Source organism: Streptomyces sp. NBC_01618 (assembly GCF_045209435.1).
Taxonomy (GTDB): Bacteria; Actinomycetota; Actinomycetes; order Streptomycetales; family Streptomycetaceae; genus Streptomyces.
In genome coordinates this window covers 3776523-4007208 of sequence record NZ_CP109297.1, presented here as the reverse complement: position 1 = coordinate 4007208, position 230686 = coordinate 3776523, and the positions used below count along the sequence as shown (strand labels likewise).

The 230686-nt window shown below is 69.4% G+C and carries 208 protein-coding genes, 3 tRNA genes, 4 pseudogenes and 1 riboswitch (2 of these 216 only partly in view); of the genes and pseudogenes, 127 read left to right on the top strand and 88 right to left on the bottom strand.

Going from position 1 to position 230686, the window contains the following annotated elements:
* The 3 genes from cydB to hisC all read right to left on the bottom strand — a co-directional run.
* Positions 1-975, bottom strand: partial view of a cytochrome d ubiquinol oxidase subunit II gene (gene cydB / locus OH735_RS18720; protein WP_406382672.1) — the 5' portion only. 27 nt of this gene lie to the left of the window's left edge; only the first 975 of its 1002 coding nucleotides appear in the window; the start codon lies at positions 973-975; its stop codon lies beyond the left edge, outside the window.
* Between the two features lie 18 nt (positions 976-993).
* Positions 994-2502, bottom strand: coding sequence for a cytochrome ubiquinol oxidase subunit I (locus OH735_RS18715; RefSeq protein ID WP_406382671.1), 1509 nt, complete (start codon positions 2500-2502; stop codon positions 994-996).
* Between the two features lie 306 nt (positions 2503-2808).
* The gene (gene hisC, locus OH735_RS18710; RefSeq protein ID WP_406382670.1) at positions 2809-3888 is read right to left on the bottom strand and encodes a histidinol-phosphate transaminase; all 1080 of its coding nucleotides are present in this window, start codon (positions 3886-3888) and stop codon (positions 2809-2811) included.
* 402 nt (positions 3889-4290) lie between these two features.
* Between hisC and OH735_RS18705 the strand changes: the two genes are divergently transcribed.
* The 3 genes from OH735_RS18705 (at position 4291) to OH735_RS18695 (ending at position 7641) form a co-directional block, all read left to right on the top strand.
* On the top strand, positions 4291-5403 hold the full coding sequence (locus OH735_RS18705; protein ID WP_406382669.1) for a LacI family DNA-binding transcriptional regulator: 1113 nt from the start codon (positions 4291-4293) through the stop codon (positions 5401-5403).
* Between the two features lie 173 nt (positions 5404-5576).
* Entirely contained in the window at positions 5577-6635 is a 1059-nt protein-coding gene (locus OH735_RS18700; protein WP_406382667.1) for a metallophosphoesterase, read from the top strand.
* A gap of 181 nt (positions 6636-6816) precedes the next feature.
* Positions 6817-7641 carry a hypothetical protein gene (locus OH735_RS18695; protein ID WP_406382666.1) on the top strand — a complete coding sequence of 275 codons (825 nt, stop codon included), beginning with the start codon at positions 6817-6819 and terminating at the stop codon, positions 7639-7641.
* A gap of 83 nt (positions 7642-7724) precedes the next feature.
* Here the strand turns inward: OH735_RS18695 and thiC are convergent, their stop codons facing one another.
* Positions 7725-9539, bottom strand: a complete 1815-nt coding sequence (gene thiC, locus OH735_RS18690; protein WP_406382665.1) for a phosphomethylpyrimidine synthase ThiC — start codon at positions 9537-9539, stop codon at positions 7725-7727.
* Positions 9532-9665: riboswitch (TPP riboswitch) on the bottom strand. (Overlaps the previous gene by 8 nt.)
* Before the next feature lie 70 nt (positions 9666-9735).
* Between thiC and OH735_RS18685 the strand changes: the two genes are divergently transcribed.
* Positions 9736-11058, top strand: a complete 1323-nt coding sequence (locus OH735_RS18685) for a YibE/F family protein (RefSeq protein ID WP_406382664.1) — start codon at positions 9736-9738, stop codon at positions 11056-11058.
* Between the two features lie 81 nt (positions 11059-11139).
* Here OH735_RS18685 and OH735_RS18680 read toward each other — a convergent pair whose 3' ends face one another.
* The 4 genes from OH735_RS18680 to OH735_RS18665 all read right to left on the bottom strand — a co-directional run bounded on the left by OH735_RS18680 (position 11140) and on the right by OH735_RS18665 (position 13387).
* The gene (locus OH735_RS18680; protein WP_406382663.1) at positions 11140-11577 is read right to left on the bottom strand and encodes an SsgA family sporulation/cell division regulator; all 438 of its coding nucleotides are present in this window, start codon (positions 11575-11577) and stop codon (positions 11140-11142) included.
* A gap of 101 nt (positions 11578-11678) precedes the next feature.
* On the bottom strand, positions 11679-12449 hold the full coding sequence (locus tag OH735_RS18675) for an IclR family transcriptional regulator (RefSeq protein WP_406382662.1): 771 nt from the start codon (positions 12447-12449) through the stop codon (positions 11679-11681).
* A 244-nt stretch (positions 12450-12693) separates the two neighbouring features.
* Complete coding sequence (locus OH735_RS18670; RefSeq protein ID WP_114249160.1) at positions 12694-12906, bottom strand: DUF5326 family protein; 213 nt, start codon at positions 12904-12906, stop codon at positions 12694-12696.
* A 163-nt stretch (positions 12907-13069) separates the two neighbouring features.
* Positions 13070-13387 carry a cupin domain-containing protein gene (locus tag OH735_RS18665; protein WP_406382661.1) on the bottom strand — a complete coding sequence of 106 codons (318 nt, stop codon included), beginning with the start codon at positions 13385-13387 and terminating at the stop codon, positions 13070-13072.
* 68 nt (positions 13388-13455) lie between these two features.
* On the opposite strand from OH735_RS18665, the gene OH735_RS18660 reads away from it, so the two are divergent.
* The 4 genes from OH735_RS18660 to OH735_RS18645 all read left to right on the top strand — a co-directional run bounded on the left by OH735_RS18660 (position 13456) and on the right by OH735_RS18645 (position 16669).
* Entirely contained in the window at positions 13456-13833 is a 378-nt protein-coding gene (locus OH735_RS18660; RefSeq protein WP_406382660.1) for a phage holin family protein, read from the top strand.
* A gap of 66 nt (positions 13834-13899) precedes the next feature.
* The gene (locus OH735_RS18655; protein WP_406382659.1) at positions 13900-15030 is read left to right on the top strand and encodes a cystathionine gamma-lyase; all 1131 of its coding nucleotides are present in this window, start codon (positions 13900-13902) and stop codon (positions 15028-15030) included.
* Positions 15031-15229: 199 nt separating this feature from the next.
* Complete coding sequence (locus OH735_RS18650) at positions 15230-16126, top strand: LysR family transcriptional regulator (RefSeq protein ID WP_406382658.1); 897 nt, start codon at positions 15230-15232, stop codon at positions 16124-16126.
* 63 nt (positions 16127-16189) lie between these two features.
* Complete coding sequence (locus OH735_RS18645) at positions 16190-16669, top strand: NUDIX domain-containing protein (protein ID WP_266747346.1); 480 nt, start codon at positions 16190-16192, stop codon at positions 16667-16669.
* Between the two features lie 332 nt (positions 16670-17001).
* On the opposite strand, the gene OH735_RS18640 is transcribed toward OH735_RS18645, so the two are convergent.
* Positions 17002-18213: an MFS transporter gene (locus tag OH735_RS18640; protein ID WP_406382657.1), complete on the bottom strand. Its 1212-nt coding sequence runs from the start codon at positions 18211-18213 to the stop codon at positions 17002-17004.
* A 141-nt stretch (positions 18214-18354) separates the two neighbouring features.
* Between OH735_RS18640 and OH735_RS18635 the strand changes: the two genes are divergently transcribed.
* From OH735_RS18635 to OH735_RS18625, 3 genes are all read left to right on the top strand, one after another.
* Positions 18355-18822 (top strand): MarR family winged helix-turn-helix transcriptional regulator, encoded by a 468-nt coding sequence (locus OH735_RS18635; RefSeq protein WP_406382655.1) that lies wholly within the window; start codon positions 18355-18357, stop codon positions 18820-18822.
* 81 nt (positions 18823-18903) lie between these two features.
* On the top strand, positions 18904-19356 hold the full coding sequence (locus OH735_RS18630; protein WP_406382653.1) for a GNAT family N-acetyltransferase: 453 nt from the start codon (positions 18904-18906) through the stop codon (positions 19354-19356).
* A gap of 27 nt (positions 19357-19383) precedes the next feature.
* On the top strand, positions 19384-20547 hold the full coding sequence (locus OH735_RS18625) for a winged helix DNA-binding domain-containing protein (protein ID WP_406382652.1): 1164 nt from the start codon (positions 19384-19386) through the stop codon (positions 20545-20547).
* 156 nt (positions 20548-20703) lie between these two features.
* Here the strand turns inward: OH735_RS18625 and OH735_RS18620 are convergent, their stop codons facing one another.
* On the bottom strand, positions 20704-22086 hold the full coding sequence (locus OH735_RS18620) for a serine hydrolase domain-containing protein (RefSeq protein WP_406382651.1): 1383 nt from the start codon (positions 22084-22086) through the stop codon (positions 20704-20706).
* Positions 22087-22184: 98 nt separating this feature from the next.
* Positions 22185-22718, bottom strand: a complete 534-nt coding sequence (locus tag OH735_RS18615) for a dihydrofolate reductase family protein (RefSeq protein WP_406382650.1) — start codon at positions 22716-22718, stop codon at positions 22185-22187.
* On the opposite strand from OH735_RS18615, the gene OH735_RS18610 reads away from it, so the two are divergent.
* Positions 22711-23193 carry a TetR/AcrR family transcriptional regulator gene (locus OH735_RS18610; RefSeq protein WP_406382649.1) on the top strand — a complete coding sequence of 161 codons (483 nt, stop codon included), beginning with the start codon at positions 22711-22713 and terminating at the stop codon, positions 23191-23193. The genes OH735_RS18615 and OH735_RS18610 overlap by 8 nt on opposite strands.
* Before the next feature lie 113 nt (positions 23194-23306).
* Here the strand turns inward: OH735_RS18610 and dnaB are convergent, their stop codons facing one another.
* Entirely contained in the window at positions 23307-24767 is a 1461-nt protein-coding gene (gene dnaB / locus OH735_RS18605; RefSeq protein WP_389985128.1) for a replicative DNA helicase, read from the bottom strand.
* 477 nt (positions 24768-25244) lie between these two features.
* Between dnaB and OH735_RS18600 the strand changes: the two genes are divergently transcribed.
* Positions 25245-26582 (top strand): MATE family efflux transporter, encoded by a 1338-nt coding sequence (locus OH735_RS18600; protein WP_406386629.1) that lies wholly within the window; start codon positions 25245-25247, stop codon positions 26580-26582.
* Positions 26583-26672: 90 nt separating this feature from the next.
* Here OH735_RS18600 and rplI read toward each other — a convergent pair whose 3' ends face one another.
* The 4 genes from rplI to rpsF form a co-directional block, all read right to left on the bottom strand.
* Complete coding sequence (rplI, locus tag OH735_RS18595) at positions 26673-27119, bottom strand: 50S ribosomal protein L9 (protein ID WP_266747338.1); 447 nt, start codon at positions 27117-27119, stop codon at positions 26673-26675.
* An 18-nt stretch (positions 27120-27137) separates the two neighbouring features.
* The gene (gene rpsR / locus OH735_RS18590) at positions 27138-27374 is read right to left on the bottom strand and encodes a 30S ribosomal protein S18 (protein WP_003967857.1); all 237 of its coding nucleotides are present in this window, start codon (positions 27372-27374) and stop codon (positions 27138-27140) included.
* 43 nt (positions 27375-27417) lie between these two features.
* Complete coding sequence (locus OH735_RS18585) at positions 27418-28020, bottom strand: single-stranded DNA-binding protein (protein WP_384446688.1); 603 nt, start codon at positions 28018-28020, stop codon at positions 27418-27420.
* A 74-nt stretch (positions 28021-28094) separates the two neighbouring features.
* On the bottom strand, positions 28095-28385 hold the full coding sequence (gene rpsF, locus OH735_RS18580) for a 30S ribosomal protein S6 (protein WP_015609864.1): 291 nt from the start codon (positions 28383-28385) through the stop codon (positions 28095-28097).
* A gap of 277 nt (positions 28386-28662) precedes the next feature.
* Here rpsF and OH735_RS18575 point away from each other — a divergent pair, with 277 nt between their 5' ends.
* The 3 genes from OH735_RS18575 (at position 28663) to OH735_RS18565 (ending at position 31446) form a co-directional block, all read left to right on the top strand.
* Positions 28663-28983, top strand: coding sequence for a hypothetical protein (locus OH735_RS18575; RefSeq protein WP_406382647.1), 321 nt, complete (start codon positions 28663-28665; stop codon positions 28981-28983).
* Between the two features lie 207 nt (positions 28984-29190).
* On the top strand, positions 29191-30309 hold the full coding sequence (locus OH735_RS18570; protein WP_384446684.1) for a lipid II:glycine glycyltransferase FemX: 1119 nt from the start codon (positions 29191-29193) through the stop codon (positions 30307-30309).
* 105 nt (positions 30310-30414) lie between these two features.
* Entirely contained in the window at positions 30415-31446 is a 1032-nt protein-coding gene (locus OH735_RS18565; RefSeq protein ID WP_093895066.1) for an alanine racemase, read from the top strand.
* 79 nt (positions 31447-31525) lie between these two features.
* On the opposite strand, the gene OH735_RS18560 is transcribed toward OH735_RS18565, so the two are convergent.
* Both OH735_RS18560 and OH735_RS18555 read right to left on the bottom strand, forming a co-directional pair.
* The gene (locus OH735_RS18560) at positions 31526-33019 is read right to left on the bottom strand and encodes a glycosyltransferase family 87 protein (protein WP_406382646.1); all 1494 of its coding nucleotides are present in this window, start codon (positions 33017-33019) and stop codon (positions 31526-31528) included.
* A 111-nt stretch (positions 33020-33130) separates the two neighbouring features.
* On the bottom strand, positions 33131-35845 hold the full coding sequence (locus OH735_RS18555) for a transglycosylase domain-containing protein (protein ID WP_406382645.1): 2715 nt from the start codon (positions 35843-35845) through the stop codon (positions 33131-33133).
* Between the two features lie 389 nt (positions 35846-36234).
* Between OH735_RS18555 and OH735_RS18550 the strand changes: the two genes are divergently transcribed.
* From OH735_RS18550 to OH735_RS18540, 3 genes are all read left to right on the top strand, one after another.
* The gene (locus OH735_RS18550; protein WP_406382644.1) at positions 36235-36942 is read left to right on the top strand and encodes a helix-turn-helix transcriptional regulator; all 708 of its coding nucleotides are present in this window, start codon (positions 36235-36237) and stop codon (positions 36940-36942) included.
* Positions 36943-37003: 61 nt separating this feature from the next.
* Positions 37004-38086, top strand: coding sequence for an inositol-3-phosphate synthase (locus OH735_RS18545; protein WP_406382643.1), 1083 nt, complete (start codon positions 37004-37006; stop codon positions 38084-38086).
* Positions 38087-38256: 170 nt separating this feature from the next.
* Positions 38257-39534 carry an MFS transporter gene (locus OH735_RS18540; protein ID WP_406382642.1) on the top strand — a complete coding sequence of 426 codons (1278 nt, stop codon included), beginning with the start codon at positions 38257-38259 and terminating at the stop codon, positions 39532-39534.
* Positions 39535-39678: 144 nt separating this feature from the next.
* Here OH735_RS18540 and OH735_RS18535 read toward each other — a convergent pair whose 3' ends face one another.
* Positions 39679-41121 carry a CCA tRNA nucleotidyltransferase gene (locus OH735_RS18535; RefSeq protein WP_406382641.1) on the bottom strand — a complete coding sequence of 481 codons (1443 nt, stop codon included), beginning with the start codon at positions 41119-41121 and terminating at the stop codon, positions 39679-39681.
* Positions 41122-41304: 183 nt separating this feature from the next.
* Here OH735_RS18535 and OH735_RS18530 point away from each other — a divergent pair, with 183 nt between their 5' ends.
* From OH735_RS18530 to trxA, 7 genes are all read left to right on the top strand, one after another.
* Entirely contained in the window at positions 41305-43602 is a 2298-nt protein-coding gene (locus OH735_RS18530; protein WP_406382640.1) for a DUF6049 family protein, read from the top strand.
* Positions 43603-43651: 49 nt separating this feature from the next.
* Positions 43652-45820 carry a murein biosynthesis integral membrane protein MurJ gene (gene murJ / locus OH735_RS18525; protein WP_406382639.1) on the top strand — a complete coding sequence of 723 codons (2169 nt, stop codon included), beginning with the start codon at positions 43652-43654 and terminating at the stop codon, positions 45818-45820.
* Positions 45821-45946: 126 nt separating this feature from the next.
* Positions 45947-47665, top strand: a complete 1719-nt coding sequence (locus OH735_RS18520; RefSeq protein WP_406382638.1) for a serine/threonine protein kinase — start codon at positions 45947-45949, stop codon at positions 47663-47665.
* A 156-nt stretch (positions 47666-47821) separates the two neighbouring features.
* Positions 47822-48526, top strand: a complete 705-nt coding sequence (sigM, locus tag OH735_RS18515) for an RNA polymerase sigma factor SigM (RefSeq protein ID WP_406382637.1) — start codon at positions 47822-47824, stop codon at positions 48524-48526.
* Entirely contained in the window at positions 48523-49482 is a 960-nt protein-coding gene (locus OH735_RS18510; RefSeq protein WP_406382636.1) for a hypothetical protein, read from the top strand. The genes sigM and OH735_RS18510 overlap by 4 nt, the downstream gene beginning before the upstream one ends.
* 134 nt (positions 49483-49616) lie before the next feature.
* On the top strand, positions 49617-50579 hold the full coding sequence (trxB, locus tag OH735_RS18505; RefSeq protein ID WP_406382635.1) for a thioredoxin-disulfide reductase: 963 nt from the start codon (positions 49617-49619) through the stop codon (positions 50577-50579).
* A 47-nt stretch (positions 50580-50626) separates the two neighbouring features.
* A complete protein-coding gene (gene trxA / locus OH735_RS18500; protein WP_266747322.1) occupies positions 50627-50956 on the top strand; it encodes a thioredoxin in 330 nt (109 codons plus the stop codon).
* Positions 50957-51037: 81 nt separating this feature from the next.
* Here the strand turns inward: trxA and OH735_RS18495 are convergent, their stop codons facing one another.
* From OH735_RS18495 to rpmH, 9 genes are all read right to left on the bottom strand, one after another.
* The gene (locus tag OH735_RS18495) at positions 51038-51655 is read right to left on the bottom strand and encodes a GNAT family N-acetyltransferase (RefSeq protein WP_406382634.1); all 618 of its coding nucleotides are present in this window, start codon (positions 51653-51655) and stop codon (positions 51038-51040) included.
* A gap of 306 nt (positions 51656-51961) precedes the next feature.
* Entirely contained in the window at positions 51962-53062 is a 1101-nt protein-coding gene (locus tag OH735_RS18490; protein ID WP_406382633.1) for a ParB/RepB/Spo0J family partition protein, read from the bottom strand.
* The gene (locus OH735_RS18485) at positions 53059-54135 is read right to left on the bottom strand and encodes a ParA family protein (protein WP_383752465.1); all 1077 of its coding nucleotides are present in this window, start codon (positions 54133-54135) and stop codon (positions 53059-53061) included. Before OH735_RS18485 ends, OH735_RS18490 begins: the two co-directional genes overlap by 4 nt.
* Positions 54136-54428: 293 nt before the next feature.
* Positions 54429-55145: a 16S rRNA (guanine(527)-N(7))-methyltransferase RsmG gene (gene rsmG / locus OH735_RS18480; RefSeq protein ID WP_406382632.1), complete on the bottom strand. Its 717-nt coding sequence runs from the start codon at positions 55143-55145 to the stop codon at positions 54429-54431.
* Between the two features lie 110 nt (positions 55146-55255).
* A complete protein-coding gene (locus tag OH735_RS18475) occupies positions 55256-55765 on the bottom strand; it encodes a R3H domain-containing nucleic acid-binding protein (protein ID WP_114245516.1) in 510 nt (169 codons plus the stop codon).
* A gap of 14 nt (positions 55766-55779) precedes the next feature.
* Positions 55780-57036 (bottom strand): membrane protein insertase YidC, encoded by a 1257-nt coding sequence (gene yidC, locus OH735_RS18470; protein WP_406382631.1) that lies wholly within the window; start codon positions 57034-57036, stop codon positions 55780-55782.
* A 3-nt stretch (positions 57037-57039) separates the two neighbouring features.
* A complete protein-coding gene (yidD, locus tag OH735_RS18465) occupies positions 57040-57399 on the bottom strand; it encodes a membrane protein insertion efficiency factor YidD (protein WP_406382630.1) in 360 nt (119 codons plus the stop codon).
* Positions 57396-57767, bottom strand: a complete 372-nt coding sequence (gene rnpA / locus OH735_RS18460) for a ribonuclease P protein component (RefSeq protein WP_266747316.1) — start codon at positions 57765-57767, stop codon at positions 57396-57398. The genes yidD and rnpA overlap by 4 nt, the downstream gene beginning before the upstream one ends.
* 18 nt (positions 57768-57785) lie before the next feature.
* Positions 57786-57923, bottom strand: coding sequence for a 50S ribosomal protein L34 (rpmH, locus tag OH735_RS18455; protein WP_030930485.1), 138 nt, complete (start codon positions 57921-57923; stop codon positions 57786-57788).
* A gap of 381 nt (positions 57924-58304) precedes the next feature.
* On the opposite strand from rpmH, the gene dnaA reads away from it, so the two are divergent.
* The 9 genes from dnaA to OH735_RS18410 all read left to right on the top strand — a co-directional run bounded on the left by dnaA (position 58305) and on the right by OH735_RS18410 (position 71109).
* Positions 58305-60113: a chromosomal replication initiator protein DnaA gene (dnaA, locus tag OH735_RS18450; protein WP_406382629.1), complete on the top strand. Its 1809-nt coding sequence runs from the start codon at positions 58305-58307 to the stop codon at positions 60111-60113.
* A 999-nt stretch (positions 60114-61112) separates the two neighbouring features.
* Complete coding sequence (gene dnaN, locus OH735_RS18445) at positions 61113-62243, top strand: DNA polymerase III subunit beta (protein WP_406386627.1); 1131 nt, start codon at positions 61113-61115, stop codon at positions 62241-62243.
* Positions 62244-62374: 131 nt separating this feature from the next.
* Positions 62375-63253 (top strand): phosphogluconate dehydrogenase (NAD(+)-dependent, decarboxylating), encoded by an 879-nt coding sequence (gnd, locus tag OH735_RS18440; RefSeq protein ID WP_406382628.1) that lies wholly within the window; start codon positions 62375-62377, stop codon positions 63251-63253.
* 147 nt (positions 63254-63400) lie between these two features.
* On the top strand, positions 63401-64531 hold the full coding sequence (recF, locus tag OH735_RS18435; protein WP_406382627.1) for a DNA replication/repair protein RecF: 1131 nt from the start codon (positions 63401-63403) through the stop codon (positions 64529-64531).
* Positions 64528-65103 carry a DUF721 domain-containing protein gene (locus OH735_RS18430; RefSeq protein WP_406382626.1) on the top strand — a complete coding sequence of 192 codons (576 nt, stop codon included), beginning with the start codon at positions 64528-64530 and terminating at the stop codon, positions 65101-65103. Before recF ends, OH735_RS18430 begins: the two co-directional genes overlap by 4 nt.
* A gap of 401 nt (positions 65104-65504) precedes the next feature.
* Positions 65505-67610 carry a DNA topoisomerase (ATP-hydrolyzing) subunit B gene (gene gyrB, locus OH735_RS18425; protein ID WP_406382625.1) on the top strand — a complete coding sequence of 702 codons (2106 nt, stop codon included), beginning with the start codon at positions 65505-65507 and terminating at the stop codon, positions 67608-67610.
* 46 nt (positions 67611-67656) lie between these two features.
* On the top strand, positions 67657-70278 hold the full coding sequence (gene gyrA, locus OH735_RS18420) for a DNA gyrase subunit A (protein WP_406382624.1): 2622 nt from the start codon (positions 67657-67659) through the stop codon (positions 70276-70278).
* Positions 70279-70371: 93 nt separating this feature from the next.
* Positions 70372-70965, top strand: a complete 594-nt coding sequence (locus OH735_RS18415; RefSeq protein WP_406382623.1) for a DUF3566 domain-containing protein — start codon at positions 70372-70374, stop codon at positions 70963-70965.
* Between the two features lie 70 nt (positions 70966-71035).
* A tRNA-Ile gene (locus OH735_RS18410) sits at positions 71036-71109 on the top strand.
* A 222-nt stretch (positions 71110-71331) separates the two neighbouring features.
* Here the strand turns inward: OH735_RS18410 and OH735_RS18405 are convergent.
* Positions 71332-71703, bottom strand: a complete 372-nt coding sequence (locus OH735_RS18405; RefSeq protein WP_406382622.1) for a DUF6344 domain-containing protein — start codon at positions 71701-71703, stop codon at positions 71332-71334.
* Positions 71704-72010: 307 nt separating this feature from the next.
* On the opposite strand from OH735_RS18405, the gene OH735_RS18400 reads away from it, so the two are divergent.
* The 3 genes from OH735_RS18400 (at position 72011) to OH735_RS18390 (ending at position 74301) form a co-directional block, all read left to right on the top strand.
* Positions 72011-72145 (top strand): DLW-39 family protein, encoded by a 135-nt coding sequence (locus OH735_RS18400; RefSeq protein WP_003958712.1) that lies wholly within the window; start codon positions 72011-72013, stop codon positions 72143-72145.
* A gap of 426 nt (positions 72146-72571) precedes the next feature.
* A complete protein-coding gene (locus tag OH735_RS18395; RefSeq protein WP_406382620.1) occupies positions 72572-72874 on the top strand; it encodes a hypothetical protein in 303 nt (100 codons plus the stop codon).
* Positions 72874-74301, top strand: a complete 1428-nt coding sequence (locus tag OH735_RS18390) for a hypothetical protein (RefSeq protein WP_406382619.1) — start codon at positions 72874-72876, stop codon at positions 74299-74301. The genes OH735_RS18395 and OH735_RS18390 overlap by 1 nt, the downstream gene beginning before the upstream one ends.
* Before the next feature lie 55 nt (positions 74302-74356).
* Here the strand turns inward: OH735_RS18390 and OH735_RS18385 are convergent, their stop codons facing one another.
* Both OH735_RS18385 and OH735_RS18380 read right to left on the bottom strand, forming a co-directional pair.
* On the bottom strand, positions 74357-75685 hold the full coding sequence (locus OH735_RS18385) for a protein kinase domain-containing protein (protein ID WP_406382618.1): 1329 nt from the start codon (positions 75683-75685) through the stop codon (positions 74357-74359).
* A gap of 81 nt (positions 75686-75766) precedes the next feature.
* Positions 75767-76315 (bottom strand): helix-turn-helix domain-containing protein, encoded by a 549-nt coding sequence (locus OH735_RS18380; RefSeq protein WP_406382617.1) that lies wholly within the window; start codon positions 76313-76315, stop codon positions 75767-75769.
* Between the two features lie 172 nt (positions 76316-76487).
* Here OH735_RS18380 and OH735_RS18375 point away from each other — a divergent pair.
* Positions 76488-76560: transfer RNA gene (locus OH735_RS18375), tRNA-Ala, on the top strand.
* A 458-nt stretch (positions 76561-77018) separates the two neighbouring features.
* On the opposite strand, the gene OH735_RS18370 is transcribed toward OH735_RS18375, so the two are convergent.
* Both OH735_RS18370 and OH735_RS18365 read right to left on the bottom strand, forming a co-directional pair.
* Positions 77019-77654, bottom strand: coding sequence for a response regulator (locus tag OH735_RS18370; protein WP_406382616.1), 636 nt, complete (start codon positions 77652-77654; stop codon positions 77019-77021).
* Entirely contained in the window at positions 77651-78859 is a 1209-nt protein-coding gene (locus tag OH735_RS18365) for a sensor histidine kinase (RefSeq protein ID WP_406382615.1), read from the bottom strand. The genes OH735_RS18370 and OH735_RS18365 overlap by 4 nt, the downstream gene beginning before the upstream one ends.
* A 262-nt stretch (positions 78860-79121) precedes the next feature.
* Between OH735_RS18365 and OH735_RS18360 the strand changes: the two genes are divergently transcribed.
* The 3 genes from OH735_RS18360 to OH735_RS18350 all read left to right on the top strand — a co-directional run bounded on the left by OH735_RS18360 (position 79122) and on the right by OH735_RS18350 (position 81371).
* A complete protein-coding gene (locus OH735_RS18360; RefSeq protein ID WP_406382614.1) occupies positions 79122-80210 on the top strand; it encodes an ABC transporter permease in 1089 nt (362 codons plus the stop codon).
* On the top strand, positions 80207-80890 hold the full coding sequence (locus tag OH735_RS18355; RefSeq protein ID WP_406382613.1) for an ABC transporter ATP-binding protein: 684 nt from the start codon (positions 80207-80209) through the stop codon (positions 80888-80890). Before OH735_RS18360 ends, OH735_RS18355 begins: the two co-directional genes overlap by 4 nt.
* A 133-nt stretch (positions 80891-81023) precedes the next feature.
* Positions 81024-81371, top strand: a complete 348-nt coding sequence (locus OH735_RS18350) for an arginase family protein (RefSeq protein WP_406382612.1) — start codon at positions 81024-81026, stop codon at positions 81369-81371.
* Positions 81372-81455: 84 nt separating this feature from the next.
* On the opposite strand, the gene hutH is transcribed toward OH735_RS18350, so the two are convergent.
* On the bottom strand, positions 81456-82991 hold the full coding sequence (gene hutH / locus OH735_RS18345; protein WP_406382611.1) for a histidine ammonia-lyase: 1536 nt from the start codon (positions 82989-82991) through the stop codon (positions 81456-81458).
* A 107-nt stretch (positions 82992-83098) separates the two neighbouring features.
* On the opposite strand from hutH, the gene OH735_RS18340 reads away from it, so the two are divergent.
* Positions 83099-83872 (top strand): IclR family transcriptional regulator, encoded by a 774-nt coding sequence (locus tag OH735_RS18340; protein ID WP_406382610.1) that lies wholly within the window; start codon positions 83099-83101, stop codon positions 83870-83872.
* 120 nt (positions 83873-83992) lie between these two features.
* Here the strand turns inward: OH735_RS18340 and OH735_RS18335 are convergent, their stop codons facing one another.
* Positions 83993-84736, bottom strand: a complete 744-nt coding sequence (locus OH735_RS18335; protein ID WP_406382609.1) for a DUF5324 family protein — start codon at positions 84734-84736, stop codon at positions 83993-83995.
* Positions 84737-85252: 516 nt separating this feature from the next.
* Here OH735_RS18335 and OH735_RS18330 point away from each other — a divergent pair.
* Both OH735_RS18330 and OH735_RS18325 read left to right on the top strand, forming a co-directional pair.
* Positions 85253-85780, top strand: a complete 528-nt coding sequence (locus OH735_RS18330) for a peptidylprolyl isomerase (RefSeq protein WP_406382608.1) — start codon at positions 85253-85255, stop codon at positions 85778-85780.
* Positions 85781-85934: 154 nt separating this feature from the next.
* Positions 85935-86834, top strand: coding sequence for a rhomboid family intramembrane serine protease (locus OH735_RS18325; RefSeq protein WP_406382607.1), 900 nt, complete (start codon positions 85935-85937; stop codon positions 86832-86834).
* A gap of 325 nt (positions 86835-87159) precedes the next feature.
* Here the strand turns inward: OH735_RS18325 and crgA are convergent, their stop codons facing one another.
* Positions 87160-87414, bottom strand: coding sequence for a cell division protein CrgA (gene crgA / locus OH735_RS18320; RefSeq protein ID WP_265543105.1), 255 nt, complete (start codon positions 87412-87414; stop codon positions 87160-87162).
* A 141-nt stretch (positions 87415-87555) separates the two neighbouring features.
* On the opposite strand from crgA, the gene OH735_RS18315 reads away from it, so the two are divergent.
* Genes OH735_RS18315 through OH735_RS18290 form a run of 6 tightly spaced genes read left to right on the top strand, consistent with a single transcriptional unit; the run spans position 87556 to position 92075 of the window.
* Positions 87556-88323, top strand: a complete 768-nt coding sequence (locus OH735_RS18315) for a DUF881 domain-containing protein (RefSeq protein WP_406382606.1) — start codon at positions 87556-87558, stop codon at positions 88321-88323.
* Between the two features lie 26 nt (positions 88324-88349).
* Positions 88350-89066: a class E sortase gene (locus OH735_RS18310; RefSeq protein ID WP_406382605.1), complete on the top strand. Its 717-nt coding sequence runs from the start codon at positions 88350-88352 to the stop codon at positions 89064-89066.
* Between the two features lie 56 nt (positions 89067-89122).
* On the top strand, positions 89123-89305 hold the full coding sequence (locus tag OH735_RS18305; RefSeq protein ID WP_266747294.1) for a hypothetical protein: 183 nt from the start codon (positions 89123-89125) through the stop codon (positions 89303-89305).
* On the top strand, positions 89302-89940 hold the full coding sequence (locus OH735_RS18300; protein ID WP_406382604.1) for an aminodeoxychorismate/anthranilate synthase component II: 639 nt from the start codon (positions 89302-89304) through the stop codon (positions 89938-89940). Before OH735_RS18305 ends, OH735_RS18300 begins: the two co-directional genes overlap by 4 nt.
* Complete coding sequence (locus OH735_RS18295) at positions 89937-91319, top strand: class E sortase (RefSeq protein ID WP_406382603.1); 1383 nt, start codon at positions 89937-89939, stop codon at positions 91317-91319. The genes OH735_RS18300 and OH735_RS18295 overlap by 4 nt, the downstream gene beginning before the upstream one ends.
* Before the next feature lie 27 nt (positions 91320-91346).
* The gene (locus tag OH735_RS18290; protein WP_406382602.1) at positions 91347-92075 is read left to right on the top strand and encodes a class E sortase; all 729 of its coding nucleotides are present in this window, start codon (positions 91347-91349) and stop codon (positions 92073-92075) included.
* Positions 92076-92179: 104 nt separating this feature from the next.
* Here the strand turns inward: OH735_RS18290 and OH735_RS18285 are convergent, their stop codons facing one another.
* The 7 genes from OH735_RS18285 to OH735_RS18255 form a co-directional block, all read right to left on the bottom strand.
* Entirely contained in the window at positions 92180-93217 is a 1038-nt protein-coding gene (locus tag OH735_RS18285) for a restriction endonuclease (protein WP_406382600.1), read from the bottom strand.
* 218 nt (positions 93218-93435) lie between these two features.
* Positions 93436-95424, bottom strand: coding sequence for a Stk1 family PASTA domain-containing Ser/Thr kinase (pknB, locus tag OH735_RS18280; protein ID WP_406382599.1), 1989 nt, complete (start codon positions 95422-95424; stop codon positions 93436-93438).
* 167 nt (positions 95425-95591) lie between these two features.
* Positions 95592-97049 carry a penicillin-binding transpeptidase domain-containing protein gene (locus OH735_RS18275; RefSeq protein WP_406382598.1) on the bottom strand — a complete coding sequence of 486 codons (1458 nt, stop codon included), beginning with the start codon at positions 97047-97049 and terminating at the stop codon, positions 95592-95594.
* Positions 97046-98446, bottom strand: coding sequence for an FtsW/RodA/SpoVE family cell cycle protein (locus OH735_RS18270; RefSeq protein WP_406382597.1), 1401 nt, complete (start codon positions 98444-98446; stop codon positions 97046-97048). The genes OH735_RS18275 and OH735_RS18270 overlap by 4 nt, the downstream gene beginning before the upstream one ends.
* 23 nt (positions 98447-98469) lie before the next feature.
* On the bottom strand, positions 98470-99966 hold the full coding sequence (locus tag OH735_RS18265; protein ID WP_406382596.1) for a PP2C family protein-serine/threonine phosphatase: 1497 nt from the start codon (positions 99964-99966) through the stop codon (positions 98470-98472).
* A gap of 129 nt (positions 99967-100095) precedes the next feature.
* Positions 100096-100611 carry an FHA domain-containing protein gene (locus tag OH735_RS18260; protein ID WP_406382595.1) on the bottom strand — a complete coding sequence of 172 codons (516 nt, stop codon included), beginning with the start codon at positions 100609-100611 and terminating at the stop codon, positions 100096-100098.
* 10 nt (positions 100612-100621) lie between these two features.
* Positions 100622-101494, bottom strand: coding sequence for an FhaA domain-containing protein (locus tag OH735_RS18255; RefSeq protein ID WP_406382594.1), 873 nt, complete (start codon positions 101492-101494; stop codon positions 100622-100624).
* A 315-nt stretch (positions 101495-101809) separates the two neighbouring features.
* On the opposite strand from OH735_RS18255, the gene OH735_RS18250 reads away from it, so the two are divergent.
* Positions 101810-101892 (top strand) — tRNA-Leu (locus tag OH735_RS18250).
* 326 nt (positions 101893-102218) lie between these two features.
* Here the strand turns inward: OH735_RS18250 and OH735_RS18245 are convergent.
* Entirely contained in the window at positions 102219-102683 is a 465-nt protein-coding gene (locus OH735_RS18245) for a MarR family winged helix-turn-helix transcriptional regulator (RefSeq protein ID WP_406382593.1), read from the bottom strand.
* Between the two features lie 90 nt (positions 102684-102773).
* On the opposite strand from OH735_RS18245, the gene OH735_RS18240 reads away from it, so the two are divergent.
* The 4 genes from OH735_RS18240 to OH735_RS18225 all read left to right on the top strand — a co-directional run bounded on the left by OH735_RS18240 (position 102774) and on the right by OH735_RS18225 (position 106983).
* On the top strand, positions 102774-103892 hold the full coding sequence (locus tag OH735_RS18240; RefSeq protein ID WP_406382592.1) for a hypothetical protein: 1119 nt from the start codon (positions 102774-102776) through the stop codon (positions 103890-103892).
* 161 nt (positions 103893-104053) lie between these two features.
* Positions 104054-105514 carry a DUF2252 domain-containing protein gene (locus OH735_RS18235; protein WP_406382591.1) on the top strand — a complete coding sequence of 487 codons (1461 nt, stop codon included), beginning with the start codon at positions 104054-104056 and terminating at the stop codon, positions 105512-105514.
* Between the two features lie 58 nt (positions 105515-105572).
* A complete protein-coding gene (locus tag OH735_RS18230) occupies positions 105573-106592 on the top strand; it encodes a hypothetical protein (RefSeq protein WP_406382590.1) in 1020 nt (339 codons plus the stop codon).
* A gap of 46 nt (positions 106593-106638) precedes the next feature.
* Complete coding sequence (locus tag OH735_RS18225) at positions 106639-106983, top strand: rhodanese-like domain-containing protein (RefSeq protein WP_406382589.1); 345 nt, start codon at positions 106639-106641, stop codon at positions 106981-106983.
* A 95-nt stretch (positions 106984-107078) separates the two neighbouring features.
* Here the strand turns inward: OH735_RS18225 and OH735_RS18220 are convergent, their stop codons facing one another.
* The 6 genes and pseudogenes from OH735_RS18220 to paaA form a co-directional block, all read right to left on the bottom strand.
* Positions 107079-108326, bottom strand: coding sequence for an acyl-CoA dehydrogenase family protein (locus tag OH735_RS18220; RefSeq protein ID WP_406382588.1), 1248 nt, complete (start codon positions 108324-108326; stop codon positions 107079-107081).
* Between the two features lie 195 nt (positions 108327-108521).
* On the bottom strand, positions 108522-109580 hold the full coding sequence (locus tag OH735_RS18215; protein WP_406382587.1) for a 2Fe-2S iron-sulfur cluster-binding protein: 1059 nt from the start codon (positions 109578-109580) through the stop codon (positions 108522-108524).
* A complete protein-coding gene (gene paaD, locus OH735_RS18210; protein WP_383752071.1) occupies positions 109581-110087 on the bottom strand; it encodes a 1,2-phenylacetyl-CoA epoxidase subunit PaaD in 507 nt (168 codons plus the stop codon).
* On the bottom strand, positions 110081-110782 hold the full coding sequence (paaC, locus tag OH735_RS18205) for a 1,2-phenylacetyl-CoA epoxidase subunit PaaC (RefSeq protein WP_406382586.1): 702 nt from the start codon (positions 110780-110782) through the stop codon (positions 110081-110083). Before paaC ends, paaD begins: the two co-directional genes overlap by 7 nt.
* Positions 110779-111069, bottom strand: a complete 291-nt coding sequence (gene paaB / locus OH735_RS18200; protein WP_266416914.1) for a 1,2-phenylacetyl-CoA epoxidase subunit PaaB — start codon at positions 111067-111069, stop codon at positions 110779-110781. Before paaB ends, paaC begins: the two co-directional genes overlap by 4 nt.
* Positions 111066-112081, bottom strand: a pseudogene (paaA, locus tag OH735_RS18195) (1,2-phenylacetyl-CoA epoxidase subunit PaaA). The gene paaB and the pseudogene paaA overlap by 4 nt, the downstream one beginning before the upstream one ends.
* 114 nt (positions 112082-112195) lie before the next feature.
* Here paaA and OH735_RS18190 point away from each other — a divergent pair.
* The 3 genes from OH735_RS18190 (at position 112196) to OH735_RS18180 (ending at position 115046) form a co-directional block, all read left to right on the top strand.
* Positions 112196-112957, top strand: a complete 762-nt coding sequence (locus tag OH735_RS18190) for a DUF5819 family protein (RefSeq protein WP_406382585.1) — start codon at positions 112196-112198, stop codon at positions 112955-112957.
* Complete coding sequence (locus OH735_RS18185) at positions 112954-114267, top strand: HTTM domain-containing protein (RefSeq protein WP_406382584.1); 1314 nt, start codon at positions 112954-112956, stop codon at positions 114265-114267. Before OH735_RS18190 ends, OH735_RS18185 begins: the two co-directional genes overlap by 4 nt.
* 140 nt (positions 114268-114407) lie before the next feature.
* Complete coding sequence (locus OH735_RS18180; protein WP_406386626.1) at positions 114408-115046, top strand: TrmH family RNA methyltransferase; 639 nt, start codon at positions 114408-114410, stop codon at positions 115044-115046.
* 149 nt (positions 115047-115195) lie between these two features.
* Here the strand turns inward: OH735_RS18180 and paaN are convergent, their stop codons facing one another.
* Complete coding sequence (gene paaN, locus OH735_RS18175; protein ID WP_406382583.1) at positions 115196-116896, bottom strand: phenylacetic acid degradation protein PaaN; 1701 nt, start codon at positions 116894-116896, stop codon at positions 115196-115198.
* A 123-nt stretch (positions 116897-117019) separates the two neighbouring features.
* Here paaN and OH735_RS18170 point away from each other — a divergent pair, with 123 nt between their 5' ends.
* Complete coding sequence (locus OH735_RS18170) at positions 117020-117613, top strand: TetR/AcrR family transcriptional regulator (RefSeq protein ID WP_406382582.1); 594 nt, start codon at positions 117020-117022, stop codon at positions 117611-117613.
* 145 nt (positions 117614-117758) lie between these two features.
* On the opposite strand, the gene OH735_RS18165 is transcribed toward OH735_RS18170, so the two are convergent.
* Entirely contained in the window at positions 117759-118265 is a 507-nt protein-coding gene (locus OH735_RS18165; protein WP_406386625.1) for an Lrp/AsnC family transcriptional regulator, read from the bottom strand.
* Positions 118266-118529: 264 nt separating this feature from the next.
* On the opposite strand from OH735_RS18165, the gene pdhA (OH735_RS18160) reads away from it, so the two are divergent.
* From pdhA (OH735_RS18160) to OH735_RS18130, 7 genes are all read left to right on the top strand, one after another.
* A complete protein-coding gene (pdhA, locus tag OH735_RS18160; RefSeq protein WP_406382581.1) occupies positions 118530-119684 on the top strand; it encodes a pyruvate dehydrogenase (acetyl-transferring) E1 component subunit alpha in 1155 nt (384 codons plus the stop codon).
* Positions 119681-120712, top strand: coding sequence for an alpha-ketoacid dehydrogenase subunit beta (locus OH735_RS18155; RefSeq protein WP_406382580.1), 1032 nt, complete (start codon positions 119681-119683; stop codon positions 120710-120712). The genes pdhA (OH735_RS18160) and OH735_RS18155 overlap by 4 nt, the downstream gene beginning before the upstream one ends.
* Positions 120712-122322, top strand: a complete 1611-nt coding sequence (locus tag OH735_RS18150; RefSeq protein WP_406382579.1) for a dihydrolipoamide acetyltransferase family protein — start codon at positions 120712-120714, stop codon at positions 122320-122322. Before OH735_RS18155 ends, OH735_RS18150 begins: the two co-directional genes overlap by 1 nt.
* Positions 122323-122419: 97 nt before the next feature.
* The gene (locus OH735_RS18145; RefSeq protein WP_406382578.1) at positions 122420-123268 is read left to right on the top strand and encodes an NTP transferase domain-containing protein; all 849 of its coding nucleotides are present in this window, start codon (positions 122420-122422) and stop codon (positions 123266-123268) included.
* Between the two features lie 410 nt (positions 123269-123678).
* Complete coding sequence (locus tag OH735_RS18140; protein WP_406386624.1) at positions 123679-125208, top strand: molybdopterin molybdotransferase MoeA; 1530 nt, start codon at positions 123679-123681, stop codon at positions 125206-125208.
* On the top strand, positions 125166-126302 hold the full coding sequence (locus OH735_RS18135; protein WP_406382577.1) for a potassium channel family protein: 1137 nt from the start codon (positions 125166-125168) through the stop codon (positions 126300-126302). The genes OH735_RS18140 and OH735_RS18135 overlap by 43 nt, the downstream gene beginning before the upstream one ends.
* 175 nt (positions 126303-126477) lie before the next feature.
* A complete protein-coding gene (locus tag OH735_RS18130; RefSeq protein WP_406382576.1) occupies positions 126478-127464 on the top strand; it encodes an NAD(P)H-quinone oxidoreductase in 987 nt (328 codons plus the stop codon).
* Between the two features lie 221 nt (positions 127465-127685).
* Here OH735_RS18130 and OH735_RS18125 read toward each other — a convergent pair whose 3' ends face one another.
* From OH735_RS18125 to OH735_RS18100, 6 genes are all read right to left on the bottom strand, one after another.
* On the bottom strand, positions 127686-128234 hold the full coding sequence (locus tag OH735_RS18125) for a bacterial proteasome activator family protein (RefSeq protein ID WP_114245465.1): 549 nt from the start codon (positions 128232-128234) through the stop codon (positions 127686-127688).
* Between the two features lie 152 nt (positions 128235-128386).
* Positions 128387-131233: an FtsX-like permease family protein gene (locus OH735_RS18120; protein ID WP_406382575.1), complete on the bottom strand. Its 2847-nt coding sequence runs from the start codon at positions 131231-131233 to the stop codon at positions 128387-128389.
* Positions 131230-132009 carry an ABC transporter ATP-binding protein gene (locus tag OH735_RS18115; protein ID WP_406382574.1) on the bottom strand — a complete coding sequence of 260 codons (780 nt, stop codon included), beginning with the start codon at positions 132007-132009 and terminating at the stop codon, positions 131230-131232. The genes OH735_RS18120 and OH735_RS18115 overlap by 4 nt, the downstream gene beginning before the upstream one ends.
* Positions 132010-132295: 286 nt before the next feature.
* Positions 132296-132925 carry a PadR family transcriptional regulator gene (locus tag OH735_RS18110; protein WP_406382573.1) on the bottom strand — a complete coding sequence of 210 codons (630 nt, stop codon included), beginning with the start codon at positions 132923-132925 and terminating at the stop codon, positions 132296-132298.
* Positions 132926-133009: 84 nt separating this feature from the next.
* Complete coding sequence (locus OH735_RS18105; protein ID WP_406382572.1) at positions 133010-133741, bottom strand: hypothetical protein; 732 nt, start codon at positions 133739-133741, stop codon at positions 133010-133012.
* 206 nt (positions 133742-133947) lie between these two features.
* A complete protein-coding gene (locus OH735_RS18100; protein WP_406382571.1) occupies positions 133948-135591 on the bottom strand; it encodes a protein kinase domain-containing protein in 1644 nt (547 codons plus the stop codon).
* A gap of 457 nt (positions 135592-136048) precedes the next feature.
* Here OH735_RS18100 and OH735_RS18095 point away from each other — a divergent pair, with 457 nt between their 5' ends.
* The gene (locus tag OH735_RS18095; protein WP_406382570.1) at positions 136049-137692 is read left to right on the top strand and encodes a protein kinase domain-containing protein; all 1644 of its coding nucleotides are present in this window, start codon (positions 136049-136051) and stop codon (positions 137690-137692) included.
* Positions 137693-137739: 47 nt separating this feature from the next.
* On the opposite strand, the gene OH735_RS18090 is transcribed toward OH735_RS18095, so the two are convergent.
* From OH735_RS18090 to OH735_RS18080, 3 genes are all read right to left on the bottom strand, one after another.
* Positions 137740-138732 carry a phosphotransferase gene (locus OH735_RS18090; RefSeq protein ID WP_406386623.1) on the bottom strand — a complete coding sequence of 331 codons (993 nt, stop codon included), beginning with the start codon at positions 138730-138732 and terminating at the stop codon, positions 137740-137742.
* Positions 138733-138853: 121 nt separating this feature from the next.
* Entirely contained in the window at positions 138854-139288 is a 435-nt protein-coding gene (locus OH735_RS18085; RefSeq protein ID WP_406382569.1) for a pyridoxamine 5'-phosphate oxidase family protein, read from the bottom strand.
* A 143-nt stretch (positions 139289-139431) separates the two neighbouring features.
* Complete coding sequence (locus tag OH735_RS18080) at positions 139432-140091, bottom strand: response regulator (RefSeq protein ID WP_406386622.1); 660 nt, start codon at positions 140089-140091, stop codon at positions 139432-139434.
* Between the two features lie 340 nt (positions 140092-140431).
* Here OH735_RS18080 and pdhA (OH735_RS18075) point away from each other — a divergent pair, with 340 nt between their 5' ends.
* The 5 genes from pdhA (OH735_RS18075) to OH735_RS18055 all read left to right on the top strand — a co-directional run bounded on the left by pdhA (OH735_RS18075) (position 140432) and on the right by OH735_RS18055 (position 144917).
* Positions 140432-141643, top strand: coding sequence for a pyruvate dehydrogenase (acetyl-transferring) E1 component subunit alpha (gene pdhA, locus OH735_RS18075; RefSeq protein WP_406382568.1), 1212 nt, complete (start codon positions 140432-140434; stop codon positions 141641-141643).
* Between the two features lie 2 nt (positions 141644-141645).
* A complete protein-coding gene (locus OH735_RS18070) occupies positions 141646-142626 on the top strand; it encodes an alpha-ketoacid dehydrogenase subunit beta (RefSeq protein WP_406382567.1) in 981 nt (326 codons plus the stop codon).
* A 10-nt stretch (positions 142627-142636) separates the two neighbouring features.
* Positions 142637-144040 carry a dihydrolipoamide acetyltransferase family protein gene (locus tag OH735_RS18065; RefSeq protein WP_406382566.1) on the top strand — a complete coding sequence of 468 codons (1404 nt, stop codon included), beginning with the start codon at positions 142637-142639 and terminating at the stop codon, positions 144038-144040.
* 224 nt (positions 144041-144264) lie between these two features.
* Entirely contained in the window at positions 144265-144324 is a 60-nt protein-coding gene (locus OH735_RS18060) for a hypothetical protein (RefSeq protein ID WP_406386621.1), read from the top strand.
* A 158-nt stretch (positions 144325-144482) separates the two neighbouring features.
* Positions 144483-144917 carry a VOC family protein gene (locus tag OH735_RS18055; protein ID WP_406382565.1) on the top strand — a complete coding sequence of 145 codons (435 nt, stop codon included), beginning with the start codon at positions 144483-144485 and terminating at the stop codon, positions 144915-144917.
* Between the two features lie 75 nt (positions 144918-144992).
* On the opposite strand, the gene OH735_RS18050 is transcribed toward OH735_RS18055, so the two are convergent.
* Positions 144993-145892 carry a D-alanyl-D-alanine carboxypeptidase family protein gene (locus tag OH735_RS18050; protein ID WP_406382564.1) on the bottom strand — a complete coding sequence of 300 codons (900 nt, stop codon included), beginning with the start codon at positions 145890-145892 and terminating at the stop codon, positions 144993-144995.
* Positions 145893-146224: 332 nt separating this feature from the next.
* On the opposite strand from OH735_RS18050, the gene OH735_RS18045 reads away from it, so the two are divergent.
* Positions 146225-146920, top strand: a complete 696-nt coding sequence (locus OH735_RS18045) for a GntR family transcriptional regulator (RefSeq protein ID WP_406382562.1) — start codon at positions 146225-146227, stop codon at positions 146918-146920.
* Positions 146917-148227: a nitrate/nitrite transporter gene (locus OH735_RS18040; RefSeq protein ID WP_406382561.1), complete on the top strand. Its 1311-nt coding sequence runs from the start codon at positions 146917-146919 to the stop codon at positions 148225-148227. Before OH735_RS18045 ends, OH735_RS18040 begins: the two co-directional genes overlap by 4 nt.
* A gap of 81 nt (positions 148228-148308) precedes the next feature.
* On the opposite strand, the gene OH735_RS18035 is transcribed toward OH735_RS18040, so the two are convergent.
* Positions 148309-149133 (bottom strand): maleylpyruvate isomerase family mycothiol-dependent enzyme, encoded by an 825-nt coding sequence (locus OH735_RS18035; protein ID WP_406382560.1) that lies wholly within the window; start codon positions 149131-149133, stop codon positions 148309-148311.
* 170 nt (positions 149134-149303) lie between these two features.
* Between OH735_RS18035 and OH735_RS18030 the strand changes: the two genes are divergently transcribed.
* The gene (locus OH735_RS18030) at positions 149304-150104 is read left to right on the top strand and encodes a carbon-nitrogen family hydrolase (protein ID WP_406382559.1); all 801 of its coding nucleotides are present in this window, start codon (positions 149304-149306) and stop codon (positions 150102-150104) included.
* Positions 150105-150165: 61 nt separating this feature from the next.
* Here OH735_RS18030 and OH735_RS18025 read toward each other — a convergent pair whose 3' ends face one another.
* A complete protein-coding gene (locus tag OH735_RS18025) occupies positions 150166-150657 on the bottom strand; it encodes an LURP-one-related/scramblase family protein (RefSeq protein ID WP_406382558.1) in 492 nt (163 codons plus the stop codon).
* An 82-nt stretch (positions 150658-150739) separates the two neighbouring features.
* Here OH735_RS18025 and OH735_RS18020 point away from each other — a divergent pair, with 82 nt between their 5' ends.
* Positions 150740-152566 carry an NHL domain-containing thioredoxin family protein gene (locus tag OH735_RS18020; RefSeq protein WP_406382556.1) on the top strand — a complete coding sequence of 609 codons (1827 nt, stop codon included), beginning with the start codon at positions 150740-150742 and terminating at the stop codon, positions 152564-152566.
* Positions 152567-152704: 138 nt separating this feature from the next.
* Here the strand turns inward: OH735_RS18020 and OH735_RS18015 are convergent, their stop codons facing one another.
* The 3 genes from OH735_RS18015 to OH735_RS18005 all read right to left on the bottom strand — a co-directional run bounded on the left by OH735_RS18015 (position 152705) and on the right by OH735_RS18005 (position 156667).
* The gene (locus OH735_RS18015; RefSeq protein WP_406382555.1) at positions 152705-154003 is read right to left on the bottom strand and encodes a M18 family aminopeptidase; all 1299 of its coding nucleotides are present in this window, start codon (positions 154001-154003) and stop codon (positions 152705-152707) included.
* Between the two features lie 101 nt (positions 154004-154104).
* A complete protein-coding gene (locus tag OH735_RS18010; protein WP_406382554.1) occupies positions 154105-154728 on the bottom strand; it encodes a Uma2 family endonuclease in 624 nt (207 codons plus the stop codon).
* Positions 154729-154840: 112 nt separating this feature from the next.
* Complete coding sequence (locus tag OH735_RS18005; protein WP_406382553.1) at positions 154841-156667, bottom strand: acyl-CoA dehydrogenase; 1827 nt, start codon at positions 156665-156667, stop codon at positions 154841-154843.
* A gap of 171 nt (positions 156668-156838) precedes the next feature.
* Here OH735_RS18005 and OH735_RS18000 point away from each other — a divergent pair, with 171 nt between their 5' ends.
* From OH735_RS18000 to OH735_RS17960, 9 genes and pseudogenes are all read left to right on the top strand, one after another.
* Positions 156839-157279 (top strand): SseB family protein, encoded by a 441-nt coding sequence (locus OH735_RS18000; RefSeq protein ID WP_072487501.1) that lies wholly within the window; start codon positions 156839-156841, stop codon positions 157277-157279.
* Positions 157280-157450: 171 nt separating this feature from the next.
* Positions 157451-158407 (top strand): pirin family protein, encoded by a 957-nt coding sequence (locus tag OH735_RS17995; RefSeq protein WP_406382552.1) that lies wholly within the window; start codon positions 157451-157453, stop codon positions 158405-158407.
* A 50-nt stretch (positions 158408-158457) separates the two neighbouring features.
* A complete protein-coding gene (locus OH735_RS17990) occupies positions 158458-159537 on the top strand; it encodes an AI-2E family transporter (RefSeq protein WP_406382551.1) in 1080 nt (359 codons plus the stop codon).
* Positions 159538-159719: 182 nt separating this feature from the next.
* Positions 159720-161504 (top strand): aspartate--tRNA ligase, encoded by a 1785-nt coding sequence (gene aspS / locus OH735_RS17985; protein WP_406382550.1) that lies wholly within the window; start codon positions 159720-159722, stop codon positions 161502-161504.
* Between the two features lie 390 nt (positions 161505-161894).
* Positions 161895-162104 (top strand): hypothetical protein, encoded by a 210-nt coding sequence (locus OH735_RS17980; protein WP_406382549.1) that lies wholly within the window; start codon positions 161895-161897, stop codon positions 162102-162104.
* A gap of 8 nt (positions 162105-162112) precedes the next feature.
* The gene (locus tag OH735_RS17975; RefSeq protein ID WP_406382548.1) at positions 162113-162310 is read left to right on the top strand and encodes a DUF397 domain-containing protein; all 198 of its coding nucleotides are present in this window, start codon (positions 162113-162115) and stop codon (positions 162308-162310) included.
* Between the two features lie 109 nt (positions 162311-162419).
* Complete coding sequence (locus tag OH735_RS17970; protein WP_406382547.1) at positions 162420-162878, top strand: hypothetical protein; 459 nt, start codon at positions 162420-162422, stop codon at positions 162876-162878.
* A 227-nt stretch (positions 162879-163105) separates the two neighbouring features.
* Entirely contained in the window at positions 163106-163945 is an 840-nt protein-coding gene (locus tag OH735_RS17965; protein WP_406382546.1) for a L,D-transpeptidase family protein, read from the top strand.
* A gap of 32 nt (positions 163946-163977) precedes the next feature.
* Positions 163978-164169, top strand: a pseudogene (locus OH735_RS17960) (Uma2 family endonuclease); the annotation flags it as partial.
* A gap of 231 nt (positions 164170-164400) precedes the next feature.
* Here OH735_RS17960 and OH735_RS17955 read toward each other — a convergent pair.
* A complete protein-coding gene (locus tag OH735_RS17955; protein ID WP_406382545.1) occupies positions 164401-165960 on the bottom strand; it encodes an SMI1/KNR4 family protein in 1560 nt (519 codons plus the stop codon).
* A 611-nt stretch (positions 165961-166571) separates the two neighbouring features.
* Between OH735_RS17955 and OH735_RS17950 the strand changes: the two genes are divergently transcribed.
* From OH735_RS17950 to OH735_RS17920, 7 genes are all read left to right on the top strand, one after another.
* Complete coding sequence (locus OH735_RS17950) at positions 166572-167231, top strand: hypothetical protein (RefSeq protein ID WP_406382544.1); 660 nt, start codon at positions 166572-166574, stop codon at positions 167229-167231.
* Positions 167232-167546: 315 nt separating this feature from the next.
* The gene (locus OH735_RS17945) at positions 167547-168788 is read left to right on the top strand and encodes an ATP-binding protein (RefSeq protein ID WP_406382543.1); all 1242 of its coding nucleotides are present in this window, start codon (positions 167547-167549) and stop codon (positions 168786-168788) included.
* Complete coding sequence (locus OH735_RS17940) at positions 168785-169189, top strand: roadblock/LC7 domain-containing protein (RefSeq protein WP_406382542.1); 405 nt, start codon at positions 168785-168787, stop codon at positions 169187-169189. Before OH735_RS17945 ends, OH735_RS17940 begins: the two co-directional genes overlap by 4 nt.
* Positions 169186-169560: a DUF742 domain-containing protein gene (locus OH735_RS17935; RefSeq protein ID WP_406382541.1), complete on the top strand. Its 375-nt coding sequence runs from the start codon at positions 169186-169188 to the stop codon at positions 169558-169560. The genes OH735_RS17940 and OH735_RS17935 overlap by 4 nt, the downstream gene beginning before the upstream one ends.
* Entirely contained in the window at positions 169535-170125 is a 591-nt protein-coding gene (locus OH735_RS17930) for a GTP-binding protein (protein WP_406382540.1), read from the top strand. Before OH735_RS17935 ends, OH735_RS17930 begins: the two co-directional genes overlap by 26 nt.
* A gap of 195 nt (positions 170126-170320) precedes the next feature.
* Positions 170321-171721 carry a cytochrome P450 gene (locus OH735_RS17925; protein WP_406382539.1) on the top strand — a complete coding sequence of 467 codons (1401 nt, stop codon included), beginning with the start codon at positions 170321-170323 and terminating at the stop codon, positions 171719-171721.
* A 326-nt stretch (positions 171722-172047) separates the two neighbouring features.
* On the top strand, positions 172048-173178 hold the full coding sequence (locus OH735_RS17920) for a cytochrome P450 (protein WP_406382538.1): 1131 nt from the start codon (positions 172048-172050) through the stop codon (positions 173176-173178).
* A gap of 30 nt (positions 173179-173208) precedes the next feature.
* Here OH735_RS17920 and OH735_RS17915 read toward each other — a convergent pair whose 3' ends face one another.
* A complete protein-coding gene (locus tag OH735_RS17915) occupies positions 173209-174384 on the bottom strand; it encodes an RNA-guided endonuclease InsQ/TnpB family protein (protein ID WP_406382537.1) in 1176 nt (391 codons plus the stop codon).
* A 175-nt stretch (positions 174385-174559) separates the two neighbouring features.
* Between OH735_RS17915 and OH735_RS17910 the strand changes: the two genes are divergently transcribed.
* Together OH735_RS17910 and OH735_RS17905 are read left to right on the top strand one after the other, a co-directional pair.
* Positions 174560-175384 carry an enoyl-CoA hydratase/isomerase family protein gene (locus OH735_RS17910; protein WP_406382536.1) on the top strand — a complete coding sequence of 275 codons (825 nt, stop codon included), beginning with the start codon at positions 174560-174562 and terminating at the stop codon, positions 175382-175384.
* A 357-nt stretch (positions 175385-175741) separates the two neighbouring features.
* Positions 175742-176380, top strand: a complete 639-nt coding sequence (locus OH735_RS17905; protein WP_406382535.1) for a CAP domain-containing protein — start codon at positions 175742-175744, stop codon at positions 176378-176380.
* Between the two features lie 121 nt (positions 176381-176501).
* Here the strand turns inward: OH735_RS17905 and OH735_RS17900 are convergent, their stop codons facing one another.
* Positions 176502-177452 carry an ion transporter gene (locus OH735_RS17900; RefSeq protein WP_406382534.1) on the bottom strand — a complete coding sequence of 317 codons (951 nt, stop codon included), beginning with the start codon at positions 177450-177452 and terminating at the stop codon, positions 176502-176504.
* Positions 177453-177762: 310 nt separating this feature from the next.
* On the opposite strand from OH735_RS17900, the gene OH735_RS17895 reads away from it, so the two are divergent.
* On the top strand, positions 177763-178560 hold the full coding sequence (locus OH735_RS17895) for a VOC family protein (RefSeq protein ID WP_406382532.1): 798 nt from the start codon (positions 177763-177765) through the stop codon (positions 178558-178560).
* A 32-nt stretch (positions 178561-178592) separates the two neighbouring features.
* Here OH735_RS17895 and OH735_RS17890 read toward each other — a convergent pair whose 3' ends face one another.
* Positions 178593-179279 carry a response regulator gene (locus OH735_RS17890; RefSeq protein WP_406382531.1) on the bottom strand — a complete coding sequence of 229 codons (687 nt, stop codon included), beginning with the start codon at positions 179277-179279 and terminating at the stop codon, positions 178593-178595.
* Complete coding sequence (locus OH735_RS17885; protein WP_406382530.1) at positions 179276-180475, bottom strand: sensor histidine kinase; 1200 nt, start codon at positions 180473-180475, stop codon at positions 179276-179278. The genes OH735_RS17890 and OH735_RS17885 overlap by 4 nt, the downstream gene beginning before the upstream one ends.
* Before the next feature lie 168 nt (positions 180476-180643).
* Here OH735_RS17885 and OH735_RS17880 point away from each other — a divergent pair, with 168 nt between their 5' ends.
* Genes OH735_RS17880 through OH735_RS17870 form a run of 3 tightly spaced genes read left to right on the top strand, consistent with a single transcriptional unit; the run spans position 180644 to position 183965 of the window.
* Complete coding sequence (locus tag OH735_RS17880) at positions 180644-181651, top strand: ABC transporter ATP-binding protein (protein WP_406382529.1); 1008 nt, start codon at positions 180644-180646, stop codon at positions 181649-181651.
* Positions 181648-183192, top strand: a complete 1545-nt coding sequence (locus tag OH735_RS17875) for an ABC transporter permease (RefSeq protein WP_406382528.1) — start codon at positions 181648-181650, stop codon at positions 183190-183192. Before OH735_RS17880 ends, OH735_RS17875 begins: the two co-directional genes overlap by 4 nt.
* Positions 183189-183965 (top strand): ABC transporter permease, encoded by a 777-nt coding sequence (locus tag OH735_RS17870; RefSeq protein ID WP_406382527.1) that lies wholly within the window; start codon positions 183189-183191, stop codon positions 183963-183965. The genes OH735_RS17875 and OH735_RS17870 overlap by 4 nt, the downstream gene beginning before the upstream one ends.
* A gap of 46 nt (positions 183966-184011) precedes the next feature.
* On the opposite strand, the gene OH735_RS17865 is transcribed toward OH735_RS17870, so the two are convergent.
* Positions 184012-184821: an HAD-IIA family hydrolase gene (locus OH735_RS17865; RefSeq protein WP_406382526.1), complete on the bottom strand. Its 810-nt coding sequence runs from the start codon at positions 184819-184821 to the stop codon at positions 184012-184014.
* A gap of 133 nt (positions 184822-184954) precedes the next feature.
* Here OH735_RS17865 and OH735_RS17860 point away from each other — a divergent pair.
* Positions 184955-185581: pseudogene (locus OH735_RS17860) on the top strand (phosphoribosyltransferase); the annotation flags it as partial.
* Positions 185582-185997: 416 nt separating this feature from the next.
* Here OH735_RS17860 and OH735_RS17855 read toward each other — a convergent pair.
* A complete protein-coding gene (locus tag OH735_RS17855) occupies positions 185998-186741 on the bottom strand; it encodes a polyprenol monophosphomannose synthase (RefSeq protein ID WP_406382525.1) in 744 nt (247 codons plus the stop codon).
* Between the two features lie 622 nt (positions 186742-187363).
* Between OH735_RS17855 and OH735_RS17850 the strand changes: the two genes are divergently transcribed.
* The 5 genes from OH735_RS17850 (at position 187364) to OH735_RS17830 (ending at position 191743) form a co-directional block, all read left to right on the top strand.
* Entirely contained in the window at positions 187364-188131 is a 768-nt protein-coding gene (locus OH735_RS17850; RefSeq protein WP_406382524.1) for an SDR family oxidoreductase, read from the top strand.
* Between the two features lie 540 nt (positions 188132-188671).
* Entirely contained in the window at positions 188672-189130 is a 459-nt protein-coding gene (locus OH735_RS17845; RefSeq protein ID WP_406386619.1) for a hypothetical protein, read from the top strand.
* A 6-nt stretch (positions 189131-189136) separates the two neighbouring features.
* The gene (locus tag OH735_RS17840; protein WP_406382523.1) at positions 189137-189757 is read left to right on the top strand and encodes a toxin; all 621 of its coding nucleotides are present in this window, start codon (positions 189137-189139) and stop codon (positions 189755-189757) included.
* A 40-nt stretch (positions 189758-189797) separates the two neighbouring features.
* Positions 189798-191087, top strand: coding sequence for an MAB_1171c family putative transporter (locus OH735_RS17835; RefSeq protein WP_406382522.1), 1290 nt, complete (start codon positions 189798-189800; stop codon positions 191085-191087).
* 119 nt (positions 191088-191206) lie between these two features.
* Complete coding sequence (locus tag OH735_RS17830) at positions 191207-191743, top strand: hypothetical protein (RefSeq protein WP_406386618.1); 537 nt, start codon at positions 191207-191209, stop codon at positions 191741-191743.
* A gap of 59 nt (positions 191744-191802) precedes the next feature.
* Here OH735_RS17830 and OH735_RS17825 read toward each other — a convergent pair whose 3' ends face one another.
* Together OH735_RS17825 and OH735_RS17820 are read right to left on the bottom strand one after the other, a co-directional pair.
* Entirely contained in the window at positions 191803-193518 is a 1716-nt protein-coding gene (locus OH735_RS17825; protein WP_406382521.1) for a SpoIIE family protein phosphatase, read from the bottom strand.
* Between the two features lie 206 nt (positions 193519-193724).
* Positions 193725-193997, bottom strand: a complete 273-nt coding sequence (locus OH735_RS17820) for a DUF1876 domain-containing protein (protein WP_406382520.1) — start codon at positions 193995-193997, stop codon at positions 193725-193727.
* 252 nt (positions 193998-194249) lie between these two features.
* Here OH735_RS17820 and OH735_RS17815 point away from each other — a divergent pair, with 252 nt between their 5' ends.
* The gene (locus OH735_RS17815) at positions 194250-194759 is read left to right on the top strand and encodes a hypothetical protein (protein WP_406382519.1); all 510 of its coding nucleotides are present in this window, start codon (positions 194250-194252) and stop codon (positions 194757-194759) included.
* Positions 194760-194828: 69 nt separating this feature from the next.
* Positions 194829-196304 carry a flotillin family protein gene (locus OH735_RS17810; RefSeq protein WP_406382518.1) on the top strand — a complete coding sequence of 492 codons (1476 nt, stop codon included), beginning with the start codon at positions 194829-194831 and terminating at the stop codon, positions 196302-196304.
* A gap of 181 nt (positions 196305-196485) precedes the next feature.
* Here the strand turns inward: OH735_RS17810 and OH735_RS17805 are convergent, their stop codons facing one another.
* On the bottom strand, positions 196486-196881 hold the full coding sequence (locus tag OH735_RS17805; protein ID WP_406382517.1) for a nitroreductase/quinone reductase family protein: 396 nt from the start codon (positions 196879-196881) through the stop codon (positions 196486-196488).
* A gap of 194 nt (positions 196882-197075) precedes the next feature.
* Here OH735_RS17805 and OH735_RS17800 point away from each other — a divergent pair, with 194 nt between their 5' ends.
* Both OH735_RS17800 and OH735_RS17795 read left to right on the top strand, forming a co-directional pair.
* On the top strand, positions 197076-197546 hold the full coding sequence (locus OH735_RS17800; protein ID WP_406382516.1) for a cation:proton antiporter regulatory subunit: 471 nt from the start codon (positions 197076-197078) through the stop codon (positions 197544-197546).
* A gap of 2 nt (positions 197547-197548) precedes the next feature.
* Positions 197549-198826, top strand: a complete 1278-nt coding sequence (locus OH735_RS17795) for a cation:proton antiporter (protein WP_406382515.1) — start codon at positions 197549-197551, stop codon at positions 198824-198826.
* Positions 198827-198862: 36 nt separating this feature from the next.
* Here the strand turns inward: OH735_RS17795 and OH735_RS17790 are convergent, their stop codons facing one another.
* Both OH735_RS17790 and OH735_RS17785 read right to left on the bottom strand, forming a co-directional pair.
* Positions 198863-199843 (bottom strand): M56 family metallopeptidase, encoded by a 981-nt coding sequence (locus OH735_RS17790; protein WP_406382514.1) that lies wholly within the window; start codon positions 199841-199843, stop codon positions 198863-198865.
* A gap of 7 nt (positions 199844-199850) precedes the next feature.
* Positions 199851-200312 (bottom strand): BlaI/MecI/CopY family transcriptional regulator, encoded by a 462-nt coding sequence (locus OH735_RS17785; protein WP_406386617.1) that lies wholly within the window; start codon positions 200310-200312, stop codon positions 199851-199853.
* 274 nt (positions 200313-200586) lie between these two features.
* Between OH735_RS17785 and OH735_RS17780 the strand changes: the two genes are divergently transcribed.
* Positions 200587-201042, top strand: coding sequence for a tellurite resistance TerB family protein (locus tag OH735_RS17780; RefSeq protein WP_093899464.1), 456 nt, complete (start codon positions 200587-200589; stop codon positions 201040-201042).
* A 187-nt stretch (positions 201043-201229) separates the two neighbouring features.
* Here OH735_RS17780 and OH735_RS17775 read toward each other — a convergent pair whose 3' ends face one another.
* A complete protein-coding gene (locus tag OH735_RS17775; RefSeq protein ID WP_406382513.1) occupies positions 201230-202300 on the bottom strand; it encodes a PucR family transcriptional regulator in 1071 nt (356 codons plus the stop codon).
* A gap of 304 nt (positions 202301-202604) precedes the next feature.
* On the opposite strand from OH735_RS17775, the gene OH735_RS17770 reads away from it, so the two are divergent.
* The 4 genes from OH735_RS17770 (at position 202605) to OH735_RS17755 (ending at position 212693) form a co-directional block, all read left to right on the top strand.
* The gene (locus OH735_RS17770; RefSeq protein WP_406382511.1) at positions 202605-203285 is read left to right on the top strand and encodes a hypothetical protein; all 681 of its coding nucleotides are present in this window, start codon (positions 202605-202607) and stop codon (positions 203283-203285) included.
* Between the two features lie 93 nt (positions 203286-203378).
* A complete protein-coding gene (locus OH735_RS17765) occupies positions 203379-205502 on the top strand; it encodes a flotillin family protein (RefSeq protein WP_406382510.1) in 2124 nt (707 codons plus the stop codon).
* A gap of 177 nt (positions 205503-205679) precedes the next feature.
* Positions 205680-210662, top strand: coding sequence for a DNA repair ATPase (locus OH735_RS17760; RefSeq protein WP_406382509.1), 4983 nt, complete (start codon positions 205680-205682; stop codon positions 210660-210662).
* A gap of 30 nt (positions 210663-210692) precedes the next feature.
* Positions 210693-212693: an NAD-binding protein gene (locus OH735_RS17755; RefSeq protein ID WP_406382508.1), complete on the top strand. Its 2001-nt coding sequence runs from the start codon at positions 210693-210695 to the stop codon at positions 212691-212693.
* 138 nt (positions 212694-212831) lie between these two features.
* Here OH735_RS17755 and OH735_RS17750 read toward each other — a convergent pair whose 3' ends face one another.
* Both OH735_RS17750 and OH735_RS17745 read right to left on the bottom strand, forming a co-directional pair.
* Positions 212832-213539, bottom strand: coding sequence for a hypothetical protein (locus OH735_RS17750; protein WP_406382507.1), 708 nt, complete (start codon positions 213537-213539; stop codon positions 212832-212834).
* Positions 213539-214225 (bottom strand): hypothetical protein, encoded by a 687-nt coding sequence (locus tag OH735_RS17745; protein ID WP_406382506.1) that lies wholly within the window; start codon positions 214223-214225, stop codon positions 213539-213541. Before OH735_RS17745 ends, OH735_RS17750 begins: the two co-directional genes overlap by 1 nt.
* 136 nt (positions 214226-214361) lie before the next feature.
* On the opposite strand from OH735_RS17745, the gene OH735_RS17740 reads away from it, so the two are divergent.
* The gene (locus OH735_RS17740; protein WP_406386615.1) at positions 214362-214910 is read left to right on the top strand and encodes an exonuclease domain-containing protein; all 549 of its coding nucleotides are present in this window, start codon (positions 214362-214364) and stop codon (positions 214908-214910) included.
* Positions 214911-214920: 10 nt separating this feature from the next.
* Here the strand turns inward: OH735_RS17740 and trpS are convergent, their stop codons facing one another.
* The gene (gene trpS, locus OH735_RS17735) at positions 214921-216000 is read right to left on the bottom strand and encodes a tryptophan--tRNA ligase (protein ID WP_406382505.1); all 1080 of its coding nucleotides are present in this window, start codon (positions 215998-216000) and stop codon (positions 214921-214923) included.
* Positions 216001-216464: 464 nt separating this feature from the next.
* On the opposite strand from trpS, the gene OH735_RS17730 reads away from it, so the two are divergent.
* From OH735_RS17730 to OH735_RS17705, 6 genes are all read left to right on the top strand, one after another.
* Positions 216465-217229: a DUF5753 domain-containing protein gene (locus OH735_RS17730; RefSeq protein ID WP_406382504.1), complete on the top strand. Its 765-nt coding sequence runs from the start codon at positions 216465-216467 to the stop codon at positions 217227-217229.
* A gap of 15 nt (positions 217230-217244) precedes the next feature.
* On the top strand, positions 217245-217454 hold the full coding sequence (locus tag OH735_RS17725) for a DUF397 domain-containing protein (RefSeq protein ID WP_406382503.1): 210 nt from the start codon (positions 217245-217247) through the stop codon (positions 217452-217454).
* Between the two features lie 284 nt (positions 217455-217738).
* The gene (locus OH735_RS17720) at positions 217739-218179 is read left to right on the top strand and encodes a GNAT family N-acetyltransferase (RefSeq protein ID WP_406382502.1); all 441 of its coding nucleotides are present in this window, start codon (positions 217739-217741) and stop codon (positions 218177-218179) included.
* A 68-nt stretch (positions 218180-218247) separates the two neighbouring features.
* Positions 218248-218529, top strand: a complete 282-nt coding sequence (locus OH735_RS17715) for a DUF6879 family protein (protein WP_406382501.1) — start codon at positions 218248-218250, stop codon at positions 218527-218529.
* Entirely contained in the window at positions 218435-218641 is a 207-nt protein-coding gene (locus OH735_RS17710; RefSeq protein ID WP_406382500.1) for a DUF6879 family protein, read from the top strand. The genes OH735_RS17715 and OH735_RS17710 overlap by 95 nt, the downstream gene beginning before the upstream one ends.
* A 489-nt stretch (positions 218642-219130) precedes the next feature.
* Positions 219131-221134, top strand: coding sequence for an Ig-like domain repeat protein (locus tag OH735_RS17705; protein WP_406382499.1), 2004 nt, complete (start codon positions 219131-219133; stop codon positions 221132-221134).
* Positions 221135-221242: 108 nt separating this feature from the next.
* Here the strand turns inward: OH735_RS17705 and OH735_RS17700 are convergent.
* Together OH735_RS17700 and OH735_RS17695 are read right to left on the bottom strand one after the other, a co-directional pair.
* Positions 221243-221413: pseudogene (locus OH735_RS17700) on the bottom strand (Fic family protein); the annotation flags it as partial.
* A 190-nt stretch (positions 221414-221603) separates the two neighbouring features.
* Positions 221604-221750: a DUF6126 family protein gene (locus tag OH735_RS17695; protein ID WP_406382498.1), complete on the bottom strand. Its 147-nt coding sequence runs from the start codon at positions 221748-221750 to the stop codon at positions 221604-221606.
* A 185-nt stretch (positions 221751-221935) separates the two neighbouring features.
* On the opposite strand from OH735_RS17695, the gene OH735_RS17690 reads away from it, so the two are divergent.
* From OH735_RS17690 to OH735_RS17680, 3 genes are all read left to right on the top strand, one after another.
* The gene (locus tag OH735_RS17690) at positions 221936-223027 is read left to right on the top strand and encodes an LLM class flavin-dependent oxidoreductase (RefSeq protein WP_406382497.1); all 1092 of its coding nucleotides are present in this window, start codon (positions 221936-221938) and stop codon (positions 223025-223027) included.
* A gap of 23 nt (positions 223028-223050) precedes the next feature.
* Positions 223051-223704 (top strand): FMN reductase, encoded by a 654-nt coding sequence (locus tag OH735_RS17685; RefSeq protein ID WP_406386614.1) that lies wholly within the window; start codon positions 223051-223053, stop codon positions 223702-223704.
* Positions 223705-223907: 203 nt separating this feature from the next.
* On the top strand, positions 223908-224330 hold the full coding sequence (locus tag OH735_RS17680; protein ID WP_406382496.1) for a universal stress protein: 423 nt from the start codon (positions 223908-223910) through the stop codon (positions 224328-224330).
* Positions 224331-224416: 86 nt separating this feature from the next.
* Here OH735_RS17680 and OH735_RS17675 read toward each other — a convergent pair whose 3' ends face one another.
* Positions 224417-224827, bottom strand: coding sequence for a hypothetical protein (locus tag OH735_RS17675; protein ID WP_406382495.1), 411 nt, complete (start codon positions 224825-224827; stop codon positions 224417-224419).
* A 121-nt stretch (positions 224828-224948) separates the two neighbouring features.
* Here OH735_RS17675 and OH735_RS17670 point away from each other — a divergent pair, with 121 nt between their 5' ends.
* Together OH735_RS17670 and OH735_RS17665 are read left to right on the top strand one after the other, a co-directional pair.
* Positions 224949-225824 carry a hypothetical protein gene (locus tag OH735_RS17670; RefSeq protein ID WP_406382494.1) on the top strand — a complete coding sequence of 292 codons (876 nt, stop codon included), beginning with the start codon at positions 224949-224951 and terminating at the stop codon, positions 225822-225824.
* An 89-nt stretch (positions 225825-225913) separates the two neighbouring features.
* Positions 225914-226960: an NADP-dependent oxidoreductase gene (locus OH735_RS17665; RefSeq protein WP_406382493.1), complete on the top strand. Its 1047-nt coding sequence runs from the start codon at positions 225914-225916 to the stop codon at positions 226958-226960.
* Between the two features lie 133 nt (positions 226961-227093).
* Here the strand turns inward: OH735_RS17665 and OH735_RS17660 are convergent, their stop codons facing one another.
* Positions 227094-227495 carry an RNA-binding S4 domain-containing protein gene (locus tag OH735_RS17660; protein WP_406382492.1) on the bottom strand — a complete coding sequence of 134 codons (402 nt, stop codon included), beginning with the start codon at positions 227493-227495 and terminating at the stop codon, positions 227094-227096.
* A gap of 730 nt (positions 227496-228225) precedes the next feature.
* Between OH735_RS17660 and OH735_RS17655 the strand changes: the two genes are divergently transcribed.
* On the top strand, positions 228226-230043 hold the full coding sequence (locus tag OH735_RS17655) for a VWA domain-containing protein (RefSeq protein WP_406382491.1): 1818 nt from the start codon (positions 228226-228228) through the stop codon (positions 230041-230043).
* Here the strand turns inward: OH735_RS17655 and OH735_RS17650 are convergent.
* Positions 229965-230686, bottom strand: partial view of a sensor histidine kinase gene (locus OH735_RS17650; RefSeq protein WP_406382490.1) — the 3' portion only. The gene runs 538 nt beyond the window's last position; 722 of the gene's 1260 nt are visible here — the last part of the coding sequence; the start codon falls outside the window, past its right edge — the gene reads right to left on this strand; the stop codon is at positions 229965-229967. The genes OH735_RS17655 and OH735_RS17650 overlap by 79 nt on opposite strands.

Below are 230686 nucleotides of genomic sequence, written 5' to 3'. Positions count from 1 at the left end.
GCCGATGCGCTTGCGGAACACCCAGTACGTCCAGCCCTGGTAGAGCAGGACGACGGGGGTGGCGATCCCCGCACACCAGGTCATGATCTTCAGCGTGTACGGAGTGGACGAGGCGTTGGTGACCGTGAGGCTCCAGGCGTCGTTCAGCGAGGACGGCATGACGTTCGGGAAGAGCGCCAGAAAGAGCATGGCGACCGCGGCCGCGACGGTCACGCCGGAGAGCGCGAACGCCCAGCCCTCGCGTCCCGCCGCGGCCGCGCCGATCGCGGCGATCAGGGCCACGGCGGCGATGACCAGCGCCATCAGGCTCCAGCCGTCGCCGTTGTCGATCTGGGTCCAGATCAGGAAGCCGAGCGCGAGCACCGCGGTGACCGGTCCCAGCTTCAGCGCCAGCTTGCGCGCCCGCTCCCGGATGTCCCCGACGGTCTTGAGCCCCGCGAACACGGCACCGTGGAAGGTGAAGAGGGTGAGCGTGACCAGTCCGCCGAGGATGGCGTACGGGTTGAGCAGGTCCCAGAAGTTACCCACGTACTCCATGTCGGCACCGATCTTGACGCCGCGCACGATGTTCCCGAAGGCCACGCCCCAGAGCAGCGCCGGGATCAGCGAGGTCCAGAAGATCGCGTGCTCCCAGTTGGCCTGCCACCTCTCCTCGGGCCGCTTCGCGCGGTACTCGAAGGCGACACCCCGCACGATCAGGCAGACCAGAATGATCAGCAGCGGCAGGTAGAAGCCGGAGAACAGGGTGGCGTACCACTCTGGGAAGGCGGCGAAGGTCGCGCCGCCCGCGCTGAGCAGCCACACCTCGTTTCCGTCCCAGACGGGCCCGATCGTATTGATCAGAACCCGCCGCTCCTTGCGGTCCCGGGCCAGCAGCTTGGTGAGGACACCGATCCCGAAGTCGAATCCCTCCAGGAAGAAGTAGCCGGTCCAGAGGACGGCGATGAGCACGAACCAGACGTCGTGGAGTTCCATCTCTCAGCTCCTCTGCTCTCAGTAGGAGAAGGCCATCGGCCGGCCGGCGTCGTCGTGGTCGCCGCCGATCCTGGTGGGCGGGTTGAGGTCGGCCTCCGTGAGCTCCGGCGGTCCGGCCTTGATGTACTTCACGAGCAGCTTGACCTCGACCACCGCCAGGGCGGCGTAGAGCAGGGTGAAGCCGATCATCGAGGTGAGCACCTCGCCCTGGGAGGTGTTGGGGGAGACCGCGTGGCGGGTCTGGAGCACGCCGTAGACGACCCAGGGCTGGCGGCCCATCTCGGTGAAGATCCAGCCCCAGGAGTTGGCGATCAGCGGGAAGAGCAGCGTCCAGAGCGCGAGGATCCAGTAGCACTTGGCGAGCTTCGGGCTGAGCGCCTTGTTCTTGAAGAGGACCAGATGGGGAACCTCGTCCTCACCGGTCCGCATCGCCGGCGGCAGCATGAACTTCCGTCGTGTCAGCCACAGTCCGAGGATGCCGAGTGCGAAGGACGCCATCCCGAAACCGATCATCCAGCGGAAGCTCCAGAAGGCGACCGGGATGTTGGGCCGGTAGTCGCCGGGGCCGAACTTCTCCTGCTCTGCCTTGTTGATGTCGTTGATGCCGGGGACGTACGAGGTGAAGCTGCCGTCCGCGAGGAAGGACAGTATTCCCGGGATGGAGATCTCCACGGTGTTGTGGCCCTTGGCCACATCGCCGACCGCGAAGATCGAGAAGGGTGCCGCGTCCTGGCCCTCCCAGAGCGCCTCGGCGGCGGCCATCTTCATCGGCTGCTGCTTGAACATGACCTTGCCGAGCTGGTCACCGCTGATGGCGGTGAGAAGTCCGGCGATCACGACGGTAACCAGTCCGAGCCGCAGCGAGGTCCGCATCACCGGGATGTGCTTCTTGCGCGCCAGATGGAAGGCGGCGATGCCGACCATGAAGGCGCCTCCGACCAGGAAGGCGGCGGTGATGGTGTGGAAGAACTGGGCGAGCGCGGTGTTCTGGGTGAGCACGTGCCAGAAGTCGGTGAGCTCGGCCCGGCCACGCTCCTTGTTGATCCGGTAGCCGACCGGGTGCTGCATCCAGGAGTTGGCCGCCAGGATGAAGTAGGCGGACAGGACAGTCCCGATGGAGACCATCCAGATGCAGGCGAGATGGATCTTCTTCGGCAGCTTGTCCCAGCCGAAGATCCACAGCCCGATGAACGTGGACTCGAAGAAGAAGGCGATCAGCGCCTCGAACGCGAGCGGGGCACCGAAGATGTCGCCGACGAACCGCGAGTAGTCGGACCAGTTCATACCGAACTGGAACTCCTGGACGATGCCGGTGACGACACCCATGGCGATGTTGATGAGGAAGAGCTTTCCCCAGAACTTCGTGGCTCTGAGGTACTTCTCGTTGTTCGTCCGCACCCAGGCGGTCTGCAAGCCGGCGGTGAGCGCGGCGAGAGAGATCGTCAGGGGGACGAACAGGAAGTGGTAGACGGTGGTGATACCGAACTGCCATCGCGCCAGGGTTTCTGGCGCCAGAGCTAGCTCCACGTCGTCTTCTCCTTACGTCGCCGTAGTCGCACCGGCAGTTTGCCCTTTAAATCCGACTAATCACGGGAAGAACAGGACACGCTTGTGAACGCGTTCACATTCACAAACAATTATGACGCACGGACTTTCGGGACGTTCGGGCGGGGTGCCCCTCTTGGGACGTTCCGATCAATCACCCCGAAGCAGACACCCCCCGGAAAACCCCGGTCCGGGCACCTCCCGGCCCCGAACGCGAAGGCCCCGTACCTCGCCGAACGAGGTACGGGGCCCTGGGCCTTCCGGTGCGCGCAGGCGGCCTGCGCCGCTCTACAGCTCCCTGCGGTACGACTCCGCGGCCTTCAGGAACAGGTCGTTCGCCTCGTCCTCCCCGATCGAGACCCGCACCCCCTCGCCCGCGAACGGCCTGACCATCACACCGGCCCGCTCGCACACGGCGGCGAAGTCGGCGGTACGGTCCCCGAGCCGTAGCCAGACGAAGTTCGCCTGGGACCGGGGAACGGTCCACCCCTGGTCCGCCAGCGCCCGCTGCACCCGGTCCCGCTCGCACACCAAGGAGCCGACCCGCCCCAGGAGTTCGTCCTCGGCACGCAGCGAGGCGACCGCCGCGTCCTGGGCGAGCTGGCTGACCCCGAAGGGCACCGCCGTCTTGCGCAGCGCGGCCGCCACGGGCTCGTGGGCCACGGCGAAACCGACCCGCAGCCCCGCCAGGCCGTACGCCTTGGAGAACGTCCGCAGCACCGCCACGTTGGGCCGGTCCCGGTAGATCTCGATGCCGTCCGGCACCTCGGCGTCGCGGATGAACTCGCGGTACGCCTCGTCGAGCACCACCAGGACATCGCCCGGCACCCGGTCCAGGAACCGCTCCAGCTCGGCCCGGCGCACCACGGTGCCGGTCGGGTTGTTGGGATTGCAGACGAAGATCATCCGGGTGCGGTCCGTGATCGCGTCCGCCATCGCGTCGAGGTCGTGCACATCACCCTCGGTCAGCGGGACCTTCACCGAGGTCGCACCGCTGACCTGCGTGATGATCGGGTACGCCTCGAAGGAACGCCAGGCGTAGATGACCTCGTCCCCCGGACCCGAGGTGGCCTGGAGCAGCTGCTGCGCCACACCGACCGAGCCGGTTCCGGTGGCGAGGTGCGAGAGGGGCACACCGAAACGGTCGGCCAGCTCGTTCATCAGACCGGTGCAGGCCATGTCCGGGTAGCGGTTGAAGTTCGCGGCCGCGGCCAGGGCGGTCTCCATCACCCCGGGCAGCGGGGGATAGGGGTTCTCGTTGGAGGACAGCTTGAACGCGACCGTTCCACCGGCAGCAGCCGGCTTGCCCGGCACATAGGCGGGGACGCCGTCCAGCTCGGCGCGCAGCTTGGGGCTCGTCTCGCTCACCGCAGGTCCTCCTAGACCGTCTGTACACATCAATACTGCTCACCTTATGAGGATTGGGCTCCGCTGCGAATGGCCGGAGCGTCCCGAACGCTGAGCGCGGCCGGGACCGGAGCTTCCTCTTGCCCTGCCCGGCCGGGGACGGGGGAGCGCTCCCCTCCCTGACGCGCGCCGGTGGCTCACTCCGTGGCGCGCGTCCCCCGAAGAGGTGAGATGAGACCTCTTCGAGACATCGACCATTTAGTAGGCCCATCGGGTTCGATGCATGACACACCACGGTAAACGCTGCAAACGCCCTTGTTTTTCAAGGCATTTGACGTTCTATGATCATGCAGAAACGTGCCTGTCAACGAGTGAATATGCGGCCGGGCCAACCTCCCCTCCGAGCCCTACTATCGGCTCGCCATGACAGCAGCAGGGAAGCACCAGGTGAGCCGGACGGAGACACCCCGGCGCGGCGGCCGGCAAGGACGAGCGGGAATCCGGGATGTGGCCGCCGCCGCCGGGGTCTCCATCACGACCGTCTCCGACGCGCTCAACGGCAAGGGCAGGCTCCCGGACGCCACCCGCCGCCATGTCCGCGAGGTCGCAGAGCGCCTGGGCTACCGCCCTTCCGCCGCGGCCCGAACCCTCCGTACCGGCAAGTCCGGCCTCATCGGCCTGACCGTGACGACCTACGGGGACGAACCCTTCACCTTCACCGAGTTCGCCTACTTCGCCGAGATGGCCAGAGCGGCCACCTCCGCCGCGCTCGCCCGCGGCTACGCCCTCGTCATCCTGCCCGCCACCTCACGCCACGACGTCTGGTCGAACGTCGCTCTCGACGGCACCGTCGTGATCGACCCCTCCGACCAGGACCCGGTCGTCACGGAACTCGTACGCCAGGGGCTGCCCGTCGTCTCGGACGGCCGGCCGGCCGGCACCCTCCCGGTCACCGCCTGGGTCGACAACGATCATCGCGCCGCCGTGCTCGACCTCCTCGACCATCTCGCCGCCGCCGGAGCCCGCCGCATCGGCCTGCTCACCGGCACCACCACCGACACGTACACCCGCCTCTCCACCACCGCGTACCTCCACTGGTGCGAGCGCGTGGGCCAGGACCCGGTGTACGAGTCCTACCCTGCCCACGACCCGTGCGCGGGCGCGGTCGCCGCCGACCGGCTGCTCGCCCGCCCGGACCGGCCCGACGCCGTCTACGGACTCTTCGACCCCAACGGCACCGATCTGCTGGCCGCCGCCCGCCGATACGGTCTGCGCGTCCCCGAGGACCTGCTGCTGGTCTGCTGCAGCGAGTCCACCGTGTACGCGACGACCGAGCCCCCCATCACCACCCTCTCGCTCAAGCCGCGCAGAATCGGCACAGCGGTCGTCCAGCTCCTGATCGACGCCATCGAAGGCGTGGCACACGACGGACCGGTGGAGCAGGTCATACCGACGGAGCTCATCGTCCGGACGTCCTCGCAACGCCGTCCACCCCGCACCACGGTCAGCGCGCCCCGCTCCCCCGCCAGGGATTGATCAGGCGATTTCGGACCAATCGGCCGGTGAACCTGACGTGCGCCCGGATTCACCACCCCTGGTGCGTCACAGAGCACGAATCGCATTCCTATGATGGGCGCACGACACCGCGGACCACCCCGACCAGCAGGGCCCGTCAGGTGTACGGCGGCGCGACGGTGGTGGAGGGGTCGATGACACAGGGGGCCGGTCAGGAACCCGTGGTGCGGACTGCGACGTTGCGTGACTTCCGCGTACCGCCCTATGCGCAGACTCCGGTGCCGCCTTCACCGCCGCACCCGGGCAACGCCGTTCCGGGAGACGAGCTGCCGGAGGGGTACACCCCCACCGCACGCGACCTTCCGTTGATCAACCGCGGTGACACCGTCCAGGTGCGGGCCGTCCCCGACCCACGGCCCGCCCCGGAGCCGGGGCTCGGACCGCTGTACGTCGTCGGCGACGTCCACGGCTATCTGGACGAGCTCCACGCCGCGCTCGCCGAGCAGGGCCTCATCGACGCCGGAGGCAACTGGTCCGCGGGCAATGCCCGGCTCTGGTTCCTGGGCGACTTCACCGACCGGGGACCCGACGGCATCGGCGTCATCGACCTGGTGATGCGCCTGTCCGCCGAGGCCGCGGCCGCGGGCGGCTACTGCAAGGCCCTGATGGGCAATCACGAACTGCTGCTCATCGGCGCCAAGCGGTTCGGCGACACCCCCGTCAACTCCGGCGCCGGCACCGCCACCTTCCAGGCCGCCTGGCTGCTCAACGGCGGCCAGAAGAACGACATGGAGCGGCTCCAGGACGTCCACCTCCAGTGGATGTCCCGGCTCGACGCGATCGTCGAGGAGGACGGGCACCTGCTGACGCACTCCGACACGACGGCCTACCTCGACTACGGCAGCACCATCGAGGACGTCAACGACACCGTGCACGCCATTCTCACGCGTAACGACGCCGACGAGTGCTGGGACCTCTTCCGGAAGCTCACGAAGCGGTTCGCCTTCCGCGACGAGTCGGGGCCGCAGGCCGTACGGGAGCTGCTGTCGGCCTACGGCGGACAGCGCATCGTCCATGGTCACAGCCCCATTCCGTATCTCCTCGGCGAGGTCGGCTCGGAGGACGGAGAGGACGGTTCCGGTCCCGTGGTCGACGGCCCGCACGTGTACGCGGACGGACTCGCCATCGCCATGGACGGCGGAGTGACCATGGCCGGAAAGCTACTGGTCGTCCAACTGCCCCTGCATGACTGACGTCCATCCGGGAAGACGCTCCACGACCTGACCACGCCGACCACCGGGCCTATTTACGGAAACCCCCTGTCACCCCGTGCCGTGGGCGCTCTACCATCGGCGTATCAGTAGCAGGCTCTCCTCCGTTTCCGCCCAACTGCCCGGTCCGAGCGGGCATTCAGGCCCAACGGAGCATCGGGGGATGCACATGAACAGCGCTCCGCACCTGCTGGCCGAGGACCGCCCCGAGTACGAGCGGATCCTCGACGACGCACTGCGCCACGCCCATGAACGACCGGATCTGGCCGCGGTCGGCGAGCGGCTCAACGCCGTGCAGCTGCGCACCATGGCGCTGGACGCCACGGCGCTGATCACCGCGACGGCCGCCACCGAGTACGAGCACTATGTGAAGGCCCGCGAAGAGCTGCGCGGACCGGACGAAGGAACGGACGAGGACACCGGTCCCGGGTCCGGCACGAACCGTCGGAGCGAGTCGGGCGCCGGCATAGGAGCCGTCGTCACGGTTCTGGCGCCCGTGCTCGCCGGCACCGCCGCGTTCATATTCCTGCTGGCCGGTTATCTGCTGAAACTGCTCAGCCCGCCGCCGTCCTTCGCCTCCACCATGGTCGCCGCGGGCTGGTTCTTCGCGGCGGTCATGGCCGCCGCGATCCTGGCCGCCGCCGTCGGGCTGCTCGTCACCGCACTGCGCAACGGGTCGACGTCGCAGCCCGCCGAGGATCCCGGGAGCGAACTTCCGGAGGATGTGGCGCGCGCCAGGGAGGCATGGCGCCACGCCCTGCTGGAGCGCGGCATCCTGCCGTTCCTCAGGGACGCGCTCGCCGACCCCGAGGCCGGCCTCGCCGCACGCACCCCGCACCGCTCGGAGCACCGCATCCCGAAGATCGGCTACAGCCGGCCGGACTTCACCAGCCCCGACGACGGCCCGGCGGCGGGCCCCCGCCCGACCTTCACCAGCCCGGACTTCACCAGCCCCGACTTCGGTGGCCCGGAGCATGAACCGGACTGACCGGGTCCGGGGGGCACGTACCCCGCCAGGAACAGTGGCGAAGACCTGACGCGGTCCTCGCCACTCGCCACGCGTCGGACGGATCAGTCCGCGATCGGCAGATAGACCCGATTGCCGGCCGCCGCGAACTCCTTGGACTTCTCCGCCATGCCCGCCTCGATCTCCGCCTGCGAACCGCCGTGTTCACGACGGATGTCCTGGGAGATCTTCATCGAACAGAATTTCGGCCCGCACATCGAGCAGAAGTGCGCGGTCTTCGCCGGTTCGGCGGGCAGCGTCTCGTCGTGGAACTCCCGCGCAGTGACCGGGTCGAGAGCCAGATTGAACTGGTCCTCCCAGCGGAATTCGAAACGGGCGTCGGAGAGCGCGTCGTCCCAGTCCTGCGCCCCCGGGTGCCCCTTCGCGAGATCCGCCGCATGGGCCGCGATCTTGTACGTGATGACGCCGGTCTTCACATCGTCTCGGTTGGGCAGGCCGAGGTGCTCCTTGGGCGTGACGTAACAGAGCATCGCCGTGCCCCACCACGCGATCATCGCCGCGCCGATGCCCGAGGTGATGTGGTCGTACGCCGGAGCGACATCGGTGGTCAGCGGGCCGAGCGTGTAGAAGGGTGCCTCCTCGCAGATCTCCTGCTGGAGGTCGATGTTCTCCTTGATCTTGTGCATCGGGACATGGCCCGGGCCCTCGATCATGGTCTGGACGCCGTGCCGCTTGGCGATCGTGTTCAGTTCGCCGAGTGTGCGCAGTTCGGCGAACTGGGCCTCGTCGTTGGCGTCGGCGATCGAGCCGGGGCGCAGACCGTCGCCCAGCGAGTACGTCACGTCGTACGTGGCGAGGATCTCGCAGAGCTCCTCGAAGTGCTCGTACAGGAACGACTCCTTGTGGTGCGCGAGGCACCACGCCGCCATGATCGAACCGCCGCGGGAGACGATGCCGGTCTTGCGTCGGGCGGTCAGCGGGACGTACGGCAGGCGCACGCCGGCGTGGACCGTCATGTAGTCGACGCCCTGCTCGGCCTGCTCGATGACGGTGTCCTTGTAGATCTCCCAGGTCAGCTCCTCGGCCCGGCCGTCGACCTTTTCGAGCGCCTGGTAGAGGGGAACGGTGCCGATCGGCACGGGGGAGTTGCGCAGTACCCACTCACGGGTGGTGTGAATGTTGCGGCCGGTGGACAGATCCATGACGGTGTCGGCGCCCCAGCGCGTCGCCCACGTCATCTTCTCCACCTCCTCCTCGATGGAGGACGTCACCGCGGAGTTGCCGATGTTGGCATTGACCTTCACCAGGAACCGCTTCCCGATGATCATCGGTTCGATCTCGGGGTGGTTGACGTTGGCCGGCAGTACGGCCCGGCCGGCGGCGATCTCCTCGCGCACCACCTCCGGCTCGACGTTCTCCCGGATCGCCACGTACTCCATCTCCGGGGTGATCTCACCCCGGCGGGCATACGCGAGCTGGGTCACCGGCTGCCCGTCCCGGCTGCGGCGGGGCAGCCGGGGCCGGCCGGGGAAGACCGCGTCGAGGTTGCGCAGCCCTTCCCCAAGCTCTCGACTTCGCTCGAGCAGGGGAGACCCCATTCGCGGCGAGGTGTGCTTGAGCCCGTCGTCCTCGGGGCGCGCGGGGCGGCCCGGGTACTCCTCGGTGTCGCCGCGCGCGATGATCCAGCTTTCCCGAAGCGGTGCGAGCCCGCGACGGACATCGGTCTCGGTGGTGGGATCGGTGTACGGCCCCGACGTGTCGTACAGCGTCACGTCCTTGCCGTTGGTGAGGTGCACCTGCCGGACCGGCACCCGGAGGTCCGGGCGTGAGCCCTGGACGTATCCCTTGTGCCAACCGATGGACTTCCCGGCCTCGTCGCTCTGGTTCGAGGCAGGCGTGCGTGCGTCCGCTGTGGTCATGAGACCTACTCCCTACGCCGGCATTACCCGGTAACAGGTTCGGCGGTCGGCGCAGCCTGTCCCGTACGGATGTACGGATATCAGCGCCCTCTCAGCCCGGTGCTCCGAGCTCCCGCGTGTGCAAAGGTTCCTCCACGCTAGTGCCCCGTCCGGCGTAATGAACAGAGGGCCCCTCTCTTCTTGCGATGATCGGCCGGTGACGTCCCCCCAATTCGACTCCGAACCGCGAGGCCATCAGCACGGCCACTCGCACAGCCATGGCCCCGCCGCGCCCGTCTCCAAGCATCTGCGCAAGGTCATCGCGGCCGTGCTCATCCCGTTCGCCACCGCGGTCGTCGTCGGCCTGGCGGTGCTCTGGCCTGGGGGTGCACCCCCGCACGAGCGGACCGGTGTCGGGTTCGACCGGCAGACCCAGCAGGCGAAGGTGGTGAAGGTCGACAAGGTGGACTGCAAGGACGTGAACGCCGCCCAGATGCCCACCAGCGGCGAGACCGCCCCGTCGTCGGGAAGCGGGCCGGGGCTGTGCGAGAAGGCCACCGTCGAGGTGACGACCGGTCACGACAAGGGCCGGACCTTCGTCGAGGTCGTCCAGCCCGACGCACCGCGCCAGTTGCGCCAGGGTCAGGGCGTGGTCGTGGCGTACGCCCCTGACGCGCCCCACGATCTGCAGTACTCGGTGACGGATGTGAACCGGAAGTTCCCGATGGCTCTGCTGGCCGGGATCTTCGCGCTGGTCGTGGTCGCGGTGGGCAGGATGCGCGGGGTGATGGCACTGGTCGCGCTCGCCGTGTCGTTCGCGGTACTGACCCTGTTCATCCTCCCGGCCATCCTCCAGGGCTCGAATCCCCTGCTCGTCGCGGTGATCGGGGCCAGTGCGATCATGCTGATCGCGCTCTACATGTGCCACGGCCTGACGGCCCGCACCTCGGTCGCGGTGATCGGCACACTGCTCTCGCTCCTGCTGATCGGGCTGCTCGGATCGCTCTTCATCGGCTGGGCGAGCCTGACCGGCAACACCGACGACATCACCGGTCTCATCCACGGCCTGTACCCGCACATCGACATGAGCGGCCTGCTGCTGGCCGGTGTCATCATCGGGTCGCTCGGCGTCCTCGACGACGTGACGGTCACCCAGACGTCGGCGGTCTGGGAGTTGCACCAGGCGAACCCGACGATGGGTGTGCGGGGGCTCTACAGGGCAGGGATCAGAATCGGGCGCGACCACATCGCCTCGGTCGTCAATACGCTGGTGCTCGCCTACGCGGGCGCGGCGCTGCCGCTGCTGCTGCTGTTCTCGATCGCCCGGAGCAGTGTGGGGACGGTGGCCAACAGCGAGCTGGTGGCGGAAGAGATCGTACGAACGCTGGTCGGCTCGATCGGACTGGTCGCCTCGGTGCCGGTGACGACGGTGCTCGCGGCGCTGGTCGTCTCCGCGGACCGCACAGGGCCCGGCGCGGAAGCCGGAGCTTCAGCACCCGTACGGACCGGGAGAGGCCGCCGTCGCAGGGCGAAGCCTTGAACGCCCCCACCACAGAGAGCGATTCACCCATTCGGCAGGTGTCGCGTTCGACCGACGGGCCTGTCTGCGACCCCGTGCTCTTCAGCCGGCGTTCTGTTCCTTGGCGAGGATCCGGCCCAGTGCCTCTTCCAGATTGCCCTCGAAGTCACCCAGCGTGCACTCCTGCCCGAGCGGCACGAGTTTGTCCGTCCGATCGAGAAAAGCCACAAGTGGGGCGGTACCGGCCCGGAAGAGGGCGCGGTCCTCGCCCACCTGAAGCCGGATGTGCACATCGGAAAGCCCCTCGGGCTCCGTGGGTCCGATGTGCACATCGCCGTCGCCACTGGGGCTGTTGAGGCCGTCGAGCAGCAGCTCACGGCCGAATGCCCAGGTGACGGGGGCGTCGCCGGGCAGATGGAAGGTCATCCGGATCGCATACGGATCACACACTTCGTACCGGAGCTCCACCGGGATCCGGAAAGAGAGCTCCTCGGAAACGAGGAAGCTCATCATGACCTCAGCTTGAACCGACTCGCGCATCGTCCAACCCCGCAGTAGATGAATCTGGCCAGGAATGATCCCCCATGGCCCTATTGACGCCATCGTGGTGCACGCGATAGCAGATCACAAGGAGTGATTTTTCAGATACTGATAGAGAACACGAACGAACGCAAGAGGTTGGCCACTTCGCCACGTAGTTGTTCGACTGCGGGGAGCAACCGGTCTTCTTGCTCCAGGGGTACCGAAATGGCCATCGCGGCGGCGGTGAATCCGGCAGCGATCGGGATGGCCGCACAGACCGTCCCCAGGGCGTACTCCTGTCGTTCGATGACAGGTTCCATTCGCTCCAGCGACCGCAACCGCTCAAGGAACGTCACGCGGTCCTTCACCGAGTAGCGGGTCAGCGGCCGTACCGGATGCCGGTCCAGATGGTCCTCGCGGGCCTTCTCGTCGAGTTGGCTCAGCAGACACTGCCCGATCGCATGGGCATGCCCGGTCTCCCGGAAGGACGCCCACTCGCCCACCGCGGGGGTGGCCGGGGTGTCGGTGACGGCGACGAGTTCGATCTCGCCCTCGCGGTAGACGGCGCAGTACACCGGTGCGCCGATGGTGTCGCGCCAGCGGCTCAGCGACTCCGTCATTCTGCTGCGACGAATCTGCAGCGAACCCTCACCGACCAGGCGCTCGGCGGCGGTTCCGAAGAGGAAGACGCCGTTCTCCCTGCGCAGATAGCCCTCGTGGGCCAGGGTGCGCAGCAGATGGTAGGCAGTGGGAAGGGGAAGGCCCGCTTCCCTTGCCAACTGCTTCGCGGGCGCCCCGTCCCGATGGGCACCCACAGCTTCCAGCAGCCTCAGCGCTCGCTGAACCGAACCGATCAACGTCGGGACAGCGGTGCTCGATGCCGTGGTCAACGGTCACCCCCAGGCATGGTGACGGGCGGTCAGCCCGCCTGCGGGGGCCGCCCCCACAGACCGCCGCATGACTGGGGTTCGGAGACCGAACGCCGTACAAACCACTGGTCAGGGTGGTGACGGACAGTTAATTCCCAGGTGGTGGCGGCGGACTGCCACCATATCGGCCGCATCCGCGAGGGAGGTCGTTTCGTCTGCTGCTTAGCTCAGCTGGGCTAATCGCCCCGGCGGCCTTCCGATCGTCCTACCAGTCGCCGCGCGAGGAGGACGACGACATGAACTTGCGTACGACGAAGACGAGTCCGCCGACCAGGATCACGAAGACGAGAACCTTGAAGAGCAGACCGATGACGAACCCGACCACGCTGGCGATCAGGCCGCCGAACACGACGATCGCGATGACCGGCACCGCGATCCACTTCACCCACCAGGGCATCCCCGCGAATATCTCCCGCACGGCCATCGTCCTTGCCTCGTCTCTGTGAGTTCCTGTTCCGCTGCTCCGATACTTCGATGCTAGACGCGCGGAGGGGGGCTGCGGGGGCCCGCAGCCCTTGGAGTCCCCTGATCGACCCCCTAGGGATCCCTGATACCGGAGCCCGGTCCTCCGGGAGCGCGGCTCAGCTCTCCGGCGGAGAGAAGATCACCATGACCCGCAGGTCCTCGGTGATGTGGTGGAACTTGTGGGCCACTCCGGCGGGGACGTACACCACGCTCCCCCTGCCCACCTGCGTGGTTTCCATGCCGACCGTGATCGAGGCGCGGCCGCTGACGATGAAGTAGACCTCGTCCTCCTTGTGCGGCTGCTGCGGGTCGAGCTCGCCGGCGTCCAGTGCGTACAGGCCGACGGACATGTTCCGTTCCTTCACGAACTGCAGATACGCGCCGTCGTTCGCGGCCCGTTCCGCCTCCAGCTCGTCCAGTCTGAATGCCTTCATGGCCTGTCCGCCCCTTGCCTCTGTCCCGCCGGTGTCCGCCACCGATCCTGTCTGCCACGATCAGACACATGAAGAATTTCGTAGTCAAGACGATCGCCAACGCGGGTGCGCTGGCCGTGGCCATCTGGCTGCTCCAGGACATCACGCTGAGCGGCGGCAGCACCGGGCGCAAGATACTCACGCTGATCGTGGTCGCCCTGCTCTTCGGCCTGGTGAACTTCGTGGTCAAGCCGATCGTGAAACTGCTCACCCTGCCGCTCTTCATCCTCACGCTGGGTCTGATCACCCTGGTGGTCAACGCGCTCATGCTGCTGCTGACGTCCTGGCTGGCCGGGCAGTTCAACCTGAGCTTCCACGTCGACGGCTTCTGGACCGCCGTACTCGGCGGCCTGATCATCTCGATCGTGTCGTGGGCGCTGAACATGGTCCTGCCCGACGAGGACTGACCGGACACCTCTTGAGACAGTGCGGTCCGGACCGGTGGCGCACCGGGGAGAGAAGTGAGGAACGGTATGAGCACCATGGGTGACGGAACCCGGGCGGTACGGGCCGGGCTGCCCGAACCGCAGCAGTTCGAGCCGACGCTGCCCGGGCCGGCCTTCGCCGCACACTTCCATCTCTCCGGTGAACCGGTCGGTCCGTACACCTACGGCCGGGACACCAATCCGACGTGGACCCACCTGGAGCGCGCCATCGGTGAGCTGGAGGCGCCGGGCGAGCCGGTCGCGACGACCGTCTTCGCCTCCGGAATGGCGGCGGTCTCGGCCGTGCTGCTGTCCCAGGCACGCACCGGCGACGTGGTCGTGCTGCCCGACGACGGATATCAGGCGCTGCCGCTGGTGCGTGAGCAGCTGGAGGCGTACGGCGTCGAGGTGCGGACCGCACCCACCGGCGGCGACGCCCAGCTGGCGGTCCTCGACGGCGCCAAGCTGCTATGGATCGAGACCCCGTCCAATCCGGGGCTCGATGTCTGCGACGTACGCCGGCTCGTCGGGGCCGCGCACGCGGTCGGCGCGCTGGTGGCCGTCGACAACACCCTCGCGACACCGCTCGGCCAGCGCCCGCTGGAACTGGGCGCCGACTTCTCCGTGGCCAGTGACACCAAGGGCATGACCGGGCACGGCGACATCCTGCTCGGCCATGTGACCTGCCGCGATCCCGAGCTGGCAGCGGGGGTACGGCGCTGGCGCAAGGTCGTCGGCGCGATCCCGGGTCCGATGGAGGCCTGGCTCGCACACCGTTCGCTGGCCACGCTGGAGCTGCGGATCGACCGGCAGTGCGCCACCGCCCTGACCCTGGCGGAGGCACTGGGCGAGCGCCAGGGGGTGACCGGGCTGCGGTATCCCGGGCTGCCCACCGACCCTTCGTATCCGAACGCCGTACGGCAGATGCGGCGCTTCGGCTCCGTGGTGTCGTTCGTGCTGCCCGACCGCGAACGGGCCGAGCGCTTCCTGACCGAGCTGCGCCTGGTCGACGACGCGACGAGCTTTGGCGGCGTGCGCTCCACCGCGGAACGGCGGGCGCGCTGGGGCGGTGACGCCGTACCGGAGGGCTTCATCCGCTTCTCGGTCGGCGCCGAGAACCCGGACGACCTGGTGGCCGACGTGGAGCGGGCACTGGACGCGGCGCTCGGCGAGAGCTGAGCCGGCACCGGCGGTATGTACGGACGGTCCGAGCCTCCCCCCTCGTGGCTCGGACCGTCCTGGTTCCCCAGGTGAAGAACCACCCGAACAAGGCTAATTGACTCTCCGTCAGAGTCCAATCACGGTAGCGACAGCGACCTATCGACATATTTATAGTTGTACGGGACCGAAGCGCCGCGCGGGCGGGAGGGGACAGGACATGGACCTGGCCCTGCTGCGCACATTCGTCACGGTGCACCGCGCCGGCTCCTTCACCAGGGCCGCCGCCCTGCTCGGCCTCTCCCAGCCCGCGGTCACCTCGCAGATCCGCACCCTGGAACGGCAGCTGGGCCGCCCGCTCTTCCTGCGCCGGGCCCGCGGCGTGACCCCGACGACCATCGGCGACGAACTCGCGCACCGGGCGGCGCCCCATCTGGACGCGCTGATCGAGATCGCCGAGACCGAGCTCGACGAGGAGTCGGGCGTACGGACCCTGCATCTGGCCGGACCGCCCGAGTTCACGTCGGCGCGCGCCCTGCCGGCACTCACCCCGCTCATCGCCCAGGGCCTGGCATTACGCAGTTCGTTCTTCACCGACGCCGTGGAGACGCTGGAGGGGCTGGCCGCCGGGCACCACGACCTGGCCATTGCCACGGCCCGTCCGCGCGGTGAGCTGCTCACCGCGACGCCGCTCTGCGACGAGGAGCATGTACTGATCGCCGCGCCGCGCTGGGCCGGGCGCCTGGGACCCGGGACCCTGCGGCACAAGGGGCCCGTGGTGCTGGACCAACTGCCGGTCGTGGAGGTGCACGAGAGCCTGCCGCTCGTCTCCCGTTACTGGGCCGCCGTGTTCGACAGCCGGCCCGCCGCCGCGGGAACCGTCATCGCACCGGATCTCCGGGCGGTCCTCGAATGCACGACGGCGGGTGCAGGGCTCGCCGTACTGCCGCGCTATCTGTGCGAGGGGGCGCTGGAACGGGGCGAGGTGGTCGCGCTCCTCGATCCTCCCGTGCCTCCGCTGCGCACCTACTTCCTGGCCGTGCGGACCGGCACGCTCGCACTGCCGCACATCGCGCGGGCGCACGAGTGGCTGCTGCGCGCCGCAGCCGACTGGTAGCCGCAGGGCGGTCCGGCACGGGTCCGGTGTTTCAGAACCGGTTCCGTGGGCCACTCTCTTGCCATGACCGAACGTCCCGTGGTCAAGCGCACCGCACGCGCCATCCTGCTCGACGGCAACGACCTCATTCTCATCAAGCGCACCAAGCCCGGGGTGGATCCGTACTGGCTCACACCGGGCGGCGGGGTCGAGCCCGAGGACGCGACCGTCGTCGACGCCCTGCACCGCGAACTGGACGAGGAGCTCGGCGCCAAGATCACCGATGTGGTTCCCTGCTTCGTCGACACTGTGGAGCACATCGAGGGCGGCGGGGTGAAGGGCGTGAAGGTCCAGCACTTCTTCGTCTGCCGGCTGGAGTCCATGGACCTGTCCCGGCGCCACGGCCCGGAGATCGACGACCCCTGCGGGGAGTACGACGTCGTACGGGTGCCGTTCAGCCGGATGGGGATCGCCGCGGTTCATCTCGTACCGCTGTCGCTGCGGCACTACCTGGACGGCAATATCGAGGGCGTACGAGCGATGCACGCCCCTGACCTGGGCTGACCGGCTGCCGCTCGTGGAGGTGGGGCTGGTGGGCCGCTGCTCCTCGATCAGGTTGTGTCGGCCCGCTGGTCGCGCCCGACACCGCCACGGCTCAGGCCCTCGTCACCTCGCTCACCGAGGCGACGGATCTACCGTTGCGCGCGGACATCGACACGCGCCATGCGGACCTGCTCACTGGCTCAAGGAGTGCGGTCTGCGGGCGGGCTCCGAAACCACGGTGGTGACGTACGGGACTTCGGACCTCCCGGGCGACTGGACCCGTCGCTGCGCTCCGCTGACCGTGGCGACGGGCTGACGCACCCGGCTCGGCGCATCGGCGACGCTGCGAGCGGTCAGTGGTGGGCCGCGGGGACCACGAGCGGTTCCGGGGCGTGCCGGACGACGAGTCGGCTCCTGGCGACCGTGCGACGTTCCAGAACGCCGGAGACGACCGCGAGGACCAGGGCGGAAGTGGCCAGCGCGGCGCCGACCCAGTTGGGCGCGGTGTAGCCGAGGCCCGCGGCGATGACGAGACCGCCGAGCCAGGCCGACAGCGCGTTGCCCAGGTTGAAGGCACCGATGTTGACGGCGGATGCGAGGGTCGGAGCACCGGCGGCCTGGTCGAGCACCCGCTTCTGCAGCGGCGGCACCGTGGCGAAGCCCAGACCACCGATCAGCAGGATCGTGACAGCCGCCGCGATCTTGTTGTGGGCGGTGAGGGTGAAGAGGGCGAGGGCCACGGCGAGGGTACCCAGCGACACGTACAGGATCGCCATCGGATGGCGGTCGGCGTACTTGCCGCCGAGCAGGTTGCCGCCCACCATGCCCAGCCCGAAGAGGACCAGCAGCCAGGTGACGGAGGACGCCGAGTATCCGGCGATCCCGGTCATCATCGGGGTGATGTAGGTGATCGCGGCGAAGACTCCGCCGAAGCCCAGCACGGTCATCGCCATGGCGAGCAGAACCTGCACATTGCGGAACGCGGCCAACTCGTGGCGGAGCCGTACGTCTTCGGGCCGGGGCTGATCGGGGACGAGCGCGGCCACACCGAGAAGACCCACGACTCCGAGCGCGGCGACAGCGAAGAACGTGGTCCGCCAGCCGACGCTCTGTCCGATGTAGGTGCCCAGCGGTACGCCGACGACATTGGCGACGGTGAGGCCGGTGAACATCATGGCGATCGCGCCGGCCTTCTTCTGCGGGGCGACCAGATCGGCGGCCACGACCGATCCGATGCCGAAGAAGGCACCGTGGGCCAGCGAGGCGATCACGCGCCCGGCGAGCATCACGCCGAAGGCCGGGGCGACGGCGGAGACGGCATTGCCCGCGATGAACAGCCCCATCAACAGCATGAGCATGCGCTTGCGGGTGACGCGCGTGCCGAGAACCGTCATCAGCGGGGCGCCGAGGACGACCCCGAGGGCGTATCCCGTGACGAGGAATCCTGCGGTCGGGATCGAGACCTGGAAGTCCGCGGCAACCTCGGGGAGCAGCCCCATGATCACGAACTCGGTGGTTCCGATACCGAAAGCCCCGATGGCGAGGGCGAGGAGCGCGAGCGGCATGGGTGTCACCTTCCCTCAAAATTGCGTCTGCACGTTACAGGCGTTCACAATAATTGCAGGCACCGTTAATTGCAAGCGCGGGCTATTGCGGGGGGTCGCCTATCCTGGACACAACCGGCTCCGAGACGGAGGAGACATCCCATGACAGCGACAGACCCCGCACTGACCGCCCTGTCCCAGGGCTGGTGCGCGCTCTCCTTGCTCCACGGGAAGCTCGAGGCCCGTATCGAGCGGGCTCTGCAGGCCGGGCACGGGCTCAGCGTGCGGGAGTACTCCCTGCTCGACGTCCTGAGCAGGCAGCACAGCGGCCCCGGCGGCCATCTCCAGATGAAGCAGGTCGCGGACGCCGTCGTCCTCAGCCAGAGCGCCACCACCCGCCTGGTCACCCGGCTCGAGGACCGCGGACTGCTGACCCGGTATCTCTGCGACACCGATCGCCGCGGCATCTACACCGATGTCACCGAGGCCGGTCTCGCCCTGCTCGCAGAGGCCCGGTCGACCAATGACACCGCGCTGCGCGCCGCACTCGACGAAGCTGCCAGGAACCCCGAACTGGCCCCGCTCGTCCGGGCGGTCGAAGAGCTCAAGGCCCCCGTACCGATCGCATGAGCCGCCGCGCAACCGTGACCGGTCCCCGCACGGGCCGGGAAAGTCATCCGCCATGCTCATGGGCTGCGTAGGGTACCGATCATGAGCGATCTGGAAATACGCCCCGCAGCCCTCACCGACATCCCCGCGATCGTGGCCATGCTCGCCGACGATCCACTCGGTGGACAGCGTGAGTCACCAAACGACCTCGCCCCGTACCGTGCCGCGTTCCAGCAGTTGGCGGACGACCCGAACCAGCATCTGGTCGTCGCCGTGCGCGGGGACCGCGTCGTCGGAACCCTGCAGCTGACCGTGATCCCCGGACTCTCCCGGCGCGGCTCGACCCGCTCGGTCATCGAAGGCGTCCGCGTCCATGCCGACGAACGCGGCAGCGGTCTCGGCACCCGGCTGATCGAATGGGCCGTGGACGAATCGCGGCGCCGGCACTGCCAGTTGGTCCAGTTGACATCCGATGCGACCCGGACCGATGCCCATCGCTTCTACGAGCGGCTCGGTTTCACCGCCAGCCACGTGGGCTTCAAGCTCGCGCTCTGACCTCGGCTGGAATCCGGGAGGGTGTCCATGCACCGCATCAGTGACGAACAGCGCAGGATCAGGCTGGGGCGACGGCATCGCCTGGCCCCGTCCGCTCGGACCGCGTCCCCCGTGTCCGTGGCGGACGCGGTCGTCGCTCTGCACGCCACCGACGCCGCCAGCGTCTTCCTTTCCACCTGCGCCCGGTTGTCCGAGGCAGGCGTCGCCACAGTGGAGCGGGCTCTCTACGAGGACGTCTCGCTGGTCCGGCAGCTCTCCATGCGCAACACCCTCTTCGTCGTGTCGCAGGAACTCGCCCCCTACGTCTACGCGTCGAACGCCCGGGCCGTGGCCGCCAAGGAACGCCGCACCTTCCTCAAGCACCTGGCGGCCGACGGCAACGGGCTGGACGAGCACTGGCTCGCCGACGCCGAACAGCAGACCCTTGCCGCCCTTGCCGCCGGCGGTCCCGTCACCGGCAGCGAGCTCTCCGCCAGTGTGGCTGCCCTGCGCACCGAGATCACCGTGTTTCCCGGCAAGAAGTACGAGGCAGTGCAGGGCGTTGCCTCCCGTGTCCTCCGGATCCTGGCAGCCGAGGGCCGCATCCGCCGGGACCGGCCGCGTGGTTCCTGGACCTCCAGCCAGTTCCGCTGGACCACGTCCGAACCCTGGCCGTTCGAGGACCCCGCACCGGCGCAGGCGGAACTGGCCCGGCGCTGGCTCCATTCCTACGGCCCGGCCACCGAGGCCGATCTGAAGTGGTGGACGGGGTGGGGGCTGGGCCAGGTCCGCACGGCACTGGCCGCCGTCGGAGCCGAGGAAGTCCGGCTCGACCACGGCGCCCCGGGATGGGTCCTGCCGGACGACCTGGAACCGGAACCGGCCATGGAACCCTGGGCCGCGCTGCTTCCGGCGCTCGACCCCAGCGCGATGGGCTGGGCGGATCGAGGATTCCACCTCCCTGCCGGGCATCGAAAGGCACTGTTCGACCGGTCCGGCAATATCGGCCCGACCGTGTGGTGGGACGGCGAGATCGTCGGCGGCTGGGCGCAGCGGGCCGATGGCGAGCCGGTCTGGCGACTGCTTTCCGACATCGGCCGGGAGGCCACCGCCGCGATCGAGGCGGAAGCGTCCAGCCTGTCGCAGTGGGTGGGCCGAGCACGGATCACTCCACGCTTCCGCACCCCATTGGAACGGGAGTTGACGGCGTGAACCGCCCGGCCCCTGCCGTTTCACGTGAAACGGCAGGGGCCGGGCGCAAGGTGTCCAGGCAACTCGGCGTCCTCAAGTGGTGTGGTGTCCAAGTAGCGCGGCGTCCTCAAGGCGCGTGGCGCTTGGACAACGCGGCGTTCCCCAGTGGCGTGGCGCTCAGGCTTCGAGGCCTCGCCAGCCGCCTTCGTCCACACCACCGGGAATGGCCGCCGCGGGATCGTACGGCTCCCGCGTGAAGACGAACGAACCCAGATCGAGATGGTTCACGCTGCCGTCGCCGTTCCGGACGACGCGCAGCGTCTCCCCCGCGTAATAGCCGTTGAGACCGACCCAGGTGCCGTCGGTCCGTGCGGTGAAACGGGCGCCTCGGCCGTTGCCTCGCAGGGGCTGAATCTCCAGCCCACCGTCCGAGGTCAGTCGCAGGACGTTCGCGCGCGTGCCCCAGTACCAGGGACCGGTCAGCGCGAGAAGCTCCGCGTCCGCGCCGGGCAGGGGCCGCCAGGGCTCCGGAATGCGGGGCTCGGCCTCGGCGACGATCTTCACGAGGTCTGCGGCAACGTCCCCGATCATCGGCCCGGACGTGGTGTTGGTGAGAACGACGGCCGTCGCATCGTCCTCGACGCTGAACCACAACGCGGCCAGGAAGCCGGGCAGCGAGCCCGTGTGCCCGAAGAGCGTGCGGCCGTCCCTCCGTACGAGCTGAAGACCCAGGCCGTAGTGCGACTCCCAGTCGCCGGACTCGATCGGCGTGGACGGTTCACGCATCTGCTCCACGGAGGCGGCACGGAGCACCCGGTCGTCTCCTTCGGCAAGAAAGGCCGCGAAGCGGAGAAGGTCGCCGGTGGTGGACCAGAGCTGACCGGCCGGGGCCATCAGCCCGAGATCCTCGGTCGGTTCGGGCAGTATGACATCGGCCCAGGGATGCACGGCCCAACCGCCTGCGTGCGGTGCCTGCGGCAGGGGGCTCGTGCGGTGCATGCCGAGCGGTTCCAGGATCTCGCTTCGCAGCACGTCCGCCCAGCTCGCCCCACGCACCTTCTCGACCAGCGCGCCCAGCAGGGTGTAACCAGGGTTCGAGTAATGGTGACGGCGGCCCGGGGCGTGCATCCTCGTCTGCTCACCGAGTACGTCGGCGAGCTCGGGCCGCAGCGCACCTGGGGTCCGTTCCCACCAGGGGGCGGGCGACTCGGCGCCCAGTCCCGCACTGTGGCCCAGGAGTTGGTGAACAGTGACTCCACCGACGCCCGTGCCGGGCAGATGCTTCTCCAGCGGGTCGTCCAGGTCCAGAAGTCCCTCGTCGCGCAGCCGCAGGACCAACACCGCGGTGAACGTCTTGGTGATCGAGCCGATCCTGAACTGTGTGTCGGCGTCGGGGGCGTGGCCGTCCACGCAGCTGCGGGAGCCACGCCAGACGGTCTGCCCCTGCCTCTGCACCGCGGCGACGAGCGAGGGCGCGCGACCTTCCGACTGCGCGGTGGCGATGCGGTGCAGCAGAGCGCGCTGCGTGCCGGGGAGCAACTGTTCAGATGGGAAGGTCATGTTCAATAACTACCCGCAGAACCCGTGCTGTGACGAACGGATTTCACAGCACCTGAGCCACGCCCCGCTACGGCCGCCGTCACAGCCCAACCACTGCCTCAGCGCGTCCGGCTGTAGACCCTCACCAGAGTGCCGTTGCCGAAGACGCGAACCGAGTCCAGCGCGAACACGGTGGGCGCGAAGTCCGAGCCGAACATCGGCATGCCCGAACCGTGGACGATCGGGTATGTCTTGATCACCAGCTCGTCGATCTCGTCGATCAGCTCTCCGGCGAGCTGGGAGCCGCCACAGAGCCAGATCCCGAGCTCACTGTCCTCCGCCTTGAGTTCCCGGACCCTTGCGACCACATCGTCGGAGACGAGCTCGACGTTCGGGTCGGGTGACTCCTTGAGGGTCCGCGAAGCCACCAGTTCACGGAGCTGGGCGTACGGGCTGGTGATGTTGACGTCCAGTGCCAGTTGGTAGCTGGCCCGCCCCTGGATCACCGTGTCGAACCGCTGGTTCGCGGCGTTGTTGAAGCCGAGAGCCTTGCGGCCTTCGGTCGATACGGTCTCCGGGTACTGCGCTTTCAGGAACTCGAGGAACTCCTCGTTCCGCGCCGTCGATGCACGCGCCGGCGTCCCGGTGGGCACCTCGTCCAACTACTTCACCAACCGCGACGACCTGTTCATGCAGGCGGCCGCCCGAATCACCGTCCGGATGACGCCCGATCCGGCCAAGGTCGAGCGGGCCATGCGCCCGGCGCCCTCGCGTGCGCTGGTCGCCGACCTGATGCGGTGGCTGGTGCAGCGCATGGAGGACGACCGCACGGGCTACCTCGCCATGCTGGAGCTCCGCTTGGAGGCCACCCGCCGGCCGGCGCTCCGCGACCGTCTGACGCAGACCGTCCGCGCCAACGTCGACGAGAGCGCCCAGTTCCACCGGGCGGCGTGCCTGCCGGGCGACGCGGACGCCTTCCTGGTCCTGTATCTGGCGATGACGGGCCTGCTGCTGGAGCACTTCACCCTGCCCGCCGTTCTCACCGGCCCCGAGAACGGTTCCCGGACCGAAGCCACGGTGAACCGGTTGGTGGAGCTGGTGGTCACGCGCGTCATCCCACCGTCCTGAGCGCGCCCGGACCAAGTCGCCCGGAACCGGAAAGGCTCACGGGCGAAGGCGGATCTTGTGGGTACGGGCCCATCGGCCCCTGTTCCAGGTGCTCCTCGGCGGGGAGGCCGCGCTCAGGTCTGTGCCATGTCCACGAAGCGCGAGTAGTGGCCCTGGAAGGCCACGGTGATCGTCGCCGTCGGGCCGTTACGGTGCTTGGCCACGATCAGATCGGCCTCGCCGGCGCGGGGGGACTCCTTCTCGTAGGCGTCCTCGCGGTGCAGCAGGATCACCATGTCGGCATCCTGCTCGATGGATCCGGATTCACGCAGGTCGGAGACCATGGGCTTCTTGTCCGTGCGCTGCTCGGGGCCACGGTTCAGCTGGGAGAGCGCGATGACCGGGAGCTGCAGCTCCTTCGCGAGCAGCTTGAGGTTTCGGGACATGTCCGAGACCTCCTGCTGCCGGCTCTCGGCGCGCTTCGAGCCGCCCGACTGCATCAGCTGCAGATAGTCGATGACCACGAGCTTGAGGTCGTTGCGCTGCTTGAGGCGACGGCACTTCGCCCGGATCTCCATCATGGAGAGGTTCGGGGAGTCGTCGATGTAGAGGGGGGCGGCCGAGACATCCGGCATCCGGCGGGCCAGCCGCGTCCAGTCCTCGTCGGTCATGGTGCCGGAACGCATGTGGTGCAGCGCCACCCGTGCCTCGGCCGAGAGCAGTCGCATCGCGATCTCGTTGCGCCCCATTTCGAGGGAGAAGATCACGCTGGGCAGGTTGCTCTTGATGGAACAGGCCCGTGCGAAGTCCAGCGCCAGCGTGGACTTACCCATGGCCGGGCGGGCCGCGATGACGACCATCTGGCCCGGGTGCAGGCCGTTCGTCAGGGCGTCGAGGTCGGTGAAGCCGGTCGGCACCCCGGTCATCTCGCCGCTGCGCGAACCGATCGCCTCGATCTCGTCGAGAGCGCCCTCCATGATGTCGCCGAGCGGCAGGTAGTCCTCGCTGGTGCGCTGTTCGGTGACGGCGTAGATCTCGGCCTGCGCGGAGTTCACGATGTCGTCGACATCACCGTCGGCCGCGTATCCCATCTGCGTGATCTTCGTCCCGGCTTCGACGAGCCGCCTCAGGACGGCGCGTTCGTGGACGATCTCCGCGTAGTACGAGGCGTTGGCCGCGGTCGGCACCGACTGGACGAGGGTGTGCAGATACGGAGCCCCGCCCACCTTGGTGATCTCACCGCGCTTGACCAGCTCGGCGGCCACCGTGATCGGGTCGGCCGGCTCGCCCTTGGCGTAGAGGTCGAGGATCGCCTGGTAGACGGTCTCGTGGGCGGGGCGGTAGAAGTCGTGCCCCTTGATGATCTCCACGACATCGGCGATGGCGTCCTTGGACAGGAGCATGCCGCCGAGGACCGACTGTTCGGCATCGAGGTCCTGGGGCGGGACCCGCTCGAAACCGGGGGAGCCGCCCTCCCATCCGCCGCTCTCCCTGCCGCGTTCGTGCTGCTCGGCGCGGTCCCTGCGTTCGCCGCGGCGCTGGCGGGTGACGGGCAGACGGTCGCTGGGACCGGTGTCGGCCCAGGGGTCGTCCAAAGGCTCGGGAATGCTCACCGGGCCGCCTCCTCCCGTCCGCTCCGCGGACCTAGCCGTGCCACTCTTTCTTACGGCACAGCACCGACAAACAAGACGCCCGACTCCGGTTCTGGCGCGTCGGGTTCTGCGGGGTTCCAAGGCCGGAACGGGGTGCGGGCGCCGGACCACGGTAGGCCGCTCAGCACCGTCAGCCAATCTGGTTATCCACAGGGCATGTGGACGACCGACCAGATGCTGTGGAGAACTCCGCAGAACCTGTGCACGGAGCGGGGGACAGCACTGTGGAAAAACTCATAGCCCCCTCACGAACAGTGCCCTGACCTGGACTTTCTCCATCCACGGGCTGTGGGGGAGAAAAACTTTCCGAGTCGGCACAAGATCACGACAAACAGCGCACGAGAGAACGCCGACCGTGAGTAAATGTAAGGGCTGCATAGCCATTGCATCCATTACCTGTGGAAGATTGGATTGACCCCCGTGATCCAGGCCCCGGCAACCTCTCCGCCCAGCCGTAGACGGCACGACCGCGAGATCATCTCGCTTGCCGTCCCTGCCTTCGGCGCACTCGTCGCCGAGCCGCTCTTCGTGATGGTCGACAGTGCCATCGTCGGCCATCTCGGCACCCCGCAGCTGGCCGGTCTGGCCGTCGCCGCCGCCCTGCTGACCACCGCCGTCAGCGTCTTCGTCTTTCTCGCGTACGCCACCACCGCAGCAGTGGCGCGGCGGGTCGGTGCGGGCGATCTGGCCTCCGCGATCCGCCAGGGCATCGACGGCATCTGGCTCGCCCTCCTGCTCGGCATCGTCGTCATCGCCCTCGCGCTCCCCGCAGCCCCCTGGCTCGTGGACATCTTCGGCGCCTCCGACACCGCCGCCCCCTACGCCACCACGTACCTCAGGATCTCCAGCCTCGGCATACCGGCCATGCTCATCGTGATGGCCGCCACCGGCGTACTCCGCGGACTGCAGGACACCAGAACCCCGCTCTACGTCGCCGTCGGAGGCTTCGCGGCCAACGGAGCCCTCAACGCGGGACTCGTCTACGGCGCCGGCCTCGGCATCGCCGGGTCGGCCTGGGGCACCGTGATCGCACAGGTCTCCATGGCCGCCGCCTACCTGATCGTGGTGGTACGAGGGGCGCGCCGGCACGGCGCCTCGCTGCGTCCCGACGCCGCAGGCATCAGGGCCAGCGCCCAGGCGGGAGTTCCGCTGCTGGTCCGTACGCTGTCGCTCCGCGCCGTCCTGATGATCGCCACAGCCGTCGCCGCCCGACTCGGCGACACGGAGATCGCCGCGCACCAGATCATTCTCTCGCTCTGGAGCCTGATGGCCTTCGCGCTCGACGCCATCGCCATCGCGGGGCAGGCCATCATCGGCCGCTATCTGGGAGCCGATGACGCCAAGGGTGCACGCGAGGCATGCCGCCGCATGGTGCAGTGGGGCATCGCTTCCGGAGTGGTGTTCGGGGCGCTGATCGTCCTTGCCCGGCCACTGTTCGTCCCCCTGTTCACCGACGACCGGTCCGTGCAGGACACGCTGCTTCCGGCATTGCTGGTGGTGGCGCTGTCCCAGCCGGTCGCGGGCGTGGTCTTCGTCCTGGACGGAGTCCTGATGGGTGCCGGAGACGGGCGGTATCTGGCCTGGGCCATGCTCGTCACGCTGGCGGTCTTCGCTCCGGTCGCTCTACTGGTGCCGGTATTCGGTGGCGGCCTGACCGCGCTGTGGTGGGCGATGGCCCTGATGATGACCGTCCGCATGGCCACGCTCTGGCTGCGCACCCGGTCGGGCCGGTGGATCGTCACCGGCGCCACCCGCTGAGCCACCGGGCGACGCCCCGTTTCACGTGAAACAGCGAAGGGCCGTACCCCGCGGGGTACGGCCCTTCACCTGCTCTGGTGAGCTGTGCCCTTAGGCAGCAACGACCTCGATGCCGAGCTGAGCAGCGACCTCGGGGTGCAGACGCACGGACACCTGGTGTCCGCCGAGCGTCTTGATCGGCGAGCCGAGCTCGACGCGACGCTTGTCGACGTCGGGACCACCGGCAGCCTTGATCGCCGAGGCGATGTCGGCCGGGGTAACGGAGCCGAAGAGACGGCCGGCGTCGCCGGAGCGAACGGCCAGACGGACCTTCACGGCCTCGAGCTTGGTCTTGATCTCGTTGGCCTGCTCGATCGTGGCGATCTCGTGGATCTTGCGGGCGCGGCGGATCTGCGCCACGTCCTTCTCGCCGCCCTTGGTCCAGCGGATGGCAAAGCCCCGCGGAACCAGGTAGTTACGGGCGTACCCGTCCTTGACGTCGACGACGTCGCCCGCAGCACCGAGGCCGGAGACCTCGTGGGTGAGGATGATCTTCATGATTCGGTCACCCTTCCCTTATCGCGCGGTGGACGTGTAGGGCAGCAGCGCCATCTCACGGCTGTTCTTGACTGCCGTGGCGACGTCACGCTGGTGCTGCGTGCAGTTGCCGGTCACGCGGCGGGCACGGATCTTGCCGCGGTCGGAAATGAACTTCCGCAGCATGTTCGTGTCCTTGTAGTCCACGTACTGGGTCTTGTCCTTGCAGAACGCGCAGACCTTCTTCTTAGGCTTGCGCACAGGCGGCTTCGCCATGGTGTTTCTCCTGTGTGATCAAGAAGTGGGGGTACGAGCTGCCCTAGAAGGGAGGCTCGTCCGAGTAGCCGCCGCCGGAGCCGCCGGAGCTTCCGCCCCAACCGCCTCCGCCTTGCTGGCCCCCGCCCTGCTGACCGCCGGACGGCGCGCTCGTGGCCCACGGGTCGTCGGCGGGAGCGCCGCCGCCACCCTGCTGGCCACCGCCACCGGGACCGCCGCCCCAGTTGCCGCCGCCCTGCTGGCCACCGCCGTATCCACCCTGGCCGCCCTGACCACCGCGACCGGTGGTCTTGGTGACCTTGGCCGTGGCGTTCTTGAGGCTGGGGCCGACTTCCTCGACATCCAGCTCGTAGACCGTGCGCTTGACGCCCTCGCGGTCCTCGTACGACCGCTGCTTCAGCCGGCCCTGCACGACAACGCGCATGCCTCGCTGGAGCGACTCGGCGACGTTCTCCGCCGCCTGCCGCCAGACCGAGCAGGTGAGGAACAGGCCTTCGCCGTCCTTCCACTCATTGGTCTGCCGGTCGAAGATGCGGGGAGTGGACGCGACACGGAACTTCGCGACCGCCGCACCGGACGGGGTGAAGCGCAGCTCGGGGTCGTCGACGAGATTGCCGACGACCGTGATGACGGTCTCGCCTGCCATGGGTGAACCTCTCGGCGGGGATTGCTTCTGGCTGCTTGCTGCTACTCGAACCCGATGACCGCTGAGCTAGATGCTCAGTGGATCTCGGGACGGAGGACCTTGGTCCGGAGGACCGACTCGTTCAGGTTCATCTGGCGGTCGAGCTCCTTGACGACCGCAGGCTCGGCCTGCAGGTCGATGACCGAGTAGATGCCCTCGGGCTTCTTCTTGATCTCGTAAGCGAGACGACGACGGCCCCAGGTGTCGACCTTCTCTACCTTTCCGTTGCCCTCACGGACGACGGAGAGGAAGTTCTCGATCAGCGGGGAGACAGCGCGCTCCTCGAGATCGGGGTCGAGGATGACCATCACCTCGTAGTGACGCATGTGGAACCCACCTCCTTTGGACTCAGCGGCCACGGTCGTTCCGTGGCAGGAGGGTCGTGATGCGTAAGCATCGATGTCTCCGAGTAAAACAGCCGCCACTGACAACGCCCTCCATCGAGAGGGGCTGACATGCTGGCCTGGGCAGACACCGGTGCAGACCGTACAGAGTACCCGCACACCGGCTTCCGGTTGAAATCCGGTGCCCAAGAGACGCAATCTGGACACATCGGGTGTGAGTGGCGCCACAACGCGCCACCTTCCGGCCCAGGAGGTCTCCATGGCACAGGTCACACGATCCCGTCCCCGTCCCCGGGTTTCTCTTCTCGCCACGGACGGCAGGCCCCATCCGCTCCAGGCAACCCTGGTGGCGGTGACGCTCGTCCTCGGGGCGCTCGCCTTCGTGACGGCGATGTTCCACAACCTGCATCTGGTCAGTTCGTGGGCCGGACTCGTCGGAATCCTGACGGGTGCGTACGGGCAGTACATCTCGGTGACCACGCGGGAGCGGTTCCCTCTGATCATCGGCATGGGCGCGTCCGCCATCGGGTTCTTCCTGGGCATGGCCCACGGCGGCCTCTTCGGCGGCGTGGTGGGCTGATCCGAGACGGACACAACCGCATACAGCCGGTAACGCGAGGACCGGCGCCCGGAAGGGACGGGGCCTTGCCGGTCCGTCCTTTCCTGTCCGGGCCGGACCGGCAAGGCTCCATAGGGCCAGACGGGGCGCTCCCCGGCCGCAGTAGGCTTCGGCGCGAGAGCCGGAGCCCCTGACCGATGGGGACACACCTGCCGAGGAGCGCCCCGCATGAGCCTGACCCTGAGGACCATCAGCCGAGAGCAGCATCTGGCATACATCCAGAATCTGCCGGCGGCGAGTCACATGCAGGTCCCGGCATGGGCGGACGTGAAGGCCGAGTGGCGCTCGGAGAGCCTGGGCTGGTTCGACAAGAACGGGCAGTTGGTCGGCGCCGGCCTGGTGCTCTACCGGCAGCTCCCCAAGATCAAGCGCTATCTGGCCTACCTGCCCGAGGGCCCGGTCATCAACTGGTACGCCCCGAACCTGAGCGACTGGCTGCAGCCGATGCTGGCGCATCTCAAGCAGCAGGGCGCCTTCTCCGTGAAGATGGGCCCACCGGTCGTCATCCGCCGCTGGGACGCGGCCGCCATCAAGTCGGGCATCCAGGACCCGGACGTGAAGCGGCTGCGCGACGTCGAGGCCACCCACATCGAGCCGCGTGCCTTCGAAGTCGCGGACCGGCTGCGGAAGATGGGCTGGCAGCAGGGCGAGGACGGCGGTGCCGGTTTCGGTGACGTACAGCCCCGCTACGTCTTCCAGGTGCCGCTGGCGAACCGGTCGCTCGAAGACGTCCACAAGGGCTTCAACCAGCTGTGGCGACGCAACATCAAGAAGGCCGAGAAGGCCGGCGTCGAGGTCGTCCAGGGCAGCTACGCGGAGCTCGCCGAGTGGCAGCGGCTGTACGAGATCACGGCGGAACGCGACCACTTCCGGCCGCGTCCGCTGGGCTACTTCCAGCGCATGTGGACGGCCCTCAACAACGAGGACCCCAACCGGATGCGGCTGTACTTCGCCCGGCACGAGGGCGAGAACGTCGCGGCCGCGACCATGCTGATCGTCGGCGGGCACGTCTGGTACTCGTACGGCGCGTCCGCCAACCACAAGCGCGAGGTCCGGCCCTCGAACGCGATGCAGTGGCGGATGCTGCGCGACGCGTACGCCATGGGGGCCACCGTCTACGACCTGCGCGGCATCTCCGACTCACTCGACGAGACCGACCACCTTTTCGGCCTGATCCAGTTCAAGGTCGGCACCGGCGGGCAGGCCGCCGAGTACCTCGGCGAGTGGGACTTCCCGCTCAACAAGCTGCTGCACAAGGCCCTCGACATCTACATGTCGCGCCGCTGATACGCGTCGTCCCACTGACGAAACCTGCTTCATTGGTTTCAATGGGGACTTCGACTCCGTACACCTCCCACACACCGCAGCCACCAGAAGGGTTCCGGACCGGCCATGGCGCTCTCCCTCTACGTCGACACCGCGCGCTGGCGGGCGCACCAGAAATCCGTCCTCGACCAGTTCCCCGGCCTCGTCCCGGTCTGCAAGGGCAACGGATACGGCTTCGGTCACGAGCGCCTCGCCGACGAGGCCATCCGCTTCGGCTCCGACATGCTCGCCGTCGGCACCACCTATGAGGCGGCCCGCATCAAGGACTGGTTCAGCGGCGATCTGCTGGTCCTCACCCCGTTCCGCCGGGGCGAGGAGCCGGTGCCGCTGCCCGACCGGGTCATCCGGTCCGTCTCCTCCGTGGACGGCGTGCACGCCCTGGTGGGCGCGCGGGTCGTCATCGAGTGCATGAGCTCGATGAAGCGCCACGGGGTCAAGGAGGAGGAGCTGGGTCAGCTGCACGCCGCCATCGAGGACGTACGCCTCGAAGGTTTCGCCCTGCATCTGCCGCTGGACCGTACGGACGGCTCGGACGCGGTCGAGGAGGTCATCGGCTGGATGGACCGGCTGCGCGCGGCCCGGCTGCCGCTGCACACCATGTTTGTCAGCCATCTGCGCGCCGAGGAGCTGGGCCGGCTCCAGCAGCAGTTCCCGCAGACCCGGTTCCGCGCCCGCATCGGTACCCGCCTGTGGCTCGGCGACCACGAGGCGACGGAGTACCGCGGCGCTGTTCTGGACGTCACACGCGTCGTCAAGGGCGACCGTTTCGGCTACCGCCAGCAGAAGGCGGCCTCGGACGGCTGGTTGGTGGTCGTCGCGGGCGGGACGTCGCACGGTGTGGGCCTGGAGGCCCCGAAGGCCCTGCACGGCGTGATGCCGCGCGCCAAGGGCGTCGCCCGCGCGGGCCTGGCCACCGTCAACCGCAACCTGTCCCCGTTCGTCTGGGCGGGCAAGCAGCGCTGGTTCGCCGAACCGCCGCACATGCAGGTGTCGATCCTGTTCGTCCCCTCGGACGCGCAGGAACCTAAGGTGGGCGACGAGCTGGTGGCCCACCTGCGCCACACGACCACCCAGTTCGACCGCCTCGTCGACCGCTAGGAGGCGGGAAGCAGAAGGCGGGAAACAGGGGGCGGGAAAACGTCGGGGCGCTGTCCGGGAATCCGGAGAGCGCCCCATCTCAGTCCGCGGCCGGACCGTGCGCCGCGCCCCATTCCACCTGCGGCCCTTCCACGGCAGGCACGGCATGGCGCGGCGGATGCGCCGCCCTGCGCAGTACGAAGCGGTCCTGGGCGCCGTCGAGCACCCCGCCGGACGGATCGTCCGACCCGTCGCGTCGTACGACGTCCCGCTCCGGCATGAGGATGTCGCGTACGACGACGGCGCAGAGGTACAGCGTGCCCAGCAGATGCAGGATGATCGCCAGCTGGTACCCCTCCGTGGGGAGCCCCTGGTGCTTGTCCCCGCTCGTCGTGTACGCGAGGTACATCCAGATGCCCAGGAAGTACATGACCTCGCACGCCTGCCAGATCAGGAAGTCGCGCCAGCGTGGCCTGGCGAGGGCGGCGAGGGGGATCAGCCACAGCACGTACTGCGGCGAGTAGACCTTGTTGACGAGGATGAACGCGGCGACGACGAGAAAGGCGAGCTGCGCGAAACGCGGCCTGCGCGGCGCCATCAGCGTCAGCGCGCAGATGGCCGCGCACAGCACGAACATCAGCAGGATCGAAAGGTCATTGACGGTCGGGACCTCGATCGTGATGCCGGTGCGCTGGGTGATGACCAGCCAGAAGGAACCGAAGTCGATGCCCCGTTTCTCACTGAACGCGTAGAACTTGTTCCATCCCTCGGGCGCGAACGCCATCACCGGCAGGTTCACTACCAGCCAGGACGCCGCTGTCCCGAGCGCCGCCAAGCCGAGCTCCCGCCATTTGCCCGCCCGCCAGCACAGCACGAAAACCGGCCCCAGCAGCAGCACGGGATAGAGCTTGGCGGCCGTGGCAAGCCCGATGAGGATGCCGAACGCCACTGCCCGTCCACGGGCCCACATGAGCATCGCCGCGGCCGTCAGCGCGACGGCCAGCAGGTCCCAGTTGATCGTCGCGGTGAGCGCGAAGGCCGGCGCGAGGGCGACGAGCAGCCCGTCCCAGGGGCGGCGCCGGTGCGTACGGGCAACACAGACGGCGATGATCACGGCGCAGATCATCAGCATGCCCGCGTTGACCATCCAGTACATCTGCTCACGGTGCTGAATGGATCCGCCCGGCGTCAGCCAGGACGCGATCTGCATGAACACGCCCGTCAGAACGGGGTACTCCAGGTACTGCATGTCGCCGGGCAGCCGGTCGAAGTACGGTACGAGGCCCTCGGAGAAGCCACGTGCCACATAGAGATGCGGAATGTCCGAGTAGCAGGCATGCGTGTACTGCGAGCCGGCGCCCCTGAACCACGCCCAGTTGTAGCAGGGCAGCTTCTGCACCATGCCCAGCGCGAACATCCCGATGGCCGCCAGCGCGACGACGCCCGCGGGAGTGAGTGCCGTGCTGCCGAGCCGTGTCCAGCGCCCCGACCGCCCGCCGATCAGCTCGCTGCCGGCCTCGGCGATCTCGTCCTGGTGCGTGGGCCGTACGACGGGCCGTTCCTGGTGCACACTCGTCTCTTCTGCGCTTGGCATGCCGCTCATCCTGCCGTACGGGACTATGGGAACGACGAGGGCCGCCGCACCGTGTGGTGCGGCGGCCCTCATGGCCAGGCCGGGTCGCCGGTCCGTGCTGCCGGACGGGCGTCAGCCGGCCGGACCCCCGAAGATCCCACCGTTTCCGTTGCCGTTGCCGTTGCCGTTGCCGTTGCCCGGTGGAGAGGAGGATGGCGACGGGCTGGTGCTGGGATCGCCGGCGTCCCCGCCGTTCGCACCGCCGTTATTGGTCCCGCCGTTATTGGTCCCGCCGTTGTTGTTCTGGCAGTTCCAGTCCCATGCGCTACAGGTTTCGCTGGGGCCGGGAGCCGGCGGGGACGGAGTCATCGAGGGCGACTCGGACGGCGAGGGGGACGGCGAGGGCGACTCCACGGCGGTGGGCGACGGCTTGGGGCTCTGGGCACCGCCGCCGTAGACCTTCTCACCGATCGGCGTCGGCGTCGGGAAGCTCAGGGCCTTCTCGCCCTTCAGCGCATCCGCCATGTAGTCATGCCAGATCTGAGCCGGGAACGAGGCACCGTGGATCTTGTCCTCGCCACCCGTACCGAACATCTTCTGGAACTCGCGATGGGTGTTCTTCTCGTTGTCGTCCAGCCGGTACATGCTGATGGCCGTCGACAGCTGCGGGGTGTAGCCGACGAACCAGGCGGACCGGTTGCCGTCCGTCGTACCCGTCTTGCCCGCCACGTCGCGGCCGGGGAGCTGCGCGGGAGTTCCGGTCCCCTTCTCGACGACGTTCTTCAGAACATCGGTGACGTTGTCGGCGATGTCGGTGCCGAAGGCGCGCTTTGGGACGTCCTTGTGCTGGTAGATGACATTGCCCTCGTACTTCACTTCCTTGACCGAATAGGGCTCGCGCTGCATGCCGCTGGCGGCGAAGGTCGCATACGCACCGGCCATACGGATCACGCTGGGCGAGGACGTACCGATGGAGAACGACGGCACATTCGAATTGGCCATGTTGTTGTCGTCCTTGAGCCCCGCGGCGATGGCCATCTCCTTCACCTTGTCGGTGCCGACGTCCATGCCCAGCTGGACGTACGGGGAGTTGGCGGAGTGCTGCATCGCCTCTCGAAGGGTGATGTTGCCCATCGACTCATGGCCGTCGTTGGTCTGCAGCCACTCCTTGCCCTTCTCGTTGGTCCAGACCTCGCCGTTGTATTTCTTGATCTTCAGCTTGTCGTTGGCGTTGTAGATGCTCAGCGGCGAGACCTTGTCACGCTGCGACGCGTCCTGGTCCGGGCCGAGCAAGGGGTCGCGCTTGCCGTACTCCATCGCCGCCGCCAGCACGAACGGCTTGAAGGTCGAACCGACCTGCGCACCCGTGGGGTCGGCGTTGTTGGTGTAGTGCTTGGTCGCGTCCTCGCCGCCGTAGATCGCCACGATGGCACCGGTCCTGGGATCCACCGACCCGCCGCCGAACTGGACGTGGGTGTCCTTCTCGGGACGCTTCTTCGGATCGATCTTGTTGTCGTAGACCTTCTTGACCGCGGCGTTGAGTTCCTCGACCTTGTCCTTGTTGAAGGTGGTGTGGATCTCGTAGCCGCCCAGGGCGAGCTTCTCCGCCGTCACGTGCTCGGTGTTGTTGTTGAGGAAGTACTTCTTGGCGAGGTCGACCAGGTATCCGGTCTGGCCGCCCAGCTGGGCGTCCTTCCTCGGCGGCTCGGGCATCGGGAACTTGGTGTACTTGTCGCGCTCCGCCTGCGAGAGGCGCTTGTCCTTGACCTCTTCGTCGAGGATCCACTTCCACCGCGTTTCGGCCCGTTCGGTGTTCTTCGCCGCGGTGGCCCGCACTGCATCGACCTCGGGGGCACCCGCCGGGTCGTAGTAGCTGGCGCCCTTGAGCAGCGTGGCCAGGAACGCACACTCGCTCGGGTTCAGCTCCGTGGCGTCCTTGCCGTAGTACGTACGGGCCGCCGCCTGGATCCCCGACGCACCTCGCCCGTAGTACGAGATGTTGAGGTAGTCGGTGATGATCTTGTCCTTGTCCATCTTGTTGGTGACCTTGAGCGTGATGAAGATTTCCTGGAACTTCCGGCTCAGGGTCTGTTCCTGGGACAAGTACGAGTTCTTCACGTACTGCTGGGTGATCGTCGATCCACCCTGGGTCTGGCCGCCGGTCGCCATGTTGTACAGAGCACGGGCGATGCCCATGGGGTCGATGCCCCGGTCGGTCTCGAAGGACTTGTTCTCGGCCGAGATGACCGCGTTCCGCATGGCTTCGGGGATCTGCTCGTAACCGATGATCTGACGGTTGACCTCACCACCCGTGGCGACCATCTGCTTGCCGTCGTCCCAGTAATAGACGTTGTTCTGCGCTTTCGCGGTTGCGTTCACCTTGGGCGTGGAGACCATCGCGTACGCGATGCCGGCCAGACCCATGAGGAGGCCGAGGAAACCGACACAGAGGCTGGAGACGAGCTTCCAGGACGGCACCCAGCGCCGCGCGCCGTACTTCCCGGCGCGCGGGTAGTCGATGAAGCGCTTCTTGACGGGACGCTGGCCACCGCGGCCACGCCCCCGTCCCGGACCCTCGTGTCCGCCGTCGCCGCCACCACCGCGACGACGACCACCACCACCGCTGCCGCCGCCACGGCCGCCGCGCTGGGCGGCCCGTCTGGCCGCCGCGCGCCCGCCGTACGGGCTGTCCCCGCCCCGAGAACCGGAAGGCGACTCGGAAGGTGACTCTGAACTTACTCCGCGTGACGGAGCGGCTCGGCGTCCGGAGGACTGCTGGGCGGCTCGTCTGGCCGCTGCCCGCCCTCCACCTTGCGGTTGGGGCGTTTTGCGACGGTGCTCGCTCATGGAACGACTACTCCTCGGGCAGGCAAGAACGCCTGGAAGCGGCGGCTGAGATCCGGTCCCCCCGAATGACGGACCAGCCCTGCGACAGGCTCATCCGCAGTACCTCCGACTGGTCCGCGAAGACTGACGCGCGCGGCCGTCTCGCGGTTCCCGGTGGTCTGCATGCCGCACAGACTACGCACGGTCAAAACCCTCCTAGGGCCGAACTTCACCCCAAACAGCGCAAGTCGGTGCCTATGAATTCTCGATGTGACGCCGTTCACGATGCCCCCTCTTGTCCCAGGGCGACGACCGATCTATCGTCATGATGTATCGAGTCGATACATCAGCTCGCTACATCAGCTCGGCACAGGGCTCCGCGAGAGCACACGGAGAAGGAGGAGGCGAAGTTGAGCAGACGCTCCGGCATCCTCGAATTCGCCGTTCTCGGTCTGCTCCGCGAGTCCCCGATGCACGGGTACGAGTTGCGCAAACGCCTCAACACGTCGCTGGGGATCTTCCGCGCCTTCAGCTACGGCACCCTCTACCCCTGCCTCAAGACGCTGGTCGCCAACGGCTGGTTGATCGAGGAGCCGGGAACGGCCCCGGCCGTCCTTCCGCCCGCCGCCGGCCGTGCGGTCGCCCCCGCCTCCTCACTGTCCGGGCGCCGCGCCAAGATCGTCTACCGGCTGACGGCGGAAGGTAAGGAGCACTTCGAGGAGCTGCTTTCGCACACCGGCCCCGACTCCTGGGAGGACGAGCACTTCGCAGCCCGTTTCGCCTTCTTCGGGCAGACGGAGCACGAGGTGCGGATGCGGGTGCTGGAAGGCCGGCGCAGCCGGCTGGAGGAGCGCCTGGAGAAGATGCGGGCCTCTCTGGCCCGCACCCGCGAGCGCCTCGACGACTACACACTTGAGCTGCAGCGACACGGCATGGAGTCCGTGGAGCGCGAAGTGCGCTGGCTGAACGAGCTCATCGAGAGCGAGCGGTCGGGACGGGATCAGCGACGATCCTCGCCCGGGGGCGAAGCTCAGCAGAACACAGCAGGAGAGACGGACGGCCTGCCCCGGCACCGGGGTGACACCCTGCCGGATCCGTCCGACGACACCTCAAAGTGAGGTCCCCGCAGATCCGCGGGACTTCATCGGGAACATCCATTACACACAGGGAGCAACCGGAATGGGTTCGGTTCGCGTAGCCATCGTCGGCGTGGGCAACTGCGCCGCCTCGCTGGTCCAGGGCGTCGAGTACTACAAGGACGCCGATCCGGCCGGCAAGGTGCCCGGCCTGATGCACGTCCAGTTCGGCGACTACCACGTGCGGGACGTCGAGTTCGTCGCCGCCTTCGACGTCGACGCGAAGAAGGTCGGTCTCGACCTCGCGGACGCCATCGGTGCGAGCGAGAACAACACCATCAAGATCGCCGACGTTCCCAGCACCGGCGTGACGGTCCAGCGCGGCCACACCCACGACGGCCTGGGCAAGTACTACCGCGAGACCATCGAGGAGTCGGCCGAGGCCCCGGTCGACATCGTCCAGGTCCTGAAGGACCGCAAGGTCGACGTCCTCGTCTGCTACCTGCCCGTCGGGTCCGAGGTCGCCGCGAAGTTCTACGCGCAGTGCGCCATCGACGCCAAGGTCGCGTTCGTCAACGCTCTCCCGGTCTTCATCGCCGGCACCAAGGAGTGGGCGGACAAGTTCACCGAGGCCGGTGTCCCGATCGTCGGCGACGACATCAAGTCGCAGGTCGGCGCCACCATCACGCACCGCGTGATGGCAAAGCTCTTCGAGGACCGGGGCGTCATCCTGGACCGCACGATGCAGCTGAACGTCGGCGGCAACATGGACTTCAAGAACATGCTCGAGCGTGAGCGCCTGGAGTCCAAGAAGATCTCCAAGACGCAGGCCGTCACCTCCCAGATCCGTGACCGCGAGCTCGGTGCGGACAACGTCCACATCGGTCCGTCGGACTACGTGGCCTGGCTGGACGACCGCAAGTGGGCCTACGTGCGCCTCGAGGGCCGTGCCTTCGGTGACGTTCCGCTGAACCTGGAGTACAAGCTCGAGGTGTGGGACTCCCCGAACTCCGCCGGTGTCATCATCGACGCCGTCCGTGCCGCGAAGATCGCGAAGGACCGCGGCATCGGTGGCCCGATCCTCTCCGCGTCCTCGTACTTCATGAAGTCCCCGCCGGTCCAGTACTTCGACGACGAGGCCCGCGAGAACGTCGAGAAGTTCATCAAGGGCGAGGCCGCCAACTGACGCGACCGGATACGGCGCGTCGAAGCGGATCGGTGACGAGCGGCAACGCGGCTCAGTGATGAGCGGCAACGCTCCTCGGTGACGAGCGGCAACGCTCCTTCCTTTCCGCACCGTTGAGGGTCCCCGGGTCATCCACCCGGGGACCCTCAACGTATGTGACCCTTGATCACATGCCCGTCGTAGGTGATCTGCGCGTACTCCTGCGCCTTCGGAACTTCCGTCGTCTGCTCGCCGTACGGCTTCTCTCCCAGTCGGCGGACGGCGTCTATCAGGTCGCACTGGCGGCGCACGTCGTCTTCTCCCCGGAGAAGCAGGCATCGGCGGCGGCCATCGCCTCCGCCATGGCCGTGCTGCTCCTGCCGTACTCGCTCATCGGCCCCTTCGCCGGCGTCCTGCTGGACCGCTGGCCACGCCGGCAGGTCTTTCTGTACGGCAACCTGCTGCGCGCCGCACTCGCCTGCTGCACCGCGTTCCTGATCCTCGGCGCCGCACCCGACTGGCTCTTCTACGTCTCGGCGCTGTGCGTCACCGCGGTCAACCGCTTCGTGCTGGCCGGGCTCTCGGCCGCGCTGCCGCGTGTCGTCGACAGAGACCGGCTGGTGCTGGCCAACTCGCTCTCACCGACCGCGGGCACGCTCGCCGCCACGGCCGGCGGCGGCCTCGCCTTCGTCGTGCGGCTGCTGCTCGCCGACTCCGACGCGGCAGTGGTGCTGCTGGGTGCGGCGCTCTACCTCACTGCGGCACTGGCCTCCCTGAGGCTGGCCACCGGACTCCTCGGACCGGATCAGGACGGGCGCCACATCCGGCTACGGAAAGCTCTGGGCATCACGGCTCGGGGGCTCGCCGACGGGCTGCGCCATCTGGCGGAACGGAAGCAGGCCACCCGTGCGCTGGCCGCCATGACCGTGATCCGCTTCTGTTACGGGGCGCTGACCGTGATGGTGCTGATGCTGTGCCGGTACGCCTGGTCCGACAGCGAATCCGAAGGCCTGGCCCTCCTCGGGCTGGCTGTGGGGATATCCGGCGCGGGGTTCTTCGCGGCGGCGGTGGTGACGCCGTGGGCGGTGGGGTGGCTCGGGCGGTTCCGCTGGATGGCGGTGTGCGCGGCGGCGGCCGCCGTCCTCGAACCCGCACTGGGGCTGTGGTTCGTCCCCGCGCCGACACTCGTCGCGGCATTCATCCTCGGACTCGTCACCCAGGGCGCGAAGATCGCAACGGACACCGTGGTGCAGACCTCGGTGGACGACGCCTTCCGCGGCCGGGTCTTCTCCCTCTACGACGTGCTGTTCAACGTAGCGTTCGTGGGCGCTGCCGGGGTCTCCGCCCGGATACTGCCTCCTGACGGGCAGTCGTTCGTCGTGGTGATCGGAGTGGCCGTGCTCTATGCGGTCGTCGCCGTGCCACTGTTCCGGTGGAGCCGCGCCGAGAGGGCGCTCGGGCGTGCGTGAGAGGCACTGCGGCGGGGAGCGCTGTGGCGAGCGGCGTTGTTTCACGTGAAACAGCGCCGCTCACGGAAACGGGTGCGGTCATGTTTCACGTGAAACATGACCGCACCCGTTTCCGTTCTCCTGCCGATCAGCCCTTCAGCGGCATCAGCTCTGCGCGGCCCACCACTTCCTGAGCTTCTCGATCGCCACGTCATGACCCAACGGTCCGTGCTCCAGTCGCAGCTCCAGTAGGAACGCGTAGGCCTTGCCGATCACCGGCCCGGGACCGACACCCAGCGTCTTCATGATCTCGTTGCCGTCCAGGTCGGGCCGGACAGCATCCAGCTCCTCCTGCTCCCGCAGCTGCGCAATGCGCTCCTCGAGCCCGTCATAGGTCCGCGAGAGGGCGGCGGCCTTACGCTTGTTCCGCGTGGTGCAGTCCGAGCGGGTCAGCTTGTGCAGCCGCTCCAGGAGCGGGCCCGCATCACGTACATAGCGGCGCACCGCGGAGTCGGTCCACTCTCCGTCGCCGTAACCGTGGAAGCGCAGGTGAAGCTCCACGAGCTTCGAGACGTCCTTGACCGTGTCGTTGGAGTACTTGAGCGCGGCCAGCCGCTTCTTGGTCATCTTGGCGCCCACCACCTCGTGGTGATGGAACGAGACGCGCCCGTCCTTCTCGAAGCGCCGTGTCCTCGGCTTGCCGATGTCATGGAGCAGAGCGGCAAGGCGCAGAACCAGATCGGGCCCGTCCTCCTCCAGGTCGATCGCCTGCTCCAGGACAGTCAGCGAGTGCTCGTAGACATCCTTGTGCCGGTGATGCTCGTCACTTTCCAGACGCAGGGCGGGGAGCTCCGGCAGCACCTGCTGTGCCAGTCCCGTGTCGACGAGGAGCGCCAGTCCCTTGCGAGGGTTGGCGGAGAGCAGCAGTTTGTTGAGCTCCTCCCGGACCCGCTCGGCGGAGACGATCTCGAGACGGCCGGCCATTTCCGTCATCGCCGTGACCACGTCGGGGGCGACGTCGAAGTCCAGCTGCGCGGCGAAGCGAGCAGCACGCAGCATGCGCAGCGGATCGTCGGAGAAGGATTCCTCGGGCGTTCCGGGGGTGCGCAGCGTGCGGTGGGCCAGGTCCTCAAGACCGCCATGAGGGTCGACAAATTCCTTCTGCGGAAGCGCGACGGCCATGGCATTGACCGTGAAGTCACGGCGGACGAGGTCTTCCTCGATGGAGTCGCCGTAGGACACCTCGGGCTTCCGTGAGGTCCTGTCGTACGCCTCCGACCTGTATGTGGTGACTTCGATCTGGTAGCCGTCCTTCTGGACACCCACGGTGCCGAAGGCGATCCCGACCTCCCACACCGAGTCGGCCCACGGCCGGACGATCTTCAGTACGGCCTCGGGGCGGGCATCCGTCGTGAAGTCCAGGTCGTTCCCGAGCCTGCCGAGAAGCGCGTCCCGGACCGAGCCGCCGACCAGAGCGAGACTGAATCCGGCATCCTGGAAACGGCGGGCGAGATCGTCGGCGACCGGTGACACCCGCAGCAGTTCGCTGACTGCGCGGTGCTGCACCTGGGTCAGGGCACGGGAGCTGTCTTCATTGGCGTTCGACACAACAGAAAAGGGTACGTGCCCGGACCGGCCCGGTCGTCCTGGTTTCGTCCCGCCCTGCGAGACTCTTCCGATCATGTAGCGGACTCCCCAGCACTTGGCACCCGCGCACATCGTTACCATGCGGGGACGCAGCAACCGACAACCATCGACACCAGCTGACGACGACGAGGGACGGGTAAGCGCGTGGCCGAGGCGGCAGACATTCAGGGGATCGGTCCCTCTCCTGCCCGCCGGTGGCTGCGGCGCACAGCCGCCACGATCATCGGGGCGCCGATCGTCGCCGTGCTGCTGGCCGGACCGACTGCGTCCGCCGCACAGACCGGCGGGACCGCAAAGGCCCCCACCGGCTCCGAGACGGTCGATGTGTCACTGAACACTCTCGCTCCGAGCGCACCGGTGAAGGGGGATAAGCTCACCGTCTCCGGCACTGTGACCAACAGGGGCAAGGAGGCGATCACGCAGGCGGAGGTCGACCTGCGAGTGGGGCCGAGGCTCTACGGCAGGATGTCGATCGACGCCGCGGCCAAGCGCACCGGTTACGTCCCCGGCAGCGACCCCGCCCCGCTCGGCGGCAAGTACACGGTGAAGCTTGCCAAGCTCTCTTCCGGAATCAGCCAGGACTTCACGCTGTCCGTCCCGGTCGACAAGCTCGGGCTCGGCGACGACGGCGTCTACCAGCTCGGTGTCTCGCTGTCGGGGCAGACCTCCCAGGCCCGGTACGACCACGTGCTGGGGATCCAGCGCACCTTCCTGCCCTGGCAGCAGGAGCAGCGTGACTCCAGGACGGAGGTCACCTATCTCTGGCCGCTCATCGCGTCGCCCCACGTCACCGCCGAAACCGGCTCCGACGATCAGCAGACCCCCGTGTTCGCGGATGACGACCTGGCCGCCGAACTCGCGCCGGGCGGGCGCCTCGAACAGCTGGTCTCGCTGGGCAGCCAGCTGCCTGTGACGTGGGTCATCGACCCGGATCTGCTGGCCGCCGTCGACGCGATGGCACGGAACTACCGCGTGAAGTCCGGCGACACCACCGTCGCCGGGAAGAACCAGGCCGTGGCGAAGAAGTGGCTCACCTCTCTGCAAGCCGCGGTGTCGGACGGCACGGTCGTCGCGCTGCCGTTCGCCGACCCCGATCTGGCTTCTCTCGCACACCGCGGCAAGAACGTGTCGGGCACCCTCAGCCACCTGCAGACCGCCACGGATGTGGCCGGGACAACGGTGCAGACCATCCTGCATGTGAAGCCGTCGACCGACTTCGCCTGGCCCGTCGACGGGGCGGTGGACCCGTCGATCATCGACGTCGCCACCTCGGCCGGCGCGCACAACATTATCGCCCGCAGCGACAGCCTCCAGGAGACCCGCGGTCTGTCGTACACGCCGACGTCGGCCCGTCCCATCGGCGGCGGCACCACCGCCGTCGTCGCGGACGCCCAGCTCTCCACGGCCTTCCAGGGCGATATGTCGAAGGCGGGGAAGTCCACCCTCGCTGTGCAGAAGTTCCTCGCGCAGACCCTCGCCCTGACCGAGCAGGACACGGGCGAGGAACGGAGCATCGTCGTCGCGCCGCAGCGGATGCCGACGGTCGCCCAGGCCCAGTCCATGGCCACCGCCCTGCACTCCCTCGACGACGAACGCTGGACCCAGTCCCTCGGGCTCGTCGACGCGGCCGAGGCGAAGCCCGACGCGGACGCGACGACCAGCGTCCCCGGCTCCTCCCAGTACCCGAAGCGGCTCCGCAGCCAGGAGCTGCCCACCCAGGCGTTCCAGGACATCAAGTCCACCCAGGCCTCGCTCAACAACTTCCAGGTCATCCTCGCCCGGCCGGAGCGGGTGGTGACCCCCTTCGGTAACGCGGTCAACCGGTCCATGTCGACGTCGTGGCGCGGCAGGCCGCTGGAGGCCCAGCAGTACCGGGACTCGGTACGCACCTATCTGCAGGGCCTGATCAACGAGGTCCAGCTCATCTCGAAGTCGGACGTCACTCTGTCCGGCCGCAGTGCCACGATCCCGGTGACCGTGCAGAACAGGCTGTTGCAGGGCGTGGACCACCTGGTCCTCCGGCTGAAGTCGGAGAACGCGACCCGGCTCAGGCTGAACGACGGCGGAGCCGTGGCGGAGCAGCCGATCCGGATCGCCGGCGGCCACAGTCAGTCCGTGAAGTTCGACGCCGCGGCCAACATCAACGGCCAGGTGCAGATGACCGCACAGCTCTACACCGAGGACGGCACGCCGTACGGCGGAGAGATGACCTTCACCGTGAAGGTCTCCGAGCTCACCCCGACCGTGCTGCTGGTGATCGCCGGCGGGCTGCTGCTTCTGGTCCTCGCAGGCATCAGGATGTACACCCAGCGCAAGCGGGCCAACGCCGGCGGTGCGGCCGGCGACGACGGCAGCGATCCCGAGCAGCCGAGTGACCCGACGCCGGACACCGGTCCGGAAAGCGGGGCACCGTCGGGCCCGGGTGAGAAAGTGGAACGTTGAGCGATGTCTGTCGTGGCCGGTCGGCCGGGGACGATGAGGTGGGGTTTCGATGAACGCGCCGTACGACGGTGACCGCGGTCGGGGTGCGGGTGGAGCCGGGTCTTCCGGTGGGCCCCCGGTCCCTCCCGCACCGGACCAGGTTCCGCCGACGCCCGATCCGTACCTGCAGTCCGCGTACGACTACGACCCCTACCGGGCCCAGGACCTGTCCGTCCAGGATCCGGTGACCGAGGCGCTGTACGACCGCGCCTCGCACCCTCCGCCACCACCTGGCACCTACCAGCAGCCCCATCCGCTCTACCAGCAGCCGCCCGCGGCGCAGTACCCACCCGACCCGCGCATCTGGGCACAGACGCCGCCCCCCGAGCCCGACGGACCGTCGCGGCACCTGCCGTACGGCGACAACCCGGCGACCACCCGGTTCGTCGGGGTCGACGATCTCGTCAGCCAGGCGTCCCACGACCGTGAACAGCCGGACGCCTTCGCCCACCTGTTCCGGGACCAGGAGGGCCCGGCAGGACCGGCAGGACCCTCCCCCGCCCCGGCCGAGCCCGAGCCCGCCCCGGCGCCCGCACCGCCCAAGTCCGGTGGCCGCGCCTCCAGCCTGCTGAAATCCAGCGCGGTCATGGCGGCCGGCACACTCGTGTCCCGGCTCACCGGGTTCGTCCGCAGCCTCGTGATCACCGCCGCGCTCGGTGCGGCACTCCTCGGCGACAGCTTCACCATCGCCTACACCCTGCCGACGATGATCTACATCCTCACCGTCGGCGGCGGGCTGAACTCGGTCTTCGTTCCCCAGCTCGTCCGTTCCATGAAGGACGACGAGGACGGCGGCGAGGCCTACGCCAACCGGCTGCTGACCCTGGTGATGGTCGCGCTCGGTGTGATCGTCGCGATCGCGGTCTTCGCCGCTCCGTGGCTGATCCACATGATGTCGCCGACGATCGCCGGGGACGCGGCCGCCAACAGCGTCGCCGTGACGTTCGCCCGGTACTGCCTGCCGACCATCTTCTTCATGGGCGTACACGTCGTGATGGGCCAGATCCTCAACGCCCGTGGCCGGTTCGGCGCGATGATGTGGACCCCGGTCCTCAACAACATCGTCATGATCTTCACGTTCGGCATGTTCATCTGGGTCTACGGCACCTCCGCCGAATCCCGGATGGGGGTCCAGACGATCCCGCCGGAGGGCATCCGGCTCCTGGGCATCGGAACGCTGCTCGGCCTGGTCGTCCAGGCCCTGGCCATGGTCCCGTATCTCCGCGAGGCCGGCTTCCGCTTCCGGCCGCGCTTCGACTGGAAGGGACACGGGCTCGGCAAGACGGTCAAGCTGGCGAAGTGGACCGTACTGTTCGTGCTCGCCAACCAGGCGGGCGTGATCGTCGTCACCCAGCTCGCGACGTCGGCGGGCAAACTGTCCGACAAGGACGGCACCGGCATCCTCGCGTACTCCAACGCCCAGCTCATCTGGGGCATGCCGCAGGCCATCATCACCGTGTCGGTCATGGCGGCCCTGCTGCCCCGCATCTCCCGCGCCGCCCACGACGACGACCCGGGCGCCGTCCGCGACGACATCTCTCAGGGACTGCGGAACTCGGCCGTGGCGATCGTGCCGGTGGCCTTCATGTTCCTCGCCCTCGGCCTGCCGATGTGCACCCTGCTGTATGCCTCCGCGGGCCCCGAAGCGGCCCGGTCCATGGGCTTCATCCTCATGGCATTCGGTCTCGGCCTGATCCCGTACTCCGTGCAGTACGTGGTGCTGCGAGGCTTCTACGCCTACGAGGACACCCGGACGCCCTTCTACAACACGGTCATCGTCGCCGCGGTCAACGCGGCCGCCTCGGCCCTCTGCTACGTGATCCTGCCGGCCCAGTGGGCCGTGGTCGGCATGGCTGCCTCGTACGGACTCGCCTACGCCGTCGGCGTGGGCATCGCCTGGCGACGGCTGCGCAACCGGCTGGGCGGCGATCTGGACGGCGCCCACATCGTCCGCACCTACGCCCGCCTGTGCCTGGCCGCCATCCCGGCAGCGGCGCTCGGCGGCGGCGTCGGCTTCGCTGTTCTCATGGGCCTCGGCGAAAGCGCCTTCGGTTCACTCGTCGCGCTGATCTGCGGTGGGGCCGTTCTGCTGGGCGTCTTCTTCGTCGCCGCCAAGCGGATGCGGATCGAAGAGATCAACGGCATGGTCGGCATGGTCCGAGGACGGCTCGGGCGCTGAAGATCGCAGCCGCACAACCATCACCGCCCTTTGCGTGTCGTGCATAGCGCCGGAGTGTGGGCACAATTGGCGTGACTGTGCAGGGCTGGCTGGCATCGCGCAACGGATGGGGAGGCAGGAACGACGGTGGCGGAACGTAGCACGGCTGCCGTCGACGTGGCCGACAACAGCGGTGATGAACCGCTGGCCGCCAAGGCGGACGAGGCCACGACCGACGGGACGGCGAAAGCTCAGGACACAACGGGCAACGAGCCTCAGGACACGGACGGTGAGCGCATCGGCTCCGAGGCCACTCTGCCGACCCCTGATCTGCACAGCGGGCACAAACTGGCCAGACGCTACCGGCTCGAAGAGTGCGTCACCCGACTGGACGGGTTCAGCAGCTGGCGCGCTGTCGATGAGAAACTGCGCCGCGCGGTCGGCGTCCATCTGCTGCCCGCCGACCACCCCCGAGCCCGGTCGGTGCTGGCCGCAGCCCGCTCCTCCGCGCTGCTCGGCGACCCGCGCTTCGTGCAGGTCCTCGACGCGGTCGAGGAGAACGACCTCGTCTACGTGGTCCACGAATGGCTCCCCGACGCCACCGAGCTCACCTCGCTGCTGGCCGCGGGACCGATGGACGCGCACGACGCGTACCAGCTCGTCAGCCAGATCTCCCAGGCCATGGCAGCCGCGCACCGAGAGGGCCTCGCGCATCTGAGGCTGACCCCGGGCGCGGTGCTGCGCAGCTCGACCGGGCAGTACCGGATCCGCGGCCTCGCGGTGAACGCCGCACTGCGGGGTATCACCGCCGACGGCCCGCAGCGCGCGGACACCGAGGCGATCGGCGCCCTGCTCTATGCCGCACTGACCCAGCGCTGGCCGTACGAAACCGATGCCTACGGTCTGTCCGGCCTGCCCAAGGGAGTGGGGCTGATCGCCCCGGACCAGGTACGGGCCGGTGTCCATCGCGGCCTGTCCGAGATCGCCATGCGCGCACTCGCCAATGACGGCGCCACTGCCTCCCGGCAGGAGCAGCCGTGCACCACCCCGGACGAACTGGCCAAGGCCGTCGCCGCGATGCCCCGTATCCGCCCCCCGGAGCCCACCTTCACAGCGCCTCCGGAGTACCAGCGCACGACCTACCAGCAGGGCACCTACGGGCGCCCGGCCACCGGCCCCGGCGTCACCACGCAACCCGTGATCGCCGTGCCCCCGGCCCCGCTCCAGAGCCGCACCGGCAAGGTCCTCAAGTGGGCGGTGTCCGCGCTGCTCATCGCCGCACTGGGTCTCGGCAGCTGGCAGCTCGCCGAGACGCTTCTCGAACGCAGCAACGACTCGGGGAACGACGACACCACGCAGACGACCCCGGAGAACGACGACAACAAGCCTCCGGCCCCGCTCAAGCCGCTGCGGATCGCCGGTGCGACGGAGTTCATGCCCAGTGGCTCAGGGATAAAGCAGAAGGACGTGCCGAACGCCATCGACGGCAGTGCGACTACCGCCTGGGTCACCCCCCGCTACCAGGGCTACGCAAATTTCGGCAATCTCGCGCCCCGTAGGGATGGCAGCGGCATAGTCGTCGATCTGGGCAGTGTCCAGGACGTCAACGGCATCAAGGTCGAGATGTTCCGCAGCGGGCAGAAGGCCGAAGTGCTCGCGGCCGATGCGAACGCCTCAGCCCCGTCGTCCCTCTCGGACTTCCCTCAGCGCCTCACCAAGCTCGCGACGGTGGGGAGCGATCTGAAGGAGTCCCTCGCCAAGCCCGTACGGACCCGCTTCGTGCTGATCCACATCACGGAGCTCCCGTCGGACGGGACGTCCGACGGCTTCCGTGGCGGAATCTCGGAGATCTCGGTACTGGGCTGATACGGAAGGCCGGTGGGAGCGGGCTCCCACCGGCCTTCCGCGCACCGTCAGGGCCGGCCGCTCGATCTCATACCGTTCGTCTTCCGCCCCCTGCCCCTGCTCACTCGAATCGTGATAGACAGACGCACCTTGACGCAGAGAGGGAGGGAGGGGGAGGTGGCCGCCGAGCCGTCGGAACCACTCAGCGACTCAGACCTCCTCGCTCGCCATGTGGCCGGTGAACCCGACGCCTTCGGCGAGCTCGTACGACGCCACCGCGACCGGCTGTGGGCCGTGGCACTGCGGACCCTGGGCGACCGCGAGGAAGCCGCCGACGCCGTCCAGGACGCGCTGGTCTCCGCTTTCCGGGCCGCCCACACCTTCCGCGGCCAGTCCGCCGTCACCACCTGGCTGCACCGCATCACCGTCAATGCCTGCCTCGACCGGATCCGTAAGGCGGCCACCCGCAAGACCTCGCCGGTCGATGACACCGAACGGTTCGACCAGCTCCTCGAACCGCACGAGTCCGCCGAGGCCCCGGCGGAGCGCCGGGACCTGCACCGCGAACTCCTGGCCGCACTCGCCACTCTCCCCGCAGAGCAGCGCGCCGCCCTGGTCCTCGTGGACATGCAGGGCTACCCCGTGGCCGAGGCGGCACGCATCCTCGACGTACCGACAGGCACCGTGAAGAGCCGCTGCGCGCGGGGCAGAGCCCGGCTGGCTCCTCTGCTCACCCACCTACGCGGTGAGGGCACAGGAGCCGAGGAAGCCGCCATGGGAAGGAACCGGACGCCGCGCGCATCCGTCCCACCCGCATCGGGGCCGAGGGACGCGGAGACAAGCGATCCTGCTGCAGTGAAGGGTGGAGGTGGGCGCGCATGACATCAACGACCGAAACGACCCAGCACCCGGATGTCTCGGAGATCTCCGATCTCACGGAGGGGCTGCTCCCGCCGTCACGTGCGGCAGAGGTACGCGGCCATGTGGACGGCTGCGCGCTCTGCGGCGATGTCCATGCCTCACTCGCGGAGATCCGCGATCTGCTCGGCACCGTGCCCGCGCCCCAACACATGCCCGACGATGTCGTGGACCGCCTCGACGCCGCGCTCGCCGCCGAGGCTCTCAGTACCACGGCGTCGGTCGGCGCAGTGCCGCATGTTTCACGTGAAACAGAACCTCCCGTCGCACAGAAGCCGGACGCGGAGCCCAGCCTCTCGGACCGCCCTGCCGGGCATCCCCGGGCGACCACTGGCCCCGGCCGCCGATCGGCCCGGCGCCGCCGCCGCACCGCCGTGCTCGGCACCGCACTCGGTGCAGCCGTGGTCGGCGTGAGCGTCTTCATGCTGCAGAACGTCCAGTCGTCGTCCCAGGAGGATGCCAGCCTCAAGGCGGCGGACCACGGCTCCAGCTCTGCGCCAAAGGGCACAGGAACCTTCACGGCGTCCACCCTCGAAGGCCGGGTCCAAACACTCCTTCTGAGTGCCAACGCAAAATCATCGAGTCCGGACGGTACCGACGCCGAAAAACAGGCACCGCCGTCCGTCGATATCCAATCGACGCCCAAGAGCGACTCTCCCGGGTCCGAGTCGCCTCAAGCGCCGTTGCGTGCACCCGCCGTATCCGTCCCACTCTGTGTAGAGCAGGGCATCGGGCGGAAGACCGCGGCCCTCGCCATGGAAGAAGGCACCTACGAGGGCACGGATGCCTTCCTCGTCGTCCTGCCGCACCCCTCCGACGCGACCCGCGTCCAGGCGTATGTCGTCGATGCGGCCTGCGTCCGGGAAAAGTCCGCCGCCAAGGCGGAGCTACTACTGACCCACGCCTACGCGCGCCCCTGAAAATCGTGCCGGAACGCCGCCCCGGCACGTCGGGAATGCATCCCCCGTAGGATCCGTTGGGTGGGGTGAGAGTCGTTGAACCGACCCCATCAGGCGTGGACAGTAGGCAGTCTGCAGAGACGAGGAAGAAACCCGTGAGCGACGTCCGTAATGTGATCATCATCGGCTCCGGCCCCGCGGGCTACACGGCCGCCCTTTACACCGCACGCGCCTCGCTGAAGCCGCTGGTGTTCGAGGGCGCCGTCACCGCCGGCGGTGCTCTGATGAACACCACCGACGTGGAGAACTTCCCGGGCTTCCAGGACGGGATCATGGGCCCCGAGCTCATGGACAACATGCGCGCCCAGGCCGAGCGCTTCGGCGCCGAGCTCGTACCCGATGATGCCGTCTCCGTGGACCTCACCGGCGACATCAAGACGGTCACCGACACCGCCGGCACGGTGCACCGCGCCAAGGCCGTCATCGTGACGACCGGCTCCCAGCACCGCAAGCTGGGCCTGCCCAACGAGGACGCCCTCTCCGGCCGCGGCGTCTCCTGGTGCGCGACCTGTGACGGGTTCTTCTTCAAGGATCAGGACATCGCAGTGGTCGGCGGCGGCGACACCGCGATGGAGGAAGCAACCTTCCTCTCCCGCTTCGCCAAGTCCGTCACCATCGTCCACCGCCGTGACTCGCTGCGTGCCTCCAAGGCCATGCAGGACCGCGCCTTCGCCGACCCGAAGATCAAGTTCGCCTGGGACAGCGAGGTCGCAGGAGTCCACGGCGAGCAGAAGCTGTCCGGCCTGACCCTTCGGAACACCAAGACCGGTGCAACGTCCGAGCTCGCCGTGACCGGCCTGTTCATCGCAGTGGGCCACGACCCGCGCACCGAGCTCTTCAAGGGGCAGCTCGAACTCGACGACGAGGGCTACCTCAAGGTCGACGCCCCCTCGACGCGCACCAACGTGAACGGTGTCTTCGGCGCCGGTGATGTCGTCGACCACACCTACCGACAGGCCATCACCGCTGCTGGCACCGGCTGCTCGGCCGCTCTCGACGCCGAGCGCTTCCTCGCTGCGCTCGCCGACGACGAGACGGCCGCCACGGCCGCCGTCTGACAAACGCCTCTCACTCCACACACCCCTAAGAAGTTAAGGAGGCCGCCGTGGCCGGCGACCTGAAGAACGTGACCGACGACTCCTTCGACGAGGTCGTCCTGAAGAGCGAGAAGCCGGTACTGGTGGACTTCTGGGCCGCCTGGTGCGGTCCGTGCCGCCAGATCGCGCCCTCCCTGGAAGCCATCGCTGCCGAGCACGGCGACGAGATCGAGATCGTCAAGCTCAACATCGACGAGAACCCGGCCACGGCCGCCAAGTACGGCGTCATGTCCATCCCGACCCTGAACGTCTACAAGGACGGCGAGGTCGCCAAGACCATCGTCGGAGCCAAGCCGAAGGCCGCTCTCCTCCGCGACCTCGAAGGCTTCATCAGCTAGTAGCCGTGGCTCGATGTTTCACGTGAAACGGGTCCATCCCCAAGGGGGTGGACCCGTTTCTCATGGTCGTGTTCGTTCGGATCACAGCGGCCGCAGCGCCGGTTCCTTCTGGACGGCACCCAGCAATCGATCCAGTGCCAGCTCGACGTCTTCCTTCCAGGAGAGCGTCGTCCGCAGTTCCAGTCTCAGCCGCGGATGGACAGGATGCGGCCGTACGGTCTTGAAGCCGACCGCGAGGAGATGATCCGCGGGAAGCACACAGGCAGGTTCCTTCCACCGGGCATCGCCGAAAGCCTCGATCGCCTTGAATCCCCGACGCAGCAGATCCTTCGCGACGGTCTGCACCATGACTCGGCCCAGTCCCTGCCCCTGGTAGCCCGGCATGATCCAGGCAGTCATCAACTGCACGGCATCGGGGGAGACAGGGCTCGTAGGAAAGGCCATCGAACGCGGTACATAGGCCGGTGGTGCGTAGAGAACGAAGCCCACCGGAACATCGTCGACATGGACAACGCGGCCGCACGAACCCCACTCCAGCAGAACGGCCGAGATCCATGCCTCTTTCTCCAGCTCGGGCGTTCCCGCCTTTACTGCAGCTTCGCCGCTGACCGGATCAAGCTCCCAGAAGACACACGAGCGGCAGCGCTTCGGGAGATCGGAAAGATTGTCCAGTGTGAGCGGTACGAGCCGGCGCCCCATGAAGGCTGTTCCTCGCTTCCTTCGCCCGCCGCATCGCGTGCGGCAGTCAGTGCACTCCGTTCCAGGAGCAGACTGCCGACGAACCCTCCGACAGCGGCCCCCAGGCCCAGCCCCACTGCCACCAGTCGGCAATGACTCACTGATCGCATGGCCCTCCCTCCACCGAGGTGGCTCAGAACGGATGTGCCATACCAGAACGCATCGTATCCACCCAGGGATGCAGCCGACACCGAGAGAAAGTAAAGGGCAGGCTGTGTTCCGGTATCCATCGGAACACAGCCTGCCCTAACGCTCATCCGGCAGAGGTCAGCCCTCGTCGTCCCCGGCAGGGTCCTCCGACGGTTCCCGGTCCAGCACCCGCCCCTCGCCTGGTGCCAGACTGCCGAGAATACGGTCCAGATCCTCCATCGACGCGAACTCGACGACGATCTTCCCCTTCTTGTGCCCGAGGTCGACCTTCACCCTGGTCTCGAAGCGGTCCGAGAGCCGGGAAGCGAGATCGGACAGCGCCGGCGACACCCGTCCACCGGCCCGCGGCCCCTTGGCCTTGGCAGGACTCGTCGGCCTGGACTCCATGAGGGTCACGATCTCTTCGACCGCCCGCACCGACAGCCCCTCGGCCACAATGCGATGCGCCAGCCTGTCCTGCTCGTCCGAGTCGTCCACGGACAACAGCGCCCGCGCATGCCCCGCCGACAACACCCCGGCCGCGACCCTGCGCTGCACCGGAGGCGAAAGCCTCAGCAGACGCAGTGTGTTGGACACCTGCGGACGGGAACGCCCGATCCGCAGGGCCAACTGGTCATGCGTGCACTTGAAGTCCTTGAGCAACTGGTCATAGGCGGCCGCCTCCTCCAACGGATTCAGCTGGGCCCGGTGAAGGTTCTCCAGAAGCGCGTCCAGGAGCAGCTTCTCGTCGTCCGTGGCCCGGACGATGGCCGGGATCCGATCCAGACCCGCCTCACGGCAGGCCCTCCAGCGCCGCTCACCCATGATGAGCTCATAGCGCTCCGGACCCGTCTTCCGCACGACAACGGGCTGGAGAAGGCCCACCTCCTTGATGGAGGTGACCAATTCGGCAAGGGCATCCTCGTCGAACACCTCACGGGGCTGACGCGGATTAGGGGTGATGGAGCCGAGAGGAACCTCGGCAAAGTAAGCCCCGGTGGCTCCCACCGATGCTGCGGCCGCCTCGGGCTCCGAAACCGGCGCACTCGGCTCCGGCACAGCCGGAGCGGACGCAAGAGTGGCTACCTTCGCAGCGGCCACCCCCCGCTCTGTCGTCATCACCGGACCCGTCCCGGGAGAGGCCGATCCCACCCCCGTGGACGGCACCTGCTTCTCCTGCGGAGCGGCGGGGATCAGGGCACCTAGCCCACGCCCCAACCCTCTTCGACGCTCACTCACTGGATCCCCTCCGAAATGCTCTGCTGGCTGTTCCCACTGCCCGTGTGGGCATGCTGGGCCTCGTACTGCACCCCGACACCCCGCAACGCGATCTCACGCGCCGCTTCGAGGTACGAAAGCGACCCGCTCGAGCCCGGGTCATAGGTCAGCACGGTCTGCCCGTAGCTCGGTGCCTCCGAAATACGCACCGACCGCGGAATGTTCGTCCGCAGCACCTCCTTGCCGAAGTGACTGCGCACCTCCTCCGCGACCTGCGAAGCGAGCCTGGTCCTGCCGTCATACATGGTGAGCAGAATCGTCGACACATGAAGGTCGGGGTTGAGATGCCCCCGCACCAGGTCCACGTTCCGCAGCAGCTGCCCCAGCCCCTCCAGCGCGTAGTACTCGCACTGAATGGGGATCAACACCTCGGCGCCGGCGACCAGGGCATTGACCGTCAGCAGACCGAGCGAAGGCGGGCAGTCGATCAGAATGTAGTCCAGCGGCTGCTCATACGCCTGGATCGCCCGCTGCAGTCGGCTCTCCCGCGCCACCAGCGACACCAGCTCGATCTCCGCACCGGCGAGATCGATCGTGGCAGGGGCGCAGAAGAGACCTTCGACGTCCGGGACAGGCTGAACCACCTCGGAGAGCGGCCTGCTCTCCACCAGGACGTCATAGATGGAGGGAACTTCGGCATGGTGATCGATACCCAGAGCCGTAGAGGCATTCCCCTGCGGATCGAGGTCCACCACCAGAACACGTGCGCCGTGAAGCGCGAGCGAAGCGGCAAGATTGACCGTCGTGGTCGTCTTGCCCACCCCACCCTTCTGATTGGCCACCACCATGACGCGCGTCCGGTCAGGACGGGGCAGGCCCTCGCCGGCGCGACCTAGGGCCTCGACCGCCAGCTGGGCCGCGCGACCGATGGGTGTGTCATCCATCGGCGGCGGTGTTTCACGTGAAACACCCTCCCCCGCCGATTCGGTTCGGGGACCGGGGACCGGGTCGGTCATCGGTCCCGCGATGTTGGCGTCGGACCGCAAGGATTCACTCTCCTCGACTTCAGGCTCACAATGCACAGAGCCTGCCATGCTTTCGGGGTCGTGAACCAGCGAGGCCCGCTCTTCTGTGGATGAATCCACTTCTGTGGACAACTCCATAGCCCTAACGGGCTTGCGATGCCGCGGCGCGGCAGCCGCACGACCGCGGCTGATGATCCCATGCAGCAGAGAGCGACGTTTCACGTGAAACACGATGCCCCCGCAGCGTAGCTACAGGGGCACGACACTCCGCGTGGGGCACGTACGTCTGCTTACCGGGAGCATCACCGACGGGCGGAACAAACCGTATGTAACGGCCGATTCCGCAACGTGACCGGACCGTGTCAGCGACGGCGCCTCGTACGGCTCGTCCTCGCGGCCTTGGCCCTCTTTGCGGCGAACCTCACACCGCCCGGACTCTCCCCGACCACCACACGCACCACCGTGGACATCGGATCGACGATGCCCTCGCCGACATGCAGCACCTCGGTCTCCACCACACCGAGCTTGCTCAAGGCCGCCCGCGCGCCGACGATCTCCTCCTCGGCGGTGTCCCCCTTGAGCGCCAGCATCTCTCCGTACGGACGCAGCAGCGGAACGCCCCAGCCCGCAAGCCGGTCGAGCGGCGCCACAGCCCGAGCCGTAACGACGTGAACCGGTTGAAGGGTCCCCAGAACCTCCTCGGCCCGACCGCGCACAACCGTCACATGGCTCAGCCCCAGCAGTTCGACGACTTCCTGAAGGAAATTCGTCCGCCGAAGCAAGGGCTCCAGCAAGGTGATCTTGAGGTCCGGACGCACCAGTGCGAGCGGAATACCCGGAAGGCCCGCGCCGGAGCCCACATCGCAAACCGTGACGCCCTTTGGCACGACCTCGGAGAGCACGGCACAGTTCAGCAGATGCCGCTCCCACAACCGCGGCACCTCACGCGGACCGATCAGCCCCCGTTTCACCCCGGCATCCGCCAGCAGTTCCGCGTACCGGACAGCCTCCGGGAAGAACTCGCCGAAAACCGCCCGCGCGCCTTCAGGCGCCTGGGGAAGCTCTACTTCCGCCGTCACGGGAACCGTCCTTCCATACCGCACTACCGCACTGTGGGTGGCTGACTATCAAGGCTGACAAAGATCGGCCCCGCCTGCGAACAGACGGGGCCGACAGAACAAGGGTCCGGTCAGGCCGGGAGAACGACGACGAAGCGCTGCGGCTCCTCGCCCTCGGACTCGCTGCGCAGACCGGCGGCCGCAACCGCATCGTGCACAACCTTGCGTTCGAACGGCGTCATCGGGTCCAGCTTCACCGGCTCACCGGTGCTCTTGACCTCGTCCGCCGCCTTGGCGCCCAGCTCGGCAAGCTCGGCCCGCTTCTTGGCCCGGAACCCCGCGATGTCCAGCATCAGACGACTGCGGTCACCGGTCTCCCGGTGCACAGCAAGCCGCGTCAGCTCCTGGAGCGCCTCCAGCACCTCACCGTCGCGACCCACGAGCTTCTGCAGATCACGCGCCGAGTCACTGATGATCGAGACCGCGGCCCGGTCTGCCTCGACGTCCATGTCGATGTCACCGTCGAGATCGGCGATGTCGAGCAGGCCCTCGAGGTAGTCCGCTGCGATCTCGCCCTCCTGCTCGAGGCGGGTCAAGGTGTCGCTGCCCTCAGCGGCCGTGGAGGTGGTGCCTTCCGTCACGGATGGACTCCTTCTTACTTCTTGGACGGGTGCTTGGGCCGCTGCGGACCCTTGCGCTGTCCGGACTTGGCTTGGCGTGAGGAGCCGGACGCGGGCTTGCCCGCCGGCTTGGGCTCGTCGTCCTGCGATTCGTCCCGCTTGTCCAGGGAGGTCTTGGACTCCGGCTCGGCAGAACCGGTCTCCTTGGCCTGCTGGGCGGCGGTCTGGCGCTGGGCCTTGGTCTGGCGCTTGGGCTGCTGACGCCGCTGCGCGGCTCCGCCCTCGGCCTCGGCAACGGCCGTCTCGCTCTTGATCACCGTGCCGTCCTCCTGGGCGGCGAGGCCCAGCTTGGACAGTCCCGTGATGAACTTCCGCTCGATGTCGTTGCGGTCCGGCCCCTTGGACACGATCCGCTTGACCGTATTGCGCTTCGTCCTGCCACGCACCTCACCGTGAGCGGTGACGCTCTTCAGCAGACGTCCCAGGTACTGGTCCTGCGCCTTGCTGCCCGGGGTCGGGTTCTGGTTGATCACGTACATCTGCTGACCCATGGTCCAGACGTTGGTGGTCAGCCAGTAGACGAGGACACCGACAGGGAAGTTGATGCCCATGACGGCGAAAATCAGCGGGAAGATGTACATCAGCATCTTCTGCTGCTGCATGTACGGCGTCTTGACCGTCAGGTCGACGTTCTTCGTCATCAGCTGGCGCTGGGTGAAGAACTGCGACGCCGACATCATCACGATCATGACCGCGGTGACGACCCGGACGTCGGCCAGAGAGGCGCCGAGAGCGCTGACGTCCGACGCACTGTCCATGAACTTGGCAGCGAGCGGAGCACCGAAGATGTGTGCCTTACGGGCGCTGTCGAGCAGCGGCTGGTCGATGACACCGATCGTCTTGCCCGAGGCGATGGCCGAGAGCACGTGATACAGGGCGAAGAAGAACGGCGACTGCGCCAGGATGGGAAGGCACGAGGAGAGCGGGTTGGTGCCCGTCTCCTTGTACAGCTTCATCATCTCTTCGGACTGACGCTGCTTGTCGCTCTTGTAGCGCTCCTGGATCGCCTTCATCTTCGGCTGGAGCACCTGCATGTTCCGGGTCGACTTGATCTGCTTGACGAAAAGCGGGATCAGACAGATCCGGATCAGGACCACCAGGGACACGATGGACAGGCCCCAGGCCCAGCCCGTGTCATCGCCGAAGATCGCTCCGTACAACGTGTGGAACTGGACGATGACCCATGAGACGGGCCAGGTGATAAAGCTGAACAGACTGGCAATCGTGTCCACTAATCAAGCTCCTTGAGCATTGGGCGAAGTCTCTGCGGCCGGGCTCGGGGGTTCGGAGACCGACCCCCCGGGAGGCGCATCAGCGGCGGAGTCCGCGCCCTTGCCACCGCGTATGGCAGTACGCAGCAGTTCGTGCCAACGCGGACGTTTGCGTGGTGGAACGTGGTCCACGCCACCGGGTGACCACGGATTGCACCGCAGGATGCGCCAAGCCGTCAGCGCAGTTCCCTTGATCGCTCCGTGCCGGTCGATCGCCGTATATCCATAGTGGGAACACGACGGGTAGTAACGGCAGACAGGCCCGAGAAGTGGGCTGATCGTCCACTGGTACAACTTGATGAGAGCCAGCAGCGGGTACTTCATCGCGCGCCCCCTCCCAGCAGCCGCTGAAGAGCGGCATCCAGGTCTCGGGCCAGCTGTTCATGGTCGGCGTCACCCGCTCCGGGCAACGCTCGTACGACAACCAGGCTACCGGGGGGCAGCAGGGCCAGCCGTTCGCGGACCAGGTGGCGAAGCCTGCGCTTCACCGCTGTGCGTACAACCGCTCCACCCACAGCTTTGCTGACAACGAAACCCGCACGCGGCGGGGGAGCACTCTCCCCAGTCACGTGCGGGTCCGTTGCACCGCTGCGTAGATGAACGACGAGTAGCGGGCGGCCGGCCCGGCGTCCTCGACGTACTGCGGTCGCGAAGTCCTCGCGCCGCCTCAGCCGATTCTCGGTAGGCAGCACGTCATGACCTGTAAGCGATCAGGCGGACAGGTTGGCGCGACCCTTGCCACGGCGGGACGCGAGAATCGCGCGGCCGGCACGGGTGCGCATCCGCAGCCGGAAGCCGTGGGTCTTCGCGCGACGACGGTTGTTCGGCTGGAAGGTGCGCTTGCTCACTCGGGGGCTCCAGAAATGACTCGTGTGTTGGCGGGACATCGCCTGGCTGTCACCGTGCGCCCACGAGAGACTCGCGTAAACGCTCTAGTGCACCGCTTCACGATCACAGATCGTGATCTTTGCCCATCGGAGGCAGGCGGCAGCAGCCATCGACAACTCGACCTGGCCACGGTACGCGCGGCCACACCACCGGGTCAAACCGGCTCTACCGCACCCCGCGCTATGCACAGGCTGTGGACAACAACTTGAACCACGCGGGTCGGCCTGACTACCGTGGTTGAACCCCGGTTCTTTTTCTTCCTGCCTGCCGGTCCTCACCCATCCCGAACCATCCCGTCCCGAGAACCACACATTCGTGGGACCAGCGAGAGAGCGTGCCTTGTGGCTGACGTACCTGCCGATCTTGCCGCAGTGTGGCCACGAGTGCTGGAGCAACTCCTCGGGGAGGGCCAGCAGGGCATCGAGCCGAAGGACAAGCAGTGGATCGAGCGCTGCCAGCCGCTCGCACTGGTCGCCGACACGGCGCTGCTCGCCGTCCCCAATGAATGGGGCAAGCGCGTACTGGAAGGCCGGCTCGCGCCGCTCATCAGCGAGACACTGAGCCACGAATGCGGCCGCCCGATCCGCATCGCGATCACCGTCGACGACTCCGCGGGCGAACCTCCGAACCCGCCCGCGACCCCGATGCACCAGTCCCCGCAGCCCCAGCAGCACCGCTACCAGGGACCGCAGCACGACGAGCGCCAGCACAATGACGCGTACGACGGATACGGCCACCGGCCCTCGGACGACGGCATGCCGACCGCCCGGCCCGCCTACCCCGACTACCAGCAGCAGCGCCGCGACCCCGGTGCGTGGCCGCGCACCCAGGAGGACCTCTCCTGGCAGCAGCCCCGGCTCGGCGGATTCCAGGACCGCGACACCTCGGCGGAGCAGTGGCGGGAGCCGTACTCCGGCGGCCGTCCCCAGCAGCCGCAGCACGACTACCGGTCGCAGCCGCCCGAGCGTCAGGGTTACGAGCAGCAGCGCCCCGAGCGCCACGACATGCAGGACCCCCAGGCCCAGCACCGGCAGGGCGTCTCCGGTACCGGACGGCCCGGCGGCGCCACCGGGCCAATGGGCTCACAGCCCGCCCCCACGCCCGGCGCAGGTGAGCCGGCGGCCCGGCTGAATCCGAAGTACCTCTTCGACACGTTCGTCATCGGTGCGTCCAACCGGTTCGCGCACGCCGCGGCGGTCGCGGTCGCCGAAGCACCGGCCAAGGCGTACAACCCGCTCTTCATCTATGGGGAGTCCGGACTCGGCAAGACCCATCTGCTGCACGCCATCGGGCACTACGCGCGCAGCCTCTACCCGGGGACCCGGGTGCGGTACGTGAGCTCCGAGGAGTTCACCAACGAGTTCATCAACTCGATCCGCGACGGCAAGGGCGACACCTTCCGCAAGCGCTACCGCGATGTGGACATCCTGCTGGTCGACGACATCCAGTTCCTGGCGAGCAAGGAGTCGACGCAGGAGGAGTTCTTCCACACCTTCAATACGCTCCACAACGCCAACAAGCAGATCGTGCTGTCCTCGGACCGGCCGCCCAAGCAGTTGGTGACCCTGGAGGACCGGCTGCGGAACCGTTTCGAGTGGGGTCTGACCACCGATGTCCAGCCGCCGGAGCTGGAGACGCGGATCGCGATCCTCCGTAAGAAGGCGGTACAGGAGCAGCTCAACGCCCCGCCGGAGGTACTGGAGTTCATCGCCTCCCGTATCTCCCGGAACATCAGGGAGTTGGAGGGGGCGCTGATCCGGGTCACGGCCTTCGCCAGCCTCAATCGCCAGCCGGTCGATCTCGGGCTGACCGAGCACGTGCTGAAGGATCTGATCCCGGGGGGCGAGGACTCGGCTCCTGAGATCACGGCGACGGCGATCATGGCGGCGACCGCGGACTACTTCGGTCTGACGGTGGACGATCTCTGCGGAACCTCGCGCAGCCGCGTGCTGGTGACAGCCCGCCAGATCGCGATGTACCTCTGCCGGGAGCTGACCGATCTCTCGCTGCCCAAGATCGGGGCGCAGTTCGGCGGCCGCGACCATACGACGGTGATGCACGCGGACCGGAAGATCCGCGCGCTGATGGCGGAGCGACGCTCCATCTACAACCAGGTCACCGAGCTCACCAACCGCATCAAGAACGGCTGACGGGCCGCCGACACGTATACGCCCCGTACGCGCCTGAAGGGCGCCTGTGGAACCTTCACCGGGTTCCGCAGGCGCCCTTCTCCATTGTCAGGAGTCCCGCGCCGGAACCCTTCCGGCCCCCTCCTTCCGGCCCCCTCCGGAACCGCGCGAAACCCGCTCGGCAGACCCTCGATAGCCCCTCGGCAGCCCCTTCGGAGCCGGACTCCGCGGCTCCGGTGTGGTCGCGGTGTTCGAATACATGCCGCCGGGCGTCCGTTCTCCACAGATCTGGGGAGATTTTCCCCTCCACAGCCTGGGGACCCAGAAGTTGTTCCATATTGCTTCCACAGGGGCGACTGCCGATACTCCATCAGGCCAGGTCAAGGGCCTGGGGATTTGTGGTCAACGGTGATCCACAGCCTGTGGACAAAATCTTCGTCCACAGGAAGTCGATGATGTTGTCCACCGGCGGCCCACAGCGCGAGCCGTGTTGTCCCCAGCTTGATCGGGCTTCTCCACATCCCTGTCCACTGTTCGGCAACGCGACGACGCCTTTCACTGTGCCGAGTGAAAGGCGTCACACCGAAAGGGTCGGTTGGGCTGTGGGGAACGTGGGTAAAGCTGGGGACAGCCCTGGGGAGAAACCCCCCTGCCCTGTGTACCGGGTGTGCAGAACTTTCGTCCGTCCACAGAAGCACCGGGTTGTCCACCGGTGCCACCCACAGGGTCGGTGGACAAAAAACTGGGCCTGACCTGCGAAAACGACGTTATCCACCGTTTCCACAGGCCCTACTACTACTGCCACCTATAGTTAGCCCGGAATCCGCTTCGAAGTGGGGCCTGTGCACAACTCGAGGCCGGGGCGCTCCGAGCCTCTTGTCGCGACTTGACCCCGAGCAGCACCGAGTGTCGGTGCCGTACGTCAGACTGGTCCCCGGCGTCCCCCGCTTCATCGGCGGGAAACGCGATCGGACGACGAAGGCCAGCAGGGCGAGCGAGCAACAGCAGGAGGCGGTTCCGGTGAAGATCCGGGTGGAGCGCGATGTACTCGCGGAGGCTGTGGCCTGGGTGGCCCGTAGCCTCCCGGCCCGTCCGCCGGCGCCCGTTCTTGCGGGCCTTCTGCTGAAGGCTGAGGACGGCGCCCTCAGCTTCTCCAGCTTCGACTACGAGGTCTCGGCCCGGGTCTCGGTGGACGCGGAGGTCGAGGAGGACGGCACGGTGCTCGTCTCCGGCCGGCTGCTCGCCGACATCTGTCGCGCCCTTCCCAATCGCCCGGTGGAGATTTCCACAGACGGTGTACGGGCGACCGTGGTCTGCGGCTCCTCCCGGTTCACACTCCACACCCTTCCTGTGGAGGAGTACCCGGCGCTGCCCGAGATGCCGACCGCGACCGGCACGGTCCCCGGTGAGGTCTTCGCCTCGGCCGCCGCCCAGGTCGCCATCGCCGCAGGCCGTGACGACACGCTGCCGGTCCTGACCGGTGTGCGGATCGAGATCGAGGGCGGGACCGTCACCCTGGCCTCCACCGACCGCTACCGCTTCGCGGTCCGCGAGTTCCTCTGGAAGCCGGAGAACCCGGACGCGTCGGCTGTCGCCCTGGTGCCCGCCAAGACCCTGCTGGACACCGCCAAGGCTTTGACCAGCGGTGACACGGTGACGCTGGCGCTGTCCGGCTCGGGTGCCGGTGAGGGCCTGATCGGTTTCGAGGGAGCGGGTCGGCGTACGACCACGCGGCTGCTCGAAGGCGATCTGCCGAAGTACCGCACCCTGTTTCCCACCGAGTTCAACTCGGTCGCGGTCATCGAGACCGCTCCGTTCGTCGAGGCCGTCAAGCGTGTGGCTCTCGTTGCCGAGCGGAACACTCCGGTGCGGCTCAGCTTCGAGCAGGGTGTGCTGATCCTGGAGGCGGGTTCCAGCGACGACGCACAGGCTGTGGAGCGGGTCGACGCGGTGCTGGAGGGCGACGACATCTCGATCGCGTTCAACCCGACCTTCCTGCTGGACGGGCTGAGCGCGATCGACTCCCCGGTCGCCCAGCTTTCCTTTACGACGTCCACCAAGCCCGCGCTGCTCAGCGGCCGCCCGGCCGTGGACGCCGAGGCGGACGAGGCGTACAAGTACCTGATCATGCCGGTCCGCCTTTCCGGCTGATCCGGCCATCGGTCCCGCATCGACAGCTTCCGACGGGCACGCTCGGCGCCGAGCATGCCCGTCGATCTGTCCCCGGCCGGGCGTAGGCTCGGCCTTGGGTACGAATCGGCACAACGCTTAAGGAATCTCTGATGGAGCTCGGTCTCGTCGGCCTCGGCAAGATGGGCGGCAACATGCGCGAGCGCATCCGCCGCGCAGGCCACACCGTCATCGGTTACGACCGCAACCCGGACGTCTCCGATGTCCACAGCCTCGAAGAGCTCGTGGGCAAGCTGAAGGGCCCCCGGGTCGTCTGGGTGATGGTGCCGGCCGGCGCCCCGACCCAGGCCACCATCGACGAGCTGGCCGGTCTCCTCTCGCCCGGCGACATCGTCGTGGACGGCGGGAATTCCCGCTGGACGGACGACGAGAAGCACGCGGTCGAGCTGGGCATCAAGGGCATCGGCTTCGTGGACTGCGGTGTCTCCGGCGGTGTCTGGGGCCTGGAGAACGGCTACGCGCTGATGTACGGCGGCGCCGCCGAGAACGTGGCGAAGGTCCAGCCGGTCTTCGACGCGCTGAAGCCCGAGGGCGATTTCGGTTCCGTCCACGCGGGCAAGGTCGGCGCCGGCCACTTCGCGAAGATGGTCCACAACGGCATCGAGTACGCCATGATGCAGGCCTACGCCGAGGGCTGGGAACTGCTGGAGAAGGTCGACTCCGTCACCGATGTGCGCGAGGTCTTCCGCTCGTGGCAGGAGGGCACGGTCATCCGTTCCTGGCTGCTCGACCTGGCGGTCAACGCGCTGGACGACGACGAGCACCTCGACAAGCTCCGTGGTTTCGCCGCCGACTCGGGTGAGGGCCGCTGGACGGTGGAGGCCGCGATCGACAACGCGGTGCCGCTGCCCGCGATCACGGCGTCGCTCTTCGCGCGTTTCGCTTCGCGTCAGGACGACTCCCCGCAGATGAAGATGATCGCCGCGCTGCGCAACCAGTTCGGTGGCCACGCGGTCGAGAACAAGAAGTAGAGAAGCAAGAAGCAGGTCAACAAGAGCAAGAAGTTGATCGACAAGAAGCGGAACACGAAGTAACCGCAACGGGGTGCGGGCCGGGCCGTCAGGTCCGACCCGCACCACGGAGCACGGAGCAGGAAGCCGGGAAGGTCGGCGTACACCATGCATGTCACGCATCTCTCGCTGGCCGACTTCCGCTCGTACGCCCGGGTCGAGGTACCTCTCGATCCGGGCGTCACCGCTTTCGTGGGGGCCAACGGGCAGGGCAAGACGAATCTGGTGGAGGCTGTCGGCTACCTCGCGACGCTCGGCAGCCATCGGGTCTCCTCCGACGCGCCGCTGGTGCGGATGGGGGCGGACCGGGCTGTCGTCCGGGCCGCTGTCACACAGGGCGAGCGTTCGCAGCTGATAGAGCTGGAGCTCAATCCGGGGAAGGCCAATCGGGCCCGGATCAATAGATCGTCGCAGGTCAGGCCGCGTGATGTGCTGGGGATCGTACGTACGGTGCTGTTCGCGCCGGAGGATCTGGCGCTGGTCAAGGGGGACCCCGGGGAGCGTCGGCGTTTTCTCGACGAGCTGATCACGGCGCGTTCGCCGCGGATGGCGGGGGTGCGTTCGGACTACGAGCGGGTGCTGAAGCAGCGCAACACCTTGCTGAAGTCGGCGGCGATGGCGCGCAGGCACGGTGGCCGCTCGATGGATCTGTCCACGCTCGATGTGTGGGACCAGCATCTGGGCCGGGTGGGCGCGGAGCTGCTGGCGCAGCGGCTGGACCTGATTGCCGCGTTGCAGCCGTTGGCCGACAAGGCGTACGGGGATGTGGCGCCGGGGGGTGGTCCGGTGGCGTTGGAGTACCGGAGTTCGGTCGGTGCGGGGGTGGATTCGGCGCGTACGCGTGAGGAGTTGTACGAGCAGCTGATCGCGGCCCTGGCGGAGGTGCGTAAGCAGGAGATCGAGCGGGGTGTGACGTTGGTCGGTCCGCACCGTGATGATCTGCTGCTGGGGCTGCGGGGCATGCCGGCCAAGGGGTACGCGAGCCATGGTGAGTCCTGGTCGTACGCGTTGGCGCTGCGGCTGGCTTCGTACGATCTGCTGCGCAGCGAGGGCAATGAGCCGGTGCTGGTGCTGGACGATGTCTTCGCGGAGCTGGATGCACGTCGTCGTGAGCGGTTGGCGGAGTTGGTGGCTTCGGGTGAGCAGGTGCTGGTGACGGCTGCGGTGGACGACGACGTTCCGGGGGTTCTGGCGGGGGCGCGTTACGCGGTGTCCGCGGGTGAGGTGGAGCGGCTGTGAGCGGTCGTGGTGAGGTGTCCGGGCCCGCCGGGGCTCCTGGGGAGCCGTTGCAGGGGAAGCAGCCGGAGCCGTCGGGGGTGGATCTGGCGCGGGTGGCGTTGCGTGCGGCGAAGGAGCAGGCGCGGGCGCGTGGTGCCGCGGCGCAGCAGAAGAAGCAGGCCAGGCGGGGTGGTGGGCTGCGTTCGGGGGCGCGGGCGGATGGGCGGGATCCGTTGCCGTTGGGTGCCGCGATCAATCGTCTGATCACTGAGCGTGGCTGGGAGACGCCGGCGGCGGTGGGCGGGGTGATGGGGCGTTGGCCGCAGATCGTGGGTGAAGATCTGGCGAATCACTGTGTGCCGTTGCGGTACGACGAGGATCCGGACGAGCGGGTGCTGACGGTGCAGTGCGATTCGACGGCGTGGGCGACGCAGCTGCGGTTGCTGGCGCCGCAGCTGGTGGCCCGGCTGAATGCGGATCTGGGGCACGGCACGGTGCGGTTGATCAAGGTGTTGGGGCCCGGGGGTCCGCAGCGCAGGTTCGGTCCGCTCCGGGCGCCGGGGAGCACCGGTCCTGGCGATACGTATGGCTGAGGGTGTCTGAGCTGGGGTTTTTCGCGTCCCTGAGGGATGTGGGGGTGTGTTCGGGAGGCGGCCGGGGTGCTGTGCCGTCTTCTCAGTGGCGCTGTCCGTCGCGCCCGGGTTGTACGGGTATGCGGTGGTTGAAGCCGTACGGGGGGAGTGGGGCGTCCCTCACGGTAGCGAAAGGTTGACAGGCCGAAGCGCTCAATGCCCGCGTGGGGCTCTTGGGAGCCCTTCCTGAATATGGGGAGTCGTCAGGCGCTCATCCAGGGCGGCACATGCGTACTCAGGTACCGGCAAACCCCCATTCGTGTCGGCGCTACCGGTAGACTGGTGCACAATCCCGCAACTTGCGGGAGTCGTCGATACAAGCCGAACGACGCAGCCGCTCCCGCTTGCCCGGAGAACGGCCTGTGCTGTGCCAGAAAGGGCGCTTCGTGGCCGATTCCGGCAACCCCAACGAGAACATTCCGTCCACACCCGGTGAGAGCGGCGAGGTCACAGCCTCGGGCGAGGCACCCGCGTCCGGCGAGGTCAGCTCCTCGTACGACGCGAGTGCGATCACCGTCCTCGAGGGCTTGGACGCGGTCCGCAAGCGGCCTGGCATGTACATCGGCTCGACCGGTGAGCGAGGCCTCCACCACCTCGTACAAGAGGTTGTCGACAACTCGGTCGACGAGGCGATGGCCGGGCACGCGGACACGATCGACGTCACGATCCTCGCCGACGGCGGGGTCCGCGTGATCGACAACGGCCGAGGCATCCCGGTCGGCATCGTGCCGTCGGAGAAGAAGCCGGCGGTCGAGGTCGTGCTGACGGTCCTGCACGCCGGCGGTAAGTTCGGCGGTGGCGGTTATGCCGTCTCCGGTGGTCTGCACGGTGTCGGTGTCTCCGTGGTGAACGCGCTGTCGTCGCGTCTCTCCGTCGAGGTCCGGACGGACGGATACCGCTGGACCCAGGACTACAAGCTCGGTGTGCCCACCGCTCCGCTGGCCCGCAACGAGGCCACCGACGAGACGGGGACGTCCGTCACCTTCTGGGCCGACGGGGACATCTTCGAGACGACCGAGTACTCCTTCGAGACCCTGTCGCGCCGCTTCCAGGAGATGGCGTTCCTCAACAAGGGTCTGACGATCAAGCTCACCGACGAGCGCGAGTCGGCGAAGGCGACGCTGGGCGCGGAGGTCGCCGAGGTGGCCGAGGTCGCCGAGGCGGAGCAGGCCCGCACGGTCACGTACCACTACGAGGGCGGCATCGTCGACTTCGTGAAGTACCTGAACTCCCGCAAGGGCGATGTCATTCACCAGTCGGTGATCGACATCGAGGCCGAGGACAAGGAGCGCCTCCTCTCGGCCGAGATCGCCATGCAGTGGAACACGCAGTACAGCGAGGGTGTGTACTCCTTCGCCAATACGATCCACACGCATGAGGGCGGTACGCACGAGGAGGGTTTCCGTGCGGCGCTGACGACGCTGGTCAACAAGTACGCGCGGGACAAGAAGCTGCTGCGCGAGAAGGACGACAACCTCACCGGTGACGACATCCGTGAGGGTCTGACGGCGATCATCTCGGTGAAGCTGGGTGAGCCGCAGTTCGAGGGTCAGACGAAGACCAAGCTGGGCAACACGGAGGCGAAGACCTTCGTCCAGAAGGTGGTCCACGAGCACCTCACGGACTGGTTCGACCGCAATCCGAACGAGGCGGCCGACATCATCCGCAAGGGCATCGCGGCGGCCACGGCCCGTGTCGCGGCCCGCAAGGCGCGTGATCTGACCCGTCGTAAGGGGCTGCTGGAGAGCGCCTCGCTGCCGGGCAAGCTGAGCGACTGCCAGTCCAACGACCCGACGAAGTGCGAGATCTTCATCGTCGAGGGTGACTCCGCCGGTGGTTCGGCGAAGTCCGGCCGTAATCCGATGTACCAGGCGATCCTGCCGATCCGCGGCAAGATCCTGAACGTCGAGAAGGCCCGGGTCGACAAGATCCTGCAGAACACCGAGGTCCAGGCGCTGATCTCGGCCTTCGGTACCGGTGTCCACGAGGACTTCGACATCGAGAAGCTCCGCTATCACAAGATCATTCTGATGGCGGACGCCGACGTCGACGGTCAGCACATCAACACCCTGCTGCTGACGTTCCTCTTCCGCTTCATGCGTCCGCTGGTCGAGGCCGGGCACGTGTACCTCTCCCGCCCCCCGCTGTACAAGATCAAGTGGGGCCGGGACGACTTCGAGTACGCGTACTCGGACCGGGAGCGCGACGCCCTGGTGGAGCTGGGCAAGCAGAACGGCAAGCGGATCAGGGAAGACTCGATCCAGCGCTTCAAGGGTCTCGGCGAGATGAACGCCGAGGAACTGCGCGTCACCACGATGGACGTCGACCACCGGGTCCTCGGCCAGGTCACGCTGGACGACGCGGCGCAGGCCGACGACCTCTTCTCGGTGCTGATGGGCGAGGACGTCGAGGCGCGGCGCTCGTTCATCCAGCGCAACGCCAAGGACGTCCGCTTCCTCGACATCTGAGTCGGCCGTACCAGCAAGCCGCCGCTCGAAAGGACTTTGACCAGCAATGGCCGACGAGAACACCCCTGTGACACCTGAAGAGGAGCCCGCCGCCGGCGTGGGCATGCGCGTCGAGCCCGTGGGGCTCGAGACGGAGATGCAGCGCTCCTACCTCGACTACGCGATGTCCGTGATCGTCTCGCGTGCGCTGCCGGACGTGCGGGACGGTCTCAAGCCCGTCCACCGCCGGGTGCTGTACGCGATGTACGACGGCGGTTACCGGCCCGAGAAGGGCTTCTACAAGTGTGCCCGTGTCGTCGGTGACGTCATGGGTACGTACCACCCGCACGGCGACTCGTCGATCTACGACGCACTGGTGCGACTGGCGCAGCCGTGGTCGATGCGGATGCCGCTGGTGGACTCCAACGGCAACTTCGGTTCTCCGGGCAACGACCCTGCCGCCGCCATGCGGTACACCGAGTGCAAGATGATGCCGCTGTCCATGGAGATGGTCCGGGACATCGACGAGGGGACCGTCGATTTCCAGGACAACTACGACGGCCGCAACCAGGAGCCGACGGTCCTGCCGGCGCGTTTCCCGAACCTGCTGGTCAACGGTTCCGCCGGGATCGCGGTCGGTATGGCGACCAACATTCCGCCGCACAACCTGCGTGAGGTCGCGGAGGGTGCGCAGTGGTATCTGGAGCACCCGGAGGCCTCGCACGAGGAGCTCCTGGACGCGCTGATCGAGCGGATCAAGGGTCCGGACTTCCCGACGGGCGCGCTCGTCGTGGGCCGCAAGGGCATCGAGGAGGCGTACCGCACCGGCCGCGGCTCGATCACGATGCGTGCGGTCGTCGCGGTCGAGGAGATCCAGAACCGGCAGTGCCTGGTCGTGACGGAGCTTCCGTACCAGACCAACCCGGACAACCTGGCGCAGAAGATCGCCGACCTGGTGAAGGACGGCAAGATCGGCGGGATCGCGGACGTCCGTGACGAGACCTCGTCGCGTACGGGCCAGCGCCTGGTGGTCGTGCTGAAGCGGGACGCGGTCGCCAAGGTCGTGCTGAACAACCTGTACAAGCACACCGATCTGCAGACCAACTTCGGCGCCAACATGCTGGCGCTGGTCGACGGTGTGCCGCGGACCCTGTCGATCGACGCGTTCATCCGGCACTGGGTGACGCACCAGATCGAGGTCATCGTCCGGCGTACGAAGTTCCGTCTGCGCAAGGCGGAGGAGCGGGCGCACATTCTGCGTGGTCTGCTCAAGGCGCTGGACGCGATCGACGAGGTCATCGCCCTCATCCGGCGCAGCCAGACGGTCGATGTGGCGCGCGAGGGCCTGATGGGCCTGCTGGAGATCGACGAGATCCAGGCGAACGCGATCCTGGAGATGCAGCTGCGCCGGCTGGCCGCGCTGGAGCACCAGAAGATCACGGCCGAGCACGACGAGCTCCAGGCGAAGATCAACGAGTACAACGCGATCCTGGTGTCGCCGGAGCGGCAGCGGCAGATCGTCAGCGAGGAACTGGCGGCGATCGTCGAGAAGTTCGGCGACGACCGGCGTTCCAAGCTGGTGCCCTTCGAGGGCGACATGTCCATCGAGGACCTGATCGCCGAGGAGGACATCGTCGTCACGATCTCGCGCGGCGGCTATGTGAAGCGTACGAAGACGGACGACTACCGCTCGCAGAAGCGCGGCGGCAAGGGCGTGCGCGGTACGAAGCTCAAGGAAGACGACATCGTCGACCACTTCTTCGTGTCGACGACGCACCACTGGCTGTTGTTCTTCACGAACAAGGGCCGGGTGTACCGGGCGAAGGCGTACGAGCTCCCGGACGCCGGCCGTGACGCCCGTGGTCAGCACGTCGCCAACCTGCTGGCCTTCCAGCCGGACGAGCGGATCGCCCAGATCCTGGCGATCCGTGACTACGAGGCCGCGCCGTATCTGATCCTGGCCACGCAGGGCGGCCTCGTGAAGAAGACCGCGCTGAAGGACTACGACTCACCGCGTTCCGGCGGTGTCATCGCGATCAACCTGCGGGAGACGGCGGACGGCTCCGACGACGAGTTGATCGGTGCGGAGTTGGTGTCGGCCGAGGACGATCTGCTGCTCATCAGCAAGAAGGCCCAGTCGATCAGGTTCACTGCGACGGACGATGCGCTGCGCCCCATGGGCCGTGCCACGTCGGGTGTCAAGGGCATGAGTTTCCGCGAAGGCGACGAACTGCTCTCGATGAATGTTGTCCGGCCGGGTACGTTCGTGTTCACTGCCACCGACGGCGGGTACGCGAAGCGGACTCCCGTCGACGAGTACCGGGTTCAGGGTCGTGGTGGCCTGGGCATCAAGGCCGCCAAGATCGTGGAGGACCGGGGCTCGCTGGTCGGTGCGCTGGTGGTCGAGGAGACGGATGAGATCCTCGCCATCACGCTCGGCGGTGGTGTGATTCGTACGCGAGTCAATGAAGTCAGGGAGACGGGCCGTGACACCATGGGCGTCCAACTGATCAATCTGGGCAAGCGCGATGCCGTCGTAGGTATCGCCCGCAACGCCGAAGCCGGTCGTGAGGCCGAAGAGGTCGAGGGGTCCGAGGACGCCGAGGCCACGGCGGCGGGTGCTGCCGAGAGCACGGTCGAGGGCAATGTCGAAGGCACCTCGCCTTCGGCCGGGGAGCACGAGGAGTAGAGCGTGAGTGGAGCCACGGGCGCCGGTTCGGCCGCTTCCGGAGCTGGAGCGAACGGTGCCCGTGGCCCTGCCACGGACTCCCAAGGGGGCACTGTGACGGACACCCGGGGGCCTCAGCCCCAGTACGAGGGCTACGCGACCGGGCCGTTGCCCGGTGAGCGCGAGCCCGCAGCGGGGCAGGCGAGCGGGCCGTACCACCCGCCGCAGGCGTACCCCTCGCCCGCGGGCGGGACCCAGGGCACGCAGGGCCCTGCGCAGGGCGTCGGCGCCGCGCAGGCGGCCCGGCGGCCGCGGACGGGGGCGCGGACGACTCCGCGTACCCGCAAGGCGCGTCTGCGGGTGGCCAAGGCCGACCCGTGGTCGGTGATGAAGGTGAGCTTCCTGCTCTCCATCGCGCTCGGCATCTGCACGGTGGTGGCGGCGGCGGTGCTGTGGATGGTGATGGACGCGATGGGCGTCTTCGAGACCGTGGGCGGCACGATCAGCGAGGCCACCGGTTCGAACGACAGCGGCGGCTTCGATCTTCAGTCGTTCCTGTCGCTTCCGCGGGTCCTCATCTTCACCTCGGTCATCGCGGTGATCGACGTGGTGCTGGCGACCGCGCTGGCGACGCTGGGCTCCTTCATCTACAACCTGTCGGCGGGCTTCGTGGGCGGCGTCGAGCTCACGCTGGCCGAGGACGAGTAGGGCGCGGAGTATCGATTTTGGGACTGGCCCCGACGTGCGCTAATCTTCAGAAGTCAGCGCGCAGCGCGGCGGGGCTATAGCTCAGTTGGTTAGAGCGCATCCCTGATAAGGATGAGGCCACAGGTTCAAATCCTGTTAGCCCCACAGTGACAACAGAAGGCCCGGTATCTCCTCGGAGACACCGGGCCTTCTGCGTGTGGTGGGTACGGTGCGCGCCTGGTGCTGGTGCTGGTGCTGGTGCTGGTGCGGGGTTCGGGTGCGTGGGGTGTGGGGTGCGCCGGGGTCGGGCGGGGCGTGGGGCGTACGAAGGAGCCCCCGGCCGGTGTGAACCGGTGCCGGGGGCTCTGTACGTCAGTTGTGCGGCTCTCATGGGGGGAATAGGGACGCGTCCTTCGCCGGGGCTCCGTGGGTGGCGTGGGCGGTGTTCCTGGATTCCGTGGCGTCCGTCGTGTCCGTGGACAGTTGGCTGGCGGCGGGTGAGGAGCCGTGTGCCTCGGCGCGGATGCGCTGCTTCATCGTGGGTGGCAGCGCCCTGTCACGCGGAAGGGTCCAGCGGACCGACGGAGTGGTCGCGGTTGCCGCGGTCGCACCCGTGTGCTCCTGGTTCGTGGTGGTCGGCTCCGGGGCGTTCTGCTCCGTGGCCGCCGCCGGGGTGCTCATGAGCCCCAGTGCGGCGAGGAGGGCGAAGAAGGCGGTGATGAAGGCGGTCCAGATGTTCTTGGCCTTGAAGGTGCTCATGGCCCCTCGCTTTCGGGTGGTCCGGTTTGCTTACCTTTCCGATGATGTGGATGTGGCCCTGGATTTCGCGGACCGACGCCGCGGATCCGCCGATCTTCAGATGAACACCACTCGTCTGGTGCAACCGGACTCGACGGACTTGCGAGAGGCGGCCGGCGCGGGCGTGGTCTACGCCGGGAGCGATTCCCGGGTGATCGCTTTTCCCTGGGCGCCAATTGGGCCGCAGGCAGGTCACCGATCGATATCGGCCGGTGTGTATAGTCGGGCGGCAGAAGTCCCCTACGCCAAGGAAAGACGAGGTCGCGCGGTGAAGAAGCTTCTCCTGGTCGCACTGGCCGCCATCGGCGGGCTCCTCGTGTACCGCCAGATCCAGGCGGATCGCGCCGAGCAGGATCTGTGGACGGAGGCGACCGACTCCGTGCCCGCAGGTTCGGGTGTGTGAGACAGAACAGCCTGATTGCGGGCCCCGGTCGCTGAGCGGCCGGGGCTTCGTGCTGTTGCGGGACCGTGACACCCGTGCTCTTGAGTTCGCTTGCGCAAATCAATGAGTTGCGGGAGCAAAAGTGTCGGCTTTTTCGGTCGGGGGGCACGCGTGAGGACACGGGATCACTGCCGCCGCGCTGCGGTTGCGGGCGCAGGGATCGGCGGGGCGCTGCTCGCCCTGGTGGCGGGGACGATGCCGGCCGCGGCGGCCTACCCGGCGCTTCGCGGGAGACGGGCGCCGGTCAGGGCGGCAGCCTGGTCATGGTGCTCGACTCGTCCGGCTCCATGGCGGACGACGACGGTACGGGGCGCACCCGGATGGAGAGTGCCCGTACGGCCGTCGGCGCCGTCGTCGACAACCTCCCCGACAGGTATCCGAATCTCGGTGACGCTGGGGGCGGGGGCCGCCGAGATCGCGGAGAACGCGCGGATCGGGGTGGTGCTGCGGGTGTCGGTGCTCGGTGACGAGGTGGCCGGCCCCGAGCACCATGCCGCTGCCGCGACCAAGAAGGCGGACAAGAGGGGCAATTCGAGCGGCGTCGGAGACAGCAGTGGTACGGGCGGGGCAGGATGGACCGGCATTGCGGCCGTTGCCGGGGCGGGCGCCGTGGTGGTGGTGATCGCGGGGCTCGTGTTCGTGCGCGGGCGTCGCGGGCGCGCCGCACAGACGACGAGGGGAAGCGCGTGATGAGGCAGCGCAACAGGGGCCGGGCGGCGCTGGCCGCCGTCGCGGCGATGTGCGCGGTGGCGGCGCTGCCGGGGCAGGCGTACGCGGCCGGGGAGGACACCGCGTACACCTTCAATCCCGGGGCGAAGACGGTCAGCGGCGCGGAGGTCAGCGCCGAGGCGTCGGCGCTCACGCCCGGATCGGTCTACAAGAGCTCGATCGAGCGCGGCGAGAAGCTCTACTACCGCCTGAACCTCGACGCGAAGACGGACGCGTACGTCTCGGTGGTGGCCGTGCCCAGGGACGGCGGCCAGGTCGCCTACGGTGACGGCATCAAGGTCAGCATCAGGGACAGCACGGACCTGCAGTGCAGTTCGCAGGACGCCCGGTTCGAGTCGGCGGAGTTCCCGCGTCCAATCGCGGCGTACGCCTACCGGAACGTGAAGAAGGGCAGCAGCACCTGTCAGGAAGCGGGCACGTACAACGTCCTGATCGAGCGGGAGAGCAAGGCGACCTCGTCGCCCGGCGAGTGGGACCTGGAGCTGCGCTACGAGTCGGAACCGCGGCTGAAATCGGCCGGTTCGATGCCGACCGAGGCACCGGAGAACTGGCCGTCGGCCTCCCCGGAGCCGCCCACCGCCACCCCGCAGAAGCGGTCGGGCGGCACCAGCTACAACAACGCGATCAGCCTGGACACGGGCGAGTGGCACGACGACATCGCGCCGGGGCAGACCCGCTTCTACCAGGTGCCGGTGGACTGGGGCCAGCAGATCTTCGTCACCGCCGACCTGAGCAACAACAACGCTTCCAACGAGTACATCGGCAACGCTCTCGCGATGTCCCTGGACAATCCGGCCCACGGCCACGTCGACGACGTGAGCCCGCTGTCGTACTCCGGCAAGCCCGCGTCCGTATCGCTGGATCCGCTGCCTCCGGTGGCGTACGAGAACCGTTACGACTCCACCAGCAGCGTCAGCGCCATGCGGTTCGCCGGCTGGTACTACCTGTCGGTGACGCTCAGCCCGAAGATCGCGAACTCGTACGGTGACCAGGCGATTCCGCTGATCCTCAAGATCAAGGTGGAGGGGAAGGCGCAGACGTCGCCGTACGCGGGCGGCGCGGGGATCTTCTCGGTCACGCAGGACGACAGGGACATGGCCAAGAGCGGCCGGAGCGGTCCCGAGGCGGCCAGGAGCAACACGATGAGGGCGGTCGGTGTGGCCGGGATCAGCGCGGGTGCCGTGCTGGTGCTCGGGCTCGGCGTGTGGACGCTGCTGGCACGGCGCCGCGCGGTGGCCGCCCCGATGGGTCCGGCGGCCGTGGCGGGGCCGCAGGCCATGGCGGCTGCGATGGGGCCGACGGTTGTGCCCGGTTCGAACGGTCCGGCAGCGGGTGGACCGGGCGGGGGCGGACAGCCGCCTTACGGAGGACCGCCGCAGGCCTGGTAGCCGGGGCCGGAACCGCTGCCGCATACGGCGGGCTGGGTTCCGGCCGACGGCGCACTCAGCTCTGGGTCAGCGCCCAGACACCCACGGCGAAACAGATCAGCGCCACCAGCAGGACCGGGACCGCCACCTTCGGGGGCGGTCCCGGCCGCTTCCGCGGCACCTGCGCGGCAAATCCTGATCCCGGAGCGGGCACCTGCGGCTGCCCGGCGGTGTACGCCCGGGTGAGAGCCGGCTCGTGGTGCACCGGGGCGGTGGGGGCCTGCGAGGGATCGGGCGCGTGCGTGGCGAACGGTGCGGCCGCGTGCGCCGGGAGCGGAGTGGAAGGTGTGGCCTGCTGGGGCAGCGGTGTGGGCTGCTGCGGAGGCGGCGGAAGGTGGAAGCTGCCCGTCTCCGACATCGGGACCGGAGGCGGGGTGTAGGGCTGCTGCACGGGGTGCTGAGCCGCGGGGCCGGGGGGCACGGGCGGTATGGGGTGCGCGTCCTGCACGGCCGTTCTGGGGGCCGTGACCGGTCCGTCGGGTCCGAAGCCGGCGGGCAGCGGCCCGAGTTGGTCGAAGACCTCCACCGGCTCGTCGTCGGTGCCGGGCTCGGGCAGCATGTCGACCGCGGCCGTCAGTGCCTTGCGCGCGCCCGTGGCCGTACGGAACCTGGCCTGGGGATCCGGCTGCAGCAGCCCCGCCAGGACCTGCCACAGCGGCTCGGGAATCCCCTCCGGGGCGCCGGGAGTTCCGTACGCGGCGAAGTGCTCGACGATGGCCTGCGCGTCCGGCTTCTTGCCCTGCAGCAGATACAGCGCCACCAGGCCGACCGCGAACAGGTCCGCGGGGAAGTCGGGCTCCGCGCCCATCATCTGCTCGGGCGCGAAGTAACCCGGTGTTCCCACCACGTAGTTGGTCTCGGTGAGGCGCGGCTCGCCCTTGCGCATGGAGATGCCGAAGTCGGACAGCCGCAGATGCGGCCGCCCGGTGCCGGTGGCCTCCATCAGGATGTTGGCGGGTTTGATGTCCCGGTGCACGACGCCCTCCGCATGCACCGTCGACAGCCCGGACAGCAGCTGGTCGAGCAGCGTGCAGACGAAACGAGGGGGCAACGGCCCGTAGTCGCCGATGACATGGGCCAGCGAACCGCCGCTCACCAGATCCATGGTGAACAGGACCTTGTCGTCGTCCGCGGCCCAGCTGGCCGGGGCGAGGACATGCGGATGCTCGATCCGCAGCGCCTGCTCGCGGACGAAGCGCAGCAGCGTGTGCGCGTCGCTCTGCTGGAGGACCTTGGCCGCCACATAGCGGCGGCGCCGGTGGTCCCAGGCGCGCCAGACGGCGCCGACCCCACCACGTCCGATCGGATCGATCAGTTCGTACCGACCGGCGAAGACCTCACCCATTGCGCTGCGCCTGCTCCCAGTTCCTGTTCCGGCTCGTGCCCGGTTCTCGGGGGTAGTGCCCCAGGGTCTGTCGGACAGGCCCTAGCTCTGGTGTCCCTCGTAGTGCGCCACCGCGTCCGCGGTGCGTCCCGCGCCGTACACCTTGAGGAACTCTGCCAGCTCCGGGTGGGTCGGGGCGAGGGAGTCGGCGGCATCGATGATGTCACCGGCGGCCGCGACGGACCGCAGCAACGACTGGATCTCGCGGACCACGCGCCGGACGGTCGGAGCGCCGCCGGTGTGGGAGGTCTGGCCGGTGGCGGTGAGGACGGAGCCGCCCTGGGACTTCTTGATCTCTTCCATGCGGTCGGTGGCCTCTCCCGCGCTGACGCTGCCGTCGGCGACCTGACCGGCCAGTTCCTGGAGAGCCTGGACGCGCTGGACGACCGCGGGGTTGCCGATCTTCGCCCGCTGGCCGCTCATCAGCTGGGAGAGCATGGGGGCGGACAGCCCGAGGACCGCGGCGAGCCGGGCCTGGTTCAGGCCGAGATCATCGATCAGCCGGCGGAAGAGCGCCCCGAGAGACTCTCCGTACCAACTGCGCTGAAGTTCCCGGGCTCTTGCTGTTGCCTCTTGCTGAGCTGCATCCATGGCGCGTCTCCCCTTCGCTGCGGCTTCGCTGCCGCGAACCTCGTCGAGCATCTTACGGAGCGTGGTCGCGGACCGGGAGTCCCTATCTTTTTGCAGGATTCCGGGGGGTACCCGGTACTCTGGTCTGCGGCGGTCGCCGAGACGCTGGAGCGTCCGGTGCTGTCCGCTTTTCGGGGCCTTAGCTCAGTTGGTAGAGCGCTGCCTTTGCAAGGCAGATGTCAGGAGTTCGAATCTCCTAGGCTCCACATCGGTAGAAGGGTCCCCCGGACCGCGGAAACGCGGCCGGGGGATCTTTTTGCGTGGATCGGGGCACCTTTTTGTGTTGATGACGTCTCGGGTGACGGGCCGTCGATGGCGGAGTGCCCGGCGACGGCATGAGAACCGCAGGTCATGCGTTTTCGCAGGTCAAGCAGGGTGGCGGTAACTCTGGCGCAATACGTGCTCGATAGCGTGGACGGCATGGATCGCACCGCGAAGGCCACACCGGAGGACAGCGGACAGCCCGTGCCGCCGGGCCCGTCCGGTGGCACGGTTCCTGCCGACCGGGTCCCGTCGCGGCCTCGCGCGGAGCGGGCACGACGGCTGGCCGATGCTCACCGTCCCCCTGCTGGTCGCCCTCGCGCCCTACCCCCCTCGCTCTGCACAGCTGAACAGAGTGCCTGGTGCCATGGGCCCTGTTCAGCGGCTGCCAATGTGCCGGCCGTCAGCGGCGGATGAGGCCGAGGTCGGTGGCGGTGGCGACGGCGGCGGTGCGGGAGTCGACGCCGAGCTTGGCGTAGATGTGGGCCAGGTGGGACTTGACGGTGGCCTGGGTGAGGCTGAGCCGGTCGCTGATGCGCTGGTTGGACAGGCCGTCGGCGACCAGACCGAGGATTTCCGTCTCGCGGCGGGTCAGGGCGGCACGGGGGGTGCGCAGGCGGTTCATGAGCCGGTCGGCGACGGTGGGGGCGAGGGTGGTGCGCCCGGCGGCGGCGGTCCGTACGGCGGCGGCCAGTTCCTCGGGCGGGGCGTCCTTGAGGAGGTAGCCGGTGGCGCCCGCTTCGATGGCGGGCAGCGTGTCGGCGTCGGTGTCGTAGGTGGTGACGACCAGGACCCTGGGTGCGCCGGGGCGGGCGGTGATGGCGGCGGTGGCCTGGGAGCCGTTCATGCCCCGGCCGAACTGGAGGTCCATCAGAACGACGTCGATGTCGAGTTCGCCGGCCAGGGTGACCGCTTCCTCGGCCGTGGCGGCCTCGGCCACGATGGTGAAGTCCGGTTCGGTCTCCAGTACGGCGCGCAGTCCGGCCCGTACGACCGGATGGTCGTCGGCGAGCAGCAGACGGATGGGGGTGTTGGTCACGGCTGGGCCTCGTCGTCGGGTCGGGGTGCCGGGTGGGCGGGGAGCTGCGCTGCGAGGGCGCTGCCTCGGCCGGGCGCGGATTCGATGCTGAGGGTGCCGCCAAGAGCATGGGTGCGGGCGCGCATGGCGGCCAGCCCGAAACCGCCGGTGGCCGGATCGGGAGCGGGCAGGCGGGTGGGGTCGAAGCCGGTGCCGTCGTCGACGACGTCGAGGGCCACCGCGTCGTCGAGGTAGCTGAGAGTCACCTCTGCGGTGGTGGCGCGTGCGTGGCGGACGGTGTTGGACAGCGCGGACTGCGCGATGCGCAGCAGGGCGACTTCGTGGGCGGTCGGCAGGGGCACGGGCTCGCCGGTGAGATGGAAGCGGGCGGTGAGGGGGTGCTGGGTGCTGGTCGTGGCGCACAGCCGTTCCAGGGCTCCGGCCAGGGTGGTGCCTTCCAGGGCGGGCGGGGTGAGGGCCGCGACGAACCGGCGGGCTTCGGCGAGGTTGTCCACGGACGTCTGGCGGGCCTGGTCGATGTAGCGGCCGGCGGCCTCGGGCCGGGCGGGCAGGGCGCGTTCGGCGGCGCGCAGGAGCAACTGGATGCTGGACAGGCCCTGGGCGAGGGTGTCGTGGATCTCGCGGGCGAGGCGTTCGCGTTCGGCCAGGACACCGGCGGTGTGCTGGGCGGCGGCGAGGTCGGCGCGGGTGGTGGTGAGTTCCTCGATCAGGCGTCGGCGCTGTTCGCTCTCCCGGTACAGGGCCTGGTAGCCCCACACCACGGCCACGGCGACGGCCGCGCCCAGCGCCGGGCCGATCGCGGTGGCTGCGGCGAAGGTGCCCTGGTGGGCGGAGAAGGCCGTGATCGCAGCGACGGCGGTGGCGACGACCGAGACCAGGCCGCCGCGGCGGGGCAGCAGATGGAGCTGGAGGAAATACAGCGGGAACGCCAGCCACACCGCGTCGGCGGTCAGGGCCAGCAGAACCAGCCAGACGGCGCCCACCATGCCCAGCCACAGCGCGGCGGCCCGGCGGGAGCGGCTGATACGGGGCAGCAGCGGGCCCACGGCGTACGCCACCCCCAGCGCCGTACAGACGGCGACGATGAGGCCCGCCCGGGATTCCCCCGTGCCCAGGGCTCGGACCACGGTCAGGGCGAGCAGGCCGATGACCAGCAGGTGCAGGCACCAGGCCAGGGCCCTGGTGGTGGGAGTGAGGGTGCTCATGAGACACCCAGTCTACGGAAACGGGCCATACCGGGCATCAATCAAAAGGTGGAGGGCAGGCGCCGCCCTTTGATTCCAAAAGTCCGTTCCTGGGCGCGATGCCTCGGCATGGGGGCGGCGACGAGGGTGGGGACATACCGCTTCCACACGTGAAGGCGTGCTGCTTCCGCACGTGAATACGCATTGAATCCGCACGTGAAGACGTACCGATTCCACGAGTGACCACGTACCGATTCCACCCCGTGAAAGGACAGGCCGGAACATGTTCGTCGCCTGGAGAGATCTCCGGTTCGCCAAGGGGCGCTTTGCCTTGATGGGAACCGTCATCGTGCTGATCACGCTGCTGGTCGGGCTGCTGTCCGGGCTGACCGCCGGACTCGGCCGGCAGAACATCTCCGCGATCACGGGCCTGCCCGCCGACAGGATCGCCTTCGCCGCTCCGAGCAGCGGGCAGGACGTGTCGTACTCCAATTCCACGGTCACCCGCGAGCAGTGGAAGCGGTGGGCCGAGGCACCCGGGGTGAGCGGCGCCGAGCCGCTGGGCATCTCCACCACCAAGGCCACCGCCGGCGACCGGAGCGAGGGCGTGTCCGTCTTCGGAGTCCGGCCCGGCTCCGGCCTGGCCCCCGACAGCGGGAAGATCGACGACCGTTCGGTGGTGCTGTCCGCCGCCGCCGCCGACGGCCTCGGTGTGAAGCCGGGCGACACGGTCACCGTCGCCGGCCGGAGTCTGACCGTCGCCGCCACGAGCGGGGACGCGTCCTTCAGCCACACCCCCGTCGTCTGGACCAGCCTCACCACCTGGCAGAAGACCGCCCCGCCCACCGGCGGCTCCGACGGTCCCGAGGCGACCGTCATCGCACTCACGACGTCATCGGACGCCGAGGTGGACGCGACCGACAAGGCCGTGGGCACGAAGACGGTGTCCAAGGACGACTCGCTGTCCGCGATCGGCTCCTACACCTCCGAGAACGGCTCCCTGCAGCTGATGCGCGGCTTCCTGTTCGCCATCTCCGCGCTGGTCATCGGCGCGTTCTTCACGGTGTGGACCATTCAGCGCAGCGGCGATGTCGCCGTCCTCAAGGCCCTGGGCGCGTCCACTGCCAGCCTGTTGAAGGACGCCCTCGGCCAGGCCGTCGTCCTCCTGGCGGGCGGCACCCTGATCGGCACCGGACTCGCCGCCGCTGTCGGTGCTGCCGTTTCCGGTTCGTCCGTGCCCTTCCTCCTCACCCCGGCAACCGTCCTCGTCCCGGCCGCCGTGATGATCCTGCTCGGCGCGCTAGGGGCCGCCCTGTCCATCCGCCGCATCACTTCCGTCGACCCGCTGACCGCCCTGGGGAGCGCACGATGAGCCTGAACCTGACCGACATCACCCTGACCTACCCCGACGGCGAGAGCCGCCTCACTGCCCTGGACCGGGTCTGCCTCGACGTCCCCAAGGGCAGCCTCACCGCCGTCGTCGGCCCCTCCGGCTCCGGCAAGTCCAGCCTCCTCGCCGTCGCCGCCACCCTCATTACCCCCGAGGCCGGCACCGTCACCATCGACGGCACCAGCACCACCGGCATGACCCGCGGCGAACTGACCGCGCTACGCCGTCACAAGATCGGCATCGTCTTCCAGCAGCCCAACCTGCTGCCCTCCCTCACCGCGGCCGAACAGCTCCAGGTCATGGCCCGGATCGACGGCCGTTCCCCGTCCGCGGCCCGCCCGCGCGCGATGGAGCTGCTGGACGCCGTCGGCCTGGCCGACCAGGCGGGCCGACGCCCCCACCAGCTCTCCGGCGGCCAGCGCCAGCGCATCAACATCGCCCGCGCCCTGATGAACGACCCCACCGTCCTCCTGGTCGACGAACCCACCAGCGCCCTGGACCACGAACGCGGCGCCGCCGTCATCGACCTGATCACCCGGCTCACCCACCAAAGGGCCACCGCCACCGTCCTCGTCACCCACGACCGCGCCCACCTCACCGCCGTCGACCAGATCGCCGAAGTCCACGACGGACGCCTCACCCTGCCCGCACCCGCCCGCTGACCACACCGACGCCGACGACCGACGCCGACGACCGACGCCGACGACACGCCGACGACCGGCCCCGCACGACCGGCCCCGCACGACCGGGCGCGACGGCCGGCAGGCCGTGGCCGGCCCCGTGCGGACATCCCCGATGGTGCGCTACCTTCCGGACACCGGGTGCGGGCTGCTCGACCTGCCCCGTACCGAGAAGTTCGTCGACGACTTCCTCGCGAGCTGTGAGGTCGTGCATCTGAGCATCGACCTCGACGTGCTCCCCGCCGCCGTCGCACCGGGCGTCAGCGCCCCCGCCGCCTACAGCGTGCAGATGGACGTCATCGAGCGCGTCTGCGCCAAGGAGGCCGCGAGCGGCAAGCTCGCCGTGTGCGACATCGCCGAGCTGAACCCGGACCTCGATGTCGGCCGGCGCACGGCGCGCGCCGGCGCGCGCCTGATCCACCGCATGGTGACCTCGCGGAGCACGGCGCCTGGCACGGTGTGACCGCCCGCGGGGGCCTTGTGCACGCCCCCGCGGTGGTCGTGCGCGCTGCCCGGCGAGTCACTCGCCGGGCAGCGCGCAGGCGGTTCAGGCCAGCGGGCCGGTGACGGACTCCGCGGCAGCGATCGCGTCGCCCGAGGCGACGTACTGCACGGTGGCCTCGATCTCGGGAGCGAGCCAGCGGTCGGGGCCGGGGCCCTCGACCGTCTCGCGCAGGCCGTCGCGTACCGCCGCCGTGGCGGGCGACGGCGTCAGCGGGGCGCGCATGTCCAGCGCGCGGGCCGCGGTGTAGATCTCCACCGCGAGGACGCGGCCGAGGCCGTCCAGCGCGCGGCGCAGCTTGCGGGCCGCGGACCAGCCCATGGAGACGTGGTCCTCCTGCATGGCACTGGAGGGGATGGAGTCGACGGAGGCGGGGGTGGCCAGCCGCTTCAGTTCGGAGACGATCGCGGCCTGCGTGTACTGGGCGATCATGTGGCCGGAGTCGACGCCCGGGTCGTCCGCCAGGAAGGCGTTCAGACCGTGGTTACGGGCCGGGTCCAGGAACCGGTCCGTACGGCGCTCGGAGACCGAGGCCAGGTCGGCGACGGAAATGGCGAGGAAGTCCAGCACACAGGCGACCGGCGCACCGTGGAAGTTGCCGTTGCTCTCCACCCGGCCGTCCAGCGTGACCACCGGGTTGTCGACGGCGCTCGCCAGCTCGCGGGCGGCCACCAGCTCGGCGTGCGCGAGGGTGTCGCGGACCGCGCCGTGCACCTGCGGCGAGCAGCGCAGCGAGTACGCGTCCTGCACCCGCGTGCACTCCGGCGTGCGGTGGCTGGCGACGATGCCCGAGTCGGCGAGCAGGGCCCGCAGGTTCGCGGCGCTGTCGGCCTGGCCCGGGTGGGGGCGGAGCGCCTGGAGGTCGGCCGCGAACACGGCGTCCGTACCGAGCTGGCCCTCGACGCTCATGGCGGCGGCGATGTCGGCGGTGCGCAGCAGCCGGCGCAGATCGTGGGCGGCCAGCACCAGCATGCCGAGCATGCCGTCGGTGCCGTTGATCAGCGCGAGGCCCTCCTTCTCCTCCAGCACGACCGGAGTGATCCCGGCGGCGGCGAGCGCCTCGGCGGCCGGCAGATGCGTGCCGTCGGCGTCGCGGACCGTGCCCTCGCCCATGACGGCGAGCGCACAGTGGGCGAGCGGGGCCAGGTCGCCGGAGCAGCCGAGCGAGCCGTACTCGTGCACGACGGGGGTGATGCCGGCGTTGAGCAGCGCGGCGTAGGCCTCGGCGGTCTCCGTACGCACGCCGGTACGGCCCGTCGCCAGCGTCGACAGACGCAGCAGCATCAGCGCACGGACGACCTCGCGCTCGACCTCGGGGCCGGAACCCGCGGCATGCGAGCGCACCAGGCTGCGCTGCAGCTGCGCGCGCAGTTCGCCGGGGATGTGGCGGGTGGCCAGCGCCCCGAAACCGGTGGAGACGCCGTAGTGCGGCACCACCTCGTCGGCCAGGCCCCGGATCACCTCACGGCTGCGGGCGATCTCCTTCAATGCCTCCGGCGACAGGGCCACCGGAGTTCCCAGGCGGGCAACGGACACAACATCGTCGGCAGAGAGCGGGCCGACACCAACATCAACAGTCATGTCTTCATGAAGCCGGTTACGGGGGCCGCACCGCGACGGGCTGCCCGAAGGTTGTGTCTGGGATCCCAGACAAATGGTCCACGCGACGGCGGGTCTATCGTCGGAGCATGAGCATCGTCCCGGCTGCCGCGCAGGTCCTGGCCGTGCTGCGCTATCTGGCGACCCAGGCCGCCCCGGTGCCCGCGGCGGCCATCAGCCGCGACGTCGGACTGCCCCGCTCGACGACCTACCACCTGCTGGACACCCTTGCCGCCGACGGCTTCGTCTCCCACCTGCCCGAGGAGCGGCGCTACGGTCTCGGCGTCAGCGCCTTCGAACTCGCCTCCGGGTACGCGCGCCAGGAGCCCTTCCAGCGGCTGGCCCGGGTGCCGCTGGCCAAGCTTGTGGACCGCACCGGGCACAACGCCAACCTCGCGGTGCTGCACGGCCGCGAGGTCATCTACGTCATCGAGGAACGGGCCCCCGGCCGCGCCCCCCTGGTCAGCGAGGTGGGTGTGCGGCTGCCGGCCCAGCTGACCGCCAGCGGCCGCGCGGTACTGGCCCATCTGCCGGCCGCGCAGGTACGGGCGCTCTTCCCGGACCGGTCGTCCTTCGTCCAGCGCAACGACGCGGGGCCCACCTCGTTGACCGCGCTGCGTGCCCTGCTGGCCGAGGTGCGCCGTCGGCAGTACGCCACCGAGGAGGGCGAAATCACCGTCGGCCTGTCCTCCATCGCCGCCGCCGTGTTCGATCACCACGCCCATCCGATCGCCGGCGTGTGCGTCACGTTCCCGAGCCGGCCGGGGAGTGCCGCCGAACGCCAGGAGATCGCGGGGCACGTCGCGCAGACCGCCCGCGAACTGACCCGCCGCGTGGGCGGCGTCCCGAAACCACCCCGCTGACGCCATGCGACTCGGCCTCGCGAGCTACCCGCTTCCGCATCCCCCGACTCCGCGGACGGCGAAGCGGGCGTCGGAAGACCTCAAAGTCTTCCGACGCCCGCTCCGCCGTGCGGGGACTGCTCAGCGGCGGTCGTCGCGATCGGTGCCGTCCACACCCTCCGGACCGTCCGTCCCCTTGCTCTTCGTGTTCTCCGCATCGCCCTGCTCGGCCTGGGCCTCCGGGGCGAGCGAAGACGGTCCGCTGCCGTCGACCGAGGTCAGCGGTGCGCGGTCGGAGACCTCCGTGGGGGCGGGCGGCTCGACCAGCCAGTCCGGGTTGGCCTGCTTGTCCCACCACCGCCAGGCGGCGTACGCGGCACCCGCCACGATGCCGGCCACGGCGAAACACTTGAAGAACCGGCCGGCCTTCGCCCGCCGCTCGTGCTTCCTGGCGAGCTGCCTGATCTCCTTCGCGGTGACCTGTCCGCGCAACGCCGCCAGCGCTGCGGCGCTGCGGAGCGAGGCCTCCTCCGCCACGGGCTGGGCGACGGCCATCGCGTGCTCGACGCGCGGAACGGTGTAGTCCGCGGCGCTGCGCGCGACCTGCCGTGTGCGGAGCGCCGCGCGCTGGGCCACCTCGTCGACCTTGGGGGGCACATGGGCACGGGCCAGTCCGATACGCGGCGCGAGATGCGCGTCGTATTGGACGCGGGCCTGCTGGGCTGCCTTCGACACCTTCGGCGCGAGCCGTGTGCGGGCCTCGTACGCGAGATGTGCGGCCTGGTCCTTGGCCGAGTCGGCGTAGGGCGCCACCACTTCCGCGGCGTGCTGCACGCTGTCCTTGGCCGAGTCGGTTGCGGCGCGCACGCTGTCGATGCGGGTCACGGGATCCTCCTCCTTGGTGGCGGGTAGGTACTCCGCCTTTCCACCCATTTCGAGATCATGCCTGCTGAAGGCCTGTACGGCATGCGGGGCAGGCATACGGGTCATCCCGGTCATGACTGACATCTTCGGGCAATGCGGTGCAAGGGGGAGCTTGCCGACGACAATGCCACGGTTCGGTTCAGCCCGCGCCGGTTGGTCACGCACTTGGCCGCATTTGTTCCTGCGGGGAGCGGCACACGAGAGACTTCGGGGAACCCGCAGGCGAAGGGGTGGGCGAAGGAAGGGGTGCGGACACGGCCTCGGCGCGACGGGCACCCGACAGGGCAGGACGGGTTCCATGGGCAGGACGGGCGCTCGATCGGGCAACAAGGTGAGCGGAGTGCGTTCGGGGTGGCGGCCGGGCGCCGGAGCGGAAGGACCGTGCGAGGATCGGTGGAACGTCACCGCGGACCCGACGTCACCCCTCGCGGACCCGACGTCACCGAAGACTCACCGAAGACTCACGGAAGGCAGATCGTGGCCGAGCAGCTTTACGCCACCTTGAAGACCAATCAGGGCGACATCGAGATCCGGCTTCTGCCGAACCACGCGCCCAAGACGGTCAAGAACTTCGTCGAGCTCGCCCAGGGCGAGCGTGAGTGGACGCATCCCGAGACCGGCAAGAAGTCCACGGACCGGCTGTACGACGGCACCGTCTTCCACCGCGTCATCAGCGGCTTCATGATCCAGGGCGGCGACCCGCTGGGCAACGGCACCGGTGGCCCGGGGTACGAGTTCGGTGACGAGTTCCACCCCGACCTCAGCTTCAACAAGCCGTACCTGCTGGCCATGGCCAACGCCGGCCCGGGCACCAACGGCTCGCAGTTCTTCGTGACCGTCTCGCCGACAGCCTGGCTGACCGGCAAGCACACCATCTTCGGCGAGGTCGTCGACCCCGCCAGCCAGAAGGTCGTGGACGCCATCGCGGCCACCAAGACCAACTCCCGCACCGACCGTCCGCTGCAGGACGTCGTGATCGAGTCGGTCGTCATCGAGAACCGATGATCGCCGGTAGTCATCAAATGGTCACGCTCTGATTGTCCTTTCGGGAACCAACCGCCCTGCTCGTCCGTACTTGTTACATAGCGGACGAGCAGGGCTGCGTTGTGAGTGCTGCCGCCACGACAAGCACCGAGGGGACCGGGAAGTGATGGGACCGATGGACCAGCAGCCGCCGGGAGACCAGGACCGGTCCGCCGCCACGGACGGCTCGCTCAGCTGCTACCGCCACCCCGGTCGCGGTACGCACATCCGCTGCACCCGCTGCGACCGCCCGATCTGCCCCGAGTGCATGGTCAACGCCTCGGTCGGCTTCCAGTGCCCGGACTGCGCCCGCCAGGGAGCCGGTACGGGACACGGCCCGGGCGCCGCCCGGCCGCGCACGGTCGCCGGTGCCCCCATCACGGCCGACCCCCGGCTCATCACCAAGATCCTGCTCGCTCTCAATGTCGCCGTGTTCATCGTGGTGCACGTGAAGGGGTCGCTGCTCCAGGACCTGACGCTCTTCGGCCGGGCCAACCTCTACTACGGCGGCCCGCCGGAGGGTGTTGCGGAGGGCCAGTGGTACCGGCTGGTGACGTCGATGTTCCTGCACCAGGAGGTGTGGCACATCGCGTTCAACATGCTGGGACTGTGGTGGCTCGGCGGCCCCTTGGAGGCGGCGCTCGGCCGCGCCCGCTACCTCGCGCTCTATCTGCTCTCCGGCCTGGCGGGCAGCGCTCTCACCTACTGGCTCGCCGCACCGAATCAGCCCTCGCTCGGCGCCTCCGGAGCGATCTTCGGCCTTCTGGGCGCCACCGCCGTGCTCATGCGCCGGCTCAACTACGACATGCGCCCGGTCCTCGCGCTGCTCGCGGTGAACCTGGTCATCACCTTCAACCCCTGGGGCGGGATCGCCTGGCAGGCGCATGTCGGCGGTCTGATCGCGGGCACGCTGATCGCGATCGCCATGGTGCACGCCCCCCGTGAGCGGCGCGCCCTGGTGCAGTACGGCACCTGTGCCCTGGTCCTGGTGGCCGTGGTCGCCATCGTCCTAGCCAGAACAGCCGCGCTCACCTGAGCCGACGCCGCCCCGGACCCGGCCCGGTTCCCGGAGATCTACGATCGGCCGGCTGTCCACAGCGTGACTTGTCCACAGCGCGTGCCGGATCTTGTGCATTCTGTGGGAACAACTGTGCCCCTTGTCGCTGAGCTGGGTTTTTCCAGCAGGGACAAGGGGCGTGCCATCCCTCGGTGAGGGAGGCTGCAGTCACATCGGCGTCAACAGCCAGGGAGTTATCCACAGATCGTCTGACCTTTTCCCCTGCCTGTGGATAACTCTGTGGGTAACTCGGGGCAAGGGTTGCGGAACCGGTCCCCGCTGTGGGATCAGGCGCCCTGCGGCACTACTTCCACTGCGTGGAGACGCCGAAGCCGCCGGCGATGAAGCCGAAGCCGACGACGATGTTCCAGTTCCCCAGCGACTTGATCGGCAGATCGCCGTCGGTCACATAGAAAACGACGATCCAGGCCAGACCGATCAGGAAGAGCGCCAGCATCACCGGCGCCACCCAGCTGCGGCTGGTCAGCTTTATGTTGGTTGCCTGCTTCGCCGGAGGGGGCGTGAAGTCGGCCTTCTTGCGGATACGTGACTTCGGCACGAGGAACTCTCCTGTCGATGCGCTGCGTGACCGCGCAGAGAACTGTGGCTGGCGCCGGGGCGGGGCGCGAGGGGGAATGCTTCCTCCCTCGGGCGTCCGTTAGCGTAGTGCTTCCGTGGCGCCGAAGGAGATAAGGGTACGTTGAGCAATTCTGCCGACTCCTCCCGAGGACCGGTCCGGCGCACCTTCCGGCACCCGGCCCGGGTGCTCACCGCCGCTGTCTTCGCCCTCGCCGGGCTGATCTTCGTCACCAGCGCCAACACGGCCAAGGGCACCAACATTCGCACCGACTCCTCGCTGCTGAAGCTCTCCGACCTCATCCAGCAGCGCAGCGGCAAGAACGCCCACTTGGACGAGACCAATGCCACCGCGCGCGGGGACATCGACGCCCTCGTGCGGCGCGACCGCGGCAGCACCGAGGCGGAGGACGCCCGGCTCAAGGAGCTGGCGCGGGCCGCGGGTACCACGAAGCTCTCCGGCCGGTCCGTGTCCGTCACGCTCAATGATGCACCGCTGGGCGCCACCGCGAACCCCGGCTATCCCGACCCGCAACCCAACGACCTGGTCATTCACCAGCAGGACCTGCAGGCGGTCGTCAACGCCCTCTGGCAGGGCGGCGCCCAGGGCATCCAGGTCATGGACCAGCGGCTCATCTCCACCAGCGCGGTCCGCTGCGTCGGCAACACCCTGATCCTCCAGGGCCGCGTCTACTCCCCGCCGTACAAGATCACCGCAGTGGGTGACCCGGCCGCGCTCAAGCGGGCACTCGACGACTCCCCGGCGATCAGCAACTACCTGCTGTATGTGAAGGCGTACGGGCTCGGCTGGAAAGTCGACGAGCACAAGGCGGTGACTCTTCCCGGCTACTCGGGCACAGTGGATCTCCACTACGCGGAGCCGGTGAAGTAGCGAGCAGCTGTGGGGAGGCCGACACGGTGTCGGTGCGACTGATCGTGCGGACGTTCAGCGAACTCTGCGTCACCGTCGGTGCCCTGATCGTGCTCTTTGTGGTGTACGTGCTGTTCTGGACCGGAGTGAAGGCCGCCGACGCGACCGAGGGACAGATCGACACCCTGCAGAACCAGTGGGCGCGGGGCACGGTGTCCGCCCCGGCGCCGGGCACGTCCCCCGCGCCGGGCGCTTCCCCGATACCGTCGGCGCCGCCCGCCCCCGCGGCGTACCGGGACGGCAAGCCGTTCGCGATGCTGTACATCCCCCGCTTCGGCAAGGGCTGGGAGTGGCCCGTCCTGGAGAACACCGAGGTCAGGACCTTGCAGAAGGGGCTCGGCCACTACAGCGGGACCGCCCGCCTCGGCGCGACGGGCAACTTCGCGGTGGCCGGACACCGTCGCACGTACGGGGACCCGTTCAAGGACTTCCCGAAGCTGCGCCCGGACGACGCGGTGCTGCTGACGGACGGGACGACGTGGTTCACGTACCGCATCGACAAGAAGCCCTACCGGACGGTGCCGAGCGACATCGCGGTCATCGACCCCGTACCCCGCAGGTCCGGTTTCCACGGGCCCGGCCGCTATCTGACGCTGACCACCTGCGACCCCGAATGGGGCAGCAGCCACCGGCTGATCGCCTGGGCGCACCTCGACGCGACCCAGCCGGTGAGCGACGGCAGGCCGGCAGCTTTCCACAGCTGACCCACGCTCGTGCCCCGGCCCTTTAGTCTGGTCCCGTACCGAATGGAGGGGACAGCATGTACGGCTGGATCTGGCGGCATCTGCCGGGCAACGCATGGGTGCGTGCGCTCATCTCGCTCGTGCTGGCGCTGGCTGTCGTCTACGCGCTTTTCCAGTACGTCTTCCCGTGGGCGGAGCCGCTGCTTCCGTTCGGCGACGTGACGGTGGACGGCTCGACGGGAACGGGGGGCGGCCAGTGAGCGCCCGCATCCTCGTCGTGGACAACTACGACAGCTTCGTCTTCAACCTCGTCCAGTACCTCTACCAGCTCGGCGCCGAGTGCGAAGTGCTGCGCAACGACGAGGTGACCACGGCACACGCCCAGGACGGCTTCGACGGGGTCCTGCTGTCGCCCGGCCCCGGCACCCCGGAGCAGGCGGGGGTCTGCATCGAGATGGTCCGCCACTGCGCGGCCACGGGCGTCCCGGTCTTCGGGGTCTGCCTCGGGATGCAGTCGATGGCGGTGGCGTACGGGGGTGTGGTGGACCGCGCCCCGGAGCTGCTGCACGGCAAGACCTCGCTGGTGACCCACGAGGGCACCGGGGTCTTCACCGGCCTGCCGTCCCCCTTCACCGCGACCCGCTACCACTCGCTCGCCGCCGAACCCGACACGGTCCCGGCGGAGCTGGAGGTGACGGCGCGCACCGCCGACGGCATCATCATGGGGCTGCGCCACCGGGAACTGGCGGTGGAGGGCGTGCAGTTCCACCCGGAGTCGGTGCTGACCGAGCACGGCCATCTGATGCTGGCCAACTGGCTGGCACAGTGCGGCGACACAGGAGCCGTCGCGAGGTCGGCGGGGCTCGCGCCGGTGGTGGGCAAGGCCGCCGCGTGACCGCACTCCGTCCCGAACACGACGCCGGACAGGACGGCCCGTACGAGCAAGGAGCGTACGAGGCCGCGGGCGCGTTCGAGGCGGCGGTCGACCAACTGGCGGATCCGCTGAACGATCCGCTGCCCGGGCAGCACGCCTCACCGTGGTCCCGGTCCGGCGGCATCCCGCCGCAGGAGCAGGGGCGGGGACTGTACCGGGCGCCGGATCAGCCAATCCCGGCGCAGGCGCAAGGACAGTCACAGCCACAGGCGCCACACGGGGCGCAGACGCCCGAGCAGACCCCGCGGGAGTGGTACGACCCCGAGGGGTTCGAACGGGACTGGTACGGGCAGCAGGCGCCCGCGCCGGTGCCCCGGGTGCAGACCGCCCCCGCCCCCGCACCCGTTCCCCTCCCGCCGGACGACGAGACGGTCGGACTGCGGACTGCGGACCCGCGCCACCTGGCCGATCAGGCGTTGACGGTCCGGCAGCCGGTTTTCGTGCCGGAGCCGGTGCCGGGCCTGGACGCGGAGCCGGATACAGACCGCGAGAGGGCTGATCCGGAACCGCGTACCGGAGGCCGTGCCGAGCGCCGACGCGCCGCGAAGGGGCGCGGCCGCCGACGGGCCGAACCGCGGTCGGAAAGCACGGTGTCGGCCACGGCATCGGCATCGGCCGCCAAGCCGATGTCGCGCGTCGAGGCGCGGCGCGCGGCGCGCGCGGCCAAGGACAGCCCGGCCGTTGTCGCCAGCCGGGTCGTCGGTGAGCTGTTCATCTCGCTCGGTGTGCTGATGCTGCTGTTCGTCACGTACCAGCTGTGGTGGACGAATGTGCGTGCCGACCAGTACGCCGGCAAGGAGACGCACAAGATCCAGGACGACTGGGCGAAGGGCGACCGCAACCCGGGTGCGTTCGAGGCCGGGCAGGGGTTCGCCATCATCCATATCCCCAAACTGGACGTGGTCGCGCCGATCGCCGAGGGCATCAGCAAGGAGAAGGTCCTCGACCGGGGCATGGTCGGCCACTACAGCGAGGGCACGCTGCGCACCGCGATGCCGTCCGCGAAGAAGGGCAACTTCGCGCTGGCGGGCCACCGCAACACGCACGGCGAACCGTTCCGCTACATCAACAGGCTGCGCTCCGGTGACCTGATCGTGGTCGAGACGCAGGACACGTACTACACGTACGAGGCGACGAGGACCCTTCCGCAGACTTCGCCGTCCAACGTCTCGGTGATCGGCCCGGTTCCGCCCGGTTCGGGGTTCACCGGGCCGGGCCGGTACATCACTCTGACGACCTGTACGCCGGAATTCACGAGTACGTACCGTTTGATCGTCTGGGGCAAGATGGTCGACGAACGACCGCGCAGCAAGGGCAAGCCCGACGCGCTCGTCGGCTGAAACATCATCACGACAGGGACGGGTGCGGTGACAGCGAGGACCGAGCACGAAGAGCGAATCGGGGAGTTCGCGCCCCCGCCGCGGCGCAGAGAACGCCATCCCGTCGCGACGGCGGTCAGTTTCTTCGGCGAACTGCTGATCACCGCGGGCCTGGTGCTGGGACTGTTCGTCGTCTACTCCCTCTGGTGGACGAACGTCCTCGCCGACCGCGAGGCCGCCAAGCAGGGCCATACCGTCCGCGACCGCTGGGCGGGCGGACCGGGCGCCCTGGACACCAAGGACGGCATCGGCTTCCTGCACGTTCCGTCGATGAAGAACGGCGAGGTGCTCGTCAAGAAGGGCACCGACACCGAGAACCTCAACAACGGCATCGCGGGCTACTACACGGAACCGGTGAAGTCGGCCCTCCCCTGGGATAAGAAGGGCAACTTCACCCTGGCGGCGCACCGCGACGGGCACGGTGCCAAGTTCCACAACATCGACAAGGTGAAGACGGGTGACGCGGTCGTCTTCGAGACCAGGGACACCTGGTACATCTACAAGGTCTTCAAGGAGCTTCCCGAGACGTCCAAGTACAACGTCGATGTACTGCAGGCGGTGCCGAAGGGATCGGGCGCGCAGAAGCCCGGCCGCTACATCACGCTGACGACCTGCACACCGGTCTACACGTCGAAGTACCGCTACATCGTGTGGGGCGAGCTGGTGCGTACGGAGAAGGTGGACAAGGACCGCACGAAGCCGGCGGAGCTGCGTTAGCCGTGACTGAGCTCCTTCGAGGAGCCTGGTCGTTCTAGGATGGCGAAGGCCCGAAGTCGCAACCACCCTTTGCGACTTCGGGTCCTTTCTCAGTCTGGCTACGGCTACCTCAGGATCGGCAGCGGTACTCCGGCGCTCCACTTTTCGAGATGAGCGCGGTCGACGAGGGTGATGCCGTAAGTCTCGGCGATGGCGCGTGCGTCGGGTGTGAAGGAGGTCGTGGCGACGAAGAGAGCCACATCGGCCCCATGCTGGACGAAAGAGGCGCCGAGGAACTTCTGCAGCTCTCCGCTCCACACCGGACGGTAGGGCGCGAAGCTCTTGCACTGCACGACGATGCTGCGGCCGTCTGCGGTCACCGCTGTGACATCCACACCTCGGTCGCCGGGACCGCCGTGCACCACGACGTCCGTACAGCCGTCGCGGCGGAGCAGTACGGCGACATGGTGCTCGAACTCCCGCCAGTTCATGGCGTCGATGGACGCCATGATTCCGGTGTACGGGCGCGGGCCCTGGGCGTGTTCAAGGTGCCTCAGCCGGTGATGGTGATTGCAGAGCTTCTGCTCGACTTTCTCGACGTCGTCCCGGAGCGAGATCAGCTCCTTGCGGTGGTCACCGGAAGCCTCGATGAGGGCGTTGGACATGGGGACGACGGTCTTGCCGAGGATGTGGGTGATGCGGTGGTCGATGTGCTCGTCGAGGGCCCCGGTTTCCCTGTGGACAGAGTTGTCCACAGGCTGAGTCCGCGCCACGTACTCCATGTCAAGCAGGTATGTACGCACCTGACGTGCGATTTCGCTGTCCCGGAGAAGCATGGCGACGTTGAGTACCGTCCGTCGGGAGAAGACCGCGATCGCCCGTGAACGTGACTGAATTCCACAGGCCCCCTTGAAGAGGGCCAGTCGCGTGCCTGTCAGAACCTGGAGGCCATTGGAGTCCAGCTCCTCCCTGTGGTCCTCCATAACGGACTCAAGGGTCTTCACGGTCACCTCGAAGTACGCCGCGACCATCGCCGTGGTCACGTGCATGCCGTCCGGCAGCAGCGAGAGCGCCTTGACCTTGTCGAGCGCCTCTGTCCGGCCGGCGACGTCATTGCGCAGAGACCTCGACTCCAGCAGTACTGCATTGTTGATCACGTTCATGCCCTGTCGGCTCGTCTCGGATGTTGGTACGAGCTGGGGGGCGGGGCTTGATCCCCACGTCACCCCATCCGTCCAACGAGTCAGCACATATGAAGACACGATCGGTTTACGGCTGCATGTGCGGTATGCCGGGCCGGAGGCGTCGTGGCAGGACACAGCAAAGAGCCCCGGTCACCGTTGCGGTGCCGGGGCCCTTTGGCAGTTGGGGCGATTCGGGGTCAGTGCTGGCGTGAGCCGGACGGGCCGCCGAAGATGTTGCCGTCTCCCTTGCCCGGCATGGTCTGGACGTTGACCGCGCCGTTCTTGTCGACCTGCTGACCCGCTTCGGGCTGGGAGAAGACGACCTTGGCCTTGTCGTCATCCGGTCCCTGCACTTGGCCGAGCTGCAGGCCCGCCTGGGCCAGCAGGGCATTCGCCTCGGCGAGGGTCTTGCCCTGCAGGTCGGGAACCGTGGTCTGCTCCGGCTGCGGCGGACCCTTGGAGACCTTTAGGACGATTTGGACATCCTTGGCCTGCTTGCCGGGATCTGGGGTCTGCCCGACCACTACGTCCACGGCGGCCTCGGGCGCGTCGACGTCGGTACGCACGATGTTGGTGAACCCGATGCGCTTGAGTTGGTCCTCCGCATCCGTGTACGTCCTGCCGGTCACGGAAGGGAGTTCCAGGAGGGCCTGCTTGGCGACCGTGATTGTGACCTCGGAGTTCTTCTCGGCCTTCGTGTTGCCCTCGGGGTCCTGCTTGATGACCGTACCCGCGGTCTTGTCGGACTCGACGGTGGTGACGTTCACCGTGAAGCCCTTCTCCTCAAGGTACTTGCGGGCGTTCTCCTCGGACTTCTCCGTGACGTCCGGGACCTCGACCTTCGGCGCGCCGGTGGAGACGACGACCGTGACGGTGCCCTTCTTCGCCATCTTGTCGTCCGCGGTGGTCGGGGTCTGGCTGCAGATCTTGCCCTTGGGCTGGTCCTCGCAGGGTTCGTTCGAGCCGACCTTGAGGACGACGTCAGCGTTCTCCGCAAGTTTCTCTGCCTGTTGCACGGTCGAGCCGACCATGTTCGGCACAGGGACCTTGTCGCTGTTGTTGTTGGTGTCGCCGAACACCGACCGGCCGATCAGGATCGCGCCGATCAGCACCAGGACGCCCGCGGCGATCAGCAGGATCGTCGAGGTGTTGCTCTTCTTCTGGCGCCTGCGGTCCGGCCGGTCGTCGTAGCCGTAGCCGCCGTCGTCCGGGTTGACCGGGGGCAGCATGGACGTGGGTGCGCCGTTCTGGTCCGCAGCACGCAGTGCGGTGGTCGGCTGGTCGTTGACGTATCCGTCGTAGCCGCCGTAACCGGGCGCGCCCATCGCCGCGGTGGCGGCGACCGGCTGGCCGTCGAGGCAGGCCTCGATGTCGGCGCGCATCTCGTCGGCCGACTGGTAGCGGTAGTCGGGGTCCTTGGTCAGGGCCTTCAACACGATCGCGTCCATGGCGGGCGTGATCTCGGGGTCGAAGTTGCTCGGCGGCTGCGGCTCTTCCCGTACGTGCTGGTAGGCGACCGCGACGGGTGAGTCCCCGATGAACGGCGGCCGGACCGTCAGCAGCTCGTAGAGCAGGCAGCCGGTCGAGTACAGGTCGGAACGCGCGTCGACCTGCTCGCCCTTGGCCTGCTCCGGGGAGAGGTACTGGGCGGTGCCGATGACGGCCGAGGTCTGGGTCATCGTCATGCCGGAGTCGCCCATGGCGCGGGCGATGCCGAAGTCCATGACCTTGACCTGGCCGGTGCGCGTCAGCATGACGTTCGCCGGCTTGATGTCGCGGTGGACGATGCCCGCGCGGTGCGAGTACTCCAGTGCCTGGAGGATGCCGACGGTCATCTCGAGGGTGCGCTCGGGCAGCAGCTTGCGGCCGGAGTGCAGAAGTTCCCTGAGCGTCGATCCGTCGACGTACTCCATGACGATGTACGGGATGGAGACCCCGTCGACGTAGTCCTCACCGGTGTCGTAGACCGCGACGATCGCCGGGTGGTTGAGTGACGCGGCGGACTGGGCCTCACGGCGGAACCGGGCCTGGAAGGACGGGTCGCGGGCCAGATCGGCCCGCAGCGTCTTCACAGCTACGGTGCGGCCGAGCCGGGTGTCGTGTGCGAGGTAGACCTCGGCCATGCCACCACGGCCGAGCACCGAGCCCAGCTCGTACCGGCCGCCGAGGCGACGCGGCTCTTCCATAACTGTTCCAGCCCTCTCCGTCAGTCCCGACCGCACCGGTGTGTGGTCCGGCGGTGTGCTGCTCGCGCATACGCTACCGGCCGCGCACTACCTGATCGGCCCGGAGTCCGGACCTGATATCTGACCGGTATCCCAATGTGCAGATATGGCACCCGATGTGATGGGTGTCACCTCCTGCTGTCGATGACCGCCTTCATTACAGCCTGCGCGATCGGGGCGGCCAGACCACCACCGGAGATGTCGTCACGGTTGGCCTGGCCGTCCTCGACGACCACTGCGACGGCGACCGGGGAGCCGCTGTCGGTCTTGGCGTACGAGATGAACCAGGCGTACGGCTTCTCGCTGTTGTTCAGACCGTGCTGGGCCGTACCCGTCTTGCCGCCGACGGTGACGCCCGGGATCTTGGCGTTCTGCCCCGTGCCGCTCTCGACGACGGTCTCCATCATCTGCTGGAGCTTCTGGGCGTTCTCACCCGAGAGGGGCTGGCTGAGCTGCTCCTTCTCGTGGGTGTAGATCGGATCCAGGCCGGGGGCCTGGCGCTCGGCGACCATGTACGGCTGCATCAGCTTGCCGTCGTTGGCGACCGCGGCGGCGACCATCGCCATCTGTAGCGGGGTGGCGCGGTTGGACGCCTGGCCGATCCCGGCCATGGCGTTCTGCGGCCGGTTGTCCTTGGGGTAGACGCTGGCATCGGCGCGGACCGGGGTGAAGATTTCCTTGTTGAAGCCGAACTTGTTGGCCTGGTCGATCATCTTCTGGTTGCCGAGGTCATCGCTGATCTTGCCGAAGACGGTGTTGCAGGACCACCGCAGCGCCTCCCGGAGCGAGGCGTTCTCACACGGGATGTTGCCCTCGTTCTCCAGGTTGCCGGTGGTCTGCGGGAGCCGGTAGGGCAGCGGTGACTTGGTGTGCTCGTCGATGCTGGTGTACAGCCCGTTCTCCAGCGCGGCCGCGGCGGTGACGACCTTGAAGGTCGAGCCCGGCGGGTAGGTCTCGCGCAATGCCCGGTTGAGCATCGGCTTGTCCTTGTCGTCCAGCAGCTTCTGCCGGGCTTCCGCGTCCTTGAGGGAATTGCCCGCGAAGACCGAGGGGTCGTACGAGGGGGTGCTGACGAGGGCCAGGATGGCGCCGGTCTGCGGGTCGATCGCGGCTACGGCGCCCTTCTTGTCGCCGAGCCCCTTGAAGGCGGCCTTCTGGGCGGCGGCGTTGAGGGTGGTGACGATGTGGCCGCCGGTCTTCTTCTCACCGGTGAAGAGGGACAGCGTGCGGTCGAAGAACAGCTGGTCGCTGTTGCCGGTGAGGATTCCGTCCTCGATGCTCTCCAACTGCGACGCGTCGAACGCCTGTGAGGAGTAGCCGGTCACGGGTGCCCACATGGGGCCGTTCTTCCAGACCCGCTTGTACTTGAAGTCGCTGCCCTTGGTCTCGACGGACCCGGTGACGGGGTTTCCGTCGACGATGATGTTGCCGCGCTCGTGTGCGTACCGCTCGATCTGGATGCGGCGGTTGTGCTCGTTCGCGTTCAGTTCGTCGGCACGCACGTACTGGAGCCAGTTGACACGGACCAGGAGAGCGAGGACGAGCAGCCCGCAGAAGATCGCGATCCTGCGAAGGGGCTTGTTCACGGTCGGACCACCTGGGTCATCTCGGCGTCGGGTGATGGGGCTGGGGCCGGAGCGGGGCGCCGCGCGGTGTCGCTGATACGGAGCAGGATTCCGATCAGGGCCCAGTTGGCGATCACTGACGATCCGCCTTGCGCGAGGAACGGCATGGTCATACCGGTCAGCGGAATGAGTCCCATGACACCGCCGGCGACGACGAAGACCTGAATGGCGAAGGAGCCGGAGAGCCCGATCGCGAGAAGCTTGCCGAAGGGATCGCGGGCAGCGAGCGCGGTGCGGACACCGCGCTCGACGATCAGACCGTAGATGAGGAGGATGGCCATCATCCCGGCGAGGCCGAGCTCCTCGCCGAAGGTGGCGAGGATGAAGTCGGAGTTGGCGGCGAAGCCGATCAGGTCGGAATTGCCCTGGCCGAGGCCGGTGCCGAGCGTGCCCCCGGAGCCGAACGCCATCAGGGACTTGGCCACCTGCTCGCTGGCTTCCAGCTTGCCCCATCCGGCGAACGGGTCGAGCCAGGCGGTGACACGCTGCTGGACGTGCGGTTCGAATGCGGCCACACCCACGGCGCCGGCTGCGGACATCAGCAGGCCGAAGACGATCCAGCTGGTGCGCTCGGTGGCGACGTACAGCATGACGACGAACATGCCGAAGAACAGCAGGGACGAGCCGAGGTCGGTCTCGAAGACCAGGATGAGGATCGAGAAGGCCCAGACCATGAGGATCGGCCCGAGGTCCCTGCCCCGCGGCAGATACAGGCCCATGAAGCGGCGGCTGGCCAGGGCCAGCGCGTCGCGCTTGACCATGAGATAGCCGGCGAAGAACACCGAAATGATGATCTTGGCGAACTCCCCTGGCTGGATCGTGCCGACGCCGGGGATGTTGATCCAGATCTTGGCGCCGTTCACGGCGGGGAAGAACATGGGAAGGATCAGGAGGAACAGCGCCACCAGCATGGAGATGTAGGTGTAGCGCTGCAGAATGCGGTGATCCTTGAGAGCCACCAGTACGACGACGAGCAGCCCGACGCCGACAGCGGAGAACATCAGCTGCTTGGACGCAGCGGGTGCGAAGGTCTTCAGTGCCTGGAACCTTTCCGACTGGTCCAGGCGCCAGATGATTGCCAGTCCCAAGCCGTTGAGCAAGGTGGCCAGCGGCAGCAGAAGCGGGTCCGCGTAGGGTGCGAATCTGCGGACCGCGAGATGTGCGACGCCCGCGAGCAGGGCGAGCCCGAGTCCGTATCCGAGCATGCCGGAGGGCAGTTCACCGTTGAGGGCAAGGCCCACGTTGGCGTACGCGAACGCCGAGATGAAGACGGCGAAGAGAAGCAGAACCAGTTCGGTGTTGCGACGACTCGGTGCGTCGATCGCGCCGATCGTGGTCGTGTTGGTGACAACGCTCATGGTGCTGAAGGCTCCCTACGGCTTTACTGCTTACCGCACTGCGGGACCAGCTTCTTCTCTTCCTCCGAGAGGCTGGGACCAGGAGTGGGAGTCGCTGCGGTCGGCTTGGTCTTGGTGGCGTCGGAGGTGCCGGACGTCTTGGCGGCGTCGGAGTCCGTGCCACTGGCTTGGCCCTCGTCGGAGCCGGCCTTCGCGGCCGCGCGTCGCTGAGCGTCCTTCTTGCAGGCGGATGCCTGGACGGAGAGTTCGCCGATTTTCTTGCGCGCGGCGGTGAGGTTGCCCTCGGCGATGGTCGCCTCGACCTGCTTGCGCTGGTAGGGCGGGAGGTACTCGAGTTCGATCTCGGGGTGGTCCTTCTCGACCTTTGAGAGCGAGATCCACGCCAGGTCCTGGCTGATGCCGCGGAACAGTGCGACGTGTTCGTTCTTCGCGCCGACATAGAACTGGTTCTGGGTCCAGCGGTAGCCGCCGTAGAGACCACCGCCGATGATGGCGAGCGCGAGCACGATGTAGAAGGACCGCTTGAGCCACTTGCGGCCGCCGCGGGGCTTGACGAAGTCGTCGTCGGTGTACGCGTCGAAGGAGCCGTCCGGCATTCCGCCGTAGCCGACGTCGTCACCGCTGCCGGGCGGGCCGAAGCCGCCCGCGGGCGGCTGGACGGGGCGGCCGAGGCCGGCCGCTCGTCCGGCGGGGGTCTGCATGGCGCCGCCGTCGTTCTGATGGGCGGCCTGGTTCTCGGCGACCGCGCCGACGATGACCGGGGTGTCGTTGAGCTGCCCGGCCAGGGTGTCGTTGCTGTCGACGTCGAGGACGTCGGCGACGATGCAGGTGATGTTGTCCGGACCGCCGCCGCGCAGGGCGAGCTGGATCAGCTCCTGGATGGTCTCCTGGGGGCCCTGGTAACTGGCGAGGGTCTCTTCCATCGTCTGGTGGGAGACGACGCCGGAGAGCCCGTCGGAGCAGATCATATAGCGGTCGCCGGCCCGGACCTCACGGATGGAGAGATCGGGTTCGACGTGGTCGCCACTGCCCAGCGCACGCATCAAAAGAGCGCGCTGCGGGTGGGTGGTGGCCTCTTCCTCGGTGATCCGGCCCTCGTCGACCAGCCGCTGTACCCAGGTGTGGTCCTGGGTGATCTGGGTGAGTACGCCGTCGCGCAGCAGGTACGCACGGGAGTCGCCGACGTGGACGAGGCCGAGGCGCCGGCCGGTCCAGAGCAGGGCGGTGAGCGTGGTGCCCATGCCCTCCAGCTGGGGGTCCTCCTCGACCATCATGCGCAGCTGGTCATTGGCCCGCTGGACCGCCGTACCGAGCGAAGTGAGGATGTCCGAGCCCGGGACGTCGTCGTCGAGCTGGACGAGCGTGGAGATCACCTCGGAGCTGGCGACCTCACCGGCCGCCTGGCCGCCCATGCCGTCGGCGATGGCGAGAAGGCGCGGACCGGCGTAGCCGGAGTCCTCGTTGCCCTCCCGGATCATGCCCTTGTGCGATCCGGCGGCGAAGCGCAGGGAAAGACTCATGCGCACCTCGCCCGTCGGCTCGGGGTACAGCCGGTCTCGAGCCACACTGCCCACCCTCCGGTCGGGAGCCGGGCCGGGTCCGTTGCCCGGGCCGTCGCGGCTCGCTCGCTCCGCTCGCTCATTGTCGTACTACTTCCGCAGCTCGATGACGGTCTTGCCGATCCGGATCGGCGCGCCCAGCGGAACAGGCGTCGGGGTGGTGAGCCGGGTCCGGTCGAGATATGTGCCGTTGGTGGACCCGAGATCCTCGACGATCCACTGGCCGTCACGGTCGGGGTAGATCCTGGCATGCCTGCTGGACGCGTAGTCGTCGTCCAGCACGATCGTTGAGTCGTGGGCCCGGCCCAGCGTGATGGTCTGCCCCTGGAGCGCCACCGTGGTGCCGGTGAGGGTGCCCTCGGAGACGACCAGCTTTGTGGGTGCCCCCCGGCGCTGGCGGCCGGGCTGTTGGCGTTGCTGCGGTGGTGCCGCGGCATTCTGGCGTGCCTGTGTCGGTCGTGCGTCGTTCGCGGTGCGGCGTGAGCCGCGCTGCGTGACGCGCGTTCCGAACAGGTCACTACGGATGACCTGGACGGCCACGATTACGAACAGCCACAGAACAGCCAGGAATCCTAGCCGCATGACCGTCAGGGTCAGCTCTGACATTGCCCCCGCTTCACCCTTCGGCTTGCCGGTAAACGATGGTGGTGCTGCCCACGACGATCCGCGAGCCGTCGCGGAGCGTAGCGCGGGTTGTGTGCTGCCCGTCCACCACGATGCCGTTGGTGGACCCGAGATCCTGGATCGTCGAGGGCGTTCCGGTCCGGATCTCACAGTGCCGACGCGATACGCCGGGGTCGTCGATCCGCACGTCGGCGTCGGTGCTGCGTCCCAGCACCAGCGTCGGGCGGGAGATCTGATGGCGGGTGCCGTTGATCTCGATCCAGCGCCGCACCTGCGCGTTAGGCAGGGGGCTGGGTCCGGCCGGCGGGTGCCGGTCGGTACTGGGCGCTGCCGGCCTGCCTGCGCCCGGCGGCGGCGCCGCGGGCATGGGCGGGGCGGAGCTGGGCGGATAGCCGTAACCGCCGGTGGGCTGCGCGGGACGCCCCGGGCCCGGGTAGGGGGGCTGGCCGTGCTGTCCCGGCCGGACCTGGGGGTCCTGCTGCTGTGACGAACTCGACGCCAGGGTGCGGCTGCGCACCCGGTAGAGCCCGGTGTCCAGGTCGTCGGCCTTCTCCAGATGGACCTTGATGGGGCCCATGAAGGTGTACCGCTGCTGCTTGGCGTAGTCGCGGACCAGGCCGGAGAGTTCGTCGCCCAACTGTCCCGAGTACGGGCTGAGTCGCTCGTAGTCGGGGGTGCTGAGCTCGACGATGAAGTCGTTGGGGACGACGGTCCGCTCACGGTTCCAGATCGTTGCGTTGTTGTCGCACTCGCGCTGGAGGGCTCCCGCGATCTCGACCGGCTGGACCTCGGACTTGAAGACCTTGGCGAAGGTGCCATTGACCAGACCTTCGAGACGCTGCTCGAAACGCTTCATGACTCCCATGGGGCACCTCCTCCGTTGTAGTCGTCCCTGTACTGCTTACTGATCGTATCCACGCGTCGGGAAATCGGCTGGTTCCCCTTGTCTGCCCTGTGGATGAGTGTCACCTCTCACACCGATCGTAGAGGCGGCCTCCTCACAGTGTCCCGCACGAGGGGTGCACTGAGGAGGAGTGGGGGCGGCCGCTGGGCGTTCCCGTTTCCCGCCAGGCGTTCGGTGAAACAACGGATGTGAATCCACCCTGTCCAGCGTGCTAATCTTCCGGATGTCGCCAGGCGCTCGCACCAAACGGTGAGAGAGTCTGGAAACACCACTCTTGCGCGAGTGGCGGAACGGCAGACGCGCTGGCTTCAGGTGCCAGTGTCCTTATGGACGTGGGGGTTCAAATCCCCCCTCGCGCACAAGAGAGAAGCCCCACAGGCCAAACGGTCTGTGGGGCTTCTTCGTTCCTGCCGGTGCACGTCGGTTCCCGCTGGCGCTCGTCGGTTCCCACTGGTGCTCGGGGGTGCTCACGTGCCTGTTGTGGCGACTTTCGTAGGACAGCCGCCTGGCCGGGCTGTGAGGCCGGGGTGGTTGGGCTGTGTTTCACGTGAAACACCCGATTGAGGGTGTTCTCATGTGTACGAGAAGGGGGGCGGGGCCGGCGAGACAGCCGACCCCGGGCGTCGTCTGGTTGTAGTGGTCCGGCGGCTGTTCTGGCAGACCTGAGGGGGCTGCGGGGTGCAGGTCAGGGGATCTGCGGGGTGGTTGCGCCCGTGTCGCCTGCCGAGTTGTAGCGCAGTAGGTACTCCGCGAACTGGGCGAGGTCGGTCGCTGTCCAGTCGGCGAGTCGCTGCTGGTACGCGGCGTGGCGGCTGGCCTGGGTCGAGGCGAGTGCCCGGGTTCCTGCCTCGGTGGGGTGCAGCACCTGGATGCGATGGTCGTCCGGGTCCGGGTGGCGTTCGACGAGGCCCAACTTTTCCAGAGTGCCGACCTGTCGGCTGACCGTCGATTTGTCCAGCATGTAGTGCGCGGCAAGATCCGTTGCGCGGCAGCCGTGCTGGTCGTCGATGTGGGCCAGCAGCGTGTACGAGACCAGGGGCAGCTCCGGATGGAGGCGGGCTGCCGCGGCCCGCGCGCGACGCGCGAAGGCGGTCAGTTCGCGCTGGATGACATTCAGCGATTCTTCGCGTTCTCCGGGGTCGCCTGGCACTGGTTCGCCTTCCGTCTCGTCTCCCTCGGGATTCAGTTGTATAGTACAACGGGTTGTAAGTTGTAAAAGCCAACTATTGGAGTGCTTCGAATGTCCTCAGGCCCGAGTGCCGCCGCCGGCTCCACCGCAGCCGCTCTGCGTCATGTCCTGAGCCATCTCGTTACGCCGCTGCTGATGTGCATCGGCATGGGGCTCGCCTACCTAGGGGCGTTCCATGCCCCTGAGCCGCACGACCTGAGGGTGGACGTGGTCGGGTCGGGGCCGAGCGCGCAGCTGCTCGCGCAGACGCTGCAGGACAAGGGCGACGGGGCGCTGAGTGTGCACACGGTCCCCGATCGCGCAGCGGCGGTGAACCACCTGAGGACCCAGGCGAGTTACGGCGCCTACCTGCCGGGGAAGCATCCCGAGCTGCTGGTGGCCGGTGCGGCGTCCGACACCAGCGCGACGGTGGTCGAGAAGGTCTTCACCAAGGTCGCCGCCGAGCACGGTCATCCGCTGAAGGTGACGGACACGGCACCGACCGCGGACGGCGATCCGACCGGCCAGGGCATCTTCTTCCTGCTGGTCGCGGTGAGTATCGGTTCCTACGCCTCGGTCGCGGTGATCGGCGGCGCGGGCGCGGTACTTTCGCTGCGGATCAGGGCCGCCCTGACGGCTGCCGCGTCCCTGGTGGTGAGCTTGATCGGAGCGGTCTTCGCCGGTCCGCTGTTCGGTCTCGTGGACCACGGCCTCGGCGGTCTCTGGGCGATGGCCTGGCTCTACTCGGCGGGCATTCTGCTGATCGGCGTCGGGCTGCACACCTTCCTCAAGCGGTGGACGACGCTCGGCGTGATGGTGCTCTTCGTGATGCTCAACTTCACCAGCTCCGGCGGCATCTTCCGGCCGGAACTGCAGCCCGGCTTCTTCGGTGCGCTGCACTCCTTCTGGAACGGTGCGGGCTTCGTCGAGGGCGTCCGCAGCCATGTGTACTTCGGCGGGCATGCGCTCGGCCGGAATGTGCTGGTGCTCGCGCTCTGGTTCGTGGTGGGTCTGGCAGTGATGGGTGCGGCAGGGCTGGCCGAGGCGAGGCGGCGGAAGGCCGCGGTGGAGACCGCTCCGGCAGGGGCGGCCGAGGGGACGGCCGAGGCCGGGGCTGCACAGGCACGGGGACGGCATGTGCAGGCCGGGGTGGACCACGAGGAAGAGCTGGAAGAGGCCGTCGGCGTCTGACCAGGGCAGAGCGTTGCCCACGCGGTGTTGTCCACAGGTTGGAACGTGAGTTTTCCACAGGGGCGGACGGCTTTCGGCGGACAGCGGTACCTTCGTCGCGATTGATCTGCGACCGGGCGTCGGGCCAGGAGCGCAGGGCGAGGTGGGGGAGGCCGCGCGCCATGGGCGAAATCGAAGCGACAGTTCCGGTTCAGCGGGCTGTGCAAGGGAATCCGCGCATTCCGGTCGTGCCCGGATTCGCTCGCCGGGCGGATGGGGCGGCCGCAGCGGGCAGGAGCGCGCCGCGGTCGCCCAGGAATGTGGGCAAGGCCCTGCGGGAGAGGGTGTCCAGGGCCTCTCACTCCTCTCTGGACCTCCCGGCCGGGCGGCCCGATGCCGTGCAGGCGGTCGAGGAATCGAGCCGCGGCAGGGTGCCCGGGCTCACCCCGATCCGGGTGGGGCGGATGGCGGCCACACCGTTCGCCTTTCTGCGGGGCTCGGCCGGGCTGATGGCCCATGACCTGGCGGGCACGCCTGTCAGCGGGGTGGGCGCCCAGCTCTGCGGTGATGCGCACGCCGCCAATTTCGGGCTGTACGGCGATGCGCGCGGCAGCCTGGCCATCGATCTGAACGATTTCGACGAGACCGTTTTCGGCCCCTGGGAATGGGACCTCAAGCGCCTCGCCACCTCGCTGGTGCTCGCCGGGCGGGAGGCCGGGGCGGACGAGGACACCTGCCGCCAGGGTGCATACGACACGGTGGGCGCCTACCGGCGGACGATGCGGCTGCTGGCCAAGATGCCCGCGCTCGATGCCTGGAATGCCATCGCGGATGAGGAATTGGTCTCGCACACCGATGCGCGGGATCTGCTCGGCACCCTGGAGCGGGTCTCGGAAAAGGCCCGCAACAACACCAGCGCCCGTTTCGCGGCCAAGTCCACCGAGGATTCGGGGGACGGCGGACGTCGCTTCATCGACGCGCCGCCGGTGCTGCGGCGGGTGCCGGACGACGAGGCCGCGGCGGTGGCGGCGGGACTTGGCGACTATCTGGGCACGATCTCGGAGGACCGGGGCCCGCTCCTCGCCAGGTACGCGATCCACGACGTGGCGTTCCGGGTGGTCGGCACGGGGAGCGTCGGCACCCGGTCGTACGTGGTGCTCCTGCTCGATCACCGTGGTGAGCCCTTGGTGCTGCAGGTGAAGGAGGCGCGGCCCTCCGTGCTGGCGCCGTATCTGCCGGCTGTCGGGTTCGATGTGCCGGAGGTGGCGCACGAGGGGCGCCGGGTGGTGCTCGGGCAGAAGCGGATGCAGGTCGTCAGCGACATCCTGCTGGGGTGGGCCACCGTGGAGGGGCGTCCCTTCCAGGTGCGGCAGTTCCGGAACCGCAAGGGCAGCGTGGACCCGGCGGCCCTGGCAGCCGACCAGGTCGACGACTACGGCCGGATGACCGGGGCGCTGCTGGCGCGGGCCCATGCGCACAGCGCCGACCCGCGACTGGTCGCGGGTTACTGCGGCAAGAACGAAGAGCTGGACGAGGCGGTGGCGGCGTTCGCGGTGCAGTACGCGGACCGTACGGAGGCGGACCACGCGGAGCTGGTACGGGCCATCGGGGCGGGGCGAATAGCCGCCGAACTGGGTGTGTGAGGGGCATGGAGCCGACCGCGTGTCATCGAGGCGTGGGAGGTGGCCATACGCTGGACGGGTGACCCACGAAGCCGCCGGGGTGCCGACCACCCGGAACGACGATGACCGGCAGGACAACGACCGGCAGCACGATCAGCATGCGCCGGATGCGCCGGATGCGCCGGATGCGCCGGATGCGCCGGATGCGCCGGATGCGCCGGATGCGCCGGATGCGCCGGGGGGCCGGTCAGCCGGTGTCGGTGCTGGTGAGGGTGCCGGTGCTGCTGAGGGGACCGGCGGGGCCGTCGGTGGGCATGCGGAGGGGGTCCGGCCCGAGGCTCGGCTCGCCAAGGCCGTACGGGCGGCGGAGCAGGCGCTGATCGAGTTCGAGATCGCGGTGGAGACCTTCCGGGTCGAGGTCGAGAACTTCTCCAGGCTGCACCACCAGAAGCTCGGCCCGATGTACGCCCGCCTCGATGAGCTCGACGCGCAGATCGCGGAGGCCCGGGCTGCCAGGACCGGCGATCCCGAAGACCTCCGCAAGGCTCAGGAGGCCCGGGCGATCGTGATGCCGATGCCGGGTGTCGACGAACTGTTCCACGACTGGATCGACTCCGACGGGCTGTCCCCCGAGGCGGCGGCGATGCTGACCGAGCAGCCGGTCCGGCCGCCCAGGCGGGTGCGGCCGACCGAGGAGGCGCGCAAGCTCTACCGTGAGCTGGCACGCAAGGCCCACCCGGACCTGGCGCAGGACGAGACGGAGCGGACACGCCGCGACGAGTTCATCACCCGCGTCAACGCCGCTTACGGGCGTGGTGACGAGGCACTGCTGATCGAGCTGGCGCAGGAGTGGGCGGCGGGGCCGGTGGCGCCGGAGGCGGAGCTCAGCGAGAGCGAGGAGCTCTACGCCCGGCTGAACTGGCTGACCCAGCGCAAGGAACTCCTGACGGTGCTCGCTCAGGAGCTCGAGGAGAGCGCGATCGGGGCCATGCTGCGGATGGCGCCCGACGATCCGGACCGGCTGCTCGACGAGATCGCCGATCAGCTGCTGGGCGAGGTCGCTCAGCGTGAGGCGGAGCTGGCGGGGCTGGTGCAGTAGCGTTCCTGGTGACTCTGGAGCGTACGTACGAGAGAAGGCATGACCCATGAATTTCGCCCCGCTGCCCTCGGTGGATGTCGCGGCGGTTCCGTCGGACGGCTTTGTGCTGGATGTCCGGGAGAACGACGAATGGGTGGCTGGGCATGTCGAAGGCGCCCTGCACATTCCGATGAGTGACTTCGTGGGTCGCTTCGGTGAGCTGACCGAGGCGGCTGAGGGTGGGCAGCGCGTGCATGTGATGTGCCGGGTCGGTGGCCGGTCCGCCCAGGTTACCCAGTACCTGGTGCAGCAGGGCATCGACGCGGTGAACATCGACGGCGGGATGCTTGCCTGGGACGGTGCCGGGCGTCCGATGGTCACCGACAACGGCGCCCCGGCTTTCGTGCTCTGAGCCGGGTGACAGCTCGATTGCCCGCTTGCTGGGGCCTTCGGGTTGCTCGGCTGCTCGGTGGTTCGGACGGCGTCGGTTGAGGATCGGGCCGGGGGTCAGCCGAGGAGGTGGGCAGCCAGGAGATCGCCCAGTGCCTCCTCGTGCGCCGCGGCCGGGCCGAGGGACAGCTCTATCTGCTTCGCCCAGGCGTGGAAGCGGTGCAGCGGGTAGTCGGTGTCCGCGCCGAAGCCGCCGTGCAGATGTTGTGCGGTCTGCACGACCCGACGGACACCGTCCGACGCCCAGATCTTTGCCACGGCGATGTCGCCCTCGGGGGGCAGTGCGCAGTCGGCTCCGGTGGAGATCCGCCAGGCCGCTTGCCAGAGCGTCACTTCCATGGCCCGCAGGTCGATGTAGCGGTCCGCGGCCTGCACGGCGACGGACTGGAAGGTCGCGACCGGAAAGCCGAACTGTTCGCGTTTCCCGGTGTATTCGCTCGTCATGGCGAGCACGGCCTCGCCCAGGCCGAGCGCGAGCGCGCACGTCCCGGTGGTGAGCAGGGCGCGCAGCCACTCCCAGGCCCCGGCGGTGTCGATCAACGCGCGGCCGTCGATCCTTACCGAATCCAGCCGGACCTCGGCGAACCGCTCACCGCTGGTGGAGACCTGCTCGGCCAGGGTGACGCCTTCGTGGGCGGGCCGGATCAGGGCGAGAACGGCCCGGCCCTCCCCCGTGTGGGCGGGAATCGCGATCCAGTCCGCGGCCTGCGCCCAGGGCACCCCCGACTGCACCCCGTCGAGTACCCAGCCCGCCGCGCCACCATCGGCATCGCCGGCCGCATCGCCGGTCGCATCGCCAAGAGTTTCGTCAGGAACCTCGTCAGGGCCTCTGCGGGATGCCGCACCGGGCCGGTCGCTCCTCATGGGGACTTCGCGGTGCGCAGTGACGGCGAGCTCGGCCGGGTCGTGGCCGGAGCGGCCGTTGGCCCCGACGGTGAGGACCAGCTCGCCGCGGCCGACGAGGGGAAGCAACTCGGCCGCCAGCCCCGGGTCGCCGTAGCGCTGGAGCGCCATCGCGACCGCGCACGTCTCCAGCAACGGCACCCGCGCAAGCACCTTGGCGGACTCGCGCAGCACCAGACAGAGCGCGACGAGATCGAGCCCCGCCCCGCCGTGCTCCGGGGACAGCGTCAGGCCCAGCAGGTCGCCTGCGGCGAGCCCGGCCCACAGGGGCCGGTCGATGTCCTCGGCCACCGCGCCCGGCACGAGAGCCGGGCTGGGAACCCCGTCGGGTGCTACGCCCGAGAAGGCCGCTCTCGCCGCCTCGGTGGCTGCCTGCTGTTCCTCGGTGAAGGTGAAGTCCACTGCCCTGGCCTCCCGCGAACTGCTGCTCCCATAACCAGATCTGACGGAGCGTCAAGATAGAACAGGTTCTATGAGAAGGGAACAGGAGGAGGCCGGGACGAGGCCAGGATGAGGTGTGGAGGCTGGGAGGCGGGGAGATGGGGTGAGGTCGGCGAGGTCGGCGAGGTCGGCGAGGTCGGTGACGTCGGTCGGCGGTCAACGGTCGAAGTCGAGTTCCACTTCCGGAGTGACCGGATGCGACTGGCACGCCAGCACATAGCCCGCGCCCGTCTCTTCGGGTTCCAGTGCGAAGTTGCGGTCCATTCGCACTTCGCCCGAGACCAGGAACGCCCGACAGGTCCCGCACACGCCGCCCTTGCAGGCGTACGGTGCGTCGGAGCGGCTGCGCAGCACGGTCTCCAGCAGCGATTCGCCATCATCTACCGGCCAGGTGCCGGAGCGGCCGTCGAGGGTCGCGGTGAGTCTGCTGTGAGCAGGCGTTTCGGCCCAGGGGCGGGCAGGTGCGTTCGGGCCGTCGTCGACGTGGAAGATCTCCTGGTGGATACGGGTGCGGTCGACGCCCAGGCCATGCAGCGCGCCTTCGGCTGCCTGCACCAGTCCGAACGGCCCGCACAGATACCAGCCGTCCACCTTTGCGACCGGAAGCAGCGCGGGCAGCAGGTCGGTGAGCCGCTCCTGGTCCAGCCGGCCGGACGGAAGGCCCGCCTGCTGCTCCTCCCGGGAGAGCGCCGTGACCAGTTGAAACCGGTCCGGGTAGCGGTCCTTGAGGTCGGCGACCTCGTCCAGGAACATCGTCGAGACCGCCGTCCGGTCGCTGCGGATCAGACAGAAACTGGCGTCGGGCTCGCGCGCCAGCAGTGTCGCCGCGATCGACAGCACAGGGGTGATCCCGCTACCCCCGACGACCGCCGCGAAACGTCCCGCGCGGGGCGTGAGTACGAAGCGGCCCATCGGGGGCATCGCCTCGACCAGGTCACCGACGGCGAGTTCCTTCAGTGCGTACGTGGAGAACGCGCCGCCGTCGACGAGCCGAATGCCCACGCGCAGCACCGGATCGGCCGGTTCCGCGGTGGCCGGGGAGCAGATCGAGTACGAGCGGCGGATCTCTTCGCCATCGACGGTGTAGCGCACGTTGAGGTGCTGACCGGGTTCATGGCGGAAGGTCTCGCGCAACTCGGGCGGGACGGTGAGGGTGACGGCCACCGAATCGTCCGTGAGCCGTTCGATCGCGCGGACCCGGAGCGGATGGAACATCTACAACTCCTTGAAGTGGTCGAACGGTTCGCGACATGTCACACACCGGCGCAGCGCCTTGCAGGCGGTGGAGGAGAACCTGCTCAGCAGTTCCGTATCGGTCGAGCCGCAGTGCGGGCAGCGCACCGAGAGCGTGAGCGGCACCGGGCCGCCTGCGGGGGCCGTGGCATCGTGCGGGCGCGGGGGTGCGATGCCGAACTCGGCCAGCTTGCGCCGTCCTTCCGCACTGATGTCGTCCGTCGACCAGGCCGGCGAGAGCACGGTGACCACGGAAACCTCCGGTATGCCGTGGTCATGCAGGACCCGCTCGATGTCGGAGCACATGGCCTCGATCGCCGGGCAGCCGGTGTAGGTCGGGGTGAGGCGCACGGTGACCTTGCCGGGCGCGAGTACGTCCACACCCCGGAGCACTCCCAGCTCGTCCAGGGTCAGCACGGGCAGTTCGGGATCGGGCACAGAGCCTGCGAGCCGGTACAGCTCCTCCTTCAGGAGGGTCTCGGTCACCATGACGCCCCCGGGTGGCTGCGATGCAGATGCTGCATCTCCGCGATCATCCGGCCGAAGGGTTCGGTGTGGATGCCCTGGCGGCCCGCGCCCGCCGTCCACGCTCCGGACTGCGGACCGGTCGGAACGGTCAGCGTGGACTTCTCCAGCACCGCGGTGACGGTCTCCAGCCAGCCGTTGTGCAGCGACTGCCAGTCGATCTCCACACCCTCGACGGGCTGGAACAGCTCTCCGGTGAACCGCCACAGGGCGTCCACCGCGCGCTGCATCCGCTCATGGCTCTCGTCCGTGCCGTCGCCGAGTCGCAGCGTCCAGTGCTCCGCGTGGTCCTGGTGGTAAGCGACCTCCTTGACCGCCTTCGCCGCCAGCCCGGCGAACCGGCTCTCACCGGCCGCCAGCTGTTCGTACAGGGGGCGCTGGTAGGCGGAGAAGTAGAGCTGGCGGGCGATGGTGTGGGCGAAGTCGCCGTTCGGCTGCTCGACCAGCTGGACGTTGCGGAATGCGCGTTCCTCGCGCAGGTACGCCAGCTCGTCCTCGTCCCCGGCGAGGGAGAGCAGCACCCGGGCCTGTCCCAGCAGGTCCAGCGCGATGTTGGCCAGGGCCACTTCCTCTTCCAGTACGGGGGCGTGGCCGGCCCACTCCCCCAGCCGGTGCGAGAGCACCAGCGCGTCGTCGCCCAGGGCGAGGGCCGCGTTCACAGGTGCTTCACTCCCTCCGGGATCTCGTAGAACGTCGGGTGCCGATACGGCTTGTCACCGGCCGGCTCGAAGAAGGAGTCCTTCTCGTCCGGCGAGGAGGCCGTGACCTGTGTGGACGGGACCACCCAGATGGAGACGCCCTCGGAGCGGCGTGTGTACAGATCGCGCGCGTTGCGCAGGGCCATTTCCGCGTCCGGGGCGTGCAGGCTGCCCGCGTGGGTGTGGGACAGCCCGCGGCGCGAACGCACGAACACCTCCCACAGCGGCCATTCGGTCGAGCTGCTCATGCTGTCGCCTCCTCGTTCCGTATCGCGTTCCGTACTTCTGTGTGCTTCTCCGCGTACGCGACTGCCGCGTCCCGGACCCAGGAGCCCTCCTCGTGCGCCCGCCGGCGCTGGGTGAGGCGCTGCTCGTTGCACGGGCCGTTGCCCTTGAGGACTTCCTGGAACTCCTTCCAGTCGATCTCCCCGAAGTCGTGATGTCCACGCTCCTCGTTCCACCGGAGATCCGGGTCCGGAAGGGTGAGTCCCAGTGCTTCGGCCTGGGGGACGCAGATGTCCACGAAGCGCTGCCGCAGCTCGTCGTTGGAGTGCCGCTTGATCTTCCAGGCCATCGACTTCGCCGAGTGGGCCGATGCGTCGTCCGGCGGGCCGAACATCATCAGGGACGGCCACCACCAGCGGTTCACCGCGTCCTGAGCCATCTCGTGCTGCGCCGGGGTGCCGCGGCTGAGGGTGAGCAGCAGCTCGTACCCCTGACGCTGGTGGAAGGACTCCTCCTTGCAGATGCGGACCATCGCCCGGGCGTACGGGCCGTAGGAGCAGCGGCAGAGCGGCACCTGGTTGGTGATCGCGGCGCCGTCCACGAGCCAGCCGATCGCGCCGACGTCCGCCCAGGTCAGCGTCGGGTAATTGAAGATCGATGAATATCTCTGGCGGCCCGCGTGGAGTTTGTCGAGTAATTCCTCACGGCCGGTGCCGAGGGTCTCCGCAGCGCTGTACAGATAGAGCCCGTGCCCGGCCTCGTCCTGACCTTGGCCATCAGGATCGCCTTGCGGCGCAGCGAGGGCGCTCGCGAGATCCAGTTGGCCTCCGGTTGCATGCCGATGATTTCGGAGTGGGCGTGCTGGGCCATTTGCCTGACCAGCGAGGCGCGGTACGCATCCGGCATCCAGTCGCGCGGCTCGATGCGCTCGTCCGCCGCCACCGCGGCGTCGAAGGCCGACGCCAGTGCTTCGTCTGCCCCTTCGGGCCCGCCTGTTCCCGCCCGCGCCGCTTGGTCCGCAGTCACTGCCGTCATCCCGGACTCCCTACCGACCGATCGTTCGGTTCATTGCCTTCAATGGTGAGTCGGTGGCCCGTAGGGTGTCAACCCTGTGGATAACTGACCGGGGATCGACGGGGACGGGGCGGGATGGATTCGTACGACGACAGGGGAGTCGGAGGCGGGAACGGGAGCGCCGGGCCAGGGCCGGGGCAGGGCGAGGACACGCCGTCCGGCGGCGGCCGGGAGCCGGGTTCAGGTCCCTGTGGCGGCATAGTCGCCCTGTCCCTTCCCTACCAGATCGTTGCCGCGATCGCACTGTCCGTCATCGGGCTGGTCGCATGCGGCCAGCTGGCCATGGTGTTTCTGCATGTCGCGCCCTCCAACACGCTGACCAAGCAGCACGGCCAGGCGGTCGACGACTGGATCTATCCGGAGTTCGAACAGAACTGGAAGCTCTTCGCTCCGAACCCGCTCCAGCAGAACGTGGCCGTTCACGTACGCGCCGAGATAGCCGGCGCCGACGGCCGCCGCACCACCCCCTGGATGAGTCTTTCCGGTGAGGACGGCAAGGCGATACGCGGCAATCTTTTCCCCAGCCACATCCATCAGAACGAGCTGCGCCGCAGCTGGGACTTCTACGTCAGTTCCCACGACAACGAGAACCGGGCGAACGGCCTGCGCGGTCAGCTCTCCGAGCGCTACATCCGCCGCATCGCGATGCTGCGCCTCGGTGAGCACGACTACGGCGGCACCATCGAGCGCATCCAGATCCGATCCGAGGTGCGGTCCGTCGCGGCCCCCGGCTGGAGCGAGGAAAGGATCAGCACGAAGCCGTCCTACCGGGTGCTGCCGTGGTGGACCGTAACCCCCGCCGATCTTCCCGACGGCGCCAAGGGGGTGGACAAGTGAGTACGTCCACTGTCGATCGCAAGCTCGCCCGCGGCATCCAGCGCATCACCTCCTCGGCGCTCGGCCCGTACCAGAGCGCCGTCATCCGGATCGGTTTCGCCACCACCTACCTGCTGTTCCTGCTGCGCGAACTGCCACACCGCCACGAGATGTACGGTCCCGACGCCCCATGGCGCTGGGACATGGCGCAGCAACTCATATCCGGCAATCGAGCCTTCAGCATGCTCATGTGGTCGGACAGCACGGTCTGGTTCGAGGTCGTGTACGCGGTGGCCCTGCTCTCCGCCGTGCTGCTCATGGTCGGCTGGCACACCCGCGCCACGTCGGTCCTCTTCATGGTCGGTGTGCTCTCCCTGCAGAACCGCAGCATCTTCATGGGTGACGGCGGCGACAACGTCATCCACCTGATGGCGATCTATCTCGTGCTGACGCGTTGCGGGCAGGTTTGGTCGTTGGATGCCCGGCGTGCTGCTCGTGCGGGCCGTCCGGGGCAGGCGGGCCGTGTGGGCTGCACCCCGGTCCTGCAGGCTGATGCCGATGTGGATGTGGATGTGGAAGCGGACGTCGACGGTCCTCGGCGTTCGGCGCGGGGGGATGTGGTCGGTCCGGTTCTCTGGGTGGTGCTCGGCCTGGTTCTGATGGTGGCCACCGTGACAGACGGTCTCGGCGGCACCTCGTGGCTGCCGGTTCTCTTCTGGTTTCTCTGGGTCGGCCACGGTGCCTGGTGGGTCGTGAATCGTCGCGCGCCGGAGAGTGAAGCGCGCACCCTGCTCGATGTCATCGCCAACCTTGCCCACAACGCGACCCTCGTCGTGATCGCGGCCGAGGTCTGTGTGATCTACGCGACGGCAGGGTGGTACAAGATTCAGGGATCGCGGTGGCAGGACGGCACGGCGCTGTACTACCCGCTCAAGCTCGATTACTTCACGCCGTGGCCAGGACTGTCGGACATCCTCGCGTCCAGCGGTGTGATGGTGATGCTGCTGACATACGGCACGGTCATCGTTCAGGTCGCCTTCCCCTTCACCCTGTTCAACCGGCGGGTCAAGAATGTCCTGCTCATCGCCATGATGTGCGAGCACGTCGGCATCGCGTTGCTGCTTGGACTGCCCTTCTTCTCGATGGCGATGATCGCCGCCGACTCCGTCTTCCTGCCGACTGTGTTCCTGGTGTGGCTCGGCGGCCGTGTGACCCTCGGGCGGGAGCTGCTGTTCTCGCGCAGGGGCAAGGTGCCGGGGCCGCGGCGTGCCGCAGACGACGAGGAGGCCCCGCAGCGCAGTGACGACGGGGGCCATACGCTCGTCGGGTGAGTAGTGAGAGCGGCAGCAGCATCGGCGGCATTGGTGGCACCGGCAGTACCGGCGGCAAATTGCCGATCGAGGGGTCCCCGGGACTTGAACCGTCCGTCGCTTCCGTACCGGCGGCAGAACCCGGTCCGGCCGAGGAACCAATGCAGTACGACGACGGGTTCGGCACGGAGATCGGCGTGGGGCCGCATCCGCTGCCCTGGCCCGTGGACGAGCGGTACGACCCCGAGCTGCTCGCTCATGGCGACCGGCGCAACGTGGGTGACGCCTACCGGTACTGGACGCGGGAAGCTATCGTCGCCGATCTTGATCTGCGGCGGCACGACTTCCACGTGGCGGTTGAGAACTGGGGCCACGACTTCAATATCGGCTCCGTGGTGCGTACCGCGAACGCCTTCCTCGCCAAGGAGATCCACATCGTGGGGCGGCGGCGCTGGAACCGGCGCGGTGCGATGGTCACCGACCGGTACCAGCATGTGCGGCACCACCCCGACACGGAGTCGCTGACCGCGTGGGCGGCGGCGGAGGGCCTGCCGATCATCGGGATCGACAATCTGCCGGGCGCGGTGCCTCTGGAGCGGACGGAGCTGCCGCGGCGGTGTGTGCTGCTCTTCGGGCAGGAGGGGCCCGGGCTGACGGAAGAGGCTCGCAAGCACGCGGCGATGGTGTGCTCCATCGCGCAGTTCGGGTCGACGCGGTCGATCAACGCGGGGGCCGCGGCTGCGATTGCCATGCACGCGTGGGTGCAGCGGTATGCGGACATTCCGGGGGCAGCGCGGTAGACGCGGCCGCCGGCGGGGGCCGTGCCCCGGGGCTCCGCCCCCGTACCCCCGCTCCTCAAACGCGGGAGAGCCGGCAGGAATCCCGAGAGGGGCGGGGGTACGGGCGGACGGGTCCGTGAGGAGCGGGGAACGGGAGAGCGAGGCGGGGGTTATGCCTGGCGGCGGACTTCCACTGTGCGGAAGCGGTTTGCCACGAACGCTCCGTCGCACAGGGCCGCGTTCGCTGCCGGGTTGCCGCCCGAGCCGTGGAAGTCGGAGAACGCCGCGGTCTGGTTGACGTATACCCCGCCGGTCAGGTTCAGCGAGAGCTGGGCCGACTCCTCCAGACAGACATCCTCCACCGCACGCTCCACCTCCGGTGAGGTGGTGTACGCGCCGACCGTCATCGTGCCCTTGTCGCGGATCGTGCGGCGGAGCAGCTCCACGGCGTCGGCCGTCGAGTCGACCGCTACGGCGAAGGAGACCGGCCCGAAGCACTCCGACAGGAAGTGGTCCGCGTCGTCCGGCTTGGTGCCGTCCAGTTTGACGACGACGGGGGTGCGGACCACGGCGTCGGGGAATTCCGGGTTGGCCACCTCGCGCGAGGGCAGGGCGACTTCACCCAGCTCCGCTGCCGCCTCCAGACGGGCCTTCACATCGGGGTTGACCAGGGCACCGAGCAGTGCGTTCGCCCGGGCGTCGTCGCCCAGCAGTCCGTTCACCGCAGCGGCGATGTCGTCGACGACTTCGTCGTACGACTTGTTGCCGTCGTCGGTCGTGATGCCGTCGCGGGGGATCAGCAGGTTCTGCGGAGTGGTGCACATCTGGCCGCTGTACAGAGAGAGGGAGAATGCCAGGTTGGCAAGCATCCCTCGGTAATTGTCCGTGGAATCGAGGATGATGCTGTTGACTCCGGCCTTCTCCGTGTACACCTGGGCCTGGCGGGCGTTGGTCTCCAGCCAGTCGCCGAAGGCGGTGGATCCGGTGTAGTCGATGATCTTGATCTCCGGGCGCACCGCGAGAGACTTCGCGATGCCCTCGCCCGGTCGCTCGACGGCCAGGGCGATCAGGTTGGCGTCGAAGCCCGCCTCGACGAGCACGTCGCGCGCCAGCTGCACCGTGAGCGCGAGCGGAAGCACGGCGCGCGGGTGCGGCTTGACCAGTACGGGATTGCCGGTGGCCAAGGAGGCGAAGAGGCCCGGATAGCCGTTCCACGTGGGAAACGTGTTGCAGCCGATCAGGAGCGAGATACCGCGGGGCGCCGCGGTGAACGACTTGTGCAGCTGGAGCGGGTCGCGCTTGCCCTGCGGCTTGGACCAGTCGGCGCTCTGCGGGGTACGGATCTGCTCCGCGTACGCGTACGCCACGGCTTCCAGGCCGCGGTCCTGGGCGTGCGGGCCGCCCGCCTGGAACGCCATCATGAAGGCCTGGCCGCTGGTGTGCATCACCGCGTGGCCGAACTCATGGGTCCTGGCGCTGATCCGCGCGAGGATCTCCAGACAGACCAGGGCCCTGGTCTCGGGGCCCGCCGCACGCCAGGCGGCCATGCCTGCACGCATCGCCGGCAGCAGGACATCCAGGTCGGCGTGCGGATATTCGACGCCGAGCTCCGGCCCGTACGGAGAGATCTCTCCGCCCGTCCAGCCGTCGGTGCCCGGCTGGCCGAGGTCGAGCCGGGTGTGCAGCACGGCGTCGAACGCGGCCTTGCCCTCGGCGGCGCTCAGGCTGCCGGGGGCGCCGCCCTCGCCGTATGCCTTCGGATGCTCAGGATGCGGAGACCAGTAGGCGCGCGTACGGATCGCGTCGAGGGCTTGGTCGAGCGCGGGGCGGTGCTTCTCGGACAACAGGTGCGGGGAGAGCTCGGCGGCCATGACGGACCAACTCCTCAACGAGCTGGGCAGGGACGGGTGGACAGAGTTAGAGTAACCGAACGATCGGTCGGGACAAGGGGGCCCGTCAAACCTGTGGACAACTCGTAGGGGAGGATCTCGGACATGACCACGGCCAAGCGGGATACGTACACTCCGGAGACTCTGCTCACCGTCGCTGTCCGTGTTTTCAACGAGCGCGGCTACGACGGCACGTCCATGGAGCATCTCTCCCGGGCTGCGGGCATCTCCAAGTCGTCCATCTACCACCATGTCGCGGGCAAGGAGGAGCTGCTCCGCCGTGCGGTGAGCCGGGCGCTGGACGGACTCTTCGGCATTCTCGACGAGCCGGGGGCGACGCAGGGGCGTGCGATCGCGCGGGTCGAGTACGTCACCCGTCGCACCGTCGATGTGCTGATAGCCGAACTGCCCTACGTCACGCTGCTGCTCCGCGTGCGGGGCAACACGAAGACCGAGCGCTGGGCCATGGAACGACGGCGCGAGTTCGACCACCGGGTGACCGATCTCCTCAGGGCAGCGGTCGCGGACGGCGATCTCCGCTCCGACGTGGACATACGGCTGGTGACGCGGCTGCTCTTCGGGATGGTCAACTCGCTGGTGGAGTGGTACCGGCCGCAGCCGGACGGCGGCGTCGACGGGGAGCGGCTGGCGGACACGCTCGTCCTGGTGGCCTTCGAGGGGATGCGGTCCAGCCGTTGAGCGGATCCCCGCTGAGCTGAAATGTTGACGAGTGGACCGGGCCTGGGCCACTGCGCCTTCGGCGTGACCGCTGCCTCGGGCGGTGTGAAGGGGGTGGGGAGCTCCGTCTCCGGCTCGGAGTCCGTATTCCGTCCGCTTCATCCCGTTACGTGAGCTCGGGGGGTCTGGCCGGGCCCGTGGCCAGGTCTGTCTCCTCGAACACCAGGAGTGTGCGGGTGGAGAGCACCTCCGGGATGGCCTGGATCCTGGTCAGGACCAGTTCGCGCAGCGACCGGTTGTCCGGGGTGTGCACCAGCAGCAGAACATCGAAGTCGCCGCTGACGAGCGCGATGTGAGTGGCCCCGGGCAGCGCCTGGAGCTGCTCGCGCACGGTGCGCCAGGAATTTTGGACGATCTTGAGCGTGACGTACGCGGAGGCACCCTGCCCCGCCCGCTCATGATTCACGCGCGCGCTGAAACCGCGGATCACGCCGTCGTCGATGAGCCGGTTGATCCGGGCGTACGCGTTGGCGCGGGAGACATGGACGCGATCGGCCACCGACCGTATCGAGGCGCGGCCGTCCGTCTGGAGCAATCGCAGGATGTCGCGGTCGACGGCGTCCAGCGGGCGCGCGGGCGGAATCTGGCCGGGTTCCTCGCCCCCGTCGGCCATTTGTTTAGCTGACATGTGCCCGCGCCTCCCTGTCCTGGACGACCTGCCCCTATCCCAGGCTGTGGAGAACCGTTTGTCCACAGGCTGAAGGCGCCTGTAGCCAAAATGCGCTCGCGACCGAACAATCGGTAGGTGAGGCACGGCACATCCGGGCCTCGGACAGCGCTCGATATTTCGATGTATTTCGACACCCCTCGGCATCGGTCGATCCCCCGATGCCGACAGACGCCGCTCGAAACCCCTCGATGCCAGGAGGTGCTTGTCATGACGGTCCAAGAGCTGCCCGGCGCGGCCGCTTACCGGCCCACGCCGCCCCCGGCCTGGAAGCCGCTCACCGATCCCGCGCCGCTGCTCCCGGACCCCGAGCCGTATCGCGTGCTCGGTACGGACGCCGTGGCCGATGCCGACCCCGCGTTGTTGCTGCGGCTCTACGCGGAGCTGGTGCGCGGCCGACGGTACAACGCACAGGCCACCGCTCTCACCAAGCAGGGACGGCTCGCTGTCTACCCGTCGAGCACAGGACAGGAGGCCTGCGAGATAGCGGCCGCACTGGTGCTGGAGGAGCGGGACTGGCTGTTTCCCAGCTACCGCGACACGCTGGCGGCCGTGGCGCGCGGCCTGGACCCGGTCGAGGCGCTGACGCTGCTGCGCGGCGACCGGCACACCGGTTACGACCCGCGCGAACACCGTATCGCCCCGCTCTGCACGCCCCTCGCCACTCAGCTGCCGCACGCCGTGGGCCTCGCACACGCGGCGCGGCTCAAGGGCGACGACGTGGTGGCACTGGCCATGGTCGGTGACGGCGGTACCAGCGAGGGCGATTTCCACGAGGCGCTGAATTTCGCGGCCGTCTGGCGGGCCCCGGTCGTCTTCCTCGTGCAGAACAACGGCTTCGCGATCTCCGTGCCGCTGGCGAAGCAGACCGCGGCTCCGTCCCTGGCGCACAAGGCCGTGGGATACGGGATGCCGGGCCGGCTGGTGGACGGCAATGACGCGGCCGCCGTGTACCAGGTCCTCGGTGAGGCGGTGGCACGGGCCCGGAGCGGTGGCGGGCCGACGCTCGTCGAAGCGGTGACGTACCGCATGGACGCCCATACGAACGCCGACGACGCCACGCGCTACCGCGTTGACAGCGAAGTGGAGGCGTGGCGTGCGCACGATCCGATCCAGCTCCTGGAGCGGGAGCTGACCGGACGGGGGCTGCTCGGTGACGACGGGATCGAGGACGCGCGCGCGGACGCGGAGCGGATGGCGGCAGCTCTGCGGGAGCGGATGAACGCCGATCCGGTGCTCGAACCGATGGATCTCTTCGCCCATGTCTTCGCGGAACAGACCACCCAACTGCGGGAGCAGGCAGCCCGCTTGCGTGTCGAGCTGGAGGCCGAGCACGACCACAACGACTCGGAGGGCGGGCGATGACCACCGCAGCGGCGCCGTCCGGAGAGCGGACGGCGAAGGCCAAGCCGGCCACCATGGCGCAGGCGCTCGGGCGAGCGCTGCGCGACTCGATGGCCGAGGATCCGACGGTGCACGTCCTCGGCGAGGATGTCGGCACGCTCGGTGGGGTCTTCCGGATCACCGACGGCCTGGCGAAGGAATTCGGCGAGGACCGTTGCACGGACACCCCGCTGGCCGAGGCGGGCATCCTCGGCACTGCCGTCGGTATGGCGATGTACGGGCTGCGGCCCGTGGTGGAGATGCAGTTCGACGCCTTTGCCTATCCGGCGTTCGAGCAGCTCATCAGCCATGTCGCCAAGATGCGGAACCGGACGGCCGGCGCCATGCCGTTGCCGATCACGGTCCGGGTGCCGTACGGCGGCGGGATCGGCGGGGTCGAGCACCACAGCGACTCCTCGGAGGCGTACTACATGGCGACGCCCGGCCTCCACGTCGTCACGCCCGCCACGGTCGAGGACGCGTACGGGCTGCTGAGGGCCTCGATCGCCTCCGACGACCCGGTGGTCTTCCTGGAACCCAAGCGGCTCTACTGGTCGAAGGCGGACTGGTCGCCCGAGGCGCCGGTGGCCGTGGAACCGATCGGACGGGCAGTCGTCCGCCGGACCGGGCGCAGCGCGACGCTGATCACGTACGGGCCGTCATTGCCGGTCTGTATGGAGGCCGCGGAGGCGGCCGTGGCAGAGGGCTGGGATCTCGAGGTCGTCGATCTGCGCTCATTGGTCCCGTTCGACGACGAGACCGTCGCCGCTTCCGTGCGGCGTACGGGGCGCGCGGTCGTCGTCCATGAGTCCTCCGGTTTCGGCGGTCCGGGCGGTGAGATAGCGGCCCGGGTCACCGAGCGCTGCTTCCACCACCTGGAGGCGCCGGTGCTGAGGGTCGCCGGGTTCGACATTCCGTATCCGCCGCCGATGCAGGAGCGGCACCATCTGCCGGGCGTGGACCGGGTGCTCGACGCGGTCGCCCGCTTGCAGTGGGAGGCGGAGAGCTGATGCCACAGGTACTCGAATTCAAACTGCCGGACCTCGGCGAGGGGCTCACCGAGGCGGAGATCGTGCGCTGGCTGGTCGAGGTCGGAGATGTCGTCGCCATCGACCAGCCGGTCGTCGAGGTCGAGACGGCCAAGGCGATGGTGGAGGTGCCGTGCCCTTACGGGGGCGTGGTGACCGCGCGGTTCGGCGAGGAGGGCACGGAACTTCCGGTTGGGGCACCGTTGTTGACGGTGGCTGTGGGGTCCGAGGGGGGCTTGGGGTCTCCGGGGGCCGTGGGGGCTGCGGGATTGGTGGGCTCGGGGGCAGGGGCAGGGGCAGGGGCAGGGGCCGGGGCAGGGGCTGGGGCCGTGGTGTCGGCCGGGGGGTCCGGGGCGGGTTCCGGGGCCGGAGACCCGGTCGGGACCAGGTCCGGGGACCGGTCTCGTGAGGTGGAGTCGTCCGGCAATGTGTTGGTCGGGTACGGGACGGGTGCGCCGGCGGCACGCCGTCGACGGGTCCGGCCCGAGGCGGTGGCGGCGCATGCTGCCGCACACATGACGGCTGCGGTTGCGGCATCTGCTTCTGTTCCGGACGCGGCGCAGGGTCCGGTGGCCGTTGTCTCCCCGCTCGTACGGAAGCTGGCGCGGCAGCATGACCTCGATCTGCGTCAGCTGGTGGGCTCCGGGCCGGACGGGTTGATCATGCGCGCCGATGTCGAGTCCGCGATCAGGGCACTGGCAGAGAGGACGGCGGCTCCTTCGCCGGACGCGGTCTCGGTGCCCGTGTCGGAGCCGGTGCCGGTGCCGGTGTCGGGATCGGGGCTGGTGGCGGAGTCGGCTTCGGTGTCCGAGCCGGGGCAGGAGAGTCTTCTGGTATCGACGTCGCTGCCTCCGGTGGGGCCGTCGGTGTCGTCGAGGGCCACGGGTCGGGCCGTGGAGCGTATTCCGTTGCGCGGTGTACGGGGCGCGGTCGCCGACAAGCTGGCGCGCAGTCGGCGGGAGATCCCCGATGCGACGTGCTGGGTCGACGCCGATGCCACCGAGCTGATGGCAGCCAGATCCGCGATGAACAGCGCCGGTGGTACGGCCGCCGGGCCCAAGGTGTCGGTGCTCGCTCTGCTGGCGCGTATCTGCACTGCCGCGCTGGCCCGGTTCCCCGAGCTCAACGCCACGGTGGATCCGCAAGCGCGGGAGATAGTGCGGCTGCCGGAGGTCCATCTCGGGTTCGCGGCGCAGACCGATCGGGGCCTCGTCGTCCCCGTAGTGCGGGATGCGCAGGCCCGGAACGCGGAGTCGATCGGGGCCGAGATCGCCCGGCTGACCGAGGCGGCGCGGACGGGGAGGCTGACTCCGGCAGAGCTGACCGGCGGCACGTTCACGCTGAACAACTACGGGGTGTTCGGGGTCGACGGTTCGACCCCGATCATCAACCACCCGGAGGCGGCGATGCTGGGCGTCGGCCGGATCGTGCCCAAGCCATGGGTGCACGAAGGCGAGCTGGCCGTACGCCAGGTCGTCCAGCTCTCGCTGACCTTCGACCACCGGGTCTGCGACGGCGGTACGGCGGGAGGATTCCTGCGCTACGTGGCCGACTGTGTGGAACAACCGGCGGTGCTCCTGCGCACGTTGTAGGCGGATTCGGCTGCGGTTCCCCGTTTCTTCCCTCGCGGATCTGCCGGATCGCGGACCGGGGAGGATCAACGGGGGCCGTGGCCCGCATACTCGGAGCATGACCGCGTATGACGCCATCGTCCTTGCCGGAGGGGCCGCCAAGCGGCTCGGCGGCGCCGACAAGCCCGGCATCCGGGTCGGTGGCCGTGCGCTGCTCGACCGGGTGCTCGCGGCCTGCGCCGGCGCCTCGACCACCGTAGTGGTGGGCTGGCGGCGGCCCACCATGCGCGCAGTGACCTGGACGCGTGAAGAACCGCAGGGCGGCGGGCCGTTGGCCGCGCTCGACGCCGGCGTCCGGTGTACCGGCGCGGAATGGGTTCTCGTGCTCTCCGCCGATCTGCCGTTTCTCGGGGAGAGCACGGTCACAGCGTTGCTGGCCGCCGCTCGTGACGGTCAGCGGGACGGGGCCCTGTGCACGGACCAGGACGGTCGTGATCAGCCTCTCGTCGCCGTCTACCGTGGCGAACCGCTGCGTCGCGAGCTCGCCCTGATCGCCACCGAGCACGGCGGTCTGTCCGGGCTTCCCTTGCGGTTGCTGACGAACGAGCTCGACCTTGCCCGGGTGGAGGCCGGCCCCCTCGCCTCCTTCGACTGCGACACCTGGGAGGACATTGCGTCGGCCCGGGCCCGTATCAGAGAGCATGGGACTGTGCTGGATGAATGGATCAACGCAGTCAAGAACGAACTGGGCATCGAACTCGACGTCGACACCGACGTCCTGCTCGATCTCGCCCGTGATGCCGCCCACGGCGTCGCCCGTCCCGCCGCGCCCCTGACGACGTTCCTTGTCGGGTACGCGGCGGCGAAGGCGAGCAGCGACGGCGACGGCCCGGCAGTGGTGGCCGAGGCCGCCCGCAAGGCCGCCGCGCTGGCCCTCCGGTGGGCGGACGAGAACGAGACCCCATGACGGCTCGCGACGACAGGTCCGACCCGCTCCTGACGGCCGACGCCGCGTCGAAGGGTGTTGCGCCGGTGGACGCCGGGTCCTCGGTGGACGCCGGGTCCGCGGTGGGCGTGGAGCCCTCGGCCGCCGTGGAGCCCTCGGAGGGCGGCGGGGCCTCGGCGCGTGACAGTCCGGTGTCGGGCGAGCGGGGGCCGACCCAGGAGGAACTGCGGGCCGCCGAGGAGGACCGGGCCGTTCAGCAGGCCCTCGCGCTGGTTGGGCGCCGGTCGTCGGATGAGCCCCAACCGTCACGTTGGCCTCACTCTGTGGATCAGCCTCAGTCGGTGGATCGGGTCGGTTTCGCGGACCTGCCTCAGCCGGTGGACCGGGTCGGTTTCGCGGACCTGCCCCAGTCGGTGGACCGGGTCGGTTCTGTGGATCGGCCCCACTCCGAGGAATGGCCTTGGTCCGTGGACCGGCCTCAGTCTGCGGGTCGGACCACGGCCATGGACTCCAGTTCCTCGGAGTCGTCGAGCCCCACGGACCGGCCCCGCCCCACGGAAGAGCGCGCGTCCGCTTCCCCGTCCCCGTCGCAGTCCCCGGCCGGCCGGGCGTACCCCTGGTGGGAGGCGCGCGCGCTCGCCGCGCGGGCGGGCCGTGACGTTCCCGTCCGTACCCGGCGGCTCCCGCTCGACCAGGCACTCGGACACGTACTCGCCGAACCGCTCGTCGCGCTCACCGATCTGCCGTCCTTCGACACCTCCGCCATGGACGGCTGGGTCGTCACCGGACCGGGTCCATGGACCATTCGTGAGGTCGAAGGAAGCGAAAGCGAGGCGGGCGACGCAAGCCCACGCCCGAGCGCGTACCCCGTCCCACACCCGAGCCAAGATCTGGGCATCCTCGCCGGGCACCGCGCCCCCGCCGCGCTCCCCGACGGTGATGCCGTACGGATCGCCACCGGCGCGCGCATTCCGGCGGACGCCAACGCGGTGATCCGCAGCGAGCACGCTCGCGTGGACGAGTCCAAGGGGCTGCTCCACGCACTGCACCAGGTACATCCAGGACAGGACATCAGGCCCCGAGGCCAGGAATGCCGTTCCGGCGATCAACTCCTGCCCGCCGGGGCCCTGGTGACGCCCGCGGTTCTCGGCCTGGCCGCCGCCGCAGGGTATGACGAACTGGGCGCCGTCCCCCGCCCCCGCGTCGATGTCCTCGTACTCGGTGACGAACTCCTGACCAGTGGGCTGCCGCACGACGGCCTGATCCGTGATGCGCTCGGCCCGATGATCGGCCCCTGGCTACGCGCCCTGGGTGCCGAGGTCTCCGCTCCGCAGCGCCTCGGCGACGACGCGGCAGCCCTCCGGCGCACCCTCACCGCCTCAGACGCGGATCTGATCATCACCACCGGCGGTACGGCCTCGGGTCCTGTCGACCACGTCCACCCTGTCCTTGCCGAGATCGGGGCCGAGTTGCTGGTCGACGGCGTCGCCGTCCGCCCCGGCCACCCGATGCTGCTGGCCAGGCTCGGGGCGGAGGGGCCGGATACGGGCCCGTATCTCGTCGGGCTGCCGGGCAATCCGCTGGCCGCCGTCTCCGGGCTTCTCACGCTCGCCGAGCCGTTGCTCCGCGGGCTGGCCGGCCATGCGCCGGAGACGCCGTACCGGGCCGTGGTGCGCGACGAGGTGCACGGGCACCCGCACGACACCCGTCTGGTACCCGTCGTCCACCGCGCGGACGGCCCCGACGACAGCGCCCGTGCTCTCGGCAGCGCGGGAACCGGCAGCGGTGCTGAGTACGTCGTACCGCTGCGTTACAACGGTCCGGCGATGCTCCGAGGAATTGCCGCGGGCGACGGACTGGCCGTCATACCTCCGGGCGGGGTACGGTCCGGCACCGAGGTGGAGATCCTCGACCTACCGTGGGCCTCGGCGACGCCGTGGACGGAAGGGTGTTTCACGTGAAACTTCCCGGCCACGATGCGATGGCCAGGCGGGCTGACGAGCATGTCGCGCCCACGCGGGTGCTGCTCCCGCGCAGGGTCACCGAAAGGCCGGCGCGGCAGGTCGCAAAGCGGCTGATGATGGCGTTGCTGGTGCTTGCCGCCACGGTGCTGATCGTCTGGCTCGACCGCGGGGGGTATCACGATGCCGCCGATGACAACGTCGACCTGCTGGACGCGGTGTACTACGCGACGGTCACCCTCTCCACCACCGGATACGGAGACATCACCCCGTACGGGGACAGCGCCCGGCTCACGAATGTGGTGCTCGTTACACCGTTGCGGGTGCTGTTCCTGATCATCCTGGTCGGTACCACTCTCGAGGTCCTTACGGAACGGACCCGGGAGGACTTTCGGCTGAAGCGTTGGAGAGCCAACTTGCGTGACCACACCGTCGTCGTCGGGTTCGGCACGAAGGGCCGTTCGGCCATCCAGACCCTGCACGCCACCGGCCTGAGCAAAGAACAGATCGTCATTGTCGATCCGGCGAGCAAGGTGATCGAGATCGCCAACGCCGAAGGGTTCGTGGGCGTGGTCGGCGATGCGACGCGCAGCGAAGTCCTGCTGCGTGCCGAGCTCCAGAAGGCGCGTCAGATCATCATCGCCACCCAGCGCGACGACACGGCGGTGCTGGTGGCGTTGACGGCGCGGCAGCTCAACCGCGGCGCGAAGATCGTCGCGGCGGTGCGCGAGGAGGAGAACGCCCCGCTGCTCCGGCAGTCCGGCGCCGACGCGGTGATCACCAGTGCCAGCGCGGCGGGCCGGCTGCTCGGTCTCTCCGTCCTCAGTCCCAGCGCGGGCACGGTGATGGAGGACCTGATCCAGCAGGGCAGCGGTCTCGACCTCGTCGAACGGCCGGTGATAAAGGCCGAGGTGGGCAAGAACGTCCGGGAGACCGAGGATCTCGTCGTCAGCGTCTTGCGGGGGCACCGGCTGCTCGGATACGACGATCCGGCGGCCAGCCCGCTGCAGCTGACGGACCGTTTGATCACCATCGTGCGTGCCTCGAACGAACCACCGCTGAGCCACCCCGCGCGAGGCGCGCCGCGCCCGTAGCCAGGTATCGCGCGGGCATTGCGCTTGTCATCGGGCGTCGCCCTCGGGCCAGTGCGGCCCGTCGTGTCATGGAGCCGCCTCCAGTCGCGTCATGGAGTTGCTTCCCGGCGCCGCGTGGTTGCCCGTCCCGTGCCACGGCTCCGTCCGTTCCGCGCCACGGAGTAGCCTCGCCGCCATGTATGCGATCACGATCCCCGAACCCGGTGGCCCCGAGGCGCTCGTATGGGCCGAAGTGCCCGATCCGGTAGCCGGCGAGGGCGAGGTCCTCGTCGATGTCGTGTCCAGCGCGGTCAATCGCGCCGATGTGCTGCAGCGGCAGGGGTTCTACAACCCGCCGCCCGGTGCTTCCCCGTACCCCGGCCTGGAGTGCGCGGGCCGCGTCTCGGCGATCGGGCCCGGCGTCAGCGGCTGGTCGGTCGGCGACGAGGTGTGTGCGCTGCTCGCCGGCGGCGGTTACGCGGAGAAGGTCGCCGTACCCGCCGGGCAGCTGCTGCCCGTACCGGACGGAGTCGACCTGACGCTGTCGGCGGCACTGCCCGAGGTGACAGCCACGGTCTGGTCGAACGTGTTCATGGTGGCCCATCTGCGCCCCGGCGAGACGCTGTTGGTGCACGGAGGATCCAGCGGCATCGGCACGATGGCGATCCAGCTCGCCAAGGCCGTGGGCGCACGGGTCGCGGTGACCGCGGGCGGACCGGAGAAGCTGGCGCGCTGCGCGGAGCTGGGTGCCGACATCCTGATCGACTACCGGGAGCAGGACTTCGTCGAGGAGCTGCGCAAGGCGACGGACGGCGCCGGTGCGGACGTCATCCTCGACATCGTCGGCGCGAAGTACCTGGACCGGAACGTGAAGGCTCTTGCCGTCAACGGCCGACTGGCCATCATCGGCCTCCAGGGCGGCGTCAAGGGTGAGCTGAATCTGAACGCCCTGCTGAACAAGCGGGCCGCCATCACCGCGACCTCACTGCGCGGCCGTCCGCTCGCCGAGAAGGCCGCCATCGTCGCCGCCGTGCGCGAGCATGTCTGGCCGCTGATCGCCGACGCTGTCGTACGGCCGGTCGTGGACCGCACGCTGCCGATGCCCGACGCCGCCGAGGCGCACCGGGTGCTGGAGTCCAGCGCGCACATCGGGAAGGTGCTTCTGCGGACACCCGCGCGCTGACCTCCGCCGCTGCCCTCGCCATCGGGCACGCACTGCGCGTATCGCACGTACCGCACTCTCTGTACGTACCGCACGTACCGCACGTACCGCACGTACTGCACGTACCGCACGTACCGCACGTACTGCACGCAACGGGGCCCGGCACACAGGTCGTCGACCATGTGTGCCGGGCCTTGGCGTTGCTGCGTAATCGGAAGGTACCGACCAGAGCGGCGTACCGACTACAGGTACGGCCCCGACCGGATGGCCCCGTGGTGGTCCCCGCTCCCGTCCTCGTCCTCGTGTCCGCTCCCCGGCGGAAGGGCGCGGCGCATCTGCTCCAACTGGGCCCGCGCCGCCATCTGCTGGGCGAACAGCGCCGTCTGGATGCCGTGGAAGAGGCCCTCCAGCCAGCCGACCAACTGGGCCTGAGCGATCCGGAGTTCCGCCTCGGAAGGCACCGACTCCTCGGTGAACGGCAGGGAGAGACGCTCCAGCTCCTCCACCAGCTCCGGCGCGAGGCCGTCCTCCAGCTCCTTCACGGAGCTCGCGTGGATCTCCTTGAGCCTGACCCGGCTCGCCTCGTCGAGAGGAGCAGCCCTGACCTCCTCCAGGAGCTGCTTGATCATGCTGCCGATGCGCATGACTTTCGCGGGCTGTTCGACCATCTCCGTCACCGGGACCTCACGCGACTCGTCGTCAGTGCCACCGCCGCCGATCGCCATGCCGTCCTGCCCCACCACGAGGACTTGGGGGTGCTCCTGCGACCGTTCATTCCTCGGCATCTCCATGGCGCCATTGTCTCGCACACCTACCGCACTACACGGTGGTGCCCCCGCAAACGGTTGATCCACCGTTTTCGGGGGCACCGAATCGGCCGGTCGGCCCACGGCAGCCGGTCCGGCCGTAGCCGGTCACACCGCCGACCGCCCCGCTCGCAACCTCACCCGGCCCGTCGTGCCAGGGCCAGGCGCGAGCGGGTCAACGCCGCCGCGAGGAGCCCGGCCAGCAGCGGAACGCAGACGACGAGCAGACCGATGGTCGTCCAGGGAAGCACGATCGGCGTGTACGCCGACTGTGTGGGGTCCAGCCGCATCTGCTTCAGTGCTTCCCGCAGGTCGACGAGGCGCAGCGCCACCGCGGGCACCAGACCCGCCAGGGTGCCGAGCACCACGCCCGTGAGGGCCACCACCAGGCACTGGAAGCCGGACAGCCTCCGCCGCACGCCCGGTGGCGCGCCCACCGCGCTGAGAGTGTTGAGGTCGGCCTCCGCGTCCGCCTTGGCGAGGCCCGTCGTGATCGCGGCCGCACCCAGGGTCACCACCCCGGCGAACAGGGTCAGGATCAGCAGTGCGATGTTGTCCTGCCGGCCGGGGCCGTGATCGGACCGCACCCACATTCCGCCGCCGGCCTGCGCGATGGCACCGGAAACCCGCTGGTCCTCGGCGTTCGTCGGGGCGTGGGCGACGGCATACACGCTTCCGGCCGCCCTGGTGTGCAGGCCGAGCCGCTCCGCGGTCCGCTCCGGAAGGATCATGCGGATTCCGGGGGTGGCGGCGTACTTGGCGGGGGCCACGTACACCTTCAGCTTGTCGACGGTGGTCCGCGCCTTGCCCGGGTGCTGCTTCCAGTTCTTCTTGTCCTTCTCGCTGTACTGGTGGACCGACTTGATGGTCACCTCGCCGTTCTCCGCGTACACCGGGTTGAGGAGTACCGGTGTGCCCGCGGCCAGCGCCTCGGCGGCCGCGGGGTTGTCGAGCTTCACATACGTGTCGAGCAGGGCCGCGTCCGCGACGACGATGCCGCTCTCGTCCGTGTTGAAGAGACCCGATGCCATCAGGTCGGTCAGGCAGGCGGGGGAACGCATCAGCTTCTTGTGCTCGTCGGCGGAGAGTCGCGCGGCGAGTTCCTTGGCCCCCTTGCGGGTGAGCGGACAACTGTGTGCTTTGCCGTCGGGCTTGACCAGTTTCAGCGTGCCGCAGTGGTTCTCCTCGTAGAGGCGGCAGTCGCTGCCCGCCCAGACCCGTCGGAAGTCCGCGTGTCCGCCGGTGACGGCCATGTTTTGCTCCACGGCCGTCCGAGCCAGCGGTAGCCGCTCGGCCGACTCCTCGTCGAAGGACGAGACGACGATGGTTCCCTCGGTGAGCGAGGGGACGTAGTTGTACTCGTACTCGGCTGAGTAGCTGGACATGTAGGTGGCGATGCCCACCGAACCCGCGACGGCCGCCATGACCGCGGCGACGGCGGGAGCGGTACGACCACGGTTGCGGGCGGCGTCGCGCAGCGCCATCCGGGGCGAGAGGGGCAGTCTCCTGCCGAGCCGCCCGAGGAAGCCGACGATCACCGGGATGCAGGCGAGCAGACCGAGTTCGGCGACGATGGATCCGCCGGCGACCAGTGCCGAACTTCCGATGGTGCCGCCGAAGAGGGCGATCGCGCCACCGAGCGCCAGCACGCAGGTGCCCAGGACGGGCAGCACCCGGGAGGAGCGGCGGACGCCGCGCCGGCCGGTCAGCGACTCCAGTACGGACTGCCGGCTCGCCACGATCGCCGGGGCGAACGCCGCCAACAAGCCGGTGATCAGGCCGATCGCGGCGATGACCAGCAATTCCAGCGGCGGCATCGTCAGAGAGCCGAACCGGTGTCCGGCCCAGTTCTCGATCACGGGCTGGAGAGCCGCGGTGAGCCCGAGGCCGACGACGACACCCGTCACCGCTCCGATGCCACCGAGCACCAGACCGCCACCGAGCACCACGGCCCTGACATGGCGCCTGTCTCCGCCGCAGGTGCCGAGGAGGCCGAGCTGACGGCGGGAACGGCGCGCACCGACCGCGAAGGCCGGTCCGGCGAGCAGCACGATCTCCAGGACCGCCATGGCGATCACGGTGACGAGTGCCGTGCTGAATCTCTCGGAGCTGCTGTCGAGGCTGCCGGGGTCTCTGGCGGTCAGCGGGACCTCGGAGTCCGGCGGCGGGTCGAGGGCGACCTGCCGGGACGTGACGAGCACGCCCGACTTATTGGCCGCCATGACGTGCGGCCAGGTCACGCCGACCCCTGCGGGGCCTTTGACCAGCCAGTCCGTGGATCCGGCGTTCGGCGGAAGCACCTTCTTGTCGTGGTCGGCCTTGGCCTTCCACGGGGCGATGACCGCACCGGGGTCGGCGTAGAGCGCCTCGGTCTTCAGCTCGCTCGGCAGCTCGATCACACCGGTGATGGTGTACGTCCGGCCGGAGTTGCGCACGGTGGTGGTCGAGCCGACGTGCAGCCCGGTCGCCTTCAGGAACGGCTCCGTGGCGGCCATCTCGCCCTTGCCGTGCGGGTAGGCGCCGCGCACGAGGTCGATCTTGCCGCGGGCCATCGTGTCCGACGTCCGGATCTCGACGATGTCGGTGTTCGTGATGCCGTACCGGGTGGTGACACTCGCAGGGACGGACTGGATGCTGATCGCCCGCGAACCCTTGGGGAACGTCGTCCTGATGTCGAGCGGGTCGCCGTTCTCCACGGGCGGCGTGTCGTCCACGCCCACGTAGATGTTGCTCACCGCTCCATCGGGGAGTTGCTCGATGGGCCCCATCATCTTGTCGCTGAACAGCGCGTCGGCGGAGCCCATTTTGCTGGTCAGCTGCTCGGCGAGGGTCGGCGTCAGGTTGCGGTACGTCACGTCGAGTGCCGTGACGCCGAGCACCGGTATCGCGATCATCGCGACCACCATCGCGCTTCGGCCCTTGGCCCGCGTCGCGTCGCGCCGGGCTATGCGGAGGGCGGCGCGCCACCCCGTGAAGACGCTCACTCGGCGGCCTCGGTGGCCAGCAGCGAGTCGGCGTCGGCGGTGAGCGTCTGGTCGACGATCGAACCGTCCCGGAGGAACACGACCCGGTCCGCCCAGGCGGCGTACCGCGGCTCGTGCGTCACCATCACACCGGCCGCGCCCTGGTCGCAGCGGTTGCGCAGCAGTGCGAGCACGGCCTCGCCGGTCTCGGAGTCGAGGGCCCCGGTCGGTTCGTCGGCGAGCACGAGGCGCCGGTTCCCCACCAGTGCGCGGGCGATCGCGACGCGCTGCTGCTGGCCGCCCGACATCTCGTCCGGGAACCGGTCGGCGATCTCCAGGAGCTTCATCTCCTCCAGCGCCGCCCGCGCCTCCTTGCGTGCCTTGCGCACGGAGACCCCGTCGAGCTCGCGCGGCAGGGCGATGTTCTCGGCGGCGGTCAGCGCCGGGATCAGGTTGTAGTCCTGGAAGACATAGCCGACGCTGCGGCGGCGCAGGGCTGCGATGCCCTTGCGGCCGAGGCCGGAGATGTCCTGGCCCTCGATGACGACTTGGCCGCTGGTCGCGGTGTCGAGACCGCCGGCGATGGTCAGCAAGGTCGACTTGCCGGAGCCGGAGGGGCCCATGACGGCGACGAGTTCACCGGTGTGCACGGCGAGGTCGACGCCGCGCAGGGCGTGCACCTCGGCGACGCCGGTTCCGTGGGTGCGGGTGAGCGCTCGGAGTTCGAGCACCGGTGCGTCGACCGACAGCCGTGCGCCGGACGAGGACGCGGACCGGGACGGGGCGCGTGAGGACATGGTGGGTGGTTCCCCCTTGGAACAGGTCTATGGGCCCGGCGGCGGACCCGGAAGCGGTCCGTGGCCGGCACAGGATGCGTACGCGGGCGGTCGGGAGCTTGTACCGGAAGCCGGAAGCCGGAAGCTGGGAGTCGGGAGTCGGGAGTCGGGAGTCGGGAGTCGGAAGCCGGAAGCCGGAAGTCGGGAGTCGGGCGCTGGGTGGTCCGGAGCTTGTGCCGGGCCGGGCGCCGGATGCCGCGTACCGCATGGTCCGGGTACGTGCCGGGTGTACGCGGCTGGTTCGTGGTCAGCGCCGGCCGCGTGGACGGGCGATACGGGCAGGGGTACGGCCTGCCGGGGTGCGGCCGGTGGTACGTACCTCGGGTTCCGGCTCCGTGGCGGCGGCCTCGGCGAGGCGGACCAGCCGGGACTCGCAGTGGTCCAGCCAGCGGGCCTCCGCCTCCGCCTGGAAGATCAGCTGTTCCACTACGAGCAGCCAGGCGACCTTGTCGCGGTTGGCCGGGACATCGGCCAGGGCCTGTGCCTTGAGGCGGGTGTAGTCCTGCATCGCCTTCAGGGTGTGGTGGCGCTGGGACTGGATGACGGCCCGGATGTCCACATCGGGCGCGCCGACCGCCATGGCGAGCTTGATCGCCAGCTCGTCGCGGGGCGGACTACTGCGGTCGACGGGTGTCTCGAACCAGCTGCGCAGTTCGGTGCGGCCGTCGTCGGTGATGGCGTAGAGGGCGTGCCCCTGGTCGTCCTCGTCGTCCTGGACGACCAGGCCGTCGCGCTCCAGGCGGCTCAGCGTCGTGTACACCTGGCCGACGTTGAGTGGCCAGGTGGAGCCGGTGCGCGACTCGAATTCGGTGCGGAGCTGGGAGCCGTACCTGGGCCCCCGCTCCAGCAGAGCCAGTAGCCCATGACGGATCGACATACTGAGTATGTATACCCGGTATGTTGCTCGGTGCAAGTCCCGTCCGGCGTGCCTGCGCGCTGGTTGCGGGCCCGTGGGGCCGTCTCAGACCGAGCGGCGCATACGGAACGCGAGGAAGCCCAGCCCCAGCCCTATCAGCGCGATTCCCGCGCCCAGGGACACTCGCTGCACGCGCTGCACGGCCGGCCTGTCGAGAGCCTGCGGCGCGAGTCGGCCGGGCTCGGGGGACGTGCTCGCCTCCGGTATCGCGGCGGGGACCGGCCCCGGATCGGTCGCCGTTTCGGACGTGTCGGGTGCGTCGGGCTGGGCGAGCTCGGCGGACTGCGCGGATTCGTCGGGCTCGTCGGCTTCGGCGGAAGAGCCTTCCGCGGGCGCGAGCGGCCGTCCGGGCCGCGGTCGCCCCTCCCCGGCCTCGCGCCCGGCGAGCGGGGACTGCGCTTCGCGGGGCGGCGACTCCGTGACCGCGGCGGAGGACGGCGGGCCGGAAGGGGAGGCCGAAGCGGAGCCGGACGCCGGGGAGGAGGGCGGCGCAGGCGCCGGGGGCGCGGGGGCGGCCGAACCGCCATCCGCGGGGGTGGTCGTCGGTACGGCCGAGGGTTCGGCCGAAGGAGTGGCCGAATCCTTGCCCGACGGTTGGACGCTCGGGACGCCGGGGCCGGTGGAAGGAGTGGCGGAAGGCGCGGCGGAGCTCCTCGCGAGAGGCGTCACCGAGCCGCTGACCGTCCCCGGCGCCCGGCCCGGGGCACGCCGGTCCGCGTGCGCCTGGCCCGTCGCGGCCCCCAGTGCCGCGCCCGCCGAGAATATGAGGCAGACCACGCATCTCGTGGACCGCGATGGGAGAAGTCCTTGAGCCATGCGGTCAGCGTCACATGTGACGCCAAGTCCGGCATTTCGGATATGAGGCTTCCTCGGGGCGCCGTCACTGCCCCTCCACTGCCGCGTACCTGCGTACCCGCGTACCCGCGCACGCGGGCAACCGCTGTACCCGCGCACGCGGGCAATTGCCCTCCGCTGCCCTCCGCTCAGGCCGGGTCGCCCGTCGCGACGCGCAGTTCGAAGTGGGCGCCCGTCTCGGGCACGGCGGTTCCGGCGGTCGGGAACTGGTCGATGACCTGATCCTCCGCGTAGGCGTTTCCAGGAACCTTGATCTTTTTGATGGTCCAGCCGGCCGCATCCGCACAGGCTTTCGCCGAAAGGAAGTCCTTGTACAAGAACTTCGGAGCGTCCACCTTCTCCGGATCGTCGCTGGCCTCCATCGGGTTCTTGCAGTCCTCGATCTTCATCGTCCGGTTCCGTTCCGGATCCTTGTGCTCGCTCGACGCCGACGACTCGCTGGGGGAGGCACCCTTCGTACCCGGGTCGTCCTTCAGCGAGAGCACCGTGATCAGCCCGCCTATCGCGATCAGCGCGACGACGATCGAGCCGACTGTCACCGGCATGTTCCGCCTGGCGCCGCCCCTGCCGGAGCCGCCCTGTGCCTGCGTCTGCGGCGCGATCGTGTACGGCGGCGGGGTCTGCTGCTGCATCGGGGACATGGGGGACAGCGGCGCCTGGTTCTGGTACGCCGGAGCCGACTGCGGATAGCCGTACGACGGGGCCGGGGCGGGCGCCGGGGTCGGCGCACCGTACGGCCCCGACTGGTACGGGCCCGGCTGGTACGGCGTCCGGACGTTCTGCGGCGCCGGAGTGGCCCGGTCGACCGGCGGGAAGACCGCCGAGCCGACGCCCGAACCGCTGTTCGCCGGAGCGCCGCCGCCCGCGACGATCACCGGGGCGCCCGTCTGCCCGCTCGCGCTCAGCACCCGCGCGATCTCGTCCTGCATCGCCGCGGCGCTGGGGAAGCGCTCGTTCGGGTTCTTCTTCAGCGCGCGGGCGACGAGCGCGTCCATCGCCGGGGTGATCGACCGGTTGATGGTGGACGGCGCGACCGGCTCCTCCTGGACATGCGCGTACGCGATGGCGAGCGGCGAGTCCGCGTCGAACGGGATGCGTCCGGTCAGCAGCTGGAACAGCATGATGCCGACCGAGTACAGGTCGGAGCGCGCGTCCACCCCGCGGCCCAGGGCCTGCTCGGGGGAGAGGTACTGAGGGGTGCCGACGACCATGCCGGTCTGCGTCATCGACGTGACGCCCGACTGCATGGCGCGGGCGATGCCGAAGTCCATGACCTTCACGACACCGCGCTTGGTCACCATCACATTGCCAGGCTTGATGTCGCGGTGGACCAGGCCCATCTCGTGGCTGGTGTCCAGCGCGGCCAGCACATCGGCCGTCACCTTGAGCGCCTTGTCGGCCGGCATCGCCCCGTAGTTCTGGATGTCCGCCTGGAGTGCGGAGCCGAGCGGCTGCCCCTCCACGTACTCCATGACGATGTACGGCATCAGCGCGCCGCCGAGCTCGTCCTCGCCGGTGTCGAAGACCGAGACGATGTTGGTGTGCTGCAGTTTGGCAACAGCCTGTGCCTCGCGCCGGAACCGCTCGCGGAACGACTGCTCGCGGCCCAGCTCCGTGTGGAGCGTCTTGATCGCGACCTGGCGGTCCAGAGCGGAGTCGTACGCCAGATATACGGACGCCATCCCGCCCTCGCCGAGCAGGTCGCGAAGCTGGTATCGGCCGCCGGCGACCGAACCGCCCGCGTAGCGCCCCTGAGCGCCGTCCTGGCTCATGACTTGCTTCCCCCTCGGCGCGCAACTGACGCGATGATCCCTATTTACGCGCCAAGTCTGCCCGAGGGGTACGACACGTCAAGCCGGGTGCCCGTTCCGTGACCCTACGCACAAGAAGCGTCTCGGAAGCGTTACAGGATCCGCATCGAATTTGCCCGGGCGGCGCGCCGGGCGGTTGGATGACCGGTCCCTCTCGGAAACGGAGTGTCCGGCAGAGGCTGTAGCGTGACGTGGCAATGCAGCTACATTCTTTCGTTTGGATCAGGCCGGATCGGGGAGCACGGTCCGGTGCCGTGCGTCGCAAGGCGGGGGAAGGAGCCATGGCGGAGCCCTGGCGACTGACGACAACGCGGCGAAGTGCGGTGCCGGGGCACGCGAGCCCGGCATGGCCCGAACGAGAGGCCCTGGACACCGTGAGAACCCGCGGACGCGCGGACAGATACGACGGCGAGGACTGATGGCACCCGATTCCGAAGCAAACGGCGGCGGAGTTTCGGATGGCACCGACTCCTGGGGCATCGGCGGTGTCGTCGGTGACGGACGCTACCGGATGACCCACCGGCTCGGCCGGGGCGGCATGGCGGAGGTCTTCGCGGCCGAGGACGTCAGGCTGGGACGTACGGTCGCGGTGAAGCTCCTGCGTTCCGATCTCGCGGAGGACCCGGTCTCCAAGGCCCGGTTCACGCGCGAGGCGCAGTCGGTCGCGGGCCTCAACCACCACGCCATCGTCGCCGTGTACGACTCCGGCGAGGATGTGGTGGGCGGCCAGACCGTCCCCTACATCGTGATGGAGCTCGTCGAGGGCCGCACCATCCGCGATCTGCTCCTCAACGCCGAGGCGCCGCCGCCCGAGCAGGCCCTGATCATCGTCTCGGGCGTGCTGGAGGCCCTCGCGTACTCGCACCAGCACGGCATCGTGCACCGTGACATCAAGCCCGCCAACGTGATCATCACGAACTCGGGCGCGGTCAAGGTGATGGACTTCGGCATCGCCCGTGCGCTGCACGGCGCGCAGTCGACGATGACGCAGACCGGCATGGTCATGGGCACGCCGCAGTACCTCTCCCCCGAGCAGGCGCTGGGCAAGGCCGTCGACCACCGCTCCGACCTCTACGCCACCGGCTGCCTGCTGTACGAACTCCTGGCGCTGCGGCCCCCGTTCACGGGCGAGACGCCGCTCTCCGTCGTATATCAGCATGTGCAGGACATTCCGGTCCCGCCGTCCGAGGTGCTGGACGCGGTGCCGCCGGAGCTGGACGGGCTGGTCATGCGCTCGCTCGCGAAGGACCCGGACGACCGGTTCCAGAGCGCCGAGGAGATGCGCGGCCTCATCCAGTACGGCCTGCAGATGCTTCAGGTGCAGGGCGGCCACACGGGTACGTGGAACACCGGCGCGGTCGCGATGCACGAGGGCGGACACACCCCGGCGATGGGTGTCACCGGCGGCACGATGGCGATGGGCCACCCGCAGCACGGAAACACCTCGCAGGGTCCGATCCTGCCGCCGATGAACCCCGACGACGGGGGCTACGAAGGCGGAAACAGGGGCGGGGGCGGCCGCGGCAAGCTGTGGCTGTTCGTGGTGCTCGCGCTGATCGCGATCGGGGCCGGTGTCGCCATCGCCGTCAACGCCGAGAACAGCAGCGGCACGAAGCAGGAGAGGACGCCCGCGACGACCTCCAGTTCGCCGTCCTCGCCGGAGAGTTCGCCCGAGCCGAGCGATCAGCAGAGCGAGCAGAGCCGACTGCCGGAGAACTCCACCGGCAATCAGCAGGACTCGCGTCCGCCGCGGAAGTCCTACACCCCGCCGGTCACCCCGAGCCAGTCGTCCGAGCCTCCGTCGACGGAACCGTCCACGCCGAATACGGGTGGCACGGGCGACGGCGGTACGGGTGCGGCCGACGGTGGCGCCGGAGGTACGGGCGACGGCAGCACCGGTACGAGCGGCGACAGCTCAGGTACGAGTGGCGACAGCGGCAGCTCGGGTACGGGCGACAGCGGCGGCACCGATACGAGTACGGGTGGTACGGGCAGCGATGCGACCGGGGGACCCCTCGGCGCATCCGGCGGCAGTCCCGTCACGGGCGGCACCAGCTCGTGACCCCGCAGCGTTCACGGCCAGATCCCACTCCGTGAACGCGCGAGGTCTCACCCCGTGAACGCCTCGCACACCGCCTCGTACTCGCGCGTCCACCACACCGCCAGGGCCGACACCGCAGGGAACTGCGGGTCGGCCCTTCGGTCGTGCAGGCAGTACCGCCAGCGCAGTATCCAGAAGTCGTTGAGCCGCTCCCACCACACGCGGTGCACCGCCGCGGCCAGTTCCGCCGCCCCCGCCCCGGCCGCCCGCCGGTAGGCCCCCGCGTACGCCCGTACCTTCTCCAGCTCCAGCTTCCCGGCCGGCTGCACGAAGAAGATCGCCGCGGCCCGCACCGCCTCCTCCGCGCGGGGCTGGACCCCCAGCCGGTCCCAGTCGAGGATCGCGACCGGGTCCGTGCCCCGGTAGAGGACGTTCAGCGGGTGGAAATCGCCGTGCACCCACCCGGTGGCCGGAATGTCGGGGGTGGGCGGCCTGCGGTCGGCGTGCTGTTCCAGCAGGGCCCGCCGCTCCAGGAGCCGGTGTTCGGCCAGCTCGTCGAAGGAGTCCCGGGGGCGGCGCCCGCGCGCGGCCGCCAGCAGCTCGTCGATCAGCGCGAACGTGTCGGCGGGGTCGGGGCTCCGGTACCTGCCGGACCGCCCCGCGAGCCCCGCGCCCGCCTCCATGACCTGTTCGAGCCCGGTGTGCACGGCCCCGAGCAGTGCCCCGAGCCGCTGCGACTGGGCGGCGGTGAGCTGGGCGCCGGCCCGGTGCAGCCCGTCGACCCAGGGGTGCAGGGCGTAGCACCGACCGCCGATCTCCGTCACCGTGTCACCCTCGGTGTCCTCCACGGGCGGGGCGACGGGCACGCCGAGTGACTGGAGCCGCTGGGTGGCGCGGTGCTGGCGGACGATCGTGGCGCGGTCGCCGGTGGTGTCGTCGAGGTGGTGCTTGAGGAAGTAGTGGCCGCGGGTGGTGGAGACGCGGTAGCCGTGGTTGAGGAGGCCCTGGGTGACGGGTTTGCAGGTCAGGGGCTCACCGGCGTCCGGGTAGTGGCGCAGCACCTCGACCACCGGGGGAACGGGCGGACGGGGCACCGCGGAACGGGGCGCGGAGGAGCACAGCACCTCGCCGACCGGCGGAGCAGACGGAAGGGTTACAGATGAGCGCGGCACTCGCCAGATGTTAGATCACGCTGCGTTGCGGCTCGGCCGGCTTGCGTGGGAGGCCCAGAGTGTGCACGGAGACGAAGTGCGGGTCGACCCCCAGGTAGGCCGGGGCGAAGGGCTCCCCGTTCATCCGGGTGGGGGCGGCGCCGAAGCGCTCCCGCTGCTCGGGGGTCGGGTGCACGATCTCGGCACGGCCGGTGAACTGCACGGACCACAGCTCGCCGTCGTCCCCGGAGGGCGTGGTGTTGAAGTTGTCCGCCCCGTACGCCACGACGGTGCCGTCGCAGGCCTCGTGGTAGCCGAGGCCGCTGTGCATCCGCAGGACGACGCGGCCGTCGACGACGATGTGGCGGGCGATCGCCAGTATCGGGAGGGCTCGCATGCTCGTCGCCAGCCGGCCGTACGGGACGCGGCCGAGCAGATCGATCGCGTGGAGTTCCTCAGAGGACATGGCCTCCACTCTCCGTCACCGGGGAGGCCATAAAAAGAGGCCGCGGCCCCAGGCGGTCCGGGACCAAAGTCCCGAAGATCACCGAGGACCACGGCCGCTCCGTGCGCGTCCCGTCGTCCGGCCGCCCCACCGCGTCCCGCCGTTCAGCCCTTCTCGGCCTGCAGTCTGGCCACGTACGCGGCGGCCTGCGAGCGCCGTTCCATGCCCAGTTTGGAGAGCAGGCTGGAGACATAATTCTTGATCGTCTTCTCGGCGAGGTGCAGCCGCTCGCCGATCACCCGGTTCGTCAGCCCCTCGCCGATCAGATCGAGGATCTTGCGCTCCTGATCGGTGAGGCTGTCGAGCTTGTCGTCGCCCCGGCTCTTCTTCCCGTCGCGCAGCCGCTCCAGCACGCGGGCGGTCGCGACCGGGTCCAGCAGCGACTTTCCGGCCGCCACATCCCGTACCGCGCTCAGCAGTTCGTTGCCGCGGATCGCCTTCAGCACATACCCCGAGGCGCCCGCCATGATCGCGTCGAACAGCGCCTCGTCATCGGCGTACGAGGTCAGCATCAGGCATTTGATGCTCTCGTCCTGGGAACGGATCTCCCGGCAGACCTCCACCCCGCTCCCGTCCGGCAGCCGTACGTCGAGCACCGCCACGTCGGGCCGGGTCGCGGGAATGCGGACCAGCGCGTCCGCCGCCGTGCCGGCCTCGCCGACGACCTCGATGTCGTCCTCGACCGAGAGCAATTCATGGACTCCGCGTCGGACGACTTCATGGTCGTCCAGCAGAAAAACGGTGATTTTTCCTTGTTCGCGCACAAAACGCAGTCTCACACACTCGCCTCTTCCCTGCCGCCGAACGGCGGGATAACGTGCCGTTGTTCCGGCGGCCTGCAAGGCTGTTCCCAGTGCTGTGACCAGCGAGAGTTCCCGACTTTTTCGATTTACTTGGAAATCCAAGCAAAATCGCAGGTCAGATAGGGTTTCGCAGTTATGCGGCGTACTGGGTAACGTGCTTTTGGCAGGGTGCTCGCCGGGGCACCTGTCACGCCTGTTCCCGGACCGAGCGGCACCCACCCCGTGCACGGGTACGGACGCAGGCGAGCCGCACTGGCTTCCCGGCAGACCCCGGGGGCCGGACCGACGGAGGAGCACGCACGTGACCGTGGAGAGCACTGCCGCGAGCAAACCGCGACGCAGCAGTAAGCGGACCAGCGCCGTGAAAACGCCCGCTAGGACGTCCGCCAAGACGCCCGCCAAGACATCCGCGAAGACGCCGCAGGGGTCCGAGCCCGAGCTCGTACAGCTGCTGACGCCCGAGGGCGAGCGGGTGGAGCACCCGGACTACGGGATCGACCTGACCGCCGAAGAGCTGCGCGGCCTGTACCGGGACATGGTCCTGACCCGCCGCTTCGACGCCGAGGCGACCGCGTTGCAGCGCCAGGGCGAGCTGGGCCTGTGGGCCTCGCTGCTCGGCCAGGAGGCCGCCCAGATCGGCTCCGGCCGGGCCCTGCGCGACGACGACTACGTCTTCCCGACGTACCGCGAACACGGCGTCGCCTGGTGCCGGGGCGTCGACCCGACCAATCTGCTCGGGATGTTCCGCGGTGTGAACCACGGCGGCTGGGACCCGAACACCAACAACTTCCACCTGTACACGATCGTCATCGGCTCCCAGACCCTGCACGCCACCGGCTACGCCATGGGCGTCGCCAAGGACGGCGCGGACTCGGCCGTGATCGCGTACTTCGGCGACGGCGCCTCCAGCCAGGGAGACGTCGCCGAATCCTTCACCTTCTCCGCGGTCTACAACGCCCCGGTCGTCTTCTTCTGCCAGAACAACCAGTGGGCGATCTCCGAGCCGACCGAGAAGCAGACCCGCGTCCCGCTCTACCAGCGCGCGCAGGGCTTCGGCTTCCCCGGGGTCCGGGTCGACGGCAACGACGTACTCGCCTGCCTGGCCGTCACCAGGTCGGCGCTGGAGCGGGCCCGCCGGGGGGAAGGGCCCACGCTCGTCGAGGCGTTCACCTACCGGATGGGCGCGCACACCACCTCCGACGACCCGACGAAGTACCGGGCGGACGAGGAGCGCGCCTCCTGGGAGGCCAAGGATCCGATCCTGCGGCTGCGCACCTACCTGGAGAAGCAGGGCACCGCCGACGAGGCGTTCTTCACCGCCCTGGAGGAGGAGAGCGAGGCCCTCGGCAAGCGCGTACGTGAGGCGGTACGGGCGATGCCCGATCCCGACCCGATGGCGATCTTCGACCACGTCTACGCCGACGGGAGCCCACTCGTCGACGAGGAGCGCGCCCAGTTCGCCGCCTACCAGGCATCGTTCGCGGACTCCGACTCCGCCGAGGAGGGCAAGTAGCCATGGCCATGGAAAAGATGTCCATTGCGAAGGCTCTCAACGAGTCGCTGCGCAAGGCTCTCGACACCGACCCCAAGGTCCTCATCATGGGTGAGGACGTCGGCAAGCTGGGCGGTGTCTTCCGGATCACCGACGGACTCCAGAAGGACTTCGGCGAGGACCGGGTGATCGACACCCCGCTCGCCGAGTCCGGCATCGTCGGTACGGCGATCGGCCTGGCCCTGCGCGGCTACCGGCCCATCGTGGAGATCCAGTTCGACGGCTTCGTCTTCCCCGCGTACGACCAGATCGTCACGCAGCTCGCGAAGATGCACGCCCGCGCGCTCGGCAAGATCAAGCTGCCGGTCGTCATCCGGATTCCGTACGGCGGCGGCATCGGCGCCGTCGAGCACCACAGCGAGTCCCCCGAGGCCCTGTTCGCGCACGTCGCGGGCCTGAAGGTGGTCTCGCCCTCGAACGCGAGCGACGCCTACTGGATGTTGCAGCAGGCCGTCCAGAGCGACGACCCGATCATCTTCTTCGAGCCGAAGCGCCGCTACTGGGACAAGGGCGAGGTCGAGACCGACTCCATCCCCGGTCCGCTGCACCGGGCCGCGGTCGCGCGTACGGGCTCCGACCTGACGCTCGTCGCGTACGGGCCGATGGTGAAGGTCTGCCTGGAAGCGGCCGCGGCCGCCCAGGAGGAGGGCAAGTCGATCGAGGTCCTGGACCTGCGCTCGATGTCCCCGATCGACTTCGATGCCATCCAGACCTCGGTGGAGAAGACCGGCCGGCTCGTGGTGGTCCACGAGGCACCGGTGTTCTACGGCTCCGGGGCGGAGATCGCCGCCCGGATCACCGAGCGCTGCTTCTACCACCTGGAGGCACCGGTGCTGAGGGTCGGCGGCTACCACGCCCCGTACCCGCCGGCGCGGCTGGAGGACGAGTACCTGCCGGGTCTCGACCGGGTGCTCGACGCCGTCGACCGTTCGCTGGCGTACTGAGGACTGGGGCGTGACAACGATGACCGACACTTCCAACGCTGCTCGCTTCCGTGAGTTCAAGATGCCCGACGTGGGCGAGGGACTGACCGAGGCCGAGATCCTCAAGTGGTACGTCCAGCCCGGCGACACCGTCACCGACGGCCAGGTCGTGTGCGAGGTCGAGACGGCGAAGGCGGCCGTGGAGCTGCCGATTCCGTACGACGGGGTGGTGCACGAGCTGCGCTTCCCCGAGGGCACGACCGTCGACGTCGGCCAGGTGATCATCGCGGTGGACGTGGCCCCGGGCAGCGGTGACACGGTCCCGGCGCCCGAGCCGGCCGCGCAGCCGGAACCGGAGCCCGAGGCTCCCAAGGGCCGTCAGCCCGTCCTCGTGGGGTACGGCGTCGCCGAGACCTCCACGAAGCGGCGCGCCCGCAAGGGCGCCGAGGTGCCGGCGCCCGCCGCGGCAGCTGTGATCCAGGGCGAGTTGAACGGCCACGGCGCCATGACTGTCCGGGAGAGCAGGCCGCTCGCCAAGCCGCCGGTGCGCAAGCTGGCCAAGGACCTTGGCATCGACCTGGCGACGGTCGTCCCGACCGGCGAGGGCGGGATCATCACCCGCGACGACGTGCACGCGGCGGCCACGCCCGTACGGGCCCAGGCGCAGGCCCCCGTAGCGGTGGAGGCCGTGCCGGTCCCCGCCGCCGAGGCACCGGCTTTTGTCGCTGCCGGTGTGCGGGAGACCCGTATCCCGGTCAAGGGCGTACGGAAGGCCATCGCCCAGGCGATGGTCGACAGCGCCTTCACCGCGCCGCACGTCACGGAGTTCGTGACCATCGACGTGACGCGCACGATGAAGCTCGTGGCGGAGCTCAAGGAAGACAAGGACATGGCGGGGGTCCGGGTCAACCCGCTCCTGATCATCGCCAAGGCGCTCCTCGTCGCGATCAGGCGCAACCCGGAGGTCAACTCCGCCTGGGACGAGGCGAACCAGGAGATCGTGCGCAAGCACTACGTCAACCTGGGCATCGCCGCCGCCACCCCGCGCGGTCTGATCGTGCCGAACATCAAGGACGCGCACGACATGACCCTGCCGGAACTCGCCGCGGCGCTGGGCGAGCTGGTCTCCACGGCGCGTGAGGGCAGGACGTCTCCCGCGGCCATGGCGGGCGGCACGGTGACGATCACCAACGTCGGTGTCTTCGGCGTCGACACGGGTACGCCGATCCTGAACCCGGGCGAGTCCGCGATCCTCGCGGTCGGCGCGATCAAGCTCCAGCCCTGGGTCCACAAGGGGAAGGTGAAGCCCCGTCAGGTCACCACGCTGGCCCTGTCGTTCGACCACCGTCTGATCGACGGCGAACTCGGCTCCAAGTTCCTGGCGGATGTCGCCGCGATCCTGGAGCAGCCGAAGCGGCTGATCACCTGGGCGTAGCTGTGCGAGATGGGCCCGCGCGAAGTTCGCGCGGGCCCATCGGCATGTCCGGCCCCTGCCGCAGGGCGAGTTCGGCGAACACGGTCTTGCCGACGGTGCGCGGCTCGACGCCCCAGCGGTCCGCGATCCGCGCGACGATCAGGAGCCCTCGCCCGTAACACTCGTCGTCCCCGGCCTCGCGCAGACCGGGCAACCGCGACTCCAAGCGGCCCGACGGCCCCGTCATCGTCCTCGGCCCCGCCGCCTGGGACGCCTTCCGGGTGGGGCTGGTCGGGTCGGACTGACCCGGATCGGCGAGCAACTCCTCGGAGCGGAGGAATCGACATCGGCTCGCCCCCTGGGACCGCACGGCACGGCAGCGGTTCGCAAAGGAATTCCGCTGGTCAACGTCCCGATATTCGCCGGGAATTGAGCTGCGGATGTCCGCTGCTAGGGTGACCCGATGGCATCGGTCAAGAAGATCCAGATCACTTTCGACTGCGCGGATCCCGAGCGCGTCGCCCGTTTCTGGTGCGAGGTGCTGGGATACGTCGCACCGCTGCCGCCGGAGGGGTTTGACTCCTGGGACGCCTACAACGACTCGCTGCCGCCCGAGAAGCGGGGGGCGTGGTTCGCGTGCTCCGATCCCACGGGTGAGGGCCCGCGCATGTACTTCCAGCGCGTTCCCGAAGGCAAGGTCGCCAAGAACCGGGTGCACGTCGATGTGCGGGCCGGCACCGGACTCGTGGGTGCGGAGCGGCTGGCCGTGCTGGAGGCCGAGCGCGATCGGCTGGTCGCGCTCGGCGCGGTGTGCACGTACGTGCTGTACGCCGATGAGGAAAACGAGTCGTGCATCGCGATGCAGGACGTCGAGGGCAACGAGTTCTGTCTCGACTGAGCACCCTCCGGTACGGCGAGAGGGGCCCCGCACTACGCGGGGCCCCTCTGTGAAGTGTCGCCGTGATCGGGTGGGCTACTTCTTGAAGCCGTAGTCCATGATCTTCTTCATGTCGGCGGTGCGGGTGGTCGCGCTGGTGGAGGTGAGCACCGTGCCGATGAGCGTCTTGCCGTTGCGGGTCGCGGCGAAGACGAGGCAGTACTTGGCCGTCGGGCCGGAACCGGTCTTCACGCCGATCGCGCCGCTGTAGCTGCTGAGCATCGCGTTGGTGTTGGACCACGACATGTAGCGGTAGCCACCACTCTTAGTGGTGACCTTCTGCTTGGTCGACTTGGTCTTCACGACCGTGCGGAACGTGGAACTCTTCATCGCGCTGCTCGCGAGCTTCGTCAGATCGCGCGGCGTCGAGTAGTTCGAGCCGTTCCCTATGCCGTCGAACGAGTCGAAGTGGGTGTTCGTCATTCCGAGCGACTTGGCCTGGGCGTTCATCTTGCCGATGAACGACTTCACGCGGGCCGCGCGGGTGGTGCCGGAGCCGAACTTGTCGGCCAGCGCGTACGCGGCGTCGCAGCCGGACGGCAGCATCAGGCCGTACAGCAGCTGGCGGACGGTGACCTTGTCGCCCACGATCAGGCGGGCCGACGAGGCGCCCTTGGAGACGATGTAGTCGCTGTACGCCTTCTGGATCGTGACCTTGGAATCCAGGTTGAGGTTCTTCTGTGCCAGGACGACCTTGGCGGTCATGATCTTGGTGGTGGAACCGGTGGAGCGACGGGTGTCCGCGGCCTTGGAGTACAGGGTCTTCGCGGTGCCGTTGTTCATCACGTAACCGCCCTTGGCGGTGATCGTGGGGGTGGGCAGTGTAGCGGCCTGCGCCGTGGAGGCGAACGCGCTGCCCGCGATGACAGCACCCGCGGTGAGGGCCACGGTGGCAGCGGCCGAAACGCGGTTTATGCCCTTGATGCCGATTTTCAACTTGAACGCTCCAAATGCCCCTGGAATGCGGCCACATGAGGGTGCCGCTCGGTGATGAGACTCATGAGGGCCGGGGAAGGATGTGCTGATTCCTGGGGCGATTTCGGAGCTGCGGGCGGTTCAGGACAAGGATCGGCGCGCCGTCCGGTGCGGCGCCGCCGGATCCGGGCCCCCGTCGCCCCTGTACGTGAAGGTGTTGATGTCGATCGCGTCACGCCGTGCGGGTGTCCGCCCTGCTCCATCGGCCGGTTCCGGTGCGGTCGGCCGAGGTTTCGCCGTCCGGATTCCGGACGGGTGTCATCATGCACGCATCTTGTATCTATGCTGTGTACATGCCTGCCGCACCCCCAGCCGTGAAGCCCCGCGCGAAGTCGGCCGCGAAGTCTTCCGTCAAACAGCCTCCCGCCGCCGAGCGCGTCTACGCCCATATCAAGGAAGCCGTCCTGGACCGTCGCTACGAGGGCGGCACCCTCCTTACCGAAGGTGATCTCGCGGAGGCCGTCGGAGTCTCCCGTACGCCCGTGCGTGAGGCGTTGCTGCGGCTGGAGGTCGAGGGGCTGATCAAGCTGTATCCGAAGAAGGGGGCTCTCGTGCTCGCCGTCTCCGCCCAGGAGATCGCGGATGTGGTGGAGACCCGGTTGCTGGTCGAGGAGTTCGCGGCCCGCAAGGCCGTGCCCGCCTCCGCGCAGTTGATCGGGCGGCTCGAAGAACTTCTCGACGAGCAGCGGCAGCTTGCGGAGGCCGGGGATCTGGCCGCGGTGTCCGTGAAGGACCGCTGCTTCCACGCCGAGATCGTGCGCAACGCGGGCAACGACATCCTCTCGCGCCTCTACGACCAGCTGCGCGACCGTCAGCTGAGGATGGGCGTCGCCGTGATGGAGGCGCACCCGGGGAGGATCGCCGCGAACATCACCGAGCACGGTGAGCTGCTGGAGGCCATCAGGTCCGGCGACGCGGACGGTGCCGCGCAGGTCGTGCGGCGCCATGTCAGCCGGGTCAAGGTGCTCGTCAGGGGTGAGGACCGATGAGTTCCGCCGCCGCGCCCGCCCTGTCCCTGCCCGGTGATCCGCCCGGCGGCCGGCGTGCCGTGTGGGTCTGGGGCATCGGGGTCGCCGTCTACTTCGTCGCCATCATCTTCCGCACCAGCCTGGGTGTCGCCGGACTCGACGCCGCCGACCGGTTCCACGTCAACGCCTCCGCGCTCTCCACGTTCTCCATCCTTCAGCTGCTCGTCTACGCGGGCATGCAGATACCCGTCGGCCTGATGGTCGACCGACTCGGCACCAAGAAGGTCCTCACCCTCGGGGCCGTCCTGTTCACCCTGGGGCAGCTGGGCTTCGCGCTCTCCCCCTCGTACGGCATGGCGCTGGCGTCCAGGGCGCTGCTCGGCTGCGGCGACGCGATGACGTTCATCAGCGTGCTGCGGCTCGGCGCCCGCTGGTTCCCGGCGCGGCGCGGTCCGCTGATCGGGCAGGTCGCCGCGCTCTTCGGCATGGCGGGCAACCTCGTCTCGACGCTCGTCATCGCGCGGGCCCTGCACGGATTCGGCTGGACCACCACCTTCGTCGGCAGCTCCGTCGCCGGGGTTCTCGTCCTCGTACTCCTTCTGCTGTTCCTGAAGGACCACCCCGAGGGCCACGAGCCGCCGCCCGCCGAGCACGCGGGCGCCGCCTATGTACGCCGGCAGATCGCCGCCGCCTGGCGGGAGCCCGGCACTCGGCTCGGTATGTGGGTGCACTTCACCACGCAGTTCCCGGCCATGGTGTTCCTGCTGCTGTGGGGGCTGCCGTTCCTGGTGGAGGCGCAGGGGCTGAGCCGGTCCATCGCCGGTGAGCTGCTCACCCTGGTGGTGCTCTCCAACATGGCGTTCGGGCTGGTCTACGGGCAGATCATCGCCCGCCACCACGCGGCCCGCGCGCCGCTGGCCCTCGGGACGGTCACGGTGACGGCGCTGCTCTGGGCGTCGACCATCTTCCACCCGGGCGACCACGCCCCGATGTGGCTGCTGATCGTCCTGTGCGTGGTGCTCGGCGCGTGCGGTCCCGCCTCGATGATCGGCTTCGACTTCGCACGGCCGGCCAACCCGCCGGAGCGCCAGGGCACCGCGTCGGGCATCGTCAACATGGGCGGTTTCATCGCCTCGATGACCACGCTGTTCGCCGTCGGCGTGCTGCTGGACGCGACCGGGGACAACTACCGGATCGCTTTCGCCTCGGTCTTCGTGCTGGAGGCGCTCGGCGTCGTACAGATTCTGCGGCTGCACTCCCGGGCCAAGCACCGCGAGCGGGACCACCATGTGGTCAGCCGCGTGGAGGCCGTGCACGTGCCCGCGTGACGCGCCTGTCGCGCCGGATCGGCGGCGCGCCCGTCCTCGCACGACGGGCGCCGCCGATCGCCGGGGCGCGGCGTGGGGACGCTACGGCGTCACGGCGAAGTTCTGCAGGATCGCCGCCGCCAGGTCCGGGTCGCCCTCGATCTTGATCCGGTCCGCGACCGCGGCCGCGCGCACCCGCCCGCAGGCGAGGCGGTAGTACGTCTCCCAGTCCATCGCCAGCGTCACCGCGGGCCCGAGCGACGGCGAACCGTCCACCGAGCCGTGGCCCTCCGCGTCGACCCTGACCGTGCGCAGGAATTCCAGCGCCCCGTTCACATCGAGCACGACCGCCGAATTGGGCGGTGCGCCCGCGTCCTTGGCGACCACCTTCGGCAGTGCGGCGAGCAGGGTGTCCCGGACGACGAACGCGCCGGGGGAGTCCAGATTGCCGGGCCGCCCCAGCGTCGTCCGCAGGTCCTGCTCGTGCACCCAGACGTCGAAGGCCCGCATCCGCAGCGCGAGTTCGAGGGTCTGCTCGGCGCCCAGCGGCGCCCGGACCATGGTCTCGGGGGCACGGCTCTCGTTGCGCAGCTGACGTGCGCGGCGGATGATCGTGTACTCCAGCTCGGAGGTCATCTCCGGCGCGGTGTGGTGGCGCCGCACATCGACCTGCATCTCCATGTACCGGGCGAAGTCGCTCTGCACGTGGAAGAGATCGCGCGGCAGCGTGTGGATCGGACGCGGGTCACCGAGCTGCTCGCTCTCCATGCCGATGATGTGCGAGACGATGTCACGCACCGACCAGTTGGGGCACGGTGTACGGCTGTTCCATTCTCCTTCGGCGAGCGGCTTCACCAGCTCGGCTATCGACTCGATGGAGTGGGTCCAGGCATCGGCGTAGGTCTGGAGGCTGGGATGGACGGTCACGGGACCCCTCGTGCGGTTCTGCGGTGCATGGGCTGGAGTGCTGGGCGCGGGCGGCGGACTGCGTGGGAGGTTCGGTCGCTAAGTTACGCTGCGAGCAGGCACCCCGGCAGTGCTTTCGTGTGACGATCGTAGGCCCGTGTTGACGGCTCGAATGCCAGGACGGTGGTAGTGTGCGCGCCTCCCTCATCCAGATCGCAGTAAACCCGGACGAATCGGTCAATTCTCGTAGGCAGCGCGCGGCTTCGCTGATCGCGGACCAGCGCGGCGCGGATCTGGTGGTTCTACCAGAGCTCTGGCCGGTCGGCGCCTTCGCGTACACCTCCTTCGCCGAGGAGGCCGAACCGCTCCAGGGGCCCACCCACGACATCATGGCCAAGGCCGCGGCCGAGGCCGGGGTCTGGCTGCACGCGGGCTCCTTCGTCGAGCGCGCCGCCGACGGCACCCTCTACAACACCGCACTCGTCTTCACGCCCGAGGGCGAGCGCGCCGCCGCGTACCGCAAGGTCCACCGCTTCGGCTTCGACAAGGGCGAGGCGGTCATGATGGGTGCCGGCGAGGAGCTCGTCACGGTCGCCCTGCCGGAGACCACCCTGGGCCTCGCCACCTGTTACGACCTGCGCTTCCCGGAAATGTTCCGCGGCCTGGTCGACGCGGGCGCCGAGACGCTGATCGTCGCGGCGGGCTGGCCCGAGCGCCGCCGCGCCCACTGGACGCTGCTGGCCCGGGCCCGCGCCGTCGAGAACCAGTCGTACGTCCTGGCCGTCGGCACCGCGGGCACCCACGGCGGAATCCAGCAGGCCGGACACAGCATCGTCATCGACCCGTGGGGCGAGGTGCTCGCGGAGGCGGGCGCCGACGAGGAGGTGCTGAGCGTGGAGTTCGACCCGTCGAAGGTCGCTGCCACGCGCGAGCAGTTCCCGGCGCTCAAGGACCGGCGGCTGGGGCTGGCCCCGCCCGAGACGGGCGAGTAGTCACGTTTCACGTGAAACCGGGTTCGATGTCATCGCCGGACGGGCTCGATTGTCGAGCTCGTCAGCCCTCGTGCTCCTTGTCGGCGAGCACGATGACGCACACCGATACGGCGATGAGCAGCGCCGCGTCGGCGTCCTCCCGTACGACGTCGATGCCGTACGTGTCCCGGACGGTCAGCCACCGCCGCGAGATCTGGGCCAGCAGTTCCCCGTCGTAGTCGATGGCGAACTCGCGGTCCAGGATCTTGCCGCTGACATCGAGCTCGGTACCGTCCACCAGCGTGACCCGGTAATGGTTGCGCAGCAGCGACAGTCGCTTGCGCTTGACCTCGGCGAGCTGCTCGCCGTCCCGCTCGATGAGCATCGTGTCGCGCAGGCTGAGCAGCTTCTGCCGGATCTCGACCAGGATCCGGCCCTGCGCGTCCTTCAGCTCGAAGGTCTCACGCACCCGCATGGCCTTGCCGTCGACGAGGAAGACCTTGCGGCCGTCCGCGTCCTCGATCCAGTAGTCGTCGCCTACAGCGAAGAGCCGTTCACGCACCAGGAATCTCATGGCTCACAGGTTCCCCCAGGACCGTCCGGAATACGTGGACCCTCCGGAATGCGTGCGGGCCATGGTGCTGTTGACTGTTCGCATGGCTACACGTGCGCGCGTCCGGGCCCCCGAGCTGATCGGCAAGGGTGGCTGGCTCAATACCGGAGGCAAAGAGCTCACCCTCGCCGACCTGCGAGGTAAGTGCGTTGTTGTTGATTTCTGGACCTTCTGCTGTGTGAACTGTCTGCATGTTCTCGATGAGCTGCGCGAACTGGAGGAGAAGCACCGCGACACCGTCGTGATCATCGGTGTGCACTCGCCGAAGTTCGTCCACGAGGCCGAGCACCAGGCAGTCGTCGACGCCGTCGAGCGGTACGAGGTCCACCACCCGGTCCTCGACGACCCGGAGCTGGCGACCTGGAAGCAGTACGCCGTACGCGCCTGGCCCACGCTCGTCGTCATCGACCCCGAGGGCTATGTCGTCGCCCAGCACGCGGGCGAGGGCCATGCGCACGCCATCGAGAAGCTGGTCGAGGAGCTGGAGGCCGAGCACGGGGCGAAGGGCACGCTGCGCCGCGGCGACGGCCCGTACGTCGCGCCCGAGCCGGTCGCCACGCATCTGCGGTTTCCCGGCAAGGCCCTGCTCCTGCCGGACGGCGGCTTCCTCGTCTCCGACACCACCCGGCACGGCCTGGTCGAGATCGAACGTGACGGTGAAACGGTTCGCCGTCACGTCGGAACAGGGGACAGGGGGTTCACCGACGGTGGGCCCGACGAGGTCCGGTTCTCCGAGCCGCAGGGCCTCGCCGTGCTGCCCGACGGCCGGATCGCGGTCGCCGACACCGTCAACCACGCGATTCGCGCCCTCGACCTCACCACCGGGGCGACGACGACCCTCGCCGGCACCGGCCGTCAGTGGTGGCAGGGCTCACCGACGACGGGCCCGGCCCGCGAGGTCGACCTGTCCTCCCCCTGGGACGTCGCGTGGTTCGCGGACCGGCTGTGGATCGCCATGGCGGGGGTGCACCAGCTGTGGACGTACGACCCCGCGACGGGGACCGTGCGGGTCGCCGCGGGCACGACCAACGAGGGCCTGGTCGACGGGCCGGCCGACGAGGCCTGGTTCGCCCAGCCGTCCGGCCTCGCCACGTCGGCCGACGGGGAGCGGCTGTGGGTTGCCGACTCGGAGACGTCCGCCCTGCGGTACGTCGAGCGGGACGGCACCGGCTTCGTCGTCCGTACGGCCGTCGGCACCGGCCTCTTCGACTTCGGACACCGCGACGGCGCGGCGGAGCAGGCGCTGTTCCAGCACCCGCTGGGCGTGACCGCGCTGCCCGACGGGTCCGTCGCCGTCTGCGACACGTACAACCACGCGCTGCGGCGTTACGACCCGGTGAGCGGCGAGGTCACCACCCTGGCCACGGATCTGCGCGAGCCCAGCGACGCCGTCCTGGCCGACGGCGATCTCGTCGTCGTCGAGTCCGCCCGGCACCGGCTGACCCGGCTGCGGCTCCCGGAGGAGGCCGTGCGCGTCGCCGGCCAGGCACACCACACACGGCGCGCGGCCACCGAGATCGCCCCGGGTACGCTCCGGCTCGATGTGGTCTTCCAGGCCCCCGCCGGGCAGAAGCTGGACACCCGGTACGGTCCCTCGACCCGCCTGCTGATCTCGTCGACCCCGCCCGAGCTGCTGGCGGAGGGCTCCGGTCCGGGCACCGATCTCTTCCGCGACCTGGTCCTGGCCGACGGCGTCACCGAGGGGGTCCTGCACGTGTCCGCGATGGCGGCGTCCTGCGACGACGACCCGGCGAACGAGTACCCGGCCTGCCATGTCCACCAACAGGACTGGGGCGTCCCCGTCCGCGTGACCGCGGAGGGAACGCCCCGGCTGCCGCTGGTGCTGGCAGGGATGGACGAGCAGGCCTGACGAGGGGGAGCCGGGGCACGACCTCGGCTCTTGGCGACCGTCGGCAGGTTCTGCTTGCCGCCTTCCAGGAATTGGATCGCCGGCCGTGCCCGCCGCGGCCGGGGTGGCCGCGGACACGGCCGACCGCGGCCGGAGCGCTCAGCCCGCCAGGAACGCCGCCAGGGCGTTGGCCAGCAGGTACGGGTCGTCCGCGCCGCAGAGTTCACGGGCGCTGTGCATCGAGAGGATCGCGACGCCGATGTCCACGGTCTGAATGCCGTGCCGGGCGGCTGTGATCGGGCCGATGGTGGTGCCGCACGGCATCGAGTTGTTGGAGACGAACGTCTGCCACGGCACGTCCGCCTTCCGGCACGCCGCCGCGAACACGGCCCGGCCGCTGCCGTCGGTCGCGTACCGCATGTTGACGTTGACCTTGAGGATCGGTCCGCCGTTGACCACCGGGTGGTGGGTCGGGTCGTGGCGCTCGGCGTAGTTGGGGTGGATCGCGTGGCCGGTGTCGGAGGAGAGACAGACGGTCCCGGCGAAGGCCCGGGCGCGGTCCTCGTACGCACCGCCGCGGGCGAAGACGGAACGCTCCAGGACCGTGCCGAGCAGCGGTCCGTCGGCGCCGGTGTCGGACTGGGAGCCGTTCTCCTCATGGTCGAAGGCGGCCATGACCGGGATGTACGGAAGCTCGGAGTCCGGCTGCCCGGCGACGGCGGCGAGCGCGGCGGCCGCCGCGTGCACGGAGAGCAGGTTGTCCATCCGGGGCCCGGCCAGCAGCTCGCGGTCGCGGCCCAGGTAGGCGGGCGGCTCGACGGGGTGCGGCATCAGATCCCAGCCGGTCACGTCCGCGGCGTCGACGCCCGCCTCCTCGGCGACGAACCGGATCAGGTCGCCCTCCTCGACGTCCCCGAGTCCCCAGATCGGCTGCATGTGTTTCTGCCGGTCGAGCTTCAGCCCGTCGGGGTTGGCCGACCGGTCCAGATGCACGGCCAGCTGCGGTACGCGCAGGAGCGGCCGGTCGATGTTCACCAGCCGGTGCGTGCCGTCGCGCAGCGAGATGCGGCCGGCGAGGCCGAGGTCACGGTCGAGCCAGGTGTTGAGGAGCGTCCCGCCGTAGATCTCCACGGCGACCTGCCGCCAGCCGTACGCCCCGGTGTCGGGCAGCGGCTTGACGCGCAGGTTCGGCGAGTCGGTGTGTGCTCCGACGATCCGGTACGGGGTGTGCGCCGCGGTGCCCTCCGGCACGTACCAGGCGACGATCGCGCCGCCGCGCAGCACGTACTTCCCGCCGCTGGTGCCGTCCCAGGCCGCGGTCTCCTCGACCTGGCGGAATCCGGCCTTCTCCAGCCGCTCGGCCGCGGCGGCCACGGCGTGGTACGGGGAGGGGGAGGCCATCAGGAAGGCCATCAGGTCGTCGGTGTGACCGCGGTCGAAGCGGAGGGAGGAACTCATGTTCTTCACTGTAACGAGGCCGGACGGGCAGGTTTCACCGTCGTCCGCGGGCGGTACCGCGGGGTGCCCGCGAGGCCGGGGCACGCGCGGGGAGGCCTGGCCTACAGCTGGTCGATGGCGGTCAGGTCGATGTCGATGTCATACGGATCGGAGAGCTTCAGCCGGTCGTGGTGGACGCCGGTGGAGACGTATGCCTTGTTGACCGGGTCGAGTGCGTAGGTCCAGACCACGGGTCGGCCGTTCTCGGTCATCTCGACGAGCCAGAAATTCGGGATGCCCGCCCCTGCGTACTTGTGCGGCTTGGTGTCGCGGTCCCTGGCCTCGGAATCGGGCGAGACGACCTCGACGGCGAGCAGGACGTCGGCGGCCTGGTAGCGAGTCTGGCACTGGTCCCCGTCCGCTTCGGCCGTCACCACGACGAGGTCGGGTTCCGGGGCGTTGCGCTTGCCGAGCACGACGGCCATTTCGCGGCGGACGCGCAGGCCTTCAGGAACGTGGCTGCGCAGCCCCTGCTCCAGCAAATACATCGCCAGCGTGTGGAACTTCCGCTGCGGACTCACGAAAACCAGGCTCCCGTCGATCAGCTCTGTGTGCGGCGGGAGGTCGTGAAGCGTGAACAAATCTTCCACGGTGTAGCCGTCCGGTGGCGGGACCGGCCACTTGGAATCGTCGCGCCGCAGCTGCGACGCTTCGGGCAGTGCCTCGGCGGTCATGGTTCCTCCCATGGACGGGATTCTCGGCCGTGCACTCAGCGTACCCAGCTGATACGACAGCGCCGCCACCCGAAAAAATTTCGGGTGGCGGCGCGTGTTGACGATTCCGTACGGAGCGGCGTGGTTAGAACGCCGCCTCGTCCAGCTCCATCAGCGAGTTGTCGACGGACTCGGCGAGCGCCCGCTCGGTGGAGACGCCCGGCAGGACGTTCGCGGCGAAGAACTTCGCGGCGGCGATCTTGCCCCGGTAGAAGGCGACATCCTTGGCGGCGGCGGCCGGCAGCTTCTCGGCCGCGACGGCCGCGCCCTTGAGCAGCAGGTAGCCGACGACGACATCGCCGGAGGCCATCAGCAGGCGGGTGGTGTTGAGGCCCACCTTGTAGATGTTCTTGACGTCCTCACCGGTCGCGGTCAGGTCGGTGATCATCGTGCCGACGATCGCCTCCAGGTCCACGGCCGCCTTGGCGAGCGAGTCCAGCGCACCGGACAGCTCCTCGTTGCCCTGGGCACCCGCGAGGAACTTCTTGATCTCCTCGGAGAGTGCGTTGAGCGAGGCGCCCTGGTCGCGGACGATCTTCCGGAAGAAGAAGTCCTGGCCCTGGATCGCCGTCGTGCCCTCGTACAGCGTGTCGATCTTGGCGTCACGGATGTACTGCTCGATCGGGTACTCCTGGAGGTACCCGGAGCCGCCGAACGTCTGGAGCGACTGCGCCAGCTGCTCGTACGACTTCTCGGAGCCGTAGCCCTTCACGATCGGGAGCAGCAGGTCGTTGAGGCCGTGCAGCGCCTTGGCGTCCTCGCCCGCGGCCTCCTTCTCCTGGATCGCGTCCTGGACGGAGGCGGTGTACAGCACGAGGGAGCGCATGCCCTCCGCGTACGCCTTCTGCGTCATGAGGGAGCGGCGCACGTCGGGGTGATGCGTGATGGTGACCTTGGGGGCGGTCTTGTCCATGAACTGCGACAGGTCGGTGCCCTGGACGCGCTCCTTGGCGTACTCAAGCGCGTTGAGGTAGCCGGTCGAGAGGGTCGCGATGGCCTTCGTGCCGACCATCATGCGGGCGAACTCGATGATGCGGAACATCTGGCGGATGCCGTCGTGCTTGTCGCCGATCAGCCAGCCCTTGGCGGGGTGCTGGTCGCCGAACGTCATCTCGCAGGTGTTGGACGCCTTGAGGCCCATCTTGTGCTCGACGTTCGTCGCGTACACGCCGTTGCGCTCGCCCAGCTCGCCGGTGGTCCAGTCGAAGTGGAACTTCGGGACCATGAAGAGCGAGAGGCCCTTGGTGCCGGGGCCGGCACCTTCGGGGCGGGCCAGCACGTAGTGGATGATGTTCTCGGACATGTCGTGCTCGCCCGAGGTGATGAAACGCTTCACACCCTCGATGTGCCAGGAGCCGTCCTCCTGCTCGACGGCCTTCGTACGGCCCGCGCCGACGTCCGAACCGGCGTCCGGCTCGGTCAGCACCATCGTCGAGCCCCACTGCTTCTCGACGGCGATCTCGGCGATCTTCTTCTGCGCCTCGTTGCCCTCGTCGAAGAGGATGCCGGCGAACGCCGGGCCGGAGGAGTACATCCAGACGGCCGGGTTCGAGCCGAGCAGCAGCTCCGCGTAGCCCCAGATCAGGGAGCGCGGGGAGGTGGTGCCGCCGATCTCCTCGGGCAGGCCCAGACGCCAGTACTCGGAGTCCATGAACGCCTGGTACGACTTCTTGAAGCTCTCCGGGACCGGTGCGGTGTTGGTCTCCGGGTCGAAGACCGGCGGGTTGCGGTCGGCGTCGGCGAAGGAGTCGGCCAGCTCGTTCTCCGCGAGACGGGCGACCTCGTCGAGGATGCTCTTCGCCGTCTCGACGTCCATCTCGGCGAACGGGCCGGTGCCGTACGTCTTGTCGCGCCCGAGGACCTCGAAGAGGTTGAACTCGATGTCGCGGAGATTCGACTTGTAGTGCCCCATGGGAAGGCTCCGTAATCAATAGCGGTGGCGTGCGGCACCCCGGAAGGGGCGTGGGCCGGGCGGGCGACGAGCTGGCGGTGCGCATATCAGCTGACCTCTACGATGATGCTACCCGCCAGTAATAAGACGCAACCCCTCAAGGGCTTGATGTGTCCGATTACTCTTTGCGGCATGTACGGCTACGACCAGAACCCCGGCGCACAGCAGCAGATGGGTGGCGGCTACGGCGAGCAGCCGCTGTATCCCGAGCCCTCGCCGCCGTCCCTGGGGGACGCGGTACGGGCCTTCACGACCGGCTCGCTGTCTGCCGAGGACTTCCAGCAGATCTTCGCGACGTCGAAGGTCTACTGCCCGCGCGGCGACAACCCCGGATTCCTCGCGCTGCACAACACCCAGCAGCCGGTGATCCCGATGTTCACCACGCTCAAGGAACTGCGGCTGTACGCGGGCAAGGAGTCCAAGTACTTCGTGATCACCGGTGCCGAGGTGATCGACCTGCTGCCGACCGGCTACGGCTTCGTCCTCGACATGGAGGGCGAGCACCGCATGGTCTTCGACGCGAAGGCCGTGGAGCAGATGGTCGACTTCGCGATGCGCCGTATGTACGGCTGACCTCCGGTCTTCGTTCGAGCAGGGGCCCGTACCGCCAGGTACGGGCCCCTGCTCGTCGTGGTGGCCGGGTGCTGCTCGTCGTGGTGGCCGGGGTGCGGGAATGGATGCCGCCTTGCGGGATGTTCACCATTCAACTAAATTGAACTCAGGACAATCCCGGAGGTGGCTCCCATGCCCGCAGTGACCGTCGAAAACCCGCTGACCCTGCCCAAGGTCGCCGCCTCGGGCGACGCCACGGCCCGTCCCGTGCTCGCCGTCACCACGGCGCCGAGCGGATTCGAGGGCGAGGGCTTCCCGGTTCGCCGCGCGTTCGCCGGGATCAACTACAAGTACCTCGACCCGTTCATCATGATGGACCAGATGGGTGAGGTGGAGTACGCGGCCGGAGAGCCGAAGGGCACCCCCTGGCACCCGCATCGCGGCTTCGAGACCGTCACGTACCTGATCGACGGAACCTTCGTCCACCAGGACTCCAACGGCGGCGGCGGCACCATCCGCAACGGCGACACCCAGTGGATGACCGCCGGATCCGGCCTCCTGCACATCGAGGCGCCGCCGGAGTCCCTCGTGATGTCGGGCGGCCTCTTCCACGGCCTCCAGCTCTGGGTGAACCTGCCCAAGGCCGACAAGATGATGGCCCCCCGCTACCAGGACATCCGCGGCGGCCAGGTCCAGCTCCTCGCCTCCCCGGACGGCGGCGCGCTGCTCCGCATCATCGCCGGTGAGCTCGACGGGCACGAGGGCCCCGGCATCACGCACACCCCGATCACGATGATCCACGCCACCGTCCGTCCCGGCGCCGAGGTGACCCTGCCCTGGCGCGAGGAGTTCAACGGACTCGCGTACGTCCTCGCCGGTCGCGGCACCGTCGGCGCGGAGCACCGCCCCGTCCACATGGGGCAGACCGCGGTCTTCGGCGCCGGTTCCTCGCTGACCGTCCGCGCGGACGAGAAGCAGGACGGCCACACCCCGGATCTGGAGGTCGTCCTGCTCGGCGGCCGCCCGATCCGCGAGCCGATGGCGCACTACGGACCGTTCGTGATGAACAGCCAGGCCGAACTGAAGCAGGCCTTCGAGGACTTCCAGGCCGGCCGCCTCGGCACGGTGCCCGCGGTCCACGGAATGTGACACCCGTGGACGGAGTGGACATCCCACCCGCACCGTGATCGGGTGGGAGGGTGCAGACCCCCAAGCCCCTCCTGCCCGACGGTGCGCGGCGCACAGCCGCCTGGTGCGGTGTCGTTCTCCTCGTCACCGGGGTTGCTGCGGTTGCCGTCTGGCTGTGCGTCATCTTCAAGACCGCGGTCACGCCCGTACTGCTCGCGCTGCTCGGTACGGCGCTGCTCGGACCGGTCCACCGTCGGCTGACCGCCCGCGGAATGAACCGTTCGCTGGCCGCGGGGCTCACCTGCGCACTGCTCGTCGCGGTGGTCGGCGGCGCCGGCTACATCGTCGTCACCGCGCTCGTCGACACCGGCGACCAGATCGTCCGCTCGCTGAAGGACGCCGGGCAGTGGGTCGTCGACCACTTCGGCATCAGCAAGCAGGCCAATGTGAACGACCTCGTCGCCAACGCCCAGAAACTCGTCCAGAAGTTCGGCGCGAGCGCGGCGGGCGGGCTCCTCTCCGGGATCAGCCTGATCGGCTCGCTGATCGCGACCAGCGTCCTCGCCCTCCTGCTGACCTTCTTCTTCCTGCGTGATTCCGACAAGGCCGCGGGCCTCGCCCACTCGATCGCCCCGCGCGGTACCGGGGACCTGGTCGAGGCCATGGGGCGGCGGGCTTTCGAGGCCGTGCAGGGCTTCATGCGCGGCACCACGTTCATCGCGCTGATCGACGCCGTCTGCATCACGGCCGGTCTGCTGATCCTGCGGGTGCCGGGCGCAGTGGGGCTCGGTGCGCTGGTCTTCGTCGGCGCCTACATCCCCTACCTCGGGGCGTTCATCTCCGGCGCGGTCGCGGTGCTCGTCGCGCTCGCCGACCGCGGGTTCGTGATCGCACTCTGGGCGCTGGGGGTCGTGCTCGCCGTACAGGTGCTGGAGGGGCATGTCCTGCAGCCGATGATCCAGAGCCGTACGGTCCAGATGCACCCGGCCACCATCATGATCGCGATCACCGCGGGCGCCAGTGTGGCGGGCCTGCTGGGCATGCTGCTCGCGGTGCCGGCCTGCGCGGCGGCCTTCGGCATCCTCGGCGAACTGCGCGGAGAGCGTCCCGGTCCGCCCGGTGCTCGGCCTTCCGGCCCGTCCGGCGTTTGAGGGGGGGCCGGTCCTTCCCGGTCCGTCCGACGGCGGTCCAGCCCCCTCCGGACGGGGCCCGCCGCCCCTCCGCCCGGTGCCGGATGATCTTGAAATGTCAATGTCAATGATTTGGTGCGGGCGTGGGCGGTAGCCTGGGGAGGCTGAATCCACCCCGAACCGCGAAGACTGGATGAACGAGAATGCATCGGTACAGGTCCCACACCTGCGGCGAGCTCCGCGCCTCTGACGTCGGCACCGACGTCCGGCTGAGCGGCTGGCTGCACAATCGCCGAGACCTGGGCGGCATCCTCTTCATCGATCTGCGCGACCACTACGGTCTGGTGCAGCTCGTCGCCCGTCCCGGCACCCCCGGCAACGAGGCCCTGGCGAAGCTCACCAAGGAGACCGTCGTACGGATCGACGGCAAGGTCTCCGCGCGCGGCGCCGACAACGTGAACCCGGAGCTCCCGACCGGCGAGATCGAGATCGAGGTCACCGAGGTCGAGGTGCTGGGCGAGGCCGCCCCGCTGCCCTTCACGATCAACGCCGAGGACGGGGTCAACGAGGAGCGGCGCCTGGAGTACCGCTTCCTCGACCTGCGTCGCGAGCGCATGCACCGCAACATCATGCTGCGCTCGGCCGTCATCGCCTCCATCCGCTCCAAGATGGTGGCTCTCGGCTTCAACGAGCTGGCGACCCCGATCCTCACCGCGACCTCCCCCGAGGGCGCCCGCGACTTCGTCGTCCCGTCCCGCCTGAACCCGGGCAAGTTCTACGCCCTGCCCCAGGCCCCGCAGCAGTTCAAGCAGCTGCTGATGATCTCCGGCTTCGACCGCTACTTCCAGATCGCACCGTGCTTCCGCGACGAGGACGCCCGCGCCGACCGTTCGCCCGGCGAGTTCTACCAGCTCGACGTCGAGCTGTCGTTCGTCGAGCAGGAGGACATCTTCCGGCCGATCGAGACGGTTATGACCGAGCTCTTCGAGGAGTTCGGCAACGGCCGCCACGTCACCTCGCCGTTCCCGCGCATCCCGTTCCGCGAGGCGATGCTGAAGTACGGCAACGACAAGCCGGACCTGCGCGCCAAGCTGGAACTGGTCGACATCTCCGACATCTTCGCCGACTCGGAGTTCAAGGCGTTCGCCGGCAAGCACGTCCGCGCCCTCCCGGTCCCGGACACCGCCGGTCAGTCCCGGAAGTTCTTCGACGGCCTCGGCGACTACGCCGTCCAGCACGGCGCCAAGGGCCTGGCCTGGGTCCGCGTCGGCGAGGACGGCGGCCTCACCGGCCCGATCGCCAAGTTCCTCACCGAGACCGACATCAAGACCCTCACCGAGCGTCTGTCCCTCGTCCCCGGCCACGCGGTCTTCTTCGGCGCGGGCGAGTTCGACGAGGTCTCGAAGATCATGTCCGCCGTCCGCGTCGAGGCCGCCAGGCGCGCCGGGCACTTCGAGGAGGGCGTCTTCCGGTTCTGCTGGGTCGTCGACTTCCCGATGTACGAGAAGGACGAGGACACCGGGAAGATCGACTTCTCCCACAACCCCTTCTCGATGCCCCAGGGCGGCATGAAGGACCTGGAGGAGAAGGACCCCCTCGACATCCTCGCCTGGCAGTACGACATCGTCTGCAACGGCATCGAGCTGTCCTCCGGCGCCATCCGTAACCACGAGCCCGACGTGATGCTCAAGGCCTTCGAGATCGCCGGTTACGAGCGCGAGACCGTCGAGCACGAGTTCGCGGGCATGCTCCGCGCCTTCCGCCTCGGCGCCCCGCCGCACGGCGGCATCGCCCCGGGCATCGACCGCATCGTGATGCTCCTGGCCGACGAGCCCAACATCCGCGAAACGATCGCCTTCCCGCTCAACGGCAACGCCCAGGACCTGATGATGGGCGCCCCGACGGAGCTGGACGAGTCCCGCCTGCGCGAACTGAACATCCAGCTTCGCAAGCCGTCGGCATCGGCGAAGGACAAGACGGAGAAGTAACAGCCACCCGTTTCCTCCTCCTGGAGGCTCTTCTCCTCGTTCCACGTGAAACATCCCCCGGCCGGGTCGGCCGGGGGATGTTCGCCGTTTCCGGCAGACGTGGGAGCGGCGCGCGGTCGCCACGTCACCCCGTTTCGGGGGCGGCTCCGAATCACGTGCGGAGTGCGTCAGTCTCCAGCGGGTGGTGCCTACCCGGACTGATACAGGTCACGGAACTCAAGTCGCGGGGCAAGACGAAGCGGCTGTTCGTAGCTCCTGAGGTACGTGTGCTCTTGTTACGGGCGAAGGCGCACCGCGTTCTGAGCCAGTGCCGTATCAGCCACCCTCGACCTGTTGAGGTCGACTCGGTGCCTGCTGAGATGATCGCGAGACGCGACCACATCAGCGGGGATGATGGAAATCACCGAGCGCACGCTCAGTGAGCCTTGCGAGGGCGTTCTGGTGGAGCCCGAGGGAGGCAGCGCGGTGGGGGTGCTGGTGCTGGCTGGTTCCAGTGGCCGTATTGACACCGACCGCTGTCGTGTTCTCGCCCGCGCGGGGATGACCGCCCATCCACAGCAATCGCGGGACTTCATCCACCGACTCTCGAAGGATGTGTGAGGAACGGTATGGCCATACGGACGTACTGGCAGAAGTCGTCCTTCTCCGGTGGTGGTGACGGGAACGACTGCGTCGAGCTCGCCGCCGCGGGGGACCGGATACGGCTCCGTGAGGGCGATGACCCCGGTACGGAGCTGGTGGTCACGTCCGTGGCGTTCGCCGGGCTCGTCCGGGATGTGAAGGACGGGCGGCTCGGCCGGGCGTGACCACCGCGGCCTCACAGCAACGCACAGCCCGCACACAGGCCCCTCCCAGCTTCCGTGCCTGGCCTCGCCGTTCAAGACGGAGACTCAAGGGCCCGCGCACAAGAAGGACATGTCCCGCCGTCGGGTGGTGCTCGCCGGAGGTGCGGTGATCGTGGCCGCCGGGATCGGGGCCGGCGTCGTCGCCACCGCTTCCGCCGACGAGGACACGGCCGGTGCGAAGAAGTCCGGAGGCGGACAGGGCGAAGAGTGTTACCGGCTCACCTCGGAGACCGCCGAGGGGCCGTACTACGTCGACGCCGACAAGTTCCGGAAGGGCATCACCGAGGACAAGGAGGGCATCCCCCTCACCCTCTGGGTCAACGTGATCGACTCCGAAACCTGCAAGCCGGTCGCGCACGCGGCCGTCGACATCTGGCACTGCGACGCGCTGGGGGTCTACGACCGGAGCGGGGTCACGGGCGGGCTGATGGAGCTCGCGTACCGCAAGCGCCACATGGCGCGGGGTGTCGTCGGCTCGATCACGATGGGTGTGGACCCGGACGAGACGCACGACGGCACGGATCTCTGACCTGACCTCAGGCCTCCGTTCCCGGCACGGGCGGGAAGGGCCCGGAACCTACACGACCGACATGGTTTTGGGCCTCTTTCATGTGCGTGTCCGGCGGGTGATACAGCCGTATGGCCCACGTGCGGATTCGCGCATCGGCGACGCGGCGTTAACTGGGTTCGGCGGGACGAAGCGTGACGGGGAGCCCCGCTTGTGCCGTCTTCACCCACGACTGCTGAGGAGTGCCCGTGTCCGCGAACCGTCCATCGGCCGCCCGGCGCCCCCCGTACGTCATCTGCGCAGGAACGATTCTGCTGCTCACCGCCTGCGGCAATACCTCAGAGACCGCCGCCGGCGCCCACGAGGTCCGGGCGGCGGCCACGGCTTCCGCCGGTGTCGCGGGTCCACAGGCCGCGGGGGAACGGGGGCGGGCCGCCCTCGGTCCGTACGCGGGGCGGGCCGCCCCGGGGCCGTACGCGCCACGCGTCCTGCCCCGTGAGATCCCCGCGCTGGGGTCGCGCACCAGGGGCGGGATCCCGGCGGACGCCCGGCAGGCGCTCGTCGTCACGGGCGATTCCTACAACTCCAGCCTGTCCACCGCTGTCCTCTATACCCGTGACGATCCCGCCGCGGGCTGGCGCGCGGTCACGGACCGCTGGCCGGCCCACAATGCCCTGAACGGCTGGACCGACGAGCACTGGGAGGACGACCTCCGCACCCCGGTGGGGGTCTACGGGCTGACGGCGGCGGGCGGTCGCTTCGAACCCCCGGAGACCGCGTTCCCGTACGAGCAGCGTCCGGAGTTCGCGGTGAGCGGTGAAGGGTTCCACGGGGAGACTCTGGAGGGTTCCTTCGACTATGTCGTCGCCGTCGACTACAACCGGGTCCCCGGCGCCTCCCCGCTGGACCCGGAGCGCCCGCTCGGCAAGGAACGCGGTGGCGGCATCTGGATCCATGTGGACCACGGCGGTCCGACCCAGGGCTGCATCTCGCTCCCCGAGAACCGGATGAGGGAACTGCTCCGCATCCTCGACCCGGAGAAGAAGCCGGTCGTCGTGATAGGGGACGCGGAGGCGCTGGAACGGTGAACCGGGCACGGGCCGGGTGGCGGGCCCGTAGTGCGTATGCCGAGACCGGCATTCCCGTCTACCTGCTGATCGACCGTGACACCTGCGAGGTCAAGGTGCACTCGCAGCCCGACGGCGTGCGGTACGAGCAGGCGGTGACGGTTCCGTACGGGAAGACTGTCGAACTGCCCGACCCCGTGGGCATCGAACTGGACACGGAGCCGCTGAAGAACTGGGTCCGCTGACCCGAAGGCGGCGGAGCAGTGGAAAAGGCCGGGACCGCTCGTGTCGTCCCGGCCTTTCCTGTGCGTTACGCCGGCTTCTCCTCCAGACGGGGGAACAGCACCGCGCCCTTCGTCACCGTCGCGCCCACCGGGATGCGGCCCCAGGTGCCCACGTCCTGTACGCGCTGGTCGGACAGCGCGCCCGTCGCGAGGCGGGCCCGGCCCTCCGGGGACCCCGCTGCGTCAGCAGCATCAGAAAAGCGTGCCGCTGACGCGGAGAGCGTTCTCGGTGGTGAGGCCGAGGCGGGCTGCCCAGGCGAGGGCTTTGTCGAAGGTGGCGTCCGGGTCGGCCAGGTGGGCGGCGGTGAGGGTGGGCGGTACTTCGCCCTCGGTCAGCAGGGTGGTCCACTGGCGTCCGGTGAGGGAGAGGTAGCGCAGGCCCGTCAGGTCGGCCAGGACGGCCGGGTCGGCGACGTCGGTTCCGGAGAGGTTCAGGCCGCGCAGGTGGGGGACGGTGCGCAGCGGGGCGAGGTCGACCGGGACGGTGGTGGTCAGGTCGAGGGAGGCGAGGTGGGGGTGGCCTTCGAGCGGGGTCAGATCTCCGCCGTCGAGGGTGATGCGCAGGGACTCGACCGGCAGTTCGCGCACCGGCCGCAGGTCGCTGGTGGTGGAACGGTTGAGGTGCAGTCGGCACAGGCCGGGGGCGGCGGTGAGCGGGGCGAGGTCGACCGGGCCGGTGGCGTCGTTGATGTGGATGGCCTGGAGGGTGGGCGGGACCTCGTCGGGGATGTCGCCGATGAGCTGCTGGGGGGCGGGCTCGCGGTCGGGTTCGAGCAGGGAGATGTGGTCGCCGTGCTTCTCGTACGCGCCTTGGTCCAGCAGTTCCAGGTAGTGGCCGAGGAGTGAGGTGACCGAGTCGGCGACGTGGGCGGGGCCGTCGTCGTAGTCGCGGCCGGTGCGGATGAGCTGGCCGGGGCGGCCGTACCGGGCCGGGGCCGTGTCGACGGCCAGGTAGTTGCCGTCCTCGCTGGTGGCGAAGCGCAGCCAGCCGGGGTGGCTGCCGCAGCGGCGTACGGTATCGGCGGGGATGGTGTCGAGGACGACCGCGTCCCATTCCGAGTCCCAGCCGTACCAAGGGCGTTCGCCCGAACCCCAGTCGGTGGTCTCGGCGACGAGGCTCTTCAGCGACAGCCAGGCGTTGCCCTGGAACAGGTAGCGGTGCTCGTAGTCGATGCCGTCGCCGTCGGCGATCAGGTAGAGCGCCCGCAGGTCGGCGGGCAGGCTGCGGCCGAGGCGGCGTTCGGCCTCGTCGATGGCGGCGGCGGTGGAGGGCGGGGGCAGTTCTTCGGGGTGCCCCAGGATCGCGGCGCGCTTTTCGAGGTAGGCGCGGAACCGGGCGACGGCCAGCTCCGCGTCGCCTGCCGGTGCCGCGGTACCGGGCTCCTGGTGCAGACCGGGCTGAGGCAACCGGTAGTCGGCGTCCAGGACCACTTGGAAGCCGTAGTTCAGCCCCGTCACCCGGGTGAGGGCGTCATGGAAGGCGACGAGCCGGTACTCCCCGGACGGCCGGCAACGGATCTCCAGGCTGATCGGTTCCCAGTCGTGCTCCTTGCGCAGCGTCTTTGCCAGTGCCATGAGTTCCGCGTGGGGGCTGGGCACGCGGGCGCCCCAGGAGTCCCCCCGCGGGATGTAGTGGCCGGTCACCGAGCTGCCGCCCCGACCTGCCCGGCCGTGCAGTACTGCCTCCGTCCAGCCGGTCGGTGCGTTCGCGACGAGCGCCTCGACTATGGGCCGTACCGCCTGCTCCACCATGCTCTGCTCCCGTGCTGTCGATGATGTCGGGCATCATGGCAGCGCTCACTGACAACGAGCAGCCCTATCCCCGTATCCCCTTATGTCCGTATGTTCGTATGTCCGAAGTCTCCTTCCGGGACTCGTGACGACATGTCCGGGAACAGGGCAAACCACCGTCGACGAATCTTCGCAGGAGCACCACAAGGGCTGCGCACCACGTTCGGATGGTGCCGTTAGCGTTACTGGCCGCTCGACCTCGCGTGCGAACGTGAAACAGGTCGCCGGTCCCCGGCGGCGTAGTCAGCACAGAAGGATCGCAGATGGACTACTGCTCCACGTGCCGCCGGAATCTCAATGGGGCGCTCGTGTGTCCAGGGTGCGGCGCATACGCTCCGGACATCGCTCCACCCGCCCAACGCCGCCACGGCACGGTCGCCACCATCGCGACGACGGGGGAGGCGTGGCGTGCGGAGGAGGTCCCCGCTTCGGTGTCCTACACCGGCATTCATCGCTTCGATGCGGCGCCGATGACGGGCAGCCGCGCATTCGAAGACACGATGTCGGGTGCGTCGGACACTGTGTCGGACACTGCGCCGGACGCCGCGTCACGCACTGAAGCGGGTATTGAGGTGGGTTCCGAAGCGGGCGCTGAATCGCTCGGCGGCTTCGAAGGCACCGTCCCCGCCGGAACCGGTCAGGGCCGGGCGGCCCGGCGCCGGCAACTGGCGCGCTGGAAGAAGCACCGGCGTCGGGCCTTGGCCGCTACGGCCGTTGCCCTCGTCGGTGGCGGCCTGACCGTCGCCGCGATGCCGACCACCAGGCCTTCCGCCGGCCACACGCAGGCGGCCTCACCGCCGGACCCGGTTTCCGCGGTGCCTCGTACGGTGACCCCCGACTCGGCGTCGGAGCAGCCGGACACCAGGGTTTCGGGGGATCACGGCTCTCATCCGTCCACGCCGACGGGCCGGCACCGGAAGATCGCCGTCGCCACGCCCGCCACCGTGCGGACGGACCGGCAGCCGGAGGCCGCCGCTGCGGCCGAACCGCCCGCGACCACGAGCACGACGCGGTACACCGCCGCCTCGTCGCCCAAGGTGCCGCACGTCGACAACGCCGCTGCCACGGACGCCGCCCCCGCCCCGGCCCCGGTCCCCGAGACGGCCGCGCCCGCTTCCGCCGACCGGCCCGGCACGGACACTTCGGCCGCGAAGCCCTTGCCGGAAACGTCGACGGCCGAGCAGACAGCGCCGAAGAAGCAGGTGTGCCTGCTCGTCCTGTGCGTCGGCTGATTGCGCACACCGCAGGTGGTGCCTCCCGACGGGCCGTCAGGCGTGGCGGGAGGCGTGGCGGATGTGAACATTCCGCGTCAAGAGTGCAGCTGGCGTGTTGGTCTTGACATTTACCCGACGGGCCGATGCTAAGATCATCTTACTTCCAGTGGGCTGATGGCGTATGGGGGCATTCCGGAAGGGATGAATTCCTCGGCCCCGCTTTCGGAGGGGCCTTCCCTGCGTGACCCATGCCGTGGCTCAATGAGCCCGGCTTGCACGGCACATGAGGAAGCGTCAAGCCGTTTCCCAGCCATGGCACTTGAAGTGAGTCTCATGACATTTGCACAGGGCCTGCTCCTCTGGGCGCTGGTTGTCGTAGCACTGGTAGCCGTCGGTGCCGTCCTGCGGGCTCGCAAGACCAATATCGGGCTTCGCAGACAGGCCTCCCGACTACAGGAGGAGCGGGACGCGCTGCAACGGCAGCGGGACGAGCTCCACGTAGCCCACGCCGGTCTGCGGCACCGGCAGGCCGCTGAAATGGCCGAGGTCCGAAAGGACGCCGAAGAGGAGACCAAGGCCGTTCTCAAGGCGGCCGTGCGTACCCTTCAGGGTCTCGCGGACGAGCAGCAGGTGGTCGTCGAGAACGCCCAGAAGAAGTACGGCGACGACCCCGGCATGCTCGCCGACCTGATGGCCATCGACCACGCCAACAGCCAGTTCGGCCGCCGGGCGCAGGGCATCGCGGTGCTGTGCGGCGGCTGGCTCGGACGCCGGGAGACCGTCGCGTCCGTCTTCGACGTGGCCCGCAGCGCCCAGGGCCGTATCCGGCAGTTCGACCGGGTCCGGGTCAACGGACAGGTCAACTTCTCCGTCGTCAGCAAGGCCGTGGAACCCGTCGCGGTGGTTCTCGCCGAGCTGCTCGCCAACGCCACCAACTACTCCGCCCCCGGCACTCCGGTGGAGATCAACATCCAGGCCGTCCCGAAGGGCGTCTGCCTCATCATCGACGACGCCGGCCTCGGCATGGGCCAGGAGGAGAAGGACCGCGCCGCGGCTCTCCTCGCACCCCGGGCCGCGATCAGCGTCTCCAGCCTGGGTATTCCCCCACAGTTCGGATTCGCCGTCTCCGGCATGCTGGCCGCCCGCTACGGGTTCAAGGTCTCGGTGGACTCCGTATCCCCTTATGGAGGCGTACGCGCGGTGGTTCTCCTGCCCGACGAGCTTCTCACCGGCGATGCCCCCGCGCCCCCGGCCGCCGTCGCGGCCCCCGCGGCCGCCGGTGGCCGCGACGCGGACGTGGCGGCGCTTCCGTACCGCCAGGCGCCCGCGCCCGCTCCGACCCCGCTGTTCCCCCCGGCCGCGCAGCCGGCCCCCGCTTCGCAGCCCGCGGCGCCCTTCACCACCGCCGGCGGCCTGCCCAAGCGTCGTCGTAAGAGTCCGGTGTCCGTGGTGCCGTCGGCCGAACCCGGGCCGGTGCGCAGCAACGAGGAGACCGCCTCCCGCCTGGGCGCGTTCCAGCGCGGAACCCGGTCCGGACGTGACACGACGACGATGGAAGGACCCGAGATCCAGTGAACCCCGATCTGTCCTGGGTGCTCAATGATGTGCTCCAGGTACCCGGCGCGCGGCACGCGATCCTCGTCTCCGCCGACGGCCTGCTACTGGCCAACTCCAGCCAGATCGGCCGGGACGACGCGGAGACCGTGGCAGCGGCGATGAGCTCCATGCAGTCGCTGAGCCGGGCCGTCGCCCCCTTCATCGGGTCCCAGACCCCCGGTCGCTGGCGGCAGACCCTCCTCGAGTACGAGCACGGCTGGATCTTCCTGATCGCCGCGGGCACCGGTGCCTACCTGGCGGCGGCCGCCGCGGCCGACGTGGACATGGAAGCCATGTCCTTCCGTATGCAGCAGCAGGTCACCGCGCTGGGCAAGGCGATGACCACGCCGCCCCGCCAGGACGCCGGAAGCGAAGCATGACGACGCCGGGCGAGGAGCAGTCGGTCAGCAGCGGGTTCGTCCGGTCCTACGTCATCACCGGCGGTCGCGGCCTGCCCGACGCGGAGGGTCTCTCCCTCGTCACTCTGGTCATGATCGCCCCCGACCGGCAGCCGCCCCCGAACCCGAGCCCCGAGGTCCGGGCGATCTGGGACCTGTGTTCCGGCGGCTATCTGTCGGTGGCCGAGGTCGCGGGCCATCTGGAGCTGCCCGTCGGAGTGGCTCGGCTGCTGCTGAACGATTTAGCGGAACAAGGACATCTGATACGCCGCAAGGCGCCACCGCCGGCCCAGCTCGTTGACAGGAAGATCCTCGAAGAGGTGTTGCATGGACTCCACGTCCGGTTCGGCTGAGAGCATCTATGTGCCGGACGCGGTACAGCGTGCGGCGAAGATCCTCGTCGTCGGACACTTCGCCGTGGGCAAGACGACGCTCATCGGCACCCTCTCCGAGATCACTCCGCTGCGCACCGAGGAGCGGATGACGCAGGCCGGCGCGCACATCGACGATCTGCGCGGCGCGCCCGACAAGGTGACCACGACGGTCGCGCTGGACTTCGGCCGTCTGACCCTGAGCGACGAGCTGGTGCTGTACCTGTTCGGCACGCCGGGCCAGCAGCGCTTCGTCGAGCTGTGGGAGGACATGGCGCGCGGTTCGCTCGGCGCGCTGCTCCTCGTCGACCCGGCCCGTCTCGCCGACACCTTCCCGGTGATCGACCTGGTCGAGACGTACGGGCTGGAGTACGCGGTCGCGGTCAACAGCTTCGACCCGTACTCCCGGCATGCCGAGGAGGAGTTGCGCGAGGCGCTCGACCTGCTGCCGGACACCCCGGTCGTGTACTGCGACGCCCGGGACGAGAAGTCGTCCGCGCAGGCCCTGATCACCCTGGTCCAGCACCTGCTCGCCCGGGTGGCCTGACCGCTGCTCCGCCCGCCGTCTTCCGGTACGGGTGGCCCGACCCCCGTTCCCCGGCCGCCGGTACGCACGCAAAGGGCCGCCTGATCCCCGTTCCCCGTCCGCGGTACGAACGGGGAGGGCGGCCCGATCCCCGTTCTCCTTTCTCCGTCCGCCGTCCGGGTCCCGCGAGGCCCGCGATCACACCGAGGAATACACATGGACTCTCAGCCGGGAGCCACCCCGTACAGCGCCCCCTCCGGGTGCCCGATGCACGGTGAGCGTCAGACGTCGCTCTACGGGCCGGAGTTCGCGTCCGATCCGCAGCGTGTGTACGACGAGTTCCGGGCGCACGGGCTCGCCGCTCCGATCGAGCTGGCCCCCGGCGTGGAGGCCACCCTCATCGTGCAGCACGAGGCCGCGCTCCGGGTTCTGCAGAACCCCTCCTACTTCGCCCGGGACTCGCGGCGGTGGGCGGCACTGCGGGAGGGGCGCGTACCGCTCGACAGTCCGGTGGTGCCCATGATGGCGTACCGGCCCAACTGCCTGTTCACGGACGGCACCGAGCACCTGCGGCTGCGCAAGGCGGTCACCGAGAGCCTCGGCCAGCTGAACACCACCCGGCTCAGCCGGGACGTCGAGCGCATCGCCGACTACCTCATCGACCAGTTCATCGAACGCGGCTCCGCCGACCTGCTGGGCGACTACGCCAAACTGCTGCCGCTGCTGCTGTTCAATCAGCTCTTCGGCTGCCCCGGCGATATCGGCGACCGGCTGACGCGCGGCATGTCCGCGATCTTCGACGGCGAGGACGTGCTGCGGGCCAACGCCGAGCTGACCGAGTGCCTGATGGAACTCGTCGCGCTCAAGCGGCGCCAGCCCGGCGAGGACATCACCTCCTGGCTCATCCAGCACCCGGCGGGCCTGCGGGACGAGGAGCTCAAGGACCAGCTCGTCATGCTGATGGGCGCGGGCATCGAGCCGGAACGCAACCTCATAGCCAACGCGCTGCTCCTCCTGCTGTCCGAGGACACCGGGAATTCGCAGCGGCGGGGCACCGGGCTGCTCGTCGAGGACGCCCTCGACGACGTGCTGTGGAACAACCCGCCGATCGCCAACTACGCGACGCACTATCCGGTCCAGGACGTCGACCTCGGCGGCGTGACGCTGAAGGCGGACACCCCCGTACTGATCAGTTTCGCCGCCGCGAACAGCGATCCCGCGGTCACCGATGCCCGCCAGACGCTGAGCAAGGGCGCCCATCTGGCCTGGGGCGCGGGTCCGCACGTCTGTCCGGCGAAGTCCCCCGCGCAGCTCATCGCGCTCACCGCGATCGAGAAGATCCTCAACTCCGTGCCGGACCTCACCCTCGCCGTGCCGGCCACCGGGGTCGAATGGCGGCCGGGACCGTTCCACCGGGCCCTGGTGTCGCTGCCGGTCCGCTTCAGCCCGAGCCCGGCCCGCCACGCGTCGAAGGCCGCGAACACGGCGCCCCAGGCGCCCGTTTCGTCCCGTACCGCCGCCCTTGAGGAGGTTCCTTCCGCGCGGTACGACCAGGCGGAGCCGCAGAAGAAGACGAAGGGCTGGTGGAGCTCCTTCCTGGACGTGTTCCGCGTGTGACGCCGTCCGGTGACCGGAATTCGGACGGCATGTACGCATAACTCGCCTGGAAGGCAAGCGAGTTGACGGCCAATCGACATATGACAAGGGGTCAGCGACACATTTTCCTGTGATGCGGGCAACAGAGATCGACGCTTGGCAGATATATGCGGAGGGGTAGGTTCTGGCCGTAACCATGAGCCCAAGGCAAGGAACTCTGTGTGAGTGCTATATGTGGCACCGACCGGCCCGTCGTCGACCGTCGTGCCCTCATCGCCCTCTTGAGACGTCTCAAATCGCCGGAGGGACAGGCTGATCCCTACCCCCTTCTGGGGGAGCTGAGATCCATGGGAGACGTTGTACGCGCTCCTTGGGGCGCGTACTTCGTCACCGGTTTCGACACGTGCAGTGAGGTGCTTCGCGGTCGCAACTGGCTGGCGCCGGACTTCGCCTGGCAGGAGCGCCAGGAGGACGTCAGACAGTGGGGCGCCATCGCCACGCAGGAGATGACCAAGACGCTCGCGCGCCTCAACGCGCCGGAGCACACCTGCCAGCGCCGCAGCCTCGGCAACCTCTTCGACCGCTCCACCATCCAGCGGCTGACCCCGCAGATCGAGGAGCACGTCACCCGCCTTCTCGACGAGTTCGCCGAGAAACTGAGCTGGGGCGAGGCCGACTTCGTCAGTACGGTCAGCGAGCAGCTCCCGATCAGCACCATCGGCACCTGGCTGGGCATCCCGCCCGAGGACTACGCCCACATCCTGGAGATCACTCACAACCAGGTGCACGCCCAGGAGCTGCTGCCCACCAAGAGCGAACTCGCCGTATCCGAAGAAGCGACCCTGCATCTACGCGCGTACTTCACCGAGATGGTGAAGCAGCGCCGCGCGAATCCCGGCAACGATGTCGTGACCGGCTGGATACACACCTGGGACGCGATGGCGCCCGACCGCGAGGCGGCGGACGAGACTCTGTACCGTCTCACCATGTTCATCACCATCGCCTCGCTGGAGACCACCGCGACGCTGCTGTCGAGCATGGTGGGCCTGCTGCTGCGGGAGCCCGGCCGGTGGGCGTGGCTCGGGGAGAACCCCGGATACATCGACGCCGCCGTCGACGAGGCGCTGCGGTACGACCCGCCGATCCAGATCAACACGCGGGTCGCAGCCGACGACACGGTCCTGGCGGGCGTGCCGATCGCGAAGGACACCATGGTCCACGTCGTGTTCGGCGCCGCCAATCACGACCCTCGGCGCAACGAGAACCCGGACGCCTTCGACATCACGCGCACCGGCACCAACCTCACCTTCGGGGGCGGTGTGCACTACTGCCTGGGCGCGGCCCTGGCCCGTCTCGAAGCACGTACGCTGCTGACGCAGCTCGTGAAACGTTTCCCCACCCTGCGTGCCGTGACGGCGCCCAGCTACGCGTCCCGTCTGGTCTTCAGGCGTGTGACCTCGATGAATGTCGCGATTTGACTTCCTCCCCCTCCTGAAGGAGGGGGATCCCTACGGCTCGCGCCGTGGGATTTTCTGCTTCGTCGCCGACTGCCCGCCCGGAGTTCTCCGTTGAGGTCTTACACCGGCTCCACAGACCGATACCGCCAGCCCGGCGGCCAGAACGTTGTGTGCCGCGTTCCCGTCGCGGTCGTGCGTGACGCCGCAGCTGTCACATGTCCAGGTACGGACGTGTAGCGGCATGCTTGCGGCGAGCGCACCGCAGTGGGAGCACAGTTTGGAAGAGGGGAAGAAGCGGTCGACGGTGATGACTTCCCGCCCATACCAGGCGGCCTTGTACTCCAGCATGCTCCGGAACTCGGCCCAGCTCGCGTCGCTGATGGCGCGTGCCAGGCTCCGGTTCTTGACCATGTTGCGCACGGTCAGATCCTCGATCACGAGCGTTTGGTTCTCACGCACGAGACGAGTGGTCAGCTTGTGGAGGTGATCCCGGCGCCGGTCCGCGATCCGGGCATGGATCTTCGCAACCTTGATCCGGGCCTTGACCCGGTTCGCGGAACCCTTGGTCTTCTTCGCGAGGACCCGCTGGGCCTTCGCGAGACGTGCCCGGTCCTTGCGTTCGTGACGGGGGTTGGTGATCTTCTCCCCGGTGGACAGTGTCAGCAGGGAGGTGAGGCCCACATCGATTCCGACCGCCGTATCCACGGCGGGGAGGGGCCTGACCCTGGGATCGTCGCACAGCATGGACACGTACCAGCGTCCGGCCGCGTCCTGCGTCACGGTCACCGTGGACGGCACCGCACCCTCCGGGAGCGGCCGGGACCATCGGATGTCCAGCGGCTCCTTCATCTTCGCGAGGGTGAGTTCGCCGTCGCGGTACCGGAAGCCGCTGGTCGTGTACTCGGCAGAGGCCCGGGACCTCTTCTTCGACTTGAAGCGGGGGTACTTGGCCCGCTTCCCGAAGAAATTCGCGAACGCGCTCTGCAAGTGGCGGAGCGTCTGCTGGAGCGGGACGGAGGAAACGTCGCAGAGGTAGGCCAGCTCGTCGGTCTTCTTCCATGCCGTGAGCATCGCCGAGGTGGCGTTGTAGTTGACCCGCTCCCCCCGCACCCACGCTTCCGTGCGGACGGCGAGGTTGTAGACCTTCCGGACGCATCCGAAGGTACGCGACAGCTCCGCTGCCTGCGTATCCGTCGGGTGGAAGCGGTACTTGAATGCCCGCTTCACGTCAGTGGTGGTTCACAAACTAGTGCGATAGCGGGTAAGAATCAAACCTGCGGGTCAGAGCACCGCGGTCCGCCTTGGCGGTGAATCGCAGCTCGTCGCCCTGCTCCGCAGGGGTTTCGCTTCCTCCCCCTGGCTGAAGCCGGGGGTATCCACGGGTATCCACGAAAGGAATCAGATGAGGTTTTCCCTTACCGAGTACCTGTCGCCGTACCGGGCGGCACCGAGCCCAATACGCACCGCGCGGGAGGGCGGCATCCTGCGCGTGGAGCTGAACAGCCCCGACACCGGCAACGCGGTCACCGAAGCGATGCTGGACGATCTGCTGGCGATCCTGACCCTGCCGGACCCCGATGTCCGGGTGGTGGTGCTCAGCGGGGCCGGCGAGCACTTCTCGCTGGGCGGCGACCGCAACGAGTTCGTCGACTGGCTCGACGAGGACCCCACCGGGCGGGGCATCCGCATCGCGGCCGAGAAGGGCCGCCGTGTCTGCGAGGCGCTCACGACCAGCCAGGCGGTCACCATCGCCCGGGTCCAGGGCAAGGCGATCGGCGCGGGCATGGCACTGGCTCTCGCCTGTGATCTGCGCGTCGGCGCCGACACCGCCGGATTCCGGCTGCCGGAACTGGCACTCGGCCTGCCCACCGCCTGGGGCGGAATGCTGCCGCGCCTGCTCCACGAGGTCGGCGCCGCCCGGGTGCGCGAACTGATTCTGACCGGGCGCCCCTTCAAGGCGGCGGAGGCGTACGAACTGTCGGTCCTCCAGCGCGTCGTGCCCGAGGACGAACTCGACGCGGCGGTCGACGCGTGGGCCAAGCCCATCGTGCGCCGGCCCGAGGCGGCCCTGCGCGTCACGAAGGCCCTGCTCAACTCGTACGCCGCCGCGACGCGGCTGGCCGACCCGTCCGTCCTGGACGCGGAGCTGATGGCCACCGTCGCGGCCGCGACCCGCCGGACCCGCGACGCCGGGGGGACGGGCACGGGGGCCGTACCGGTGCGTTAGCTCTCGGCGAGGCCGACGAGCCGGTGGAGGACGTGGGCCGAAGGGGTAGAGGCGGTCGAGGACGTGGCGGGTGCCGGGGTGGTGGTCCGTGCCCGAGTGGTACTGGGCATCGACCGCAGACCTTTTTGCCACTCAAAACACTGATGAGTAGCCGCCACTTGGACGGCATGGTGATGTCTGTCCGCCTCGGCGCAGGTATGCGCGCGCTACGTTCCTCGGCATGCGCCCCGCCAGGCACTCCCGCCCTCCGTCGGTTGTACGGACCCGGGCAGTACTTCCGCTTGCTGCCCATTCCGGAAGCCGTTCCGGGAACGACGCTGTACGGGGCCGCTCCGCGACTATCGAGCGAGGTCACGCATGAGGAAGCACCGCAGGAAGACGTCCTACCGGAAGATCACCGTCGCCGTCGTCGCCGTCGTCGCCGTCGTCGCCGTCGTCGCCGTGGGGGCCGTGGGTGTGCCCTCCGCCGCCATGGCCTCCTACACCCCCCAGGACAAGCCGGCTTTGGGGGCGGGGTGGCCCCGCACCGCACAGGGGAGCGTCCCGAAGCCCGCTGCGCCCGTGAGCGTTGCGAAGCCCGCGGCTCCGGCGTCCCATGCCGCCGCCCGCGTACTGACGCTTGTCAACCGCGCACGCGCCGAGGCCGGGTGCTCGCCGCTGACCAAGAGCGCGAAGCTGGCGAAGGCGGCCCGGGCCCACAGCGCGGACATGGCGTCCCGCCGCAACATGTCCCACACGAGCTCCGACGGATCGGCCGCGGGCGACCGCATCGCGGGCGCCGGTTACGACTGGTGGGCGTACGGCGAGAACGTCGCCCACGGCTACACCACCCCCGAGGACGTCGTGGCGGGCTGGATGAACAGCCCCGGTCACAGGCGCAACATCCTCGACTGTTCGTTCAAGGAGATCGGCGTGGGCGTCGCCCAACCCGGCAACTACTGGACGCAGGACTTCGGAGCGGCCCGGCGAACACCCCGCTCGGCCACAGCCGGGTGAGGCCACGGCTACGCGTGAGCGCGCACCGGAAGAGTGCCTACGGTCCTGCCTTCCGAACCCGGGGAGCCACGCGAACGGGACTTCGCGCCGTCGGACGGCGACGCGAGGGGCGAGGACCGGCCTACGTACCGGGCTCCCCGACCGCCACGAGTTCCCCTTCTCCCTCACCCGAGCCTCGGCAGCCGCACGAGTGCCGGGTCTCCGCGAGGTCCGCCTCGATGGAGTCCAGGGCCCGGCGAGCGGCGTCGATCTGCGCCCGGAGCGCCTCGGCGGTGTCGGCGGGAGGCAGCCGGGGTCCCGGGGGCGTCGCGTCCCGCGCGCTCTCCTCCAGCTCGCGCTCCTTCTCCAGCTCGCGTGCCTCTTCGAGGGAGTTGATGACGACGCCGATGAGCAAGTTGACGAGCAGGAAGGAGCCGAGCAGGACGAACGACGCGAAGTAGAGGATCGTCCAGCGGGAGATCTCCAGGGCCGCGCGGACCACGTCCCCGAGGCCGTCGAGAGTGATGAGGAGGAAGAGGGTGAGCGCGGCGCGGCCGAGCGAGCCGAAGCGCTCGGGATTGTCGTCGGCGAAGAAGACCCAGCCGACCATGGCGTACACGTAGAGCAGGAGCGCCCCGACGAGCAGAAAGCTCAACGTGCCGGGGAGGCTCTTGCCCACCGCGACGATCACGATGCGCAGCTGGGGCAGAAACCTCGCGGCGCGCAGCACCCGGGCCAGCCGCAGGAGCCGGAGCACCGTCGCGTTCTCGCGGGCGAACGGCAGGAAGGCCAGCGCGACGACGAGTACGTCGAACACGTTCCAGGGGTCGCGGAAAAAGTCCCGGGGCCGGTCGGCGTGAGCGGCGGCGCGGAGCAGGATCTCCGCGGTGAACGCGGCGAGGAAGGCGTGCTCCGCGACCTTGAGGACGTCGTGCCACTGCTGCACGACGCCGCTGTACGTCTCGACTCCCAGCAGCGCCGCGTTGGTCACGATGAGGCAGAACACGGTCCCGCCGAAGGCCGGGGAGTCCACGACGCGACGGCTGCGTACGGCGATCTCACGCCGTAAGTGAGCGGCGACCTGTTCGGACATGGTGTGATTCGTTTCCTCGCAGAAGTACGGTCCCCGCAGGCCGGTTGCCGCTCGTTGCCACTCGCCAACAGAAGTGGATCTTAAAGGGCGTCGTCACGGGCCTCGCACCGGGCGCCGAGGCGGGCCGGTCGCGGTGGGCCACGAGCGGCCTTACCCGGCTCCATCCGTTCGCATCCGTACCGCTACGCCGTCGGTGTGGCGGCCCGCGTCCGGCGCGCGGGAAACCGGTGGGCTGGCTAGCGTGAAAGGGCGTACCACCCACCGAGGCACGAGTACACGCGAGCACGAAGAAGACGAAGGAGTCGACGTCATGGCTGCACAACCGGAGGGCACCCCGTGCTGGGCCGACGCGATGTTCCCCGATCTCGACGGCGCGAAGCGTTTCTACGGTGAGGTGCTGGGCTGGACGTTCGGCGAGTCCTCGTCGGAGTTCGGCGACTACACGCAGGCGTACGCCGACGGCAAGGCGGTCGCCGCCGTCGTGCCCCCGATGCCCGGCCAGGAGGGCCCGTCGGCCTGGTGTCTGTACCTCGCCTCACCGGATGCCGCGGCCACCGCCGCGAAGATCCGTGAGAACGGCGGCGAGACGCTGATGGACCCCATGGAGGTCGGGGAGTTCGGCACGATGCTGCTGGCCCGCGACCCCAGCGGTGTCACCTTCGGCGTGTGGCAGGCGGGCGCCCATGAGGGCTTCGAGGCCCAGGGCGTGCCCGGTGCGTTCTGCTGGGCCGAGGTGTTCACCCGGGAGCCCGAGAAGTCCGATGCGTTCTTCCCCGCCGTCTTCCCGTACAGCGTGGTGAAGATGGAGGACGAGCACGTCGACTTCAGGATGTTCAACCTCGGCGAAAATACGGTCATGGGGCGGATGAAGATGGGCGACGAATTCCCGCCCGAGGTGCCGCCGTACATGAATGTGTACTTCACCGTCCCGGACTGCGACGCGGCCGTCGCGAAGGCCACCGAGCGCGGCGCGACCCTGCGGTTCGGCCCGATGACCATTCCGTTCGGCCGCTTCGCCGCGCTGACGGACCCGCAGGGCGCGGCGTTCTCCGTGATCGACGTCAACACGACCGAGGGCGAGGCGCCCAAGACGTCACCGGTGTCCTGACGTGGTCCCGGGCCACGCGTCCGCGCCCCGGCTCACCCCCCGGCGCGCGGCACCACCAGACCGGATTCGTACGCCGCGACCACCGCCTGGGTGCGGTCCCGCAGACCGAGTTTGTTCAGGATGCGGCTGACATGGGTCTTGACCGTCTCCTCGCTGACGCTCAGCCGGGCTGCGATCTCCGGATTGGACAGGCCTTCGGCGATCAGGCGCAGTACCTCCGTCTCACGCGGGGTGAGCGCGGTGAGCGGGGCGGCCGGCGCGGCCGGGGCCTTGCGGCGCATGCGGGCAAATTCGCCGATGAGGCGACGGGTGACGGTGGGCGCGAGCAGGGCCTCGCCCGCGGCGACCACGCGCACCGCGTCGAACAGACGCTCCGCGGTGACGTCCTTCAGCAGGAAGCCGCCCGCCCCGGCGGCCAGCGCGTCGTAGACATGCTCGTCCAGGTCGAACGTGGTGAGGATGAGGATGCGCGGCCCGCCGCCGTCCGGGGCGGCGGCCCGGATCCGCGCGGTGGCCTCGATGCCGTCCGTGCCCGGCATCCGGACGTCCATCAGCACGACGTCGGGGCGCTGTTCTGCGCAGACGCGTACCGCCTCCGCCCCGTCGGATGCCGTCCCGACCACCATGAAGTCCGGCTGGGTGTCCAGGAGTCCGGCGAATCCGTCCCGCACCACCTCGTGGTCGTCCACGACGACGATCCGTGTGGTCGTCGCGGTCATCGCAGGGCCTCCTTCGTGTCTACGGGGAGCCGTGCTTCGACGACGAAGCCGCCGCCCGGCGCCGGGCCCGCGCGCAGTTCGCCGCCGACCGCCGCGACGCGCTCGCGCATACCGAGCAGGCCATGGCCCAGGGCGCGGGAGCCGGAGCGGTCCGGTCCCGGGCCGTTGTCCCTGATACGCAGGTCCAGGGCCTGCGAGGCGTAGCGCAGCTCGACGTCCACGGCCGCGCCGGGCGCATGTCTGCGGGCGTTGGTGAGGGCTTCCTGGACGATCCGGTACGTGGTGAGCTCGATGCCCGGGTCGAGCGGACTCACGGGTCCGCTGACGATCAGCCGGGTGCCCGCGCCGCCGACCTCACGGGCCTCGTCCAGCAGCTCGTTGAGCTGGGTGAGGCCGGGTTGGGGCTTCCGGGTGACCGGTGGCGCGCCCGCGTCTTCGCGCAGTACGCCGAGCAGTCGTCGCATCTCCGTCAGTGCGGTGCGTGCCGTGTCGCCGATGTCCCGCAGTCGTTTCGCCCCGGCCTCCGGCATGCCCGGGGTGGTGAGGCGGGCCGTCTCCGCCTGGACGGAGATCACCGAGATGTGGTGGGCGACGACATCGTGGAGCTCGCGGGCGATGCGGGCCCGTTCGCCGCGCGCCACGTGTTCGAGGAGCGTGTCCGCGATGGCCCGTTCGGTGGCGTCGCGGGCCACCGCCTCGGCCCGGGTGCGGCGGCCGATGCCGTCCGCGACGGCCGCCGCCGCGAGTACGGCGGCCGTCACCGCGTACACGCGCAGGACCGTGTCGTCGGGGGCGGTGAGCGCCACCGCGACGTACGGCACCACGAGGAGCACGGCCAGGCGGCGGGAGCCGCGGTTGCCGAGGTGGTGCAGGGTGAGCAGCTGGGCGACGAGCCCGGCGAGGGTCAGGTCCCGGTAACCCGCGAGTGCCAGGAGACTCGCCGCGGTGACGGCGGTGGCCGCGGCGGCCGGGTGGACGCGCAGGAGCGCCAGCGGCACCGTGGTGCACAGGCCGAGCAGCAGGGCGAGCGGCAGCGTGAGCGGAAGATCCGGCTGTCCGGCCGCTGCGCGGACGGCGCTCTCCACGGCCGCGAGCAGCCCCAGTGCCACCGCGGCCACCGCCGGGCCGTCGGGCGAGACGGCGATCCTCCGTGCCTTCCGCATGATTCCTTCGCTCATGCACGCCCTTTCGCTCATGCACGCCATTGTCACGGCGTCGGCGACCATTGGCGTCCCCCTCCTCAGGCGTCTCCGCATCCCCTGCGCGAGGGATGTCGGCAGCCGCCGTCCCCCGCGCAAGGGGTGCCGAAGAGCGCTCCGTCGCGTGACGACCGCGGGCCCGCCGTCTCCCTAGCCTTCTGCACCATGGGAACAACCGTGGCAGCAACCATCGAAGTCCGGGGACTGCGCAAACAGTTCGGGCAGACCGTCGCCGTCGACGACCTGTCCTTCACCGTGCGCCCCGGCCAGGTCACCGGTTTCGTCGGCCCCAACGGCGCGGGCAAGTCCACCACCATGCGCATGCTCCTCGGCCTGGACGCGCCCGACGCGGGCAACGCCCTGATCGGCGGGCGGCCCTACGCGTCGCTGCGTCGGCCGCTCACCGAGGTCGGGGCCCTGCTCGACGCGGCGGCCGTGCACCCGAGCCGACGCGGCCGCGACCATCTGCTGTGGCTGGCGCACACGCACGGACTGCCGGGCCGGCGGGTGGACGAGGTGCTGGAACAGGTCGGTCTCGCGTCGGCGGCGCGGCGGCGGGCGGGCACCTACTCGCTGGGCATGCGGCAGCGGCTGGGGATCGCGGCGGCGCTGCTCGGCGACCCGCCGGTGCTGCTGCTCGACGAACCGGTCAACGGGCTCGACCCGGAGGGCATCCGGTGGATCCGCGGCTTGCTGCGGGCGCTGGCCCGCGAGGGCCGTGCGGTGCTGGTCTCCAGCCATCTGATGAGCGAGCTCCAGGACTCCGCCGACCATCTGCTGGTCATCGGCCGCGGTCGGCTCATCGCTGACACCTCCGTGGCCGGACTCCTCGCAGCCGCCTCCGGCGACCGGGTCGCGCTGCGCACCTCCGCGCGTACGGACGCCATGGCGCTCCTGGCCCGGGAGGGCGGGACCGTCTCCGCCAACGGACCCGACTCGCTGACCGTCACCGGCCTGCCCGCGGAACGGATCACCGCGCTGCTCGGCGCGGCCGGGGTGCCGTTCTCCGAAGTCGGCTCCGACCGGGCGACGCTGGAGGAGGCGTACATGGAACTGACCCGCGACGCTGCGGAGTTCCGGGCCATGGCGGGGTTCTGGGCTACGGAAGGGTTTCGGGCCACGGATGAGTTCCCGGCCGCGACCAGTCGCGACGGCGAGGAGTTGACCCCATGACCGCCCCCACCGTCACCCCTTACCGCTCCCAACTACCGCCCGCACACGACGGATTCCCGCAGCTTCTGCGCTCCGAGTGGACCAAGGCCCGCAGCGTGCGCCGGTGGAGCTTCACGCTGCTCGCCGCCGTCGTGATCACCGTCTTCGTCTCGTTGCTCTCCGCCCTCAGCGGCAGCTTCGATGTCAACGGCAGTCCGCCGCCACCGCCGAAGGGCCCGGACGGCACCCCCGTCACCGACAGTTTCACCTTCGTCCACCAGCGGCTGACCGGCGACGGCAGCATCACGGCCAGGGTGTCACCGCTCACCGGCCGCGAAGGGCGCATCGCGCCCTGGGCCAAGGCCGGGGTCATCCTCAAGGCGAGTACCGAGCCGGGATCTCCGTACGCGGCCGTCATGCGCACACCGGCGCACGGCGTCCGGCTCCAGTCGGACTTCACCCACGACACGGCAGGCAGTAGCGCCTCCGGCACCGAACCGCGCTGGCTGCGGCTCACCCGCTCCGGCAACGTACTCACCGCGTCCGAGTCGGCCGACGGCAAGAAGTGGACCGAGGTCGGCAGGGCCACCCCGGCCGGGCTGCCGAAGACCGTCCAGGCGGGCCTCTTCGTCGCTACCCCCGAACTCGTCACCGTGCAGCGGCACTTCGGCTCCACTTCCGTCGGCGGCGGCCCGTCCGAGGTCACCGCTTCCTTCGACCGGATCACGGTCGACGGTGGCCGCGGTACGCCCGACGACGGCAACCGAGGAACCGGCACCTGGCGCCAGGACCGGGTCGGTGCCGATCCCACCAGGGCCGCCGGGAGTCCGGACCGCTCGGAGCAGACATCCGGCACCTGGACCCTGACCGGCTCCGGCGAGATCGGCCCCCTCACCCCGGACACCGACCTCACCCAACGGTCCCTGAGCGGGGCCCAGACCGGGCTGATCCCGCTGGCCGCGCTGGGGGTGCTGTTCATCACCGCCGAATACCGGCGCGGCATGATCCGTACGACGCTGACGGCGAGTCCTCGCCGGGCCCGGATGCTCGCCGCCAAGGCCCTCGTACTCGCCGGAATCGCCTTCCTGACCGGGCTGCTCGCCGCCGTGGTCTCCTTCCTGCTCGCCGAACCGGCGCTGCGTAACAACAGACCCAACCCCGGGGCGTACCCCGAAGCGGCGCTCACCGACGGCCCGGTGCTGCGTGCCGTCCTCGGCACCGCCCTGCTGCTGGCCGCCGTCGCCGTGCTGGCGCTGGCCGTGGGCGCCTTGCTGCGGAACACGGCCGCCGCGGTGACACTGATCGTGGTGGTGTTCGTACTGCCGATGGTCCTGCTCGCCGGGCTGCCCGTCGACACGGCGCACTGGGTGATGAAGGTGACGCCGCTCGCCGGGTTCGCCGTGCAGCAGACGACACCGCGATACGACTTCGTGAGCACCGTCTGCCTGCCCGAGAACAGTTGCTACCCGCAGGGCCCGTGGACCGGACTCGCGGTGCTGTGCGCGTACGCGGCTGTCGCCCTGGGCCTCGCCATGTGGCGGCTGCGCGGGCGGGACGTATGAGGGGCGCCCTGCACGCGGAGTGGACGAAGCTCCGTACCGTGCCCAGCACGTGGTGGCTGCTGTTCGCCGTCGCCGCACTCACGGTGGCGCTCGGCGCTGCGGCCACCGGCTCCGTCTCGACCGGCCAGTGCCCGTCCCCGGCCGAGTGCCACGAGGACACCGTCAAGCTATGCCTGACCGGTGTCTGGCTCGGCCAGGCGGCGGTAGCCGTTCTCGCGGTGCTGGCGATGAGCAGTGAGTACGGCACGGGCACCATCCGCGTCACGCTGGCGGCGGTGCCCGGCCGCGTCCGGGTTCTCGCCGCGAAAGCGACCGTCGTCACCGGGGCCGCCGTGGCGGCGGGCACGCTCGCGGTCCTCGGCTCACTGCTGGTCGGCCGTCTCCTTCTCCCCGGCAACGGCTTCGGCACGGCCGCACTCTCCCTCACCGAGCTCCCGACCCTGCGTGCCGCCGCGGGCTCGGTGCTCTACCTGGGCCTGATCGCCCTGCTCTCCCTGGGGGCGGCGACAGTTGTACGGGACACGGCCGGCGCGATCACGGCCGTGCTCGGCCTGCTGTACGCCTTTCCCGTGGTGGCGCTGATGGTCGCCGACGAGACCTGGCGGGAGCGCCTGCAGGAGCTCGCCCCCTCGTCAGCGGGCCTGGCGGTCCAGGCCACCCGGAACCTGGACACCCTGCCGATCGCCCCCTGGCCGGGCCTCGGCGTCCTCACGGCCTGGGCGGGAGCGGCGCTGCTGGCGGGGGTGGCGGTGTTCCGGCTGCGGGACGCGTGACGGGTGGGGTGCGGGGCGCCTGAGGGGGCGGGCGCCGCCCCGGCCGTCACGCCCCCAGCGGCTTCAGCAGGGCCGGCAGATCGGCGAAGGAGTCGATCACGTGGTCCGGGGTGCCGGTGGCCGCCCGGTGCGTCTCGGGGAGGTACTTGCCGGTCCTGACGAGTACGCCGGTGAGCCCGGCGCGCTGGGCCGCCAGGACGTCGGACTCGATGTCGTCGCCGATCATCAGGGTCCGGGCCGGGGTGGTGCCGAGGTGGGCCAGGGCCGCGGCGAAGAACGACCCGGCGGGTTTGCCGGTGATCTCCGCCTCGACGCGGGCGGCCCGCTCCAGTCCCAGGAGGAAGGCCCCGGTGTCGAGGTCGAGGCCGGTGGCCGTGCGCCAGTACATGTTGCGGTGCATGGCGACGAGCCGGGCGCCGCGCCGGACATGGTGGAAGGCGCGGTTGAGCGCCGCGTAGGTGAAGGCGTCCCCGGCCCCGCCGAGGACGACGACGTCCGGCTCGGGGCCGGGAGCCGGACCGGATTCGTCCTCGTCGACGAGTGCCACGCCCGTCAGGTCGTCCCGGATGTCGCCCGTGTTGATCAGCAGGCAGCGGGCGCCGGGGTGGTGCTCCCGCAGGTGGGCGGCGGTGACGGCGGGGGCGGTGAGGATGTCGTCGGCCGTGACGGGGAACCCCCCGCCGGCCAGTTTCCCGGCGATCGAGGCGCGGGTGCGGGAGGTGGTGTTGGTGACCAGTGCCAGCGGCAGCCCCGCCTCGCGCAGCCGCTCCATGGCCGCCACGGTGCCGGGCAGCGGCTTCCAGGACACCGTGAGGACACCGTCGATGTCGATCAGGACCGCTCCGATTCCTTTCATGCAACCGACCCTGCCCGAGTTGCGCGCCCGCCGCACTTGGGGTTGTTTCGAAGAAGGGAAGCGAATGGGACGTCCACGCACCCGTGCACGTACCCGTGCCGTCCCTTTCTCCCTTGGTTGGGGGTGAACCGCCGTGCTGTTCGCCGACCGTACGGACGCGGGACAGCAGCTGGCCGAGGCGCTCCGGGAGCTGGAGCGGGAGAGGCCCGTCGTGCTGGGCCTGCCCCGCGGCGGAGTCCCGGTGGCCTTCCAGGTGGCGCAGGCACTCGGTGCCGAACTCGATGTGATCGTGGTCCGCAAGCTCGGTGTGCCGCACCACGAGGAGGTGGCCTTCGGGGCCATCGGCGAGGGCGGCGTACGCGTCCTCAACGAGGACGTCGTCAGCCATATCCGGGTCGGGAAGCAGGATCTCGCGGCGATCGAACGCGTCGAGGCGGCGGAACTCGCACGGCGCGCGCAGGCGTACCGCGCGGGCAGGCCGCGCACACCGGTCGAGGGCCGGACCGTGATCGTCGTGGACGACGGCATCGCGACCGGTGCCACGGCCGAGGCCGCCTGCCGGGTGGTACGGGCACAGCACCCGGCACGCGTCGTGGCGGCCGTACCGGTGGCGCCGCCGGACGCGGTCGTCCGGCTGCGGGGCTGCGCGGACGACGTGGTGTGTCTGTCGATGCCGCGCCTGTTCTACGCCGTCGGCGAGTGGTACCGGGACTTCGGGCAGACCTCCGACGCGGAGGTCATCTCCCTGCTGGCACAGGCCAGGCAGCGCGGGCATGTGACGCCCGGCACCGACTGAGGAACGGGGACGGGGACGAGCGGCACCGGGCGGCATCAGCGACGGCCGTCCCGGGTCCCGTGGCGCTCGGGTTTCCGGGGTGGCCTCGTCGCGGCAGCACTGCGGGCCCCTGCCGGGGGCGGGAAGTAGGGGGCAGGGGGGCAGGGGCGCGGGGACAGTCCGCTCGGGCTGCGCCCCCCGGCCACCCCCTCGGCGGCGTGGGCCGGCGGGGTCACGGCCCCGGTGAGGGCGGTGGCGGCAGTGGTGACGGACAGGGCGAGGAACGTGACAGATCTACGGTAAGTCGTCATGCCGCAAGCCTTGTTGAGCCGACGCCGCGGCCCATCCGGGAGGCATGCCGGTACCCGGTGCGCTTAGCCCCCGGGGCAACTCCCCTTGAATCAGTGGCTGTTCCTGCCGAAGAGCAGCTTCCACGGGGCGATGGCGGACTCGATCTGCACGCCCAGGCCGAGCTTCGACTCGCCCTCGACCCGCTCCTCGAACCGGATCGGCACCTCGACGATCCTCAAGTGACGTCCGACCGTGCGGTAGTTCATCTCCACCTGGAAGGAATAGCCGTTGCTGCGGACCGAGGACACATCGATCGCCTTCAGTGTCGACGCCCGCCAGGCATTGAAACCCGCGGTGGCGTCCTTCACTCCCAGCCGCAGGATCGCGTTCACATAGAAATTGGCCCAGGCGGAGAGTGCCTTGCGGTGCCAGGGCCACTCCGTGGCGAGGGAGCCGCCCGCGACGTAGCGGGAACCGATCACCACGGCGGCGTCCTCGGCGAACAGCGTCTCGATCATGACCGGGAGCCTGGACGCCGGGTGGGAGAGGTCGGCGTCCATCTGGACCACCACGTCCGCGCCCTCGGCGAGCGCACGCGTCATCCCCGCCACGTACGCGCGCCCCAGCCCGTCCTTCTCCTTGCGGTGCAGCACGCCGACCACCCCGGCGGTGCGGGCCGCGAGCTCGTCCGCGACCTCGCCCGTACCGTCCGGCGAGTTGTCGTCCACCACGAGAATGTGCAGGCCGGGCAGGCCGAGATCCATCAGGAGGTCCACGAGAACGGGCAGGTTGGTCCGCTCGTTGTATGTGGGCACGACCACCACGGTCTTCGGTGAGGTCTTCTCCACGGCCATCCCCCATGTCCGCTTGAGGTGCTTTTGCGTCGCTCTCCGCGCAGGATCGCGCGAGCCTAGCATCCGCCGCCCGGCCCTCTCGTCACACTTTTCCTCCTGTATCCGTCAGTGCGGTGAGGGCGCGGCAGGGGGCGCCTCGAACCGGGCCCGTCCGGGCCCGGGTCCGACACCGCCGGCGAACAGCCACACCACGAACGCCGTGCACAGCCCCCGGACGAGCCACGCCTCCGGCCCGCCGATGGTGCGATGTTTCCGCCCGTTCACCCCGGCCGGCACGGCCACCTCCCGACATGTCCACGCACGGACCCGGTCGACCGCGCCGGGGGACGGCGCGCCGCGTGGGCCGTCCGGGTGACAGACCCTGCGGGGAAGTCGGTCGGCGTCCCCTGCCACCGCGATGCGAGGCGGTGGCAGGGGAACGCCGTTGGGGAGGAACCGCCACCGGTCCCGGGCGATTCAACCCGTTCCACGCCGGCATCGGTCCGTCAGCCGCCGACCCTAGGCAGCGGGGCGCCGCCCTGTCGCACACCGCGCCGCCGGCCCGCCGGGCGCCACTCCAACGGCAGGCGTTCTCCGTACGATGCGACGTGCACACCCGCCCCGAGAGCGAGAGGTTCCTCCCATGGCAGTCGGCAACGCCGTTCCCGCGTCATCGCGTCCCGTCACGGTCGTCACCGGCGGCAGTCGCGGCATCGGTGCCGCCACCTGTGTCCGGCTGGCGTCCGAAGGGCATGACCTCGCCCTGGGCTTCGTGCACGACGCCGAGGCGGCCGAGCGGACCGCGGCGGCGGTGCGGGCCGCGGGGGCGCGCTGCGTCACGGTGCGGGTGGACACCGCCGTGGAGGCCGATGTGGAACGGCTCTTCGACACCGCGGCCGCACAGCTCGGCCCCGTGACCGGGCTGGTCAACAACGCGGGGGTGACGGGCCCGCTCGGCCGGCTCGTCGACACGTCCACCGAGACGCTGCGCCGGGTCCTCGACGTGAATCTCCTCGGCTGTCTGCTGTGCTGCCGCCGGGCCGCGCAGGACATGACGGCCACCGGCTCCGGCGCGATCGTCAATGTCTCCTCGGCCGCCGCCACCCTCGGCAGCCCGGGGGACTTCGTCCACTACGCCGCCACGAAGGCGGCGGTGGACGCCCTGACGATCGGGCTCTCCAAGGAGTTGGGGCCCGACGGCATCCGGGTCAACGCGGTCGCCCCCGGAATGATCGACACCGACATGCACGCCACCGCGGGCGACCCCGGCCGCGCGACCGCCGCCGCGTCCGGCATCCCGCTCCGCCGCGCGGGAGCGGCCCCGGAGATCGCGGCCGCCATCGCGTGGCTGCTGTCGAGCGAGGCGTCCTACGTGACGGGGGCGGTGCTGCGGGCCGCGGGCGGCCGGTAGCGGAAGAGAGGGAGGGGAGAATAGGGAAGGGGAGAGGAAGAAAGGGAGAGAGGGAGAGAGGGAGAGAGGGCTGAGCCGAACCGGGGGCGCACGGTCGGCGGCCCGGGGCCGTGCGGATCGCCGAACGCGCTGCGCACGCCCGGAACTTCCGGATTTCTTCAGCCCGTCGTTCCACGCTGACCGCGCGGTCAGTTGATGCCGACCTGACCAGCGGTCATAATGAGCGAGTAGCCCTTCACGCATCCCCCGTCGTGAAGGGCTACACCCATATATGAAGCATGTCCCTTTTATTCAGGCCCACTTCGCGGGCAGGGGACTCCCCTCGTGGTCCCCTGTCCATGTTTTTTCGAGTTAACAGTGACGTAGAGTGTTTACGCAAGCCCACTCTCGTACGGCCTCTCGCGCCGCCTCCTGATGCGCCCCCGATTCCGCCTCCCGCGCCGGTAACACCGCGGCGGCGTTCGTTACAGTACGACCCCGTTGACGGAATCGGAGACCGTGCGGCACCGGCCGGACAGGGACGGATACGTGGGGGGCCGGATGGGCAGCGGCGAGGAACGCACGCCGGAGCTGCGGACGTTGCAGCAGAAGGTCGAGTACATGGTGGAGGAGACGTTCCCCGGTCAGAAGATCTCGGGGCGGTTCTTCGCCGATCTGGTCAAGGAGCGCGGCGGTTCCCTCTCGCACAGCTACTTCTCCAACATCCTGGCCGGAAAGGTCACCCAGCCGTCCGAGGACATCCTCAAGGCACTCGGTCTGGGCTTCGGCGTCGACTGGCGGTTCTTCAAGGAGGAGTCCGAGGTCGTCGACGACGTCGTCGCCGGTCTGCAGTTCCTCGCCATGCGGCGTACGGGGGAGATCAGCGGAGTGGCCGGGCGCGGCCTCGACGAGGACGGAATCCCGCCGGAGCTGCTGCAGTTGGCGCTCTCCCTGCTGGAGGATGCCAGAGGCCGGCAGGGCGCGGGCGGCGACACCGCGCATGGCGAGCCGGAGAAGTAGGTCTCCATGTCCCTGCGCGAACTACGGAAGGAGTGCGAGGCCGGGCTGGCCGACCTGCCCATCCCCGCACCCTTCTCCATCGACGCACTGGTGGTGAACATGGAGGCGGCCCGTGGCCGCACCATCGTGCTGCACGAGATGCCCGACCGGCTGGCGCGCGTCAACGCCGCCTGCGGTCTGCGGCTGAAGACCGGCGGGACCAGCTTCGTGCTCTACCGGCGCCGGCCGACCGCGTACCAGACCCAGCACGTCATCCTGCACGAGCTGTGCCACGAATGGTTCGACCACGGCACCTCGCTCGACCCGGAACAGCTCCGGCGGCTGCTGCCGGTCTTCGACACCTCGCTGATCAGCCGGGTCCTCGGAGCCGACCCCCCGCCGCGGCCCACCGGCACCGGCCCGCCGCCGGAGGCCGCCTCGATCGCCGACGCGATCGTGGCGGGGGACAGCACCGTACAGGCCCGCGCGCAGTACGACACCCACGACGAACGCATGGCGGAGTTCGGCGCGTCGCTCATTCCCCGGATGGCCAGGGACGTCACGAGCGACGACATGGTGGGGCGGCTGGCCAACTCCCTCTCCCGCCCCGTCGCCACCCGCCGCCGCGGCCTGTTCCGCCGTACCTGACACCGCACCTCCCCCTCACTCGCACCCCGAGGATTCCGCCGTGACTCCGCTCGACCTCGCCGGCTATCTCATAGCGGCCCTGATGACGGCCGTCGCTCTCTGGCGCATGCCGGCCGCTCTGTGGGGCGACGAAGAAGACAAGCGCCGCCGGGCCCTGTGGGGCTGCTACGCGGGCTTCGCCGCCGCCCTGTGGACCAAGACCCGGGCCGTGCGCATCACGCTCAACGACAGCGCCGTCACCGACCTCGCCGTCCTGATCAAGCACTACACGGCGACGATCGCGATCCTGGCGATCCTCAGCTACATCGTCGCGATCTACGGCCAGTACCCCGACGCCGGAACCGTCCCGCGGCACGTACGGTTCGCACGCGCCGTCCAGCAGGTCGCGGCCAAGGCGTCGATCGCCACGCTGATCCTGCTGACGGTGCTGTTCTTCACCGTCGTCGACCGGTCCGTGCCCTCGGACCGCTTCCTCGCCGACCACGCGGGACAGTGGGGCGCCACGCTGTACATGAGCGTGTTCTATCTCTACCTGGGCGCCGCGTCGGCCGTCTGCGCGTACCAGTGGGCGCTGGCCACCGCCGGTGCCGGGACGCGTCATCTGCGCGTGGGCCTCGGGATGATGACCTTCGCCATGTTCATCGGGGTCGGATACACCGTCAGCCGGACCCTGTTCCTGTGGGTCGGCGTCGCCGACACCCCGAGCGAGTCCTTCGCCCTCCGGTTCGACGAGATCACCGAGGCCGCGCAGGTGGTGCTGTTCGCCTTCTTCGCGGTGGGTGCCTCCATCCCCGCCCTCAGCAAGGGGCAGCGCCGGGCGAAGCTGTGGCGGGCCCAGGTCAAACTGCACGGCCTCTGGTACGAGCTGATGACGGCCTTCCCCGACCAGCCCTTCGACCCCCCGGCCTCGCTGGCCCGCGAACTGACCCGCTTCGACACCCCCGCGGACCTGCGCGTCGACCGCTGGGCCGCGGACATCGCCGACGCCGTCGAGAAGCTGCGCCACTACGTCCCCGACACGCTGCTCCCGGCCGCCGAGGCCGCCGCCGCGCAGGGCACCCCCGACCGTGAGAAGGCCGGACCGCTCGCCGACGCGTACTGGATCAAGGCGGCGCTGCTGGCCCGGAACGCCGGAGCGCCCGCCACGACCGCCGCCAGGGTCGGCACCCAGCACGCCACCGACCAGGACGGCGAGGTGGCCTGGCTGGTACGGGTGGCCGCCGCGTACCGGACGGTCACGGAGGACCGGGCGCGGTGCGTGCTGGACCACGCGGGGTCCGCCGACGCCACCGGGACGACCCCCACGCCCTCCCTGGAGGAGACCGCATGACCACCGCCGACACCGCCCGCACCGCCGAGAGCGCCTGCACCACTGACACCGCCTGCACCGCCGAGAGCGCCGACGCCCCCGTGTCGCCGCGCAGCGGCGCCGCGCGCACCGTCACCGACATGTTCCAGCCCCGCAACGTCCTGCTGGTCGGCATGGTCGGCATCGGCCTGGCCGCCGCCGGCCACTGGACCGGTCTCCTCTGGGGCTTCCTCGGCGCCCTGTGTGCCGGGCTCGTCCCCGCCGGGTACATCGAATGGGAGCGCGGGCGCGGCACCTGGGGCGACCGGCATGTCGTCGACCGCACCAAGCGGGCCCCGATCTTCTTCGTCATCCTCGGTTCCATCGGCGCCGGTTCGCTGGTGATGGTCCTGGGTAACGCCCCCGTCGGCATCCTCGTGGCGATGCTCGCCCTGTGGGCGATGACCGTGATCCTGCTGGCCGTCAACACGGTCTGGAAGATCTCGGTGGACGCCGCGGTCGCCTCCGCCGTCGTCGCGCTGTCCGCCGCGGTCCACTCGCCGTGGTGGCTGCTCGCGTACGCGATGACGGCCGCCGTGTGCTGGTCGCGGGTCGCGCTCGGGTACCACTCGGTGGCGCAGACGGTCGCCGGTGCGTCGCTGGGGGCCGCGACGGCGGGCGCGTTCCTCCTCGTGTGATCCGGGCACGGGCGTCCGGTCCCGGCGCTGACGCGTCGCCCCTCCGGCGGCGGCCCGGATCAGCCGGTGGTGCCGGTGGTACGGGGCCGGGTGCGTGAGGCGAGTACCGCTATGTCGTCCTCCGCACCCGGTCCGAACCGTTCGAGGACCTCGTCGAGCAGGTCCTCCAGGCTGCCGCTCACGGGCAGGGTCAGTTCCCTGAGCCGGCCGACCGAGACGTCGATGTCCTCGCCGCGCCGCTCCACCAGGCCGTCGGTGTACAGGAACAGCACCGTGCCCGGCCCGAACCTCAGCCGCACCGTCCGGTACCCGCCGACCCCGGTGCCGAGCGGCGGGCCCACCGGTACCTCGGTGCACACCCTGGTTCCCACCGTCCCCGGGGCGATGAGTACCGGCGGCAGATGTCCGGCGCTCGCCACCTCGCAGGCCCCGCCGAACCGGTCGACGACGACCAGCAGGCAGGTCGCCGCCCGGTCGAGGCCGGACTTCTCGACCATCCGGTCCAGCTGTTCCAGGATGCGGTGCGGGGGCAGGTCGTCGTCGGCGAACATCCGCAGCAGCGAGCGGTAGTGGCTCATGGCGACCGCCGCCTCCACCCCGTGGCCCATCACGTCGCCCATCGCCTTCAGATGCCGCCCGTCCCGCAGCGGGATGACGTCGAACCAGTCGCCGCCGACCATCACGCTCCGGTCGGCCGGCAGATAGCGGGTGGCGATCTCGATGTGCGGGTGCGGCGGGCGCGGCTCGGACAGCAGGGAGCGCTGCAGCTCCAGGGCGATGGTGTGCTCGTGGCCGTAGCGGCGGGCGTGGTCGAGATCGACGGCGGCCCGGCTCGCGAGCTCGCGGGCGACCACCACGTCCTCGTCCGTGAAGGGCGGCGAGTCCCCCGCCCGGATCAGGCCGAGGACGCCGAGCGGACGGCCGCGTACGGCGACGGGCACGATGACCGCCGAATGCATCCCCAGGGCACGGTAGGCGGCGACCCGTTCGGGGGCCGGGGCGGAGCGCCTGAGATCCTCGTCGCTCGTGTGGTTCTCCACGACCGGCTGATTGGTCGCCAGGCAGCGTGCCACGGCCGCGCCCTCCTGGTAGTCGACGTACTCACCGGTCAACCCGAACCCCGGCAGCTGGGCGTGCAGCCGGGCCACCGCCGTCAGCGCCGCCCTGCGCAGCCGCAGCACGCCCGGCGGTGCGGGGCGCACCGGGGCCGCGACGTCGGGCGGGAACACCTCGATCGTGGCGAGGTCGGCCAGCCCGGGCACGACGAGGCCGACGAGTTCGGCACAGGTGGTGTCCATGTCGAGCGTGGTGCCGATCCGGGCGGCCGAGACTTCGAGCATGGTCATGTGCCGCCGGGCCTGTTCCAGTTCGCGCCGCCCCTGGTCCGAGGTCATGACCTCCAGCACGATCCCGGCCAGGCCCACGATCCGCCCGTCGACCTCCAGCCGGTGGAACGCCCCGTGCCAGTACCGCCGAACCTTGTCCCCCGCAGTGGCGGAGTACCCGCTGGACGTGATCTCGCGGGGCTTCCCGTCGGCGAGCACGGCCCGCATCATCTCCTCGCGCGCGTCGATCCCGGGATGGACCTCGGCGACGGTGCGGCCGAGGTGTGCGGCCGCCGGGACGCCGTTGATCCGTTCGAGGGCCGGGTTGACGTACACATAGCGCAGCTCCGTGTCGAGCACGCCCACCCCGGCCATGGAGTCACCGACCAGGGCCGCCAGGGTCGCGGCGTCGAACGGCACGACGCCGTGGGCGTACGCATCGGCCGGCACATCAACCTCCTGGGGCGGGGGCGCGGACCTCCCGCCGCCCGGCCTTCCATCGTCGGCCGCCCACCCCGGCCACGCCTCCGCAGCCACCCCTCCCGCCACGTCCTCATCCGCAGGCCGGGTCCGGGGCCGCCTCCCTGGCGCGCCCCCGGCCCGTGCGCTGCCACAGGGCCCGGGCGGGTGAACGCCGAGGGCTCCGCGATTCCGGCTCAGGTAAGCGGGCGCGACGTCCGGCCGGACGCCTCGTCGATCTCGTCGTGCGCCTTCGTCAGCATCTTCATCGCCAGCTCATTGAGTGCTCTGGCTCCCGCGATCTCCTCGCCGACCCTCGCCTGCTGCTTGTCGGAAGGGTGACGGCTCGCATATCCGTGGGCGCGCACCTCGGCCCCGTCCGGAAGCCGTACCAGTGCGGCCGCACGGGTGCGCTGAGTGTCCTCCTTGAATTCCAACTCCACATGCCACCCGACTGTTGTGTGCATCATGACGATCACCTCCCTACCAGGGTGCTCCCGTTCTCCGGCCCCTGCACCACGAACGGCACCCGCTCCGAGGGTCGGGCTGGGGAATTTGTCCACAGGTTGTGGACAACAGGTTGTGGACAGGTGGGTCCGGGTGGTCATCTCGGCACCAAGAGCGCGTAAAAGATTGCCGTAACCCAGCAGTATCCGTTGCCGGGTGTATATGGGATCATCCAGCCAGTTCGACGGAATTCGTGGATCGGGGAGGGTGATCGCGTGACCTTGTTTCTCGGTCTCGGCATTGCGGGAATCGTCCTGCTCGTCCTGTCCCTGATCTTCGACGGCATCCTCGAAGGTCTCTTCGGAGGCGTACTGGACGGCCTCTTCGACGGCCTCCTCTCTCTTCCCGTCATCGCGGGATTCCTCTCGATGCTCGGCTTCGGCGGCGCGATCGTGCTCGGCACCACCGGCGTCGGTACGGTCGCCGCTACGGCCGCCGGAGTGCTCGCCGGGATCGTCGCGGCCTGGCTGACCTGGAAGTTCAGCCGGGCCCTGATGCGGGACCAGACCAGCACCACCCCGCGCGGCGACGATCTCGTCGGCACGTCCGGGTCGGTCGTCACCGCGATCCCGGCCGACGGCTACGGAGAGGTCCTGCTGCGTCTCGCGGGCCAGACCGTGAAGCTGGCGGCGAAGAGCCCGGTGCCGGTCGAACGCGGCACCGAGATCTGGGTGGAGGCCACGCTGTCGACCACCTCGGTCGCGGTCCGCCCCGTCGAGCGCTGATCACCGCCGGCCGATACACCGCCCGAAAACAAGCTGCCGTCCCCACAGGGAGGCAGGGGGGACACCCTTATGAGCCCAGTCGTGACCGCAGTCGTCGGAGTCGTCGTACTCCTGGTACTGCTCGCCCTCGTCGTCATCACCCGCTACAAGGTCGCCGGGCCCAGCGAGGCGTTCATCATCACGGGACGCCGCGGCAAGAAGTCGACCGACCCGGTGACGGGCCGCACCAGCATCGACAACAGCGGCCAGAAGGTCGTCGTCGGCGGCGGAGTCTTCGTCGTCCCGTTCGTCCAGCAGAAGTTCACCCTCGACCTGTCCAGCCGGCACATCCCGGTGGCCGTCCGCGGAGCCGTCACCCTGCGTGGGGTGAAGTCCCACCTCGAAGGCGTCGCGATCGTCAAGGTCGGCGGCAACGAGGAAGCGATCCGGGCCGCCGCCCAGCGCTTCCTCCAGCAGCAGGACGGCATCGTCGGCTTCACCCAGGAAGTGCTCTCCGGCGCGCTGCGCGCCATCGTCGGCCGGATGTCGGTCGAGGACATCATCCGTGACCGTGCCGCGTTCGCCGGGCAGGTCGCGGAGGAGGCGGAGGCCAGCCTCTCCGGGCAGGGCCTGATCCTGGACGCCTTCCAGATCCAGGACATCACCACCGAGGGCTCCTACCTCGAAGACCTCGGCCGCCCCGAGGCCGCCCGCGCCAAGCAGGAGGCGGACATCGCCGAGGCGATCGCCAAGCGCGCCTCCGAGCAGGCCCGGCTCAAGGCGGCCGAGGAGATCGCCATCGCCGAGCGGACCTTCTACCTCAAGCAGGCCGAGATCAAGGCCGAGACGGAAGCCGCCGCGGCCAAGGCCAACGCGGCGGGCCCGCTCGCCGAGGCGGCCCGCCAGCAGGAAGTCCTGGAGGAGCAGGAGAAGGTCGCCCAGCGCCAGGCCGCGCTGACCGACCGCGAACTCGACACCAAGGTCCGCAAGCCCGCCGACGCCGCCCGCTACCAGGCCGAGCAGGAGGCCGAGGCCCGCCGGATCGCCCAGGTCAAGGAGGCCGAGGCGGACGCCGAGCGCTCCCGGCTGACCGGTCAGGGCGAGAAGCTGCACCGTTCGGCGCTCGCCGACGCCGTGCGCATCGAGGGCGAGGCGGAGGCCGCGGCCATCGCGGCCAAGGGTGCGGCCGAGGCCGAGGCCATGCAGAAGAAGGCGGACGCGTTCGCGCAGTACGGCGACGCGGCCGTGCTCCAGATGCTGGTCGAGGTGCTGCCGCAGGTCGTCGCCAAGGCGGCCGAGCCGCTGAGCGCCATCGACAAGATGACCGTCATCTCCACGGACGGCGCGAGCCAGGTGGCGCGTACGGTCACGGACAACGTCGCCCAGGGCATGGAACTCCTCAGCTCCACCACGGGAGTCGACCTGGCGGCCCTGCTGAAGAACCTCAAGGGTGGTGCCGCGGCCGCGACGTCGGCCGGTCTGCCCGCTCAGGCCAGGGACACGGCGAACGGTGCGGCCGCGTCTCCCGCCGCGTCTCCCGACGGGAAGATCGAGATCACCGACTGATCCGGCCGACACCCCGCTCGTGCCCGGCCGGCACCGCACCGGCCGGGCACGCGCATGTCCGGGCAAGTCCCGGGTACGCGCATGTCCGGGTACGCGTACGTCACGGCCACGCGCATGTCCGGGGCACGTGTATGTCCCGGCTCGTGGCGGTCGCCGCTCCGTGGCGGTCGCCGCCCCGGCGTCACTCCGCCAGATCCACCCGTACCGTCAGCAGGTTCGTTCCCAGGGCCCGCACCGCCGCGCTGTTGTAACGCGGGAGCACCTTGAGCCGGGCGTGCGCGTCGTCCTCGGGGAGCAGGTGGGCGGTGCCCCGGTGCCACCGGCCCTTGATCCTGACCCGGACCCGGGGGTCGGCCAGGATGTTGCGGACGTATTGCGACTTCTCGCCGTACTCCGAGACCAGCCAGAACGCCCGGCCCACGCGCCGGCCACCGACCGGGGTGCGGCGCGGCAGGCCCGACGTGCGGCCCGTCGTCTCCAGGAGGGTCTGGGAAGGCAGCCGTCTGGTGAGCGGGTTGGCGACATGGCGCTGGAACGCCGTGACCGCCCGGAACTTGAACTCTCGGCTGCGCGACATTCTCGGCCCTTCCGCCGGTTGCTGCGGTCGCCCGGACACCGGCCCCGACCGGTGTCCGGCCCGGGCGAGTGTAGTCGTGGGCCCCGCTCCACGCCTGTGCACCGGGACCGGTGGAACCCTCCGGATAAAGTAATGCGTAGCTAAAGAGATCACCAAGTGCGTCGCCGCGTCGCCGCAACACTCGGGAGGAAGCCATGGGAACCCACCGCACCATACTGCCCGGCGTCGGTGTGCAGTACGACTACACGACCGAGTCGGGACAGCGCATCTCCGTCGTCGTCCACCACGACGGGCGGCGCTTCATCGGCTTCTACGACCAGGACGATCCCGATTCGTGCTGCCTGTCGGTACCGCTGACACCACAGGAAGCCACCGGCCTCGCACACCTCATCGACGCGGCGCCCATCGACGCCGTACGGACCGAGGGCATCGATCTCGTCACCGAGCACGTACCGCTCGGGACGCGCTCCCCGTACGGCGGGCGGCTGCTCGGTGACACGAAGGCGCGGACGCGGACGGGGGCCTCGATCGTGGCCGTGCTGCGGACTCACAGCGCGCATCCGTCACCCGGGCCGGACTTCCGGCTGGCCATCGGGGACACGCTCGTCGTCGTCGGTACGAGGGAGGGCGTCGACGCGCTCTCCGAGATCATTGCGGAGGGCTGACCGTGCACGACACGACCGCACTGCTGGTGGAGCTCGGCTCCGTCATTCTGGGACTGGGCATCATCGGGCGGTTCGCCGGGCGGATAGGTCTTTCGCCGATTCCGCTCTATCTGCTGGCGGGGCTCGCCTTCGGGGACGGCGGGCTCCTGCCGCTCGGCGCCAGTGAGGAATTCACCGCCGTGGGCGCCGAGATCGGCGTCATTCTGCTGCTGCTCCTGCTCGGTCTGGAGTACAGCGCATCGGAGCTGGTGACCAGTCTCAAGACCCAGTACCCCTCCGGCGCCGTGGACTTCGTGCTCAACGCGACTCCGGGGGCGGTGGCCGCGCTGCTGCTCGGGTGGGGGCCCGTGGGAGCCGTCGCTCTGGCCGGGGTCACCTGGGTCTCGTCGTCCGGGGTCATCGCGAAGGTGCTCACCGACCTGGGGCGGCTGGGAAACCGGGAGACGCCCGTCATCCTCGGTGTGCTGGTCATCGAGGACCTGTCGATGGCCGTGTACCTGCCGTTGCTCACCGCGATGCTCGCGGGCGTGGGATTCGCCGGGGGCAGCGTCGCGCTGTTGGTCGCGCTCGGCACCGTCGGGTTCGTGCTCTATCTGGCACTGCGGCACGGGCGGCTGATCAGCCGGGCCGTGTCCTCCGACAATCCGGAGATGCTGCTCCTGGTGGTGCTCGGGCTGACCGTGCTGGTGGCCGGTGTGGCACAGGAGTTGCAGGTCTCGGCGGCCGTCGGGGCGTTCCTGGTCGGGATCGCGCTCTCGGGCGAGGTCGCCGAGGGGGCGCGCAAGCTGCTGACGCCGCTGCGGGATCTGTTCGCCGCCGTCTTCTTCGTGTTCTTCGGACTCTCCACCGATCCGTCCGCGATTCCGCCGGTGCTGCTCCCGGCGGCGCTGCTGGCCGTCGTCACCGTCCTCACCAAGATCGGCACCGGATGGTACGCGGCCCGGCGGGCCGGGATCGGTTCGCGCGGGCGGTGGCGGGCCGGTGGAACGCTCGTCGCCCGCGGTGAGTTCTCCATCGTCATCGCCGGTCTGGCCGTGGCGACCGAGCCGCGGATCGGGCCCATCGCCACCGCGTACGTCCTCATCCTCGTCATCGTCGGACCGCTCACCGCCCGCTGGACCCAGCCGGTCGCGGCCAGGATCCAGGCGTGGCGGGGCCAAAACGGCGGCAGCGGTGCGGGAGGCGGCGGTAAGGGAGACAGCGGTACGGAGGGCGACAGCGTTCCCGCGGGCCGTCCAGTGCACGCCGCGCAGGAGGAGTTCGCCTCCTCGGCCGACTGAGCCGAACCGCGGCGGCGCCCGGCTGTTTCGTACGGCTCACAGCGGGGTCGCCGCGTGCAGGATCTGCACCAGCGTCACCGTCGCGTTGAGCGACGACAGCGCCGAGCCCGTCGTGCCCGCCGTCGCGACGAGTGCCGCCAGGGCGGCGTGCGCGGACGACGGGGGCCACAGCCGCGCCGGCGGAACGGGGGCGAGCAGCGCCGCCACCCGGCGCGGTACGGGGCCCGCCGCCGAAGCGGAAGCGGACACCGGGGCAGGAGCGGAGGCGGCGAAGGCCGCGAAGCCGACCGAGGCGTCCGGCGCCCGGTGCGAGAAGAGCGCCGCCTTGCCGACCGCGACGGCCACCACCCGCCGGTCGCCGACCGCCCGCGCGGCCTCCTCGTCCGCCCACCGTTCGGTGCTGAACGCCACCGCGGTACGCAACGGCAGAAGGAACGGGTTGGCGCGCGCCGCGAGTTGGACGGCCAGCAGGTAGCGGTGGTGACGGGCGGCCAGATGGGCCCGCTCGTGGGCGATCAGGGCCCCGCGCTCACGGGCGTCCAGACACTCGGTCATCGCGGTCGAGACGACGACCCGGCCCGGATTTCCGGGCAGCGCGTAGGCGTACGGCTCCGGGTCCGGGAGCACGGCGACGTCGCCCGCGGCGACGGAGGGGGCGGCGGACAGGGCGCGGCCGGCCCGGACGCGCAGTCGCACATGGCGGTACACCGTCCACCCGCACGCCCCGAGCACCGCCGCCAGCGCCCCGATCGCGACGATGCCCGCCTTCACCTCGTACGGCACCGCTTCCCGTACCTCCGGGTCCGACCAGCTGTCCGGCAGCGGATTGCCCGGGAGCTGGGCCGTGCCGACCACCATCAGCAGGGCCAGGCACAGCGTGCTGCACAGGGCGAGGAGCGTGCCGACGACGGTGAGCAGCAGGGTCGCGCTGCGCGGGTGCAGATGCTGTTCGGCGAGGCGCGCGACCGGCAGCGCGGTCAGCGGGAGCACGAGCGGCAGACAGACGAAGACACCCATCGGACCGCTATCGGCCTTCCGGGTCGGGGGAGTTGCCCGGATCGGACGGATCGCGCAGGCCGCCCGGGCCGGTCGGTCCACCGGGGTCGTCCGGTGCCGCCGCCCGCGCCAGGAGCGCGCGCAGCCGTTCCTCGTCGCCGGGGGAGAGGGCCGAGATGAAGTGGGCGAGCACGGCGTCCCGGTCCCGTTCGCCGTCCAGTACGCGCCGCATCCGCAGGGCCGCGAGACCGGCCTCGTCGGAGGCGGACGTCCAGGTGTAGGAGCGGCCCTCGCGGGACCGGGTCACGGCGTTCTTCGCGTAGAGGCGGGAGAGGATCGTGATGACGGTGGTGTACGCGAGGTCGCCGTCGAGGTGTTCCTGCACCCAGCCGGCGGTCGCGGGGCCGTTCGCCGAGTGCAGTACGGCGAGGACCTGGGCCTCCAGTTCGCCCTGCCCGCGCCTGCGGAGCCGCCGGGTGTCCGCGGCCACGCGGTCGGTGCGTGCCGGGTCGGTGTGTGCCGGGTCGGTGTGTGCCGGGTCGGGCACTTCTTCGTGGGGCGGCTCGTTGTCCGGTGGGTGGCCGGGCCTGGCCGAGTCCATCTGATCCGCCCTTCTGCGATGCCGCGTCAGCCGCGGCGTCGCAGCATCCTACTTACCGCTGTTCCGGGACACAGCGGGCACCCGTCCTGCTAACTTCTACACGTCTGTAGAGTTGGTTCTCATTCCGGCAACACAACGCAACGCAACGTATGGAGACGACGACATGGCACTGTGGGATCGGATCAAGGAATCCGCTTCGTCGATGCAGTCGCAGCTGGAAGCGAAGAAGAACGACCTCAAGAGCGGGGCGTTCCGCGACGCGAGCATGGCCATGTGCGCCCTGGTCGCCGCCGCCGACGGTTCCATCGACCCGTCCGAACGCCAGCGCGTCGCCTCGCTGATCGCCTCCAACGAGGTCCTGCAGAACTTCCCGGCGGACGATCTGCAGCGCCGCTTCAACGACTACGTGAACAAGCTCACCGCCGACTTCGCCTTCGGCAAGGTCAGCGTGCTCCAGGAGATCGGCAAGGCGAAGAAGAAGCCCGCCGAGGCTCGTGCCGTCATCCAGATCGGCATCGTGATCGGCGGCGCCGACGGCGACTTCGACAAGTCGGAGCAGGCCGTCGTGCGGGAGGCGTGCTTCGCGCTCGACCTCCCGCCGCACGAGTTCGACCTGTAGGTCTTTCCCCTGCCGGGCGGGTCGGCCGATCCCTGTCCGTCCCGTCCCGCCCCCATACCGCCGGACGACCCCGGACCGACTGACCACCGGTCCGCGCCCGGCAGGCCGGAGGTGCGCTACTCCCCCGATGCGCACCTCCGGCCACTTTCTTCCGGGCTCCCCGCTCTTCTGAATCCCGCCTGCCGGGTCACACCTCCTTGGCCGGCCAGTCCAGCAGCCGGGCGCCGATGACCGCCGTCTGCAGTGTGTAGCGGTGCATCGGGTCGGACGGATCGGCGCCGGTCAGCTGATGGATCCGCTCCAGCCGGTAGGTCAGCGCCCGCACGCTCAGCGAAAGCCGGCGCGCCGTCTCCGCGGCCACACAGCCCGCGTCGAAGTAGACCGTGAGCGTTTCCAGGAGCGGACCGGCACCGCCGCGGGCCCGCTGGAGCGGGCCGAGCTGACTGCGCACCAGATCGGCCATCGCCTGCCGGTCCCGGGTCAGTACCGGATAGACCAGCAGGTCGGCGGCGTACAGCACCGGCTCGTCCAGATCCATCCGTTCCCCGAAATCGAGCGCTTCGAGTGCCTCGTCGTAGGAGTGGACCACGCCCCCGGGGCCATGGTGAGGGCGGCCGACCGCGACCCGGCCGCCGTCCGTCGCCGCGTGCGACTGCTTGGCGAAATACCGCAGGACATCGGGCTGGCTGCCGGGGGCGATGCAGACCAGCCGCCCGTCCTTCGTCGTGATCAGGATCTTCCGGCCACCGAATCGCGCGAGCAGCGCCGCCTCGACCGTGCGCGGCACGGAGTCCGTCTCCGTGTACGCCTCCGGGCCCGTCGCCACCGCGACCGCGTGGGCGCGCGAGAGCCGCAGCCCGAACCGGGTGGCCCGCTCGGCGAGCCGGCCCAGGTCGCTGCGCCCGTACAGCAGATCGTCGATGAACTCCCGCCGCGCCGCCTCCTCGCGCCGCACGGTGAGCCGCTGGGCCCGCTCGAAGCCCTCGGCGAAGGCGTCGACGGCCTGCTCGACCGCGGCCAGCACGCGGTCGGTGGACGTGGCATCGGCGGAGGCGGTGCTCGGCCAGGCGGTACGGGTCGCCGTGAGATGGAGGCCGACCAGGGCGCGCAACTGGAATCCCGCCTCGGCGGCCCCCCGGCCCAGCAGCCGGCGCGCGTCCAGCTCGTCCCGGGTCAACCGGCGGCCGGTGGCGGCGACATCGGCCAGGATGCGGGCATAGCCCTCCAGATACTCGTCGGGAACTTCCGGTTCCGGCACGCGCACTCCTCAAGTCCTGACGCGACATTGACACCCGCTCAACGCATATGAGCAGGTGCCGGTGCCCGGCATCAAGAGCCCACGAAGATTGCCGGATTCCGGCAGTGCGATGCGCGGCGTCGAGTGACATCATTTCGTCAGCACCACACGGGGGAAATCGGGAGATACGGGGGTACGGGGGAGACCGGCTGTTGCGGCACCGCGACGCGCGGTGCCGCAACACCGGAGCCACCCGCCACCGGATCGCCCCCACGAACGGACCCCGCACGAAGATCGCCCGCATGAACAGACAGGGGGTGGACCGATGCAGGAGTTCCTGAACGCGGGAACCGCCTTTCCGGCCGTCCTGTTCGGCGCCGCGCTGGCCGTGGTCGTCTGCTTCTGGCTCCTCGTACTGGTCGGTGCGGCCGACCACCATTCCTTCGACGGGGACCTCGGCACCGGCATGGCCGGGGTCGGCGGAGTGCCGGTCACCGTCACCGTGTCCGTGATGGTCGTCGTCGGCTGGTTCACGAGCCTGACCGGTACGGTCCTGCTGCACCGCAGCGGTGTCACCGGCCTCACCCGCGCCGGCCTCGCCTGCGCCGTGCTCGCCGGGGCACTGCTGATCGCCTGGGCCGTGATGCGCGTGCTGGTGCGTCTGGTGCGCCGGCGCTTCCCGGAGGAGCCACCTCCGTCGCGGCAGGACTTTCTCGGCCGGATCTGCACGGTCCGTACCGGCTCCGTCAGCTCCGACTTCGGCCAGGCCGAGGTGGCGGCGGTCGACGGTTCCACCGCGATCGTCCAGGTCAGGCTGCTCGGCCCGGCGAATGCCGTGGACGGCGTGGGCGGCGTGGGCGGCGTGGGCGGCGTGGACGGAACGGAACTTGCCGCGCTCACCTCGGGCAGTGCCGGGCTTCTGTACGCGTACGACGACGAGGGCGAGTTCTTCTGGGTCTCGCCGTACGACAGGGCGCTGGATCCGGAGCCACCTCGCTCCGGCTGACCTGCCCGCCTGCCCGCCTGTCACCGCGCCGCAACCGTCCGGGCGGACCCACCTGCCTCTTCACCTTCCTTTCATCAGCTGCCAAGGACTGCCATGGATGCCATCACCCTGGGCTTCGGTGTGCTCGTAGCCGTCGTTCTGCTCATCGCCGTCGCTCTGCTCCTCGTCATCAGCCGGCTCTTCCGCAAGGTGGAACAGGGCAAGGCACTGATCATCTCCAAGACCAAGAAGGTCGATGTCACCTTCACCGGGGCCGTCGTCCTGCCGGTGCTGCACAAGGCCGAGTACATGGACATCTCGGTGAAGACCATCGAGATCCGCCGCACCGGCCGCGAGGGGCTGATCTGCCAGGACAACATCCGCGCCGACATCCACATCACCTTCTTCGTCCGGGTCAACAAGACCGTCGAGGACGTCATCAAGGTCGCCCAGTCCATCGGTACGGAGCGGGCCAGCGACAAGGTGGCGATCCAGGAGTTCTTCGCCGCGAAGTTCGCCGAGGCGCTCAAGACCGTCGGCAAGCAGCTGGACTTCGTCGATCTGTACACCAAGCGCGAGGAGTTCCGGGACCGGATCATCCGGGTCATCGGCACGGACCTGAACGGCTACCACCTCGACGACGCGGCGATCGACTTCCTTGAGCAGACGCCCATGACGCAGCTCGACGGCGCCAACATCCTCGACGCACAGGGCATTCGCAAGATCACCGAGCTGACCGCGATCGAGCACGTGCGCACCAACGAGTACCAGCGCACCGAGCAGAAGGAGATCACCCGGCAGAACGTCGACGCCCGGGAGACCATTCTGGAGCTGGAGCGCCGGCAGGCCGAGGCCGAGATCAAGCAGCGCCGCGAGGTCGAGACGCTGCGGGCCCGTGAGGAGGCCGCGACCGCCCGGGTCCAGGAGGAGGAACGGCTCGGCGCGCAGGCCGCGTTCATCCGTACCGAGGAGCAGCTCGGCATCCAGCGCGAGAACCAGGCCCGGGAGATCGCCGTCGCGCAGAAGAACCGTGAGCGGGTCATCGCCGTGGAGAACGAGCGCATCGAGAAGGACCGGCTGATCGAGGTCATCGGGCGCGAGCGGCAGACCGAACTCAACCGGATCGCCGCGACGAAGGAGGTCGAGGCCGAGCGCCGCGAGGTCGCCGATGTGATCCGGGAGCGGATCGCCGTGGACCGTACGGTCGCCGAGCAGGAGGAGTCCATCAAGACGCTGCGGGCCGTCGAGGAGTCGGAGCGCACCCGGAGGTCGGTCATCATCGCCGCCGAGGCAGAGGCCCAGGAGAAGCTGGTCAAGGACATCAAGGCCGCGGAGGCCGCGGAGGCCGCGGCCACCCACCTGGCCGCCGAGCAGCTGACGCTCGCCGAGGCCCGGCTGAAGACCGCGGACCTGGACGCCCAGGCGAAGCTGCGGCTGGCCGAGGGCATCCAGGCGGAGTCCGCGGCGCCCGGACTCGCCGAGATTCAGGTACGTGAAGCGGAGGCCGACGTCATCGAGAAGGCCGGTCTCGCCGAGGCCGAGGCAACGTCCGCCCGTCTCAAGGCCGAGGCGGAGGGGTCCAGGCTCAAGGCGCTCGCGGCAGCGGAGGGTACGCAGGCCCAGGCGACGGCCGACGCGGCGATGATCGGCGAGAAGCTGAAGGCCGAGGCGGCGGGGCTCACCGAGAAGGCCGCCGCGATGGCGGCGCTGGACGACGCCTCGCGCGGGCACGAGGAGTACCGGCTGCGGCTCGCCGCGGAGAAGGAGATCCGGCTGGCCGGGCTCGATGTGCAGCGGCAGGTCGCCGAGTCGCAGGCGACGGTGCTGGCCACGGGGCTGGAGAACGCCGACATCGACATCGTCGGCGGGGAGTCGGTCTTCTTCGACCGGCTCGTCTCGTCCATCTCGATGGGCAAGAGCTTCGACGGGTTCGTCGAGAACTCGGACACGGCGAAGGCGCTCGCGGGGCCGTGGCTGAACGGCACGTCGTCGTTCACGGACGATCTGACGCGGGTGCTGGGGTCGGTGTCGACGGGGGACGTGCAGAACCTGACGGTGTCGGCGCTGCTGATGCGGATGATGCGGGCGCCGGGGGCCGGGGTCGCGCCGGCCCAGGTGCAGCAGCTGCTGGCTGTGGCACGGGAGTTGGGGCTGGCGGACGTGCCGGTGTCCGCGATGACGGGGGCTGCGGACGTTTCCGAGGTGCCCGCCTCGCGGAACGGGTCGCCGGTCGCGTAAGGGCGACCCGAGCCCGTCCGGTGGCCGCTTTGTCCTCAATCGCCGGACGGGCTTGATCTCGCCGGACCGTTCCGTGAGCCAGGCCTGCTCCGGCGAACCGTCCGTCCTCAATCGCCGGACGGGCCGAAGTGGCCCGCACCACACGCCTCGTAACACCTCGTAGGGAGAGCCGCACGGATGGAACCCGACACCACAACCGCACCGGCCGCCGGCGGCCCCGTGGACGCGGGGACGTACGACGTGCTGCGGCGCCGGCTGAACGACCGGGCGGCCGAACTCGCCAGCCGCGCCGAGGCGCTCAACGCGCGGCGCACCGAGGAGTTCGGCTCGACCGAGCTCCGGCTGACCGGCACCGAGCAGATCCGTACCGAGCAGGCATCCGTACCCCGGGACCTGGTGGCCGTCGGCGGCCGGCTGCTGTTCGGGTTCGAACGGGGCCCGGGGGCGGCCGACCCGGCCAAGGTGAGTGACGTACTCGCTCTGTACGGCCCGGAGTTGGAAGAGGTGCCCGCAGGCGGGGGCGGTCTGCTCGACGACGAGGGATTCGTACGCGAATTCACCGCCCTGCACCGCTACTACCGCGACGCCCGCCTCCTGCGGCTGCGCCGGGTGGACGGCAGACTGCTCGCCGTCTTCCGTACCGGGGAGAGCGCCGACGGCATCCGGGTGCTGCGCTGGGCGCTCGGCCCGGACGGTTCGCCCGGCGCCTTTCTCGACGCGCGCGGCGACCGCGACCACGTCTTCCCGCCGTCGCACGACTTCAGCTGGACCGTCGCGGGCCGCGATTCCCACATCCTCGGCCGGCACCCGCACATCGCGGTGGGCGGCGACGGCGACGGCACGGGCGCCGTCCTCTACGTCGACACACTGGGCGGCACCCTCACCGTCAAGACGGTCAACGACACCGACACCCCCGACGGGATCTACGAGGAGCCGGTCGCCGAACCCCTCCAGTCCCTCGCCGACGCGGACGTCGAGCATGCCGTGATCGGCCCGCTGGTCCTGCTCCGGGTCCGCCCGTACAACGAGGAGTCCTGGCGGTACCTGGTCTTCAACTCGCTGCTCGGCACGGTCCTGCGCCTGGACCTCATCGGGCCCGCCTGCCACCGGCTCCCGGAGGACCAGGGGATCATCTTCCCCGGCGGCTACTACCTCACCACCGGCACCGCCAAGACCTTCGACATCGCCGAACCGCTCACCGACCCGGTCTTCGAGGGCGCGGTCCGCTCCCCGAACGGCGAGGACGTCCTCTACGTCTTCCGCTCCCCCGACGACGGCCGCAGCCTGCTCCTGCCCTACAACCTGATCCGGCAGGAGGTCGCCACCCCCCTCCAGGGCCGCGGCCACGCCCTGCTGGACACCGGCGCACTCGTCCTCCTGCGAGCAGGCGCCACGGGCGACGAACCGGCCCGGGTCCACCCGTTGCAGCGCTGGCAGACCCCGTACGTCTCCGACACCTACGCCGCCTCCCGCCCGGCCGGGGGCGGCCCCCTCGCCCGGGTCGGCAACGCCGACCTGGTGCGCGGCATCTCCGACTGCCTCGCGCTCGCGCACAGCGCCGCCGAGACGACCCCGACCGCCGCCGTGTACGCCCGGCTCGTCGCGGACTGCACCCGCGCGCGCGACCGTTACCACTGGCTGAACGATCCCGAACTCGGCGCGCTCGCCGAACCGTTGGCGGAGCTGCGGGACACCGCGCAGCAGGTCCTCGGCGAGTTCGAGACGGTTCGGGAGCTGACCCGGCAGGCCGCCGACGCACTCACCGAGACGGCCGACCGGCTCACCACGCTCGTCCGCCGCATCCGGGGCGAGGCACCGACCTCGGCCGCCGCCTGGGTCGACCGGCTCACCGAACTGCGCCGCGCGCACGGCCATCTGGCGACGCTGGCCGAGATGCGGTACGCGGACACCGAGCGGATCGCCGAACTCACCGCCGCCACGGCCGAGGACATCGAAACGGCCGCCCGGCGCGCCGTCGCGTTCCTGGGCCGCGACGACGCGTTCGCCGGCTACCACGAGGACATCGCCCGCCTCACCGCCGAGGCATCCGCGCTCACCGCCGTCGTGGACGCGACGGCGCTCGGCGACCGGCTGACGGAGATGACGGAGGGCCTCGGCACCGTCACGGACGTCGTCGCCGGGCTCGACATCGGTGACGCGACGGTCCGCACGTCGATCCTGGAGCGGATCGCCGAGGTGCTCGGCGGGGTCAACCGGGCCCGCGCCACGCTCGACGCGCGCCGCCGCGAACTCCTGGACCACGAGGGCCGCGCCGAGTTCGCGGCCGAGTTCGCGCTGCTCGGCCAAGCCGTCACGGGAGCGCTGGCCGCGGCGGACACCCCGGACGCCTGTGACGAGCAACTCGCCCGGCTGCTCCTCCAGTTGGAGAACCTGGAGTCGCGGTTCGCGGAGTTCGACGACTTCCTCGCCGAGCTGGCCGAGCGGCGCACGGAGGTGTACGAGGCGTTCTCGGCCCGCAAGCAGACCTTGCAGGACGCCCGCGCCCGGCGGGCGGAGCGGCTGGCGGATTCGGCGGCCCGGGTCCTGGAGACGGTCTCCCGGCGGCTGGCCGCCCTGCCCGACCTGGACGCCGTCCACACGTACTTCGCCTCCGACCCGATGGTCGCCAAGGTCCGCCGCACCGCCCAGGAGCTGCGCGAACTCGGTGACCCGGTGCGCGCCGAGGAGCTGGACGGGCAGCTGCTGGCCGCTCGGCAGGAGGCCGGGCGGGCACTCCGTGACCGCAGCGAGCTGTACGCGGACGGCGGCGCCACGATCCGCCTCGGCCGGCACCGGTTCGCCGTGAACACCCAGCCGTTCGACCTGACACTCGTCCCGCACGGGGACCGGCTGGCGTTCGCCCTCACCGGCACGGACTACCGGGCGCCGGTCGCCGACCCGGAGTTCGAGGCGACCCGCCCGTACTGGGACCGGACGCTGCCCTCCGAGTCCCCGCAGGTCTACCGCGCCGAGCACCTGGCCGCCCGGCTCCTGGACGAGCACGGCGCCGACCCGCTCGCCGCCCTGGACGCCGACGAACTGGCCGCATTGGCAAGGGAGTCGGCGGCATCCGCGTACGACGAGGGCTACCAGCGCGGGGTCCACGACGCGGACGCCGCCGCGATCCTCACCACCCTGCTCGCACTGCACGCCGGGGCCGGCCTGCTGCGCTGCCCGCCCACTGTCCGAGCGGCGGCGCAGCTCTTCTGGGCGTACGGGACGGACGAGGCCCGGCGCACCTCCTGGACCCGGCGGGCCCTCTCACTGGCCCGCGCCCGCGAGACGTTCGGCCTCGCCCCGGCCATCGCGACCCTTCAGGAGGAGTGGGCGGACGCCATCCGGACCGACGCCCCCCGCCCCGGCGACTCCCGGGCTGTCGCCGCGTACCTCTTCGAGGAGCTGACGAGCGGCCCCGCCGGATTCGTCACGAGCGCCACCGTCGTGGAGTTCCTCGACAAGTTCCGCCGTGCGACGGGCTCTTCGGCGTACGACGAGGACCTCGCCGCCCTCTGCGACGATCTCCCCGCCCGGCGCCAGCTGGTCGAGGGCTGGCTCGCCTCGTACGCCGCCGCGAGCGGCACGGAGACCGACGCGGGCGATCTGGCGGAGGCCGTCGCCGTGGAGCTCTGCCCGGAGCCGGTGCTCGCGCGGTACGAGTGCGAGGCACCGCTCACCGCCACCGTGGACGGCCTGCTCGGCACCCACCCGCGCATCGATCGGGGCCGGCTCGCCGTCCGCCTCGACGAACTCCTCGCCCGCACCGCCGAGTTCCGTACCACCGCCGTCCCCGGCTTCCGCGCCTACCAGCGCCTGCGCACCGCACTGGTCACCACCGAGCGGACCCGGCTGCGGCTCGACGACCACCGGCCGCGCGTCATGTCGGCGTTCGTCCGCAACCGGCTGCTGGACGAGGTGTATCTGCCACTGATCGGCGACAGCCTCGCCAAGCAGATCGGCACGGCCGACGCCGACCGGCGCACCGACTCGCAGGGCCTGCTGCTGCTCGTGTCACCGCCCGGCTACGGCAAGACGACGCTCATGGAGTACGTCGCCGACCGGCTCGGCCTGGTCCTCGTCAAGATCAGCGGTCCGAACCTCGGCCACGACGTGACCTCCCTCGACCCGGCGCAGGCGCGCACCGCGACCGCCCGCCAGGAGATCGAGAAGATCAACTTCGCCCTGGAGGCGGGCAACAACACGCTCCTCTACCTCGATGACATCCAGCACACCTCGCCCGAACTGCTGCAGAAGTTCATCCCGCTCTGCGACGCCACCCGCCGGATCGAGGGCGTCCGGGACGGCGAACCGCGCAGCTACGACCTGCGGGGCAAGCGGTTCGCGGTGTGCATGGCGGGCAATCCGTACACCGAGTCCGGGGCGGTGTTCCGTGTCCCCGACATGCTCGCCAACCGGGCCGACGTCTGGAACCTCGGCGAGGTGCTGAGCGGCCGCGAGGACGTCTTCGCGCTGAGCTTCATCGAGAACGCGCTGACCGCCAACCCGGTGCTGGCGCCGCTCGCCGGGCGTTCGCGCGACGACCTCACCCGGTTCGTACGCCTCGCCTCCGGCACCGCCCCGGCGCTCGGCGCGGACCGGCTGGACCACCCGTACACACCCGCCGAGGTGGACCGGATCGTCGCCGTCCTGCGCCATCTGCTGAGGGCCCGGGACACGGTCCTCGCCGTGAACGCCGCGTACATCGCCTCCGCCGCGCAGACGGACGCGACGCGCACCGAGCCGCCGTTCCGGCTCCAGGGCTCGTACCGCAACATGAACAAGATCGCCGAACGGATCGTGCCGGTGATGAACGAGGCGGAGCTGTCCGACGTCATCGACGACCACTACGCGGGCGAGGCCCAGACACTGACCACCGGCGCGGAGTCCAACCTGCTGAAACTCGCCGCGCTGCGCGGCCGTCTCACCCCCGGACAGTCCGCGCGATGGTCCGCGATCACCGCCTCCTACGTCCGTACGCAGACGCTCGGCGGCCCGGACGGCGACCCCATGACGCGAGCGGTCGCGGCGCTGGGACTGCTCGCGGACCGGATCGCGGCGGTCGAGTCGGCGATCGTCCGGGTCGCGGACCCGCGCCATCTGCTCACCAACCCGCAGGCCCGGCACGCGGCGCGGCCGCTCGACGCCGCCGAGGAAGATCACTGACCGGGCGGGTACGACGGAGAGGAGCAAGGCATGCTGGGTCCCGTGCCTCCACTTCCCCAACAGTCTCATCAGCCCCAACGCTCCCCGTTCGGCGGACACCTGGTCGTCTGCGGCGACGACGCACTGGCCCAGCGGCTCGCCGGCGAGCTGCGCTATGTGTACGGAGAACGGGTCACCCTCGTCCTGCCGCCCGGACGCGACGAGCACCGGCCGGAGCTGCCACTGACCGGGCGGGGCCGGGCGGCGGCGCTGTTCGCCCGGATGTCGCAGGCGGTGAACCGCAACGGTGGGACCGGCTGGCCGGCCGCTCCGGGGAGCGGCGACACCAACGCCGGAGTGGAAGCGGTGCGCATCCTGGAGGCGGCGGAGCCCACCGACGAGGTGTTCGAGGAGGCGGGCGTCGCATCGGCCGCCGCGCTGGCCCTGGTCTACGACGACGACGAGCGCAACATCCGCGCGGCACTGGCCGCCCGCCGCCTCAACCCCCGCCTCCGGCTGGTCATCCGGCTCTACAACCGCAAGCTGGGCCAGTATCTGGAAACCCTCCTCGACCAGGCCGCCGCCGTCGCCGCCGCACCCGGTCTCGACCGGGCCGCGCTGGACACCTCGACCACGGTCCTGTCCGATGCCGACACCGCCGCGCCCGCCCTCGCCGCGACCGCGCTCACCGGCTCCAGCAAGGTCATCCAGGCGGAGGGCCTGCTGCTGCGCGCCGCCGAACGCACCCCGCCCCAGGGCGGCCGGACCCCCGACCCCGGCCTGTGCACCCTCGCGCTGCTCTCCTCCACCACCCACGACCCGGCGGGCGCGGAGGGCTCCGACAGCAGCGGCGACGAAGGTCCCCAACTCCTGCCCGACGAACGGCAGGTGGCCGCGGCGACGGGCCGTGGCACGATCGTCCTGGAAGCGGTCAGCCAGGCGGGCCCGGCCGGTCCGCCGCCCCGGATGGGCGGCAGGGGAGCACCGCTCAGCCAGGTCTTCTCGCGGCGGCTGCGCTGGTCGGCGCTGGGGGTCGGGCTGGCCGTGCTGGGCCTCGCCGTCGCGTCCACGCTCACCACCGGCGACGATCCGTTGCACGCCGCGTATCTGACGCTGCTGGACCTGTTCGCGATGGGCGACCCGGCGATCGGCGACCCCACGGCCCGCCAGGTGATCCAACTCCTTTCGGGCGTAGCCGGGATGATGCTGCTGCCGCTGCTCGTCGCGGGCGTGCTGGAGGCCTTCGGCTCGCTCCGTACCGCGTCGTCCCTGCGCCGCCCGCCACGCGGGCTCTCCGGCCATGTGGTGCTGCTGGGACTCGGCAAGATCGGTACGCGGGTGCTCGTCCGGCTGCGTGAGCTCGGCATTCCCGTGGTGTGCGTGGAGGACGATCCGGACGCGCGCGGCATCCCCGTGGCCCGGCGGCTGCACGTGCCGGTGGTCCTCGGCGACGTCACGCAGGAGGGCGTCCTGGAAGCGGCGAAGATCCAGCGCGCCCGCGCACTCCTCGCCCTGACCAGCGTCGACACCACCAACCTGGAGGCCGCGCTGTACGCCCGCTCGGTCAAGCCGGATCTGCGCGTCACCCTGCGCCTGTTCGACGACGAGTTCGCCACCGCCGTCTACCGCACCCTGCGCACCGCCCACCCGCAGGCCCTGACCCGCTCCCGTTCCGTCTCCCACCTGGCGGCCCCGTCCTTCGCCGTCGCCATGATGGGCCGGCAGATCCTGGGCGCGATCCCGGTCGAGCGGAAGGTGATGCTGTTCGCGGCGGTCGAGGTCGCGGGGCACCCGCAGTTGGAGGGCCGCACGGTGGAGCAGGCGTTCCGGGCGGGCTCCTGGCGGGTCCTCGCCCTGGACGCCACCCCGCCCGAGGACCGCCGCCCGGACCTGGCCATGCCCGCCCCCACGCCCCCGGACCGCCCGTCGGGCCTGGTCTGGGACCTGCACCCCGGGTACGTACTGCGCCCCGAGGACCGCGTGGTGATCGCCGCGACCCGCCGGGGCCTGGCCGAACTGCTCCGCAGACGCGGCTCGTTGACGCACCGCTGAGCCGCTCGGTGGCCCCGAAGACGTGACGGGGCGGGTGCGGGCGGGGCGGGTGCGGGCTGAACACCGCCCCCGCTTTCCCCGGCGTTCGTGTGATCGTTTCCCGGCCGTGGCACCACATCGGGGCTCGCGCGTACAAACTCACCAGTGGGTGAAGTCGTAGACCGCCGAGCAGTACGGGTCTCGGGCTTTGGAGGTGTTCCACTCCAACTCGTCCGGCACGAGAGAGGGCAGCGCGTAGGCCAGCGCGGTGTGGTCGACGGTGGGGTTTCCGTTCTCGTCACGCAGCGCGACATCCAGGCCGATCCTGTCGGGCAGGAGCGGGGCGTCGATGTACAGCCGAGCAGTGCGCTCGTTCAGGAGCAGAAACCCGCTGAGACGCATGCTCTCCTCCCTCGCTCGCCGGCCTGGTTCCAGCATGGACACCGCCGAGTAGAGGGCATCGGTCACGTCGTAGGACGGCGCTTGCAGCAACCTCAGGACCTCGGCGCGCGCATCGACGACGGGGGTATCCGCTTCTTGGGCGTCCCGGTCTCTCGCCCCGCCGACCAGGTGCCGCAGGGCCGCGATGAGGCTGCACCAGGGGATGCTGTCGTCACAGCCGTCCGTCAGGGGCAGGTCGTATGCCATCGAGGTGGCCGCGTTGCGGCCGTCCCACACCACGACACGCGTCGTCGCAGGGTCTCGCGGCGGCTGGAGAACCCCCCTGACCACGAGCGCGGGCGCCCTGGACAGCGGCACGGGCACCAGACGCAGAAGCTGCCCCATGAGTGTCCGGTGCAGATCCGTCAGCTGCTCCTCGCTCCAGCCACTGCGGGAACACGGGGATTCGGGTCCGGAGGAGTCCACTACTTGTTGACCTTGTCGGGGCAGCGGTTCTTGGCGACGTTGCGGCAGTAGGCGGTGATGACGCCGATCTTGTCGTGCTTGTTCTTCAGCACGTAGTCCGCCTTCTCAGTCTGCCAGTGATATTGGGCGATGATGCGAATGCGGGCCAAGACCTTCGGCGGCCCATCGAGGGGACCAGAGGTCGTCGAGAGGACACCGTCGTAGACCAGACGGTGGGGCCGTCCCGGATCTGCCTTGGGAGTGTGGCTGCCTTCGGTGATCAGCTTGATGACGTTCGCGTTGGTGATGTTGTGTGTCTTGGAGAAGTGCCGCCAGCCCAGTGCACTGTTTCCGACCCTCGTGGGGATGGTTTTGCCGTTCAGGTCCTTGGCTTTGAACTTGACGGTGCTCCAGTCGGAGGCCCGCAGGGCCTGCGCCTGCCCGGTCGGCTCTGTCGCCAAAGCATTGGAATATGCGACGCGTTGACGGTCGGCCGCCCGGTCGAATTGTTCCTGGGACATGATGGCACCGTCCTCGCCCTTCGATGCCGCAGGGCCGTACCAGTGCTCGAATTCCTCATTCGACAGGATGACGGTGCGATGTGGCTCTCCTCCGGGGTCGGCGCCGACACCCTGTGCAGAGGAGGCAACGGCCAGGACGCTGCCGGCCGCGAGGCAGGCACTGGCTTGAAGGGTGGCAACGCGCATGCGGGATCTCCGGGTCTCGGCGGAGCCCGCACGCTATGCCGGTAACCCGCCTGTGGTGCTGTGGCACACCACGGGTCCGGTAGGCGTTCACTCGACCGTGTCCCCCAGGTGACGAACCGGCAAGGCCCCCGATCTCCTGAACGTGATCGACATCGAGGCGACGTGCTGGGACGGGCAGCCGCCCCTCGGTGCGGTCAGCGAGATCACCGAGATCGGGCTGACGGTCGTCGACCTGGACGCGGCCGAGCGGGTCGCTCGCCACCGGATCCTGGTCCGGCCCGCCCGGTCCACGGTCAGCGCCTTCTGCACCGAGCTGACGGGCCTCACCCAGGCCGAGGTGGACACGGGCGTGTCCTTCGCCGAGGCCTGCCGCCTGCTGGCGTCCGAGCACGGGTCGGGCATACGCCCCTGGGCCAGCTGGGGCGACTACGACCGCAACCAGTTCACCCGCCAGTGCCGGGCGACCGGCACCCCGTCCCCCTTCGGCCACCGCCACACCAACGCCAAGCTCCCCTTCACCTCCGCCTACGGCCTGCGCAAGCGCCCCGGCATGGCCCAGGCCCTGAAGGTGGCGGGCCTCCCCCTGGAGGGCCGCCACCACAGCGGCGCGGACGACGCCTGGAACATCGCGGCACTGATCCTGGAAGTGGCGGCCCGGGGCGCCTGGCCGGAACCCACCGCCTGACGGACGGGCCCTAGATTCCGCCGCCCATCACCCCCCGCACCTCGTCCAGCGTCGCCGCCGCGATCTCGTTGGCGCGCTCGTTCCCGGCCCGGAGCACCGACCGTACGTACCCCATGTCCCGCGCGTACTCAGCCCGTCGGGCCCGGATCGGCGCCATCCGGCTGTTGACGGCCTCGGTCACGGTCCGCTTGAGCGCGGTCGCACCGCCCCCGCCGATCTCCTCGGCCACGGCGTGCGGGTCCCGGTCCATACAGAGCGCCGCCAGCAGCACCAGAGAGGACACCCCGGGCCGGTTCTCGGGGTCGTACGTGATGTACCGCTCAGCATCCGTCTTCGCGCCCTTGATCAGCCGCGCCGTCTCGTCGGCGGTGGCGCCGAGCGCGATGGAGTTGCCCCGGCTCTTGCTCATCTTGGTGCCGTCGGTGCCGAGCAGGAGCGGCGCGGCGGAGAGCAGCGCGTCCGGTTCCGGGAAGACCGCCCCGTACCGCTCGTTGAACCGCCGCGCGACGGTCCGGGTCACTTCGAGATGCGGCAGCTGGTCCTGCCCGACGGGCACCAGGTTCCCCTTGCAGAACAGGATGTCGGCGGCCTGGTGCACGGGGTACGTGAACATCAGCCCGCTCACGGCCGACTGCCGGGAGTGCGCGATTTCGTCCTTGACGGTGGGGTTGCGGTTCAGCTCGGCGACGGAGACCAGGCTCAAGAACGGCAGCATCAACTGATTGAGCGCGGGCACGGCGCTGTGATTGAAGACCGTCGAGCGTGCCGGGTCGATCCCGATGGCCAGGTAGTCCAGCAGCATCCCCTCCATGTGCTCGATGAGCCGGTCGGCGACGTCCCGGTCGGTGAGGACCTGGTAGTCGGCGATGATCACGAAGACGTCCATCCCGAGATCCTGGAGCCGGACGCGGTTGTGGAGGGTGCCGAAGTAGTGCCCGAGGTGCAGCGGCCCGGTGGGCCGGTCCCCGGTCATCACCCGGAACCGGCCGGGGTTTTGCTGAATCTGCTGCTCCAGCTCGACACTGCGACGCCGGGCGGACGCGGCGACATCGACGGTGTCCGCGGTGGCGGCTGTGGCTGTAGTAGTCATCGGGGGCTCTCCTCGCGTGTGCTGTGCGTGGAGGACGGCCCGCCGGGATCGGCTTCCGTACCCGTGCGAGGGCAGAGAAAAAGGGCCGTCCATTTCGAACGGCCCTGGTTCCGTGCAGATGAGGCGGCCGCTCCTAGAAGGAGCGCCACCAGTTTCGGCACGGTACGGAGGTCATGGACCGAGCTTAACGGACCAGAACTCCGCCCACACGACCTTTCCTGGCCCGCACCGCGCCCCGTACCCCCACCGGTCCGCCAGCGCGCCCACCAGCACCAGCCCCCGCCCGCGGCACGCGCCGGGCTCCGGCTCGCGTACATCCGGCGGTACGTCCGAGGCATCGTGAACCTCGATCCGCACCCCGTCGGCCATCGGCCGGAACCGGGTCTCGATCTCCCGCCAGACTCCGCCGCCTGGCCGCCGAACTACGCCGACTCCGAGCTGCAGCAGACCTGACGCGCGAAGACGTGGCCAAGGCCACAGGCATCAACGAGGCAACCCTCTACCGTGTTGAGAAGGCACGCGCCCGGCCGCAGAAGCGGACTCTGATCGCTCTTCTGGATCTCTACGCGGCGAGCGAGGTGCAGCGTGCCGATCTCCTGGCCGTCCAGAACGGCTCCAACGACCAGGGCTGGCTGCGCCCGTACCACTCGGAGTTGCCCGAGGAGTACACCGCCTACATCGGCTTCGAGAGCGAAGCACGCACCGTCCGCAACTACGAATCCCTCTTCATTCCAGGGCTTGCCCAGACGGAGTGCTACGCCCGTGCAGTGGTCAAAGGCGTGCTGCCCACCGCCAGCAGGAAAGAAGTGGAGCAACGCGTCCAAGCTCGCGTCGAACGGCAGGCATTGCTCACCAAGAAAGACCCGCTTCAGCTCTGGGCCATCGTGGACGAAGCCGCTGTGCGACGCCTCGTAGGTGGACGCGAAGTGATGCGAACACAGGTCAGGCACCTACTCCAGCTGTCGGAAGAGCCCAACGTCACGATCCAAGTCATCCCGTTCGAGAAGGGCGCTCATGCGGGCATGACAGGCAACTTCGTCCACATGGACTTCCCGGATCCCGCAGACTCGGAACTGGTCTACGTGGACACACCGGCCGGCGATCTCTTCTTGGAGTCCGAAGCGGAAATGCGACGCTACAAGTCGATGTTCGAACACCTTCAGGCGGTGGCCCTCGGGCCGAACGACAGTGCTGATCTGCTGACTAGAGTGGCAGAAGCGAGAGACTGAGAGCAGGTGTTGAGAGTGCAGTACGACCCCACGCAGCTCACGTGGCGAAAGAGCAGTTACAGCAGCGGCAACGGACAGTGTCTTGAGGTCGGGCACGGTGTCCAGGACGTCACACCCGTACGGGACAGCAAGAACGCTCCAGGACCCTTGCTCGTTTTCCGTACCGGTAGTTGGTCGATGTTCCTGACCGCGGTGAAGGCCGACACCTTCTCTGCCGACGCCTGACGCTCAACACCTACGCAGAACACAGCCCGAGCTCAAATCCCGGCCGGGGCTGTCGTCCAGCGCCATCGTCCCTGTACCGGCTCGAAGCCGGAGCGGCCCCTCCGCTCCCCTCCCCCGACAGCTCGACCTGTTCACACTCGACTGCTGGCCGCGCCACTTCTGAACCCGCCCTCGATGGCTGCCCGCTGGGTGGTTGCCGGGGGCTTTCGGCCCCGACGCAGTTGCTTTTGCTTGGCGAACAACTGCTGCGATGTGAGCGGCTGTGCTCGTTCTAGGCTCAGCGCATGAAGATTACTGTGCGGTCAGCGGCTGAGGCGGACCTGTCAGCGTTGCTGACTCTCTACAGCGAGTTGAACCCGGACGATACGCAGTTGTCTCAGGCGTCCGCAGGTGCCATTTGGGCAGCCATATCAAGGCAGCAGGGACGGACCATCCTGGTGGCTGACGCTGGCGGCACCGTGGCCGGAACGACCGATTGCATCGTCATGCCGAACCTCACTCGCGGCGGCCGGGCCATCCTGTTCGTGGAGAACGTCGTGGTGGCCAGCTCCTTCCAGCGGCGTGGCGTCGGCCGTCAGCTGATGGACGCTGCCGTTCAGCTGGGTGAGTCGGCCGGCTGCTACAAAATCCAGCTGCTGGCAGCGGATGACGAGTATGTCCACACCTTCTACGAAGCGTGCGGTTTCAAAGCCCTGGCAGAGGGTTTCCGCCGCTACATCCCATAGAAGCCTCGCCGCTGGGGCAATGCTTGCCGAGGCGGTGACAGGGCCTGTACCGACAGTTTCTGCAGGGCGTGAACCCACCAGGTGATGTGGACGGGCCTTGGTTCGCCAATGCCCGAAGGCAGACGGCCCACGGCAAGCGCATCGAGCGTGTCCGCTTGGTGGATGAACCCGCCACGGACAACCAGAGGTACCTGCCGGCCACCACGCCCGAAAACCTGGCCGCAGGCGAGGACATCCGTTTCATGCCCCGTGCCGATGCGGTACGGCACGGACTGCCGGTTCGACTTCTGGCTGTTCGACTCCCGAGTGCTCGCGCGCTTCAACTGGGCGGACGCATCTCGTCGCCTTGAACTCACGACGGAGCCCCAGGCCGTCGTCCGGGCTTGCCAAGCCCGGGATGCCGCTTGGCACTACGCCTTCGCGTACGAGGAGTTCAAGTCACGGGTGCCTTCGCCCATGTGACGACCGACTTCCTGCCCCACCGGATCTCGCTTGTCGCGAACAGCTGCCGGTTGCACGCAACAACGGCGCAGGACAGCCAGACACGGGCAATCCCGCGCAATCACCCAGCGCCCTTCCGCCATCCCAAGCATGCTGCGGGGCACCGATGCGGTCGTTCCTGAGCGTGTCGAACATGCCCCTGAGTGTCACGTCGAACGAAGGCCCTCTCGCAGTGCCCAGGGACCGCCGCCGCTCCTACAGACTCCCCATCACCTCTCCGAACGTGACGGACATGCCCTGCGTGTCATGTCGGACGAAGACCTTTCGGTGTGTGTCCCGTCGCGCCGGACCTCGCGCAAACCGGCTCTGCCGTGCGTCTGATCTCGCGCAGGCCGGAAGTAGCCCCGCATCGGGGGTGGGACCGGCGACGGGGTGTCGTGCGCATGCCCTAATCTGCGATCACCGAGTCCCGGCGCACGGGGCCGGTTTCACAGTGGGGGGATACCACTCGTGCCCAGACGCACTCTCACGTCCGCGACAGCTCTCGCGGTCCTCTTCAGCTCGGTCGCGCTGGTGGCCGGTACGGCGGGGTCGGCGTCGGCCGACTCCAGCAAGGTGCTGCCGGTGAAGTCCGCCGGTGACATTGTGGTGGACGGCGTCCACCAGAAGATCTTCATCAGCGATCCCTACGGCGGAACGCTCGTCGCCACCGACTACACCGGCACGGTCCTGGCGACCCTGGCCGGGCTGCCGGGCGTGGACGGCCTCGCGCTCTCCGCCGACTCCGGACAGCTGTACGCGGCCGTCCCCGGCGCCGACTCCATCGTGTCCTTCGAGACGCAGACCGTCACGCAGACCGCCCGGTACGCGATCGGCGACGGCACCGGCCCGGAACACCTCGCCCTGGCGGGTGGCAAGGTCTGGTTCGGGTACGGCACCCAGGACCATGGCGACATCGGTTCGCTGGACCTGTCCGGCACCGAGCCCGTGGTGGCCCTGGGCCAGGACACCGCCACCGGCTTCCGCGTCGCTCCGAAACTGGCCGCCACACCCGGCGCCCCGGATCTGCTGGCCGCCGGCTCCCCGGACTACAACGGCTCCAGGCTCGGCGTGTACGACGTGTCCGGCGGTACGGCGAACCGCACCGCCCAGTATGGGAACGGCCCCGGCACGGACTGGCTCGGGATCACCTCCGACCTCGCCCTCACGCCGGACGGCAGCGGGCTCGTCACCGCCAATCCGGGCAACCACCACCGGCTGTGGCGTACATCGGACCTCACCGATGCGGGGTCCTACCCGTCCGCCTATCACCCCGACGCGGTGGCGATCGCCGACGACGGCACGGTCGCGGCAGGCACTTCGTCCCCGTACGACCCGGACATCTACATCTTCGGACCCGGGTCGAAGACAGCGGTCCGGCAGTACGACCTGCCCGACACGGACGAACACATCAGTGGCGGCGACGAGGTCGTCCCCGGCGGTCTGGTCTGGGAACCGGGCGGAAGCCGCCTGTTCGCGGTGACCAGCAACAGCAAGGGGGACCGCGCCCTCCGCGTGCTGACCGACCCCACCAAGTCGGCTCCGGCGATGACGGTCACCGCCCCCGCCTCGGCCCCCCGCGCCAAATCGCTCACCGTCAAGGGCACGCTCAAGGCCACCCTGCCGCTCCCGGCCGGAACGCCGCTGACCGTCACCCGTACCGACATGGAGTCGCCGGGCGGCAAATCGCTGGGCACGAAGGGGCTCGGCGCGAACGGCGTGTTTTCCTTCACCGACACCCCGCCAGCCGGTGGCAAGGTGACGTACAAGGTGTCGTACGCGGGGGATGCCACGCACATCGCGTCGGCCGCATCCGCCTCGGTCAATGTCTCGCGGGCCACTCCGTCCCTGACGCTGAACCGCAATGGCGGCCTCTACGCCTACGGCACCGACGTCTCCTTCACGGCCCACCTCGGCTCCACGTACAAGAACCGGACCGTCGAGCTCTGGTCCGACCCCTTCGGCACCGACAAGCCGAAGAAGCTGGTCAAAAAGGGCAAGGTCAACTCCAAGGGCAATCTGTCCGTTACCGTGGACATGACCCGGGACACCACCGTCACCGCCGTGTTCGCCGGTGACGCCCGCTACACGCCGAAGAGCGTGAAGTCGACGGCGTACGCCAAGGTGAAGGTCTCGACAGCCGTCTCGAAGCAGTACAAGACGGCCAAGATCGGCTCCACGTCGTACGCGTACTTCCACAAGAAGACCAACCCCGTCTTCACCACGACGATGAGCTACTACAAGGGCCGCTCCCATCTGATGACCCTGCAGTTCTACTACCAAGGCAGGTGGTACGACCTGGGCTCGCAGTACTTCAAGCTCGGCACCAGCGGCAAGTCCGCGGTGACGCTGACCGGCACCCACGACACCGGTTACCGCATGCGGATGCGCTCGTCATACGTGAACGGCTCGTCCGGAGACAGCGTGAACTCGACCACGCACGGCGCCTGGAAGTACTTCATCTTCACCAAGTAGGCCGGCCGTCGTCACATCCCTTGAGCGTCCGGGCACCCCGCGCCCGGACGCTCATTTGTTCGCGTGGTCCCCCACGTAGAAGAGGATCCAGATGAAGCGGCGCGCTGTCGGCGGGAGAACTACGCCCCGTGCGATCAGAAGCATCTGGAGTGAGCGGGACATGCGGCCGTTGCCGTCCGACCAGGGATGGATCTTCACCAGGTTCAGACGGGCCATCGCTGCGCGGATCAGGACATGACTGTCGAGGTCGCCCTCGTTGAGCCAGTCCACCAGTCCACCAGTCCACTCCACCAGTCCGCTGCCCGGCCCCGCCCGCCCCCGGCTCGTCCCGAACCACTCCCCGGGTCCCCGGGTGGTTGATGTGGTGTCTTTTCAACGTGACGAACACACCCCCGAGTGTCACGTTGAACAACGACCCCCGGAGTGCTCGCGCCGAAGCCCGGCCGGGACGACCGCCGCCCCGCCCGGCTCACTTCTTGGCGTGCTCGCCCATGTAGAAGAGGATCCAGACGAAGCCCGCGAAGAGGTGCGTGGCGAAGACGTACACGAAGACGCGCAGCGCCACGCCGCGCTCCTTCCAGCGCTCGCTCTCGCTGCCGCCGCTGCTCCCGCTCACAAACCCTGCCCTCCGTCCGGCAGGGGCAGGCGTGGTCGCCGTGCGGCTCTCCGCGTCGCCTCCGAAATCCGGTCCACGGTACGCACCGGCCCCGCTCACCCCGCCGCGGCGGAATAGGTCAGGGGGGTGTCCCGTTGTAGGATGCGAAGATAGTTAAAAGTTCAACCAATCTGGAGGCGGGCGCCATGGAGTTCGGGATCTTCACCGTCGGGGACGTCACCACCGACCCGACGAACGGCAAAACACCGAGCGAGCACGAGCGGATCAAGGCCACGATCGCCATCGCGCAGAAGGCGGAGGAGGTCGGCCTGGACGTCTTCGCGACCGGCGAGCATCACAACCCGCCGTTCGTCCCGTCCTCCCCGACGACCACGCTCGGCTACATCGCCGCCCGCACCGACCACATCACCCTGTCCACCTCCACGACGCTGATCACCACCAACGACCCGGTGAAGATCGCCGAGGACTACGCGACGCTCCAGCACCTCGCGGACGGCCGCGTCGACCTGATGATGGGGCGCGGCAACACCGGCCCGGTCTACCCGTGGTTCGGCAAGGACATCCGCCAGGGCATCCCGCTCGCCATCGAGAACTACGCCCTGCTGCACAAGCTGTGGCGCGAGGAGGTCGTGGACTGGGAGGGCAAGTTCCGTACGCCGCTCCAGTCCTTCACCGCGACCCCCCGCCCTCTGGACGGCGTACCGCCGTTCGTCTGGCACGGCTCGATCCGCTCCCCGGAGATCGCCGAGCAGGCCGCGTACTACGGCGACGGCTTCTTCCACAACAACATCTTCTGGCCCATCGAGCACACCAAGAAGATGGTCAACCTCTACCGGCAGCGGTACGCGCACTATGGGCACGGCACCGCCGAGCAGGCCATCGTCGGCCTCGGCGGCCAGGTGTTCATGCGGAAGAACTCGCAGGACGCGGTACGGGAATTCCGCCCGTACTTCGACAACGCACCGGTCTACGGGCACGGGCCCTCGATGGAGGACTTCACGCAGCAGACCCCGCTGACCGTCGGCTCCCCGCAGGAGGTCATCGAGCGGACCCTGTCCTTCCGGGACGCCGTCGGCGACTACCAGCGCCAGCTGTTCCTGATGGACCACGCGGGACTGCCGCTGAAGACGGTCCTGGAGCAGCTCGACATCCTCGGCGAGGAGGTCGTCCCGGTGCTGCGCAAGGAGTTCGCCAACCTGCGGCCGGCCGGAGTCCCGGACTCCGCCCCCGTGCACCCGGCCGTCGCCGCGACCCGCACGGCCACGAAGGAGGTCTGACCGCCGTGTCCACCACGTCCACCGTGTTCAACACCGAACCCCTGCGGATCGTCGCCGTATCGGCCGGCCTCAGCAGCCCCTCCTCGACCCGGCTGCTGGCCGAACGGCTGGCCGGCGCCGCCCGCGAGCGCCTGCTGACCGAGCAGGACCGCACGGTCGAGGTCCACGTGATCGAGCTGCGCGACCTGGCCGTCGACATCGCCAACCACCTGGTGACCGGATTCCCGCCGGGCGCCCTGGAGAAGGCGATCAAGGAGGTGGCGGAGGCGGACGGACTGATCGCCGTCTCGCCCGTCTTCACCGCCTCGTACAGCGGACTGTTCAAGTCGTTCTTCGACCTGATCGACAACACGGCGCTGACCGGCAAGCCCGTCGTCATCGCGGCGACGGGCGGCACCGCCCGCCACTCGCTCGTCCTGGAACACGCGATGCGCCCGCTCTTCGCCTACCTGCGGGCCACCGTCGTGCCGACCTCCGTGTACGCGGCGTCGGAGGACTGGGGCTCGTCCGGCGACGAGTACACCGACGGCCTGCCGTCCCGCATCCGGCGCGCGGGCGGCGAGCTCGCCGCCATGATCGCGGGCGGCCGGGCGGTCTCCGGTGCGCCGAGGGCGCTCGGACTCGACGACGAGGTCGTGCCGTTCGAGCAGCAGCTCGCCGATCTGCGACTGGACTGAGTGGTCACGGCCGAGTGGGCACGGCCAAGTGGTCGTTGCTGAGCGGCCACGTCCGGGTGGGGCCGCCCGAGTGGGCCCGCCCGAGTGGCCCCGCCGCTCGAAACCCTGTCCGGTTTGGTTAGAGTCGGAACGAAAGATGCGTCGTACGGGGTTTTCTCGCACGACGCCTCTGCGCACTGAGCCGAACCGAGCTGGAGGCAGAGATGGGCAGGATCGTGGTGGGCGTTGACGGCTCCGAGTCGTCGATCAAGGCACTGCACTGGGCCGTACGCCAGGCGGAACTGACCGGCGACAAGGTGGAGGCCGTCAACAGCTGGGAGTACCCCGCGACCAGCTGGGCGTCCATGATGCCGGGCATGCCGGAGGACTTCGACCCGCAGGCCCTGGCGACCGTGTCCCTCACCGAGGCACTGGAGGAGGCCCTGGGCGCCGAGGGCGCGGCCGAGGTCAGCAAGATCGTGGTCATCGGCAACCCGGCCCAGTCCCTGCTGGAACGCGCCAAGGGCGCGAACCTGCTGGTCGTCGGGGCGCGCGGCTACAGCGGCTTCAAGGCGACGCTGCTCGGCTCGGTGAGCCTCCATGTCACCCAGCACGCACCGTGCCCGGTGACGGTCGTACGCGACTGAGCGCAGCAGAAAGACATGGAAATGGAGGACGGGCCCGTGCTCGGCGCGGGCCCGTCCTCATGTCCCGATGGCGCCGGGAGGCGCGCTCACGTCCGTTCGTGCGTGTAGAAGATGTAGAACGTCGTGATGAACATTCCGAGGCCGACCGCCAGTCCCAGCGCCGAGGACCGCAGCACGCTCGAACCGGTCAGTCCGACCAGCAGGCCGATCGCCGCGGCCGTCAGCGCGCCGTACGCCGCCCCCCGCACCAGGGGCATCAAAGTGTGCTGGATCCGGCCCAGCGCGAAGCACAGGACGGCGAGCACCACCGCGGTGATCAGGCCGTACCAGAACTGCCGGAGGCCGGTCGCGCCGTTGTTGCGGAGGATGAACGACGCGTAGAGGCCGTACGCCGCACCCAGCGTGGCGGGAACGGCCCAGGCGTACGCCGTGTGCTGACGTGTACGTGACCGTCTCCGGGCCCGACCGCGTGTCGGCATCGCTGCATGAGTGGCCATGGCGGAGAACTCCTTCCGTCGCCCTCTTCGTCCCTCCAGAGCACACCCGGCCGCGCCACCCGGCAACTCGGATGGCGTACGGCCCGGGGCGCGCCGCTTCCGTACGCGATTCCCTGGAGGGATGCGGACGTATCTCTCGGCGGTCACGGGGGCGGTGGTGCTGGTGCTGCTCGCCGTGCTCGTCCCGCTGAGCGCGCTCTCCGCCTGGGTGGATCTGGAGATCGACAACACGGACCGTTACGTTGCCGCGGTCGCCCCGCTCGCCGCCGACCCGGACGTGCAGAGCACTGTCAGCGACCTGATCACCGACGCGACGATGCAGCAGGTCGACGCCGGTCCGCTCCAGAGCACCGTGCGCGACTTCCTGCACCAGGCGGTCATGTCCTTCACCACCACGGACGCCTTCCAGGCCGCGTGGAACGCCGCCAACCGCACCGCCCACGAGGCCGTCACCGCCGCGCTGAACGGCAACACCGGCGAGGCCGTGACCATCGACCTGGCACCCATCACCCAACAGGTGAAACAGAATCTGGAGGGGAACGGGGTGCCGTTCGCCGACCGGATTCCGGTCCAGCACACCGACATCACGCTCATCTCCGCCGACCGTGCCGACCAGCTGCGCCAGACCTTCCGTGGGCTGCGCGCCGCCAGTGTCCGGCCCGCCGTGGGCACGGTCGTGTTCGCCGCCCTGACGGTGCTCGTGGCCTGGGCGCGCGGCGGACCGGGGCGCGGGCGCGCCGCGCTCTCGGCGACGGCGGTGGCCGGGGCCGGTTTCGCGCTGGGGGCGCTCGTGCTGCGTGCGGTGATCGCGGTCGCCCGCGACCGGGTGCTCGCCGAGGTGCCGGACAGCGAGACGGGCGCCGCGGCGGCGGTGTACGACGCGCTCACGGGCTCCCTGCGCACGACGGCGTGGATCGTGTTCGGGACGGGGCTGGCGGTGGCGGTGTGCGCGCTGCTCGGGAGGTGGTGGGTGACCCGGCGGGGGACGGTCGCGTAGCGGGCCCGGTTCGACGTGCGGCGGCGGGCGGGCCGGGGAAGAGTGGTTCTCGTGACTGCCGGATCGGGGGCGACTGAGAGGTCTTCCGTATGCGAGCGATAGCCGTCAGCACGTTCGGGGCAGACCCCGCACTGGTCGAGCTGCCCAAGCCCGAGCCGGAGGCCGGGGAGGTACGGGTCAGGATCGAGTACGCCGCACTCAACCCGTGCGACTGGCAGGCCGCCCAGGGCCCACCGGACGCCGGACCCGCCCCGCGCGGGTTCCCGCTGGTCGTCGGCGTGGACTTCGCGGGCCGGGTGGACATGATCGGCCGCGGCGCGAACCGCTTCCGGGTCGGCGACCAGGTCTTCGGCCGGATCGGCGACGCCCAGGACTCCGGCCGGGCCGGCGACCGGGTCGCCGCGCGGGCCGGAGGGCCGACGGCCCGCGCCGGTACCTACTGCGACTACGTGTCCGTGCCGCAGGACTCCGCGATCACCTTCGTCCCGGCCGGCCTCCTCCTCCGTACCGCGGCCGCCCTGCCGTCCGCCGGGATGACGGCCGCCCAGATCCTGGAGATCGCGGTGCTCCGGGGCCACGAGAGCCTGCTGGTCATCGGGGCGGCGGGCGGCGTCGGCAGCTGTCTGACCCAGCTCGCCGCGGCCCGCGACGTACGCGTGATCGCGGCGGTGCGCGGCGAGGAACACCGGCGGATGGCGGCCCTGGGCGCCACCGTCACGATCGACACCACGGAACGCCCCCTCGAAGCGGCGGTACGGGAGAGCTGCCCGGACGGCGTCGACGCACTGGTCGACCTGGTCTCCGCCACCCCCGACGCCTTCGCCGCCCGTGCCGCGCTGGTACGCACCGGCGGGATCGCCCTCAGCACGCGGGGCGTCGCCGCCGGGGCCGCGCTCCCCGCGGACGTGACCGGCATCGACTTCCGGCTCGAACCCAGCCCGGTCCTGCTCGACGTCCTGGCCGCGGGCGCCGCCGAAGGCGTACTGCGCGTGCCCATCGACATCGAACTCCCGCTGGAGAAGGCCCCGCAGGCCCTCGACCGGAACCGGACGGGTGGCGCACGCGGCAAGACCGTCATCGCTCTGAGCCCGGTCGTCCATGACGTCTCGTTCGGGCGGCGCGTAAGCGGGACTTGACCGGGGTGTCCTCGTCGCGGATCGCGGGTGCGATCACGAAGGCTACGCATGATCGGTGGGCGCCGGCCCGGCGTGACGCGCCCAGTGCACATCAGTGGGTCCAGGACTCACTGATGTGCACTGGCCAGGAACGTCAGGGGGTGGGCCCGGCCCCCCGCAGGCGCTCCATCTCCCGCCGGTCCCGCTTCGTGGGACGCCCCGCGCCCCGGTCCCGTACCGGAACCTGGATCGCCGTCTCGCGCGGCGGCGGGGGCGGGCTGTTGTCGACGAAGCACTCCGCCGCCACCGGAGGGCCGACCCTCTTCTTGACCAGCTTCGACACGACGACGATCCGGTCCCGGCCCGCGTGCCGGAGCCGTACCTCGTCGCCGACGTGCAACGCCTGGGCGGGCTTGGCGCGCTCGCCGGCGACCTTCACATGACCCGCGCGGCAGGCGGCAGCGGCCTGCGAACGGGTCTTCGTCAGCCGGACCGACCAGATCCAGACGTCGACCCGAACGCTGCCCTCCGCCTGCGGCGCCTCACCGGAAACCATGCAGCCGACTCTAGTGCGGCGCGGGCCCCGGGTCAGGACCGGCGGGCGAGGACCTGACCGGGCCGGGCCGGTTGCTGACCGGATCAGCCGGAGTCGGGTCCGAACGCCGACTCCAGGGTCTTCGCGTTGCCGACGAGTTGGCCGGTTCCGTCGACCGTCCCGGTCGCCCCCTCGACCGCGGCCGTTTCGCTCCCGTTCCGGCGAAGTCGTCCTGCTCACCGTCCGGTTCGTTGTCGAAACCGTCGTCCGGCATGCCCTCGGTGCCCGGTACGGGGTCGTCCATGGCCGACGCTGCGGAGGGCGGGGCGGCCACCTGGGCGGCGGCTGCGTCGGCTGCCGGAACGAGGCCGGAAAGCATCGCCCCTGCCACCAAGGCGCAGGCCGCGAATCGTGTTCTGCGAGATCGTTTTCCCACGCGGGAGCCCTTCTTGACAGCACATGCGGATAAAACGGACAACGGTGTGTCTGACTGTCTGTCAGGCACACCGTCCGCTCACGCCAGCAAGGCAACTCGGGACCAGGTGGGCACATTTGAACGACGCACATCAGGTCCGCACGGCATGCGCACAGAGCTCGGTCGGAGCTCGGTTGCGGCTCAGTTGCCCCATGGGCGGTGCCGCACCGCCGAACGGCCGGATCCGGCCGCTAACCTTACGTATCCGCCCTGGCCAGGGATGAATCCCGCAGGTCGGACATTCATCGCACCCAACTCACGCGAAAGGCCTCGCCCATGGGCATTCGGAGCTTGCTGCGCAAGGTGTTCGGCCGCGACCGCGCGGAGCAGGACGCGTCGGCGCCGGCGCCGACGGCCACGGTCCCGCCCCAGACCGAACGCACCGCGCCCGCGGAGTCGGAGCCGGTCACGACGACGGTGGACGAGCCCGCCAAGAAATCCGCGCCGGTGCGCGAAACCGCCCCGGCCACCAAGGCCTCGGTACCGGCCCCCGCCTCGCCCCGGTCCGCCACCGGTGACAGCGGTCTGGCATCGGACCTGGTGGCGGCGGCCTTCGACAAGCCGTCCCTGCCCACGGTCCCCTCCCAGGGCTCGGCCCCGAAGCCGAAGCCGGCGGAGGCCGAGGCCGAGGCCACGGAGCCGGAGGCCGCATCCGTCACAGAGATCGAGACCGAGCCGAAGCCGGAGCCGGTGGCCGCGGAGGCCCCCGAGACCGAGTCGGAGCCCGAGCCGGTGGCTGCGGAGGAGGAGGCGACGACCGTCGCCGAGGCCGACGTTCCCGCCGAGGTCGAGACCGAGGTCGAGCCCGTCAAGGCCGAGGCCACGGAGGCGGCCCCCGCCGAGCCGGAGGCCGCTGCCGCCCCCGAGGCCGAGCCCGAGCCCGTCGCCGAGCCGACGGCGGAGCCCGCCGCCGAGCCCGTCAAGGCCGAGGCCACGGAGGCGGCCCCCGCCGAGCCGGAGCCCGCCACCGCTGAGGCCACCACTGAGGCCACCGCTGAGGCCGAGCCCGTCGCAGTCGTCGCCGAGCCGACGGCCGCTGTCGAGCCCGAGCCCGAGCCCGAGCCCGAGCCCGTCGCTCCCGTCGCCGAGCCGACGGCGGAGCCCGCCGCCGAGCCCGAACCCGCCACGGCGGAGATCCCCGCCGAGCCGGAGACCGCACCTGCCCCCGAGACCGAGACCGAGACCGAGCCGAAGCCCGAGCCGGTCACCGCCGCCGCCCCCGCCCCCGAGCCGGAGGCCGCACCCGCCCCCGAGACCGAGCCGAAGCCTGAGCCGGTCAGCGCCGCGGCCCCCGCCCCCGAGCCGAAGGCCGCATCCGCCCCCGCACCCGAGCCGGAGGCCATGTCGGCCCCCGCCCCGGCCCCCGAAGCAACCCCCGCCCCCGACGCGCCCGAGCCCGCGCTCGCCCTCGCCCGGGTCAAGTCCAGCGCGCCCGGGCTCGTCGAGCCGTACGAGGCCGCCCAGGCCGCGCTGGAGGCGCACGGGCTGACCGGGCTGCGTGCCACCGTCTACCTGGTCTTCGACCGCTCCGGCTCCATGCGGCCGTTCTACAAGGACGGCAGCGCCCAGCACCTGGGCGACCGCACCGTGGCCCTCGCCGCGCATCTGGACGAGAGCGGCACCGTCCCCGTCGTCTTCTTCTCGACCGACATCGACGGCACCGGCACGGTCGACCTCGCCGCCCACGAGGGCCGGATCGACGAACTGAACGCGGGCCTGGGCCGCCTCGGCCGTACGAACTACCACCGCGCCGTCGAAGAGGTCGTCGCGCACTACGAGAAGTCGGGGGAGACCGGCCCCGCGCTGGTGATCTTCCAGACGGACGGCCCGCCGGACGCCAAGCAGCCCGCGAAGCAGGCGCTGGCCGAAGCGGCGCGGCTGCCGCTGTTCTTCCAGTTCGTCGCGTTCGGCGACGAGGACGCGAAGGGCTTCGACTTCCTGCGGAAGCTGGACGTCCCGAACGCCGGGTTCTTCCACGCGGGCCCCGCCCCCCGCGAGGTCGCGGACGCCACGCTCTACCGCGAGATCCTCGCCGCCCTCCCCGCCTGGGCCGCCGCGCGCGAAGCGGCGACCGAAGCGGCCGCCGAAGGCTGATCCTCCGGCAGGCGTACGGTCACGGCGAGCCCGCCCACGGGGCCCGGCACCGCCGTGACCGTACCGCCGTGCGCCACCGCAATAGAACGCACGATCGAGAGGCCGAGTCCCGAGCCCCGCCCCATCCGGTCCTTGCCCTCGCCCCGCCGGAACGGCTCGAACAGCCCGGGGATGTCCGCCGCGTCGACCACGGGCCCGGTGTTGCGCACCTTCAGCAGCGCCCCGCCGTCGGCCGTCACCAGGGACACGTCCACCGTCCCGTCGGGCACGTTGTACGTGACGCCGTTGGCCAGCAGATTCGCCACCAGCTGGGCGAGCAGCAGCCGGTTCCCCCGTACCGTGCACGGCCTGGCGTCGACGTTCACGCCCGGGTGCCGGGCCGCCTCCTCCGCCACCACCTGCGCGAGGTCCACCGCGTCCCGCTCGTTCGCCGCGAGCCCGCGTTCGCTGCGTGCCAGGACCAGCAGTCCCTCGATGAGCCGCTCGCTGCGCCGGTTGTTGTCCAGGAGTGTCTGCCGGGTCCGTACGAGATCCTCCTGGGACGGGTCGTCCAGACCGATCTGGATCGCGGCCCGCTGGGTGGCGAGGGGGGTGCGCAGTTCGTGCGAGGCGTTGGCGATGAACCGGCGCTGGCTGTCGAACG

What these genes read in the sequence shown, in the direction of transcription:
- OH735_RS18215 (WP_406382587.1), bottom strand. Translation starts at nt 109,580, where the DNA reads ATGTTCCATCCGCTCCGGGTCCGCGCGATCGAACGGCTCACGGACGAT.
- OH735_RS17865 (WP_406382526.1), bottom strand. Translation starts at nt 184,821, where the DNA reads ATGAAAGGAATCGGAGCGGTCCTGATCGACATCGACGGTGTCCTCACG.
- OH735_RS18260 (WP_406382595.1), bottom strand. Translation starts at nt 100,611, where the DNA reads ATGTCAGAGCTGACCCTGACGGTCATGCGGCTAGGATTCCTGGCTGTT.
- OH735_RS17925 (WP_406382539.1), top strand. Translation starts at nt 170,321, where the DNA reads ATGGACTCTCAGCCGGGAGCCACCCCGTACAGCGCCCCCTCCGGGTGC.
- OH735_RS18240 (WP_406382592.1), top strand. Translation starts at nt 102,774, where the DNA reads ATGTCCTCAGGCCCGAGTGCCGCCGCCGGCTCCACCGCAGCCGCTCTG.
- OH735_RS18620 (WP_406382651.1), bottom strand. Translation starts at nt 22,086, where the DNA reads ATGACCTTCCCATCTGAACAGTTGCTCCCCGGCACGCAGCGCGCTCTG.
- OH735_RS17905 (WP_406382535.1), top strand. Translation starts at nt 175,742, where the DNA reads ATGAGGAAGCACCGCAGGAAGACGTCCTACCGGAAGATCACCGTCGCC.
- OH735_RS17995 (WP_406382552.1), top strand. Translation starts at nt 157,451, where the DNA reads ATGCCCGCAGTGACCGTCGAAAACCCGCTGACCCTGCCCAAGGTCGCC.
- OH735_RS17955 (WP_406382545.1), bottom strand. Translation starts at nt 165,960, where the DNA reads ATGGTGGAGCAGGCGGTACGGCCCATAGTCGAGGCGCTCGTCGCGAAC.
- OH735_RS18040 (WP_406382561.1), top strand. Translation starts at nt 146,917, where the DNA reads ATGAGTTCCGCCGCCGCGCCCGCCCTGTCCCTGCCCGGTGATCCGCCC.
- OH735_RS17980 (WP_406382549.1), top strand. Translation starts at nt 161,895, where the DNA reads ATGATGGAAATCACCGAGCGCACGCTCAGTGAGCCTTGCGAGGGCGTT.
- OH735_RS17890 (WP_406382531.1), bottom strand. Translation starts at nt 179,279, where the DNA reads ATGACCGCGACGACCACACGGATCGTCGTCGTGGACGACCACGAGGTG.
- OH735_RS17670 (WP_406382494.1), top strand. Translation starts at nt 224,949, where the DNA reads ATGCGGACGTATCTCTCGGCGGTCACGGGGGCGGTGGTGCTGGTGCTG.
- OH735_RS17900 (WP_406382534.1), bottom strand. Translation starts at nt 177,452, where the DNA reads ATGTCCGAACAGGTCGCCGCTCACTTACGGCGTGAGATCGCCGTACGC.
- OH735_RS17805 (WP_406382517.1), bottom strand. Translation starts at nt 196,881, where the DNA reads ATGTCGCGCAGCCGAGAGTTCAAGTTCCGGGCGGTCACGGCGTTCCAG.
- OH735_RS18680 (WP_406382663.1), bottom strand. Translation starts at nt 11,577, where the DNA reads ATGCGCGAGTCGGTTCAAGCTGAGGTCATGATGAGCTTCCTCGTTTCC.
- recF (WP_406382627.1), top strand. Translation starts at nt 63,401, where the DNA reads ATGCATGTCACGCATCTCTCGCTGGCCGACTTCCGCTCGTACGCCCGG.
- trpS (WP_406382505.1), bottom strand. Translation starts at nt 216,000, where the DNA reads ATGACTACTACAGCCACAGCCGCCACCGCGGACACCGTCGATGTCGCC.
- OH735_RS17885 (WP_406382530.1), bottom strand. Translation starts at nt 180,475, where the DNA reads ATGAGCGAAAGGGCGTGCATGAGCGAAGGAATCATGCGGAAGGCACGG.
- OH735_RS17845 (WP_406386619.1), top strand. Translation starts at nt 188,672, where the DNA reads ATGGGCAGCGGCGAGGAACGCACGCCGGAGCTGCGGACGTTGCAGCAG.
- OH735_RS18340 (WP_406382610.1), top strand. Translation starts at nt 83,099, where the DNA reads ATGAGCATCGTCCCGGCTGCCGCGCAGGTCCTGGCCGTGCTGCGCTAT.
- paaD (WP_383752071.1), bottom strand. Translation starts at nt 110,087, where the DNA reads ATGGTGACCGAGACCCTCCTGAAGGAGGAGCTGTACCGGCTCGCAGGC.
- aspS (WP_406382550.1), top strand. Translation starts at nt 159,720, where the DNA reads ATGCATCGGTACAGGTCCCACACCTGCGGCGAGCTCCGCGCCTCTGAC.
- OH735_RS17680 (WP_406382496.1), top strand. Translation starts at nt 223,908, where the DNA reads ATGGGCAGGATCGTGGTGGGCGTTGACGGCTCCGAGTCGTCGATCAAG.
- OH735_RS17975 (WP_406382548.1), top strand. Translation starts at nt 162,113, where the DNA reads ATGGCCATACGGACGTACTGGCAGAAGTCGTCCTTCTCCGGTGGTGGT.
- gyrA (WP_406382624.1), top strand. Translation starts at nt 67,657, where the DNA reads ATGGCCGACGAGAACACCCCTGTGACACCTGAAGAGGAGCCCGCCGCC.
- OH735_RS18265 (WP_406382596.1), bottom strand. Translation starts at nt 99,966, where the DNA reads ATGAGTCTTTCCCTGCGCTTCGCCGCCGGATCGCACAAGGGCATGATC.
- OH735_RS18270 (WP_406382597.1), bottom strand. Translation starts at nt 98,446, where the DNA reads ATGAGCGTTGTCACCAACACGACCACGATCGGCGCGATCGACGCACCG.
- OH735_RS18645 (WP_266747346.1), top strand. Translation starts at nt 16,190, where the DNA reads ATGACCGAACGTCCCGTGGTCAAGCGCACCGCACGCGCCATCCTGCTC.
- OH735_RS18485 (WP_383752465.1), bottom strand. Translation starts at nt 54,135, where the DNA reads ATGGCAGGCTCTGTGCATTGTGAGCCTGAAGTCGAGGAGAGTGAATCC.
- OH735_RS18700 (WP_406382667.1), top strand. Translation starts at nt 5,577, where the DNA reads ATGACACAGGGGGCCGGTCAGGAACCCGTGGTGCGGACTGCGACGTTG.
- OH735_RS17930 (WP_406382540.1), top strand. Translation starts at nt 169,535, where the DNA reads ATGGACTCCACGTCCGGTTCGGCTGAGAGCATCTATGTGCCGGACGCG.
- OH735_RS18650 (WP_406382658.1), top strand. Translation starts at nt 15,230, where the DNA reads ATGGACCTGGCCCTGCTGCGCACATTCGTCACGGTGCACCGCGCCGGC.
- OH735_RS18025 (WP_406382558.1), bottom strand. Translation starts at nt 150,657, where the DNA reads ATGAGATTCCTGGTGCGTGAACGGCTCTTCGCTGTAGGCGACGACTAC.
- OH735_RS17690 (WP_406382497.1), top strand. Translation starts at nt 221,936, where the DNA reads ATGGAGTTCGGGATCTTCACCGTCGGGGACGTCACCACCGACCCGACG.
- OH735_RS18555 (WP_406382645.1), bottom strand. Translation starts at nt 35,845, where the DNA reads ATGAGCGAGCACCGTCGCAAAACGCCCCAACCGCAAGGTGGAGGGCGG.
- OH735_RS17820 (WP_406382520.1), bottom strand. Translation starts at nt 193,997, where the DNA reads ATGATGCACACAACAGTCGGGTGGCATGTGGAGTTGGAATTCAAGGAG.
- OH735_RS18575 (WP_406382647.1), top strand. Translation starts at nt 28,663, where the DNA reads ATGGCACAGGTCACACGATCCCGTCCCCGTCCCCGGGTTTCTCTTCTC.
- OH735_RS18045 (WP_406382562.1), top strand. Translation starts at nt 146,225, where the DNA reads ATGCCTGCCGCACCCCCAGCCGTGAAGCCCCGCGCGAAGTCGGCCGCG.
- murJ (WP_406382639.1), top strand. Translation starts at nt 43,652, where the DNA reads ATGAACGCGCCGTACGACGGTGACCGCGGTCGGGGTGCGGGTGGAGCC.
- OH735_RS17870 (WP_406382527.1), top strand. Translation starts at nt 183,189, where the DNA reads ATGAGGGGCGCCCTGCACGCGGAGTGGACGAAGCTCCGTACCGTGCCC.
- OH735_RS17745 (WP_406382506.1), bottom strand. Translation starts at nt 214,225, where the DNA reads ATGCGCGTTGCCACCCTTCAAGCCAGTGCCTGCCTCGCGGCCGGCAGC.
- OH735_RS17780 (WP_093899464.1), top strand. Translation starts at nt 200,587, where the DNA reads ATGGCACTGTGGGATCGGATCAAGGAATCCGCTTCGTCGATGCAGTCG.
- OH735_RS17880 (WP_406382529.1), top strand. Translation starts at nt 180,644, where the DNA reads ATGGGAACAACCGTGGCAGCAACCATCGAAGTCCGGGGACTGCGCAAA.
- OH735_RS17920 (WP_406382538.1), top strand. Translation starts at nt 172,048, where the DNA reads ATGGGAGACGTTGTACGCGCTCCTTGGGGCGCGTACTTCGTCACCGGT.
- OH735_RS17935 (WP_406382541.1), top strand. Translation starts at nt 169,186, where the DNA reads ATGACGACGCCGGGCGAGGAGCAGTCGGTCAGCAGCGGGTTCGTCCGG.
- OH735_RS18660 (WP_406382660.1), top strand. Translation starts at nt 13,456, where the DNA reads ATGAAGAATTTCGTAGTCAAGACGATCGCCAACGCGGGTGCGCTGGCC.
- OH735_RS18705 (WP_406382669.1), top strand. Translation starts at nt 4,291, where the DNA reads ATGACAGCAGCAGGGAAGCACCAGGTGAGCCGGACGGAGACACCCCGG.
- OH735_RS18695 (WP_406382666.1), top strand. Translation starts at nt 6,817, where the DNA reads ATGCACATGAACAGCGCTCCGCACCTGCTGGCCGAGGACCGCCCCGAG.
- OH735_RS18085 (WP_406382569.1), bottom strand. Translation starts at nt 139,288, where the DNA reads ATGTCCTCTGAGGAACTCCACGCGATCGATCTGCTCGGCCGCGTCCCG.
- OH735_RS18325 (WP_406382607.1), top strand. Translation starts at nt 85,935, where the DNA reads ATGGACCAGCAGCCGCCGGGAGACCAGGACCGGTCCGCCGCCACGGAC.
- OH735_RS18365 (WP_406382615.1), bottom strand. Translation starts at nt 78,859, where the DNA reads ATGAGCACCCTCACTCCCACCACCAGGGCCCTGGCCTGGTGCCTGCAC.
- rplI (WP_266747338.1), bottom strand. Translation starts at nt 27,119, where the DNA reads ATGAAGATCATCCTCACCCACGAGGTCTCCGGCCTCGGTGCTGCGGGC.
- OH735_RS18010 (WP_406382554.1), bottom strand. Translation starts at nt 154,728, where the DNA reads ATGGGAGGAACCATGACCGCCGAGGCACTGCCCGAAGCGTCGCAGCTG.
- OH735_RS18150 (WP_406382579.1), top strand. Translation starts at nt 120,712, where the DNA reads ATGCCACAGGTACTCGAATTCAAACTGCCGGACCTCGGCGAGGGGCTC.
- OH735_RS18225 (WP_406382589.1), top strand. Translation starts at nt 106,639, where the DNA reads ATGAATTTCGCCCCGCTGCCCTCGGTGGATGTCGCGGCGGTTCCGTCG.
- OH735_RS18005 (WP_406382553.1), bottom strand. Translation starts at nt 156,667, where the DNA reads ATGGGGCACTACAAGTCGAATCTCCGCGACATCGAGTTCAACCTCTTC.
- OH735_RS18545 (WP_406382643.1), top strand. Translation starts at nt 37,004, where the DNA reads ATGGGTTCGGTTCGCGTAGCCATCGTCGGCGTGGGCAACTGCGCCGCC.
- OH735_RS18100 (WP_406382571.1), bottom strand. Translation starts at nt 135,591, where the DNA reads ATGAGCCAGGACGGCGCTCAGGGGCGCTACGCGGGCGGTTCGGTCGCC.
- OH735_RS18350 (WP_406382612.1), top strand. Translation starts at nt 81,024, where the DNA reads ATGGTGCGCTACCTTCCGGACACCGGGTGCGGGCTGCTCGACCTGCCC.
- OH735_RS17840 (WP_406382523.1), top strand. Translation starts at nt 189,137, where the DNA reads ATGTCCCTGCGCGAACTACGGAAGGAGTGCGAGGCCGGGCTGGCCGAC.
- OH735_RS18055 (WP_406382565.1), top strand. Translation starts at nt 144,483, where the DNA reads ATGGCATCGGTCAAGAAGATCCAGATCACTTTCGACTGCGCGGATCCC.
- OH735_RS17945 (WP_406382543.1), top strand. Translation starts at nt 167,547, where the DNA reads ATGACATTTGCACAGGGCCTGCTCCTCTGGGCGCTGGTTGTCGTAGCA.
- OH735_RS18000 (WP_072487501.1), top strand. Translation starts at nt 156,839, where the DNA reads ATGTACGGCTACGACCAGAACCCCGGCGCACAGCAGCAGATGGGTGGC.
- OH735_RS17710 (WP_406382500.1), top strand. Translation starts at nt 218,435, where the DNA reads ATGCGGTACGGCACGGACTGCCGGTTCGACTTCTGGCTGTTCGACTCC.
- OH735_RS18540 (WP_406382642.1), top strand. Translation starts at nt 38,257, where the DNA reads ATGCCCGTCGTAGGTGATCTGCGCGTACTCCTGCGCCTTCGGAACTTC.
- OH735_RS18095 (WP_406382570.1), top strand. Translation starts at nt 136,049, where the DNA reads ATGGCACCCGATTCCGAAGCAAACGGCGGCGGAGTTTCGGATGGCACC.
- OH735_RS17830 (WP_406386618.1), top strand. Translation starts at nt 191,207, where the DNA reads ATGTTCCAGCCCCGCAACGTCCTGCTGGTCGGCATGGTCGGCATCGGC.
- OH735_RS18130 (WP_406382576.1), top strand. Translation starts at nt 126,478, where the DNA reads ATGTATGCGATCACGATCCCCGAACCCGGTGGCCCCGAGGCGCTCGTA.
- OH735_RS17665 (WP_406382493.1), top strand. Translation starts at nt 225,914, where the DNA reads ATGCGAGCGATAGCCGTCAGCACGTTCGGGGCAGACCCCGCACTGGTC.
- OH735_RS17770 (WP_406382511.1), top strand. Translation starts at nt 202,605, where the DNA reads ATGCAGGAGTTCCTGAACGCGGGAACCGCCTTTCCGGCCGTCCTGTTC.
- OH735_RS18155 (WP_406382580.1), top strand. Translation starts at nt 119,681, where the DNA reads ATGACCACCGCAGCGGCGCCGTCCGGAGAGCGGACGGCGAAGGCCAAG.
- rpsR (WP_003967857.1), bottom strand. Translation starts at nt 27,374, where the DNA reads ATGGCGAAGCCGCCTGTGCGCAAGCCTAAGAAGAAGGTCTGCGCGTTC.
- OH735_RS18630 (WP_406382653.1), top strand. Translation starts at nt 18,904, where the DNA reads ATGAGCGATCTGGAAATACGCCCCGCAGCCCTCACCGACATCCCCGCG.
- OH735_RS17855 (WP_406382525.1), bottom strand. Translation starts at nt 186,741, where the DNA reads ATGGCCGTGGAGAAGACCTCACCGAAGACCGTGGTGGTCGTGCCCACA.
- OH735_RS18115 (WP_406382574.1), bottom strand. Translation starts at nt 132,009, where the DNA reads ATGTCCTCACGCGCCCCGTCCCGGTCCGCGTCCTCGTCCGGCGCACGG.
- OH735_RS17800 (WP_406382516.1), top strand. Translation starts at nt 197,076, where the DNA reads ATGGGAACCCACCGCACCATACTGCCCGGCGTCGGTGTGCAGTACGAC.
- OH735_RS17910 (WP_406382536.1), top strand. Translation starts at nt 174,560, where the DNA reads ATGAGGTTTTCCCTTACCGAGTACCTGTCGCCGTACCGGGCGGCACCG.
- OH735_RS17675 (WP_406382495.1), bottom strand. Translation starts at nt 224,827, where the DNA reads ATGGCCACTCATGCAGCGATGCCGACACGCGGTCGGGCCCGGAGACGG.
- OH735_RS18665 (WP_406382661.1), bottom strand. Translation starts at nt 13,387, where the DNA reads ATGAAGGCATTCAGACTGGACGAGCTGGAGGCGGAACGGGCCGCGAAC.
- OH735_RS17875 (WP_406382528.1), top strand. Translation starts at nt 181,648, where the DNA reads ATGACCGCCCCCACCGTCACCCCTTACCGCTCCCAACTACCGCCCGCA.
- OH735_RS18165 (WP_406386625.1), bottom strand. Translation starts at nt 118,265, where the DNA reads ATGGCCGACGGGGGCGAGGAACCCGGCCAGATTCCGCCCGCGCGCCCG.
- OH735_RS18510 (WP_406382636.1), top strand. Translation starts at nt 48,523, where the DNA reads ATGACATCAACGACCGAAACGACCCAGCACCCGGATGTCTCGGAGATC.
- OH735_RS17895 (WP_406382532.1), top strand. Translation starts at nt 177,763, where the DNA reads ATGGCTGCACAACCGGAGGGCACCCCGTGCTGGGCCGACGCGATGTTC.
- OH735_RS18585 (WP_384446688.1), bottom strand. Translation starts at nt 28,020, where the DNA reads ATGGCAGGCGAGACCGTCATCACGGTCGTCGGCAATCTCGTCGACGAC.
- OH735_RS18570 (WP_384446684.1), top strand. Translation starts at nt 29,191, where the DNA reads ATGAGCCTGACCCTGAGGACCATCAGCCGAGAGCAGCATCTGGCATAC.
- OH735_RS18170 (WP_406382582.1), top strand. Translation starts at nt 117,020, where the DNA reads ATGACCACGGCCAAGCGGGATACGTACACTCCGGAGACTCTGCTCACC.
- hutH (WP_406382611.1), bottom strand. Translation starts at nt 82,991, where the DNA reads ATGACTGTTGATGTTGGTGTCGGCCCGCTCTCTGCCGACGATGTTGTG.
- OH735_RS18495 (WP_406382634.1), bottom strand. Translation starts at nt 51,655, where the DNA reads ATGGGGCGCCGGCTCGTACCGCTCACACTGGACAATCTTTCCGATCTC.
- OH735_RS17760 (WP_406382509.1), top strand. Translation starts at nt 205,680, where the DNA reads ATGGAACCCGACACCACAACCGCACCGGCCGCCGGCGGCCCCGTGGAC.
- OH735_RS18110 (WP_406382573.1), bottom strand. Translation starts at nt 132,925, where the DNA reads ATGTCGATCCGTCATGGGCTACTGGCTCTGCTGGAGCGGGGGCCCAGG.
- pdhA (WP_406382581.1), top strand. Translation starts at nt 118,530, where the DNA reads ATGACGGTCCAAGAGCTGCCCGGCGCGGCCGCTTACCGGCCCACGCCG.
- OH735_RS17655 (WP_406382491.1), top strand. Translation starts at nt 228,226, where the DNA reads ATGGGCATTCGGAGCTTGCTGCGCAAGGTGTTCGGCCGCGACCGCGCG.
- pknB (WP_406382599.1), bottom strand. Translation starts at nt 95,424, where the DNA reads ATGGAAGAGCCGCGTCGCCTCGGCGGCCGGTACGAGCTGGGCTCGGTG.
- OH735_RS18655 (WP_406382659.1), top strand. Translation starts at nt 13,900, where the DNA reads ATGAGCACCATGGGTGACGGAACCCGGGCGGTACGGGCCGGGCTGCCC.
- OH735_RS18180 (WP_406386626.1), top strand. Translation starts at nt 114,408, where the DNA reads ATGCAGTACGACGACGGGTTCGGCACGGAGATCGGCGTGGGGCCGCAT.
- OH735_RS18635 (WP_406382655.1), top strand. Translation starts at nt 18,355, where the DNA reads ATGACAGCGACAGACCCCGCACTGACCGCCCTGTCCCAGGGCTGGTGC.
- thiC (WP_406382665.1), bottom strand. Translation starts at nt 9,539, where the DNA reads ATGACCACAGCGGACGCACGCACGCCTGCCTCGAACCAGAGCGACGAG.
- OH735_RS18640 (WP_406382657.1), bottom strand. Translation starts at nt 18,213, where the DNA reads ATGCCGCTCGCGCTCCTCGCCCTCGCCATCGGGGCTTTCGGTATCGGA.
- paaB (WP_266416914.1), bottom strand. Translation starts at nt 111,069, where the DNA reads ATGAGCAGCTCGACCGAATGGCCGCTGTGGGAGGTGTTCGTGCGTTCG.
- rpsF (WP_015609864.1), bottom strand. Translation starts at nt 28,385, where the DNA reads ATGCGTCACTACGAGGTGATGGTCATCCTCGACCCCGATCTCGAGGAG.
- OH735_RS18385 (WP_406382618.1), bottom strand. Translation starts at nt 75,685, where the DNA reads ATGGGTGAGGTCTTCGCCGGTCGGTACGAACTGATCGATCCGATCGGA.
- OH735_RS18625 (WP_406382652.1), top strand. Translation starts at nt 19,384, where the DNA reads ATGCACCGCATCAGTGACGAACAGCGCAGGATCAGGCTGGGGCGACGG.
- OH735_RS18560 (WP_406382646.1), bottom strand. Translation starts at nt 33,019, where the DNA reads ATGCCAAGCGCAGAAGAGACGAGTGTGCACCAGGAACGGCCCGTCGTA.
- OH735_RS18070 (WP_406382567.1), top strand. Translation starts at nt 141,646, where the DNA reads ATGGCCATGGAAAAGATGTCCATTGCGAAGGCTCTCAACGAGTCGCTG.
- OH735_RS17765 (WP_406382510.1), top strand. Translation starts at nt 203,379, where the DNA reads ATGGATGCCATCACCCTGGGCTTCGGTGTGCTCGTAGCCGTCGTTCTG.
- OH735_RS18305 (WP_266747294.1), top strand. Translation starts at nt 89,123, where the DNA reads ATGTACGGCTGGATCTGGCGGCATCTGCCGGGCAACGCATGGGTGCGT.
- OH735_RS18015 (WP_406382555.1), bottom strand. Translation starts at nt 154,003, where the DNA reads ATGAGTTCCTCCCTCCGCTTCGACCGCGGTCACACCGACGACCTGATG.
- OH735_RS18190 (WP_406382585.1), top strand. Translation starts at nt 112,196, where the DNA reads ATGGATTCGTACGACGACAGGGGAGTCGGAGGCGGGAACGGGAGCGCC.
- OH735_RS18405 (WP_406382622.1), bottom strand. Translation starts at nt 71,703, where the DNA reads ATGAGCACCTTCAAGGCCAAGAACATCTGGACCGCCTTCATCACCGCC.
- OH735_RS18360 (WP_406382614.1), top strand. Translation starts at nt 79,122, where the DNA reads ATGTTCGTCGCCTGGAGAGATCTCCGGTTCGCCAAGGGGCGCTTTGCC.
- OH735_RS17755 (WP_406382508.1), top strand. Translation starts at nt 210,693, where the DNA reads ATGCTGGGTCCCGTGCCTCCACTTCCCCAACAGTCTCATCAGCCCCAA.
- OH735_RS18020 (WP_406382556.1), top strand. Translation starts at nt 150,740, where the DNA reads ATGGCTACACGTGCGCGCGTCCGGGCCCCCGAGCTGATCGGCAAGGGT.
- OH735_RS18145 (WP_406382578.1), top strand. Translation starts at nt 122,420, where the DNA reads ATGACCGCGTATGACGCCATCGTCCTTGCCGGAGGGGCCGCCAAGCGG.
- OH735_RS17850 (WP_406382524.1), top strand. Translation starts at nt 187,364, where the DNA reads ATGGCAGTCGGCAACGCCGTTCCCGCGTCATCGCGTCCCGTCACGGTC.
- OH735_RS18565 (WP_093895066.1), top strand. Translation starts at nt 30,415, where the DNA reads ATGGCGCTCTCCCTCTACGTCGACACCGCGCGCTGGCGGGCGCACCAG.
- yidD (WP_406382630.1), bottom strand. Translation starts at nt 57,399, where the DNA reads ATGAAGTACCCGCTGCTGGCTCTCATCAAGTTGTACCAGTGGACGATC.
- OH735_RS17660 (WP_406382492.1), bottom strand. Translation starts at nt 227,495, where the DNA reads ATGGTTTCCGGTGAGGCGCCGCAGGCGGAGGGCAGCGTTCGGGTCGAC.
- OH735_RS17720 (WP_406382502.1), top strand. Translation starts at nt 217,739, where the DNA reads ATGAAGATTACTGTGCGGTCAGCGGCTGAGGCGGACCTGTCAGCGTTG.
- OH735_RS17790 (WP_406382514.1), bottom strand. Translation starts at nt 199,843, where the DNA reads ATGGGTGTCTTCGTCTGTCTGCCGCTCGTGCTCCCGCTGACCGCGCTG.
- OH735_RS18390 (WP_406382619.1), top strand. Translation starts at nt 72,874, where the DNA reads ATGAGGCAGCGCAACAGGGGCCGGGCGGCGCTGGCCGCCGTCGCGGCG.
- OH735_RS18125 (WP_114245465.1), bottom strand. Translation starts at nt 128,234, where the DNA reads ATGGAGATGCCGAGGAATGAACGGTCGCAGGAGCACCCCCAAGTCCTC.
- OH735_RS17970 (WP_406382547.1), top strand. Translation starts at nt 162,420, where the DNA reads ATGTCCCGCCGTCGGGTGGTGCTCGCCGGAGGTGCGGTGATCGTGGCC.
- gnd (WP_406382628.1), top strand. Translation starts at nt 62,375, where the DNA reads ATGGAGCTCGGTCTCGTCGGCCTCGGCAAGATGGGCGGCAACATGCGC.
- OH735_RS18285 (WP_406382600.1), bottom strand. Translation starts at nt 93,217, where the DNA reads ATGAACGTGATCAACAATGCAGTACTGCTGGAGTCGAGGTCTCTGCGC.
- OH735_RS18380 (WP_406382617.1), bottom strand. Translation starts at nt 76,315, where the DNA reads ATGGATGCAGCTCAGCAAGAGGCAACAGCAAGAGCCCGGGAACTTCAG.
- OH735_RS18355 (WP_406382613.1), top strand. Translation starts at nt 80,207, where the DNA reads ATGAGCCTGAACCTGACCGACATCACCCTGACCTACCCCGACGGCGAG.
- OH735_RS18235 (WP_406382591.1), top strand. Translation starts at nt 104,054, where the DNA reads ATGGGCGAAATCGAAGCGACAGTTCCGGTTCAGCGGGCTGTGCAAGGG.
- OH735_RS18255 (WP_406382594.1), bottom strand. Translation starts at nt 101,494, where the DNA reads ATGGGAGTCATGAAGCGTTTCGAGCAGCGTCTCGAAGGTCTGGTCAAT.
- paaN (WP_406382583.1), bottom strand. Translation starts at nt 116,896, where the DNA reads ATGGCCGCCGAGCTCTCCCCGCACCTGTTGTCCGAGAAGCACCGCCCC.
- OH735_RS17810 (WP_406382518.1), top strand. Translation starts at nt 194,829, where the DNA reads ATGAGCCCAGTCGTGACCGCAGTCGTCGGAGTCGTCGTACTCCTGGTA.